192 protein-coding genes, 1 tRNA gene and 3 pseudogenes (2 of these 196 cut by a window edge) are annotated in these 229,038 nt (G+C 72.1%); 116 read left to right on the forward strand and 80 right to left on the reverse strand.

The genetic code is table 11. The features are described 5' to 3' along the window. The 3 genes from AC0KTA_RS30470 to AC0KTA_RS30480 form a co-directional block, all read left to right on the forward strand. Positions 1-532 carry the end of a glycosyltransferase family 4 protein gene (locus tag AC0KTA_RS30470; RefSeq protein WP_481051414.1) on the forward strand. Its footprint begins 734 nt before the window's first position, so 532 of the gene's 1,266 nt are visible here — the last part of the coding sequence; its start codon lies off the left edge, out of view; its stop codon occupies positions 530-532. Then, positions 529-1,389, forward strand: a complete 861-nt coding sequence (locus AC0KTA_RS30475) for a hypothetical protein (RefSeq protein ID WP_481051415.1) — start codon at positions 529-531, stop codon at positions 1,387-1,389. The genes AC0KTA_RS30470 and AC0KTA_RS30475 overlap by 4 nt, the downstream gene beginning before the upstream one ends. Before the next feature lie 198 nt (positions 1,390-1,587). Next, a complete protein-coding gene (locus AC0KTA_RS30480) occupies positions 1,588-2,643 on the forward strand; it encodes a helix-turn-helix transcriptional regulator (RefSeq protein ID WP_481051416.1) in 1,056 nt (351 codons plus the stop codon). On the opposite strand, the gene ctaD is transcribed toward AC0KTA_RS30480, so the two are convergent. Continuing rightward, positions 2,528-4,216 carry an aa3-type cytochrome oxidase subunit I gene (gene ctaD, locus AC0KTA_RS30485; protein WP_481056622.1) on the reverse strand — a complete coding sequence of 563 codons (1,689 nt, stop codon included), beginning with the start codon at positions 4,214-4,216 and terminating at the stop codon, positions 2,528-2,530. The genes AC0KTA_RS30480 and ctaD overlap by 116 nt on opposite strands. Before the next feature lie 474 nt (positions 4,217-4,690). Here ctaD and AC0KTA_RS30490 point away from each other — a divergent pair, with 474 nt between their 5' ends. After that, positions 4,691-4,906, forward strand: a complete 216-nt coding sequence (locus AC0KTA_RS30490) for an I78 family peptidase inhibitor (protein ID WP_481056623.1) — start codon at positions 4,691-4,693, stop codon at positions 4,904-4,906. Between the two features lie 516 nt (positions 4,907-5,422). On the opposite strand, the pseudogene AC0KTA_RS30495 reads toward AC0KTA_RS30490, so the two are convergent. Both AC0KTA_RS30495 and AC0KTA_RS30500 read right to left on the reverse strand, forming a co-directional pair. Next, a pseudogene (locus tag AC0KTA_RS30495) lies at positions 5,423-6,130 on the reverse strand (phosphatase PAP2 family protein); the annotation flags it as partial. Positions 6,131-6,331: 201 nt separating this feature from the next. After that, positions 6,332-7,510 carry a glycosyltransferase family 39 protein gene (locus tag AC0KTA_RS30500; RefSeq protein ID WP_481051417.1) on the reverse strand — a complete coding sequence of 393 codons (1,179 nt, stop codon included), beginning with the start codon at positions 7,508-7,510 and terminating at the stop codon, positions 6,332-6,334. A 260-nt stretch (positions 7,511-7,770) separates the two neighbouring features. Here AC0KTA_RS30500 and AC0KTA_RS30505 point away from each other — a divergent pair, with 260 nt between their 5' ends. Beyond that, a complete protein-coding gene (locus AC0KTA_RS30505) occupies positions 7,771-9,402 on the forward strand; it encodes an MFS transporter (RefSeq protein WP_481051418.1) in 1,632 nt (543 codons plus the stop codon). A 295-nt stretch (positions 9,403-9,697) separates the two neighbouring features. Next, a complete protein-coding gene (locus AC0KTA_RS30510; protein ID WP_481051419.1) occupies positions 9,698-10,894 on the forward strand; it encodes an acyl-CoA dehydrogenase family protein in 1,197 nt (398 codons plus the stop codon). Between the two features lie 49 nt (positions 10,895-10,943). Here the strand turns inward: AC0KTA_RS30510 and AC0KTA_RS30515 are convergent, their stop codons facing one another. Continuing rightward, positions 10,944-11,387, reverse strand: coding sequence for a cell division protein SepF (locus AC0KTA_RS30515; RefSeq protein ID WP_481051420.1), 444 nt, complete (start codon positions 11,385-11,387; stop codon positions 10,944-10,946). Between the two features lie 332 nt (positions 11,388-11,719). Between AC0KTA_RS30515 and AC0KTA_RS30520 the strand changes: the two genes are divergently transcribed. The 7 genes from AC0KTA_RS30520 to AC0KTA_RS30550 all read left to right on the forward strand — a co-directional run bounded on the left by AC0KTA_RS30520 (position 11,720) and on the right by AC0KTA_RS30550 (position 21,399). Beyond that, entirely contained in the window at positions 11,720-13,012 is a 1,293-nt protein-coding gene (locus tag AC0KTA_RS30520) for a DUF5685 family protein (RefSeq protein WP_481051421.1), read from the forward strand. A gap of 507 nt (positions 13,013-13,519) precedes the next feature. After that, positions 13,520-15,334 (forward strand): FAD/NAD(P)-binding protein, encoded by a 1,815-nt coding sequence (locus tag AC0KTA_RS30525; protein WP_481051422.1) that lies wholly within the window; start codon positions 13,520-13,522, stop codon positions 15,332-15,334. Positions 15,335-15,443: 109 nt separating this feature from the next. Continuing rightward, entirely contained in the window at positions 15,444-16,535 is a 1,092-nt protein-coding gene (locus AC0KTA_RS30530; RefSeq protein ID WP_481051423.1) for an LLM class flavin-dependent oxidoreductase, read from the forward strand. Then, positions 16,532-17,878 carry an NtaA/DmoA family FMN-dependent monooxygenase gene (locus tag AC0KTA_RS30535; protein WP_481051424.1) on the forward strand — a complete coding sequence of 449 codons (1,347 nt, stop codon included), beginning with the start codon at positions 16,532-16,534 and terminating at the stop codon, positions 17,876-17,878. The genes AC0KTA_RS30530 and AC0KTA_RS30535 overlap by 4 nt, the downstream gene beginning before the upstream one ends. 5 nt (positions 17,879-17,883) lie before the next feature. Further along, positions 17,884-18,699: a DUF1684 domain-containing protein gene (locus AC0KTA_RS30540; protein ID WP_481051425.1), complete on the forward strand. Its 816-nt coding sequence runs from the start codon at positions 17,884-17,886 to the stop codon at positions 18,697-18,699. A 239-nt stretch (positions 18,700-18,938) separates the two neighbouring features. Continuing rightward, a complete protein-coding gene (locus AC0KTA_RS30545; RefSeq protein WP_481051426.1) occupies positions 18,939-19,838 on the forward strand; it encodes a S1 family peptidase in 900 nt (299 codons plus the stop codon). A gap of 475 nt (positions 19,839-20,313) precedes the next feature. Further along, entirely contained in the window at positions 20,314-21,399 is a 1,086-nt protein-coding gene (locus AC0KTA_RS30550; RefSeq protein ID WP_481051427.1) for a S1 family peptidase, read from the forward strand. Between the two features lie 62 nt (positions 21,400-21,461). Here the strand turns inward: AC0KTA_RS30550 and AC0KTA_RS30555 are convergent, their stop codons facing one another. The 3 genes from AC0KTA_RS30555 to AC0KTA_RS30565 all read right to left on the reverse strand — a co-directional run bounded on the left by AC0KTA_RS30555 (position 21,462) and on the right by AC0KTA_RS30565 (position 24,498). Further along, entirely contained in the window at positions 21,462-21,905 is a 444-nt protein-coding gene (locus AC0KTA_RS30555) for a subtilase-type protease inhibitor (protein WP_481051428.1), read from the reverse strand. 340 nt (positions 21,906-22,245) lie between these two features. After that, on the reverse strand, positions 22,246-23,391 hold the full coding sequence (locus tag AC0KTA_RS30560; protein WP_481051429.1) for an AAA family ATPase: 1,146 nt from the start codon (positions 23,389-23,391) through the stop codon (positions 22,246-22,248). Positions 23,392-23,490: 99 nt separating this feature from the next. Then, on the reverse strand, positions 23,491-24,498 hold the full coding sequence (locus AC0KTA_RS30565; RefSeq protein WP_481051430.1) for a DUF3533 domain-containing protein: 1,008 nt from the start codon (positions 24,496-24,498) through the stop codon (positions 23,491-23,493). Positions 24,499-24,664: 166 nt separating this feature from the next. Here AC0KTA_RS30565 and AC0KTA_RS30570 point away from each other — a divergent pair, with 166 nt between their 5' ends. Together AC0KTA_RS30570 and AC0KTA_RS30575 are read left to right on the forward strand one after the other, a co-directional pair. Then, entirely contained in the window at positions 24,665-28,165 is a 3,501-nt protein-coding gene (locus AC0KTA_RS30570) for a DNA polymerase III subunit alpha (protein ID WP_481051431.1), read from the forward strand. Further along, complete coding sequence (locus AC0KTA_RS30575; RefSeq protein ID WP_481051432.1) at positions 28,162-29,160, forward strand: DNA polymerase Y family protein; 999 nt, start codon at positions 28,162-28,164, stop codon at positions 29,158-29,160. The genes AC0KTA_RS30570 and AC0KTA_RS30575 overlap by 4 nt, the downstream gene beginning before the upstream one ends. Before the next feature lie 68 nt (positions 29,161-29,228). On the opposite strand, the gene AC0KTA_RS30580 is transcribed toward AC0KTA_RS30575, so the two are convergent. Further along, positions 29,229-30,287, reverse strand: coding sequence for a lytic polysaccharide monooxygenase auxiliary activity family 9 protein (locus AC0KTA_RS30580; RefSeq protein WP_481051433.1), 1,059 nt, complete (start codon positions 30,285-30,287; stop codon positions 29,229-29,231). Between the two features lie 161 nt (positions 30,288-30,448). Continuing rightward, positions 30,449-31,141, reverse strand: a complete 693-nt coding sequence (locus tag AC0KTA_RS30585; protein WP_481051434.1) for a response regulator — start codon at positions 31,139-31,141, stop codon at positions 30,449-30,451. Between the two features lie 151 nt (positions 31,142-31,292). Between AC0KTA_RS30585 and AC0KTA_RS30590 the strand changes: the two genes are divergently transcribed. From AC0KTA_RS30590 to AC0KTA_RS30605, 4 genes are read left to right on the forward strand one after another with little or no spacing between them, the layout of a single operon-like run. After that, a complete protein-coding gene (locus AC0KTA_RS30590) occupies positions 31,293-32,276 on the forward strand; it encodes a Bug family tripartite tricarboxylate transporter substrate binding protein (protein WP_481051435.1) in 984 nt (327 codons plus the stop codon). After that, positions 32,273-32,830 (forward strand): tripartite tricarboxylate transporter TctB family protein, encoded by a 558-nt coding sequence (locus tag AC0KTA_RS30595; protein WP_481051436.1) that lies wholly within the window; start codon positions 32,273-32,275, stop codon positions 32,828-32,830. The genes AC0KTA_RS30590 and AC0KTA_RS30595 overlap by 4 nt, the downstream gene beginning before the upstream one ends. Position 32,831: 1 nt before the next feature. Then, complete coding sequence (locus AC0KTA_RS30600) at positions 32,832-34,340, forward strand: tripartite tricarboxylate transporter permease (protein WP_481051437.1); 1,509 nt, start codon at positions 32,832-32,834, stop codon at positions 34,338-34,340. Further along, the gene (locus AC0KTA_RS30605; RefSeq protein ID WP_481051438.1) at positions 34,337-34,795 is read left to right on the forward strand and encodes a GNAT family N-acetyltransferase; all 459 of its coding nucleotides are present in this window, start codon (positions 34,337-34,339) and stop codon (positions 34,793-34,795) included. Before AC0KTA_RS30600 ends, AC0KTA_RS30605 begins: the two co-directional genes overlap by 4 nt. Positions 34,796-34,837: 42 nt before the next feature. Here the strand turns inward: AC0KTA_RS30605 and AC0KTA_RS30610 are convergent, their stop codons facing one another. Next, on the reverse strand, positions 34,838-34,999 hold the full coding sequence (locus AC0KTA_RS30610) for a hypothetical protein (protein WP_481051439.1): 162 nt from the start codon (positions 34,997-34,999) through the stop codon (positions 34,838-34,840). Positions 35,000-35,124: 125 nt separating this feature from the next. Here AC0KTA_RS30610 and AC0KTA_RS30615 point away from each other — a divergent pair, with 125 nt between their 5' ends. Further along, positions 35,125-35,751, forward strand: coding sequence for a class I SAM-dependent methyltransferase (locus AC0KTA_RS30615; RefSeq protein WP_481051440.1), 627 nt, complete (start codon positions 35,125-35,127; stop codon positions 35,749-35,751). A gap of 60 nt (positions 35,752-35,811) precedes the next feature. On the opposite strand, the gene AC0KTA_RS30620 is transcribed toward AC0KTA_RS30615, so the two are convergent. After that, on the reverse strand, positions 35,812-36,324 hold the full coding sequence (locus AC0KTA_RS30620; protein ID WP_481051441.1) for a ribonuclease FAU-1 family protein: 513 nt from the start codon (positions 36,322-36,324) through the stop codon (positions 35,812-35,814). Beyond that, positions 36,299-37,237, reverse strand: a complete 939-nt coding sequence (locus AC0KTA_RS30625) for an N-acetyltransferase family protein (RefSeq protein ID WP_481051442.1) — start codon at positions 37,235-37,237, stop codon at positions 36,299-36,301. Before AC0KTA_RS30625 ends, AC0KTA_RS30620 begins: the two co-directional genes overlap by 26 nt. Positions 37,238-37,351: 114 nt before the next feature. Between AC0KTA_RS30625 and AC0KTA_RS30630 the strand changes: the two genes are divergently transcribed. Continuing rightward, complete coding sequence (locus tag AC0KTA_RS30630) at positions 37,352-37,744, forward strand: GntR family transcriptional regulator (RefSeq protein WP_481051443.1); 393 nt, start codon at positions 37,352-37,354, stop codon at positions 37,742-37,744. A gap of 453 nt (positions 37,745-38,197) precedes the next feature. On the opposite strand, the gene AC0KTA_RS30635 is transcribed toward AC0KTA_RS30630, so the two are convergent. Beyond that, complete coding sequence (locus AC0KTA_RS30635) at positions 38,198-39,292, reverse strand: DUF5925 domain-containing protein (RefSeq protein ID WP_481051444.1); 1,095 nt, start codon at positions 39,290-39,292, stop codon at positions 38,198-38,200. A gap of 129 nt (positions 39,293-39,421) precedes the next feature. Between AC0KTA_RS30635 and AC0KTA_RS30640 the strand changes: the two genes are divergently transcribed. Further along, positions 39,422-40,858, forward strand: coding sequence for a GH39 family glycosyl hydrolase (locus tag AC0KTA_RS30640; protein ID WP_481051445.1), 1,437 nt, complete (start codon positions 39,422-39,424; stop codon positions 40,856-40,858). Between the two features lie 68 nt (positions 40,859-40,926). Here AC0KTA_RS30640 and AC0KTA_RS30645 read toward each other — a convergent pair whose 3' ends face one another. From AC0KTA_RS30645 to AC0KTA_RS30670, 6 genes are all read right to left on the reverse strand, one after another. Beyond that, positions 40,927-45,000, reverse strand: a complete 4,074-nt coding sequence (locus tag AC0KTA_RS30645) for a lipopolysaccharide biosynthesis protein (RefSeq protein WP_481051446.1) — start codon at positions 44,998-45,000, stop codon at positions 40,927-40,929. Next, a complete protein-coding gene (locus AC0KTA_RS30650; protein ID WP_481051447.1) occupies positions 44,993-45,796 on the reverse strand; it encodes a polysaccharide deacetylase family protein in 804 nt (267 codons plus the stop codon). Before AC0KTA_RS30650 ends, AC0KTA_RS30645 begins: the two co-directional genes overlap by 8 nt. Beyond that, on the reverse strand, positions 45,793-46,824 hold the full coding sequence (locus tag AC0KTA_RS30655; protein WP_481051448.1) for a glycosyltransferase family 2 protein: 1,032 nt from the start codon (positions 46,822-46,824) through the stop codon (positions 45,793-45,795). The genes AC0KTA_RS30650 and AC0KTA_RS30655 overlap by 4 nt, the downstream gene beginning before the upstream one ends. Continuing rightward, entirely contained in the window at positions 46,821-47,636 is an 816-nt protein-coding gene (locus tag AC0KTA_RS30660; RefSeq protein ID WP_481051449.1) for a glycosyltransferase family 2 protein, read from the reverse strand. The genes AC0KTA_RS30655 and AC0KTA_RS30660 overlap by 4 nt, the downstream gene beginning before the upstream one ends. A 442-nt stretch (positions 47,637-48,078) precedes the next feature. Next, a complete protein-coding gene (locus tag AC0KTA_RS30665) occupies positions 48,079-49,182 on the reverse strand; it encodes a GNAT family N-acetyltransferase (protein ID WP_481051450.1) in 1,104 nt (367 codons plus the stop codon). Positions 49,183-49,186: 4 nt separating this feature from the next. Further along, positions 49,187-49,630, reverse strand: coding sequence for a hypothetical protein (locus AC0KTA_RS30670; RefSeq protein ID WP_481051451.1), 444 nt, complete (start codon positions 49,628-49,630; stop codon positions 49,187-49,189). A gap of 233 nt (positions 49,631-49,863) precedes the next feature. Here AC0KTA_RS30670 and AC0KTA_RS30675 point away from each other — a divergent pair, with 233 nt between their 5' ends. Further along, positions 49,864-50,685: an SGNH/GDSL hydrolase family protein gene (locus tag AC0KTA_RS30675; RefSeq protein WP_481051452.1), complete on the forward strand. Its 822-nt coding sequence runs from the start codon at positions 49,864-49,866 to the stop codon at positions 50,683-50,685. Between the two features lie 87 nt (positions 50,686-50,772). Here AC0KTA_RS30675 and AC0KTA_RS30680 read toward each other — a convergent pair whose 3' ends face one another. Then, complete coding sequence (locus AC0KTA_RS30680) at positions 50,773-52,416, reverse strand: serine/threonine-protein kinase (protein WP_481056624.1); 1,644 nt, start codon at positions 52,414-52,416, stop codon at positions 50,773-50,775. 253 nt (positions 52,417-52,669) lie between these two features. Here AC0KTA_RS30680 and sigK point away from each other — a divergent pair, with 253 nt between their 5' ends. From sigK to AC0KTA_RS30695, 3 genes are all read left to right on the forward strand, one after another. Next, the gene (gene sigK / locus AC0KTA_RS30685) at positions 52,670-53,212 is read left to right on the forward strand and encodes an ECF RNA polymerase sigma factor SigK (protein ID WP_481051453.1); all 543 of its coding nucleotides are present in this window, start codon (positions 52,670-52,672) and stop codon (positions 53,210-53,212) included. After that, a complete protein-coding gene (locus AC0KTA_RS30690) occupies positions 53,209-54,048 on the forward strand; it encodes an anti-sigma factor (protein ID WP_481051454.1) in 840 nt (279 codons plus the stop codon). Before sigK ends, AC0KTA_RS30690 begins: the two co-directional genes overlap by 4 nt. Before the next feature lie 116 nt (positions 54,049-54,164). After that, positions 54,165-54,437 (forward strand): hypothetical protein, encoded by a 273-nt coding sequence (locus AC0KTA_RS30695; protein WP_481051455.1) that lies wholly within the window; start codon positions 54,165-54,167, stop codon positions 54,435-54,437. Positions 54,438-54,644: 207 nt separating this feature from the next. Here the strand turns inward: AC0KTA_RS30695 and AC0KTA_RS30700 are convergent, their stop codons facing one another. The 3 genes from AC0KTA_RS30700 to AC0KTA_RS30710 all read right to left on the reverse strand — a co-directional run bounded on the left by AC0KTA_RS30700 (position 54,645) and on the right by AC0KTA_RS30710 (position 59,638). Then, positions 54,645-57,437, reverse strand: a complete 2,793-nt coding sequence (locus AC0KTA_RS30700) for a helix-turn-helix transcriptional regulator (protein ID WP_481051456.1) — start codon at positions 57,435-57,437, stop codon at positions 54,645-54,647. A gap of 255 nt (positions 57,438-57,692) precedes the next feature. Continuing rightward, the gene (locus AC0KTA_RS30705) at positions 57,693-58,607 is read right to left on the reverse strand and encodes an NADP-dependent oxidoreductase (RefSeq protein ID WP_481056625.1); all 915 of its coding nucleotides are present in this window, start codon (positions 58,605-58,607) and stop codon (positions 57,693-57,695) included. 2 nt (positions 58,608-58,609) lie between these two features. Then, positions 58,610-59,638 carry a zinc-binding dehydrogenase gene (locus AC0KTA_RS30710; protein ID WP_481051457.1) on the reverse strand — a complete coding sequence of 343 codons (1,029 nt, stop codon included), beginning with the start codon at positions 59,636-59,638 and terminating at the stop codon, positions 58,610-58,612. Positions 59,639-59,834: 196 nt separating this feature from the next. On the opposite strand from AC0KTA_RS30710, the gene AC0KTA_RS30715 reads away from it, so the two are divergent. Then, complete coding sequence (locus AC0KTA_RS30715; protein ID WP_481051458.1) at positions 59,835-61,235, forward strand: MFS transporter; 1,401 nt, start codon at positions 59,835-59,837, stop codon at positions 61,233-61,235. 23 nt (positions 61,236-61,258) lie between these two features. Here AC0KTA_RS30715 and AC0KTA_RS30720 read toward each other — a convergent pair whose 3' ends face one another. From AC0KTA_RS30720 to hmgA, 3 genes are read right to left on the reverse strand one after another with little or no spacing between them, the layout of a single operon-like run. Further along, positions 61,259-62,458: a type ISP restriction/modification enzyme gene (locus AC0KTA_RS30720; protein WP_481051459.1), complete on the reverse strand. Its 1,200-nt coding sequence runs from the start codon at positions 62,456-62,458 to the stop codon at positions 61,259-61,261. 25 nt (positions 62,459-62,483) lie between these two features. After that, positions 62,484-63,233 (reverse strand): GntR family transcriptional regulator, encoded by a 750-nt coding sequence (locus tag AC0KTA_RS30725; protein WP_481051460.1) that lies wholly within the window; start codon positions 63,231-63,233, stop codon positions 62,484-62,486. Positions 63,234-63,285: 52 nt separating this feature from the next. Further along, on the reverse strand, positions 63,286-64,614 hold the full coding sequence (hmgA, locus tag AC0KTA_RS30730; protein ID WP_481051461.1) for a homogentisate 1,2-dioxygenase: 1,329 nt from the start codon (positions 64,612-64,614) through the stop codon (positions 63,286-63,288). Between the two features lie 131 nt (positions 64,615-64,745). Here hmgA and AC0KTA_RS30735 point away from each other — a divergent pair, with 131 nt between their 5' ends. The 4 genes from AC0KTA_RS30735 to AC0KTA_RS30750 all read left to right on the forward strand — a co-directional run bounded on the left by AC0KTA_RS30735 (position 64,746) and on the right by AC0KTA_RS30750 (position 70,701). Beyond that, the gene (locus tag AC0KTA_RS30735) at positions 64,746-65,381 is read left to right on the forward strand and encodes a TetR/AcrR family transcriptional regulator (RefSeq protein WP_481051462.1); all 636 of its coding nucleotides are present in this window, start codon (positions 64,746-64,748) and stop codon (positions 65,379-65,381) included. A 146-nt stretch (positions 65,382-65,527) separates the two neighbouring features. Next, positions 65,528-67,870: a molybdopterin oxidoreductase family protein gene (locus tag AC0KTA_RS30740; protein ID WP_481051463.1), complete on the forward strand. Its 2,343-nt coding sequence runs from the start codon at positions 65,528-65,530 to the stop codon at positions 67,868-67,870. Positions 67,871-67,991: 121 nt separating this feature from the next. Further along, positions 67,992-69,455 (forward strand): CitMHS family transporter, encoded by a 1,464-nt coding sequence (locus AC0KTA_RS30745; RefSeq protein ID WP_481051464.1) that lies wholly within the window; start codon positions 67,992-67,994, stop codon positions 69,453-69,455. Between the two features lie 19 nt (positions 69,456-69,474). Then, the gene (locus AC0KTA_RS30750) at positions 69,475-70,701 is read left to right on the forward strand and encodes an MFS transporter (protein WP_481051465.1); all 1,227 of its coding nucleotides are present in this window, start codon (positions 69,475-69,477) and stop codon (positions 70,699-70,701) included. A 136-nt stretch (positions 70,702-70,837) separates the two neighbouring features. On the opposite strand, the gene AC0KTA_RS30755 is transcribed toward AC0KTA_RS30750, so the two are convergent. From AC0KTA_RS30755 to AC0KTA_RS30775, 5 genes are all read right to left on the reverse strand, one after another. Further along, on the reverse strand, positions 70,838-73,078 hold the full coding sequence (locus AC0KTA_RS30755; protein WP_481051466.1) for a beta-xylosidase/alpha-l-arabinosidase: 2,241 nt from the start codon (positions 73,076-73,078) through the stop codon (positions 70,838-70,840). A gap of 13 nt (positions 73,079-73,091) precedes the next feature. After that, entirely contained in the window at positions 73,092-73,979 is an 888-nt protein-coding gene (locus tag AC0KTA_RS30760; protein WP_481051467.1) for a carbohydrate ABC transporter permease, read from the reverse strand. Next, positions 73,976-74,896 (reverse strand): carbohydrate ABC transporter permease, encoded by a 921-nt coding sequence (locus AC0KTA_RS30765; RefSeq protein WP_481051468.1) that lies wholly within the window; start codon positions 74,894-74,896, stop codon positions 73,976-73,978. Before AC0KTA_RS30765 ends, AC0KTA_RS30760 begins: the two co-directional genes overlap by 4 nt. A gap of 26 nt (positions 74,897-74,922) precedes the next feature. Beyond that, positions 74,923-76,248, reverse strand: a complete 1,326-nt coding sequence (locus AC0KTA_RS30770) for an extracellular solute-binding protein (RefSeq protein ID WP_481051469.1) — start codon at positions 76,246-76,248, stop codon at positions 74,923-74,925. 214 nt (positions 76,249-76,462) lie between these two features. Then, positions 76,463-77,476 carry a LacI family DNA-binding transcriptional regulator gene (locus tag AC0KTA_RS30775; protein ID WP_481051470.1) on the reverse strand — a complete coding sequence of 338 codons (1,014 nt, stop codon included), beginning with the start codon at positions 77,474-77,476 and terminating at the stop codon, positions 76,463-76,465. Positions 77,477-77,597: 121 nt separating this feature from the next. Here AC0KTA_RS30775 and AC0KTA_RS30780 point away from each other — a divergent pair. The 3 genes and pseudogenes from AC0KTA_RS30780 to AC0KTA_RS30790 all read left to right on the forward strand — a co-directional run. Then, positions 77,598-78,683: pseudogene (locus tag AC0KTA_RS30780) on the forward strand (endo-1,4-beta-xylanase); the annotation flags it as partial. Between the two features lie 213 nt (positions 78,684-78,896). Further along, on the forward strand, positions 78,897-80,285 hold the full coding sequence (locus tag AC0KTA_RS30785) for an aldehyde dehydrogenase family protein (RefSeq protein ID WP_481051471.1): 1,389 nt from the start codon (positions 78,897-78,899) through the stop codon (positions 80,283-80,285). A gap of 65 nt (positions 80,286-80,350) precedes the next feature. Further along, positions 80,351-81,436: a Zn-dependent alcohol dehydrogenase gene (locus AC0KTA_RS30790; RefSeq protein WP_481051472.1), complete on the forward strand. Its 1,086-nt coding sequence runs from the start codon at positions 80,351-80,353 to the stop codon at positions 81,434-81,436. Positions 81,437-81,687: 251 nt separating this feature from the next. On the opposite strand, the gene AC0KTA_RS30795 is transcribed toward AC0KTA_RS30790, so the two are convergent. Beyond that, positions 81,688-82,335, reverse strand: a complete 648-nt coding sequence (locus AC0KTA_RS30795) for a TetR family transcriptional regulator (RefSeq protein WP_481051473.1) — start codon at positions 82,333-82,335, stop codon at positions 81,688-81,690. A gap of 97 nt (positions 82,336-82,432) precedes the next feature. Between AC0KTA_RS30795 and AC0KTA_RS30800 the strand changes: the two genes are divergently transcribed. Both AC0KTA_RS30800 and AC0KTA_RS30805 read left to right on the forward strand, forming a co-directional pair. Further along, positions 82,433-83,584 carry an acyl-CoA dehydrogenase family protein gene (locus AC0KTA_RS30800; protein ID WP_481051474.1) on the forward strand — a complete coding sequence of 384 codons (1,152 nt, stop codon included), beginning with the start codon at positions 82,433-82,435 and terminating at the stop codon, positions 83,582-83,584. 74 nt (positions 83,585-83,658) lie between these two features. Then, positions 83,659-84,288, forward strand: a complete 630-nt coding sequence (locus AC0KTA_RS30805) for a TetR/AcrR family transcriptional regulator (protein WP_481051475.1) — start codon at positions 83,659-83,661, stop codon at positions 84,286-84,288. Between the two features lie 28 nt (positions 84,289-84,316). On the opposite strand, the gene AC0KTA_RS30810 is transcribed toward AC0KTA_RS30805, so the two are convergent. After that, positions 84,317-84,781, reverse strand: coding sequence for a MaoC family dehydratase (locus tag AC0KTA_RS30810; protein WP_481051476.1), 465 nt, complete (start codon positions 84,779-84,781; stop codon positions 84,317-84,319). A gap of 96 nt (positions 84,782-84,877) precedes the next feature. On the opposite strand from AC0KTA_RS30810, the gene soxR reads away from it, so the two are divergent. Next, positions 84,878-85,336 carry a redox-sensitive transcriptional activator SoxR gene (gene soxR, locus AC0KTA_RS30815; protein WP_481051477.1) on the forward strand — a complete coding sequence of 153 codons (459 nt, stop codon included), beginning with the start codon at positions 84,878-84,880 and terminating at the stop codon, positions 85,334-85,336. 119 nt (positions 85,337-85,455) lie between these two features. Here the strand turns inward: soxR and AC0KTA_RS30820 are convergent, their stop codons facing one another. Both AC0KTA_RS30820 and AC0KTA_RS30825 read right to left on the reverse strand, forming a co-directional pair. Further along, positions 85,456-86,523: an RNA ligase (ATP) gene (locus tag AC0KTA_RS30820; RefSeq protein WP_481051478.1), complete on the reverse strand. Its 1,068-nt coding sequence runs from the start codon at positions 86,521-86,523 to the stop codon at positions 85,456-85,458. 129 nt (positions 86,524-86,652) lie between these two features. Further along, positions 86,653-87,378, reverse strand: coding sequence for a 3-keto-5-aminohexanoate cleavage protein (locus tag AC0KTA_RS30825; protein WP_481051479.1), 726 nt, complete (start codon positions 87,376-87,378; stop codon positions 86,653-86,655). Positions 87,379-87,408: 30 nt separating this feature from the next. On the opposite strand from AC0KTA_RS30825, the gene AC0KTA_RS30830 reads away from it, so the two are divergent. After that, the gene (locus tag AC0KTA_RS30830; protein WP_481051480.1) at positions 87,409-87,927 is read left to right on the forward strand and encodes a hypothetical protein; all 519 of its coding nucleotides are present in this window, start codon (positions 87,409-87,411) and stop codon (positions 87,925-87,927) included. 18 nt (positions 87,928-87,945) lie between these two features. Here the strand turns inward: AC0KTA_RS30830 and AC0KTA_RS30835 are convergent, their stop codons facing one another. Further along, a complete protein-coding gene (locus tag AC0KTA_RS30835) occupies positions 87,946-88,554 on the reverse strand; it encodes a hypothetical protein (protein WP_481051481.1) in 609 nt (202 codons plus the stop codon). A 235-nt stretch (positions 88,555-88,789) separates the two neighbouring features. Between AC0KTA_RS30835 and AC0KTA_RS30840 the strand changes: the two genes are divergently transcribed. Continuing rightward, positions 88,790-91,684, forward strand: a complete 2,895-nt coding sequence (locus tag AC0KTA_RS30840; protein ID WP_481051482.1) for a penicillin acylase family protein — start codon at positions 88,790-88,792, stop codon at positions 91,682-91,684. Positions 91,685-91,736: 52 nt separating this feature from the next. Here AC0KTA_RS30840 and AC0KTA_RS30845 read toward each other — a convergent pair whose 3' ends face one another. Together AC0KTA_RS30845 and AC0KTA_RS30850 are read right to left on the reverse strand one after the other, a co-directional pair. Continuing rightward, the gene (locus AC0KTA_RS30845) at positions 91,737-93,029 is read right to left on the reverse strand and encodes a serine-threonine protein kinase (protein WP_481051483.1); all 1,293 of its coding nucleotides are present in this window, start codon (positions 93,027-93,029) and stop codon (positions 91,737-91,739) included. A 120-nt stretch (positions 93,030-93,149) separates the two neighbouring features. Beyond that, a complete protein-coding gene (locus AC0KTA_RS30850) occupies positions 93,150-93,773 on the reverse strand; it encodes a hypothetical protein (RefSeq protein ID WP_481051484.1) in 624 nt (207 codons plus the stop codon). 191 nt (positions 93,774-93,964) lie between these two features. On the opposite strand from AC0KTA_RS30850, the gene AC0KTA_RS30855 reads away from it, so the two are divergent. Beyond that, complete coding sequence (locus tag AC0KTA_RS30855) at positions 93,965-94,993, forward strand: LysR family transcriptional regulator (protein WP_481051485.1); 1,029 nt, start codon at positions 93,965-93,967, stop codon at positions 94,991-94,993. Between the two features lie 22 nt (positions 94,994-95,015). Here the strand turns inward: AC0KTA_RS30855 and AC0KTA_RS30860 are convergent, their stop codons facing one another. Beyond that, positions 95,016-96,341 carry an erythromycin esterase family protein gene (locus tag AC0KTA_RS30860; protein ID WP_481051486.1) on the reverse strand — a complete coding sequence of 442 codons (1,326 nt, stop codon included), beginning with the start codon at positions 96,339-96,341 and terminating at the stop codon, positions 95,016-95,018. Positions 96,342-96,562: 221 nt separating this feature from the next. Between AC0KTA_RS30860 and AC0KTA_RS30865 the strand changes: the two genes are divergently transcribed. Further along, positions 96,563-97,327: an SDR family oxidoreductase gene (locus AC0KTA_RS30865; RefSeq protein WP_481051487.1), complete on the forward strand. Its 765-nt coding sequence runs from the start codon at positions 96,563-96,565 to the stop codon at positions 97,325-97,327. Between the two features lie 182 nt (positions 97,328-97,509). Beyond that, positions 97,510-98,103 (forward strand): TetR/AcrR family transcriptional regulator, encoded by a 594-nt coding sequence (locus AC0KTA_RS30870; protein WP_481056626.1) that lies wholly within the window; start codon positions 97,510-97,512, stop codon positions 98,101-98,103. Positions 98,104-98,156: 53 nt separating this feature from the next. Here the strand turns inward: AC0KTA_RS30870 and AC0KTA_RS30875 are convergent, their stop codons facing one another. From AC0KTA_RS30875 to AC0KTA_RS30885, 3 genes are all read right to left on the reverse strand, one after another. After that, complete coding sequence (locus tag AC0KTA_RS30875; protein WP_481051488.1) at positions 98,157-99,371, reverse strand: acyl-CoA dehydrogenase family protein; 1,215 nt, start codon at positions 99,369-99,371, stop codon at positions 98,157-98,159. 15 nt (positions 99,372-99,386) lie between these two features. Beyond that, positions 99,387-100,430, reverse strand: coding sequence for a phosphotransferase family protein (locus tag AC0KTA_RS30880; protein WP_481051489.1), 1,044 nt, complete (start codon positions 100,428-100,430; stop codon positions 99,387-99,389). A gap of 253 nt (positions 100,431-100,683) precedes the next feature. Continuing rightward, positions 100,684-100,980: a hypothetical protein gene (locus AC0KTA_RS30885; protein WP_481051490.1), complete on the reverse strand. Its 297-nt coding sequence runs from the start codon at positions 100,978-100,980 to the stop codon at positions 100,684-100,686. A gap of 144 nt (positions 100,981-101,124) precedes the next feature. Between AC0KTA_RS30885 and AC0KTA_RS30890 the strand changes: the two genes are divergently transcribed. Further along, positions 101,125-102,072 (forward strand): NADP-dependent oxidoreductase, encoded by a 948-nt coding sequence (locus AC0KTA_RS30890; RefSeq protein ID WP_481051491.1) that lies wholly within the window; start codon positions 101,125-101,127, stop codon positions 102,070-102,072. A 25-nt stretch (positions 102,073-102,097) separates the two neighbouring features. Here AC0KTA_RS30890 and AC0KTA_RS30895 read toward each other — a convergent pair whose 3' ends face one another. The 3 genes from AC0KTA_RS30895 to AC0KTA_RS30905 form a co-directional block, all read right to left on the reverse strand. After that, positions 102,098-102,400 (reverse strand): DUF202 domain-containing protein, encoded by a 303-nt coding sequence (locus AC0KTA_RS30895; protein WP_481051492.1) that lies wholly within the window; start codon positions 102,398-102,400, stop codon positions 102,098-102,100. 62 nt (positions 102,401-102,462) lie between these two features. Then, a complete protein-coding gene (locus tag AC0KTA_RS30900) occupies positions 102,463-102,855 on the reverse strand; it encodes a YidH family protein (protein WP_481051493.1) in 393 nt (130 codons plus the stop codon). A 16-nt stretch (positions 102,856-102,871) separates the two neighbouring features. Next, a complete protein-coding gene (locus AC0KTA_RS30905; RefSeq protein WP_481051494.1) occupies positions 102,872-103,426 on the reverse strand; it encodes an NUDIX hydrolase in 555 nt (184 codons plus the stop codon). A gap of 946 nt (positions 103,427-104,372) precedes the next feature. Between AC0KTA_RS30905 and AC0KTA_RS30910 the strand changes: the two genes are divergently transcribed. The 5 genes from AC0KTA_RS30910 (at position 104,373) to AC0KTA_RS30930 (ending at position 110,416) form a co-directional block, all read left to right on the forward strand. Further along, a complete protein-coding gene (locus AC0KTA_RS30910; RefSeq protein WP_481051495.1) occupies positions 104,373-106,028 on the forward strand; it encodes an FAD-binding dehydrogenase in 1,656 nt (551 codons plus the stop codon). Between the two features lie 251 nt (positions 106,029-106,279). Next, positions 106,280-107,245 (forward strand): hypothetical protein, encoded by a 966-nt coding sequence (locus AC0KTA_RS30915; RefSeq protein WP_481051496.1) that lies wholly within the window; start codon positions 106,280-106,282, stop codon positions 107,243-107,245. Positions 107,246-107,375: 130 nt separating this feature from the next. Beyond that, positions 107,376-108,980: an APC family permease gene (locus AC0KTA_RS30920; RefSeq protein WP_481056627.1), complete on the forward strand. Its 1,605-nt coding sequence runs from the start codon at positions 107,376-107,378 to the stop codon at positions 108,978-108,980. Positions 108,981-109,077: 97 nt separating this feature from the next. Beyond that, entirely contained in the window at positions 109,078-109,821 is a 744-nt protein-coding gene (locus AC0KTA_RS30925; RefSeq protein ID WP_481051497.1) for a molybdopterin-dependent oxidoreductase, read from the forward strand. Further along, entirely contained in the window at positions 109,805-110,416 is a 612-nt protein-coding gene (locus AC0KTA_RS30930; protein WP_481051498.1) for a cytochrome b/b6 domain-containing protein, read from the forward strand. Before AC0KTA_RS30925 ends, AC0KTA_RS30930 begins: the two co-directional genes overlap by 17 nt. A 336-nt stretch (positions 110,417-110,752) precedes the next feature. On the opposite strand, the gene AC0KTA_RS30935 is transcribed toward AC0KTA_RS30930, so the two are convergent. Both AC0KTA_RS30935 and AC0KTA_RS30940 read right to left on the reverse strand, forming a co-directional pair. Further along, entirely contained in the window at positions 110,753-112,159 is a 1,407-nt protein-coding gene (locus AC0KTA_RS30935) for a GntT/GntP/DsdX family permease (RefSeq protein ID WP_481051499.1), read from the reverse strand. 85 nt (positions 112,160-112,244) lie between these two features. Further along, entirely contained in the window at positions 112,245-112,763 is a 519-nt protein-coding gene (locus tag AC0KTA_RS30940) for a gluconokinase (protein WP_481051500.1), read from the reverse strand. 137 nt (positions 112,764-112,900) lie between these two features. Here AC0KTA_RS30940 and AC0KTA_RS30945 point away from each other — a divergent pair, with 137 nt between their 5' ends. From AC0KTA_RS30945 to AC0KTA_RS30955, 3 genes are all read left to right on the forward strand, one after another. After that, positions 112,901-113,617, forward strand: coding sequence for a FadR/GntR family transcriptional regulator (locus AC0KTA_RS30945; protein WP_481051501.1), 717 nt, complete (start codon positions 112,901-112,903; stop codon positions 113,615-113,617). A 74-nt stretch (positions 113,618-113,691) separates the two neighbouring features. Continuing rightward, entirely contained in the window at positions 113,692-114,105 is a 414-nt protein-coding gene (locus tag AC0KTA_RS30950) for a YchJ family protein (protein ID WP_481056628.1), read from the forward strand. 329 nt (positions 114,106-114,434) lie between these two features. Next, positions 114,435-117,323 (forward strand): peroxidase family protein, encoded by a 2,889-nt coding sequence (locus AC0KTA_RS30955; protein ID WP_481051502.1) that lies wholly within the window; start codon positions 114,435-114,437, stop codon positions 117,321-117,323. A 50-nt stretch (positions 117,324-117,373) separates the two neighbouring features. Here the strand turns inward: AC0KTA_RS30955 and AC0KTA_RS30960 are convergent. Then, positions 117,374-117,458: transfer RNA gene (locus AC0KTA_RS30960), tRNA-Leu, on the reverse strand. Positions 117,459-117,635: 177 nt separating this feature from the next. Between AC0KTA_RS30960 and AC0KTA_RS30965 the strand changes: the two genes are divergently transcribed. From AC0KTA_RS30965 to AC0KTA_RS30975, 3 genes are all read left to right on the forward strand, one after another. Further along, positions 117,636-118,979: a M20/M25/M40 family metallo-hydrolase gene (locus AC0KTA_RS30965; protein ID WP_481051503.1), complete on the forward strand. Its 1,344-nt coding sequence runs from the start codon at positions 117,636-117,638 to the stop codon at positions 118,977-118,979. A gap of 265 nt (positions 118,980-119,244) precedes the next feature. Next, entirely contained in the window at positions 119,245-119,478 is a 234-nt protein-coding gene (locus tag AC0KTA_RS30970) for a chaplin (RefSeq protein ID WP_481051504.1), read from the forward strand. 158 nt (positions 119,479-119,636) lie between these two features. Then, positions 119,637-120,491: a chaplin gene (locus AC0KTA_RS30975; RefSeq protein ID WP_481051505.1), complete on the forward strand. Its 855-nt coding sequence runs from the start codon at positions 119,637-119,639 to the stop codon at positions 120,489-120,491. Positions 120,492-120,651: 160 nt separating this feature from the next. Here the strand turns inward: AC0KTA_RS30975 and AC0KTA_RS30980 are convergent, their stop codons facing one another. Next, positions 120,652-120,840, reverse strand: coding sequence for a DUF5703 family protein (locus AC0KTA_RS30980; protein WP_016641768.1), 189 nt, complete (start codon positions 120,838-120,840; stop codon positions 120,652-120,654). A 47-nt stretch (positions 120,841-120,887) separates the two neighbouring features. On the opposite strand from AC0KTA_RS30980, the gene AC0KTA_RS30985 reads away from it, so the two are divergent. Next, positions 120,888-121,721, forward strand: a complete 834-nt coding sequence (locus AC0KTA_RS30985) for a hypothetical protein (RefSeq protein ID WP_481051506.1) — start codon at positions 120,888-120,890, stop codon at positions 121,719-121,721. A gap of 159 nt (positions 121,722-121,880) precedes the next feature. Here the strand turns inward: AC0KTA_RS30985 and AC0KTA_RS30990 are convergent, their stop codons facing one another. Together AC0KTA_RS30990 and AC0KTA_RS30995 are read right to left on the reverse strand one after the other, a co-directional pair. Further along, positions 121,881-124,448 carry a helix-hairpin-helix domain-containing protein gene (locus AC0KTA_RS30990; protein ID WP_481056629.1) on the reverse strand — a complete coding sequence of 856 codons (2,568 nt, stop codon included), beginning with the start codon at positions 124,446-124,448 and terminating at the stop codon, positions 121,881-121,883. Between the two features lie 650 nt (positions 124,449-125,098). Further along, the gene (locus AC0KTA_RS30995; protein WP_481051507.1) at positions 125,099-126,079 is read right to left on the reverse strand and encodes an aldo/keto reductase; all 981 of its coding nucleotides are present in this window, start codon (positions 126,077-126,079) and stop codon (positions 125,099-125,101) included. Positions 126,080-126,333: 254 nt separating this feature from the next. Here AC0KTA_RS30995 and AC0KTA_RS31000 point away from each other — a divergent pair, with 254 nt between their 5' ends. Both AC0KTA_RS31000 and AC0KTA_RS31005 read left to right on the forward strand, forming a co-directional pair. Continuing rightward, positions 126,334-127,389 carry an LLM class F420-dependent oxidoreductase gene (locus AC0KTA_RS31000; RefSeq protein WP_481051508.1) on the forward strand — a complete coding sequence of 352 codons (1,056 nt, stop codon included), beginning with the start codon at positions 126,334-126,336 and terminating at the stop codon, positions 127,387-127,389. A 287-nt stretch (positions 127,390-127,676) separates the two neighbouring features. Next, positions 127,677-128,465, forward strand: coding sequence for a ferritin-like domain-containing protein (locus AC0KTA_RS31005; RefSeq protein WP_481051509.1), 789 nt, complete (start codon positions 127,677-127,679; stop codon positions 128,463-128,465). Positions 128,466-128,554: 89 nt separating this feature from the next. Here the strand turns inward: AC0KTA_RS31005 and corA are convergent, their stop codons facing one another. Then, positions 128,555-129,556, reverse strand: a complete 1,002-nt coding sequence (gene corA, locus AC0KTA_RS31010) for a magnesium/cobalt transporter CorA (protein WP_481051510.1) — start codon at positions 129,554-129,556, stop codon at positions 128,555-128,557. Between the two features lie 62 nt (positions 129,557-129,618). Between corA and AC0KTA_RS31015 the strand changes: the two genes are divergently transcribed. The 4 genes from AC0KTA_RS31015 to mshC all read left to right on the forward strand — a co-directional run bounded on the left by AC0KTA_RS31015 (position 129,619) and on the right by mshC (position 133,158). Next, the gene (locus AC0KTA_RS31015; protein ID WP_481051511.1) at positions 129,619-130,305 is read left to right on the forward strand and encodes a histidine phosphatase family protein; all 687 of its coding nucleotides are present in this window, start codon (positions 129,619-129,621) and stop codon (positions 130,303-130,305) included. 67 nt (positions 130,306-130,372) lie between these two features. Then, entirely contained in the window at positions 130,373-130,963 is a 591-nt protein-coding gene (locus AC0KTA_RS31020; protein ID WP_481051512.1) for a DUF3090 domain-containing protein, read from the forward strand. Then, positions 130,927-131,772: an SCO1664 family protein gene (locus tag AC0KTA_RS31025; RefSeq protein WP_481051513.1), complete on the forward strand. Its 846-nt coding sequence runs from the start codon at positions 130,927-130,929 to the stop codon at positions 131,770-131,772. Before AC0KTA_RS31020 ends, AC0KTA_RS31025 begins: the two co-directional genes overlap by 37 nt. 156 nt (positions 131,773-131,928) lie before the next feature. Next, a complete protein-coding gene (gene mshC, locus AC0KTA_RS31030) occupies positions 131,929-133,158 on the forward strand; it encodes a cysteine--1-D-myo-inosityl 2-amino-2-deoxy-alpha-D-glucopyranoside ligase (protein ID WP_481051514.1) in 1,230 nt (409 codons plus the stop codon). Positions 133,159-133,245: 87 nt separating this feature from the next. On the opposite strand, the gene AC0KTA_RS31035 is transcribed toward mshC, so the two are convergent. The 8 genes from AC0KTA_RS31035 to AC0KTA_RS31070 all read right to left on the reverse strand — a co-directional run bounded on the left by AC0KTA_RS31035 (position 133,246) and on the right by AC0KTA_RS31070 (position 141,728). Next, the gene (locus tag AC0KTA_RS31035) at positions 133,246-133,896 is read right to left on the reverse strand and encodes a hypothetical protein (RefSeq protein ID WP_481051515.1); all 651 of its coding nucleotides are present in this window, start codon (positions 133,894-133,896) and stop codon (positions 133,246-133,248) included. A 112-nt stretch (positions 133,897-134,008) separates the two neighbouring features. After that, entirely contained in the window at positions 134,009-135,763 is a 1,755-nt protein-coding gene (locus AC0KTA_RS31040; protein WP_481051516.1) for a S8 family peptidase, read from the reverse strand. A 338-nt stretch (positions 135,764-136,101) separates the two neighbouring features. Next, complete coding sequence (locus AC0KTA_RS31045) at positions 136,102-137,283, reverse strand: PAC2 family protein (protein ID WP_481051517.1); 1,182 nt, start codon at positions 137,281-137,283, stop codon at positions 136,102-136,104. Between the two features lie 130 nt (positions 137,284-137,413). Then, positions 137,414-138,085: a FadR/GntR family transcriptional regulator gene (locus AC0KTA_RS31050; RefSeq protein ID WP_481051518.1), complete on the reverse strand. Its 672-nt coding sequence runs from the start codon at positions 138,083-138,085 to the stop codon at positions 137,414-137,416. Between the two features lie 101 nt (positions 138,086-138,186). After that, the gene (locus AC0KTA_RS31055) at positions 138,187-138,921 is read right to left on the reverse strand and encodes a ferredoxin reductase (RefSeq protein WP_481051519.1); all 735 of its coding nucleotides are present in this window, start codon (positions 138,919-138,921) and stop codon (positions 138,187-138,189) included. A 1-nt stretch (position 138,922) separates the two neighbouring features. Continuing rightward, positions 138,923-139,540, reverse strand: a complete 618-nt coding sequence (locus AC0KTA_RS31060; protein WP_481051520.1) for a sulfite oxidase-like oxidoreductase — start codon at positions 139,538-139,540, stop codon at positions 138,923-138,925. Next, positions 139,537-140,892 (reverse strand): amidohydrolase, encoded by a 1,356-nt coding sequence (locus AC0KTA_RS31065; RefSeq protein ID WP_481051521.1) that lies wholly within the window; start codon positions 140,890-140,892, stop codon positions 139,537-139,539. The genes AC0KTA_RS31060 and AC0KTA_RS31065 overlap by 4 nt, the downstream gene beginning before the upstream one ends. Continuing rightward, on the reverse strand, positions 140,889-141,728 hold the full coding sequence (locus AC0KTA_RS31070; RefSeq protein WP_481051522.1) for a nucleoside phosphorylase: 840 nt from the start codon (positions 141,726-141,728) through the stop codon (positions 140,889-140,891). Before AC0KTA_RS31070 ends, AC0KTA_RS31065 begins: the two co-directional genes overlap by 4 nt. Before the next feature lie 340 nt (positions 141,729-142,068). Here AC0KTA_RS31070 and mtnA point away from each other — a divergent pair, with 340 nt between their 5' ends. Next, positions 142,069-143,124, forward strand: coding sequence for an S-methyl-5-thioribose-1-phosphate isomerase (gene mtnA, locus AC0KTA_RS31075; RefSeq protein WP_481051523.1), 1,056 nt, complete (start codon positions 142,069-142,071; stop codon positions 143,122-143,124). 193 nt (positions 143,125-143,317) lie between these two features. Here mtnA and mtnB read toward each other — a convergent pair whose 3' ends face one another. From mtnB to AC0KTA_RS31110, 7 genes and pseudogenes are all read right to left on the reverse strand, one after another. After that, positions 143,318-143,917 (reverse strand): methylthioribulose 1-phosphate dehydratase, encoded by a 600-nt coding sequence (gene mtnB, locus AC0KTA_RS31080; protein ID WP_481056630.1) that lies wholly within the window; start codon positions 143,915-143,917, stop codon positions 143,318-143,320. A gap of 15 nt (positions 143,918-143,932) precedes the next feature. Next, positions 143,933-144,646: pseudogene (gene mtnC / locus AC0KTA_RS31085) on the reverse strand (acireductone synthase); the annotation flags it as partial. Then, positions 144,643-145,245: a 1,2-dihydroxy-3-keto-5-methylthiopentene dioxygenase gene (locus AC0KTA_RS31090; protein ID WP_481051524.1), complete on the reverse strand. Its 603-nt coding sequence runs from the start codon at positions 145,243-145,245 to the stop codon at positions 144,643-144,645. The pseudogene mtnC and the gene AC0KTA_RS31090, both read right to left, overlap by 4 nt. Before the next feature lie 199 nt (positions 145,246-145,444). Continuing rightward, the gene (locus AC0KTA_RS31095; protein ID WP_481051525.1) at positions 145,445-147,064 is read right to left on the reverse strand and encodes a glycerol-3-phosphate dehydrogenase/oxidase; all 1,620 of its coding nucleotides are present in this window, start codon (positions 147,062-147,064) and stop codon (positions 145,445-145,447) included. Between the two features lie 47 nt (positions 147,065-147,111). After that, on the reverse strand, positions 147,112-148,665 hold the full coding sequence (gene glpK, locus AC0KTA_RS31100; RefSeq protein ID WP_481051526.1) for a glycerol kinase GlpK: 1,554 nt from the start codon (positions 148,663-148,665) through the stop codon (positions 147,112-147,114). A 50-nt stretch (positions 148,666-148,715) separates the two neighbouring features. Next, positions 148,716-149,507 carry an MIP/aquaporin family protein gene (locus AC0KTA_RS31105; protein ID WP_481051527.1) on the reverse strand — a complete coding sequence of 264 codons (792 nt, stop codon included), beginning with the start codon at positions 149,505-149,507 and terminating at the stop codon, positions 148,716-148,718. A gap of 275 nt (positions 149,508-149,782) precedes the next feature. Then, the gene (locus AC0KTA_RS31110) at positions 149,783-150,547 is read right to left on the reverse strand and encodes an IclR family transcriptional regulator (RefSeq protein ID WP_481051528.1); all 765 of its coding nucleotides are present in this window, start codon (positions 150,545-150,547) and stop codon (positions 149,783-149,785) included. Between the two features lie 290 nt (positions 150,548-150,837). Between AC0KTA_RS31110 and metH the strand changes: the two genes are divergently transcribed. The 4 genes from metH (at position 150,838) to AC0KTA_RS31130 (ending at position 158,785) form a co-directional block, all read left to right on the forward strand. Continuing rightward, positions 150,838-154,368: a methionine synthase gene (metH, locus tag AC0KTA_RS31115; protein WP_481051529.1), complete on the forward strand. Its 3,531-nt coding sequence runs from the start codon at positions 150,838-150,840 to the stop codon at positions 154,366-154,368. A 129-nt stretch (positions 154,369-154,497) separates the two neighbouring features. After that, positions 154,498-155,193 carry an HAD family hydrolase gene (locus AC0KTA_RS31120; protein ID WP_481051530.1) on the forward strand — a complete coding sequence of 232 codons (696 nt, stop codon included), beginning with the start codon at positions 154,498-154,500 and terminating at the stop codon, positions 155,191-155,193. A 360-nt stretch (positions 155,194-155,553) separates the two neighbouring features. Then, complete coding sequence (locus AC0KTA_RS31125; RefSeq protein WP_481051531.1) at positions 155,554-157,161, forward strand: ABC transporter substrate-binding protein; 1,608 nt, start codon at positions 155,554-155,556, stop codon at positions 157,159-157,161. Between the two features lie 43 nt (positions 157,162-157,204). Further along, complete coding sequence (locus AC0KTA_RS31130) at positions 157,205-158,785, forward strand: ABC transporter substrate-binding protein (RefSeq protein ID WP_481051532.1); 1,581 nt, start codon at positions 157,205-157,207, stop codon at positions 158,783-158,785. Between the two features lie 210 nt (positions 158,786-158,995). Here the strand turns inward: AC0KTA_RS31130 and AC0KTA_RS31135 are convergent, their stop codons facing one another. Together AC0KTA_RS31135 and AC0KTA_RS31140 are read right to left on the reverse strand one after the other, a co-directional pair. Beyond that, positions 158,996-159,667, reverse strand: a complete 672-nt coding sequence (locus AC0KTA_RS31135; RefSeq protein WP_016639462.1) for a response regulator — start codon at positions 159,665-159,667, stop codon at positions 158,996-158,998. A gap of 15 nt (positions 159,668-159,682) precedes the next feature. Continuing rightward, entirely contained in the window at positions 159,683-160,564 is an 882-nt protein-coding gene (locus AC0KTA_RS31140; protein ID WP_481051533.1) for a RecB family exonuclease, read from the reverse strand. Between the two features lie 129 nt (positions 160,565-160,693). Between AC0KTA_RS31140 and AC0KTA_RS31145 the strand changes: the two genes are divergently transcribed. From AC0KTA_RS31145 to AC0KTA_RS31155, 3 genes are all read left to right on the forward strand, one after another. Further along, positions 160,694-162,499 carry a site-2 protease family protein gene (locus AC0KTA_RS31145; protein WP_481051534.1) on the forward strand — a complete coding sequence of 602 codons (1,806 nt, stop codon included), beginning with the start codon at positions 160,694-160,696 and terminating at the stop codon, positions 162,497-162,499. Positions 162,500-162,591: 92 nt separating this feature from the next. Then, complete coding sequence (locus AC0KTA_RS31150; RefSeq protein WP_190118966.1) at positions 162,592-163,494, forward strand: tRNA (adenine-N1)-methyltransferase; 903 nt, start codon at positions 162,592-162,594, stop codon at positions 163,492-163,494. Positions 163,495-163,713: 219 nt separating this feature from the next. After that, positions 163,714-164,301 carry a hypothetical protein gene (locus AC0KTA_RS31155; protein WP_481051535.1) on the forward strand — a complete coding sequence of 196 codons (588 nt, stop codon included), beginning with the start codon at positions 163,714-163,716 and terminating at the stop codon, positions 164,299-164,301. 127 nt (positions 164,302-164,428) lie between these two features. Here AC0KTA_RS31155 and AC0KTA_RS31160 read toward each other — a convergent pair whose 3' ends face one another. Further along, entirely contained in the window at positions 164,429-164,743 is a 315-nt protein-coding gene (locus AC0KTA_RS31160) for a ferredoxin (protein WP_481051536.1), read from the reverse strand. A gap of 254 nt (positions 164,744-164,997) precedes the next feature. On the opposite strand from AC0KTA_RS31160, the gene arc reads away from it, so the two are divergent. From arc to prcA, 6 genes are all read left to right on the forward strand, one after another. Then, positions 164,998-166,764, forward strand: a complete 1,767-nt coding sequence (gene arc / locus AC0KTA_RS31165) for a proteasome ATPase (protein ID WP_481051537.1) — start codon at positions 164,998-165,000, stop codon at positions 166,762-166,764. A 259-nt stretch (positions 166,765-167,023) separates the two neighbouring features. Next, on the forward strand, positions 167,024-168,535 hold the full coding sequence (gene dop / locus AC0KTA_RS31170) for a depupylase/deamidase Dop (protein ID WP_481051538.1): 1,512 nt from the start codon (positions 167,024-167,026) through the stop codon (positions 168,533-168,535). A 131-nt stretch (positions 168,536-168,666) separates the two neighbouring features. Further along, positions 168,667-168,885: a ubiquitin-like protein Pup gene (locus AC0KTA_RS31175; protein ID WP_011027899.1), complete on the forward strand. Its 219-nt coding sequence runs from the start codon at positions 168,667-168,669 to the stop codon at positions 168,883-168,885. Positions 168,886-168,890: 5 nt separating this feature from the next. Further along, complete coding sequence (locus AC0KTA_RS31180) at positions 168,891-169,496, forward strand: endonuclease VII domain-containing protein (RefSeq protein ID WP_481051539.1); 606 nt, start codon at positions 168,891-168,893, stop codon at positions 169,494-169,496. Beyond that, positions 169,448-170,293, forward strand: coding sequence for a proteasome subunit beta (gene prcB, locus AC0KTA_RS31185; protein WP_481051540.1), 846 nt, complete (start codon positions 169,448-169,450; stop codon positions 170,291-170,293). Before AC0KTA_RS31180 ends, prcB begins: the two co-directional genes overlap by 49 nt. A 49-nt stretch (positions 170,294-170,342) precedes the next feature. Then, positions 170,343-171,248: a proteasome subunit alpha gene (gene prcA / locus AC0KTA_RS31190; protein ID WP_481051541.1), complete on the forward strand. Its 906-nt coding sequence runs from the start codon at positions 170,343-170,345 to the stop codon at positions 171,246-171,248. Between the two features lie 64 nt (positions 171,249-171,312). Here prcA and AC0KTA_RS31195 read toward each other — a convergent pair whose 3' ends face one another. After that, positions 171,313-172,347: a LacI family DNA-binding transcriptional regulator gene (locus AC0KTA_RS31195; RefSeq protein ID WP_481051542.1), complete on the reverse strand. Its 1,035-nt coding sequence runs from the start codon at positions 172,345-172,347 to the stop codon at positions 171,313-171,315. A gap of 189 nt (positions 172,348-172,536) precedes the next feature. On the opposite strand from AC0KTA_RS31195, the gene AC0KTA_RS31200 reads away from it, so the two are divergent. The 17 genes from AC0KTA_RS31200 to AC0KTA_RS31280 all read left to right on the forward strand — a co-directional run bounded on the left by AC0KTA_RS31200 (position 172,537) and on the right by AC0KTA_RS31280 (position 190,173). Continuing rightward, complete coding sequence (locus AC0KTA_RS31200) at positions 172,537-173,823, forward strand: MFS transporter (RefSeq protein WP_481051543.1); 1,287 nt, start codon at positions 172,537-172,539, stop codon at positions 173,821-173,823. A 9-nt stretch (positions 173,824-173,832) separates the two neighbouring features. Beyond that, the gene (gene pafA, locus AC0KTA_RS31205) at positions 173,833-175,194 is read left to right on the forward strand and encodes a Pup--protein ligase (protein WP_481051544.1); all 1,362 of its coding nucleotides are present in this window, start codon (positions 173,833-173,835) and stop codon (positions 175,192-175,194) included. A gap of 183 nt (positions 175,195-175,377) precedes the next feature. Next, positions 175,378-176,373, forward strand: coding sequence for an FKBP-type peptidyl-prolyl cis-trans isomerase (locus tag AC0KTA_RS31210; protein ID WP_481051545.1), 996 nt, complete (start codon positions 175,378-175,380; stop codon positions 176,371-176,373). Positions 176,374-176,436: 63 nt separating this feature from the next. Then, positions 176,437-176,811, forward strand: a complete 375-nt coding sequence (locus AC0KTA_RS31215; protein ID WP_481051546.1) for an FKBP-type peptidyl-prolyl cis-trans isomerase — start codon at positions 176,437-176,439, stop codon at positions 176,809-176,811. Positions 176,812-176,967: 156 nt separating this feature from the next. After that, a complete protein-coding gene (locus AC0KTA_RS31220) occupies positions 176,968-177,984 on the forward strand; it encodes a helix-turn-helix transcriptional regulator (protein WP_481051547.1) in 1,017 nt (338 codons plus the stop codon). 17 nt (positions 177,985-178,001) lie between these two features. Then, entirely contained in the window at positions 178,002-179,003 is a 1,002-nt protein-coding gene (locus AC0KTA_RS31225) for a helix-turn-helix transcriptional regulator (RefSeq protein WP_481051548.1), read from the forward strand. Between the two features lie 23 nt (positions 179,004-179,026). Then, entirely contained in the window at positions 179,027-179,272 is a 246-nt protein-coding gene (locus tag AC0KTA_RS31230; RefSeq protein ID WP_481051549.1) for a hypothetical protein, read from the forward strand. 9 nt (positions 179,273-179,281) lie between these two features. Further along, positions 179,282-179,479, forward strand: coding sequence for a hypothetical protein (locus tag AC0KTA_RS31235; RefSeq protein ID WP_481051550.1), 198 nt, complete (start codon positions 179,282-179,284; stop codon positions 179,477-179,479). A gap of 263 nt (positions 179,480-179,742) precedes the next feature. After that, positions 179,743-180,036, forward strand: a complete 294-nt coding sequence (gene tatA, locus AC0KTA_RS31240; RefSeq protein WP_481051551.1) for a Sec-independent protein translocase subunit TatA — start codon at positions 179,743-179,745, stop codon at positions 180,034-180,036. Positions 180,037-180,128: 92 nt separating this feature from the next. Next, on the forward strand, positions 180,129-181,031 hold the full coding sequence (tatC, locus tag AC0KTA_RS31245) for a twin-arginine translocase subunit TatC (protein ID WP_481056631.1): 903 nt from the start codon (positions 180,129-180,131) through the stop codon (positions 181,029-181,031). Positions 181,032-181,139: 108 nt separating this feature from the next. Next, positions 181,140-182,030: a diacylglycerol kinase gene (locus AC0KTA_RS31250; RefSeq protein ID WP_481051552.1), complete on the forward strand. Its 891-nt coding sequence runs from the start codon at positions 181,140-181,142 to the stop codon at positions 182,028-182,030. Positions 182,031-182,154: 124 nt separating this feature from the next. Then, a complete protein-coding gene (locus tag AC0KTA_RS31255) occupies positions 182,155-184,965 on the forward strand; it encodes a DEAD/DEAH box helicase (protein ID WP_481051553.1) in 2,811 nt (936 codons plus the stop codon). 474 nt (positions 184,966-185,439) lie between these two features. Next, the gene (locus AC0KTA_RS31260; protein ID WP_481051554.1) at positions 185,440-187,071 is read left to right on the forward strand and encodes an ATP-binding protein; all 1,632 of its coding nucleotides are present in this window, start codon (positions 185,440-185,442) and stop codon (positions 187,069-187,071) included. Next, positions 187,068-187,475, forward strand: coding sequence for a roadblock/LC7 domain-containing protein (locus tag AC0KTA_RS31265; protein WP_481051555.1), 408 nt, complete (start codon positions 187,068-187,070; stop codon positions 187,473-187,475). The genes AC0KTA_RS31260 and AC0KTA_RS31265 overlap by 4 nt, the downstream gene beginning before the upstream one ends. Before the next feature lie 128 nt (positions 187,476-187,603). Next, complete coding sequence (locus AC0KTA_RS31270) at positions 187,604-187,954, forward strand: DUF742 domain-containing protein (protein ID WP_481051556.1); 351 nt, start codon at positions 187,604-187,606, stop codon at positions 187,952-187,954. Next, on the forward strand, positions 187,935-188,564 hold the full coding sequence (locus AC0KTA_RS31275) for a GTP-binding protein (RefSeq protein ID WP_481051557.1): 630 nt from the start codon (positions 187,935-187,937) through the stop codon (positions 188,562-188,564). Before AC0KTA_RS31270 ends, AC0KTA_RS31275 begins: the two co-directional genes overlap by 20 nt. Positions 188,565-188,688: 124 nt before the next feature. After that, on the forward strand, positions 188,689-190,173 hold the full coding sequence (locus tag AC0KTA_RS31280; RefSeq protein ID WP_481051558.1) for a cytochrome P450: 1,485 nt from the start codon (positions 188,689-188,691) through the stop codon (positions 190,171-190,173). A gap of 104 nt (positions 190,174-190,277) precedes the next feature. Here the strand turns inward: AC0KTA_RS31280 and AC0KTA_RS31285 are convergent, their stop codons facing one another. Then, positions 190,278-191,222, reverse strand: coding sequence for an RluA family pseudouridine synthase (locus tag AC0KTA_RS31285; protein WP_481051559.1), 945 nt, complete (start codon positions 191,220-191,222; stop codon positions 190,278-190,280). A 121-nt stretch (positions 191,223-191,343) separates the two neighbouring features. Here AC0KTA_RS31285 and AC0KTA_RS31290 point away from each other — a divergent pair, with 121 nt between their 5' ends. Further along, positions 191,344-191,934 (forward strand): GNAT family N-acetyltransferase, encoded by a 591-nt coding sequence (locus AC0KTA_RS31290; RefSeq protein ID WP_481051560.1) that lies wholly within the window; start codon positions 191,344-191,346, stop codon positions 191,932-191,934. A 210-nt stretch (positions 191,935-192,144) separates the two neighbouring features. Here the strand turns inward: AC0KTA_RS31290 and AC0KTA_RS31295 are convergent, their stop codons facing one another. Together AC0KTA_RS31295 and AC0KTA_RS31300 are read right to left on the reverse strand one after the other, a co-directional pair. Continuing rightward, the gene (locus tag AC0KTA_RS31295) at positions 192,145-192,981 is read right to left on the reverse strand and encodes a siderophore-interacting protein (RefSeq protein ID WP_481051561.1); all 837 of its coding nucleotides are present in this window, start codon (positions 192,979-192,981) and stop codon (positions 192,145-192,147) included. Between the two features lie 53 nt (positions 192,982-193,034). Then, positions 193,035-193,949: a 5'-3' exonuclease gene (locus AC0KTA_RS31300; protein WP_481056632.1), complete on the reverse strand. Its 915-nt coding sequence runs from the start codon at positions 193,947-193,949 to the stop codon at positions 193,035-193,037. A gap of 249 nt (positions 193,950-194,198) precedes the next feature. Here AC0KTA_RS31300 and AC0KTA_RS31305 point away from each other — a divergent pair, with 249 nt between their 5' ends. From AC0KTA_RS31305 to AC0KTA_RS31325, 5 genes are all read left to right on the forward strand, one after another. Continuing rightward, entirely contained in the window at positions 194,199-195,323 is a 1,125-nt protein-coding gene (locus tag AC0KTA_RS31305; RefSeq protein WP_481051562.1) for a quaternary amine ABC transporter ATP-binding protein, read from the forward strand. Continuing rightward, positions 195,316-197,925, forward strand: coding sequence for an ABC transporter permease/substrate binding protein (locus AC0KTA_RS31310; RefSeq protein ID WP_481051563.1), 2,610 nt, complete (start codon positions 195,316-195,318; stop codon positions 197,923-197,925). The genes AC0KTA_RS31305 and AC0KTA_RS31310 overlap by 8 nt, the downstream gene beginning before the upstream one ends. Positions 197,926-198,065: 140 nt before the next feature. Further along, positions 198,066-199,052: a hypothetical protein gene (locus AC0KTA_RS31315; protein WP_481051564.1), complete on the forward strand. Its 987-nt coding sequence runs from the start codon at positions 198,066-198,068 to the stop codon at positions 199,050-199,052. A 157-nt stretch (positions 199,053-199,209) separates the two neighbouring features. After that, positions 199,210-199,785: a helix-turn-helix domain-containing protein gene (locus AC0KTA_RS31320; protein ID WP_481051565.1), complete on the forward strand. Its 576-nt coding sequence runs from the start codon at positions 199,210-199,212 to the stop codon at positions 199,783-199,785. Positions 199,786-199,916: 131 nt separating this feature from the next. Then, positions 199,917-200,648, forward strand: a complete 732-nt coding sequence (locus tag AC0KTA_RS31325) for a helical backbone metal receptor (protein WP_481051566.1) — start codon at positions 199,917-199,919, stop codon at positions 200,646-200,648. Between the two features lie 43 nt (positions 200,649-200,691). Here the strand turns inward: AC0KTA_RS31325 and AC0KTA_RS31330 are convergent, their stop codons facing one another. Further along, positions 200,692-201,810, reverse strand: a complete 1,119-nt coding sequence (locus tag AC0KTA_RS31330) for a TDT family transporter (protein ID WP_481051567.1) — start codon at positions 201,808-201,810, stop codon at positions 200,692-200,694. 70 nt (positions 201,811-201,880) lie between these two features. On the opposite strand from AC0KTA_RS31330, the gene AC0KTA_RS31335 reads away from it, so the two are divergent. Then, entirely contained in the window at positions 201,881-202,831 is a 951-nt protein-coding gene (locus tag AC0KTA_RS31335) for a LysR family transcriptional regulator (protein WP_481051568.1), read from the forward strand. A gap of 277 nt (positions 202,832-203,108) precedes the next feature. Here AC0KTA_RS31335 and AC0KTA_RS31340 read toward each other — a convergent pair whose 3' ends face one another. From AC0KTA_RS31340 to AC0KTA_RS31350, 3 genes are all read right to left on the reverse strand, one after another. Beyond that, positions 203,109-203,849: a gamma-glutamyl-gamma-aminobutyrate hydrolase family protein gene (locus AC0KTA_RS31340; protein WP_481051569.1), complete on the reverse strand. Its 741-nt coding sequence runs from the start codon at positions 203,847-203,849 to the stop codon at positions 203,109-203,111. A gap of 20 nt (positions 203,850-203,869) precedes the next feature. Then, entirely contained in the window at positions 203,870-205,324 is a 1,455-nt protein-coding gene (gene eat, locus AC0KTA_RS31345) for an ethanolamine permease (protein WP_481051570.1), read from the reverse strand. Between the two features lie 109 nt (positions 205,325-205,433). Further along, positions 205,434-206,234, reverse strand: a complete 801-nt coding sequence (locus tag AC0KTA_RS31350) for a FadR/GntR family transcriptional regulator (RefSeq protein ID WP_481051571.1) — start codon at positions 206,232-206,234, stop codon at positions 205,434-205,436. 78 nt (positions 206,235-206,312) lie between these two features. Between AC0KTA_RS31350 and AC0KTA_RS31355 the strand changes: the two genes are divergently transcribed. The 5 genes from AC0KTA_RS31355 to AC0KTA_RS31375 all read left to right on the forward strand — a co-directional run bounded on the left by AC0KTA_RS31355 (position 206,313) and on the right by AC0KTA_RS31375 (position 212,322). Continuing rightward, on the forward strand, positions 206,313-207,677 hold the full coding sequence (locus tag AC0KTA_RS31355) for a glutamine synthetase family protein (protein ID WP_481051572.1): 1,365 nt from the start codon (positions 206,313-206,315) through the stop codon (positions 207,675-207,677). Between the two features lie 9 nt (positions 207,678-207,686). Then, a complete protein-coding gene (locus AC0KTA_RS31360; protein WP_481051573.1) occupies positions 207,687-209,054 on the forward strand; it encodes an aldehyde dehydrogenase family protein in 1,368 nt (455 codons plus the stop codon). A gap of 5 nt (positions 209,055-209,059) precedes the next feature. After that, a complete protein-coding gene (locus tag AC0KTA_RS31365) occupies positions 209,060-209,872 on the forward strand; it encodes a 3-oxoacyl-ACP reductase (protein ID WP_481051574.1) in 813 nt (270 codons plus the stop codon). A gap of 88 nt (positions 209,873-209,960) precedes the next feature. Next, on the forward strand, positions 209,961-211,283 hold the full coding sequence (locus AC0KTA_RS31370; RefSeq protein WP_481051575.1) for an HAD family hydrolase: 1,323 nt from the start codon (positions 209,961-209,963) through the stop codon (positions 211,281-211,283). Between the two features lie 73 nt (positions 211,284-211,356). Continuing rightward, positions 211,357-212,322: a DUF2510 domain-containing protein gene (locus AC0KTA_RS31375; protein ID WP_481051576.1), complete on the forward strand. Its 966-nt coding sequence runs from the start codon at positions 211,357-211,359 to the stop codon at positions 212,320-212,322. Between the two features lie 36 nt (positions 212,323-212,358). On the opposite strand, the gene AC0KTA_RS31380 is transcribed toward AC0KTA_RS31375, so the two are convergent. Next, complete coding sequence (locus AC0KTA_RS31380) at positions 212,359-213,561, reverse strand: amino acid deaminase/aldolase (RefSeq protein WP_481051577.1); 1,203 nt, start codon at positions 213,559-213,561, stop codon at positions 212,359-212,361. A gap of 1,534 nt (positions 213,562-215,095) precedes the next feature. Between AC0KTA_RS31380 and AC0KTA_RS31385 the strand changes: the two genes are divergently transcribed. Genes AC0KTA_RS31385 through AC0KTA_RS31395 form a run of 3 tightly spaced genes read left to right on the forward strand, consistent with a single transcriptional unit; the run spans position 215,096 to position 218,035 of the window. Then, complete coding sequence (locus AC0KTA_RS31385) at positions 215,096-215,974, forward strand: hypothetical protein (RefSeq protein ID WP_481051578.1); 879 nt, start codon at positions 215,096-215,098, stop codon at positions 215,972-215,974. Then, positions 215,971-217,287, forward strand: a complete 1,317-nt coding sequence (gene mycP / locus AC0KTA_RS31390; RefSeq protein ID WP_481051579.1) for a type VII secretion-associated serine protease mycosin — start codon at positions 215,971-215,973, stop codon at positions 217,285-217,287. The genes AC0KTA_RS31385 and mycP overlap by 4 nt, the downstream gene beginning before the upstream one ends. 16 nt (positions 217,288-217,303) lie before the next feature. Further along, positions 217,304-218,035 (forward strand): SseB family protein, encoded by a 732-nt coding sequence (locus AC0KTA_RS31395; RefSeq protein WP_481051580.1) that lies wholly within the window; start codon positions 217,304-217,306, stop codon positions 218,033-218,035. Between the two features lie 45 nt (positions 218,036-218,080). On the opposite strand, the gene AC0KTA_RS31400 is transcribed toward AC0KTA_RS31395, so the two are convergent. Continuing rightward, on the reverse strand, positions 218,081-218,467 hold the full coding sequence (locus tag AC0KTA_RS31400) for a DUF1844 domain-containing protein (protein WP_481051581.1): 387 nt from the start codon (positions 218,465-218,467) through the stop codon (positions 218,081-218,083). Positions 218,468-218,827: 360 nt separating this feature from the next. Between AC0KTA_RS31400 and infC the strand changes: the two genes are divergently transcribed. The 9 genes from infC to AC0KTA_RS31445 all read left to right on the forward strand — a co-directional run. Further along, the gene (gene infC / locus AC0KTA_RS31405; protein WP_481056633.1) at positions 218,828-219,487 is read left to right on the forward strand and encodes a translation initiation factor IF-3; all 660 of its coding nucleotides are present in this window, start codon (positions 218,828-218,830) and stop codon (positions 219,485-219,487) included. A gap of 105 nt (positions 219,488-219,592) precedes the next feature. After that, the gene (gene rpmI / locus AC0KTA_RS31410; RefSeq protein WP_018848956.1) at positions 219,593-219,787 is read left to right on the forward strand and encodes a 50S ribosomal protein L35; all 195 of its coding nucleotides are present in this window, start codon (positions 219,593-219,595) and stop codon (positions 219,785-219,787) included. 96 nt (positions 219,788-219,883) lie between these two features. Then, complete coding sequence (gene rplT / locus AC0KTA_RS31415; RefSeq protein WP_481051582.1) at positions 219,884-220,267, forward strand: 50S ribosomal protein L20; 384 nt, start codon at positions 219,884-219,886, stop codon at positions 220,265-220,267. 171 nt (positions 220,268-220,438) lie between these two features. After that, on the forward strand, positions 220,439-221,296 hold the full coding sequence (locus AC0KTA_RS31420) for a TrmH family RNA methyltransferase (RefSeq protein ID WP_481051583.1): 858 nt from the start codon (positions 220,439-220,441) through the stop codon (positions 221,294-221,296). Between the two features lie 57 nt (positions 221,297-221,353). After that, positions 221,354-222,502 (forward strand): sensor histidine kinase, encoded by a 1,149-nt coding sequence (locus AC0KTA_RS31425; RefSeq protein WP_481051584.1) that lies wholly within the window; start codon positions 221,354-221,356, stop codon positions 222,500-222,502. 202 nt (positions 222,503-222,704) lie between these two features. After that, positions 222,705-223,856, forward strand: a complete 1,152-nt coding sequence (gene pheS, locus AC0KTA_RS31430) for a phenylalanine--tRNA ligase subunit alpha (protein ID WP_481051585.1) — start codon at positions 222,705-222,707, stop codon at positions 223,854-223,856. After that, positions 223,856-226,405, forward strand: a complete 2,550-nt coding sequence (gene pheT, locus AC0KTA_RS31435) for a phenylalanine--tRNA ligase subunit beta (RefSeq protein WP_481051586.1) — start codon at positions 223,856-223,858, stop codon at positions 226,403-226,405. Before pheS ends, pheT begins: the two co-directional genes overlap by 1 nt. Before the next feature lie 197 nt (positions 226,406-226,602). Beyond that, complete coding sequence (locus AC0KTA_RS31440; protein ID WP_481051587.1) at positions 226,603-227,838, forward strand: PP2C family protein-serine/threonine phosphatase; 1,236 nt, start codon at positions 226,603-226,605, stop codon at positions 227,836-227,838. 271 nt (positions 227,839-228,109) lie between these two features. Beyond that, a protein-coding gene (locus AC0KTA_RS31445) for an NsdA family TPR-like regulatory protein (protein WP_481051588.1) crosses the window boundary here: on the forward strand, positions 228,110-229,038 show its 5' portion. It continues 421 nt past the right edge of the window; the window shows 929 of its 1,350 coding nt (coding positions 1-929); it begins with the start codon at positions 228,110-228,112; its stop codon lies beyond the right edge, outside the window.

The following is a 229,038-nucleotide window of genomic DNA, read 5'->3' on the forward strand; positions in this document are numbered from 1 at the left end:
GAAGGACAAGCTGCGCAAGCTGATCGACGATCTCGGCCTGTACAACCACGTGTTCCTCATGGGCCCCGCGCACCCCATCGAGCCGGAGTGGGCCAAGGGCTCCATCGCGGCCGTCACCTCCAGTCTCGAATCGTTCGGCATGACGATCGTGGAGGCGATGCGCTGCGGGCTGCCCGTGGTCGCCACGGACTGCCCGCACGGGCCCGGCGAGATCATCGCCAACGGCGTCGACGGCCGCCTCGTCGAGGTCGGCAACGCCGACGCGATCGCGGGCGGACTGCTCGAACTCATCAATGACGACGCGCTGCGGCAGCGCATGGCGGGCGCCGCGCTCGAGGACTCCGAGCGCTTCGACCCCACCCGGATCGCCGAGCGCTACGAGGACATGTTCAACGGCATGCTCACGCGGGGCGGTTCGCTGAGCGGCCGGGTGCGCGGCTCGATGCACCGCGCGAGGGGGGCCCTGCTCGGCGGCGCGTACGCCGTCCGGGACGCCCGACGGACCGTACCGACGAAGGGGCGCTTGGCATGACGGCCGTGTTCACACGGGGCACGCTGGACGGCTCGCAGGAGGCCGCGGCCGGCGGGGCGGAGGCGCCCGCGCCGCGTGCCGACTGCATCGCGGACTCCGCGGGCGGGCTGACCTTCGACGTCACCGACCCCGGCGAGGCGGGCGCCGCGCATCTGCTGCTTCGGCTGCGGGACTCCGACCCGGCCGTCGAGGTACGGCTGCCGCTGACCCCGGCCGCCGACGGCCGGCTGCGCGCCGCGCTGCCCAGCAGCGTCGAGCTGCCCGAGGGCCGCTGGAACGCGTACGCCCAGGTCGAGAGCGGTGAGCCGCGCCGCCTCGTGCCCGGCGTGAACGACCTGCGGTCGCTGGTCGACCGGGCGCCGAGCGGCAGCCGCGGGCATGTCGCGGTGCGCATTCCGTACGCCACCAAGCAGGGCAACCTGTCGGTGCGGAGCTGGCTGCGGGCGCCGCACGCGGAGGTCGGTGAGCTGTCCATCGAGGACGCGGGGCTCAGCGGGCACGGGCGGGTGTACGGCACCGCCCTGACCGGCGCCGCGTACGTGGAGGCCGTCCTGCGCGCCGAACCCGGCCGGGCTCTGCGCGCGGCGGTGACGGCCGCGGCACCGGGGGCGTCCACGGCGTCCCCCGAGTTCCGCTTCGACCTCGCCTACTCCGGGCTCGCCGGCGGCGTGGGCCCCTGGGACCTGTGGCTGCGGCCCGCCGGGGAAGGTGGGCCGCGGATTCGGCTCGCCCGGCTCCTCGACGACGTCGCCGACAAGAAGCCGATCTTCACCTATCCGGTGACGCGGGTCGGCTCCGTCGAGGTGGCGCCGTACTACACCAACGACAACGACCTGTCGGTCCGGGTCACGGCGTAGGCCCCGGGGCCGGGGGCTTCCTATGGGGGCTGCGCCCCCTCTCCCCCCTTGTCGGCCCTCCGGGCCTCGTCCTCAAACGCCGGACGGGCTTTTCCCCACCCGCCCGCCCTTTTGAAGGGCGGGCGGGTGGGGAAGCGAGCGCGCAGCGCTCGCCATTGCGGACCGTGGCTGGCCGCAAGGCGAGGGAGAATCGCCGACATGTTGGAGACCTCCGCGCGGCTGCTCAAGTTGCTCTCGTTGTTGCAGGCCCACCGGGAGTGGTCCGGTGCCGACCTCGCCGAGCGGCTCGGCGTCACGCCGCGCACCGTGCGGCGCGACGTGGACCGGCTCCGCGAGCTGGGCTACCCCGTCAACGCCAGCCCCGGCACGGGCGGCGGCTACCAGCTCGGGGCGGGCGCCGAGCTGCCCCCGCTGCTCCTGGACGACGATGAGGCGGTCGCCGTCGCGGTGGGCCTCAGGACCGCGGCCGGGCAGGGCATCGAAGGCATCGGGGAGAGCTCGGTGCGCGCCCTCGGCAAGCTCGAACAGGTGCTGCCAGGTCGGCTGCGTCGCCGCGTCGGCACGCTCAACGCGTTCACCGTGCCGATGCTGCACACCGGGCGCGGGCGACAGGTCGACCCGTCCGTACTGACCGAACTGGCCGCCGTCTGCCGGGACTCGGAGCGGCTGCGCTTCGACTACCGCGACCACGGCGGCAGTACGAGCCGCCGCACCGTGGAGCCGCACCGCCTGGTGTGCACCGAGCACCGCTGGTACCTCGTCGCCTGGGACCTGGACCGCGCCGACTGGCGTACGTTCCGCGTGGACCGCGTCACGCCCCGGCCCCCGCACGGCCCGCGCTGCGCGCCCCGCACGCCGCCCGCCGAGGACCTGGCCGCGTTCGTCTCGCGCGGCGTCTCCACACGCGCGTACGCGGAGCAGGCCACCGTCCGCCTCCATGTGCCGCTGGCGGAGGCGGCCCAGCGGGTGACGCCGTCGGACGGCACCCTGGAGGCCGAGACCGAGAGCACCTGTCTGCTGCGCACGGGTGCGGGCAGCCCGGAGTTCATGGTCTTCCATCTGATGTTTCTGGGCTTCGAGTTCGAGGTGCTCGACCCCGAGGGGCTCAGCGAGCAGATGCGGTCGGTCCGGGACCGGCTCACCCGGGCCCTGGACCGGGGTGAGCGGTCTGGTCGTCCGGCGCCCGCAGCGCCGCGTACTCCGGATGGTGCAGATCGAACGCCGGGGACTCCGAGCGGATCCGGGGCAGTGTGAGGAAGTTGTGCCGCGGCGGCGGGCAGGACGTCGCCCACTCCAGGGAGCGGCCGAACCCCCAGGGGTCGTCGACCTCGACCTTCTCGCCGTACTTGGCCGTCTTCCAGAGGTTGTAGAGGAACGGCAGCGTGGACAGGCCGAGCAGGAACGAGCCGATGGACGAGATGGTGTTGAGCACCGTGAAGCCGTCCGCCGCGAGATAGTCCGAGTAACGCCGCGGCATGCCCTCCGCGCCCAGCCAGTGCTGCACGAGGAACGTCGTGTGGAAGCCCACGAACAGCGTCCAGAAGTGGATCTTCCCGAGCCGTTCGTCGAGCATCTTGCCGGTGAGCTTCGGCCACCAGAAGTAGAAGCCCGCGAAGGTCGCGAACACGACGGTGCCGAACACGACGTAGTGGAAGTGCGCCACGACGAAGTACGAGTCGGTGACGTGGAAGTCCAGCGGCGGCGAGGCCAGGATCACCCCCGTCAGGCCGCCGAACAGGAACGACACCAGGAAGCCGACCGACCACAGCATGGGCGTCTCGAACGACAGGGACCCCTTGAGCATCGTCCCCGTCCAGTTGAAGAACTTCACCCCCGTCGGCACCGCGATCAGGAACGACATGAAGGAGAAGAACGGCAGCAGCACCGCGCCCGTCGCGAACATGTGGTGCGCCCACACGACCACCGACAGACCGGTGATGGCCATCGTCGCGCCGATCAGCGGGATGTAGCCGAAGATCGGCTTCCGGCTGAACACCGGGATGATCTCCGTGATGATGCCGAAGAACGGCAGCGCGATGATGTAGACCTCCGGATGCCCGAAGAACCAGAAGAGGTGCTGCCACAGCAGCGCACCCCCGAACTGCGCGTCGAAGACCACCGAGTGGAAGCGCCGGTCGGCCTCCAGGACGAGCAGGGCGGCGGCGAGCACCGGGAACGCCATCAGCACCAGGATGGACGTGAACAGGACGTTCCAGGTGAAGATGGGCATCCGGAACATCGTCATCCCGGGCGCGCGCATGCCGATGATGGTGGTCAGGAAGTTCACCGCGCCGAGGATCGTGCCGAACCCGGCCAGCGCGAGCCCCATGATCCACAGGTCGGCGCCGATGCCGGGGGACCGCTCCAGGCTGTTGAGCGGCGCGTACGCGAACCAGCCGAAGGCCGCGGGCCCGCCCGGCACGAGCAGCGAGCCGAGCACCATCAGGCCGCCGAAGAGGAACAGCCAGTACGAGAGCATGTTCAGGCGCGGGAACGCCACGTCCGGCGAGCCGATCTGCAGCGGCATGATCTCGTTGGCGAAGCCCGCGAACGTCGGCGTCGCGAAGAGCAGCAGCATGATCGTGCCGTGCATGGTGAACATCTGGTTGAACTCTTCGTTGGACATCAGCTGCAGCCCCGGGCGGGCGAGTTCGGCCCGCATCATCAGGGCCATGAGGCCGGCGATCAGGAAGAACGCGAACGACGTGATCAGATACAGATGACCGATCTTCTTGTGGTCGGTCGTGGTCAGCCAGTCGACGATGATCCGGCCGGGCGTCCGCTCTCGTGTCGGCCGCGCAGCCGCCGGTGCCGTCTGCGTCCCCATCGCTGCCCCTTCGCGGTCGCGTCCTGGGCTTGCCCGAAGCACAGGCCATGATGCTCGCCGCCGACCCCGATCCGACAGAGGGCGTGCGGGGGCGGCGTGGCGTGGCCCCGGTGCCGGCCGCCGGGCCGGAGCCGGGAATTCCCCATGACCTGTCACATCCTGCGAAGCACCCGGTAATCGGAAATGCGGAGGATCGGTAAAGGGTTTCCGGGGGTATTCGCGCGCGGTCGGGCAGGAACCTGAGAGCGGTGTCGAGTTCGATTTCCGGTGCACGCTCAAGGGGGTGCCGAGTGCGCCGGAGTTCTCTCTGAATTCATCCCCCGCAAGCGCCGAACCGCTCGTACGTGTGACGAAGTCGGGGCGAAACCAGCGTCGTGATCCTGTGACACAAGCGTGACCGGAGGGGAACCGGTGACGCATGGTGCACGGCTCCCGGGCTTCCCCGACGGACACCGGCCGCCTAACGTGGCCGACATGGCACCCATACCGACACCCGCCGCCGAGCCCCAGGACAGCCCGGACTCCTACGTCGGCCTCCCCGCCGAGGACGCCGAGCGCCGGGCCCGTGAGCGCGGCTGGTCCACTGTCAGGTCGCTGCCGCCGGGCACGTTCATCACGATGGAGTACCTCGCGGGGCGGCTGAACTTCGAGGTCGCGGACGGCACGGTGAAGCGCTGCTGGAAGGGCTGACCCCATCGGCCCCACCGGCCCCGCGCGAGAACCGGGCGGCCACGCGACATGCGAAGGCCCCGGCACCTGAGAGGTGTCCGGGGCCTTCGTCGTGCGGGAGTCAGTCTGTGCGTACCGGTCCCGCGGTCGGGGGGGGGGGCGGCTCAGCCGCCGGCGAGCGGCCGGGCCGACGTGCCGCGCACCCGCTCCGGGTGCGGCGGGCGGCGGGGGGCCCTGCGGGGTGACCGGCGTGCGCTCGCAGCGGGCGGTGTGCGGGCCCGGGGCGAGGTAGGCCGGGGTGCGGGGGCGGGCGGTGGCGACCGGCTCGCGCACGGGCTGCTCCTCGCCGGGGCCGCTGGGGCCGCGCTGCGGGACCAGGGCCGGGGCGGGCAGCGGGGCCGGTGCGCCGGTGCGGCGGTTGCGCAAGGCGTCCCGGATGCCGAGGATCCAGGCCTCGACGCGGGTGAGGAGCGGCTCGACCCAGGGCAGCGCGAGCAGGATCAGCAGGCCCGCCGCCCAGCCGAGGAGGACGTCGCTCAGCCAGTGCGTACCGAGATAGACGGTGGTGAGGCCCACGCTCAGCGAGACCACGGCGGAGAGCGCCGACAGATAGCGGCGGGTGCGCGGGGTCGAGGCCAGATAGGCGAGGATTCCCCAGGTCACGACGGCGTTGGCGGTGTGGCCCGAAGGAAATATATCGCCGCCCTGCCACATCTCGTTCGAGCCGATCACGGTGGCGTAGTGCGGGCCGAGGCGGCCCATGCCGATCTTGGCGGCGCCCACCGTGGCGTTGAGCAGCAGCAGGGCCGCGCCGAACATGAGCAGCGGCCGCAGCGTGTGCTGCCGCCAGGAGCGCCAGCCCAGCCAGGCTGCGACCATCACGGCGGTCGGGCCGCGCTGGCCGAGCACCACCCAGTAGTCGAGGAAGCCGTGGATCTCGGGCCACTGCTGGTAGGGCCGGAAGAACATGACCTGCCAGTCGAACCGGACGAGCCACGAGGTGGCCACGACGGCGACCACGATGGCCAGATAGAAGGCCAGCGTCGCGCCGAAGAGAACGACCCGGTGCGGGCTCATCCTCGGCACGTCGAGGTGGGCCGGCCGTTCCGGCTCACGGTCTAGCCGGGCGAAGAGCCGGTCCAGACGGGTCAGGTTTCGTTCGGTACGCACCCAATCGACGTTACAGCGAGTGAGTGCCCCACTAGGTCGAATCGAAGGCTTTGTGATGACGATGTGATGTGGCATTGATCTCAGGCCCCGGTTTATTCCGGCCGGAATCCCTATTCAATGATGCCTGCTTTACCCAATGCGTTGATCTTTACGCACGCGGTTTTAGGCTGCTTATGAATTCGTTCACCGGGACCTGGTGCAGAATTCTCCCGGTGCTCACCGTCGGCCCGCCGTGCGCTCCCTGGAAATGATCTTGATGGGGTGATCATGGCCAGATCAAGGCGGCCCGGAGCCGTGCAGCCAGAATGCCCCGTACACCGCGCCGACCACGGCCACACCCCCCAGGACCAGCGCCGACCTGCTCGTCCGCAGCCGCGCCAGCGCCACCGCGAGGGGCAGCAGGAGGGGGAAGGCGGGCATCAGCAGGCGCGGCTTGGAGCCGAAATAGCCGGACGCGCACAGCGCGAGCGCGACGACGATCCCGGTGTAGACGAGCAGCGCCGGCGGCTGCCCCTGCCGCACCCCCACGACGTACAGCCAGATCACCCCGGCCACCCCGAGGATCAGCCCGAGCCCCGCGAGCGCCCCCGGCACCGACGTGAACTTCTCGGCGACGAACGTCGCGAAGGCGTAGCCGCCGTCGAAGCCGTTGCCCCACTGCTTCTGGACGTCGAGATAGCCGAACAGGCCGTCGCCCGTCCGGTGCCCGACCCACAGGACGTAGCCCGCCGCGCCCAGCGGCGCGAGCAGCACCCCGAGCAGCATCCGCCCGTCGCGCCGCACTACCAGCGGCCGCTCGCCCGCCCGCTTCCTGCGGTACGCCGCCAGGGCCGCCGTCGCCCACACCGCGGCGACCACGGCCGCGCCCACCGGCCGGGTGAGACCGGCCAGCGAGGCGAGCAGTCCCGCCGTCACCCAGCGCCCGGTCAGGACCGCGTACAGCGACCAGGCCGCGAGCGCCGTGAACAGCGACTCGCTGTACGCCATCGACTGCACGACACCGACCGGAAGCACGGCCCACAGCGCGACCGCGCAGGCGCCGACCCGCTTGCCGTACAAGTGATCCGCGATCGCGAAGATCCCGCCCGCCGCGCACAGCGACGCGACCCAGCTCACCACCAGGCCCGCGTCCGCGTACGACAGCGGGCTGATCGCCGACACGGCCCGCTCCAGCCACGGCAGGAGCGGGAAGAACGCCAGGTTCGAGTGCACACTGCCGTCGGGCAGCCGCGTCTCCCAGCCGTAGCCGAAGTCGGCGACACGGGTGTACCAGAGCGAGTCCCAGCGGGCGGTGAGCAGGGTGTGCGGGCTCTTGCCCGCCGCGGCGCCCCAGACGGCGAGCACCGCGAGCCCCAGCGCGCGCACCCCCGCGTACACGAAGAGCGCGGGCGCCGCACGGCGCAGCGCGTCGCCGGCCCGGTGCCCCGTCGCGGGGCGCTGATCAAGATCCGTCACGGGCTCGATTATCGGCTGTCCACCCGACTGGTCGTGCCCACGCGAACTTCACCGGCACGAGCGAACGTGGCGCACGCCACACCCCCGCAGGGCAACCATGAGAGGTCCGCCACGCGAGGCGGCGACGGACTCGCGTACGCTGACGGCCACTCGCCGTTCACAGCCGCCACAGCCGGACGACCGGATCCCCCCGGATCCCCAGGGTCCCGCCGGCTCCCGCTGGGCGCCGCACTCGCGAGGAATCACTGGGAGGTACGCACATGTCCGGGACGACCACGGCCGCCGCTCCATCCGGCCGTCGGACCCCCGGCGCGGGTGCGAACCGCTGGGTGGTGCTCGTCGTCCTCTGCGTCAGCCTGCTGCTCGTCGCCGTCGACGCCACCGTCCTGCACGTCGCCGTGCCCGCCGTCACCGAAGACCTCAAGCCCGGCGCGATCGAGCTGCTGTGGATCGTCGACATCTACCCGCTGGTCTGCGCCTCGCTGCTCATCCTGTTCGGCACCCTGGGCGACCGCGTCGGCCGCAGACGCGTGCTGCTCCTCGGGTACGGCCTGTTTGGCGTGGCCTCGGCCGTCGCCGCGCTCGCCGACACCCCGCACATCCTGATCGCGGCCCGCGCGCTGCTCGGCGTCGGCGGCGCGATGATCATGCCCGCGACGCTCTCGATCCTGCGCCAGGTCTTCCCCGACCGGCGCGAGCGCGCCCTCGCGATCGGCATCTGGAGCGCCGTCGCCGCCGTGGGCGCGGCCTGCGGGCCGCTGCTCGGCGGCTTCCTGCTCGAACACTTCTGGTGGGGCTCGGTCTTCCTCATCAACATCCCGCTGATGCTGATCAGCCTGCCCGTCGGGCGCTGGCTCCTGCCCGAGTCGACGGGCGCGCGCAACGGGCCGTGGGACGTGGTCGGCGCGCTGATGGCCGCCGGCGGCCTGTTCGGCCTCGTGCTCGGCGTGAAGCGGCTCGGCGGCGGGGAGTCGCCGCTCGGCGCCACCACGCTCCTCGCGCTCGCGGTGGGCGCCGGGCTGCTCATCGCCTTCGTGCGCCGGCAGCGGCGCAGACGGTATCCGCTGGTCGACCTGGCCATGTTCACGCGGCCCGCGTTCAGTACGTCCGTGGGGTGCATCGTGCTCGCGATGCTCGCGCTGGTCGGCCTCGAGCTGATCGCCGCGCAGTACCTCCAGCTCGTGCTCGGCCTGTCCCCGCTGGAGACCGGGCTTCGGCTGCTGCCGCTCACCATCGCCGCGATGGCCGCGGGCCTCGCCGGATCCCGGATGCTCCAGCGCTTCGGGCCGCGCGCGATGGTCGCCACCGGCTTCGGCCTCACCGCGCTCGCCGTCACCGCGCTCACCGCCATGGGCGGCGAGGACAACGCTCCGCTGATGCTGACCGGCTTCGTGCTGCTCGGCTTCGGCCTGGAGACCACGCTCTTCGGGGCGTACGAGTCCATGCTCAGCGAGGCCCCGCAGACCCAGGCGGGCGGGGCCGCCGCGATCGGCGAGACCTCTTACCAGCTCGGCGCCGGCATCGGCATCGCGCTGCTCGGCAGCGTCATGAACGCGGCGTATGCGCCCGGGCTCTCCTCCGTGCGGGGTGTTCCGGCGGCGGACAGCGCCGCGGCGAGCCATTCCCTGGGGGAGGCCTATGAAGTGGCCGCCCGGCTCGGCGGTGGCCAGGGCGAGGCCCTGCGGGCCGCCGCGCGGGACTCCTTCGTGCACGGGCTGCATGTGACCCTGCTGGTCAGCGCGGGGTTGCTGTTGCTCGGGGCGCTGGCTGCGCTGCGGTTGCCGCGGGTCATGGACTGTGGTGCGCCTGCGGCGTGCGAAGCGCCCGCCGACGGCGCCGTCGGCGGGGCCGCCCGCGAACGGGCGGGGGTTCCTGTGGAGTCCCTCCGCTGAGTGCGTGGGCCCTCGCGGGGGCGCCCCAGTCCCGCCCCTTCCCGTAACCGGGGGCTCTGCCCCCGGACCCCCGCTCCTCAAACGCCGGAGGGGCTGAATATGTGCCGGTGAGTTCCAGCCCCTCCGGCGTTTGAGGAGCGGGGTCTGGGGCGGAGCCCCAGTTTCGGGAAGGGGTGGGGTTGGGGAGCCCCCGGCAAGGCCCCGGGCAAGCTGGACGTGCGGGACCCCGCGTCGTAGCGTCAAGCCGAGTCGTACCTGACTACCAGCGCTAGTTAAGTCCGCCGGAGGCCACCGCATGTCGTCCGCAAGCAGCAACACCCCGCCGCCCTTCGACCCCGCCGACCCCCTCGGCCTCGACGACCTGCTGGACGCGGAGGATCTCGCGGTCCGCGACACCGTCCGCTCCTGGGCGGCAGACCGCGTCCTGCCGCACATCGCGGAGTGGTACGAGAGCGGCGAGCTGCCCGGCGTGCGCGAGCTGGCCCGTGAGCTCGGGGCGCTCGGCGCCCTCGGCATGTCGCTGACCGGCTACGGCTGCGCGGGCGCGAGCGCCGTCCAGTACGGGCTCGCCTGCCTGGAGCTGGAGGCCGCCGACTCCGGCATCAGGTCCCTCGTCTCCGTGCAGGGATCGCTCGCCATGTACGCCATCCACCGCTTCGGCTCCGAGGGGCAGAAGCAGCGGTGGCTGCCGGGGATGGCCGCGGGCGAGATCATCGGGTGCTTCGGCCTCACCGAGCCCGACCACGGCTCCGACCCGGCGTCCATGCGGACGTACGCGAAGAAGGACGGGACCGACTGGGTCCTGACCGGGCGCAAGATGTGGATCACGAACGGGTCGGTCGCCGGAGTCGCCGTGGTGTGGGCGCAGACCGACGACGGGATCCGGGGATTCGCCGTGCCCACGGACGCCCCGGGCTTCTCGGCACCGGAGATCAAGCACAAGTGGTCGCTGCGGGCGAGTGTCACCAGCGAACTGGTCCTGGACGAGGTGCGCCTGCCCGCCGACGCGGTGCTGCCCGAGGTCACGGGGCTCAAGGGCCCGCTGAGCTGTCTGTCGCACGCGCGCTACGGCATCGTCTGGGGAGCGATGGGCGCCGCCCGCGCCAGCTTCGACGCGGCCGTGGACTATGCCAAGACCCGCGAGCAGTTCGGCCGGCCCATCGGCGGCTTCCAGCTCACCCAGGCCAAACTGGCCGACATGGCGGTCGAACTCCACAAGGGCGTCCTGCTCGCGCACCACCTCGGGCGGCGCATGGACGCCGGCCGCCTGCGGCCCGAGCAGGTCAGCTTCGGCAAGCTCAACAACGTACGAGAGGCCATCGAGATCTGCCGCACCGCGCGCACGATCCTCGGCGCCAACGGCATCTCGCTCGAGTACCCCGTGATGCGGCACGCGACGAACCTCGAATCGGTGCTCACCTACGAGGGCACCGTCGAGATGCACCAGCTCGTCCTCGGCAAGGCGCTCACCGGACTCGACGCCTTCCGCTGAGCGCGCGGGGCGCGCCGCGGCGGGCGGGGGCACGGCGAGCGGCCCTGCCTCAGCTCTGGTTGAAGAAGCCGTCCGTGCGGTGCGGCGTGGCTTCCCCGTTGACGATCTCCGTGTTGGCGGGCGTCAGCAGGAACACGCGGTGCGCTACCCGGTCGATGGAGCCGCGCAGGCCGAAGATGAGCCCGGCCGCGAAGTCGACGACGCGCTTGGCGTCGGCCGGCTCCATCGACGTGAGGTTCATGATGACCGGCACGCCGTCCCGGAACAGCTCACCGATGGCGCGGGCGTCGCGGAAGCTGTCCGGCGTGACCGTGCCGATCCGGCCCTTGTCCTCGGCCACGTCCGCAGCCACCTTCACGCGCGGGTCCGTGACCCAGGCCTCGGCCGCCTCGGGGCCGTCGGCCCCGTCGTCTTCGTATCCGTCGTAGTAGCGCTCGTCGTTGTTGTCGTCGACGAGGCCAAGCCAGGCACTCGCCTTGCGCACCGATCCCATGGACGCCTCCTCTCGCAGCGGTCTGCTTGCGTTCCGCATCCCTATGGTCGTCCATGATGCGGATGGTGCGCCAAGGGGATAGTCGCCGCGCGGGGTTTTCGTGACGGTACTGGCACACAGTCAATACGGCGACGCGCGTGATTCTTCAAGGGTCGTGCCGTATACGGCTGCTGACAGAGAGTGAAATATGATTCTTCGCGGCGTACGGGTGACGGGGGGTGCGTACGGGTGAACGGAGTGGTCGTTACGATGCCGGAGTTCGCCTCGCGGGCCGTCCGAGCCGTCCCGGCCGCGCGGATCGCGTGGTTCATCGGGCTCACGGGGGAGTCGTCTTGTTCGGAATCGTCAGGCCCTGCAGTCATCGCCTCGGCGAAGGGCTCAAGACCCAGTGGATGGCGCATTTGTGCGGGCTGTGTCTCGCGCTGCGCGGTGACCACGGGCAGTTCGCCCGCGTCGTGACCAACTACGACGGGCTCATCATCTCGGTTCTGACGGAGGCTCAGGCCGAGCGGACCACCGGGTGGCGGCGCACCGCGGGCCCCTGCCCGCTGCGCGGCATGCGCACCGCGTCCGTCGCGCAGGGCGAGGGCGCGCGGCTCGCCGCTGCCGTCTCGCTCGTGCTCGCCTCCGCGAAGGTGCGGGACCACGTCGTCGACGGCGACGGCCTGTTGGCGCGCAGGCCGGTGGCCGCGGCCGCGCGCCGGGTCGCCGGGAAGTGGGACCGCGCGGGCGCGAGCACCGGAGCCGGCGTGGGCTTCGACACGGCGGTCCTGGTGGACGCCGTCGAACGGCAGCAGGGCATCGAGGCCGCGGCGGGCCCCGGCACCTCCCTGCTCACGGTCACCGAGCCGACCGAGACCGCGACCGCCGCCGCCTTCGCGCACACCGCCGTACTCGCAGGCCGGCCGGCCAACGCGGAGCCGCTGGCCGAGGCCGGGCGGCTCTTCGGCAGGCTCGCGCACCTGCTCGACGCCGTGGAGGACAAGGAAGCCGACGCCGCGTCGGGTGCGTGGAACCCGCTCACCGCCACCGGCACCTCCCTGGCCGAGGCGCGGCGCCTCGCCGACGACGCGCTGCACGGCATCCGGCTCGCGCTGCGCGACGCCGAGTTCACCGACGGCAAGCTCGCGCACATGCTGCTCGCGCACGAGCTGGGCAGGTCGATCGACCGGGCCTTCGGCGCCGACGGGTGCGGGCACACACGTGAGGTGACGGCTCATCAGGGCGGCTCGTTCGGGCCGCCTCCGGGTCAGCAGGGCGGGCCGTACGGGCCGCACTCCGGTGGTCCGTACGGCCCGCAGAATCCGTACGGGGGTGGCAATCCGTACGGAGGCGGTGGGCCGGGTGGGCCCGGTGGACCGGTCGGGCCTGGTGGACCGGGTGGTCCCGGTGGCTTCGGCGGCGGTCCGGCCTTCGAGCCGCAGCCGCCGAAGCCCGGCAGGCGGGGCTTCTGGGCGGGGTGCGCCGTTGCCATCGGATTGTGCTGCACCTGCAAGGTGTGCTGCGCCGACCACTACGAGGGCCCCTGGTCCCGCAAGAAGCGCGAGGGGTGCTGCAGCAACTGCGGAGACAGCGGCTGCTGCTCCTGTTGCGAGTGCTGTTCCTGCTGTGACTGCGGGCTCTAGTCGGTCCTTGTCCGGGCGGGCGTGCTGATCGTGCGAGGGGAGGGGGGCGTACACGTACGCATGTGAAGGCGGGGCAACGGCGCGTGGGCGCACGGGAGTCCGGAAGTCCGGGAGTTCGGGGAATGTGAGACGGCCGTCCGCATGATGGGACGCGCAGGGCGACGGGCCCGGATGCGCGGGCGTGACCGGTCGGCTCAGGCGTGCGTCAGCACGGCGAAGTGCATCGACACGACGCCGACCACACGCGACCGAAGTCGATGTGGGAGCGCGTGACCAGCCACTGCTGTGGATGCATGAAGACAAGTGGAACAGGCATCCGTTTCCGCGTCAACTGCCCTGAGACGTACGGCTCATATTCTGGACATCGGCCTGGGCTGCTCCTGGACAGCCTTGACAAGACGTGCGAAGTGCCCCGTAATCTCGAGGCGCGGACCCGTGCTGAGGGGCTCGGTCCGACGGCCCGTGTGGCCCATGTGAAGGCATCACCCGTACTGACGGAGCCTTCGCATGCCATCCGACACCCTCGCCCCTGTCGCCGTCCGCCCGTCGGGCCCGCCCGCCCTGTCCGGCGTGCCCGCTCTGGTGATCGTCGGCGCGGGCCCCCGCGCCACCGGCCTCATCGAGCGCATCGCGGCCAACGCGCCCTCCTTGTACGGCGGTTCGCGGCTCGACATCCACCTGGTCGACCCCTACCCGCCGGGCCCCGGCCGCATCTGGCGCGAGGAGCAGTCGCCGCTGCTGTGGATGAACTCGCAGGCGCGGGACGTCACGATGTTCACCGACGACACGGTCGAGATCGCCGGGCCCGTGCTGCCCGGGCCCGCCCTGCACGAATGGGCGGGCGTCGACGGCCGGACCTTCGCCGGGCGGCAGCGGCAGGGCGCCTATCTGCGCTGGGTGTACGAGAAGTCCGTGGCCGCCCTGCCGCCCGGCATCGCCGTCCACCACCACCCCCGCCGCGCCCTGCGCCTGACCGGCCCTCCGGGCGCCCGCCAGGAGGTGTGGCTCGAAGGCTCCGACCGCCCCCTCGTCGCCGACCTCGTCATCCTCGCCCAGGGCCACCTGGACGCCGAACTCGACGATGAGCAAAGGCACTTGCGGCGCTACGCCCGCCGCCACGGCCTGGTCCACCTGCCGCCCGACTTCACCGCCGACACCGACCTGAGCGCCCTCGAAGCCGGCGAGCCCGTCCTCGTGCGCGGCTTCGGGCTCGCCTTCGTCGACCTGATGGTGCTCCTGACCGAGGGGCGCGGCGGCCGGTACGAGGGGGACACCTATGTGCCGTCGGGGCGCGAACCCGTCCTGTACGTCGGGTCGCGGCGCGGCGTGCCCTACCACTCCAAGATCGGCTACACCTGGGACGGCGGTGAACAGCCGCCCCTGCCACGCTACTTGGGGCCCGAGCAGATCGACGCCCTCCTCGCAGGGCCGGACGGCTACGACTTCGCCCGCGACGTGTGGCCGCTCGTCGAGAAGGAGCTGGGCTTCGCCCACTACCACCGGCTGTTCACCGCGCACCCCGAGCGCACCACCACGGCCTGGCGGGACTTCGAAGAGAAGTACGCGGCCTGCCCGCCCGGCAGCCCCGAGCTCGCCGCGCTCGTCTCCTCCGCCGTGCCCGACCCCGCCGACCGCCTGGACCTCACCGCGCTCGACCACCCCCTGGACGGCGTCCGCCACACTTCGTACGAGGAACTCCAGGAGGGCCTGCGTGCCTACATCACCGCCGACCTCACCCGCCGCCACGACCCCGCGCACAGCCCGGACCTGGCCGTCTTCCTCGGACTCCTGTCCGTGTACGGGCAGTTGGTGCGGCTCGGCGACATCGGGCCGTGGTGGCACGGCTACTTCAGCTATCTGGCGTCGGGGCCGCCGGGGCCGCGCCTTCGGCAACTGCTCGCGCTGTCGCGGGCCGGGGTCGTGCGGTTCCTCGGCGCCGGGATGACGGTGGCGGCGAGCGGGGGAGTGTTCCGGGCGCGCAGCGCGACCGTACCCGGGGCGGGCGTCACGGCCCGCGCGCTGGTCGAGGCGCGGCTGCCGCGGCCGACGCTCGCCCGCACCCGCGACCCGCTGCTGCGCGCGCTGCACGCGGAAGGGGTCGCCGAGACACCCGACGGCCTGCTGTCCGTCGACCCCGCCGACGGCCGCGTCCGCGACCCCTCCGGCACCCCGCACCCGCGCCGCTTCGCCCTCGGCCCGGGCACCGACGCGCGCGGCGCCGGCGCCTTCACCCGGCCACGCACCAACAGCCCGTCGTTCCGCCAGAACGACGCCACCGCGCGGGCGGTGCTGGCCTTCCTCGCGGACGCGGTGACGCCGTGAGGCGAGCGGTCACCCGACACGGGCGCGAGGCCGCCCCGCACGCGGCCGTTGTCCCCGACTTCCCTTGCCCCAAGCCTTGTCGAGCCCACGCGAGAGAGGTTCACCCCTCATGACCACCACACCACCACCCACCGGCCGCGGTGTCCCCCTGCACCTCGCCGCCGCCATAGACCAGCCCGGCGCCTATGACGCCGCCCCGTACACCGAGCTCGCGCGGCTCGCCGAGCGCGGCGCGCTCGACTTCGTCACGCTCGGCGACTCCTTCGCGCACCGGGGGCTCGACGCCCTCGCCGTGCTCGCGCGGACCGCCCCGGCCACCGCGCGCGTCGGCTTGGTGCCGACCGTCACGACCACGCACACCGAGCCCTTCCACGTGCAGGCCGCCGTGGCCACCCTCGACTGGGTGAGCCACGGCCGGGCCGGCTGGGCGGTGGAGGTGTCGGCGACCGAGGCCGAGGCGAAGCTGTTCGGGCGGCGCCGGGCCGCGCCCCGCGAGGCGCTGTGGCAGGAGGCGGGCGAAGTCGCCGACGTGGCCCGGCGGTTGTGGGACAGCTGGGAGGACGACGCGGAGATACGGGACGTGGCGACCGGCCGCTTCGTGGACCGGGACAAGCTGCACTACGTCGACTTCGAGGGCCGCTCCTTCTCCGTGCGGGGCCCCTCGATCGTGCCACGGCCCCCGCAGGGCAACCCGATGGTCGTCGTCGACGCGACCGGCGGCCCCGCCCGGGAGATGGCCGTCCGGCACGCGGACGTCGCCCTGGTGCGGGCCGCGAGCCCGGCCCAGGCGGGCGCCGCACGCGCCGAGCTGCACCGCCGTGCCGCCGGACTCGGCCGTGACCCGGGCCAGTTGCGGGTGCTCGCCGCGCTGGTCGTCGACCTCGGCGGCGGCGAATGCGCGGCCCAGCCCGGCCACGGCGGCGGCCCGCTGCCCACCGCCGAAGGCCCTCTCTACCGCGGCGGCCCCGTCGACCTGGCCGACCTCATCGCCGCCTGGCACGCGGCGGGCGCCGTCGACGGCTTCCACCTCACCCTCGTCGAGCCGCGCCGCGACCTGGAGCGCCTGGTCAACGGCACCGTGTCGCTGCTCCAGCACCGCGGCCTGTTCCGCACCTTCTACCCCGGCGCCACGCTCCGGGAGCACCTCGGCCTCACCCGGCCCGCCAACCGATACGCCGCACTCGCGGGGGACCCGGCATGACGCACCGTACGACGCACCGTCCGCGTCCGAAGCAGATCCACCTCGCCGCCCACTTCCCCGGCGTCAACAACACCACCGTGTGGGCGGATCCCCGCTCGCGCTCCCAGATCGAGTTCGCCTCCTTCGAGCACCTGGCCCGCACCGCCGAACGCGGGCTCTTCGACTTCTTCTTCCTGGCGGAGGGGTTGCGGCTGCGCGAGCACAAGGGCCGCATCCACGACCTGGACGTGGTCGGAAGGCCCGAGTCCCTCACCGTCCTGAGCGCGCTCGCCGCCGTCACCGACCGGCTCGGCCTGGCCGCCACCGTCAACGCGACCTTCAACGAGCCGTACGAACTGGCCCGCAGGCTCGCGTCCCTCGACCACCTGAGCGGCGGGCGCGCCGCCTGGAACGTCGTCACCTCGTCGGACGCCTTCACCGGCGAGAACTTCCGCCGCGGCGGCTTCCTGGACCGCGCCGACCGCTACACCCGCGCCGCCGAATTCGTCGCCACCGCACGGGAGTTGTGGGACTCCTGGACGCCCGGCGGACCTGACGGTACCGGCAGCCAGGTGGGTGAGCCGCGACCCTTCGCGCACCACGGGCAGCACTTCGACATCGCGGGGGAGTTCGGGGTGCCGCGTGCGCCGCAGGGGCATCCCGTCGTGATCCAGGCCGGGGACTCGCCGGAGGGCCGCGAGTTCGCCGCCTCCGCCGCCGATGTCGTCTTCACGCGGCACGGGACCCTGGAGGCGGGCCGCGCCTTCTACGCCGACGTGAAGGGCCGTCTCGCCGCGTACGGACGCGCGCCGGAGGACCTGAAGATCATGCCGGGTGTCACCCTCGTGCTCGGGGACACCGCCGCCGAGGCTCAGGAGCGCGCCATCGAGATCCGCCGCCAGCAGGTCTCGCCGCAGAACGCGATCCTCGCCCTGGAGCAGGTGTGGGGCGTCGACCTGTCCGCGTACGACCCCGACGGGCCGCTGCCCGACATCGACCCCGACCCGGAATCGACGCTCGTGCAGGGCCGGGTGAAGGTCGGCGATCCCCTCGCGGTCGCCGAGAAGTGGCGCGCCCTGTCCCGGGCCAAGAGCCTGTCCATCCACCAGACCGTCATCGAGACGACCTCCCGGCAGTCCTTCATCGGCACCCCCGCCGCGGTCGCCGAGCAGCTCCACGAGTTCGTGCGCGCCGACGCCGCCGACGGCTTCATCCTCGTCCCGCACCTGACGCCGGGCGGGCTCGACGAGTTCGTCGATCGGGTGGTGCCGCTGCTCCAGGAGCGCGGCGCGTTCCGCACGGAATACGAGGGCGCGACGCTGCGCTCACACCTCGGGCTGCCCGAGCCCGTATGGAAGGGTTGATCACCATGAGCACCACCGACGACACGCTCGACGCCGCCGTGCGGGACTTCGAGCAGTGGCACGAGCAGCGCACCGCCACCGTCTCCGCGCCCTACGGCCCGCTGACCCTCACCGGCACGCACTGGCTCGCCGACCACCCCGACGGCACGCTGCCCGGGCTGCCCGGACACTGGGCGGAGGACGGAGAGGAAGTGGTCCTGACGGCCGCGCGGGGCGACGGGCTCACCCTCGACGGTCAGCCCTTCGCCGGTACGGCCCGTCTGGCGCCCGACCCCGGACCCGTCACCGCCGCCCGGCTCGGGCTCGGCGAGCGGCGCCTGGTCGTGCTGCGCCGCGAAGGGCTGTGGGCGGTGCGGGACTTCGACCCGGACGCCCCGGCGCGGCGCGCCTTCGCCGGGATCGACGTGACCGGGCACGACCCGCGCTTCGCGGTCGAGGGCCGCTTCACCCCGTACGCGCAGGACCGCACCGTGCGCGTCGGCAACGCGGACGGTGTGGAGCGCGGGCTCGGGCTCGGCGGGGAACTCGCCTTCACGCTCGCCGGGCGCGAGCACACGCTGCAGGTGAGCGTCGAGGGCGACGGATCGCTGTGGGCGGTGTTCGCGGACGCGACCAGCGGCGTCTCCAGCTACCGCTTCCGCTTCCTGCGGCCCGCCGCACCCGACGAACAGGGCCGTACGACGGTCGACTTCAACCGGTCGCTGCTGCCGCCGTGCGCCTTCGCCGACCACTTCATCTGCCCCTTCCCGCCGCCCGGCAACACCCTCACCGCCGAGATCGCGGCCGGGGAACGGAACCTTTCGGCGCGTCGGGACGTCTGACGGAGAGCCGATGACCCAGAGCCCCGGTGGCGTACGCAGGTGCGATCCACCGGGGCCGGTTGGCGTGTATCCGTCGGTGCGGCCGAAAGGCACCCTTGTGCGGGGTCGGGCGGCAGCCAATACTCCCGAGCAGCGCTTGTCAGGGGCACGGCGTAACCGGAATCCGTCCTGTCCTTGGCTGCGCCTCACGGGCCCCCAACCCACATGGGCCCCCTGACTTCCCTCGGGAGGAACCAGCAGTGAGGATCAAGCGCACCACCCCCCGCAGCGGTATAGCGAGACACGCCCGCACGGTCGCCATCGCGACCGGGCTCGTGGCCGCCGCCGCACTCGCCGTGCCCGCCGCCAGCGCGGACGAGGCACGCACCTACAGCGCCTCCGACCTCACGGCGGCCAGCGACGCCGTCCTCGAGGCGGACGTCGCGGGCACCGCCTGGAACGTCGACCCGAAGACCAAGCAGGTCGTCGTCACCGCCGACACCACGGTCTCCAAGGCGGAGATCGCCAAACTGAAGCAGGCGGCGGGCGACAACGCCGGCGCCCTGAAGATCGAGCGCACGCCCGGCAAGTTCCAGAAGTACATCTCCGGCGGCGACGCCACCTACGCGTCCAGCTGGCGCTGCTCGCTCGGCTTCAACGTCCGCAACGGCAGCACCTACTACTTCCTCACCGCGGGCCACTGCACCGACGGCGCGGGCACGTGGTGGGCCAACTCGGCGAAGACGACCGTGCTCGGCACCACGCACGGCTCCAGCTTCCCGACGAACGACTACGGCATCGTGCGCTACACGAACAGCTCCATCACCAAGTCCGGCACCGTGGGCAGCCAGGACATCACCCGGGCCGCCGACCCGACGGTCAACCAGTCCGTCACGCGCCGCGGTTCCACCACCGGCACCCACTCCGGCCGCGTCACCGGCCTGAACGCGACGGTGAACTACGGCAACGGCGACATCGTGTACGGCATGATCCGGACCACCGTCTGCGCCGAGCCCGGCGACAGCGGCGGCCCGCTCTACTCCGGCACCACGGCGCTCGGCCTGACCTCCGGCGGCAGCGGCAACTGCTCCTCCGGCGGCACGACGTTCTTCCAGCCGGTCACCGAGGCGCTGCGCGCGTACAACGTGAGCGTGTACTGATCCTCGTACGCCGCACACGGCACTTGGCAGGGCCCCGCGCGGTGCCCCGCTGAAAACGGAACAGGAGCCCCCGCCCAACTCCCGGGCGGGGGCTCTTCGCTGTCCCGGGAGCGTTCCGGGAGCTCCCCGCCGATGTACCGGAGCGTTCCGGCGGCGTTCCGGAGCGTCCTGGCGGCGTCGAGAACCGGACAGGACTAGTCCTCACCCGCTGCCGTCCGCCGCTCGCACGCGGTGTTTGCAGCGGGAACCGACGTGGTGAGACCACGGACGGTCAACAGGGCGCGGCCGAAAGGTCATTGTCGGGCGGGCGTCCTGAAGTAGACCTTGTGTGCGACCGTGCACGCTGGGAATAGTGGGCGACGTCCTATTGGCATGGACGCGGCTTATCCAGCGTCGCTTCCCCATGCGCGTACGCCTTTCGGCCGCCGAGGCCCCCACACCGGAGCGGACCGGACCCCCCACAGGAGGACGTCAGTTGAAGCACCGCCGCATACCCAAGCGCCGGGCCGCCATGGCAGGCGCGGGCGTCGTCGCCCTCATCGGCGCGGCCGTCACCTTCCAGACTGCGAACGCGAGCGAGGACACCCCCACCCCCAAGCCGGACACGCTCTCCGTCGCGAAGGCCGGAAAGCTCGCCTCCTCGCTCGACAAGGAGCTGGGCGCCGATGCCGCGGGCACGTACTACGACGCGCAGGCCAAGAACCTCGTCGTGAACGTGCTCGACGACAGCGCCAAGGACGCCGTCGAGTCGGCCGGGGCCAAGGCCAGACTGGTGGAGAACTCCCTCGCCGAGCTCAAGGGCGCCCACACGGCGCTCACCGACAAGGCCTCGATCCCGGGCACGTCCTGGGCCACCGACCCGGCCACCAACAAGGTCGTCGTCACCGCGGACCGCACCGTCAAGGGCGCCGACCTGAAGAAGCTGACCTCGGTCGTCGAGGGCCTCGGCGAGAAGGCCGAACTGAAGCAGTCCAAGGGGGAGTTCAAGCCCTTCATCGCCGGTGGCGACGCCATCTTCGGCGGCAGCAGCCGCTGCTCGCTCGGCTTCAACGTGGTCAAGGACGGTGCGCCGCACTTCCTGACGGCGGGCCACTGCACCGAGGCCGTCACGAGCTGGTCCGAGAAGCAGGGCGGCCCGGCCATCGGTGAGAACGCGGGCTCCAGCTTCCCCGACAACGACTACGGCATCGTCAAGTACAGCGGCGACACCGCCCACCCGAGCGAGGTGAACCTCTACAACGGCAGCACGCAGAAGATCACCAAGGCCGGTGCCGCGACCGTCGGCCAGGAGGTGCAGCGCAGCGGCTCGACCACGCAGCTGCACGACGGCAAGGTCACGGGCCTGGACGCCACCGTGAACTACGGCAACGGCGACGTCGTCAACGGGCTCATCCAGACCGACGTCTGCGCCGAGCCCGGCGACAGCGGCGGCGCGCTCTTCGCGGGCGACACCGCCCTCGGCCTGACCTCCGGCGGCAGCGGTGACTGCTCCGCCGGCGGCGAGACGTTCTTCCAGCCGGTGCCGGAGGCCCTGGAGGCCTTCGGGGCGGAAATCGGCTGACGCCTGGTTCGACGCACGACGGGCCCCGGAAGCCGTGTGGCTTCCGGGGCCCTTTCGCGTGCTCAGAAGTTGAAGACCTGGCCCTGACCCACCGTCAGCGCGCAGGGGTTGGCGAAGGTGTGCTCGTAGTTGACCCGGCGGCCCTCCCAGACGCCCTGGGCGGTGACCACGATCGGGTTCCACTCCTTGGTGCAGGCGCGGTTCGACGGCGCCTTGGTCACCTTGTCGAACTTGCCGCCCACCGCGCGCAGTTGGTCGCAGGCGCCGGGCGCGTCGGGGTGGCTGCCGACCCCGGTGGAGGAGCAGCCGAGGGTCACGGCCCGCTGGATGGAGGCGGTGGCGGCCTTGTCGCCGTAGCCGATGGTGAGCACGAGCTCGGAGGGCGCGTAGCCGCTCGTGGTGGCGGCGGCCGGAGGCGTGGCCTCGGGCGCGGCGGTGGCCGCGGTGGCCAGACCGCCGAGCGCGAGGGTGGCGCCCAGAGCGATCCCCCCAGAGATGTACCGCATTTCGAACACTCCCTTGCTTGTCGTTACGGATAACGAACGGAACGGATCGGAGTCTTGCTCAGGGCGACACCGAAAGCACGTCGATCACTTACTTTCAGTCGTTGGTTGAAAACTGTGTGTAGTGGCGTGAAGGAAGGGGCCCTCACGGTCGGTCGGCGTCTCGTGCACCACGTGTGACCGGCGGGAAGGGGGAATCGGGGGGAAGTTCCCGGATAGCCGGAATGTGCGGCGAGGGTCCGGGGGAGTGGGGTGCGGCACTCCGGTTGGGCCTCCCGGGTGGGGTGGAAATGGCCGGATCCGGAGCGCGGGAACGATTTTGTGAGCTTGCTGAGCGGTGCGCTCAGCGCTTGGGCCAGTACCAGAGAGGCTCGTCGAGCAGACTTTCGCGGCCCGCCACCGTCGTCTCGCCCGACTGCTTGACCAGCTCTATGGAGTTCACGTCCACGCGGTGGCGGCGCGCCCCCTTGGCCACCGCCTCCGCCAGCGGGTCGGCGTGGGTGACGAGGACGATCTGGGTGTCCTCGGCCGCGGTGAGGATCAGGTCCGCGAGGGGGCGCAGCAGGTCCGGGTGCAGGCTGGTCTCCGGCTCGTTCAGGACCAGGAGCGAGGGCGGCCGGGGCGTGAGCAGCGCGGCCGCCCACAGCAGATAGCGCAGCGTGCCGTCGGACAGCTCGGCGGCGCCGAGGGGGCGGGTCAACCCCGCCTGGTGCAGCTGGAGTTCGAACCGTCCGCCGTTGTCGGCGATCCGCACCCGCGTGCCCGGGAAGGCGTCGGCCACGGCCGCGTCCAGGGCATCGGTGTCGCCGATCTCGCGGATGGTCTGCAGGGCCGCGGCCAGGTCGGCGCCGTCGTGGCCGAGGACCGGGGTGCGGGTGCCGATGCGGGCGGCGCGGGCGGGCGCCTCGGCGTCCGTGCGGACGTGGTCGTAGAACCGCCAGGAGCGGATCAGCTCGCGCAGCCGGAGCAGGTCGGGCGCGAGCTGCGGGTCGGCCAGCTCGCTCAGCATGCTGTCGTACGGCCGGATGCCCTGCGTGCGGTGCCAGCCGCCGTCCGCCGTCCGCGTGCGCACCGCCGGGCCCGCGCGGTCGCAGAGCAGCGCGGCGGGGCGGAGCACCGGGCCCGCCCAGGTGCACTCCCGCTTGATCTCCGGGTCCAGGTTGAACAGGGACGGGGCCGCGCCCACTCCCGACGTGGGCAGGGGGTGCCCGAAGTCGACCGCGTATCCGAACTCGTCGCCCGCGAAGCCCAGGCGCATGCTTGTCGCCTCCGCCTTGGCCTCGCCCGCCCACAGGGCGGATTGCAGGCCGCCTTCGCGGGCCAGGGCTGCGACTGAGCCTCCGCTTGCGGAGTCCGCCAATAGGCGTAGGGCTCTGTACAGGCTGGACTTGCCTGTGCCGTTGGCGCCTGTGATGACGTTCAGGCGGTCCAAGGGGACGATCAGTTTGCGCAGGGAGCGGTAGTTCTCGACGGCGAGTGTGCGGATCATGTCTTTCAGGCTCGCAGACGGGTCTGACAGTTGCCCTGGGCGTGGGGTTCTCACGGGGCTTCGCCCCTGGCCCCCCTTTCGCCGCTTCGCGGCTCGTCCTCAAGCGCCGGACGGGCTATTACGCTTCCGCATCGCCGTCAGTAGTGTCACCGCCGTTCCCGCCACCGCCCATGCCGAAAGGATCAGGAGGGGGCCTGTCACCGCGTTGCCCTTGAAGTACGCGATGGAGCGGGCCACCCAGGTGCCGGCGCCGGGGGGTAGTGCGGGGCCGATCGCCTCCCAGAACGGGGGCAGCATCGGCAGGGGGAAGGCGCCGCCCGCGCTGGGGTTGCCCGCCACCACGATGACGAGTACGGCCAGGCCGATGCCGACGACGCCGGTGAGTGCCTCCAGGGCGAGTGTGAACGCGCCGACCGCGAAGGTGATGAGGGCGCCCAGGCCCCACAGGCCCATGATCGAGCCGGGCAGGGCGCCCAGGATCGGGCCGATGATGACCGCGCCGCCGAGGCCGCCCGCGAGGGAGAGCAGGGCCATGGCGGCGAGGCGGATCGCCGCGCGCTGCGGGTTGGCGGGCTTCGAGCCCGCGCTGATCGACATGATCGAGGCGCACAGATAGCCGCCCACGCACCAGCCGACGACCAGGTAGAACGACGAGAGCCCGTTGAAGTCCTGGGACGAGGCGGCGGCCACGTCGACGGTCTTCACCGTGCGCTTCTGGGCGCCCTCGGCCTGGGTGGTGATCGTCTCCAGGGCGTTGGCGAGGGCCTTGCCGCCGCCGGAGGCGACCAGGAGGGTGTCGGTCGCGCCCCGGGGATCGACGATCAGGGCACCGTCGATCTTCCGGTCCATGATCTGCTTCCGCGCCTCGGCCTCGTCCTTGACCACGCGCGGGTCGAGCGGCTCGCCGGGCAGCCTCCCCAGCTGGTCCTTGGCCTGTGCGGCCGCCTCGCCGGGGGCGACGACTCCGAAGGGCACGTCCGTCGGCTTCGGGTTGTGCAGCGCCCCTACGTAGGAGGCGATGAACAGCAGCTGCAGGGCGAGCACACCGATGACGAGCAGGGCTGCTCGCGGGGTGACGGCGTTCTTCAACTCGTCGGCGAAGGTCATGCCCCCACGCTCCGAGGCGGCCGGGGGTCACGCAGGCGGGGTGGGCCGAATGGATGACGGGGCGGGAGGGGCGGGAGAGGCGTCACACACGGGTATCGAACGTTGGTTCGAAAGTTGGTCTATGGTGGAGGAGGGGACGAGCGAGCGGAAGGTTCAGGAGGTGCGTGTGCCCGGGTTCACGCATCTGCACACCGTCTCCGGGTTCTCCCTGCGGTACGGGGCCTCGCATCCGGAGCGGCTGGCCGAGCGCGCCGCGGAGCGGGGCATGGACGCGCTCGCGCTCACCGACCGGGACACCCTCGCGGGCGCGGTCCGGTTCGCCAAGGCCTGCGAGAAGGCGGGGGTGCGGCCGCTGTTCGGGGCGGAGCTCGCGGTCGAGCCGCCGGTGGCTCCGGAGCAGGACGGGCGGACCGCGCGGCGCCGGGCTCCGGTGCGCGGTGGTGCCTTCATCGACGAGTCGACCCCGCGCGTGACCTTCCTCGCCCGGGACGGCGCCACCGCCTGGGCCGAGCTGTGCCACCTGGTCAGCGCCGCGCACCGCGGCGGTGAGGGCCCGCCCGTGCTGCCCTGGGAGGACTGCCGCGGCGACGGCCTGACCGTGCTGCTCGGCCCCGCCTCCGACGTCGGCCGCGCCCTCGTCGCGGGCCGCCCCGACCGCGCCGCCCGCCTCCTGGTCCCCTGGCGCGAGCGGTACGGCGACGCGCTGCGCCTCGAAGCCGTCTGGCACGGCCGCTCGGGCACCGGACCCGGCTCCCTGCGCCTGGCCGCCCGCACCGTCGGCTTCGCCGCCGAACAGCGCCTTCGCCCCATCCTCAGCAACGCCGTCCGCTACGCCGACCCCGGCCAGGGCCCTGTCGCCGACGTCCTCGACGCCGCGCGCCGCCTCGTGCCCATCGACCCGACCGGGCCGCTCGACACCGGCGAGCGCTGGCTGAAGGGCGAGGCCGCCATGCTGGGCGTCGCCGAACGCGTCGTGGAGGCCGCGGGCTTCCGTCGCGACACCGCGTACCGCCTGCTCGAACAGACGCGGGCGGCCGCCGCCGAGTGCCTGGTCGACCCCCAGGACGACATCGGTATCGGCTCCGTGCGCTTCCCCGAGCCGGGCCTGGTCGGCGCCGGGCGCCGCACCGCGCAGCGCGTCCTCGCCTCGCGGGCCGCGGCCGGCATGGTGCTGCGCGGCTACGACCGCCGCCCGGACGCCCGCGCGTACTGGGAGCGGGTGCACCACGAGCTGGACATCATCGCGTATCACGGGTACGCCTCCTACTTCCTGACGGTCGCTCAAGTCGTCGACGACGTACGGGACCTGGGCATCCGGGTCGCGGCGCGCGGCTCCGGCGCCGGGTCCCTGGTCAACCACCTGCTCGGCATCGCGCACGCCGACCCGGTCGAGCACGGCCTGCTCATGGAGCGGTTCCTGTCCGTGCGGCGGCGGGTCCTGCCGGACATCGACATCGACGTGGAGTCCGCGCGCCGCCTGGAGGTCTACCGCGCGATCATCGGCCGGTTCGGCGAAGAGCGCGTGGCGACCGTCGCGATGCCGGAGACGTACCGGGTGCGGCACGCGATCCGCGACGTGGGCGCCGCCCTGTCCATGGACCCCGCCGACATCGACCGGATCGCCAAGGCCTTCCCGCACATCCGCGCGCGCGACGCCCGCGCAGCGATGGAGGAACTGCCCGAACTGCGCGCGGTGGCGGCGGAGGCGGAGCGGCACGGCCGCCTCTGGGAGCTGGTCGAAGGGCTCGACGCGCTGCCCCGGGGCGTCGCCATGCATCCGTGCGGCGTGCTGCTCTCCGACGCCTCGCTGCTCCGGCGCACCCCCGTCATGCCCACCAGCGGCGAGGGCTTCCCGATGTCCCAGTTCGACAAGGAGGACGTCGAGGACCTCGGCCTGCTCAAGCTCGACGTCCTCGGGGTGCGGATGCAGTCGGCGATGGCGCACGCGGCCGCGGAGGTCGAGCGGGCCACGGGCACTCCGCTCGACCTGGACGCGATCCCGCCGGGCGACCCGTCGACGTATCGGCTGATCCGCTCCACCGAGACGCTCGGCTGCTTCCAGATCGAATCGCCCGGCCAGCGCGACCTGGTGGGCCGCCTGCAGCCCGCGACCTTCCACGACCTGGTCGTGGACATCTCCCTGTTCCGCCCCGGGCCGGTCGCCGCCGACATGGTGCGGCCGTTCATCGAGGCCCGGCACGGCCGTGCGCCCATCCGCTATCCGCACCCCGACCTGGAGGGACCGCTGAAGGAGACCTACGGAGTCGTCGTCTTCCACGAGCAGATCATCGACATCGTGCACCTCATGACCGGCTGCGGGCGCGACGAGGCCGACCGGGTGCGGCGCGGGCTCTCCGACCCCGAGTCGCAGGGGCGCATCCGCGTCTGGTTCGCGCAGGCGGCCGCCGCCAAGGGGTACTCCGCAGAAACGATCACGCGCACCTGGGAGATCGTCGAGGCCTTCGGTTCGTACGGCTTCTGCAAGGCGCACGCCGTGGCCTTCGCCGTGCCGACGTACCAGTCCGCGTGGCTCAAGGCCCATCATCCGGCGGCCTTCTACGCGGGGCTGCTCACGCACGACCCCGGCATGTACCCCAAGCGGCTGCTGCTCGCGGACGCGCGGCGGCGCGGGGTGCCGGTCCTTCCGCTCGACGTGAACCGGTCCGCGGTCGCCCATCGCATCGAACTGGAGTCCGAATCAGGGAAGTGGGGCCTGCGGCTCGCGCTGTCCGACGTGCACGGCATCAGCGAGGCGGAGGCGGAGCGGGTCGCGGCCGGACAGCCGTACGCCTCGCTGCTCGACTTCTGGGAGCGGGCCCGGCCGAGCCGCCCGCTCGCCCAAAGGCTTGCCCAGGTGGGGGCGTTGGACGCGTTCGGCGCCAACCGCCGTGATCTGCAACTGCACCTGACGGAGCTGCAGCGCGGCGCCCGGGGCGGGCGCGGCCCCCAACTCCCGCTCTCCGGCGGCCGGCAGACCGCCTCCGCGGGACTGCCCGACCTCGACGACGCGGAACGCCTCAGCGCCGAGCTCGGCGTGCTCTCCATGGACGCGTCCCGGAATCTGATGGACGATCACCGTGCCTTCCTCGACGAGCTGGGCGTGGTCTCCGCGCGCCGCCTGCGCACGGCGCGGCACGGCGACACGGTCCTGGTCGCGGGCGCCAAGGCGGCCACCCAGACCCCGCCGATCCGCTCCGGCAAGCGTGTCATCTTCTCCACCCTCGACGACGGCACCGGCCTGGTCGACCTGGCCTTCTTCGACGACGCTCACGCCGCCTGCGCCCACACCGTCTTCCACTCCTGGCTGCTTCTCGTACGCGGCGTGGTGCAGCGGCGCGGTCCGCGCAGCCTCAGCGTCGTCGGCTCGGCGGCGTGGAACCTCGCGGAGCTCGTGGAGCTGCGCCGCGAGGGCGGGCTCGACGCGGTGGCGCTGCGCTTGGCCGAGCGGGGGGTGGCGGGGCCGGATGCGGAGGCCGTCCCGGACGCGGAGGGTGCCCCGGCGGCGGAGGGTGCTCCGGAGCCCGGCCAGGGTGATCCCGTGAACGGGCGGCGCATCCGGATGGAGACCGGATACGAGATGCACCCCTGGGCCGACCTCCAGCCGCCCGGCGAACGGGCCGCCACGGGACGGAAGTTGTGGCACCAGAGTCCGGGGAGCGCGGGATGAACACGTTGTACGTACGTTTCCTGACCTCGGGCGAAGAAGCTCTGCTGCCCCAACTCCTCGCCGTCGTCGGCGAGTTCACGCCCGTCGTCGAGGCCCTGCCGCCCGACGCCGCGCTCGCCGACGTGAGCGGGGCGCGGCGCTACTTCGACCGGGACGTCACCGGGATCGCCGCCCTGATCCGGGTGCGGGCGCTCGCGCTGTACGGCGTCGACTGCGTGATCGGCGCCGGGCCCGGGCCGATGCTGGCGCGGATGGCCGCGCGGGACGCCGCGCCCGGGGTGACCCGGGTGGTGCCCGCGGCCCCGGACGCGGTCGCGGAGTTCCTCGACGGCAGGCCGGTCGCCGAGCTGCCCGGCGTCGGCCGCGCGGGCGCCCGCACCCTGTGCGAGTACGGGCTCGACACCGTCGGCAGGGTCGCCGCCGCGCCGCTGTCCACGCTGCAGCGGCTCGTCGGCGCGCGGGCCGGGCGCGAGCTGTACGACAGGGCGCACGGCGTCGACCGCGCCCGCGTCGCCCCGAACGCGGTCACCCGCTCCCTCGCCGTCGAACGGCCCTTCCCGCGCGACGAGTTGGACCCGCACCGGCACCGGCGCGCGCTGCTCTCCGGCGCCGAGGAGCTGGGCGTCCGGCTGCGCGGCGACGCCCAGGTGTGCCGCTCCCTGACGCTCACCGTGCGCTACGCCGACCGCTCCGTCACCACTCGCACCCGGGCGCTGCCCGAGCCGACCGCGCACGCGGCCGCGCTGACGGCGGCCGCGTACCGGATGTACGAGGCGCTCGGCCTCCAGCGCGCCCGGGTGCGCGCCCTCGCCCTGCGCGCCGAAGGCCTCACCCCCGCCGCACTCGCCGCCCGCCAGCTGACCTTCGACCCCGCCGACGAGAAGGCCCGCCGCATCGAGGCGGCGGCCGACCGGGCCCGGGAGAAGTTCGGCCCGGGCGCGATCGTGCCGGGGACACTGGCGGGCGCCCGGACGGCCTCCCGCCGCGAGGGGTGACGATCAGTGCCCTCCAACTGATGGAGATGACACTGGCGTCGGTGGACATCGTCGGGCGGACTGCCCGCTCAGCGGCCGTGGCGGCCGCCGGTGGCCGCGCGGCGGCGGGTCGTGGCGAACATCGCGGCCGCGCCGACCGCCAGTGCCGCGGCGCCGCCGATCGCGATGTACGCGGTGTCGCTGTCGCCGCCGGTCTCGGCGAGGTTCTCGTCGGCGGCGACGGGCTCGCCCGCGGCGCCCTTCACCTCGGGCTGGTTCCCGGAGCCCGCGGACCCGGCCGACTCGCCGGGCGCGGCCGCCGCGTCGTCCCCGGTGTCCTCGGCGGGTTCGGCGGGCCCGGCCTCCGTGACCTTCGGCCCGGTCTTCGCGTCGCTGTCGCCGTGGCCCCGGTGCTCCACGGACGACTTGCCCGCACCGTCCGCTATCTCCTTCTCGGAGGGCGCGGAGGCGGCGGGCGCGGCGGCCCCGGCGCCCGCCCCCGAACCGCCGCTGTCCTTGCCGAACACCACGTCGGAGCAGGTGTAGAAGGCCTCGGGGGAGTCGGAGCGCTGCCAGATCGAGTAGACCAGGTGGCGGCCGGACTTGGCGGGCACCTTCCCCTGGAAGACGTAACTGCCGTTCTCCAGCTTCGGGTCGGTGACCTTCGCGAAGGGCCGCGCCTCCAGGTCCGACCACTTCAGGGGCTTCGTCGGGTCGTACGAGTCCTTGGTGATGTACAGCTCGAAGGAGCCCCGGTGCGGGGCGGTGGCACGGTACTTGAAGGTGTGGTCACCGGCGGAGAGCTTGGAGGACGGCCAGTCGGCGCGCGGCAGGTCGAGCCCCTTGTACTTGTCGTTCCCGGCGCTGCACAGCTTCCCGTCCGGGATGATCTCCTTCGACTTGCCCGCGGCGTTGGCGATGTTGACGCCGTTCCAGTCGTACAGGGCCTGCGTCCCGCCGGCCGCCACGACCGCCTTGCACGCCGCCGACTTCGGCGCCTCCGGCCCCTCCTGGAAGCAGGCGGACACCCGGCTCACCGGGTCCGTCATCGAACCGTGCGCGGTGGCGGGCGCCGCGGCGAACACGGTCAGGGCGAGCGGGGCGACACCCGCGGTGGCGATCGCGGCGACCTTGCGTGCAGCAGTCATGGGGGGATCTCTCCTAGGGCGACGATCAGGTGGGGGCGGGCGGGGCGCGAACCCCGCGGCGATCAGCAAACTAGCCCCCGGAACCCCCGAATTCGCCTGCTGGGAGCGGGTGACGGCGATCCTTATGCTCGCGTTAAGGACCCCCTCAGACTGCCCTCAGGTCACCTCACCCCCACCCACCGATACCGCCGCTCCGGCCGCCCCGCCCCGCCGTAGCGCAGCGTCACCTCCGCCCGCCCCGTGTCCGCGAAGTACTCCAGGTAGCGGCGGGCGCTGACCCGGGAGAGCTTGCCCGCCTGAGCGCATTCGGTGGCGGAGAGGCCGGCGGGGTGGGCGCGGAGGGTGTGTTCCACCAGGTCCGCGGTGTGGGCGGCGAGGCCCTTGGGGAGCTCGCGGGAGCCGGGCGGGCGGGGGCCGAAGATCTGGTCGACGTCCTCCTGGCGGGCCTCGGCCAGGCCGTCCAGGCGGGCGCGCAGGGCCGCGACGTGCCGCAACTGCTCCTGCAGGGCCGCCTGGTTGAAGGGCTTGATCAGATAGTGCAGGGCCCCGGCACGCAGCGCGGCACGCACCACCTCCGCGTCCCGCGCCGCCGTGATGAACAGGACGTCCACCGGCGCCCGCCCGGGATCCCGCTCCTCCGCCGCCCGCAGCTCCCGCAGCACCGCGATGCCGTCCATGTCCGGCAGATATACGTCGAGCAGCACCAGGTCGGGCCGCAGCAGCTCCGCGGCGCGCAACGCCTCCGCCCCGCTGTGCGCCACGCCCGCCACCGTGCATCCGGCCACCGTGGCCACGTAACGGCTGTGCAGCTTGGCGACCATGAAGTCGTCGTCGACGACCAGCACCCTTGTCATCGGACCCGCACCTTCGTCATCGCCGCAGGCTATGAGCGTGACCACAAGGACCACAACGTCCGTTGATTCCGGAACAGAGACAGGTTCTTAACGCCCGGGCAACATGTGGGCCACTTCACCCACGTATCCGCTCAGACAGGCGGTGGCACCCGTGCGACTACGCACCCCCTTGGCCCTGTGCGGCGCCGCGCTCCTCGTGCTCGTGGGGCCGCCGCTGCTCACCACGGGCAGCGGCGACGACACCGGCACCCGGATCCCCGGCCTGCGCCTCATGGTCCCCAACACCCCCGGAGGCGGCTACGACATCACCGCCCGCACCGCCGCCAAGAACGCGGAGGACGCCGGACTCACCCACAACATCGAGGTGTTCAACCTGCCCGGCGCCGGCGGCACCGTCGGCCTCAGCCGCCTCGTGGGCGAGCACGGCAACGGCAAGCTCGCGATGTCCATGGGCCTCGGCGTCGTGGGCGCCGCCCGCTCCAACCACGCCCCCAAGACCCTCGCCGACACCACCCCGATCGCCCGCCTCACCGAGGAGCAGGACGTCGTCGTGGTGTCGAAGAACTCCCCGTACAAGACCATCGGGCAGCTCATCGACGCCTGGAAGAAGAGGCCCGGCAAGATGCCCGTCGGCGGCGGCTCCTCGCCCGGCGGGCCCGACCACATCGCCCCCATGCTGATGGCCCGCGCCGCCGGCATCCCGCCCAAGGACGTCAACTACGTGCCCTTCGACGGCGGCGGCGAACTCCTCGCCTCGATCCTCGGCAGCAAGGTCGCCTTCGGCGTCTCGGGCGTCGGTGAATACCTGGACCAGATCAAGTCCGGCGAACTGCGGCTGCTCGCCGTCACCGGACCGAAGCGGGTCAAGGGACTCGACGGGCCCACCCTCAAGGAGTCCGGCTACGACGTGGACTTCACCAACTGGCGCGGCATCGTCGCACCGCCCGGACTCTCCGACGCCGAACGCGCCAAGCTCACCGCGCTGATCAAGAAGCTCCACGACTCCCCGGAGTGGCGCGACTCCCTGAAGAAGAACGGCTGGGACGACGCCTTCCTCACCGGCGACAAATTCGGCGACTTCCTGGACGCCCAGGACAAACGCGTCGTATCCGTACTGAAGGAGCTGGGCCTGTGACGACCGCCGAGCCCACCGAGCCCACCGGGCACGCCGAGGAAGCCCCGGAGCCCCGCTCCTGGCGGACCTGGCTGCGCGAGCACTCCGAACTCGGCGTCTGCGTCATGCTGCTGGCCCTCGGCGTCGTCGTCCTCACCGACGCCCTCACCATGGACGTCGAGATCGCCCAGCGCGGACCGATCGGGCCGAAGACCGTCCCCGTCGCCGTCGGCATCGGGCTGCTCGTCGTCTCCGTCCTGCTCGCCGTCGACGTGCTGCGCGGCGGCCGCGGCGAGGCCGAGGGTGGCGAGGACATCGACCTGTCCGAGCCCGCCGACTGGCGCACCGTGCTGCTGCTCGCGGGCGTCTTCCTCGCCACGGCCGTCCTCATCGAGCCGGTCGGCTTCCCCGTCGCCGGCGCCCTGCTCTTCTGGGGCGCCGCCTACGCCCTCGGCAGCCGCGCGGTCCACCGCGACCCGCTCATCGCGGCCGGGCTCTCCCTGGTCACGTACGCCGTCTTCAACAATCTGCTCGGAGTGCCGCTGCCCGGCGGCCCCCTGATGGGAGTGCTGTGACATGAACGCCTTCAGCTCCCTGATTGACGGCTTCGGCACCGCCCTCACCCCCATCAACCTCCTGTGGGCCGCGGTCGGCGTCCTCCTCGGCACGGCCATCGGCGTGCTGCCCGGCATCGGCCCCGCGATGGCGGTGGCGCTGCTGCTCCCGGTGACGTACGGGCTCGAACCCACCGGCGCGTTCATCATGTTCGCGGGCATCTACTACGGCGCGATGTTCGGCGGCTCCACGACGTCGATCCTCCTCAACACACCGGGGGAGAGCGCCGCGGTCGTGGCCGCCATGGAGGGCAACCCGATGGCCAAGGCGGGGCGCGGCGCGCAGGCCCTCGCCGCCGCGGCCATCGGCCACTTCGCGGGCGGCATGATCGGCACGATCCTGCTTGTCGCGCTGGCCCCGAAGGTCGCCGACCTGGCCGTGGACATCGGCGCGCCCGACTACTTCGCCATCATGGTGCTGGCGTTCATCGCGGTGACGTCGGTGCTCGGCTCGTCCCGCATCCGCGGCCTGGCCTCCCTGCTGATCGGCCTCACCCTCGGCCTGGTCGGGCTCGACCAGATGACCGGCCAGCAGCGCCTGACCTTCGGCTCGCTCCAACTCGCCGACGGCATCGACGTGGTGATCGTCGCGGTGGGTCTGTTCGCGATCGGCGAGGCGCTGTGGGTGGCCGCGCATCTGCGCCGCACCGCCGGCCGCGCGATCCCCGTGGGCCGCCCCTGGCTCGGCAAGAAGGACGTGCAGCGCACCTGGAAGTCCTGGCTGCGCGGCCCGCTCATCGGCTTCCCGTTCGGCGCGATTCCCGCGGGCGGCGCGGAGATACCCACCTTCCTCTCCTACGTCACCGAGAAACGCCTCTCCAAGCACAAGGACGAGTGGGGCAAGGGCGCCATCGAGGGCGTGGCGGGCCCGGAGTCCGCGTCCTCGGCATCGGCAGCCGGCACCCTCGTCTCGATGCTGACCCTCGGCCTGCCCACGACCGCCGTCGCGGCCGTCATGCTGGCCGCCTTCCAGCAGTACGGCATCCAGCCGGGCCCGCTGCTCTTCGAGCGCGAATCGGAGCTGGTGTGGGGCCTGATCGCGTCCCTGTTCGTCGGGATGGTGCTGCTGCTCGCCCTCAACCTGCCCCTCGCCCCGCTCTGGGCGAAGCTCCTGCGCATCCCGCGCCCCTACCTCTACGCGGGCATCCTCTTCTTCGCGGCCGTCGGCGCCTACGCCGTCGGCGGTGAGGCGCTCGACCTGGTCATCCTGCTGGTCATCGGCCTGATCGGGTTCGGCATGCGGCGCTATGGACTGCCCGTGCTGCCCGCCGTCATCGGCGTCATCCTCGGCCCCAACGCCGAGCAACAGCTCCGCCGCGCCCTGCAGATCAGCGACGGCAGCGTGCGCGGGCTCGTGGACACGCCGTTCTCGGTGTCCGTGTACGTCGTGGTCGCGCTGATCATGCTGTGGCCGCTGCTGCGGAAACTGGCGCGCGGCCTGCTGAAGTCCCGCCGTAATGTGGCGGAATGACGCACGAGATCCGCCTCGCCGAAGCCGCCGACGTGCCCGCCGTGAAGGCGGTCACCGACGCGGCGTACCACCACTACATCGCCCGCATAGGCCGCGTGCCCGCCCCCATGGAGTCGGACCACGCGCAGAACGTGGCGGCGGGGCGGGTGTACGTCACCGGGGACGCAGAGGGCACAGTCGTCGGCCTGGTGGTCCTCTATGCATACGAGGACCACCTCTACCTGGACAACATCGCCGTCCACCCCGACGCGGCCGGCAAGGGAATCGGCGGCCGCCTGCTGGCCTTCGTGGACGCACGGGCGCGCGCCCTGGGGCTGCCGGAGATCCGGCTCTACACCAACGCGATGATGTGGGAGAACCAGAAGATCTATCCCCGGTACGGATACGAGTTCGTGGAGCGGCGCGTAGAGGGAATCTACGACCGCTTCCACTACCGCAAGCGACTCACGGACTGAAGACTCACGGACTGAACCAGCCGACTGTCCCGGCCGCCCCGGCTATTCCGTGGGCCACCAGACGCGCTGGACGTCTCTGCGGACCTCGGGCCGCTCCCGGGCCCGCCGGTCCGTGCCCTCCCGGCCCTCCAGTGCCTCCCGGCTCTCCCGCGCGCGGCGCGCGGCGGACTTCACGACGGTCTTGTGCACGGTCACTCGGCGCATGACGGCCTCCCTGCCTACCCGTCCTGCCGTACCCACCGAACAGCTCGGCGACACAGCGGTAGACCAGTCCGGCGAGCGTTTCTCATCGCGGGCCGATTGTCAGTGGCGGGTGTCACGATCGGCGCATGACGTTTGACGTGGGTACTTGTGAGGGCGACGACGGCTCCGCCATCGACTGGGACGCGCAGGCCGCGGATTTCGACGAGGAGCCCGACCACGGGCTGCGGGACCCGCTGGTGCGCGCTGCCTGGGCGGACCGCCTCGCCGACTGGCTGCCGGACGAGCCGGGCGACGTCCTGGACGTGGGGTGCGGCACGGGCAGCCTGTCACTGCTCGCGGCCGCGCGGGGGCACCGCGTGACCGCGGTCGACCTCTCCCCGGAGATGGTGGCGCTGGCACGGGTGAAGCTCGCGGGGCACGGGGCGCGGGTCCTGGTGGGCGACGCGGCCCGGCCGCCCGTCGGGGAGCACCGCTTCGACGTGGTCCTGGCCCGCCACGTGCTGTGGATGCTGCCGGACCTGGAGGCCACCCTGCGCCACTGGCACGCACTGCTGCGCCCCGGCGGCCGTCTGATCCTCATCGAGGGCGTCTGGGGCACCCTGAGCCCCGTCGGCATCCCGGCCGCCGACCTCATACGCGCGCTGGCCCCCTTGGTCCCGCACACCCGCTCGGAGCGGCTGTCGGGGGACGCGCGGTTGTGGGGGCGGGTGGTGGAGGACGAGCGGTACGCGGTGGTGGGCGTGACGGCGTGACGGCGTGACGGCGTCACGGCATGACCGACGGCATGACGTTGTGACGGCGTGCGGTGGTGGTCAGTTGTGGGTGCGGGGGAAGGAGTCGCCTGCCTTTGCCAGGGCTTCGAGATCGTCCAGGGCGGCGCGGGCCGCAGCCGCCGCTTCGGGGTCCGTCGTGGGCAAGGCGCTCGCGGCGAACTCGTCCTCGTCCAGGCGGACGATGGTGGTGCCGTCCGCGGAGCACCACAGGTCGAGGTCGAGGTCCTCCACGGTCAGCAGCGCGCCCTCGCGCACGGCGGGGCGGGTGACGTCGCAGTACCAGCCCTTGAGGGGGCCGTCGGCGGCGTACACCTCCTTGACGGAGTACCAGCGGTCCCGCCAGAAGTGTTCGACGAACACGTCGCCCGGCTCGAAGCGGACGAAGCCGAAGTCCCGTACGCCCGCGCCCGCCCAGGGCGCGCGGACCGTGACGCGGGTGCCGTCGTCCGCGAGCAGGCGTGCCGGATAGCGCATCTTCGTGCGGCCCGCCTTGAGGAGGACGACCTCCATGTCGGACGGCTCGGCCTTAGCCCCAGTCGAGGGTGCGGACATGACGTACCTCCGTGTCACAGATCTCGTAGCCGAACCACCTGTTGATCGCGAGCATCGGCTCGTTGCCCGCGTCGTTGCCGGTGAACGCCTCCGTGAACCCGGCGGCCCGCGCCCGGTGCAGTGAGTCGTTCTTGGCGAGCTTGGCCAGACCGCGCCCGCGGTGGGCGCGCGCCGTCCCCGTCATGCCGCTGGAGTAGCGGGACGCGTCGTCCGTGCGGGCCACGCTGAACGCGGCGGGCCGGCCGTCCACGACGGCGACGGTGGTCAGTTCGTGGTTCACCAGGGGGTGGTGCCAGGTCTCCGCCAGCCAGTGCTCGTAGTCGGTGAACTCGGTTGCCACATCGCTCGGTTCGTCGGCGACCGTCTCCGCGTCCAGGTCGAAGACCGGGCGGGGGTCGGCGGCGAAGTCGGCGGCGGTGCGCAGCTCGACGCCGGCCGGCGGGGGCTGGAGGGGCGGCAGGTCGGCCTTCGCCAGGTCCAGGCGGAGGAAGTGCGCGGAGCGGCTCGCGCGGTAGCCGCGGTGGGTGGCGAACGCGCGGTTCTGCGGGGTGTCCAGGACCCAGGAGTAGAGGGTCGTCGCGCCCTTGCCCGCCAGATACTCCTCCGCCGTGCGCAGCAGCAGCGAGCCCGCGCCGAGGCCGCGGCGCTCCGGGTGGACGTAGATGTTGGCGGAGCCCTGGCCGGGCTCCGGGCTGTCGTACGCGACGCTTGTCTGCGCGGTGCCGATCACCTCGCCGTCGGCCTCCGCGACCAACTGGCGGTAGTGCGCGTCGGGATGGGCGTGCGCCGCGTCGAACGCCACGGAGGCGGACGTGGCCAGCATCGCGGGCAGGCAGGCGCGGCGGATCGCGGCGAACGCCGTGGTGTCCGCGGGGTCGGTGGGGCGCAGGGCGCGGACCAGGACTTCCGTCATGGTGCGGACGGTACGCGGGGTGCGCGGCGGGCCGCCTCTCCTTTTTCCCGGGTTCCCGGGCTTCCGGGTTCCGGGGTTCCCGGCTTTCCCGGGCGGGTGCGGGACAATCGGCGCGTGACGTTGAAGATCGTGATCGATGAGGGTGCGGGGGGCCGGGCCGTGCCCGCGCCCTACGAGCAGGTGCGGGCGCAGATCGCCGAGCAGGCGCGGGGTGGTGCGCTGCCGGTCGGATACAAGCTGCCGACCGTGCGGGGGCTCGCGGAGGCGCTGGGGCTCGCCGCGAATACCGTCGCCAAGGCGTATCGGGCGCTTGAGGAGGACGGGGTGATCGAGACGCGGGGGCGGAACGGGACGTTCGTGGCCGCGGCGGGGGACGCGGCTGCTCGGGGGGCGGCGGGGGCGGCGCAGGCTTACGCCGAGCGGGTCCGGCGCCTCGGCCTCTCCGAGGAGGCCGCGGCGGCGGCGGTTCGGGACGCACTGCGCGCGGCGTACGGCTCGTCTGGCTGACCCGGCACCGGGGTTGCCCCCGGGCGGGGCCCGCTTGGTGTAACGGTCCCGTCGGCCTGGGGGTGCCCTTCCCCGCACATATCGGCACCGTCGGCCTGGGCTGTGCCCACCCGTGCCGCCCTGCGGCACGACTGCCCACAGCGGGGGCCCTCCCCACACATAACGGGCCCGTCGGCCTGGGCTGTGCCCACCCGTTCCGCCGTGCGGAACGCCTGCCCACAGCGGTGGAGGCGGGCGTGTGGCTGCTCACAGCGGTGGAGGCGGGCGTGTGGCTGCCCGCAGCGGGAGGGCGGAACGCTGCTTGCAGCAGCAGGGGGCGAACGGGTCCCCCCCCACGACCCGCGGACGCCGGGCGGCCTTTCGTGGCACTGGCGGCCTGAGCCTGCTGGCCGACTGGAAACGGGTGGGCGGGTGGGAGAGTTCCGCCGCGGAGCGGCGGGGTAGGGCAGCCGCCTACAGGTACAAGCCGGCGTCAGCCCCGTCCCGGGCGGACGGGACCGCGGTCGGGGTGGAACCCCGCCGCAGCGCGTACAGCTCGGCCAGCGTCGCGCCCTCGCGGGAGACACCTTCGGACGTACCGAGCCAGTCGACCGACTCCGCGAGGGTGAGCGGACCGACCTCGATCCGGGCGAGGCAGCGCCCGGGCCGCACCACGGCGGGATGCAACCGCTCCAGGTCCTCGTTGGTGGTGACACCGACGAGGACATTGCGGCCCTGCCCGAGCAGCCCGTCCGTGAGGTTGAGGAGACGCGAGAGCGCCTGGCCCGCCGTGTGCTTGGCCTCACCGCGGATCAACTCGTCGCAGTCCTCGAGGAGAAGCAGCCGCCACCGCCCCTTCGCCGTGCCGTCGTCCTCCCCGATGGCGATGTCCATCAGATACCCGACGTCGGAGAACAGCCGCTCCGGGTCGAGGACGCAGTCCACCTGGCACCAGTCCCGCCACGACCGCGCGAGCGTGCGCAGCGCGGACGTCTTGCCGGTGCCGGGCGGCCCGTGCAGGAGCAGCAGCCGCCCCGAGATGTCCTCCGGAGTCGTCTTCATCAGCTTGTCCATGGCGTCGGCCACCGGCGCGGTGTAGTTCTGCCGCACCTCGTCCCACGTACCCGCGGAGATCTGCCGCGTCGTGCGGTGCGGCCCGCGCCGCGGCGAGACGTACCAGAACCCCATGGTGACGTTCTCCGGCTGCGGCTCGGGGTCGTCCTGCGCCCCGGCCGTGGCCTGCTCGAGGACCTCCTCGGCGAGCTCCGCGGTGGTGGCCGTGACCGTGACGTCCGCGCCGCGGTTCCAGCGGGAGACGAGCAGCGTCCACCCCTCGCCCTCGGCGAGCGTGGCGCTGCGGTCGTCGTCGCGGGCGGCCCGCAGCACCGTCGCGTCCGGTGGCAGCAGCGCGGAGCCGGGCTTGACGCGGTCGATGTTGGCGCTGTGCGAGAACGGCTGCTCGCCGGTGGCGAAGCGGCCGAGGAACAGCGCGTCCACGACGTCGGACGGGGAGTCGCTGTCGTCGACGTTGAGCCGGATCGGCAGGGCGTCCTGAGGGTTCGCAGACATGCCGCCATGATCCGTCACGCATGCGCCCTCGTGCACGCGGTTTCCCCACTGCGCCGCCCAACGCGCCGTGACCCGGCCGTCACGCGGAACCACCCCTACCGCCAAGGTGCGCCGTTACTCTGGCCCTTGATGGGACGTCATGGGTGGAATGCGGATGCGCGGCGGTGGCGTCTCACCGCCCTCATCGGTGTGGGCCTGACCGCGCTGGCCCTGGTCGTGACGGTCCTCGCCCTGCCCGAGGACGACGGCGGCAGCACGGCGGGCACGACCCCGGACGGCGACAAGGTGCACGGCACCCCCGCGCGCCCGCCCGGCGCGCCCGACCCGCGGGTCGGCTGGGGCTTCACCCACACCCAGTACAGCGCCGACGAGGGCGAGGCCCCGGCCGTCGCCCGCGCCCAGCGGCTCCTGAAGGACCAGCGGCGGCCGCTGCCGCAGATCCAGCACGTCATGGGCTGGGGCGCCGGCAACCCGGAGCCGGTCAAGGGGCGGTACGACTTCGAGGCGATGGACCGGCGCATGGACTTCATCCGCGCCACCAAGGGCACCCCGGTCGTCACCCTGTGCTGCGCCCCGGACTGGATGAAGGGCGGCAAGTCCGGCTCCGACAACACGAACTGGACCCAGGCCGCCCTGGAGACCGCGCCCCGCCCCGAGCACTTCGACGACTATGCCGCCCTGGCCGCGACCGTCGCCAAGCGCTATCCGGACGTACGGCACTTCATCGTCTGGAACGAGTTCAAGGGCTTCTGGAACACCGCCGAGGCCCGCTGGGACCACGAGGGCTACACCAAGCTCTACAACCTGGTCTACAAAGCCCTGAAGAAGGTGAACAAGAAAATCCAGGTCGGCGGTCCCTACCTCGTCATGGACAGCCTCGACCCCCGCCAGACCGAGAACGCCTCGAAGGACGTCGCGGGCCCCTGGGGCCGCCTGGACCAGCGCGCCCTCGACGCCTTCGACTACTGGAACAGGCACAAGGCGGGCGCAGACTTCGTGGTCGTCGACGGCTCCAGCTACACCGTGGACGACGAGCTGCTGCCCGACGAGTTCCGCGCCACCGACAAGCTCACGGCCGTCGGCCGCTGGGCGCGCGAGCGGACCGGCGGCCTGCCGCTGTGGTGGGCCGAGTACTACGTGGAGCCGGGCGACGGCCAGGACAACCGCGACGACTGGTCCGAGGCGCACCGCGTCGCCGTGCACGCCGCCGGCCTGATGGCGATGGCCCGCGGCGGCGCGACCAGCGGCTTCTACTGGAATCCGCAGAAGCGCGGCGACAAGCGCGGCGAGAAGTGCGCGGGCTGCCTGTGGAGCCCGACGCACCTCGCCGACGGCGGCCGCGAGCGTCCCATACTGCGCCTGCTCGCCCGCTTCGCCGACGCCTTCCCGCCCGGCACGCGGTACGAGAAGGTGTCCGTCGCCGCCGACGACGTACCGAACGTACGCGTTCTCGCCGACGACAAGACCGTCCTCGTGGTGAACATCCTCGACCGGAAGATCAGCGCGAAGATCGACGGCAAGCGGTTCGACATGGCCGGGTACGAGGTGAAGTGGCTCAAGCGGTAGGCCACTTCACCCCAGCCCAGCCGTAAGCCACTTCACCCGACGCCGGGGCCGCGCCGACGCCGCCGGGCCTACGCCATCGTCAGGAACCGCTGTATCAGCGACGCCACGAACACCGCGAGCAGCGGCAGCGAGAACCAGAAGCTGCTCTGCAGCCAGCGCTGCTGCCAGACGCTCGGCGCGGCCGCCACCCGCACGACCTCGCGCACCGCGAGGAGCACGATCAGCGCGAGCACCGCGAGGGCGCCCACCACCGTCCACGGCGTCCACGTCACCTTCGGCCCGGCAGGACCCGGGTTCGCCTTCGCGACCGGGCCGTCCGGCTGTGTGCGCAGGGCGTACAGCGTCGCGTCGGCGTTGGCGTAGACCTTCTTCAGCTCGGAGCGCCGGTCGAGGTTGTGGGTGAGGCGGGTGTCCCAGTTCTCCGGATAGCCGGTGTCCATCTGGAGATAGACGGTCTGGCTGCGGTTGATCATCAGGTACGAGTTCGGGCCCGCGTCCTTGAGCGCCTTCACCAGGCCGGACACCAGGACCGGGTCGGGCGGCGCGAGCGTGGGCACGTACTCGACCTTCTCGGCGTCCTGCTTGCCCCAGGGGATCGAGGGCGTCACGTTGTTGACGGTGTCGTTGCTCATCCACAGCAGCCGCGCGGTCGGGTCGTCGTGCGCGTACACGTACTCCATGGCGGCGACCTCGCCGGTCCTGACCCGCTCGAAGGGCTCGTTGCCCCAGCGCGCCACCAGGAAGCCGCCGATGAGGACAAGGCCCGCGAGCAGCGCGGCGAGGGGCGCGAGGCTCACCCGGTCGCGGTCGCGCTCCTTGGCGGTGACGCCGGTGCGCGGGAACAGCGCGAGCCCGGCGAGCAGGGCGGCGCCCGGCAGCGCGAACATGAAGACGCGCAGCGCCATCTCGCCGCCGTAGCTCTGCATGCCGAAGCCCAGGAACGGCACGAAGGTGAGGACGAGCAGCGACACCTCGCGGTACTTGTGCTCGCGCCGGCGCAGCCAGCCCCAGCAGGCGAGCGCCATGACCGAACCGGCAAGGGCCACGCGCACGTACAGCACGAGCTTGTGCGTCGAACTGCCGCCCTCGATCCGGCCGGAGACCGACGACGACACATTGCCGCCGACCCCGCCCACACCGCCGAACAGCTCGTCGAAGTGGCCCGACCAGTAGGGCTCCGCGAAGAAGCCCAGCCAGACGGCGACCAGGACCCCGCACAGCAGGGGCAGCCCGCGCAGTTCGCAGCGGCGCACCACGACCAGGACCGTCAGGACGCCGAGCATCACGAACGGCGTGAGCTGGTGCGCGGGCACCGTGCCCGCGAACAGGCCCATGAGCACGACGAGCAGCACGGCCTGCTGACGGCGGTTCGCCGGTTCCACCTCGGCCTCGCCCGGCCGCCGCTTCGTCCAGACCACGCGCGGCGCGCGGAACCACACGAGCAGGATCGCCACGAACACGATGTACAGCAGATACGTGAAGCCCTGCGGCGAGAAGTAGTCCTGGCCGACCCAGCCGCTCAGGACGAAGATCCACAGGCCCGCCCACTTGGCGCGCCAGCTCGCCCGCAGGGAGCGGGTGAGCAGCAGCATCGGGGCCAGGTAGAGGACCTGGATCGCCGTCGGCCACCAGCGGATGACCTCGGTCATGTCCGAGACGCCGCACGCCTTCGCGACGAACGCGGCGGCGGCGAAGAAGCCGGGCCAGCTCCAGCGCGCGTCCAGGTCGGGCACGGCCGTGCCGGTCCGGTCGATGTACTCGATGAAGCCCAGGTGCTGCCAGGCCGTCGCGAACCGCGGCTCGGTCTCGATGACGGCGGGCAGCGCGTGCAGGGACACGACGGTGGCGACCAGCGTCAGCAGGAGCAGCCATCGGTTCGGCCGCTCCAGCCACAGCAGCGACGCGAACACGACCACGAGGAGCGCGGCCCCGACAAGGGTCGGCAGCGGCAACACGGAGACAAGACCGAGCCCGCCCATCCGGTCCAGATCACCCTCGCCGAGCCCGAACGCCGGTACCCAGTACAGGCCGAGGGCCGCGACGAGCAGGGCGGTGAGGACGAGGGTCTTGCGGGGCGTCTTGTACGTGCGGGGGCGCGCCGCGGGGGCCGGGGGCGTGGTGGGCGGGGCGCCGGGCCCGGCCGGGGGAGCGGCGGCGGTTGGACCGGCCGCGGGATGCGTCACCCCCGCCGAACCGGAAGCTGTCGCCCCCGCTGAACCGGCGGCCGGGGCGGGTGACTTCGGGCCCGCGACCGGCGCGGCGGCAACCGGGGCCGGGGGCGACACGGTCGGCCAGGCTTCCTTCGCGGGCCGCTCTTCCTCGGTGTCCGCTACGCCCTCCACGGTGGGGCCATGCGCTTCAACAGAGGCGTTTCCTTCGCCGGGCTCCGCCTTCGTGGCGGACCCCGCCGCCTCGTCCACCCCGTCCGCCTCCGGCGCCACCGCGGCGGGCGCCCCGCCAGAAACCGCCGCCCAGGTCGGCCGGTGCCCCTGCATGTCGTCCTCCTTGCCCGCCCCCACGGGCCCGCGTGCCACCAGGCCCGGACGCACGTCCGGGCGGCGCTCCTGATGGTCCACGTCGATCAGGACCGCCAGCTGCAGTGTGTCGGAGTCGAGGGACTCGCGCAGCGCCCACGCGGGGCCGTGCCGGCGCTCCCCGCCCTGGGTGTCGCCCGGCCGCACGGCCTCCGTCCCGGCCGCGGGAGTGCGCGACGCGGGCACCTCCTTGGCGCCCAGGTCCGCGAGATCGCCGTCCGGTGCCGCACCTTCGGCGGGCGCGGACGTGCCGACGCGCGTGATCGCGTACAGCTTGGGCGCCGCGATCGTCACGATCACCGCGAGGCTGAAGACCTCCGCGACGCCCGCCCCGGTCAGCCCCATCCGCGGCAGCAGCACCAGCGTCAGGCCGAGCACGAGGACGCACAACAGGCCCTGCAGCCAGGCGAGACCGGACGTGCGGCTCTGCGCGCGCAGCACCGCGAAGTACGTCTCCATGACCACCCGCAGCGCCGCGCCCACCGCGAACCAGCGCAGCAGCGGAGTAGCCGCCTCCGAATAGCCCTGGCCGAACACCTGCAGGATGTACGGCGCGCCCAGGAAGAGGAACCCGCACACCGGAAGCATGATCCGCGTCATCCGGCGCAGCGCCGCGCGGGTGTTGGCGGCGAGCCGCGCCGGGTCGTGCGCGCCCTCGACGGTCAGCGACGCGCCCATGTTGATGGCGAGCAGGTTCGTGGTGCCGCCGATGGTCGTCGCGATGTAGAAGTACGCGTTGTCCTCGGAGCTGACCTGCGCGGCCACGATCACCGGAACGAGGTACACCACGGCGAGCGAACACAGCGAACCGGTGTAGTCGCCCGCGAGGAAGCGGCCCAGTTCGCGCAGCGACGGCGGCCGGGCCCTGCCCTCCGTGGCCCGCACATGGCGCGGCACGAGGCGGCGGAACACCAGCCAGCCCAGCGGCACCACCGAGCAGGCGATGGCGGCCACCCACGACACGAACACCCCGGCCGTGGGGATGGCCGCCGCCATCACGATCAGCAAGCCAAGTTTGACGATGGAGAACACCGTGTTGCCGACCGGCACCCACAGCGCGCTGCGCAGCCCCGTGAGCACCCCGTCCTGGAGCGTCAGGAGCGACCAGGCCACGACCGCGCCGACGAAGCCGATCCCGGCCAGCGGCCCGTGCAGGAAGCGGTACGAGGGCCCCCACAGGTCGAGCGTGAACAGGAAGATCAGTGCCGCGCAGGTGACGACGACCGAACTGCCCGCGTACGTATGGAAGATGAGCCTGCCCGTGTGGCGGCCCGCCACCGGGATGAAGCGGGCGAGCGCGCCCATGAGGGTGACGGCGGTGATGCCCGCGAGGAGCTTCATCGCCGCGATGGCCGCCGAACCCTGGCCGACCGCCGATTCCGAGTAGTACCGCGCGGCGGCCAGCCAGAACCCGAGGCCGAGCAGACCGGAGATGCCGGTGTTGAGCATGAGTGCGTAGGCATTGCGGAACAGCGGGCTGCCGCCGCCCTTCCCCGCCTTCGACAGCCGCATTCTTCGCGGCCTGCCGGACTTGCCGGACGACGGCGCGCCGCCCGTCCTTGCGTCGGTCCCAGTGACCTCTGCCTGTGCGGTGGTCGTGTCAGACACGGGCGCGAGCTGCCTTCCGGCGGGCCTGTCGGGCTCTGCGAACGATGGCGTATCCCTTGCTGAGCACCCGGTCCCTGGCGAAGGACCGGGTGAGGGAGCGGCCGAGGAGCAGCCGCTCGAACTCGCCGAGTCTCGTGCCGCGCCGCACCGTCACCCGGCGCAGCGCGTACGGCCCCTGGCGGCGCCGCGCCAGGCTGTTGCCCACGGCGAGCGACTGCGCGAAGCCGGCGACCCGGACCGCGCGCCGCACCCGGCGGCTGGAGTAGCCGTAGGGGTAGGCGAACGACGTCGGCGGCGTGCCCAGTTCGTCGGCGAGGATCTCCCGGCAGCGCACCAGCTCGAACCAGAGCGCGTCGTCGGGGAGTTGGTCGAGCTGCGGATGCGTATGGCTGTGTCCTCCGATCTCGGTGCCGACCGCGGCCAGTTCGCGCACCTGGTCCCAGCTGAGCATGGTGTCGAGGCCGCCGCCGGTGTCGTACTTCCCGACCAGCCAGCCCGTCGCGACGAACAGCGTCGAGGCGAAGCCGTGCCGGGCGAGCGCCGGGAGGGCGTGCCGGTGCACGCCCTCATAGCCGTCGTCGAAGGTGATCAGGACGGGCCGGGTCGGCAGCGGGCGCCCGGGATGGCGCCAGTGCCAGGCGAGTTGGGCGGTGGTGAGCGGGGTGCAGCCGAGCGCGTGCACCACTTCCATCTGGTCCGCGAACGCCTCGGGCGAGACGGACAACTCGTGCGTGGCCTCATTCGGCAGCCGCGCGACCGAGTGGTACATCAGGATCGGTATGCCTCCCGTGCTCATGCCGCGGCCTCCTCGCCCCCGCCCTCGGCGTCCTCGGCGCCCTTCGTCCCGGACGCGGCGCCGGTCACGTCCACGACGGAGAACGTCGCGCCCGACCGGCGCGCGCGGACGCTCCCGACGACGTACCCACCGGCGGCCGCCACCACGCCCGCCACGATCGCCCCCGCGCGGCCCGCGCCGCCGGGCCGGGCGAGCAGCGCGTCCCGCAGGCCGCGCCCGACCCCGGCGGGCAGCACCCGGGTGGTGTACCGCCGCTCGGACTCAAGTCCCTTGTCCGCGCCCACACTTCGGGACACGAGGGCTTTGGACACCCCCTCGGCGTACGCCCGGGTGCGGAAGTAGCCGAAGCGCTCCCGGGCACTCGGCACCCGGTGGTGGATGATCGCGCGGTCGTCCATGAGCAGCACCGCGTCCGGCCGGGCGCGGGTGAGGCGGATGCACAGCTCGGTCTCCTCGCAGCCCAGCGGGAGCTTGTCGCCGTCGCGGCCGATGCCGTTGGCGAAGCCGCCCGCGATCGCGAAGGCGGTGCGCCGGAAGGAGGCGTTGCCGCCCAGGACGTTGCGCACCGGCACCCGGCCCGTCGGATGGCCCCGGTACATGCAGCCGACGACCCAGTCGAACTCCTCGGGGAACCAGGCGGGTCTGCGGCCCGACGCCCAGGCGGGCAGCGTGCGGCCGCCGACGGCGAACACCCGCGGGTCGTCGTACCCCTCGGCGAAGCGGCGCAGCCAGTCGCGCTCGGCGACGGCGTCGTCGTCGAGGAAGGCGATGATCTCGCCGCTGGACTCGGCGATGCCGGTGTTGCGTCCCGCGGACAGGCCGCGGGGGCCCGCGTTCGCGAGCACCCGCACTCCCCGCGTCTCCTTGTACTCCTTGGCCAGGCGGTCCAGGAGCGGCCTGTTGTGGTCGACCACGAGCAGGGTCTCGTGGGCCGCGTGGGACTGCGTGCGCACCGAGGCGACCGCCGCGAGGATGTCCTCCCAGCGGTCCTCGGTGTACACGCAGACGACCACCGAAATGGAGATCAAGAAACCTCTCCCCGGTGCTGCGGCAGCGACGCGGTGCGTGAACTCTGCTGCTTCCTGCGCCTGTTGGAGCGCTCGGTGAGGATCACCTTGAGCACCCGGAGGCCGTCGCGCACGGCGCTGAGATTGCTCACGCCGTGGATGCGCAGATACTCGTGGCTCGGGATCTCCTGCACCTTGAGCCCGGCCTTGACGACCCGGATGTTCATCAGGGTCTCCACCTCGAAGCCGGTGCAGTCGAGCTCGATCTTGTCCAGGCAGTGCCGCCAGAAGGCGTTGTAGCCGTAGCACAGGTCCGTGTAGCGGGCCCCGAACTTGGCGTTGACGACGGAGCACAGGACGTGGTTGCCGAGCTTGCGGATGAAGGTCATGTCGTCGGTGCCGCCGCCGTTGGCGAAGCGGGAACCCTTGGCGAAGTCCGCGCCGGAGACGAGCGCGGAGACGTAGCTGACGATCTCGTGGCCGTCCGCGGAGCCGTCCGCGTCGACCATCACGATGATGTCGCCGGTGCAGGCCTCGAAGCCGGTGATGAGCGCGTCGCCCTTGCCCTTGCCGAGCTGGCGCACCACCTTCACGTCCGGCCACAGTTCACGGGCCACGGCGACCGTGTCGTCGGTGGAGTTTCCGTCCACCAGGACGACTTCATGGATCCATTCCGGCAGTGTCTTGAACACGTACGGAAGATTTTCTGCCTCGTTCATCGCGGGAATCACGATGCTCACCGGTGGCGCAATCGCCAGGTGCGAGGAAACCGGCCGGTATTCATGCTGGCTGGGAATGGCGGGCAAACCCACCTGACGCACTACTGAACTCACGAGTCTGTTCCCTCTCGTCCGGTGGACCGCCCGCCCCCGGGCGGTCCGGTTGTGGATCCGGTTCGAAAGGGGGGATTCTCACTGCGGGCATGACGGAATGGATCTCCGGGCATGCCGAGTGAGCTGGCATGACTGCGCGGCACGTGATCCGGCAGAAATTCGATCACCGGACACGGGCACCCCCCTACCGCGCCCCGCGCCGAACCACCGCGGCCTTGAGCCCTCCCCCAGGCCGACTGCCGATGGACCGATGCGGGTGGATGTACGACGGTATTGATGCTTGCGACCGTATGGCAAGACCTGGAACGGGGTCTCACGTTTTCGGATATTTGACCGTTCTCTTCGGACACCCCGAGAGTGTCCGATTCCCTGATCCGTTGGCGTTCCTTGCCGTTCCTTTGGTGTTCTCCGGCGCCGTTCCTTGGCGCTTCCTGTGCGCTTCTTACTCGTTTTTGCGCCCGTATCGGATCTTTCCCAGGCGCTTGAGCAGGCGATCTGCAGGACCGAACAATTCCGGTCGGCCTACGACGGTGTTGCGCAACGCCCGGACCGGAGCCCGGTGCGCACGATGGCCGAGAGCCATCGGGTGGCGCGACGCCACCCACCCCTCGGACACGGTGAGTTCGCGTGTCTTCAGGGAGTCCTTGTACCGCTTCTGGCCACGCCCGAGGTCGAGGTGCGCGATCCCCTCGGCGGCACCCTCCTCGGCCATGCGCAGGTGCAGCAGCAGCCCCGGAGAGTAGCGCGCGAAGTCCGGGTCGTACGCCGGGAACCAGCTCACGAGCACGCGCTCGCTGCGCAGGCCGAAGTGCGCGGCGACCGGCGCGCCCCCGGCGTACAGCACGGAGAGCACGCCCGCGAAGGTGTCGCCGCGGGTGTGGAAGAGCTGGTCCACGAGCCGGGTGATCCAGTCGTGCGCGAAGCGGTCGCTGCGGCCGGTCCTGCGGTACTGCGCGGACTTCCAGCCCATCAGCGTGCGCAGCGCCTCGGGGTCGCGCTCGTCGTGCACGTAGCGGATGTCGCCGTGGTCGCGGGTCAGGCGGCGGCCCTTGGCGAGGGTGGAGCGGAGGAACTTGGGGGAGCGGGCGCGGAGTTGGCCGAGGTAGGCCTCGTACCCCTGCTCGAGATCCATGACCGGGGACGGGAAGAAGCCGGACGCGCCGGTCTCGAAGGGGCCCTGGCCGGCCGCGAGATGGTCGAACTCCCACAGCACGAGCCCGCAGTCGCGGAGGAACCGGCGCGCGTCCCAGGTGAAGCCGGGGCGGTGCACCACGCCCTGGCAGTCGGAGACGCCGAGGCCGACGGCCCGGCCTATGCCGGATCTGGATCTCTGGAACGCGAAGTACGCGGCGGGCTCGCCTGCCTCGCGGGCGACGGCCACCCGCACGTTCCTGCGCACCCGCGCCATGGCGAGCGTGAACTCCGGTGAGAGGAACGGGTTGGAGAGGTCGGGCGAGCCGTTCAGATGGGCCTTGGACTGCATGGCGGTCCACGCCACCCGGTCGGCGCCGGTGAGTTCGCCGGGGCGGTGCACGGTGATCTCCACGTCATCAAGTCCGTCTACTCGGGGCGCGGTGACGCAGTCGCCGCGCCAGTGCCGACAGGAAGACGAGCACGCTGACGCCGCCGACCGCCGCGACACCGCCGCGGACCGACCACACGTGCAGGGCCAGCATGGCCTGGGCGACCAGCAGATCGAGCACGAGCGCCCCGCCGGCGCAGGCGACGGCCCGGCTCCACCCGTCGAGCCCGCGCAGCCAGTGGGAGAGCGCGAAGCCGGGGGCGGCGAGGAGGAAGAAGAGCACGAAGGGGGCGCGCAGCGGCGAGGTGAGGTCGAGCAGCGCGAAGGCCGCCCCCACGCACCCGGCGGCCACGGCCGCGCCCGCGAGCAGCGGTGTGAGGTCCGCGGGCGCGAAGGCGCGCGGGCCGTTGTCGGGGTCCTGCTCGGGCCGTTCAGCCCCGGACGACGCCGACTTGGTGCTGATGGTCTGCATGGGCGACTTTGCCCCCCGAAGCGCCGGATGCCGGGCTTCAATGTGGCCCAGTCCGCGGCAATCGTCAAGATGCGGAGGGTCTGTGGAGATGTTCGTTGTCGGACTGTCGTCCGATCGGTGAACTGTCCGGGTGGGCAAGGGAATTACTGAAGAATTGATTGACATGCACACTATCGACGACGTGTGTTGCGTGCTACCACTGTCGAGGCAGAAATCCTGCTAAGGGAGGTTCCATGAGATTGTCCCGTTTCACGGCATACGCTTCCTCGCTCCTCCTCGCCGCCGCCTGCACCCTCACCGGGGTCACGGCGGCGCATGCGGATTCCGGCAACGACCAGGCCGCGGCTCCCGCTTACGTGGCGCTCGGCGACTCCTACTCCTCCGGCGTCGGCGCCGGCAACTACGACGGCGGCAGCGGCGACTGCAAGCGCAGCACCCGCGCCTACCCGGCCCTGTGGGCGGCCGCGAACTCGCCCGCCAGCTTCAGCTTCACGGCGTGTTCCGGCGCTCGAACGGGTGACGTGGTCGCGAACCAGCTCGGGCCCCTGAACTCCGGCACCGGACTGGTGTCCGTCTCCGTCGGCGGAAACGACGCGGGCTTCGCCGACGTCATGACGACCTGCGTCCTGCAGTCCGAGTCGAGCTGTGTCGCACGCGTCAACCAGGCCAAGGGGTACGTCGATTCGACGCTGCCCGGCCAGCTCGACAAGGTGTACTCGGCGATCAAGGGCAAGGCGCCGTCCGCCCGCGTGGTGGTGCTCGGCTATCCCCGCTTCTACAAGCTCAACGGCAACTGCCTGGCCGGCCTGACCGAGGGCGAGCGCCGCGCGATCAACGGCGCCGCCGACCACCTCAACACCGCCACCGCCAAGCGCGCGGCCGACCACGGCTTCACCTTCGGCGACGTCACGACCACGTTCGCCGGGCACGAGATCTGCTCCGGCGACTCGTGGCTGCACAGTGTCAACTGGGGCAACATCGGCGAGTCGTACCACCCGACCGCCGCGGGACAGTCCGGCGGCTACCTCCCCGTGTTCCGCGGGGCCGTCTCCTGACGACCGCGGGGTCGCCTGACGACGGGGTCGCCTGCTTTACGACGCGGGCGACGGGTCAGGGCGCGTAGGTCTCAGGGCGCCTAGGCCTCAGGGCGCGTAGGTCGAGGAGGAGCTCCCGCCGGTCGTGGGCGGGGGCTCCTCTTCGCACGTCACGGAGTAACCGACCGCGTCCGACGTGATGTTGGCGGGCCTGCGGACCTCGACGTGGATGCTGTTGCGGTGCGTGCCCGGCTCCGTCCAGGACGGCACCTCGACATGGTTGACCTGCTTGGTCTTCCCGCCGCCCGACGGGAACGACAGCGTCTTCCAGTCGGGGTCGCTCGACGTGCCCTCGGCGGTGACCCAGCGGTACCGCACGTCCACCGGCACGCGTCCCACCGTGAAGGTCGCCGTGAACGACGGCGCCCGGTCGGGCAGCGGCGGGCACGGGCCGGTGTACGAGGCGCGGTGGGCGGCGACGGAGACGCGCACGTACTGCACGGGCGTCGTCGTGCCGCCGCCGTTCCCGCCCCCGTTGGTCGAACCGCCGTTGCCCCCACCGCCGTTGTCGCCGCCGTTGCCGGATCCGCCGTTGCCGCCGCCGCTGTCGCCGGATCCGCCGTCGCTGCCGCCGCCCCCCTTGGACCCGCCGTCGCCGCCGCTCCCGCCGTTCGAACCGCTGCCGCCGCCTCCGCCGGCGTCGTCCCCGGTGCCGCTCCCGCTGCTGCTGCCTCCGTCGCCCGAGTCGTCGTTCACCAGGGCGTACGTGATGCCGCCGATGGCCAGGGCCAGGGCGGCGAGGCCCGCCACCAGGACGGCGCTCGCACGGCGCGAGCGGGCCGTGGGCGTGCTGGTCGTGGTGGTGCCGGGCAGGGGGGTGCCGCCGGTCGGCGCGCCCGCGGCGAAACCTGCGGGCGGCGGGGGCGGGGTTGTGGGGTCGGGCCGCGAGGAGGAGGTGATGGTCGGCTGGTTCAGGAACGACGGTTCCGTACGCGGCGGTTGGCCCTCCGCGACCAGCCGCAGATCGCGCTCCGTGTCCGCGGCGAGCGAGCGCTCCGCGGGGTCCTTGCGGAGCAGCCCCGCGATGACCGGCGTCAGCGGCCCCGCGTTGCGCGGCGGCGGCAGTTCCTCGTCGACGACGGCGCGCAGCGTGCTCAGCGGCGTGTCCTGCCGGAACGGCGAGACGCCCTCCACGGCCGCGTACAGCAGCACGCCCAGCGACCAGAGGTCCGACTCCGGTCCCGGCCTGCGCCCCAACGCCCGCTCCGGAGCGAGGAATTCGGGCGACCCGACGACCTCTCCGGTCATGGTGAGCGCCGAACTGCCCTCCACCATCGCGATCCCGAAGTCGGTGAGGACCACCCGGCCGTCGTTGGACAGCAGGACGTTGCCGGGCTTGACGTCGCGGTGCAGCACGCCCGCGCCGTGGGCGGCGCGCAGGGCGCCCAGGACCTCGGCGCCGATGTGCGCGGCGCGCTGCGGCGGCATCGGCCCCTCGGACTCCAGGACGTCCGACAGGGCCAGGCCGCGCACCAGCTCCATCACGATCCAGGGCCGGCCCTCCTCCATGGCGACGTCGTACACCGTCACGACATTGCGGTGCGGGATGCGGGCGGCGGCCCAGGCCTCACGCTCCAGGCGGGCGTAGAGCCGGTCGACGTCGCTCGCCGGGAGGCCGGCGGGCGCGCGGACCTCCTTCACGGCCACCTCGCGGCCCAGGACGTCGTCACGGGCCCGCCACACGGTGCCCATGCCGCCCTCGCCGAGCGGAGCAAGGAGGCGGTAGCGCCCCGCGATCACTCGTGCTTCGTCGGTCACGAGCCCCCCATTCGCAGGCGTGCGATTCTCCACAAAAGTAGCTCAACCGAGCGCGGTTGCGGCCCCCTTGAACACCAATCCCGGTCCGGGGTCTCGCACCGGATCCCCGGCACGTCCAGAATTGGGCGCCCGGGGGCGGGGGAGTGGGGGAGTGGGGTGAGAGGCACGAGAAGGGGGGCCCGAAGAAATGGACGCGGACGAGCTGCTGCCGTTGGTGGCCCGCGGTGACCAGAAGGCGTTCGAGGAGCTGTACGGACTGGTGTCCGGGCCGGTGTACGGACTCGTGCGCAGAGTCCTGCGCGACCGCGCCCAGTCGGAGGAGGTCGCCCAGGAGGTCCTCCTCGAACTGTGGCGCACCGCCGCCCGCTTCGACCCGGCGCGCGGCACCGCCCAGGCCTGGATCCTCACGCTCGCCCACCGCAGAGCCGTCGACCGGGTGCGCAGCGCCCGCGCCGCCGGCGAACGGGAGCGGCGCGCGGCCGAGCGCGCCGAGCCGCCGGCCTTCGACCAGGTCGCCGAGGAGGTCGAGGGCAGCCTGGAGCGCGAATGGGTGCGCCGCTGCCTGGAGCGCCTCACCGAACTCCAGCACCAGGCCGTGACGCTCGCCTACTACGACGGCTACACCTACCGCGAGGTGGCCCGGCGCCTCTCGCTGCCCCTCGGCACCGTCAAGACCCGCATGCGGGACGGACTGCTGCGGCTGCGGGACTGTCTGGGCGCCGCCACATGAGACAGCCGGGCACCGGCCTGTTCGCCCGCATCCGGCTGCACGCGGGCGGCCTGCGCGTCGGCCGCACCCTGCACTCCCTTGCCGTGCCGTACGCCCTCGACGCCCTCGACCCGCACGAGACGCGGCGCTTCGAGCGGCACCTGGAGACCTGCCCGCGCTGCACCGACGAGGTCCGCGCGCTCGCCGCCGACACCGTGCGCCTGGCACGCGCCGCCTCCGTACCGGCGCCGCCGGACCTGCGGGAGCGGATCCTGACGGCCGTACGCGCCACCGAGCAGGAGGCGCCGGAGCCCGTGCCGGAGGCGGGCGCGCGGCCGCGGGCCGGGGCGCGGGACGGCCGGGACGCCCCGGCACGCGGCCGCGCCCCCGTTCTCGTCGCGCTCGCCGCGTCCGCCGCCGTGCTCGCCCTCGTCGCGGCCGGAATCCTCGCCTTCGCCCTGGTCCGTACCGAAGACCGGCTCGACGAGGAGCGGGCCGCCGCACGTGAGATCGCCCACGTCCTGACCGCACCGGACGCCCGCGCCGCCGACGCTCGGGACGCGCGCGGGCGCGGTCTCGGCGTCGTCGCCTCGCGCTCCCGGCGACAGGCCGTGGTGACCGTCACCGGCCTCGACGGGCCGCCCGGCGGCCGGGCGCACCAGCTCTGGGCGATGCGCGCCGGGGCGGCACCCCGCTCGCTCGGCCTTCTCGACGGCGAAACGCCGATCATTGCAGACGGCCTCGACGCGCGTGCCACATCACTCGCTGTCACCGTCGAGCCCGCCGGCGGCTCGGCCCGGCCCACGACCACGCCGGTTGTCCAACTCACCCTGGAATCAGTCGGATTCGGAGAGTAATCGTCAACCTCCTTGCGGGGAAGGTGAATCCTGCGACCGGGATACACGGGTGTCCTGGTGGGGCGATAGGGTTAACCTGCCCTGGGCCGGGTGCCCTCGTACGGGTGGGGAGTGACATGGAACAGATAACAGTGCGCAGCAGGGCGAGGGTCCCTGCGATCACTTGTGGGAGCGGCGCGAGCAGTTCGCGTCTCGACCGTCATCTCTCGGTGCTGGGCGGCCCCGCCGTCCCGCAGCGCGAGTCGGCCGAGGCGACACTGCTGATGCGTGAGCTCACCTCGCGTGGTGCCGCGCACGACCGCGGCAGCGGCAGGCGTGCCCGGGTACGCCGGGTCTCGCTGTTCGCACCGCTGCGCAGGTTGCGCCGCTCGCTCTTCGGCAGTCACTGACCGGGCGCGGGCGCCCCTCGCCTCGGCCTGTGGCGTCCGTCGCACGGCGGCTTTCTCCCGCCACACGGCGGTTTTTTCCGCCCCCGCCCTCCCGGGGCAGGGGCCACCCCCTTCACTTCCCGGGCGGCATCCGCCCGTCCTCTTCCGGCTCTTCCTGCAGCGGGCCCCTCTCCCGGCCACCCCGCCCCGCCCACCGGTGACTCCCCGCTAGCCGCTCGCGTGCTCCGCCTCGGCCTGGAGGCCCAGGCGCGCCAGGTCGCCGCGGGACGACACACCCAGCTTCGGATACGCGTTGTACAGGTGGTAACCGACCGTACGGGGCGACAGGAAGAGCTGAGCCCCGATGTCCCGGTTGGTCAGCCCCGCGGCGGCGAGACGCACCACCTGCCGCTCCTGCGGGGTGAGACGGTCGAGCGCGAGACCCCCCGAGTTCCGCCGGGTACGGCTCTCGCCCGTGGCGCGCAGCTCGGCGCGGGCCCGCTCCGCCCACGGCGGCGCCTCGTGCACCTCGAACGCCTCCAGGGCCGCCCGCAGCGGCGCCCGTGCCTCGCTCCTGCGGCCCGCCCGGCGCAGCCACTGGCCGTACAGCAGCCGCGTGCGTGCCCGCTCGAAGGGTCGGCCGTCGTCGACGTGCAGCCGCAGGGCCTCCTCGTACGCCGCCTGCACGGCCTCGGCGCCGGTCGCCGCCGACTCCGCACCGGTCGCCGCCGACTCCGCGAGCAGCGCGCGGCAGCGGGCCGCGATCGCGCGGGCCCAGGGCGCGCCCGTATGCCCGGCCCACAGGGCGTACTGGCCGGCCAACTCCCGTACCGCGTCGGCGTTTCCGGTGCGGACGGCGGCCTCGACGTGGTCGGGGACGCTGTACAGGGCGACGGTCGTGTGCGCGGCCGGGCCCGTGGCCAGGTCCTGGTAGCCGCGCAGCGCCGCCTCGTGGCGGCCGAGGCCCAGGTCGAGCAGGGGCTGGGCGACCGCGCTCCACACCCGGCCCGGTGGGGCCTGCCCGGAGCCGATCGCGCCCGCCAGCTCCTTGACGCGGGCCTCGTCGCCCGCCAGCGCCGCCAGGTAGGCGAGGATGCCGGTCAACTGGGCGGCGTAGTGGCGCTGCCCGCTGTCCTCGGCGATCCGCACGCCCTCGGCCGCCCCGGCGAGCGCGCAGCCGTGCCGCCCGAGCAGGATGCGGGCGCGGGCGCGCAGCAGCAGGACCAGCGGCAGCGGGCCGATCGCGCCCTGCTCGCGGCACTCGCGCTCCAGCTCGGCGGCGAGCGCGACGCCGTTCTCCAGATCGCCGAGCGGCGCGAACCACGCCGCGATGGAGGCACGCTCCCGCAGGCCGAGCCCATGGTCTTCGGTACGCAGATACGTGAACAGCTCCCGCAGCGGCGGCAGCGCCCGGCCCGGGTCGCCCGCCGCGAGCCGGGCGAGGCCCTCTACGGCGGGCAGATACGGGGGAGAGCCGGGCGGCGTCCCGATTCCGAGTGCCGTGACGCGGCCGGTCACGTCCTCGACGGACGGGTGGTGCCCGGCCACCCAGGCCGCCGTCATCGCCTCGTACAGCAGCAGCGCCGCCGTGTCCGGGGCCCGCTCCGCGATCGTCGACGCCGTGTCCACAAGCACCTTGTGGGCCGCGTCGAACTCGTCCCGCTCGCGCGCCACACCCGCGCGGACGCGGGCGAGCCGCGCCAGCAGCGCCGGGTCGGTCAGGTGCGGGGCGGCACGCAGGGCGAGGCCGGCCGCGTGCTCGCTCTGGCCCGCGTCCGCCGCGGCCACCGCCGCGAGCGCGAGCCGCCGGGCGCGCTCGGTGCCGTCCGGGGTGAGCTGGGCGGCCCGTTCGCGGGCGGCGGCCTCGGCCGCATACCCGCCGCGGGCGCGGGCGTGCCGTGCGGTCTCCTCCAGGGCGGCGGCCACGTACTCGTCCGGCGCCGTACTGGCCGCCGCGAGCTGCCAGGCGCGGCGGTCGGTGCCGCCCACGCGCGGCAGTGCGTCCGCGAGCGCGCGGTGCGCGGCGACGCGGGCGGCGAGCGGGGCCGACTGGTAGGCCGCGGCACGGATCAGCGGGTGCCGGAACGTGAGCTTCCCCGCCTCCAGGCTCAACAGCTGCCTGCGTTCCGCCGGTTCGAGGTCGGCCACGGTCGCCCCCAGCGCGCCCGCCGCGGCCGTCGTCACCTCCAGGTCCCCGGTGCCCTCCGCCGCCGCCACGAGGAGGAGCGTGCGGGTCGCCTCCGGCAGAGCGGCGATGCGGTCGGTGAACGTCCGTTGGACGTGGGAGTGGCCGGGCGGCGGCACGTACGGGCCGCCGTGCGTCGCGAGGTGGCCCTCGCGCTGGGCCGCGGGCAGCTCGCGCAGAGCCAGGGGGTTGCCGCGTGACTCGGTGAGGATCTGACGGCGTACGTACGGGGGCAGGTCACCGGCGTGTTCGGTGAGGAGGTCGGCGGCGGCCACGTCGTCGATGCCGGTGACGCGCAGCTCCGGCAGGCCGGGGGCCGGGAACCGGGGCGCGTGCGGCTCGCGGACCGCGAACAGCAGGACCACCCGCTCGGCGGCGAGGCGGCGGGCCGCGAAGAGCAGGGTCTGGGCGGAGGCGTGGTCCAGCCAGTGGGCGTCGTCGAGGACGCACAGGAGGGGGGCCTGCTCGGCGAGTTCGGCCAGGAGGGTCAGGACGGCGAGGCCGGTGAGGAACGGGTCGGTGTCCCCGCCCTCCGCCAGGCCGAGGGCCGCGCGGAGGGCCCTCGCCTGAGGGGCGGGGAGGTGCGTGATTCTGTCCGTCTCGCGGTGCAGGAGCAGGTGCAGGGCCGCGAAGGGTAGTTCGCTCTCCGCCTCCATGCCGGTCGCGGAGAGCACCTTGAAGCGGTGGGCCTCCGCGGTTCTCTTTGTCTCCTTGAGGAGGGTCGACTTGCCTATGCCTGCCTCGCCGCGGAGCACCAAGGCGGTGCTGTGGCCCTGCCGGGCTTGGCTTAGGAGGGCTTCCAGCTGGGATCGTTCTTTTGTGCGGCCTTGGAGCATGGTTTTTTGAGCCGCCGCTTCGCGGCGGATATTCCCCACCCTCCCCCAAGCTCTTAAAGAGCAGGGGGGGACCCCCTTCCCGTTTACTCGAACATCCCGGTGGACGTCCGGCAAGGCGCCTGCCCCCGGCCCGCCCCTCCGGCTGCACCGGCTTCCCGATCCGGGTCTCGCCGTCGGCGTCTGCCGGTTTGTGGGGTTCACGTTTTGCCTGGTTTGAGCGGTCTTTGCGGGCGCTCGCGTGCGTGCCTCCCGGCCCTACTCCGGCACCGTGAGGATCACCTTTCCCCTCCCGTGGCCCGACTCGATCTCTCGGTGGGCGGATGCTGCCTCGGGCAGTGGGAACGTGGCGCGGACGTGGACCCGCAGCAGGCCCTTGGCGTACAGAGCGGTGACCTCGGTGAGGCGTTGGGTGGTGCGGGTGCCGCGGAGGAGGGGGAGGCCCAGGCGCTCCGCCTCCTCGTCGTCGACCATCGACCGCACGCGGGAGCGGTCCTTCGCCACCGCGACCGACGCGCGCAGCGCCTCCGCGCCCGCGGCGTCGAGGGCCGCGTCCACGCCGTCGGGGGCGATCGCCCGGACCCGCTCCGCCAGGCCCTCGCCGTACGCCACCGGGATCGCGCCGAGCGCCCGCAGGTGGTCGTGGTTGCGCGGGCTCGCCGTGCCGATGACGGTCGTGGCGCCCCACACCCTGGCGAGCTGCACGGACAGCGTGCCGAGGCCGCCCGCCGCGCCGTTGATGAGGACCGTGTCGCCGGGCCCCACGCGCAGCGCGCCCAGCGCCATGTGCGCGCCCTGCGCGTTGCCGGAGAAGCCGCCCGCCACGGTGAAGTCCATGGCGTCCGGCTTGGCGACGAGCTGATCGGCGCCGACGACGACGTACTCGGCGTACGCGTCGAGCAGCGAGAACCCGAGGACGCCCTGGCCGGGTGCGAACGCCGTGACCTCGGCGCCCACCGCGTCCACCGTGCCCGCGAACTCGTTGCCCGGCACGATCGGGAACTCCGTCCCCGGCGGCCGCATCAGCCCCTTGCGGATGCCGATGTCGAACGGCATCACCCCCGCTGCGCGGACCCGCACCCGCACCTGCCCGGGGCCGGGCTCCGGGACGTCGAGCTCCACCGGGCGCAGCACGTCGGCGGCGCCGTACTCCTTCAGGGCCATCGCACGCATCTTCACGACGCCACCTCCGCGTTCAGTGTGTGGGTGTGGGTGTTGGGGTCCGGGATCAGGACCACCTTGCCGGTCGTCGCGCGGCCGACCAGCGCCGTGTGGGCCGCGGCCGCGTCCCGCAGCGGGAACGTGGTGACGGCCGGCACCAGCGTGCCGTTCGCGGCCTCGGCGAGCGCGCGCTCCTGGAGGCCGCGCAGCCCGCCGGGCACCCGCAGGATGCGCGGGCCGAGCGCGTGCGTGGCCGTCAGGAGCCGGTCGTGCAGGTCCTTCGACGTGAACTCGGTGGGCGTGCCGGACGACCAGCCGTAGACGACGAACTGCCCGCCGTGGCCCAGGAGTTCCAGCGCGGCCCGGCCCGCGGCACCGCCCACGCTGTCGAAGGCGACGTTCACGTCCCGGCCGCCGAGCGCCGCCCGCACCTCGTCCGCCCAGTCCGCCCGGTCGTAGTCGACGGCGACGTCCGCGCCGAGCGCCCGCACCCGCGCCACCTTGTCCGGGCCGCCCGCCGCGGCCACGACGGTCGTGCCGAGGTTCTTCGCCGCCTGCACCAGGAGCGTGCCGATGCCGCCCGCCGCCGCGGTCACCAGGACCACGTCGTCCGCCGCGGGCGCCGCCACGTCCAGGACGCCGAGCGCCATCCGGCCGGTGCCGACCATCGCGATCGCGGCTTCGTACGAAAGGGAGTCGGGCAGCGGGAACAACGCCTCCGTCTCGCGCACGGCCAGCTCGGCGTAGCCCGCGTTGACCAGACCGAGATGCGTGACGACGCGGCGGCCGAGCCACTCCTCGCCGACCCCGGCGCCGAGCCGGTCGACGACTCCGGCGACCTCGCGGCCCGGCGTGACGGGCAGATCCGGCAGCGTGAAGGGCAGTTCGTCGCCCGCGCCGCGCTGCAGGGCGGTGTCGAGGAGGTGGACTCCCGCGGCCCGTACGGAGATGCGGACCTGGCCGGGTCCCGGCTCGGGGTCGGGGAGCTCTTCGTAGCGAAGCTGCTCGGGACCGCCGAAGGTGTGGATACGGATGGCGTGCATGGGGGCGTCCTTACCTATACGTGGACTGAAACGAACGTTCTATCCAGTCGGAGTCGGTGGTGCCGACGTCCAGGACGTTAGGCGGGGCGGGAGTTCGGTCGCCTCTGTCGCGTGACTGGGGTGGGCCCGCACGTCGGTCGCACCCCAGTCGTCCGACAGAGGCGGCGGGCCGCAACCCGTTCCTAGCGTCGGCGGCATGACTCAGCGCACTCCTCGATCCACCCGCACCCCGCCACCCGAAGACGACGACGCCCCGCGCACCCGCTGGGCGCCCGTCGCCGTGATGGCCCTCGCCCTGCTGATGGTCACTCTGGAGATCAGCCTGACCGCGGTGACGCTGCCCGCCATCGGTGACGACCTGGACGTCGGTTCGTCCACCGCGCAATGGGTGCTGCTCGCCTACGCGCTGCCCACCGCCGCGCTCGCGATCCCCGCGGGACGCTGGAGCGACCGCGTGGACCTGCGTGCGCTGTTCCTTCTCGCGGTGCCCGCGATCGGCCTGACCAGTGTGCTCGCGGCCGTCGCCCCCAACCTGCCGGTGCTGCTCGCGGCCCGCGTGCTCCAGGGCGTGGCGGGGGCGCTCGTCGGGGCGCTCTATCTGCCGGTGGTGGCCGCGAGCGTGCGGCCCGAGCAGCGGGGGCGGGCCATGGGGTTCGTCGCCACGATCATGCCGATCGGCTCGATGGGCGGATCGTCGCTGGGCGGCGTGGTGGCCGACGCGTACGGCTGGCGGCCGGTGTTCCTGCTCAAGATCCCGGTGCTGCTGGTCGTGTTCTGGCTGGGGGCGCGGCTGATCCCGCGTACGAGTAAGGGCCTTGCGGCGCCCGGCCGTTCACTGGTCGGCGACGGGGTGGTGCTCGGCGTTGCGGTGACCGGGCTGCTGCTGGCCTTCGACCGGATCGACGCGGACGCGCCCGTCGCCGCCGCCCTGTTCGGGCTCGCGGCCGTCGGGGGCGGGGCGTGGTGGGCGCGGCTCGGCACGGCGCGGCCCGTGCTCGACCTGCTGCGCCGCCGCGAAGTGGGCCTGCCCGTCCTCTCCCTCTTCCTCAGCGGCACGTTCGTGGGGCTGTCCTACTTCCTGCTGCCGTTCTACGTCGCCGACGTGCTGGACGCCGGGGCGTCCCTGACCGGCGTGGCGATGGTCTTCTTCATCGGGGCGGTCGCGGTGACGGCGCCGGTCAGCGGGGCGCTCGCCGACCGGCTGCCAGCCCGCCTTGTGGGGGCGGTGGGGGCCGCGCTGTGCGGTGCCGGAGTGCTGAGCATGCTCACCCTCGGCCCCAACGCCGGGCTCTGGGACATCGGCTGGCGGCTCGCCGTGGCCGGCGTCGGGCAGGCCCTGTTCGGTACGCCCGTCAACTCCGGGATCCTCGCGGCGACGCCCCCGCATCTGGTCGGGACGACGGGCGGGGTCGGCAACACGTCGCGCACGCTGGCGTTCACGGTGGGCCCGGCGATCGCCGCTCTCGCGTACGGGATCGGGGGCGGGGGAGAGGCGGGGTTCCGCACGGGCGTCGTGGTCCTTGCGGCCCTCCAGGGCCTCAGCCTGCTGGCGCTGCTGCCCCGGGGCGGCAAGGCGACGGACCAGGGTGAACCGTAGGCCGTTACGCCACAAGCCGAGGGCTAGAGCAGGGCGAACTGGCCCTCCGGGCCCTCCTCGTGGTGGTCCAGGACGGACGCGGGCCGCCGCGCCCACCCCGGCACCGGAAGGACCCCGGCCGCCCGCAGCTCCGCGGCGGTGATCAGGCCGTCGCCGTCCCCCAGAGCGAACGGCGATTCCTCCGCGAGCAGCGCCAACACCGTGATCAGTTCCAGGAGTTCGGATGTCCACGCCTGCGGCCAGGTGGCCGGGCGGACGGCCTCCAGGGACCCCGGTTCGGGCACCGCGACGCGTCGCCCGAACCACAGCTCGAGCACCCGCACCCCGCTCACCCGGAAGTCCCAGGCCCCCGCGGGCACCGGTGAGACGACCCCGCCGTCGCCCACGAAGAGGGCCTCCTCGTCGGGGTCGTAGGCGAGTTCGCCGGGCCACGCGGGCAGCGGCGCCCGCACATAGGGCCGCCGCCCGCCCGGCAGCCGGGGCCGCTCGCCGCCCGCCCCGCGCAGGTGCAGCCACCGCAGTCGCCGCCCGGCCGCCACGCCGCGCGCCCACACGCGGCCGTCGGACGGCAGCGGCACCACACACCCCGCCGCCGAGGCCCGCGCGGCGGCAAGCACCCACGCCGGCACGTCCTCGGCGGCGACGTCGGCCCCGTACGCCTGCGCGAGATACCGCAACAGGCCCGGCGCCAGGTTGGGTTCGGCCCCGCCGGGCCGCCGGAACAGCGGGCGGATCCGGCCCGGCCGGCCCGCGGGCGAGCGGCCGTCGGGGAGCACCGCGGACGCGAGGACCGGGGGCCCCGCGCCGGCGTCGGCGACGTACCCCTGCTCGGTGAGGAAGAGCTGCCCGGCGCCGAGGACGCGCCACAGCTCGGGCCGGGCGACGTCGATGAGCCGGTGGTCGGGGATCAGCCACTGCTCGTCGAAGGGTCCGTGCAGCACGCGTACGGGCTCGGGGCACGGCCCGGCCTCGCGCGCGAGGCGGACGGTGGAGACGTCATGGCCCGGCAGCTGCGCCACGGAGGTGTGCAGCGTCCGGGACCGCGTGGGCCGCAGCAGCACCTCGCGCTCGGCCGCGTCGACGCGGACGAACGCGTTCCAGCGGGCCTTCAGGGATGCGGCGTCCGGCGCCATCGGCCACCCGCGCCCGGGCCTGAGCGGCGCGACGGACCACGGCATGAGATCCGCGAGCAGCGGCGCTTCGTCGTGCGTCACGCCCGGCATCGTACGACGGTCCCGGATCCGGTCATCAGGTCGCGTCCAGCGTGACCGTGAAGGAGAACCGGTCGCCCCGGTAGTGGATCCGCGCCACGTCGAGCGCCCGCCCCTGCTCGTCGTACGTGATCCCCGTGTAGTGCAGGATCGGGCTCAGCAGGGGCACTTGGAGGAGGCGGGCGGTCTCCGGGTCGGCGAGGCGGGCCTCGACGGTGTCGGTGATGCGGGAGATCGCGACCCCGACCACGTCCCGCAGCACCTTCGTCATCGGCCAGCGCTCCAGGTCGGCCGGGTCGACGCGGTCGGCGAGGTCGGGGCGGATGTGGTTGCGGGCGTGGTTGGTGGGCTCGCCGGTCTCGGTGTCGCTGCGCAGCCGGTGGTACGTCGCCACCCGGTCCACGTCCGGGAAGTACTCGGCGAGTTCGGCGGGCACCTGCTCCTGCCCGTGGGACAGGAGCTTGGTGTCCATGCCGGACTGCTGTGCCACGATGGCGTCCACGGAGCCGAGCAGCCGCACCGGCGAGCCGCGCTGCGCCGCCGGCTCGATGAACGTGCCGCGCCGCCGGTGCCGGGTGATCAGGCCCTCGTCCTCCAGCTCCTTGAGCGCCTGCCGCATGGTCAGCACGCTGACGCCGTAATGCCCCGCCAGCTGCTCCTCGGTGGGCAGGCGCAGCGGGGCGTCCGGCGCCCGGCCGAGTATCGAGGCGCGCAGCGACTGCGACACCTGATACCAGAGCGGCAGCTTTCGATTCAGGACGATCGAGTCCGGTGCGAAAGCGGTCACGAGGAACCCCGTACTTCCGTGAGGACGCGGACAGCGGCCGGAAGTGGTCGTACTACGGCCGGAAATGACGCTCCAGACCCTGCCACACGTCGTCGTAGGCGCGCTGCAGGTGGTCCGCCGTCGCCGCCTGCTCGGTGGCCGTGACGGGCCAGCGCGTCTCGAACATGAAGGCAAGCCCGTCGTCGATCTTCTGCGGCTTCAGCTCGGCGGCGCTCGCCCGCTCAAAGGTCTCACGGTCGGGTCCGTGCGCCGACATCATGTTGTGCAGCGAGCCGCCGCCCGGCACGAAGCCCTCCGCCTTCGCGTCGTACGCGCCCTCGATCAGGCCCATGTACTCGCTCATCACGTTCCGGTGGAAGTACGGCGGCCGGAAGGTGTCCTCGCCCACCAGCCAGCGCGGCGCGAACACGACGAAGTCGACGCCCGCGAGGCCCGGGGTGTCCGACGGCGAGGTGAGCACCGTGAAGATCGACGGGTCCGGGTGGTCGTACGAGATGGTGCCCATGACGTTGAAGCGGCGCAGGTCGTACACGTACGGGACGTGGTTGCCGTGCCAGGCGACGACGTCCAGCGGGGAGTGGTCGTAGGTCGCCGACCACAGGTTGCCGCAGAACTTGTTGACCACCTGGACCGGGCCCTCGACGTCCTCGTACGCCGCCACCGGGGCCTTGAAGTCCCGGGCGTTCGCCAGGCCGTTGGCGCCGATGGGGCCGAGGTCGGGGAGCTGGAAGGGCGCGCCGTAGTTCTCGCACACGTACCCGCGGGCGCTCGCGTCGAGCAGCTCCACGCGGAAGCGGACGCCGCGCGGGATCAGGGCGACGTGGCCGGGCTCGGCGTGCAGCAGGCCGAGTTCGGTGCGCAGGAGCAGGCCGCCGTGCTCGGGGACGACGAGCAGCTCGCCGTCGGCGTCGCTGAACACCCGGTCCTTCATGGAGGAGTTGGCGTGGTAGAGGTGCACCGCCATGCCCGTGCGCTGGGTGGCGTCGCCGTTGCCGCCGAGCGTCCACAGGCCCGCGAGCCAGTCCGTGCCGGGCGCGGGCTCCGGCAGCGGGTTCCAGCGCAGCCGGTTGGGGTCGGGGACGGTCTCGGTGAAGGGAGCCGTGCGGATCGCGCCGTTGTCGATCCGCGTGAACGCCGGGTGCGCGGCCGAGGGGCGGATGCGATACAGCCAGGAGCGGCGGTTGTGGGCGCGCGGCTCGGTGAACGCGCTGCCGCTGAGCTGCTCCGCGTACAGCCCGAGGGGGGCGCGCTGGGGCGAGTTGCGGCCGTGCGGCAGGGCGCCGGGCACGGCCTCCGAGCTGTGTTCGTTGCCGAAGCCGGTGAGGTGGCTCAGTCCCTCGGCGGTCTTGCGTGCGTCGTCCCTCGGGTGGTCCCCGCTCATGACAGCTCCCTCGGCTCCCCGGCCGGCGATCCCTGATCCCCGGCTCCTGATTCCTATGGAACACCGTAGGATTCGCGATTTCCTCGCGCAAGAGGATCGATCACATGTGGCCGGTGCTCTACTCTCCCGGGATGGCCGAACGGCGTGCCCCCCAGTCCCCGCCCGCACCCCCCGTCCTGCGCCGCGCCCCCGTCCAGCGCCGCAGCGCCGAGCGCCTCACCCGCATCCTCGACGCCTGCGCCGACCTCCTCGACGAGACGGGCTACGAGAGCCTGACCACCCGGTCCGTCGCGGAGCGCGCGGGCGTCCCCATCGGCTCCGTCTACCGCTTCTTCGGCAACAAGCGGGCCCTGGTCGGCGCGCTGGCCCAGCGCAACCTGGAGCGCTATGCCGAACGGGTCACCCGCCGGCTCGCGACGGCCGGTCCGGCCGGCTGGCGCACGGCCCTCGACGTGGTGCTCGACGAGTACCTCACGATGAAGCGCACCGCCCCCGGCTTCTCCCTGGTCGACTTCGGCACCCAGATCCCCGTCGGCGACCCCGGAGCCGCGCCCAACCACCGCGTCGCCGACCGCCTCACCGACCTGCTCTCCCCCTACCTCGGCCGCACCCCCGACCCGGCCCTGCGGCGCACGTTCCTGGTCGCCGTCGAGACCGCCGACGCGCTGTTCCGCCTGGCCTTCCGCATCGACCCGGCCGGGGACGAGGCGGTCGTCGCGGAGGTGCGGGTGCTGCTGCGGGCCTATCTGGCACGCACGCTGGACTGAGGGGTCTCCCATGGGGGTCTCTCATGGGGGCTCCCATGCAGGCCTCCCACAGGGCCTCTCATGGGGTCTCTCATACCCTCGCCAGCGTGCATACCGGTCGGTATGCTCACCCTGTCCGCGCCGCCGCTGCCGCCCTGGAGGCCCCCATGCCCCGCACCGCCCTGCGCGTCTGCCCCCTCTGCGAAGCCACCTGCGGACTCACCCTCACCGTCGAGGACGCCCGCGTGACCGGGGTGCGCGGGGACAGGGACGACGTGTTCAGCCACGGCTTCATCTGCCCCAAGGGCGCCTCCTTCGGGGCGGCCGACGCCGACCCGGACCGGCTGCGGCGACCGCTCGTACGCAAGAACGGGGCGCTGGAGGAGGCCAGTTGGGAGGAGGCGTTCGACGCCGTCGCCGCGGGCATCCGGCCGGTGGTCGAGCGGCACGGTCCGCACGCCGTGGGCGTGGTGCTCGGCAACCCGAACGTGCACACCATGGCCGGCGCCCTCTATCCGCCCCTGCTGCTCGCCGGGCTCGGCACCCGCAGCCTGTTCACCGCGAGCACCGTCGACCAGATGCCCAAGCACGTCTCCAGCGGGCTGCTCTTCGGCGACGCGCTCGCCATCCCCGTGCCGGACCTGGACCGCACGGACCACCTGCTGATGCTCGGCGCCAACCCCCTGGACTCCAACGGGAGTCTGTGCACCGCGCCCGACTTCCCCGGCAGGCTGAAGGCGCTGCGCGCCCGGGGCGGCACGCTCACCGTCGTCGACCCGCGCCGCACCCGCACCGCGAAGCTGGCCGACCGGCACGTGGCGATCCGGCCCGGCGCGGACGCGCTGCTGCTCGCGGCGATGGTTCAGGTCCTGTTCGCGGACGGCCTCGTGGTGCTGGGCGCGCTCGGCGAGCACGTGACGGGCGTCGAGCAAGTAGCGGACGCCGTACGGCACTTCACCCCGGAAGCCGTCGCCGCCGCCTGCGACGTGCCCGCCGCCACCATCCGCGAACTGGCCTGTGAACTGGCCGCGGCGCCCACCGCCGCCGTGTACGGACGCGTCGGCGCGAGCACCGTCGCGTTCGGCACGCTCACCAGCTGGCTGGTCGACGTACTGAACGTCCTGACCGGCAACCTCGACCGGCCCGGCGGCGCGATGTTCCCCCTCGCCGCCACGGACAAGGCCCCGCGGCCCGCCGGGCCGGGCAAGGGGTTCGCGCTGGGGCGCTGGCGCAGCCGGGTGAGCGGGCACCCGGAGGCGAAGGGGGAGCTGCCCATCGCGGCGCTCGCGGAGGAGATCGACACCCCGCCCCGCGACGACGACGGGGGGCTCGGCGCGAGCCCCATCCGCGCCGTCGTCGCCGTCGCCACCAACCCCGTCCTGTCCGCCCCTGACGGCGACCGCCTCGACAAGGCCCTGTCCTCCCTGGACTTCATGGTCAGCGTGGATCCGTACCTGAACGAGACCTCACGCCACGCGCACGTCGTCCTGCCGCCGCCCCCGCCCTCCCAGAGCGCCCACCACGACTTCGCCTTCAACGCCTTCGCCGTCCGCAACCAAGTCCGCTACAACCGCGCCGCCGTCCCCCTGGAGGAGGGCCGGATGGCGGAGACCGAGATCCTGGCCCGGCTGGTCCTCGCCGCCACAGAGTGGGGTCTCCCCTGCTCGAGCGAAGCCGAGAGCTTGGGGAAGCACGGCGCCGACCCGGCCGCCGTGGACGCCCTGGCGATCGACCGCACGCTCGGCAAGGCCGTCACCGAACCGCACGGGCGCGTGCACGGCCGCGACCCCAAGGAACTCGCGGCGCAGCTGACGGGGGAGGACGGCCCCGAGCGGCGCCTGGACATGATGCTGCGCCTCGGCCCGTACGGCGACGGATTCGGCGCCGACCCCGACGGACTCAGCCTCCAGCGCCTCCTCGACCACCCGCACGGCATCGACCTCGGCCCGCTCGGCCCGCGCGTCCCGCAGCTCCTCAAGACCCGCAGCGGACGCGTCGAACTGCTGCCGGAGCCGATCGCCGCGGACCTGCCGCGCCTGGCCCATTCGCTGGACGCGGCGGACCCGGCTGCGGACCCGGGCGCCGGACTCGTCCTGGTGGGCCGCCGCCATCTGCGCTCCAACAACAGCTGGATGCACAACGTCCCCGCCCTCATGGGCGGTTCCAACCGCTGCACCCTGCACGTCCACCCGGACGACGCCGCCCGGCTCGGCCTCGAAGACGGCGCCCACGCGCGCGTGAGCGCTGCCGGCGGCGAGATCGCCGTCCCCGTCGAGATCACCGACGCCGTGCGCCCGGGCGTCGTGAGCCTGCCGCACGGCTGGGGCCACGACCGGCCCGGCACCCGCCTGAGCGTGGCCGCCGCCGACCCGGGAGCGAACGTCAACCAGCTTCTGGACGGCACGCTCCTCGACCCGCTCTCCGGCACCGCCGTGCTCAACGGCTTCCCGGTGTCCCTCGCCCCCGCCGGCCCTCCGTTGACCTCGGGGCCCCTAGCACAAACCCGCTGACCTGGAGTTTTGCGCTTATTGCTCGGACGTCAACACCTTGTTAACGCTCGATAGCGGGTCCTACGGTCATCCGAACCGCCAGACCTGGTGGTAGTTCGATGGTGAACGATAGGTAGCCCCCATGCTGACAATCCTCGGATTCGTCATGATCGCCACGTTCCTGGTGCTGATCATGATGAAGAAGATGTCGCCGATCGCGGCACTGGTGCTCATCCCCGCGCTGTTCTGCGTCTTCGTAGGAAAGGGCGCCCACCTCGGGGACTACGTCCTCGACGGGATCGGCAACCTCGCCCCCACGGCCGCGATGCTCATGTTCGCCATCGTGTACTTCGGCGTCATGATCGATGTCGGCCTCTTCGACCCGATCGTCCGCGGCATCCTGCGCTTCTGCAAGGCGGACCCGATGCGGATCGTGGTCGGCACGGCGGTCCTCGCCGCGATCGTCTCGCTGGACGGCGACGGCTCCACCACCTTCATGATCACGGTCTCGGCGATGTATCCGCTGTACAAGCGGCTGAAGATGAGCCTCGTCGTGATGACGGGCGTCGCGGCCACCGCCAACGGCGTGATGAACACGCTGCCCTGGGGCGGCCCCACGGCCCGCGCGGCCACCGCGCTCAAGGTCGACGCCGCCGACATCTTCGTCCCCATGATCCCGGCGCTCGCCTGCGGACTCGTCGCCGTCTTCGTCCTGTCGTACGTCCTCGGCCTGCGCGAGCGCAGGCGGCTCGGGGTGCTGTCGCTGGACGAGGTGCTCGAGAGCGAGACGCGTACGGCGGACGAGGCGGTGCTGGTGGGCGCCGGGGGTGACAGTCGTACCAAGGGGGTCAACTTCACGAAGGGCTCGGGCGGCGCGGGAGCGGAGGCCTCCGCCGGAACGGCAGCTTCCGCCGGAACGGCCGCCGATGACGCCGATGACACCGACGACGAGGACGACGACGGCTTCCAGGGGCTCGACCCCCACCGCGCCACCCTGCGCCCCAAGCTCTACTGGTTCAACGCGGCGCTGACGGTCCTCCTCCTCACCGCCATGATCATGGAGTGGCTGCCGATCCCGGTCCTGTTCCTGCTCGGCGCGGCCCTCGCCCTCACGGTCAACTTCCCGCACATGCCCGACCAGAAGGCCCGCATCGCCGCCCACGCCGAGAACGTACTCAACGTCACCGGCATGGTGTTCGCCGCCGCCGTCTTCACCGGCGTCCTCACCGGCACCGGCATGGTCGACCACATGGCCGACTGGCTCGTCGGCACCATCCCCGACGGCATGGGCGGCCAGATGGGCCTGGTCACCGGCCTGCTGTCGATCCCCCTCACCTACTTCATGTCCAACGACGGCTTCTACTTCGGCGTGCTGCCGGTCCTCGCCGAAGCGGGCCAGGCGCACGGCGTCTCCTCCCTGGAGATCGCCCGCGCCTCCATCGCGGGCCAGGCCCTGCACATGTCGAGCCCGCTCGTGCCCGCCGTGTACGTCCTCGTGGGCATGGCCAAGGTCGAGTTCGGCGACCACACCCGGTTCACGGTGAAGTGGGCGGTTCTCACGTCGCTGGTGGTACTCGGGGCCGGAATCCTCTTCGGCATCATCTGACGCGGGGCGGGGACTGCTTGTGACGTACGGCAGGGGCTGGCTGCTGCGCCTCGTCATCGCCTTCGGCTTCGCGCAGGGGGCGGTGTCGATGGCGCGGCCCGCCGTGTCCTACCGGGCCCTGTCGCTGGGCGCCGACGAGCGCGCGATCGGCGTCATCGCGGGCGTGTACGCGCTGCTCCCCCTCTTCGCCGCCGTGCCGCTCGGCCGCCGCACCGACCACGGCCGCTGTGCGCCGCTGCTGCCCGTCGGCGTCGCGCTGATAGCGGGCGGCTGCGCACTGAGCGGCACCGCTTCCTCTCTCGCCGCGCTCGCCGCCTGGAGCGGCGTGATGGGGCTCGGCCACCTCTGCTTCGTCATCGGCGCCCAGTCCATCGTGGCCCGGCAGTCCGCGCCCGCCGAACAGGACCGGAACTTCGGCCACTTCACCATCGGCGCCTCCCTCGGCCAGCTCGTCGGCCCGCTCGCGGCCGGCGCGCTCATCGGCGGCGACACGGGCCGCACCAGCGCGCTCGCCCTCGTCGTGGCGGCCGCCGTCGCGGCCGCCGCCTGCACCTCGCTGTGGCGCATCGAGCACGTCCGTACGCCGCCCTCCCGGGGCCGCGAGCCGGCGCGGGCGGCGAAGGTGCCGGTGCTCGGCATCCTGCGCGCACGTGGCGTACCCGCCGGGATCTTCATCAGCCTCGCCGTGCTGTCCGCGACGGACATCCTCACCGCGTACCTGCCGGTCGTCGGCGAGCACCGGGGGATCGCGCCCGCGACCGTCGGGGTGCTGCTGTCCCTGCGGGCCGCTGCCACCATCGCCTGCCGCCTGGTGATGACGCCGCTGATCCGGCTGCTCGGGCGGCGGGTGCTGATCGCGGTCACGTGCGCGCTGGCCGCCGTGCTGTGTGCCGGGGTCGCGCTGCCGGTGCCGGTGTGGGGGCTCGGCGTGATGCTCGTTCTGCTCGGCTTCTGCCTCGGCGTTGGGCAGCCGTTGTCCATGACGACGGTCGTCCAGGCGGCCCCCGCGGAGGCCCGCTCCACGGCCCTCGCGCTCCGCCTCACCGGCAACCGCCTCGGGCAGGTCGCCGCGCCCGCGGGGGCGGGGCTGATCGCCGGGGTGGCGGGGGTGGCGGCGCCTTTTGTGATGCTCGGGGTTCTGTTGGTGGGTGCGGCGGGGTTGGGGCTGAGGCGCCCTGCCGGGGGCTCTCCCCAATCCCGCCCCTTCCCGAAACCAGAGGGCTGCCGCCCCCTGGACCCCCGCTGATCGCCGCTTCGCGGCTCCTCCTCAATCGCCGGACGGGCTATCCATAGCCCCTCCGGCGTTTGAGGAGCGGGGGTCTGGGGGCAGAGCCCCCAGTTTCGGGAAGGGGTGGGCTTGGGGACCGCCGGTAGGCCCCGCCCTACTTGACCCGCAGCTCGCACCGCAGACGACGGCCCGGACCCACCACACGCTCCGGACCCGTCAGGGTCACCCCCACCCGATGCCGCACGGCCGAGCTGGAAGCGGCAACCCACAGCTCCAGAGCCCCCGGCTCGACCACCCGCCGCCCATCGGGCCCGGTATAAGCCGCCAGGTCGGCGAAGAACGTGGCGTGCACCTCCGCCGACTCCCCGGCCCCGAGCGGCACCCGCGCATACCCGACGAGCCGCACCACGGGCCGCGCGACCCGCGCCACCGGATCGTGGAGGTAGAGCTGCACGACCTCCGTCCCGGACCGGGAGCCGGTGTTCGTGACCGTGACGCGCAGCGTCGCCTCACCGTCCGTGGACAGCTCCGCGGGGAACCCGGAGGCCTCCCACGCGAACGTCGTGTACGACAACCCGTGCCCGAAGGGGAACAGCGGCGTCGGGTCGAGCGTGCTGGCCTCGCCGTGGTGGCCGAGCGGGGGAGCGAGGTACGTCCAGGGCTGGCCCGCAGGATCCCGCGGCACGCTGACCGGAAGGCGTCCGGACGGGTTCACCCGCCCCGACAGCACGCCCGCGACCGCCGCACCCCCCTCCTCGCCGGGAAAGAACGCCTGCACCACCGCGGCGAGCCGGTCCGCCCACCGCCCGAGGGCATAGGGGCGGCCGGTGAGCAGGACGAGGACGACGGGGGTGCCCGAGCCGAGCAGCTGGTCGAGCAACGCCCCTTGCCCGCCCGGCAGTTCGAGGTCCGCCGCGTCGCAGCCCTCGCCCGACGTGCCGCGCCCGAACAGCCCGGACCGGTCGCCGACCACGGCCACGCACACGTCCGCGTCGGCCGGGTCCGCCACGAACGTCGCCTCCGGGAACTCCGCGCGCAGCGCCTGAAGGAGCGTGGGCACCGCGACCCCCATCGGCAACTCCGGGTGTTCGACGCCCACATGGCGCGGAAAGGTGTAGCAGCCGAGCATCGCCGCAGGGTCGTCGGCGAGCGGCCCCACCACGGCGATCCGCGCACCGGGCGCGAGGGGAAGCCCGGAGCCGCCGGGGGCCCCGTTGGCGAGCAGGACGACCGACTCCTCGGCCAACTCGCGTGCGAGCAACCGCATATGGGGCGGGTCGAGATCCACGGGGGTCGTGGCAGAGGCCGCCGCCCAGTCGGGGTCGAGCAGTCCCAGCTCGCACTTCTGGGTCAGCACGCGCAAGGCCGCCCGGTCCACCGCCTCCGCCAGGCCCACCGCGTCCTTCGGGGCGGCCCCCGCCCCGAAACACCGCACCGCCGGAAGCTCCACGTCCACGCCCGCCGCGAGAGCCAGCGCGGCCGCCCCCGCACGGGAGTCCGTGAGCCCGTGGGCCGACTCCAGGAACGACACCCCGAAGTAGTCCGACACGACGGTGCCGGTGAACCCCCAATCCTCGCGCAGGACCCCGGTGAGCAGGGCGTGGTGGGCGTGCGCCGGGAGGCCGTCGACGTCGTTGTACGCGGCCATGACGGAGCGGGCGCCCCCGTCACGTACCGCCATCTCGAAGGGAGGCAGGATGACGTCCGCCAGCTCGCGCGGGCCGAGCGACGCGGGGGCGTGGTTGCGGGCGCCGCGCGACGCCGAGTACCCCGCGAAGTGCTTGAGCGTGGCGACGATCCCCGCGGACTGCAGGCCCTGGACGTACGCCGTGCCGATGGTCGCCACCAGGTAGGGGTCCTCGCCGATCGACTCCTCCGTGCGGCCCCAGCGCGGGTCGCGTACGACGTCGAGGACCGGGGCGAGTCCCTGGTGGACGCCGACCGCCCGCATCGACGTGCCGATGGCCTCGGCCATCCTGCCCACAAGGTCGGGGTCGAAGGAGGCGCCCCAGGCGAGCGGCGTGGGGAAGATCGCCGCCTGCCAGGCGGCGAAGCCGGTGAGGCACTCCTCGTGCGCGACGGCGGGCAGCGCGAAGCGGTTCGCGGCGCGGACGCGTTCCTGGAGGGCGGCGAGGCGGGCGGCGCCCTCGGCCGGTGCCACCGGCGCCGTGCCGAAGGGGCGCGTCAACTGCCCCAGGCCGTAAGGGAGAAGCTCCGCCAGGTCGACCAGCTCCGTCACCTCGTGCTGGAGCGGCGCCACATCCTCGCCCTCCTCCTCCGCGCCGATCCAGACGCTGTACAGCTGGGCGAGCTTCTCCCGCGCGGTCATCCGGGCGAGCAGATCGGCGGCCCGCACGGACGCGGGCAGCGTGGTGTCCTGCCAGGGGTGGACCATGGAACTCCTCAAGTCAGCGGCCGCCCGCGCCCATCAGACCGTCGACGAGCTGACGGCGGGCGAAGAGGTACACGGCGAAGATGGGCACGATGGACAGGACCACGGCGGCGAGCAGCGCCGGTACGTCGACGCGGAACTCGCCGACGTAGTCGTACAGGCCGAGCGTGAACACCCGGGACTCGCGGGACTGGGTGAGGATCAGCGGGAAGAGGAAGCCGTTCCATGCCTGCAGGGCCGTGTACACGCCGGCCGTGGAGATGCCCGCGCGGGACATCGGCACGACGAGGCGCAGCAGGATGCGGGCCGGGCCCGCGCCGTCGAGGGCCATCGACTCGTACAGCTCCTCGTCGATGTCCCGCATCGAACCGGCGAGGATCAGCACGCTCACGGGCAGCGAGAACGCGGCCGTCGGCAGGATCACGGCGAGCAGCGAGTCGTACAGCTGCAACTTGGTGATCAGCAGGAAGACCGGGATGATCACCGCCTGGGCGGGGATCGCGAGGCCGAGCAGGAACAGCTGGAAGAGGCGGCTGGCCGCCCGGCCGCGGGCGCGCACCACGGTGTAGCCGACGCACACCCCGAGCACCAGGACGATCGCGACGCAGGAGACCGTCACCACCGCGGTGTTGAGGAGATAGGTGAAGAAGCTGCTGTCCAGGACGCGGCGGTAGTTGTCGAGCGTCGGGTCGGTGGGGACGGAGAGCGCGCCGCGGTCGAAGTAGGCGTCGCGCGACTGGAGGGTCGTGGCGAGCAGGACGTACAGCGGCAGCGCGATGATCACCAGCCAGATCAGCGCGGCCGCCCCGGCGGGCAGGTTGGGGCGCCCGCGCCGCCGCCGGGCCCTCTTCGGCGGCGTACCCGCGGGACGTGTCGCCGTGGTCCGTTCCAGCGTGCCGGTCACAGGCCCTCCCTGGTAGAGCGCATCGCCGCGAACCCGGTGAGCCGGACGAGGAGCAGCGAGACGCCCGTCGCGACCACGACGAGCGCCGTGGCGATCGCGCTCGCGTAGCCCATGTCGCGGGAGACGAAGCCCGTTTCGTACATCCAGTAGGGGACGATGGTGGTGTCCGTGCCCGGGCCGCCCTCCGTGAGGATCAGCACGGTGTCGAAGAACGTCAGCGCGCCGACCACCATCAGGACGGACGAGGTGACGACGGTGTTGCGCAGCTGCGGCAGCGTGATGTGGAAGAACTGCCGCACCCTGCCCGCCCCGTCGATCGCCGCCGCGTCGTAGAGGGAGCGCGGGATCTGCCGGGCACCTCCCTGGTAGAGCAGCGTGTGGAACGGGATGAACTGCCAGGCCGCCACAAAGAGGACCGCCCCGAACGCGCCGCGCGAGGAGCCGAGCACGTCGCCGTCCTCGAAGCCGATCCACGGCCCGACGTCCGCGATCAGCCCGAAGTTGGGGTCGAGAAGCGTCTTCCAGAGCAGCGCGAGCGCCACGGAGGAGGCCAGCAGGGGCAGGAAGAAGATGGCGCCCAGCACGGCGCGGTTCTTCTGGCGGCCCGCCGCCCAGACCCCGAGAAGCAGCGCGATCGGCGTCTGGACGAGCCAGGTCAGCGCGGTGAGCAGCAGGCTCAGGACCACCGCGTTCCGCATCGTGGCGTCCTCCCACAGGCGGCGCCAGTTGCCGGCGCCGCTGAAGGAGGGCAGACCGCCGAGCCCGTCCCACTCGGTGAAGGACAGATAGCCGACGAGGAGGAGCGGCCCGAGCGCGAAGCAGAGGAAGAACAGGACGCCGGGAAGGGCCCAGAGGAGCCCGGGACGCCCGGGCCCGCGAGCCGCCCGCCCGGAGCCACGGCCACCGCGGCCTTTCACTTGACTGACCGGACCGCCGGCCGGAGTCACTTCACCTCCCCCATCGCGTCGGCGAAGCCCTTCGGGCTCAGATCGCCGTTGAACAGCTTCTGCAGGTTGTTGTGGAGCGGGGCGGTGAACTTGGCGGGCAGCGCCTGGTCCCAGGAGAGCGTGAAGGCCGGGGCCCTGCTCACCATGTCGTACTGGTACGTGGCGTACTCGGGGTTCTCGTGCGCGGACAGCTGCGCCTTCGCGTCCGCCGTCGTCGGCACGTCACCGTTGGCGACGAGGTCCTTGGCGTAGCTCTCCTGGGAGGCGAACTCCAGGAACTTCACCGCCGCGTCGCGCCGTTCGCCCTTCTTCACCTGGGAGGCGTTGATGGACCAGTAGTTGGTGGGGTTGCCGACGACGTCCTTGGGATCGCCCTTGCCGCCGGGCACCGCGGGGAAGGCGGTCCAGCCGAGGCCCGACTTGGCGAAGTCCGGCTGGTTGGCCTTCTGGTTGGCGTACTCCCAGCTGCCCATCAGATGCATGGCGGCCTTGCCGCGGGCGAACAGCGTGGAGGCGCCGTCCGCCGTGTAGTTGACGGACTTGTAGTTCTTGCCGAAGGCACCGCGGCCGACCAGGGAGCGGATGGTCTCGCCCGCCTTGATCATGGCGGGGTCGCGCCAGGCGGACGCGTCGCCCTCGGCGATCTTCCGGAAGACCTCCGGGCCGCCGAACCGGTCGAGGAGATACTCCAGCCACATCAATTCGGTCCACGGATCGGCACCCGCGAGCGCGAAGGGCGTGACGCCCTCGTCCTTGAAGGTGTCGATGAGCCCGAGCAGATCGTCCCAGGAGGACGGCGGCCGGGCACCCGCCTCCTGGAAGACCTCCTTGTTGTAGAAGAGGATCACCGGCTGCATGCCGCGCATCGGGACGCCGTAGTACTTCCCGTCGACGCGCCCCGCGTCGAGGATCGACGGGATGAACGCCTTCTTCAGCGCGGAATCCTTCTCCAGGTACGGGCCGAGGTCGACCAGCATGTCCTTCGCGACGAAGTCGCTGATGGAGCCGCCGCCCCAGTTGAAGAAGATGTCGGGGGCGCCGGCGGTACCCATGGCCGTACGCATCTTGTCCTGGTAGCCCTCGCCGGGGATCTCGACGAGCTTCACCTTGACGTCCGAGTTCTCGTTGAAGCGGTCGACGACCTTGCGCTGCACGGCGGCCGACGGATCGCCGTACACCCAGGCCTCGAGCGAACCGCCACCACCACCCCCGCCGCCCTCCGGCCCCCCGGTCCCGCAGGCGGCGAGGCCGGTGGCGGCGAACGTCAGTACAGCGGTGGCAAGGGCAGTCCTTAAGCGCCGGCGCAGTCGAGTGGTAGGCATCGCATCGCACACCTTCCGGAAGAGATCCGAAAATTATCGGTAGATGCGCACGGAAGTTACGGCCGACGTCGAGACGTGTCAACGCCCTTGACGCATATAGCCCGTCCGGCGTTTGAGGACGAGCCGCGGAGCGGCGATACGGGGGTCCAGGGGGCGCAGCCCCCTGGTTACGGGAAGGGGCGGGATTGGGGAGCTTCCCGGCAGGGCCCCAACCTCAGCCCCGCCCCGCCGTACTCGCCCGCACAACAAGCTCCGTCGCCAACTCGACCCGAGGCGACACCGGCTCCTCGCCCAGCGCGAGCCGCAACACCGTACGAGCCGCCAACTTCCCCATGTCGGCCAACGGCTGCCGCACAGTGGTCAACGGCGGCGCCGACCAACTCACCTCAGGCAGATCGTCGAAGCCCACCACACTCAGATCCTCGGGCACCCGAAGCCCCCGCCGCCGCAACGCCTCGATCGCCCCGAGCGCCATCTGGTCACTGGAGGCGAAGAGCGCGGTCGGCGGCTCGGCCAGATCGAGCAGCGCACCGGCCCCGCTGAACCCGGACGCGTGGTAGAAGTCCCCCTGCGTGATCAACGCGTCGTCGACGGGCACGCCCGCGCTCTCCAGCGCGGCCCGGTAGCCGTCGAGCCGGGCCCGGGAGCACAGCAGCCGCGGCGGCCCCGCGATGAAGCCGATCCGACGGTGACCGAGCGAGAGCAGATGCTCCGTCGCGGCCATCCCGCCCGCCCAGTTGGTGGCACCCACGGTCGGCGCGTCGAGGGCGGGCGAGCCGGCCGGGTCGACGACGACGAGCGGCACGCCGAGCCGCCGCAACTCGTCGTGAAGGACCGGTTCAAGGACGGAGGTCACCAGGATCACGCCGTCAGAGGCGCGGGCCCGCAGGTTCTTCATCCACTGGCGGGCCGAGCCGGACGCGCCATGGATCGCGGAGACGACCGTGCCGATCCCGGCCGCGTGCGCCACCTCCTCCACGCCGCGGATGATCTCCACGGCCCAGGGGCTGTCCAGGTCGTTGAAGACCAGGTCGACGAGGGCGGCGCGGTTGCCGGGCGCGCCCGTCCGCCGTTCGTAGCCGTAGTGCCGCAGCAGGTCCTCGACCCGCGCCCGGGTCCGGGGCGACACGTCGGACCGGCCGTTGACCACACGCGACACGGTCGGCACCGAGACCCCGGCCTCCCGGGCGATCTCGGTGATGGTCACCTTGTTCCTGGACTGCTCCAATTCCCCACCTCCATTGACGAGTCCCCGTCACGCCTCTACCGTTCCGGACGCACTCTCGAAACTTTGCAGAAGTCTTCCGGAATATCGGAGTTGACGTGAAGCCTAGAGGAGAGGGACACCCATGAAGCTATCGAGCTTACGCAGAGCCGCGTTCGCCCTGTCGGCCGCGGCCGCGCTGATCCTGGCAGGTACGGGCACGGGCACCGCATCCCCGGCGACCGAAACCGCCGCCGACCCGCAGCGGAAAGCTGACCCGCAGCGGAAAGCCGACCCCCAACTCAAGACACTCGCCGCAGCCAAGGGCATCTACTACGGAACAGCCGTCACCGGTTCCAAGCTCAACGGCACCTACGCCACCGTCGCGGCCGACCAGTTCAACTCGATCACTCCCGGCAACGAGATGAAGTGGGAGTCGGTCGAACCGCAGCGCGGCAGCTTCAACTGGTCCGGCGCGGACCGGGTCGTACAGTTCGCCGAAGGGCACGGCCAGAAGGTCCGCGGCCACACGCTGGTCTGGCACAGCCAGCTCCCGTCCTGGCTGAACAACGGCAACTGGTCCGCCGGCGAGCTGCGTACGATCATGAAGGACCACATCGCCGCCGAAGCGGGCCGCTACAAGGGCCGCATCGACCACTGGGACGTGGTCAACGAGCCGTTCAACGAGGACGGTTCGCGCAGGCAGTCGATCTTCCAGACCAAGCTCGGCGACTCCTACATCGCCGAGGCGCTGACCGCCGCCCGCGCCGCGGACCCGAAGGCCAAGCTGTACGTCAACGACTACAACGTCGAGGGCGTCAACGCGAAGTCGAACGCCCTGTACAACCTGGTCAAGTCCCTGAAGGCGCAGGGTGTTCCGATCGACGGCGTCGGCCTCCAGGCGCATCTGATCCTCGGCCAGGTGCCGTCCACGCTCCAGGCCAACATCAAGCGGTTCGCCGATCTCGGCGTGGACGTCGTCATCACCGAGCTCGACATCCGGATGCAGGTCCCGGCCACCGCCGCCAAACTCGCCCAGCAGAGGGCCGACTACAAGGCGGTCACCGGCGCCTGCCTCGCGGTGGCGCGCTGCAAGGGCATCACCGTCTGGGGCTTCACGGACTCCGACTCCTGGATCCCCGACTTCTTCCCGGGCGAGGGCGCGGCGACTCCGTACGACGAGAGCTTCCGCCCCAAGCCCGCGTATTACGGCATAGCGGAGGCACTCGGCTGGTCCGCCTGAACGCAAGGACGTTCCCCGGAGGCCGAGGCGCCGACAGGCCTCCGGGGAATCAGCCCGTCCGGCGTTTGAGGACGAGGCCCGAAGGGCCGATAAAGGGGGAAAGGGGCGAAGCCCCATACGGGTACAGCCCGGGGTGAAGGGCGGGCGGGTAGGGGAAAACAACCCTGGCGCAGAAAAACTATCGGCGCTAGTTTGGGGGACATGAAGGCCCATGACGCCATGTACATCGCGGGCGCGTGGCGCCCCGCGACCACCACGGACACCATCCCCGTGGTGAACCCCACCGACGAAGAGCTCATCGCCCACGTCCCGGCGGGCACAGCCGAAGACATCGACGCGGCGGTGCACGCGGCCCGCGAGGCCTTCCCAGCCTGGGCCAAGACCGCCCCCGCCGAGCGCGCAGCGAACCTCGCCGCCGTACGTGACCGACTGATCGCCCGCAAGGACGAGATCGCCGAGACCGTCACCGCCGAGCTGGGCGCGCCCCTGAAGTTCTCGGAGGCGGTGCACGCGGGCGTGCCGATCCTGGTCGCGGGCTCGTACGCGGACCTCGCGGCGACGTACCCCTTCGAGGAGAGGGTCGGCAACTCCACGGTCTACGCCGAGCCCGTCGGCGTGGTCGGCGCGATCACGCCCTGGAACTACCCGCTGCACCAGATCGTCGCCAAGGTGGCCCCCGCCCTCGCCGCCGGCTGCACGGTGGTCCTCAAGCCCGCCGAGGACACCCCGCTGACGGCCCAGCTGTTCGCGGAGATCGTGCACGAAGCGGGCCTGCCCGCAGGCGTGTTCAACCTGGTCACCGGCCTCGGGCCGGTCGCGGGCCAGGCCCTCGCCGAGCACGACGGCGTCGACCTGGTCTCGTTCACCGGCTCCACGGCCGTCGGCAAGCAGATCGGCGCGACCGCGGGCGCCGCCGTCAAGCGCGTCGCCCTCGAACTCGGCGGCAAGTCCGCCAACGTCATCCTGCCGAGCGCCGACCTCGCGAAGGCCGTGAACGTCGGCGTCGCGAACGTCATGGCCAACTCCGGCCAGACGTGCAGCGCCTGGACCCGCATGCTGGTGCACACCTCGCGGTACGAGGAGGCGGTGGAGCTGGCCCGGCAGGCGGCAGCCAAGTACGGCGACCGCATCGGCCCCGTCGTCAGCGCCAAGCAGCAGGCCCGCGTGCGGGGTTACATCGAGCGCGGGGTCGAGGAGGGCGCGCGCCTCGTCGCGGGCGGCCCCGAAGCGCCGCGCGAGCAGGGCTACTTCGTCAGCCCCACCGTCTTCGCCGACGTCACCCCCGGCATGACCATCGCCCAGGAGGAGATCTTCGGCCCGGTCCTCTCCCTCATCCGGTACGAGGACGAGGCCGAAGCCGAGACCATCGCCAACGGCACGGTGTACGGCCTCGCGGGCGCGGTGTGGGCCGCCGACGACGCGGAGGCCGTGGCCTTCGCCCGCCGCCTGCAGACCGGGCAGGTCGACATCAACGGCGGCACCTTCAACCCGCTGGCGCCGTTCGGCGGTTACAAGGAGTCGGGGGTGGGCCGGGAGCTGGGTGCGCACGGGCTCGCCGAGTATCTCCAGACCAAGTCGCTGCAGTTCTGAACGCCGCTGCAGTTCTGCACTCGCCGCAATTCTGCCCCGCCCCACCCCGCTAGGAGTACGCCATCGTGGTCCGCGTCCGCGCCGCCGTCCTGCCCGCCGTCGGCTCTCCCCTGGAGATCGCCGAGATCGACCTGCCCGAGCCGGGCCCCGGCCAGGTGCGGGTGCGCCTGGCCGCCGCCGGGGTCTGCCACTCCGACCTGTCGCTGACCAACGGCACGATGCGGGTGCCCGTGCCGGCGGTGCTCGGGCATGAGGGCGCGGGCACGGTGGTGTCCGTGGGGGAGGGCGTCACGCATGTCGCCCCGGGGGACGGCGTGGTCTTGAACTGGGCCCCGTCCTGCGGCAGTTGTCATGCCTGCGGGCTCGGCGAGGTGTGGCTGTGCGGCAGCGCGCTCGCGGGTGCGGGTGCGGTGTACGCGCGGCGGGCGGACGGCACCGACTTGCACCCCGGCCTGAACGTGGCCGCGTTCGCGGAGGAGACGGTGGTCGCGGCCAACTGCGTGCTTCCGGTGCCCGACGGCATCCCGCTCACCGACGCGGCGCTGCTCGGCTGCGCGGTGCTCACCGGGTACGGGGCCGTACACCACTCGGCCCGCGTGCGCACCGGCGAGACTGTGGCCGTGTTCGGCGTCGGCGGGGTGGGCCTTGCCACGCTGCAGGCGGCCCGCATCGCCGGGGCGGCGCAGATCGTGGCGGTCGATGTGTCCCCGGAGAAGGAGGAGTTGGCGCGGGCGGCGGGGGCCACGGAGTACGTGGTCGCCTCCGAGACCACTGCCCGCGACGTGCGGAAGCTGGCCGGAGGGCACGGCGTGGATGTGGCCGTGGAGTGCGTGGGTCGTGCCGTCACGATTCGCGCCGCGTGGGAATCGACGCGGCGCGGCGGGCGTACCACCGTCGTCGGCATCGGCGGGAAGGACCAGCAGGTCACCTTCAACGCTCTGGAGATCTTCCACTGGGGCCGCACCCTGTCCGGCTGCGTCTACGGCAACTCCGACCCGGCCGCCGACCTCCCCGTCCTCGCCGGCCACGTCCGCGCGGGCCGCCTGGACCTCACCACCCTAGTCACCGACCGCATCGGCCTCGACGGCATCCCGACGGCGTTCGAGAACATGCTGGCGGGGAAGGGGGGCCGTGCGCTGGTGGTGTTCTGAGGGGCCCTGCCGGGGGCTCCCCAAGCCCGCCCCTTCCCGTAACCGGGGGCTGCCGCCCCCGGACCCCCGCTATCGGCCTGGACGGCCTCGTCCTCAATCGCCGGACGGGCTGAAACGTCGCCGAGGCGGGCTGAGTGTGTGCCGGTGTGTGCCGACTCGGTGCCGTAGGGCTGGATAGGGCGGGTGGGTGGGGGATATAGCCGCTCCGGCGTTTGAGGAGCGGGGGTCCGGGGGCGGAGCCCCCGTGACGGTCACCCCGCCCGCGTCGCGGCGAGGCGTTCGTACTGGACGGCCAAGCCGTCCAACAGCGCCTGCAACCCCGCCTGGAAGGCCCTCTCGTCCACGAGCTGCTGATGCTCGGCGAGGAGGTGGGCCTGACCGAGGTGGGGATAGTCGGCGGGATCGTACGCCGTCTCGTCGTCGACGAAGCCGCCGGCGAAGGAGCCGAGGGCGGACCCCATGATGAAGTACCGCATCAGCGCGCCGATCGACGTGGCCTGGGCGGGCGGCCACCCCGCGTCGACCATGGCGCCGAACATCGCGTCGGCGAGCCGGAGCCCGGCGGGCCGCCGCCCGGGCCCGCGGGCCAGGACGGGCACGATGTTCGGGTGCAGCGTGAGGGCGGCGCGGTAGGAGACGGCCCAGTCGTGCAGCGCGGCACGCCACTCGCGGCCGTCCTCGAACATCGACAGATCGACCTGCGCGCTCACCGAGTCCGCGACCGCCTCCAGGATCTGGTCCTTGGTGCGGAAGTGGTTGTAGAGCGAGGGCCCGCTGACACCCAGCTCGGCGGCGAGCCGGCGCGTGGAGAGCGCCGCCAGACCCTCCGCGTCCACGAGGGCGCGCGCCGCGTCGACGATGCGATCTCGGCTGAGGAGGGGCTTGCGCGGTCGGGCCATGCGGCACATAGTAGGGGCTGCCGACAGAAACTAGCAGTGGTAATTTAAGTCTGGAACAGCGTGCGCAACGCTGGCGGAAGACGGTGGGGTGCCCGCGATGAATCTGGAGCTCAGCGAGGAGCAGGCCGACGTCAGGCGGCTCGCCAGGGACTTCGTCGAGCGTGAGATCACTCCGCACGTCACCGCGTGGGACCGCGCCGAGAGCATCGACAAGTCGATCGTGCGGCAGCTCGGCGACGTCGGCTTCCTGGGTCTGACCATCGACGAGGAGTACGGCGGCTCGGGCGGTGACCACCTGGCGTACTGCCTGGTGACGGAGGAGCTGGGGCGCGGCGACTCCTCGGTGCGCGGCATCGTGTCCGTCTCGCTCGGCCTGGTGGCGAAGTCCGTCGCGGCCTGGGGCGGCGAGGAGCAGAAGCGGCGCTGGCTGCCGGGCCTGACCTCCGGGGAGTACGTCGGCTGCTTCGGCCTGACCGAGCCCGGCACCGGATCCGACGCGGGAAATCTGGCCACCCGGGCAGTCCGCGACGGGGACGCGTACGTCGTCAACGGGTCCAAGATGTTCATCACGAACGGGACCTGGGCGGATGTGGTGCTGCTCTTCGCGCGGACCAACGACACCCCCGGTCACAAGGGCGTCTCCGCCTTCCTCGTGCCCACCGACACCCCCGGCCTGACCCGCCGCGCCGTGCACGGCAAGCTCGGCCTGCGCGGCCAGGCCACCGCCGAGCTGGTGCTCGAGGACGTGCGCGTCCCTGCGGACGCGATGCTGGCGCCCGAGGGCAAGGGGTTCTCGGTCGCGATGTCGGCCCTGGCCAAGGGGCGGATGTCGGTGGCCGCCGGGTGCGTGGGCATCGCCCAGGCCGCCCTCGACGCCGCCGTCGCGTACGCGGGCGAGCGCGAACAGTTCGGCAAGAGCATCGCCCGGCACCAGCTCGTGCAGGAACTGATCAGCGACATCGCCGTGGACGTCGACGCGGCCCGGCTGCTCACCTGGCGGGTCGCCGACCTCGTCGACCGGGGGCAGCCCTTCGCCACCGAGTCCTCGAAGGCCAAGCTGTTCGCCTCGGAGGCCGCGGTGCGCGCCGCGAACAACGCCCTCCAGGTCTTCGGCGGCTACGGCTACATCGACGAGTACCCCGTCGGCAAACTGCTGCGTGACGCCCGCGTGATGACCCTCTACGAGGGCACCAGCCAGATTCAGAAGCTGGTCATAGGGCGGGCCCTGACGGGCGTGTCCGCCTTCTGACGGACGCCCACTTGCCTAAGCGCTTGCTCACCTACAGGGTAGGGTGTCTGTCCTGAACGGTGGAAGGAGCGCGCATGGGTGCGGCGCAGGAGACCCTCGGCGAGGAACAGCCGTGGGCCGAGGTCAGTCCCGACGCGGCGAGGCGGCTGCTCGTCGCGGCGGTCGAGGCCTTCGCCGAGCGCGGCTATCACGCCACGACGACGCGGGACATCGCGGGCCGCGCCGGCATGAGCCCGGCCGCGCTCTACATCCACTACAAGACGAAGGAAGAGCTCCTCCACCGCATCAGCAGGCTGGGCCACGACAAGGCGCTCACCATCCTGCGCACGGCCGCCGACGGCGAGGGCACCGCGGCCGAGCGGCTCTCCGCCGCCGTACGCTCCTTCGTCCGCTGGCACGCCGGGCACCACATGACCGCGCGCGTCGTGCAGTACGAACTCGACGCGCTCGGCGACGAGCACCGCACCGAGATCGTGGCCTTGCGCCGCCAGTCCGACGCCGCGGTGCGCGAGATCATCAACGACGGGGTGCGGGCGGGCGAGTTCGACGTCCCCGACGTGCCCGGCACGACGCTCGCCGTGCTGTCCCTGTGCATCGACGTCGCCCGCTGGTTCAACGTCGCGGGGCGCCGGACGCCGGACGAGGTCGGCGCGCTGTACGCCGACCTCGTGCTGCGGATGGTGGGGGCGAGCCCGCAGAAGTAGGCGAGGCCTCAGACGTGGGCGCGAGCCCTCAGAAGTAGTAGCGCGACACCGACTCCGCCACGCAGGCCGGCTTGCCGCCGTCCTCGCGCTCCACGGTCACGGTCGTCGTCACCTGGACGCCGTCGTCCTTCGTCGGCTCGACCTCCGTCAGTACGGCGGTCGCGCGCACCCGCGAGCCCACGGGCACCGGCGAGGGGAAACGGACCTTGTTCGTCCCGTAGTTGAGGCCCATCTTCATGCCCTCGACCCGCATCACCTGCGGTACGAACGCGGGCAGCAGGGACAGCGTCAGATAGCCGTGCGCGATGGTCGTCCCGAACGGGCCCGCGGCCGCCTTCTCCGGGTCGACATGGATCCACTGGTGGTCACCGGTGGCGTCCGCGAACAGGTCGATCCGCTTCTGGTCGATCTCCAGCCAGTCGCTGTACCCGAGCTGCTCGCCCACCGCGGCGCGCAGCTCGTCGGCTGACGTGAAGATCCTCGGCTCTGCCATGTCCCCGGCCTTCCGGACGTAGGTGTACTAAGCGCTTGCTCAGCATGCTGGGTGCCGCCGACCGCTGTCAACGGAGCAGCCAGTAGGCTTCGAGGAGTGCCCCAGATCCCAGAGAAGATCCACGAGCTCACGGTCGGACAGCTCGCCGCGCGCAGTGGCGCCGCGGTGTCCGCCCTGCATTTCTACGAGGCCAAAGGGCTGATCAGCAGCCGGCGCACCTCGGGCAACCAGCGGCGGTACCACCGCGACACGCTGCGCCGGGTCGCGTTCATCCGGGCCGCGCAGCGGGTGGGGATTCCGCTCGCCACGATTCATGACGCGCTCGCCGAGCTGCCCGAGGGGCGGACGCCGACGCGGGAGGACTGGGCGCGGTTGTCCGAGACCTGGCGGTCCGAGCTCGACGAGCGCATTCAGCAGCTCGGGCGGCTGCGGGACCATCTCACCGACTGCATCGGCTGCGGTTGTCTCTCCCTGCAGACGTGTGTCCTCTCCAACCCCGACGATGTCTTCGGCGACCGCATTGTGGGCTCCCGCCTGATGGGTGAACGTCGCTGAGCGCTTCGCTGTATGCGCGGTGCTAATCCTCGGGCCGGTGGGGGCTGGTCGCGCCCCGCGGCGGAGCCGCATGTCGATACAGCCCCGCGCCCCTTGGGGGCGCGGTACTGCACCCCGGCCTACTCGTACTCCGTGCCGCCCTTCCGGGTCAGATACGCGCCGCTCACCGCCTTCGCGATCGCCCGGCCGCCGGTCACGGGGCTGTACCGCTCGGGTGCCGACCGGACGACCACGCCCTCGCGGAGGTGGAGTTCGCGGCCGGACACGGTCTCCCGGCCGGAGGCCAGGTCGAGGACGGCGGCCGGGTCGTACGGACCGGCGTACAGCCGCGGCACGAGGGGGAGTTCACCGGCCAGGACGTCCGCGGCGTCCAGCCAGCGCACGGCGCCGTCCACCTCGACGGCGACGTCGAACACGGCGTAGCCGAGGGTGTCGCGCCGGCCGTCGGCGCCGTAGTGCAGATCCTGCACCCCGGCGCCGTACACCTCGCCGAAGACACCGACGCGCCGCGCCCCCAGCCGGGCGGCGAGGCGCGCGGCCACTCCGGGCACGTCGTGGCCGCGGACCGCACGCCAGTACAGATTCAGCGGATTCTCCTTGAGGGCCAGGGACTTGGACCCGAAGCCCTTGGAGGAGACGTACACGCGGTCCTCGTCGGCGACGTACGTGATCAGGCACGCGGAACCGTGCAGCTTCTCCGTGACGGTGACGGGCTCGCCGGGGGCGAACACGTCGGGGTAGCGCTGCAGGTTCTCGATGTCGACCCAGGGCAGCAGGTCGGGCGCGGACTCCACGTCGCCGTTCATGGTGGGCGGTATCGGCGGCACCCACTTGGTGATGCCGAGCCGCTCCGCGAAGTCCGTGCCGTCGGCCGCCGCCCGCGCCAGGTCCACTCCGGCGAGCGCGCGCGGCCGGCACACGATGCCCTGGGACAGCTCGCCGCGCAGCCGCACCGCCTTGACCCGGTCCGCGTTCCCGCCCGCGAGGCGCCCGGTCAGGCCCAGCTCGTCGATCAAGCCGGCGGGCAGGACGGCCTGTTCCGGGATGTAGAGGGCGCGCTCGCCGGTGCGGTAGGCGCCCTTCGCGACGACGGCCCGGTACAGGCCCACCTGGGCCAGTTCGAGGGCGTCGGCGTTGGGATGCTCGTGGACGGTCAGCACTTCGGCGGTGACGCGCAGCGTCGACATGTTCGTACTCCTCGGGACGGCTCCGCAGCGTGCGCCGCGCGGAGCCCGGTGATGGCTCAGTCGTGTTTCATCGCCCCCAACTGTCCTGTCGGGAAAACGCGCTGACCACCGAATATCCGTCTGGTACGGTCACGCCTGCCCGCCGTGGGACGGCCACCGCCCCAGCGCCGCCGCCACCAACTCCGCGTTGGACCGCGCCCGTTCCCCGCCCGGCAGCACCAGCGTGTCCTCCAGGCCGATCCGCCGCGCGAGACCGAGCCGCCCCGCCAGCGCGAGCACCGGCCACGCCCCGCCCTCCTCGCCGTGCAGCAGCACCGGACGCCCGTGTGCGCCACCGATCCGCGCGAGCAGCTCCCGGGCCGACGCCTCGGCCGTCGCCGCGTCGTGGTCGGTGACCTCCGCGAGGACCCGCAGCACCCGCGGCCCGAGCGGCGAGGCCGCGAACCGCTCGGCGCCGTCCGTGCCGGACCAGAGGCCCGCCTCGACGCCGACACCGCGCTCCAGGAGGGCCCGCGCCACGTCCTCCGCGCCCGGCTCGTGCCAGTTGACCGACGCGTGGTCGGGCAGCACGGTCCACGCGCGCACCCGCGCGACCCGCGCCGCCGGGTCGGGTTCGGCCCACGCGCCGGTGGTCACCCCGACGGGCACGGCGACGGCAGCGCGCAGCGCCTCCAGCGCGGCCGCGACGACGCGGGGCGCCAAGGAGTCTTCCCCACAAGGGGACTTGGGGTGTACATGAACATCGAGTGCGCCGGCGCCGACCGCTTCGGCCGCCGACGCCGCCAGGGCACCGGGCGACAGCGGCACGGCCGCGCCGTCGTCCGCGCCCCGGGCACCGTTCAGACATACCTGCATCGGTCCATCACAGCACGGGGGAGGCACCGGATGAGCATCGCCATCTGTTCGCTGAAATGGGAAGCCGCGAACAGCGGACGCCAGAAGATCACGTACGACCGCGACGGGTACCACCTCGTGCGCTTCCCGTACACCGTGGGCGAGGAGGCGTACGACCCCTGGAAGATGCACGACCCGGCGCACGGCGGCACCAGCCCGTCGAAGTTCCCCGACGCCCGCTCGGGTCTTGTCTGGCCGAGCCACGACGGGTGGGGCACGCTGACGGCGCTGGTCTTCTGGGAGCCGGACGGCCGGCCGACGGAGTACCGCTCGCGCTTCGTGCGCGATCCGCTGAACCTGTCGACGGGCTACGACTCCACGGCCACCACCGACACCGTCCCCACCCGCGGCGGGCAGTACCGCTCGTACACCTGGCAGATGTTCGTGCACCCGGGGACCCCGGTGGGCCTGAAGATATCCGCGCGCGGGCCCGGCGACGTGAAGATCGCCGCGCCGCTGATCATGGCCGAGCTGAAGCTGGCCATACAGACGGACGTCGTCAGGCCCTGATGAGGCCGGGCACCCACCTCACGCCGAGACAAGCGCACGCGACGGCCGCATCCGCGTCCGCCGCACCGCCTCGGGTGTGAGGACGGGGGCGGGGACCACGATGCCGCAGCTCGTGCAGACGGGGCCCGACGAGGGTTCGTGCGCCAGGCCGTAGCGCCACTCGAGGGCCGTGTCGCCGCACACGGGGCAGGCGGCGCCCGGCTCTCGCTCCAGCGCGGTGATGAGTTTGCGCAGCACGTCGGCGAGCGGCGCGGACGGGTGCACGCCGGGGTCGTCGCACCAGACGACCCCGCAGCCGCCCCAGGTGCAGCGGTGCCAGTCGTCGTCGCTGCCGGGGCGGCGGAGCCCGTCGTGCTTCTCCTTGCGGCGGCGCCGCGCGAAGCTCTCCTCGTAGGCGAGCCACACGGCGCGGGCCGCCTCCAGTTCGTCGAGCGCGGCCACGAGCCGCGCCGGGTCGGGCGAGCGGTCCTCGGGACCGAAACCCGCACGGGAGCACAGGTGGTCCCAGGTCGCCCGGTGGCCATAAGGGGCGAATCTCTCCAGGCACTTGCGCAGTGAGTACCGCCGCAGTGCCAGATCGCTGTGAGGGTCGCGCACCTGTCTCGCGAGACTCCGGAATCCGGCCATCGCCCTGCACCTCCGTCACACGTTCTCGGACGTCGCCTTGGACCCAAGGGGCATCGAGTAGACGTATCGGCTCACGTTTTGGTGCCATCCGATTTTCGATGGCTTCCCATCAGCGGGTTCCCCGCAGGTCAGCGGAGATGCATGTGGTGGTTGTGAAAAAGCGACGGTTGTTCATCTTTCAGGTTCGGCAACCCGACAGTAACCTCCGCCGCGACGGCCTTCCGGAGGAGCACCTATGCGACGACGCATCGCACGGCTCAGAACCCTCACCACGTCAGCGGCCCTGGTCCTCGGGGCCTCTCTGCTGCTCGCGCCAGGACCCGGCGCCGCCGCGGCCGAGCCCCCGCCCGTCACCGACTACTGCGGCGACAACTGCGCGGACATCCTGCCGCCCGGCGCGAACGGCAACGCCACCCTCGCCGAGATCCTCAGCCACCGCCTCCTCGGCACCCAGCCCCCGCACGCCGACGACCAGTTGGGCCCCTACGACGCGCTGTCGTCCGGCTATCCCTCGCTCACCGACGACAAGCTCACCGAGTTCTTCAACGACGCCTCCTTCGGTGTCGAGCCCGACCAGGTCGCCTCCGTGACCAAGCCCCGCGACGACGTCACGATCACCCGTGACAAGAAGTACGGCATCCCGCACATCCAGGGCACCACCCGCTACGGCACCGAGTTCGGCGCGGGCTTCGCCGCCGGGCAGGACCGGCTGTGGCTCATCGATCTGTTCCGGCACATCGGCCGCGGCGAGCTGACCTCGTTCGCGGGCGGCGCCCCGGCCAACCAGGGCCTGGAGCAGCAGTTCTGGCCGCAGGCCCCGTACACCGAGCAGGACCTCCAGCGGCAGATCGACTACATCAAGTCGACGCAGGGCGAGCGCGGGCAGCGGGCGATGGAGGACGCGCAGGCCTACGTCGACGGCCTCAACGCCTACCGCGAGAAGTCCAAGAACGGCCGCTACTTCCCCGGCGAGTACGTCCTCACCGGCAAGATCGACGCGGTCACGAACGTCGGCGAGATCCAGCCCTTCAAGGTCACCGACATGATCGCCCTCGCCTCCGTGGTCGGCGGCCTGTTCGGCAACGGCGGCGGGGGAGAGGTCGAGTCCGCGCTCTCCCTGCTCGCGGCGCAGCAGAAGTACGGCGTCGAGAAGGGCACCGAGGTCTGGGAGACCTTCCGCAGCCGCAACGACCCCGAGACCGTGCAGACCCTCCACGACGGCAGCAGCTTCCCCTACGCGGGCAAGCCCGAGAAGGCGCGCGGCACCGCCCTCCCCGACGCCGGGTCCGTACAGCGCGAGCAGCTTGTGTACGACCGCGAGGGCGGCGCGGTCGCGACGGCCAAGGCGGCGACTTCCAAGGCAGCGACAGCCAAAGACCTGGCGAAGCTGCCGAAGGACCCGGTGAAGGCGCCGAAGAAGCTCAAGCCGCTGCAGGGCATGTTCGACGACGGCGTGCTGCCCGCCGACCTGTTCGGCGGCGCGCCCGGCACCCCCGGCGCGGGCAACCCCGCCAACAAGAAGGGCATGTCGAACGCCTTGGTGGTGTCCGGCAAGCACACCGCGAGCGGCCACCCCGTCGCCGTCTTCGGGCCGCAGACCGGCTACTTCGCGCCGCAGCTCCTGATGCAGCAGGAGCTCCAGGGCCCGGGCATCAGCGCGCGCGGCGTCTCCTTCGCCGGCGTCGGCATGTACGTCCAGCTCGGCCGCGGCCAGGACTACGCGTGGTCGGCGACGTCCGCGGGCCAGGACATCACGGACACGTACGCCGTCGAGCTGTGCGCGCCCGGCGGCGGGACCCCGGGCAAGGACGCGACCCACTACCTGTACCGCGGCACCTGCACCCCGATGGAGAAGCTGGAGCGCAAGAACGCCTGGAAGCCCACGGTCGCGGACTCCACCCCGGCAGGCTCCTACCGCATGCAGGTCTTCCGCACGAACTACGGCATCGTCACGCACCGGGCCACCATCGACGGCAAGCCCGTCGCGTACGTCTCGCTGCGCTCCACCTACCGGCACGAGGCCGACTCGATCATCGGCTTCCAGATGCTCAACGATCCCTCGTACGTCAAGGACGCCGCGTCGTTCAAGAAGGCGGCCCAGCACATCTCCTACGCCTTCAACTGGTTCTACGCCGACTCGCGCGACGTCGCGTACTACAACAGCGGCGCCAACCCCGAGCGCGCCAAGGACATCGACCCGTCCTTCCCCGTCAAGGCCCAAGAGGCCTACGAATGGCGGGACTTCGACCCGAAGGACAACACCTCGGCGCAGACGCCGCCCGCCGAGCACCCGAACTCCGTGAACCAGGACTACTACATCTCCTGGAACAACAAGCAGGCGAAGGACTTCAGCGCCGCCGGCTTCGGCATGGGTGCCGTGCACCGCGGTGACCTGCTCGACGACCGGGTGAAGAAGCTCGTCGAGGAGGGCGGCGTCACCCGCTCCTCCCTCACGCAGGCCATGGCGGAGGCCGCCGTCACCGACCTGCGCGGCGAACAGGTCCTGCCGGAACTCCTGAAGGTGGTGCGCAGCAAGCCGATCGACGACCCGCAACTCGCCAAGGCCGTCCAGCAGTTGGAGGCCTGGCGGAAGGCGGGGGCGCAGCGCAAGGAGACCGCGCAGGGCTCGCACGCCTACGCGCACCCCGACGCCGTACGCGTCATGGACGCCTGGTGGCCGCGGCTCGTCGAGGCCGCGTTCAAGCCCGGGCTCGGGACGGATCTCTACGGGGCGCTGACGGCGCAGCTCGGCGTGGACGAGTCGCCGTCGGCCGGGCACGGACCGACCGGGGCGCACGCCGGGTCGGCCTTCCAGTACGGCTGGTGGGGCTACGCGGACAAGGACCTGCGGACCGTGCTCGGGCAGCCGGTGGAGGGCTGGACGAAGGCCGCGTACTGCGGCGACGGCAAGCTCGACGCCTGCCGGGACGCGCTCCTGAAGACCCTGGGCCAGGCCGTCGCCACACCGGCATCAGAGGTCTATCCCGGTGACGCCAGCTGCAAGGCGGGCGAGCAGTGGTGCGCGGACGCCGTGATCCACCGCGCGCTCGGCGGCATCACGCACCGGGCCGTGCAGTGGCAGAACCGGCCGACGTACCAGCAGGTCGTGGAGTTCCCGCGGCATCGGTGAGCGGGAGGCGCGGGTGAACGCCCACGTCAGCGGTGGGTGAACGCCCGCGCCGTCACCGGGCGGCGCGGGCGATCCGTCCCGCGGCGCACACGGCGCGTGCCAGTTCCTCGTGGCAGATGTCGCTGTGCGCGCCGTCGGGCGGGCCGCCCCGCCGCACCACGGCGGCCGCGTCCACGCTCACGCACCCGCGGGCCGGCAGCGCCTCGCCCAGCTTCACCCGCCGCGCCCCGTCGACGGCCTTGATCCCGTCGAATCCGAGGGCGCCCCACCGCTCCCACAGGCCGAGGAAGCTCGAGGAGTCCCCGGCGAGCTTGGAGGCGAGCGGATAGAACTTGCCGAGCGCGTCGTCGTGGCGTGAGAAGCAGCACATCAGCGGGCCGTCGACGCGCCGCTGCACCCCGTTCAGCGCGCCGCCGCGCGAGCGGTCGTGCGGCAGCCGGGCGCTGAACGCGTAGTGCGAGAAGGCCCCTTGGAGGAGCGTCGTGGACTTCACGCAGCGCACCCCGGCGGGCATGCCGCGCAGCCCGTACGACACCAGGCGGGCGCCGAAGCTGTGCCCGACGAGATGCACGCGGATGTCCGGCACGTCGCGGGCGAGCAGACCGAGAGTGGCGCCGAGGCCCAACTGGCCGATGGCACCGGCGCGGCGCTTCATCGCGTAGTAGGCGGCCTGCCGCAGCAGCTCCTTCGCACCGTTCCACAGCCGGCCGCGTACGCCGTCGAGGAACTCCAGGCCGCCGGTGTCCGCCAGCGCGGCGAGGAACACCTCGCAGACCTCGACGGCGTCGTCGGTGAGCATGGCGGGCTCGCCCGCGCCGAGGTCGTCGCCGAACTCGTGGGCCGGGCTCGACTCGCGCACGGCCACGAGGTCGCGGACGTGCCGCGCGAACTCGTCCAGGCGCGAGCGGACTTCGGCGCGCTCCCGGAGCAGGTGGGCGAGCCGGTCGAGGCGTGCGGCGTTCGCCGCGCCGGGGAAGACCACCTCCAGGAGGTGGCGGGTGGGCTCGTCGAGCGCCGGATCGACGGTGGGGGGCGGTGCGCCGGCACCGGCCGGGGGAGGGCCCGCGGAGGGTTCGAAGTCGGGGATCGGCTCGTCGGGGAAGCGGATCGCGGGCCACAGGATCCCGGTGTAGCCGAGGCGCACGCCGGGGCCCGCGAGCCGGTCGAACGGCTCGAAGAAGCGCCGGTACAGGCTCCGGGCCATCCGCTGGTCGTTGTTCCAGCCGTGCGCGAACACCAGCAGGTCGGTGACGCGTTCGGTCTCCGCTCCGGAGAGGAGCCGGTCACGCTGCGCGGCGTCGACGTCCCCGCCGGCGTCGAAGGTCAATTCCCAGTAGGGCTGCACGACCGCATCGTCCTGCCGGCCGGGCACGCTGAGAAGACGTCGCGCCGGAACACGCGTGAGCCGGTGCCGTCCCCCGGGCGGCGGCACCGGCTCACGCGTGCGTCTGCGGGGCGGGCGCCGTCAGTAGACCTGCGGGGCCTGCGGCTGCGGCATGTGCGGCGCCTGCGGCGCCTTGCGTTCGCGGGCGTAACGGTTGGTCGGCGGCAGCCAGCAGAGCACGATCGCCACCAGCGTCGCGAGCAGCGCCACGAAGCTGCACGCCATGACGGTTTCGGGTTCGTAGTCACCCAAGATGAGGATATGGGGGAACAGTGCGACGACGCCCGAAATGGTAATGAGCACGCGCGCCCAAGTGGCCGCGTTCTTGCGGACGCAGAGCGTGAATATGAGCACGCAGACAGCGGTGAAAATGGCGAATCCGGCGCGGGCCGAGAGGGTGCCGGCGCGGTCACTGACGAGCTCGTCCCAGATGGGTCCGGACAGCGTCTTGATGTCGGCCGCTGTCGTATTCGACGGGAGTCCGACGACATCCGGGTGGTCGTCGATGACATCCCTGATGTTCTCGTCGGCCATGTCATTGCCGCCGGCGAAGACGAGTACCGCACCGATGACGGCGGACACCATAGAAATGACAGAGGTCCAGACCAGAGCGGTGAGGGAGCCTGGCCGCCGGGCCGCGCGGGACGCGCGGGCCGCGCTGCGGGGACCGACCGGCGGCGCGGGCGCGGCCTGGTAATGACTCACGGGTACAACTCTCCTTGCAGAGATGGTGGTTCGAGCGGGATTGGCTCGACCTTTCCATGGGTACCTCGAACGCAGCCAGTATTTTCTGGAAGAAATCCCCAGATAATTTCGGGTGATCCGTGGATCAGTTTCCGCGGCGGCTATGCTGCAATGCCGGAAAACTCAAAGGGAGTTGGAGAGAGTAAGTCAGCATGGCCTTAACAGGTCCCACGCAGTACCCCGCGGAGCTGCTGGACACCACCATGGATCAGCTACGGACGCTGCTCGCCGTGCACGAGACCGGCACGGCGCTCGCCGCCGCGCGCCAGCTCGGCCGCGAGCAGTCCAGCGTGCAGAAGCAACTGGACACGATGAACCGCACGTTCGGCGCGCTGTGCGGTGAGGCGCTGGTGCTCAAGCGGGGCCGCGGCAAGGACGTCCTGTTCACCGCCACCGGCGAGCATCTGGTCGAGCTGGCGCGTAGCACGCTGTCCGCCTGGTCGGACGGCATCAACGACGCGCGCCGCCGCCTCGGGCGCACCCTCTCGGTCGGCTCGACCCGCTACACGCTGGGCTTTCTCCTGGACGCCGTGGAGCGCGTCAGCGACGCCTACGAACGCCGCGGCGTCGACCTGAAGGTCACGCACGTGCGCACCGGCGACCTCTTCGCCCGCCTGCAGTCCAAGGAGCTGGACCTGGTGTGCGGCAGCATCGTCGTCACCGAGGGGCAGGAGGACGAGCTGGATCCGTACGAGATCGTGGAGTGGCGCCGCAGCGGCCTGTCGATCCTGACGAACCTGCCGCCGGAGAAACTGCCGGGGCCCTCCGCCGGCACCGTCAACGCCAGCGAGCTGCCGGGCCTGCCCCTGGTGGTCTCCGCGGGCGGCCTCATCGCCCGCTTCCTCACCGCCTGGTACGGCGCCGACTTCCGCAAGGTGATGACCATCGCCGCCGAGATCGAGGCCGCGCACTACGGCTTCGAGCTGCTGCGCTCCGGCCTGGTCAGCGGGGCGATGCTGGTCACCCGCGGCATCGCGGAGGCCGCCGAGTCCGGCAGCCTCCCCGAGGCCGGCGGCCTGCGCAGGCTCGATGTGATCGGCGACGTCGGCCCGCGCACCGAGGTCCTCGTCGGCGTCTTCACCCGGCGCGGCGACCGTGCCTCGTACGGCGCGAGCCATCCGCTGAACCTGCTGTGGGACGCCCTGGCGAAGGACAACGAGCGCTGGTGGCTCAGCCGTTGACCGGCCGGGCCACCGGCTCCCGTCACTTGGGCCGGTGGGCGGCCGTGGTCTTGTGCAGGTGGATGAGGATGTCGTGCGTGGCCCCGAGCCGGACCGGGTACGGGCCGTCGGGGTAGGCGGTGCCGATGCTGCGCGTGGGGCGCGCCTTGTCCAGCCACTTCCGGGCGGCGGCGGGCGCGTTCCGGGTGTCCACGTAGTAGTCGTCGTACGACACCTTGTCGAGGGTGTGCTCGTTCATGCCGCGCCCGGCCGCGCCCACGGTCCGGGGCTTCCAGTTCTGGTCCTGGGTGCCCGTCGCCATGAACGAGCCCTGGTGGAAGGTGAACCCGATGCTCCGGTACTTCGGCCCGAAGGTGTCCCGCAGGAAGGCGCCCTGCATCTTCGGGTAGTTCGCGTCGCGCGACTCGTACCCGACGTGGGCGTTGTGCGCCGACGCGAGCACCTTGTGGCCGGTCTGCCGCTGCCACCACGCCGTGTTCTCCGCCATGATCCGGTCGCGGTACAGCATCGCGCCGCTCACGCCTTCGGGCGTGTCGGTGTCGAAGGCGTAGATGTCCGCGGTCTGCATGACGGAGCGGGCGTCCTGGAGCACCCGGGCGAACTTCGTGCCCTTGCGCTCCGGCTGGAGGCCCTTCACGAGTTCGTACGCCGTCCTGGCCTGCTTCGCGAGCCGTTTGCGCTCGGCCAGGGGCAGGCCCATGTGGGTGTCGCCGTCGGTCACCTTGCGCAGCGGCGCGTACAACGCCTTGATGCGGCCGAGCAGTTCGGGCTTGTGCCGGCGCACGTGGTCGGTCACGGCGTCGAACAGCTCGCTGCCCATCTCCGGGTTGTTGAGGTCGTTGCCGAGGAAGCGCACCTGACGGTCGGGGTGCCGTTCGTTGTACTGGCGCATCCAGGTGAGCAGCTTGATGTACTCCTCGTTGTACCAGGGGGTCTTCGACAGCTCCTTGCGGGCCAGCTCGCGCACGTCCCCCGGGCCGCCGCGCACATAGGCGTCGAAGCGCAGCCCGGTCGTCCAGCTCACCTCCAGGGCGAAGGTCCTGAAGCCCTTCTCCTCCACCAGGTAGCGGAACAGCCGGTCCTTCATGGTGAAGAACTCGTGCGTGCCGTGGGTGGCCTCGCCCAGGCCGACGACCTTGGCGTCGCCCACCATCCGGCCGAGCGGGCGCAGATCCTTCGTCGAGCCGCCGGGCCCGGTGGCGCGCAGCGGGTGCGCGGCGCTCTCGATAGCCCGCACCGGGTCGTCCGCGCGCGGCGCCGCCTGGGCGGCCGCCGGGGCGATCAGCGACCCCGCCCCGACCGCGGTGACCAGTACCAACGAGGCCCGCAAGGGAGCGGTCCGTGCCATGTTCGTCCTCCTGGGATCGTGTGCCCTCACGGAAGATCACGATCCCGGACGACGGCATGCCCGGGCCATCCGGAAGACTCCCCGACCTGGGGTGGGGCTGGCCCCACCACGCGGCCGGGTGCCCCCTTCCGCCCGACATACCGACCGGTTAGTCTGCCGTGGAGTGTGATCGCCCAGAGCGACATCGACCGCAGCGTGTTCGAGGCCGAAGGAGACCGCCCGTGGAGAGCCTGCAGGGCAAGGGAGTCGTCGTCACCGGTGCCGGGAGCGGGATAGGGGCCGCGCTGGCCCGCCGCTTCGCCGCGGCCGGGGCGCGCGTCGTCGTCAACGACCTGGACGCCGCCAGAGCGGAGGCCGTGGCCGACGAGGTGGGCGGCGTCGCCGTGCCGGGGGACGCCTCGGCGGTCGTCGCCGACGCCCTCGCCGCGCTCGACGGCACCGTCGACGTGTACTGCGCCAACGCGGGCCTGGCGTCCGGCGGCACCGAGGCCGCGGACGAGCGGGTGTGGGCCGACGCCTGGGACGTCAACGTGATGGCGCACGTGCGGGCCGCACACGCGCTCGTGCCCGGCTGGCTGGAGCGGGGCGAGGGCCGGTTCGTGTCGACGGTGTCCGCGGCCGGGCTGCTCACGATGGTCGGCGCCGCGCCGTACAGCGTCACCAAGCACGGGGCGTACGCCTTCGCCGAGTGGCTGTCGCTGACGTACCGTCACCGCGGCCTCAAGGTGCACGCGATCTGCCCGCAGGGCGTGCGCACGGACATGCTCACCGCCGCGGGCTCGGCGGGCGAACTCGTCCTCGCGCCCACCGCCATCGAGCCCGAGGACGTCGCCGAGGCGCTGTTCGCCGGCATGGCCGAGGACCGCTTCCTGATCCTGCCGCACCCGGACGTCGCCGCGTACTACCAGGCGCGGGCCGCGACACCGGACAAGTGGCTCACCGGCATGAACCACATCCAGCAGAAGTGGGAGGCGTCCGGGCGGTGAACGAGTGCACGCCTTCCCCCGAGCGGTGGAGGTCCTCGCGGAGCTGCCGAAGACCGCGAGTGGGAAGATCCTCCGGCGGGAACTGCGTTCTCGCCCATGAATGAGCACTCGGCGAACGAGTACTCGTCGGCAGGCACTCATGAAGAAGACCGAGGACCATGAACGGAAGGCAGGTGGCGGCAGTGGCCAGAACGACGGACGGTGACGGTACGCCCGTCCCGCAGAGGCTGCTCGCCGCCGCCACCCGGCTCTTCGCCGACCGCGGCTACGACCGCACGTCCGTGCAGGAGATCGTCGAGGCGGCCGGCGTCACCAAGGGCGCGCTGTACCACTACTTCGGGTCCAAGGACGACCTGCTGCACGAGGTGTACGCGCGGATGCTGCGCGTCCAGCAGGAGCGCCTCGACGCGTTCGCCGACGCGGACGCGCCAGTGGAGCGGCGGCTGCGGGACGCCGCCGCCGACGTCGTCGTCACCACCATCGCGAACCTCGACGACGCCGCGATCTTCTTCCGCTCGATGCACCACCTCAGCCCCGAGAAGCACAAGCAGGTGCGGGCGGAGCGGCGGCGCTACCACGAGCGGTTCCGGGCGCTGATCGAGGAGGGCCAGGAGTCCGGCGTCTTCTCCACGGCGACCCCGGCCGACCTGGTCGTGGACTACCACTTCGGCTCGGTCCACCACCTGTCGACGTGGTACCGCCCCGACGGCCCCCTGACCCCGCAGCAGGTCGCGGACCACCTGGCGGACTTGCTGCTGAGGGCGTTGCGGCCCTAGGCGTCGTGGGGAGGGGTGCCCGCCACCACGGCGGGCACCCCCCACGCGCACCGTCAGACGTACTTCTTCAGTTCCCGCCGCGCCAGCGACCGCTGGTGCACCTCGTCGGGCCCGTCGGCCAGCCGCAGGGTGCGGGCCGCCGCCCACAACTCCGCCAGCGGGAAGTCCTGGCTCACGCCGCCCGCGCCATGGAGCTGGACGGCCCGGTCGAGGATGTCCACGACGGTCCGGGGGGTGGCGATCTTGATGGCCTGAATCTCGGTGTGCGCCCCCTTGTTGCCCACGGTGTCCATGAGCCAGGCCGTCTTGAGGACGAGCAGCCGCACCTGCTCGACGGCGACCCGCGCGTCCGCGACCCACTCCTGCACCACGCCCTGCTGGGCGAGCGGCTTGCCGAAGGCGGTGCGCTCCACGGCCCGGCGGCACATCAGCTCGATGGCCCGCTCGGCCATGCCGATGAGCCGCATGCAGTGGTGGATGCGCCCGGGCCCGAGCCGCGCCTGGGCGATGGCGAAGCCGCCGCCCTCCTCCCCGACGAGGTTCGACGCGGGCACCCGCGCCTCGTCGAAGACCACCTCCGCGTGGCCGCCGTGGTAGTGGTCCTCGTACCCGTACACCCGCATGGCGCGGCGCACTTCGACGCCGGGGGTGTCGCGCGGGACCAGCACCATCGACTGCTGGCGGCGGATGTCGGGCCCGTCCGGGTCGGTCTTGCCCATCACGATGAAGATCTTGCAGTCGGGGTTCATCGCCCCGGAGATGTACCACTTGCGCCCGGAGATGACGTACTCGTCGCCTTCGCGCCGGATGCGCGTGGTGATGTTCGTGGCGTCCGACGAGGCCACCTCGGGCTCCGTCATGGCGAACGCCGAGCGGATCTCGCCCGCGAGCAGCGGCTCCAGCCACTGCTTCTTCTGCTCGTCGGTGCCGAACTGGGCCAGCACCTCCATGTTGCCGGTGTCCGGCGCCGCGCAGTTGAGGGCGGTCGGCACCAACTGCGGGCTGCGGCCGGTGATTTCGGCGAGCGGCGCGTACTGGAGGTTGGTCAGGCCCGCCCCGTACTCGGCGTCGGGCAGGAAGAGGTTCCACAGGCCCTGGCGGCGGGCCTCGGCCTTGAGCTCGCCGACCACGGCGGGCGTGTCCCACGGCGAGGCGAGCGCGGCGCGCTGCTCCTCGGCCACGCGCTCGGCCGGCCGGACGTGCTCGTCCATGAAGGCGAGCAGCCTGGCGCGCAGTTCCTCGGTGCGGGTGTCGTAGGCGAAGTCCATGGTGTCCGGGTCCTCTCAGCCTTCGTTCAGGGTGGTCAGGCCGTGCTCGATGAAGACGGGCACCAGCTCGCCGATGCGGTCGAAGCCCGCGCCGAGGGTCTGGCCGAGCGTGTAGCGGTAGTGGATGCCCTCCAGGATCACGGCGAGCTTGAACCACGCGAACGCGGTGTACCAGGAGATGGCGGAGACGTCCCGGCCCGAGCGGGCCGCGTACCGCTCGATCAGCTCGGCGGGGTCCGGATGGCCGGGCGCGCCCGCCGTGGTGCTGACGGGGGAGTCGGGCACCTCCAGGCGCACGCTGTACATGACGAGCAGGCCCAGGTCGGTGAGCGGGTCGCCGAGCGTGGACATCTCCCAGTCGAGGATGGCCGTGATGCGGTCGGCCCCGTCCACGGAGTCGACGAGGACGTTGTCGAGGCGGTAGTCGCCGTGCACCACGGTGGCCGCGGGCGAGGTGGGCAGCGCCCGGCCGAGGGCCGCGTGGAGCTCCTCGACGCCCGCGAGCTCGCGCCCGCGCGAGGCGGCCAACTGCTTGCCCCAGCGCCGCAGTTGGCGGTCCAGGAACCCCTCGGGCCGGCCGAAGTCCCCGAGCCCGACCGACTCCGGGTCCACGGCGTGCAGGTCGACGAGCGTGTCGACCAGACCGAGCACCACCGCGCGGGTGCGCTCAGGGCCGAGCGGCGCGAGCTGCTCGGCCGTGCGGTAGGGCGTGCCCTCCACGAACTCCATCACGTAGAAGGGTGCGCCGAGCACCTCCTCGTCCTCGCACAGCAGCACCGGCCGCGGCACCGGCACGTCGGTGGGGTGCAGGGCGCTGATGACCCGGTGCTCGCGCTTCATGTCGTGCGCGGTGGCGAGGACGTGGCCGAGCGGCGGGCGGCGCACCACCCAGCGCCCGGTGCCGTCCGAGACGGCGTACGTGAGGTTCGACCGGCCGCCCTCGATCAGCCGGGCCGTGAGCGGCCCGGATCCCAGCAGGCCCGGGCGTTCGCGGTCGAGGTGGCCGCGCAGCCGGTCGAGGTCGAGGCCGGGCGGGCCGGCGGGACGGTCTGGGCTCATGGGCGAATCGCTCCTGATCGTGAACGGCGGACGACGGACTGCGGACGGTGATGCAACGCGCTGGCGTTCATGATGCCGACCAGTCGGTATGTCGTCCAGGGGGCCCGCCCCGAACGTGATCAGGATCGCGGCGCGCCCGGCCGCCGGGGGGCGCCGGGCGCGGGTGCGCACATGAGTGGGCGCCCGGCCGGGGAAGGGGTGACCGGGCGCCTCTGGGGGGTTGGATGCGGGGCTGCCCCCGCGGGGGCAGGGCTCAGTGGTCGTCCCAGTGGCCGTCGTGCTCGGCGTGCCGGTGGCCGTCGTGGACGTAGTCCAGGTGGTCGCCGTGCGTCACGGCCGGGTGCCCGCAGCCCTCGCCGTGCCGGTGCTCGTGGCCCTCGTGGGCGACGTGCGTGCTCGGCTCGCACTCGTCGTAGTGGTCGCTGTGCGCGCGGTGCAGATGGCCGTCGTGCGCGTAGTCGACGTGGTCGCCGTGCGGGACCTCGGTGTGCCCGCAGGCCGGGCCGTGGGTGTGGTCGTGGGCCGGGTGTTCCTGGTGAAGCGTGGTCATGACGGACACCTTCTGTGCGGGGTCGCTCTGCGGGTGGTCTCTCCCCGGCCGTGCCGGGTGACTCTCTCAGGCTAGTACTCGATGCCTGTTTAATCCCGTTGTGAAAGCGTTTCGCATACTTCCATGACTCCGTGAGGCGACCCGATGAAAGCGATCAGCTACCACGCGTACGGCGGGCCCGAGGTCCTCGAGTACGGCGATGTGCGCGACCCGAAGGTCGGCCCCGACACCGTCCTGGTGAAGGTGCGGGCCGCGGCCGTCAACCCCGTCGACCACAAGTGCCGCGAGGGGCACCTCGACGCGATCCTCGACGCCGCCTTCCCGGTGATCCCGGGCTGGGACGTGGCGGGCGTGGTGGTGCAGCCGGGGGCCGCCGTGCCGGAATTCGCCGTCGGCGACGAGGTCATCGGCTATGTACGGGAGGACTTCCTCTCGCGCGGCACCTTCGCCGAGTACGTGGCGGCCCCCGTGCGCACGCTCGCCCGCAAGCCGCGCAATCTGACCTTCGAGGAGGCCGCGGGGCTGCCGCTGGCCGGGCTCACCGCGTACCAGGTGCTCCACCGGGCGCTGGCCGTCACCGAGGGCGACGTCGTGCTCGTGCACGCCGCCGCGGGCGGCGTCGGCTCGTTCGCCGTGCAGCTCGCCCGGCACGCGGGCGCCCGCGTCATCGGCACCGCGAGCGAGCGCAACCACGACTATCTGCGCGAGCTCGGCGCCGAGCCGGTCGCGTACGGGGAGGGTCTCGCCGGGCGCGTGCACGCCCTCGCCCCCGAGGGCGTCGACGCCGCCTTCGACACGGTCGGCGGCGAGACGCTCCGCGTCTCCGCGGACCTCCTCGCCCCCGGCGGCCGCCTCGCCTCCGTCGCGGACGGCTCCGTCATCGGCCTCGGCGGCGAGTACTGCTTCGTACGCCCCGACGCCGCCGACCTCAACCGCCTCACCGAACTGGCCGAACAGGACGTCCTCACCGTCAACGTCCAGGATGTCTTCCCTCTGGAACGCGCGGCGGAGGCCCACCGGCTGAGCGAGGAGGGGCGTACGCGCGGGAAGATCGTGGTGACGGTGGACTGGGGGGAGGACGGGGGGAACTGAGCGGGACCGCCCCGGGCGAGGCCCGCTAGAAGATCACTGTCATCGCGCACACCGCGAGCGCTGTCGTGCACAGGGCCGCCGCCGCGGCGGTGCGCGGGCCGATCGCGTGCGGGCGTGCCGTCGTCAGGGCCGTCATCCTGCGGTGCGCGACGGCCAGGAAACCCAGCCACAGCAGCAGGCACAGGGCGCATGCGACGACGTCCGCCGCGGAGGCGCCGTCGTACAGCGCGGACCGCGCGCCGAGCACTGCGGCCACCGTGCAGGCCAGTGTCGTACGCCGCCACGCGAGGCGCGTACGTTCCGGCTGGAGCCCCGGGTCCCGGGGCACGGGCGCCTGGGTCCCGGCGCCGTCACCCCCGCCCGCCCCGGGCGTGTCCGCGGCGCGGCCCCTCACCCCTCCCACCCGAACACCACGATCACCACCATGGCGAGCGCGACCACGGCCACCACCGCGCCGAGCAGGGCGGGGAAGCGGGACGCGGGCAGGTCCTCGCCGCGCCGCATGGCCCGCTCGCAGCGCACCCAGTGGTTGACCGCGCGCAGCGAGCAGAGCACCCCGGCGGCGAGCAGCGCGAGCGCGAGGCCGACGCGTACGCCCCAGCGCAGGTCGGGCAGGAACTGGTCCACGGCGAAGCCGCCGCCGATCAGCGCGAGGGCGGTGCGCAGCCAGGCGAGGAAGGTGCGTTCGTTGGCGAGCGAGAAGCGGTAGTCGGGGGTGTCGCCCTCCTGCCGGATCCGCTCGGGGGCGAACCACAGCCGGAGGCTCTGTACGAAGGTGCTCACCGTTGCACGATAGTTCTCAGCTCTCAGTTCTCGGCTCTTGGCCGGTGGCCCGGAACGCCCGCAGCCGCTCGTACGCGTCGAGGCCGTCCGGCACCCACTCCCACTCGCCGGCCCGCCGGGCCAGTTCCTCGTCCGTGAGGAAGTCGTGCCAGGCGACCTCCTCGGGCTGCGGGCTGACCGGGGTCGTGCAGCGCACCTCGTACACGGACGACCACCAGGTGCGGCCCGCCCCGTCGTCGTACAGGAACTTGAACAGGGGGACGGGGCGGGGGAGGCCGGTGACGCCGAGTTCCTCCTGGGCCTCGCGCAGCGCCGCGTCGTCGTACGACTCGCCTGCCGCGACGACGCCGCCGACGAACATGTCGTACAGCGACGGGAAGACCAGCTTGGTCGGGGTGCGGCGGTGCACGAAGACTCGCCCCTGGGCGTTTCTTGCCTCGATGAACACGCAGCGGTGGCGCAGGCCGCGGGCGTATACCTCGCCGCGCGGTGCCGCGCCCACGACGTTGTCGTCCTGGTCGACCACGACCAGCACCTCGTCCGCCGGATCGGCGGGCCCCTCCGTACTCATCCCCCCATCCAACCTCACGCCACGGGGGCTCCGCCCCCGAACCCCCGCTCCTCAAACGCCGGAGAGGCTATCTCCCCACCCACCCGCCCCACCCAGTCCAACGCCCCGCAGTCGGCACACCAGCCAACCCACCCGCCCCACCCAGTCCAACGCCCCGCAGTCGGCACACCAGCCAACCCACCACCCCGCACGGCACCCACCACCCCGTACGGCAACCCTCCAGCCCGAAGGGCAACCCATCAGCCCGTGGGGCAATCCCTCCGGCCCGTAGTCCACCACCCCGTACGGCAACCCTCCAAGCCCGTAGGGCAACTCCTCCGGCCCGTATGGCAGCCCACCATCCCGTACGACAACCCCTCCGGTCCGAACGGCAATCCTCCGGCCCGCCCGGCGACATTCCAGCCCGCCCCGGCACATTTTCAGCCCGTCCGGCGATTGAGGACGAGCCGCGAAGCGGCGATCGGCGGCGGCGCGTCCCACGCGCACGGAACTCCCACTCCGGCGGGGGCGCGTCCCACCCGCCCGGAACCCCCACCCGGTCAGGGGCCTGTCCCACCCGCACGGAACTCCCACCCCGGCAGGGGTCCGTCCCGCCCGCCCGTGACCCCCACCCCGGCAGGGGCCTGTCCCACCCGGAACCCCCACCCCAGCGAGGGCCTGTCCCACCCACCCGGAACCCCCACCCCGGTGGGGGTCTGCCCCACCCGCCCCGGGACCCCCACCCCACCCCCAGCCCGTCCGGCGATTGAGGACGAGGCCGTTCAGGCCGACAGCGGGGGTCCGGGGGCGGCAGCCCCTGGTTTCGGGAAGGGGTGGGACTGGGGAGCCCCCGGCAGGGCCACGACCGATCCACCCCCGACGGTTGACTCCGCCCCCCGCCGAAACCAGGATCTGACTCACCGGTAACCCACCCCGCGGCAGCCGCACACACCCAGAGGAGCGCCCCATGGCCTACGACGCAGACGTGATCGTGATCGGGGCGGGCCTCGCCGGGCTCACGGCGACCGCCGAGCTCGTCGACGCCGGCCGCAGGGTGATCCTGGTCGACCAGGAGCCGGAGCAGTCCCTGGGCGGCCAGGCCCACTGGTCCTTCGGCGGCCTGTTCTTCGTCGGCTCCCCGGAGCAGCGCCGCATGCGCATCAAGGACCACAGGGAACTGGCGCTGCAGGACTGGCTGGGCACGGCCGGCTTCGACCGCGAGGAGGACCACTGGCCCCGCAAGTGGGCGGAGGCGTACGTGGACTTCGCGGCGGGCGAGAAGCGCGCCTGGCTGCACGCCCAGGGCGTCCGCTTCTTCCCGATCGTCGGCTGGGCCGAGCGCGGCGGCTACGACGCCCAGGGCCACGGCAACTCCGTACCCCGCTTCCACATCACGTGGGGCACGGGCCCCGGCCTCCTCGCCCCGTTCGTCCGCCGCGTCCAGGCGGGCGCGGCCCGCGGCCTGGTGCAGTTCAAGTTCCGCCACCGGGTCACCGGCCTGTCCCGCACCGGCGGCACCGTCGACACCGTGACCGGCGAGGTCCTGGCGCCGTCCGGCATCGAGCGCGGCAAGGCGAGCAACCGCGACGTGACCGGCACGTTCGAGCTCCGCGCCCAGGCCGTGATCGTCACCTCCGGCGGCATCGGCGGCAACCACGACCTCGTACGCGCCAACTGGCCGAAGCGCCTCGGCAGCCCGCCGGAGAAGATGATCTCGGGCGTGCCCGCGCACGTGGACGGCCTGATGCTCGGCATCGCCGAACGCGCGGGCGGCCACCTGATCAACCGCGACCGCATGTGGCACTACACGGAGGGCATCGAGAACTGGGCCCCGATCTGGGACAAGCACGGCATCCGCATCCTGCCGGGACCGTCCTCGCTGTGGCTGGACGCCCGCGGCAACCGCCTGCCCGTACCGCTGTTCCCGGGCTTCGACACGCTCGGCACGCTGAGCCACATCATGCACACCGGGTACGACTACACGTGGTTCGTGCTCAACCAGCGCATCATCGGCAAGGAGTTCACGCTCTCCGGCTCCGAGCAGAACCCCGACCTGACCGGCAAGTCGGTGCGCGGGGTCGTCGAGCGGGCCCGGGCCGACGTGCCGGGCCCGGTCAGGGCGTTCATGGACCACGGCGTCGACTTCGTCGTCGAGCGGGACCTCGGCGCGCTGGTGCGCGGCATGAACGCGCTCACCAAGGAACCCCTCATCGACGAGGCCGCCCTGCACCGCACCCTCGCCGCCCGCGACCGCGAGATCGTCAATCCGTACACCAAGGACCTCCAGGTCAACGCCATCCGCGGAGCACGGAAGTTCGTCGGCGACCGGCTCGCCCGGACCGTGCCGCCGCACCCGATCCTGGACCCCAAGGCCGGCCCGCTCATCGCCGTACGCCTCAACATCCTCACCCGTAAGACACTTGGCGGCCTGGAGACCGACCTGTCCTCGCGGGTGCTCCAGGAGGGCGGCGATCCGCTGCCGGGCGTGTACGCCGCGGGGGAGGCCGCCGGATTCGGCGGCGGGGGAGTGCACGGCTACCGCTCGCTGGAGGGGACGTTCCTCGGCGGCTGCCTGTTCTCGGGGCGCGCGGCCGGACGGGCGGCGGCGAAGTCGGTCGGATAGCGCCAAGTCGGCCGTGGGCGGGCCGGACGGCGTCAAGTCGGCCGTGAGTCGGCCGGACAGCCTTAAGTCGGCCGTGAGTCGGTCGGATGGCACCAAGTCGGCCGTGAAGGAGCGGGATAGCGTCAAGTTGGCCGCGCGTAAGGGGTCCTGTGCGGGGTCGACGGTAACGAGACCTTGACGCGGAGTGCGGCCTGCCGGTTGGCTGTGCGTGATCACACGCTCGCCCAACGCGTCGGGGAGGACATTCTGCGGTGTCTCCACCTCCGCCCCCGCCGCTCGGCCGCTCCCGGAAGAAGAAGGCCGCGCACACCTTCGACGCCGCCCTCGACGACGTCGAACTCGTCGCCGCCCGCGCGGCGTTGACGCAGGGGCGCTGGACCGAGGTACGCGCGCTGCTCGCCGCCACCGGCGACGACTGGGACCGCAGGGGCCACCGCGTCGACGTCCTCGCGCGCGAGCCCTCCACCACCGCCTGGGCCCGCGACTGGCGGCTCGCGGAACCGGAGAGCGCCGACGCCGCCGTCCTGCTCGCCCACGCCGCCGTGCACCGCGCGCTGCGCGGCAAGGAACGCTCCGAGAAGGCCCGCGCGGCCTGCCGCGAGGCGGCCGCGCTGGTCCCCGCCGACCCCACCCCGTTGCTCGCGCTGCTGCTCCTGGAGCGCTCGCTCGGCCACGAGGAGGACGTCGTACGCCTCTTCGACGAAGTGCGGCACCGGCATCCCGAACACCACCACGCCCACCACCTGATGGTCGCCAGGCTCGCCGAACGGCGGCCCGGCGCCGGCCAGGACCCGCTGCACGAGGTGTACGACTTCGCGTCCTGGGCCGCCGAACAGGCCCCCGACCACTCGCCGTTGGCCGTGCTTCCGGTCGTCGCGCACGCCGAGCGCTACCGCGTGCTCGCCACCGCGGGCAGCGAGAACAAGGACCCGGTCGTCTCCGGGCACTGGGTGAGCCGCCGCGCCCGGCAGGTGATGAAGGCGTCCTTCGACTGGTGGCTGGAGTGGGAGATGCCGCACGAGTCGGTGCACCCGCGCGGCTTCGTCGACCTCAACTTCCTCGCGCACGCCACCTACTGCGAGGGCCGGGCGGCCGAGGCCGCCGCGCTGTTCCACCGCATCGGCCGGTACGCGACCGAAGTCCCCTGGTCGTATCCGGACCGCGATCCGCACCAGGCCTACTTCGCCGCGCGCGGCACGGCACTCGGCACGGCCTGACCCCGCGCACCACCGGGACTCCGCCCCCACCGGGACTCCGCACCACGGGCACGTGAAACGCACGACGCACCATCTGTCACGCGAGACGCACGACCAACGGCCCACTATGGGCGGAAAGGACAACCGCGCCATGGCGACGGGCAGTTCAAGGAGCAGTGCAACGAGTGCGACCAGCGCGGGCGGGGCCGGCACGGGATCCCGCGGCAGGACCGTCCCGCATCAGGGCGGCATCAACACCTACGTGGGCCAGGAACGGGCCCTGCGCGCCGGGCGCCTCGGCACCGCGGGCCTGCTGCTGTCCGTGCTTGCCGCCACCGGACCGCTCATGGTCGTCGCCGGCGTCATGCCCACCACGTACGGCGTGATGGGCGTCGTCGGACAGCCCCTGCTCTTCCTCATCCTCGGCGTCGTCCTGGCCCTGTTCAGCTTCGGCTACGCGGAGATGAGCCGGCACGTCCACAACGCCGGTGCCTTCTACGCCTACATCTCGCGCGGCCTCGGCGGCACCGCGGGCGCGGGCGCCTCCGCCGTCGCGCTCGTGGCCTACAGCGCCCTCCAGGCGGGCCTGTTCGGCATGCTCGGCTTCGAGGTGTCCGGGCTGCTCGCCAAGTACTTCGACGTCACCGTCGGCTGGTGGATCCCCGCGCTCGTGACCGTCGCGATCGTCGGCGTCCTCGGCTGGCTGAAGATCGACCTCAACGCGCGCCTGCTCGGCGTCCTGCTGCTCATCGAGGTGGCGCTCGTCGTCATCTTCGACATCGCCGCCGTCGCCGACCCGGCGAAGGAGGGCCTGTCGCTGCACGCCTTCAACCCCGACACGCTCACCGGCGCGGGCGTCGCCACCTCGCTGTGCTTCTGCATAGCGGCCTTCACCGGCTTCGAGCAGGCGCCCGTGTACGCGGAGGAGACCAGCCGCCCCCATGTCGTGGTCGCGCGCGTGATGTTCTTCGCCGTGGGCTTCGTCGCCGTCTTCTTCGCCCTCAGCTCCTGGGCCCTGACCGTCGCCGCCGGGCCCTCCGGCATCGTGCCCGCCGCCCAGGAGCAGAGCGCGGGCCTGCTGTTCGGCCTCACCGAGTCCCGCCTCGGCGGCACCTTCACCGACGTCCTCCACGTCCTGTTCGTGACCGGCATGTTCGCGGCCCTGCTGAGCTTCCACAACGTCGTCGCCCGCTACGCCTTCGCCATGGGCCGCGAGGGCCTGCTGCCCGCCGCGTTCGGCCGCACCAACAGCGCGAGCGGCGCGCCCGGCACGGGCTCGCTGCTCCAGACCGTGGTGTCCGTCGTCGTCGTGATCGGATTCGCCGTCACGGACGACGCCCCGGCCGGCGACCCGACCGCGCCCGTCCTGCACCTGTTCACCTGGGGCGGCAACGTCGGCGCCCTCGGCGTGCTGCTCCTGATGGCCACCGCGTCCGTCGCCGTCATCGTCTTCTTCGTCCGGCGCGGCGCCGCGCGCGCCCAGGCCTGGCGGATCACGGCGTCCGCGCTCGCCGCGGCCGCGCTGCTCGCCATCGCGGGCTACACCGTCAAGGACTTCGACGTCCTCGTCGGCGCGGGCCCCGGTTCCTCGCTGAGCTGGGTGCTCCCGGGCATCATAGGCGTCGCGGCGGTCGTCGGCCTCGCCTATGGGGCGTATCTGAAGTCGGCCCGCCCGGCGGCGCACGCGCGCATCGGGCTCGGCAACGAGGCGTTCCAGCTGGAGAAGGCGGCGGAGGACGCGGGGCGGGGGGCCTGAGCGGGCTCCCGTCGTCTGCCGACAGCACGTATGACGAACCGCTGACGGACACCCGCGGGCCCTGGCCCCCCGCCCTCGCGGGTGCTCGAATCGACGTGTGACGACCGATGAGCGGGACCCCACGGCCCAGCCGGAGGCGGACGGTGCCCCCGTGGGCCGCCGTCTGGTCCTCGGCACCCTCGCGCTCGGCGCCCTCGGCGTGGCCGCGGCGCCCCCGCTCCAGCGCGGCCTCGAAGCGTTCCTGGGCGCCGCGTCCGACAAGGACCCCACCGGCCTCACCCGGCTCCTGCCCAACGGCGGCGGCTTCCGCTACTACTCGGTCGCCTCCTCCGTACCCCGCAAGAACGCCTCCTCCTACCGCCTGACGGTCACTGGCCTCGTCGACCGCCCCGCCACGTACACCCTCGCCGAGCTGCGCGCCCGCCCGCAGACGCGGATCGTCCGGGACGTGCAGTGCGTGACGGGCTGGCGAGTGCCGGACACCCCCTTCGAAGGCGTCCGGCTCTCCCGCCTCCTGGACGCCGCCGGGGTGCGCCCGGAGGCCCGAGCCGTCCGCTTCACCTGCTTCGACGGGACGTACAGCGAGAGCCTCACCCTCGAACAGGCCCGCAGGGGCGACGTGTTGGTGGCCCTGCGCATGCAGGGCAAGGACCTGAACCACGCCCACGGCGGCCCCGCCCGCCTCTACGTGGCACCGATGTACTTCTACAAGTCCGCGAAATGGCTGTCCGGCATCGAACTCACCGCCCGGGTCGAGCCCGGCTACTGGGAACGCAAGGGGTACGACGTGGACGCCTGGGTCGGCCGGTCGAACGGGCGCAGCGATGACCCGACCGCCTGAGCCCGGGCGGGTGCCGCGCTTCAGCGCGGGCGAGCGGTGGGTGCACCGGAGTACCGCCTGGCTGATGACGGTGTGCGTGCTGAGTGCCGCGTGTCTGTACGTGCCCCAGCTCGCCGAACTCGTCGGCCGCCGGGCCCTCGTGGTGGACGTGCACCAGTGGTCCGGGCTGCTGCTGCCCGTGCCGTTCCTGGCCGGGCTGGCCTCCCGCGCCTTCCGCGCGGACCTGCGGCTCCTGAACCGCTACGGCGCGCACGACCGGCGCTGGCTGGCCGCCGTCCGCCGCCGCGGTCCGCGCCGGAAGGCGCGCTGGGCGGGGAAGTTCAACGCCGGGCAGAAGGTGTATGCCGCGTGGGTCGGCGGGGCGGTGCTGGTCATGCTCGGTACGGGGCTTGTGATGTGGCGGACCGATCTCTTCCCGCTCCTCTGGCGCACGAGCTCGACCTTCGTCCACGACTGGCTCGCGCTCGCGCTCGGCGTCGCGCTGCTCGGCCATGTCGCCCTGGCCCTGCGGGACCCGGAGGCGCGGCGCGGCATGCGGAGCGGGTCGGTGGACCCGGGGTGGGCGGAGCGGGAGCATCCGCTGTGGCGGCGGTAGTGGCCCCCGCCGGGGGCTCCGTAACTGGGGGCTCCGCCCCCAGACCCCCGCTCCTCAAACGCCGGAGGGGCTATTTCCCCACCCACCCGCCCTATCCACCCCTACGGCACGCAGTCGGCACATCAGCCAACCCACCCGGCCGTAGGGCAACCCTCCGGCCCGTACGGCAACCCTCTGGCCCGTCCCGCGACATTCCAGTCCGCCCCGGCACATTTCAGCCCGTCCGGCGTTTGAGGACGAGGCCGTTCAGGCCGATAGCGGGGTCCAGGGGGCGGTAGCCCCCTGGTTACGGGAAGGGGCGGGACTGGGGAAAGCCCCGCAGGGCCCACCCCCCAGCTACAACACCACCGACAGCAACAACACAAACCCCAAAGCCACCACAGAAATGATCGTCTCCATCACCGACCACGTCTTGATGGTCTGCCCCACATCAAGCCCGAAATACTCCTTCACCAGCCAGAACCCCGCATCGTTGACATGACTGAAGAACAACGACCCGGCCCCAATGGCAAGGACGAGCAGCGCGGCATGCGAGGTGGACATGTCCGCGGCAAGCGGAGCCACCAGCCCGGCGGCGGAGATCGTGGCGACGGTCGCCGACCCGGTGGCGAGCCGGATCGCGACGGCGATGAGCCAGGCGAGCAGCAGCGCGGGAATGGACCAGTCCTCGGAGAAGTCGAGGATCATCTGCCCGACCCCCACGTCGATGAGGGTCTGCTTGAAGCCACCCCCCGCACCCACGATCATCAGCACACCCGCGATGGGGGCGAGCGACTTCTCGACGGTGGACGACAGCCGGTCCTTGGTGAACCCGGCGGCCCGCCCGAGGGTGAACATGCCCACGATGACGGCGGCGAGCAACGCGATCAACGGCGACCCGACGACGTCGAAGACGCGCTGCACGGTCGCTTCCGGATCGTCGACGACGATGTCGACGAGGGCTTTGGAGAGCATGAGGACGACGGGCAGCAGCACGGTGGCGACGGTCGCGCCGAAGCCGGGCCGCTGCTCCAGGTCCTCGGAGGGCCGCTCCGGAATCATCTTCTCCGGCGGCGCCACATCCACCCACCGGGCGGCGACCTTCGAGAACACCGGCCCCGCGATGATCACGGTGGGAATGGCGACGAGCACGCCGAGCGCGAGCGTCACGCCGAGGTTCGCCTTCACCGCGTCGATGGCGACGAGCGGCCCGGGGTGCGGCGGGATGAGCCCGTGCATCACGGACAGACCGGCGAGCGCCGGGATGCCGATGCGCATCAGCGAGTAGTTGCCGCGCTTGGCGACCATCAGCACGACCGGGATCAGCAGCACGATGCCGACCTCGAAGAACAGCGGAAGCCCGATGACGGAGGCGATGAGCACCATCGCCCACGGCATCGCACGCCCGCCGGACCGTCCGGCCTTCGCCAGGATCGTGTCGACGATCTGGTCCGCGCCGCCCGAGTCGGCCAGCAGCTTGCCGAGGATGGCACCGAGCGCGATGAGTACACCGACGCCCGCGACGGTCGAGCCGAGCCCGGTGGTGAAGCTGGTGATCGCCTTGTCGAGCGGGGCGCCCGCGAAGGCGCCGAGCGCCAGTGAGCCGATGGTCAGCGCCAGGAAGGCGTGGACCTTGAACTTCGTGATGAGCAGAACGATGACGGCGATGCCCGCGAGAACGGCGATCCCGAGCTGGGCATGGCCCGCCGAGGTGATCGGTTCGACGGGATCCGCTGCCAGCATCTCGACGCTGAGACTGGTCACGGTGGGTTCCTTGTACGTGGACGTGAGGGGGAGGTACGTGGACGCGTGGGGGGGGTGGGACCGAGCTGCGGGAAGCGAGGACCGGTCAGCCGTCGAGCGTGGCCAGGGCCGCCGCCGCCCGGTCGGCGATCTCCTCCGGCGTGCCCGCGACGTCGACGTCGACGCCCGCCTCGTCGGGGCCGAGCGGCTCGAGCGTGGCGAACTGCGAGTCGAGCAGCGCGGTCGGCATGAAGTGCCCCTTGCGCTGCCGCATCCGCTCCTCGATGAGGGCGCGGTCGCCGGTGAGGTGTACGAAGACGAGGCTGTCGAGGCCCGGGGCGGCGGCCCGCAGCCGGTCCCGGTAGGCGCGCTTGAGCGCGGAGCTGCTGACCACGCCGCCGAGGCCGGCGCGGCCGTGGGCCCACTCGCCGATGGCGTCGAGCCACGGCCAGCGGTCGTCATCGGTCAGCGGGGTGCCGGCCGACATCTTGGCGATGTTCGCCTCGGGGTGGAAGTCGTCGCCCTCGGCGTACGGGACGCCGAGCCGGGCCGCGAGCAGGGGGCCGACCGTGGTCTTGCCCGTTCCCGCTACGCCCATCACTACGACGACGTGGGTGGTGCTCATCGCTGGTACTGCCTCGCTGTCCTCGTCGACATCGATCGGTTCACGTCACTGAAACCCATTAGGTCAGATGAATTCAAGAGGCTGTGGCGCAAAAGTCTGACTTTTTGAGCACACTGCTCCCCTCGTACGCTGACGTCATGACCGCACAGGCCCGGGGGCTGCACGCCCGCGTACTCGACAGCCTCGGGCCCGCCATCACCGCGGGCGAGTACCCGCCCGGCAGCGTCCTGCGCACGGACGAGCTCGCGCAGCGCTTCGAGGTGTCGCGCTCGGTGATGCGCGAGGTGGTGCGGGTCCTGGAGTCCATGCACCTGGTCGCCTCGCGGCGCCGCGTCGGCGTGACCGTGCGGCCCGCAGAGGAGTGGAACGTCTACGACCCGCAGGTCATCCGCTGGCGGCTCGCGGGCGCCGACCGCCCGCGCCAGCTCCGCTCGCTGACCGTGCTGCGCTCCGCCGTCGAGCCGGTCGCCGCGGGCCTCGCCGCGCGGAACGCCACCGCCGAGCAGTGCGCCGCCCTCACCGAGTGCGCCCTCGGCATGGTCGCCACCTCACGCGGCCGCCAGCTGGAGGGCTATCTGGTGCACGACATCGCCTTCCACCGCATCGTCCTGGACGCCTCCGGCAACGAGATGTTCGCCCGGCTCGGCGACGTGGTCGCCGAGGTGCTCGCGGGCCGCACCCACCACGACGTGATGTTCGAGGACCCCGACCCGGCGGCCGTGACCCTGCACGTCCGGGTGGCCGAGGCGGTGCGGGAGGGCGACGCGCCCCGCGCCGAGGCCCTCACCCGCGAGATCGCCGAGGGCGCCCTGCGGGAGCTGGACATCCTGGCACCGCCGCCCGCGACCGGGTGAGCGCCGGCGCCCGCGAGCGGGCGAGTGCCACCGCCCGCCACCGGGCGAGCGCCGCCGCCGGGGCCGAGGGGACAATGGGCCCCATGTCCCGACGCACCACCACGCGCCCCGAGCCCTGCCCCTGCGGGCGCCCCCAGCCGTACGAGAAGTGCTGCGGCCGACTGCACCGGGGCGAGGCCGCCGCGGCCACCCCTGAGGAGCTGATGCGCTCCCGCTACAGCGCCTTCGCCCGGCGCGACGAGGCGTACCTGCTGCGCACCTGGCACCCGCGGACCCGGCCGCCGCGCGTCGAGTTCGACCCGGCGATGCGCTGGACGGGACTCGCCGTCGAGGAGACGACCGACGGCACGGCCTTCCACACCACCGGCACCGTCACCTTCCGCGCCCGCTACACCGACGGCGGCCGCCCCGACTCCCTGCACGAGCGCAGCCGCTTCGAGCGCGTCGACGGGGCCTGGGTGTACGTGGACGGCGACTTCATCGACTGACCCCGCCCCGGGCGGGCCCGGCGGGCGTAGGTACCACCCGTCGGGACCCGGCCATCCGGCGGGCCGGGCGGGTGGGGCTGCTGGAGAGGGAGACACGCACGGGACGTACGGTCCTTCGGCGCGGTGCCGCGTACGCGCCGCTGACGAGCCGTTGACGGGCCCAAACTCCGCTGTCCGCCCGCCAGTTCGAGGCCGGGAGTCATCCGCGTACATAGGCGGGATCGCCCGCTGCGGCCCGTCCGGCGCCGCCAGTAGCGTCGACGCCCCCCAGTGCCGCGTACGCACTGCTCCTCCGTCCCCTCTTCCTCTCCGTACGAAGGAAGCGCCCGATGGCCTCTTCAGGACAGTCAGGACAGTACGAGTCAGGACAGTACGAGCGGAGCTACGAGCGGTTCCAGGGCGGCAGCCCCGAGGCGGAGCGTGTCGTCTTCGAACGGCTCGCCCGCGAGCTGATGAAGGTGCAGCGGGCCCAGATGCGCGCCGCGGGCGCCGGTTCACTGGCTCGTACGCAGCACGCCAAGCCCGCGCTCGGCGTGGAGAACGCGCGCCTGCGTTTCCGCGACGACCTGCCCGAGGAACTGCGCTGCGGCTTCGCGCAGCCCGGCGCCGAGTATCCGGCGACGGTGCGGCTGTCCAACGCGAACGGCATGCGGCGGGCCGACGGCGCGCCCGACCTGCGCGGCGCCGCCGTGCGCGTGGAGGTGTCCGCGGAGGAGAGCCACGACCTGCTCGCCACCAACTGGCCGGTGTCGCACGCCAAGGACGCCCGCGAGTTCGTCGCCTTCGCCAAGGCCCTCGCCGGCGCCCGCAGCCCGCTCCAGGTCGCCTTCGGGCTCTTCGTGAAGCTGCCGCTCGCCGTCGGCCTCTCCACCGCCAACCGCATGCGGCGCAACGTCCAGGCGGCGACCCGCCACACCGTCAACAGCCTCGTCGGCGAGACGTACTTCAGCCGCGGCACCATCCTGTGGGGCGCCGCCGGACCCGTGCGCTATCTGCTGCGCCCGGCGGGCGGCGCGGCCCCGTCCCCACGGCCCGACCGCCGCGACCCCAACTACCTGCACCGCGATCTCTCGCACCGCCTCGCCACCGCCGACGTCGCCTTCGACCTGTGCCTGCAGCGGTACGTCGACGAGACGCGTACGCCCGTCGAGGACGGCTCCGTGGAGTGGCGCGAGGCCATCGCGCCCGCCGTGCCCGTCGCCCGGCTGACGATCCCGAGCCAGGACCTGGACACCGCCGGGGCCCGCTCGGCCGCCCGGCGGGTGGAGGAGCTCGCCTTCAACCCCTGGTACACCACGGATGAGTTCCGCCCCCTCGGCAACCTCAACCGCGCCCGCAAGGCCGCGTACGAGGCGAGCGCGGCACACCGCCAGGGCCTGCGCTTCAGCACCGAGGAGCCGCTGCGCAACCGGGTGCTCGGCGTGCCCGTGGGCGCCGCCTTCCGGCTGCTGAACCGGGTCGTGCCCTGGCACCGGCTGCCGCTCCAGGCGAGCCTGCTCAACCTGTTGTTCCTGCGCAAGGCGCTGCGCCGCTTCAACCTCATCGACACCGACGTGCACGAGGCGCCGCCGAAGGCCGTGCCGGTGCCGCTGCTCCCGCACGAGAGCCTGCGCACGTCGCGCTCCTACGACGGTACGTACAACGACCTGTCCGCACCCGCCATGGGCGCCGTCGGCGCGGCCTTCGGGCGCAACCTGAAGCCCGACTACCGCCCCGACCTCTTCGACACCCCGAACCCGGTCACGGTGAGCCGCCAACTCCTGTACCGCGAGACCTTCCTGCCCGCCACCTCCCTCAACGTCCTGGCGGCCGCCTGGATCCAGTTCCAGGTCCACGACTGGGTCAACCACCGCCGCCATCCCGCGGGCACGAAGACCGTAGAGGTGCCGCTGCCGCCCGGCTCGGCCTGGCACAACACGCCGGACGGGCCCGCCGAGCACGTCATGCGGTTCGCCGAGAACGAGGGCATCCCCGTGGCCGACGGCCGGCCACCGATCCTCTTCGGCAACACCGCGTCCCACTGGTGGGACGGCTCGGAGGTGTACGGCGCCGACGAGGCGACGGCGAGGTTCCTGCGCGCCCCAGACGGCGGCGCCGACCTCCGTCTGGAAGAAGGACACCTCCCCATCGGCCAGAACGGCGTCCCGCTGTCCGGCTTCACCGACAGCTGGTGGCTCGGCCTCAGCGTGATGCACACCCTGTTCGCCCGCGAGCACAACGCGGTCTGCGCCGCGCTGCGCCGGACGTACCCCTCCATGAGCGAGGACTCCGTCTACCACACGGCCCGACTGGTGGTCTCCGCCCTCATCGCGAAGATCCACACGGTGGAGTGGACCCCGGCGATCCTCGCCACCGAGGCACTCGACCTCGGCCTGCACACCAACTGGGACGGCCCGCCCGACAACTGGCTCAACAAACTGGGCCTGTGGCTCCTGGAAGCGCACTCACTCACGGGCATCCCGAACACCCTCCCCGACCACCACGGCACCCCGTACTCCCTCACCGAGGACTTCGTCACCGTCTACCGCATGCACCCGCTCATCCCGGACGACTTCGAGCTGCGCGAGCACCACTTCGGGCGGCGCCTGGAGACCCTCGGCTTCCCCGACATCAACGGCGGCGCGGCGGAGGGCGCCCTCCGCAAGACGGGCCTTGCCAACACCCTGTACTCCTTCGGCATCGCGCACCCCGGCGCGATCACCCTGCACAACTTCCCGCGCGCGCTGCAGAAGTTCGAGCGCGAGGGCGAGCTCATCGACCTCTCCGTCGTCGACCTCGTCCGCACCCGCCGTCGCGGCGTGCCCCGCTACAACGATTTCCGCGCGGGCCTGCACAAGCAGCGCATCCGCGACTTCGAGGACCTCACGGAGAACCCGGAGACCCTGGCCCGCCTCAGGGACGTCTACAACTCCGTCGACGAGATCGACACCATGGTCGGCCTCTTCGCCGAGAACCCGCCCACCGGCTTCGGCTTCAGCGACACCGCGTTCCGCGTCTTCATCCTGATGGCCACCCGCCGCCTCCAGAGCGACCGCTTCCTCACCGTCGACTTCCGCCCCGAGATCTACACCCCCCTGGGCATCGACTGGGTCCAAAAAGGCGGCATGAACTCCGTAATCCTCCGCCACTGCCCCGACCTCGCCGCCCTCCTCCCCCGCACCGGCACAGCCTTCGCCCCTTGGCGCCAGGTCCCACCGACAGGCAACGGCGCCACCTAGAAACACGAAAGACCCCAGAAACTCTGGGGTCATCGTTGGTGTACTGATTGTGTCCGAGGGGGGACTTGAACCCCCACGCCCGATAAAGGGCACTAGCACCTCAAGCTAGCGCGTCTGCCATTCCGCCACCCGGACCGGTGGTCTGTCGCGGTTTCCCGCGGCGACGTGGAAAACCATAGCAAACATTCGGGGGCACCTGATCACGCTGGTCCGGGGGTGAACGGCGTATGACGAGGGCCGCCTGGCCTTGGGTCCGGGCGGTTGGCGCGGGAGGATGGGAGGGACCCAGAGTGCAACAGCGGGAGGAACAGCGTGAGCGAGCCGACCACGGGCGGCAGGGCTAACGGGGCGCGGGCCGTCTCCGGCGAGGACGAGGTCGTCGACCTGTGCCGGGACCTGATCCGGATGGACACCAGCAACTACGGCGATCACTCCGGTCCGGGGGAGCGCAAGGCGGCCGAGTACGTCGCGGAGAAGCTTGCGGAGGTGGGGCTCGAGCCGAAGATCTTCGAGTCGCATCCGGGCCGCGCGTCCACGGTGGCGCGCATCGCGGGCGAGGACCCGTCGCGGCCCGCGCTGCTCATCCACGGCCACACCGACGTCGTACCGGCCAATGCCCAGGACTGGACGCACCACCCCTTCTCCGGGGAGATCGCGGACGGCTGCCTGTGGGGCCGGGGCGCCGTCGACATGAAGGACATGGACGCGATGACCCTGGCGGTCGTACGCGACCGGCTGCGCAGCGGCCGCAAGCCGCCGCGTGACATCGTGCTCGCCTTCCTCGCGGACGAGGAGGCGGGAGGGACGTACGGGGCGCGGTATCTCGTCGACAACCACCCGGACCTCTTCGAGGGCGTGACCGAGGCGATCAGCGAGGTCGGCGGCTTCTCCTTCACCGTCAACGAGCAGCTGCGGCTGTATCTCGTGGAGACGGCCCAGAAGGGCATGCACTGGATGAAGCTGACCGTCGACGGCAGCGCCGGGCACGGCTCGATGATCCACAAGGACAACGCGATCACCGAGTTGTCCGAGGCCGTGGGGCGCCTCGGGCGGCACAAGTTCCCGGTGCGGGTCACCAAGACGCTGCGGCACTTCCTCGACGAGCTGGGCGACGCCCTCGGCACCGAGCTCGACCCGGAGGACATGGACGAGACGCTCGCCAAGCTCGGCGGCATCGCCAAGCTGATCGGCGCCTCGCTCCAGAACACCGCCAACCCGACGCAGTTGGGCGCCGGTTACAAGGTGAACGTCATTCCCGGGCAGGCGACCGCGCACGTCGACGGGCGCTTCCTGCCGGGGTACGAGGAGGAGTTCCTCGCCGATCTGGACCGGATTCTCGGGCCCAACGTCAAGCGCGAGGACGTGCACGCGGACAAGGCACTGGAGACCACGTTCGACGGCGCCCTCGTGGACGCCATGCAGATGGCCCTCCAGGCGGAGGACCCCATCGCGCGGGCCGTGCCGTACATGCTCTCGGCCGGCACGGACGCCAAGTCCTTCGACGACCTCGGCATCCGCGGCTTCGGCTTCGCGCCGCTGAAGCTGCCGCCGGAGCTGGACTTCGCGGGCATGTTCCACGGCGTCGACGAGCGGGTGCCGGTGGACGGCCTGCAGTTCGGGGTCCGGGTCCTCGACCGGTTCATCGACGCCTCCTGAGACCGGTTCGTCGGCGCCTGCTGAGACCGGTTCATCGGCGGCTGCTGAACGGAGGGCGCGGAGTGGTGCGTTCGGCGCGTTTCCGTACGTATACGGCTGCCGAAACGCGCGGGCGCGAGCCGAAACGACACTCCAATAATCGCCTGCGCGTGCGTAATTGACCGAAAAGAGTGAAAGTACGCATGTTCACGTAGCCCCCACGTTTCCCCTTCGTTACAGGTGGTGCGGTCCGCGGCTGGGACCGCATTTCCAACTAGGAGGAACAATGATCAAGAAGGTCGTCGCTGCGGCGGTAGCCACCGGTGGTCTGGTGCTCGCCGGCGCGGGCGTCGCCGCCGCCAGCTCCGGTGCGCAGGGTGCCGCCGTGAACTCCCCGGGCATCGCCTCGGGCAACGTCGTCCAGGCGCCCGTGCACGTGCCGGTGAACGTGTGCGGCAACACGATCTCCGTGGTTGGGCTGCTCAACCCCACTTTCGGGAACACCTGCACCAACTCGTGACGCCACTGTGCCTCACCCCGTAAAGGGGCCTCACCCCATGAGGGTCTGAAAACCCGTCGGCCCCGGAGTGCGTGCCATGCGCTCCGGGGCCGACGGGCATTGGGCGCACGGTGCACTGGGCTCGTGCGCATTTCCGGAAGGCAAGGCAGGAACAAGCTATGCGACAGGTCACGCGCAAAGGCCTGATCACCGTGGCGGCCGCCACTGGCGTAATCGCTGTCTCTGGTGGTTACGCCCAGGCCGACTCGGGCGCCCGGGGCGGCAGTTCGGATTCCCCCGGCGTGCTGTCGGGCAATTCCGTCCAGCTTCCCGTGGACGTACCGGTCAATGTCTGCGGCAACACCGTGAACGTCGTCGGGGCGCTGAACCCCGCGGCGGGCAACCACTGCGCCAACACCTCCGACGCCCCTGGCGGTGGCGGCGGTTACGGCGACGACGGCCATGGGGGCCACGGAGGCAAACCCTCCGGCGGCGGCGCCACGGCCGACGGCGACTCGAGCAACTCACCCGGCGTGGGCTCCGGCAACCACGTGCAGTTGCCGGTGAACGTGCCCGTGAACGTCTGCGGCAACAGCGTCAGCCTCGGCGGCGCGGGCAACGCCGCCGTCGGCAACGAGTGCGCCAACGAATCCGGGCACAGCAGCACCCCGCCCGGTGAGAAGCCGCCCACGAAGCCCGACCACCCGGGCAAGCCGGACCACCCGGGCAAGCCGGACCGGCCCGGCAAGCCGCAGGATCCCGGCAACGCCGGCACGCCCGAGCGGCCCGGCACGCCTCAGGCACCCGGGAAGCCTCAGTCGCCCGGCAAGCCGGGGCAGCCGGTCACGCCCGTGCAGCACGAGTCGGAGCGCTCGACCGTGCCGAACGTGCCGGAGGCGCACATGATCACGCCCCCCGAGGGCAAGGACCAGCTCGCGCAGACCGGCGGCTCACTGCCGGTCGGCGTCGCGCTGCCGGTGGGCGCGGGCATGCTGCTCGCGGGCACCGTCCTGTACCGGAAGGCGCGTGCCTGATCTCGCGCACACCGGGTGAACTCGTGTACACCGAGTGAAACGGAGCGGGCCCCGCGATCGCGGGGCCCGCTCCGTTTTCCTGGGCTGTCTTTCCTGCGCCGTCTTTCCCGCGCTGTCCTTCCTGCGTTCCTGCGTTCCCGCCCTTCGCACCGTCCGCCCGTCACCAAGTGGCCCGTACCTGGCGGATGATGCGCCGTCGCAGCCGCACCCGCCGACTGCCGTCGGCGTGCAGACTGAGGCGGTCCAACTCCCAGTGTCCGTACTCTGCGTGGTCGGTCAGCAGACGCGTGGCTTCCTTGCGGGACACCCCGCGCGGAACGTACACGTCGACAAATTCGTATTCCGGCATCGCATCTATTGTGCGGGCACCGGCCCGGTACGGATAGCGTCTGCACTATGTCTGATGCTGCGCAGCCCACCGCTGCCGAGGTACGCGCCGCCGCCGAGGCGGTCAAGACCGCCCTCGACCGCCACCTTGCGGCGGTCGAACGCAGGTCGGGCGAGGACGATCCCGATGTCTACGAGGCGTTCAACGAGCTGGCCGCCGCGGCCGAGGCGTACGACGAGCTGCTCTACGACCGCTATGACGAGGTCACCCCCTTCGAGATCCCCGCGGCGGAGGAGGCGTTGCCGCCGTACCAGGGGCCCGCGGAGCCGAACGCCTTGAGCGTGCTGATCCGACGCGACTACGCCGTCGTGGAGCCGCAGCGACTGCTGGCCCAGGCCGCGCGGGTCGAGGCCGCTGAGGAGGAGGACGACGCCATCGAGTCGGATCGTCTCGCGGGAACCGTGCCGGGTGCGCTCGGACTGCTCTTCGGCGAGTTCGAACCGGACGAGATCGCCTCTCGGCACAAGGAATTCGGCCTGGAGGAGGGCGACTCCACGCTGTGGGTCACCGCGGCGGGCGAGCCCGCGGAGCCCGGCGAGTGGCTGGAGTCCCCCTTCGACCAGCCCGACGCCCAGCGGGTGGTCTGCCGCTTCGACGTCAGCGCGGTCTTCGACGACGAGGCGGACGACGGGCTCGACGACGACCTGGACGCGGGGGCGGGGCCCGTGGGCGCGGCCCGCCGGAGATCGGCTCCCGGCGTCGACGCCGATCTCGACGGCGATCTCGATACCGACACCGACCTCGATACCGACCTCGACTTCGATCCGGACGAGGCGGTGTCCCTCGATGAGGTGGACGACGTGGAGGTCGTCGAGCGAGGGAAGGGCGGAGCTGGGGGTTAGGGGCCGCCCTTTCGCGCGCTTCGGCTCGCTTCGGCGCCCTTTGGGGGTGTCCGGGTGCGGCCTCGGACAGGGGCCCGGGAGCTGGAGTACCTCTGTGGCGCGCCCGGCGCCCGGTGACCTCTCGGCCGGGGGTCGGGCCGGGCGCGCCGTGCGTGGGGCTCAGCCGGCCTCCGGTGGCTGCGGGCGCAGCAGGGTGCGCAGGCGCGTCGTGCGCTCCTTGGCGGGGCGTTCGGCCACCGCCTGGGGCAAGGACTGGGCGACACCCTGGACCACCGACAGATGGCGCTCGGCGCGGCTGAACGCGGTGTAGACCCAGGGCCTGGTCAGGGTGGACGCCGCGTCGCCGGGCAGCACCACCACCGCGGCGGGCCAGCGGCGGCCCGCGGCCTGGTGCGCGGTGACCGCCCAGGCGTGCCGCACGGCCTGCTCCACCCGCTCCTTCGGTACGACGACGGGGGTGCCCTCGCACTCCAGGCGCAGGCCCTGCGCGTCGGCGCCGACGACCCGGCCGAGCGCCGTGCGGCCCGGCACGGGGGCGTAGGCGACGCGGTCGCCCGGATCGAAGCCGCCGAAGCGGCCCGGGCCCGGGTTCAGCCGCTCCTTCAGCGCCGCGTTCAGCGCGCGGGTGCCCGCCGCGCCGCCGTGACCGGGCGTGATGACCTGCGTCTGCCCGGCGGGCACGCCGATGGCGCGGGGCACCGAGTCCGCGACGAGCTGCACCGTGCGGTGGATCGCGTCGGCCGCGTCCCGCACCGGGACGATCACGACCTCCTTGCCCGGCGCCTCGACCTGGGCCAGCTCGCCGATGCCGATGCCGGAGACCAGCTCGCCGATGGGGCCGGGGTCCGGCGTGCGCGAGACGACCTGCGGGCAGCAGCGGGCCGTGAGCAGGTCCGCGAAGACCCGGCCGGGGCCCGCCGACCACAGCACACCGGGGTCGCCGCTGAGGACAAGCCGGGCGCCGTCCGGCAGCGACTCCACGAGCATCGCGGCGGTCTCCACGTCGAGCTGCGGCGCGTCGAGGACCACGAGCAGGTCGACGGCGAGCGCGCCGTCCGCGTCGCGGCCCGGCCCCTGCCGTCCGGACAGCAGGCCCGCCACGGTCACGGCGATGGGCGTGTCACCGGAGGCGGAGGCCGCCGTGGGGGTGGTGGTCCCGTCGGCGTCCCTGGTGGCGGTGCCCCCGTCGGTCCCGTCGCCGGGTGTGTGCCCTGCATCGGTCCTGTCGTCAGGTGTGTGGCCGGTACCGGTCCGGTCGTCAGGTGTGTGCCCGGTACGCGTGGTGGTCCCGTCGGCCGGCCCGCCCTCGGTGCGCTCACCGGCGGTGGCGTCCGGGGGAGTGCCGTCACCGCGGTCGGCCTCGTGGCCGGTGTGCGCGGCCGGTCCGCCGGGGGCTCCGTGGCCCGCGTGCCCGGCCGCTCGGGCGTCCGGGCCGGTGCCGTCCTGGCGGGTGGCGCTTCCGGGGGCCGCCACGGCGCCGTCGGCGTCCCCGCCCAGGCGTTCCGCCAGCCTCCGCTGCCCGTCCGGGCTGTGCGTCGCCGCGCACACCCGCAGGCCGAGGGCACGTGCCGCCGCCACCAGCGCGGTGGGCTCGGCGCGGGCCGCCTCGCCGCCCGTGTGCAGTACGAGACCGTGGCCCGCCACGGCGCGGATCAGGTCGGCGGCAGAGCCGGAGGCGCGGCTCGCCGCGGCGTCCCAGGCGGCGGCCGACGGGCCCGAAGCGTCGCCCTGCCCGTCCTTCGGCAGGGAGTTGATGATGCGGGCGAGGCCGTCGGCCAGGCTCTCCTCCGCGAGGGCGTACCGCTCCAGGCCGACCAGGACGCGGACGGGAGCCGCTGCCTCCGGGGCGTTCTCGGCGCCCTCGCCTGCCGTGGCGGGCGGCGCCGGTGCGGTCCCCGGCACGTCGTCCAGCGCGTCCTGGAAGACCAGCACGTCGCCCTCCGCGATGGCGGCCTGCACCGCCTCGTCCGGCTCCGGCACGCCGCGCTGGCCGAGCGCGGCGGTGAGCGCCGCCGACTCGAGGGCCGTGTGCCCGGCGAGCGCGGCCTGCTCCAGGAGCCACACGGTGAGGGCGCTGCCCCTGCGCTCGTCCCCGGGACCGCAGTCCGGGCCGAGGAGCGCCCGCGCGAATCCGTCGGCCTGCTCGGGCCGCACCCCGGCGACGCGCAGCAACTGCCAGGGGTCGGCGCGCAGCCGGTCGGCCGCGCCCTCGCCGAGCGCGGCCGCGGCCCGGGGCGCGAGTGCGGCGGGCGCGCCGCCTTCGGCCAGCACGGCCGCCACTGCTTCGGTGGTCTCCGGCGCGGGTTCGCTCGCGCCGATCGGGGCTTCGGGTGCGGGGCGGCGCACCGGCTCGGGGGCCGGGGCGGGCCTGCGCGGCGCGACCGGCTCGGCCTCGCGGAACGCCGAGGCCACGGGCTTCTCCCCGCTCTCCACGGCCCGCACCGCCGCCAGCAGGTCGGCGGCCGTCCCCTGAAGCTTCGTGCCCGCTTCGAGGGGGCCCTGCTTGGCGGCCTTGCGCTGCTCGATCCGCTCCCGCAACTCCCGCTGCGCGGCCAACTCGGCCTCGGCCTCGGAGGGACCGCCGTCCGCGCTGCCCTGACCGCCGCCCGCGTCGGCCGCCGTGGCCTCGGACGCGTCCTGCTCCGGGGTCTCGCCAGCGTCCCCGTCCCCGTCCCCGTCGGCGTCGGTGCCGGTCGGCTCCGGCGTCTCGGCGTCGCGCGCGTTCACGTCGGCAGCGGTGCCCGTCGGCTCGGGCGAGCTCTGCTCCCGGGTCTCGGCTGTGTCCCCGTCGGCGTCGGCCGCGGTGCCGGTCGGCTCTGGCGTCTCGGCGTCGCGCGCGTTCGCGTCGGCCGCCGAGCCGGTGGCCTCGGGCGAGCTCTGCTCCGGGCTCTCGGCTGCGCCCCCGTCGGCGTCGGTCGCAGCGCCGTTCGCCTCGGGCGAGTCCTGCCCTGGGCTGTCGGCATCGCCCGCGTCCGCCGCGGTGCCCGTCGGCTCGGCGGAGCCCCGCCCCGGGGTCCCGGCAGCGCCCTCGCCCGCGTCAGCCGCAGCGCCAGTCGCATCGGGCGAGCCCTGCCCCGAGGCAACGCCACCACCCGCGTCCGCGCCGACCGCCTCGGCCCCGCCCCGCCCCGCAGCCTCGCCGCCGCCCCGGGCACCGGGTTCACTCCCGTCCGCAGCCTGGCCCCCGCCCCCGGCACCGGGCCCATCCCCGTCCGCACCCCCGGCGTCGCCCCTGGCGGCCCCGCCGGAGCCGCCCTCACCCCCGGCTTCCGGTGCGGCCAAGTCGGCCCCGGCCTCCGGCGCGTCGCCTGCGGCGGGGGCCGGCCCGGCCTCCGGGGCCTCGGGCTCGGCGACCTCCGCGGCAGCGGACTCCGTACTCACAGCGTGCTCCAGTCCTGGTCTGGGTAGCGGTGCACGGGCGCTGACACGTCGTCGAGCGCCTGGCAGATCTCGTCAGGAAGACTAAGGGTCTCCACTGACAACGCGGCCGTGAGCTGCTGCGCGGTGCGCGCGCCGATGATCGGGGCCGTCACTCCGGGGCGGTCGCGCACCCAGGCGAGCGCCACCTGGAGGGGCGTGACCGCGAGGCCGTCGGCCGCTATCGCCACGGCGTCCACGACCCGGCTCGCCGGGTCGTCGAGATACGGCGCGACGAACGGTGCGAACTGCTCGGAGGCGCCGCGCGAGTCGGCGGGCGTCGCGTGCCGGTACTTGCCGGTGAGGACGCCGCGGCCGAGCGGCGAGGACGGCAGCAGGCCCACGCCCAGATCGACGGCCGCGGGCAGCACTTCGCGCTCGACGCCGCGCTGGAGCAGCGAATACTCCATCTGGGTGCTGGCGACGCGGGTGCGGGCGCCCGCCGCGGCGAGCTGCCAGGTCGCGGCCTTGGCGAGCTGCCAGCCGCTGAAGTTGGAGACGCCCGCATAGCGCGCGCGGCCGCTGGTGACCGCGATGTCCAGGGCCTGGAGGGTCTCCTCCAAGGGCGTCTCGGGGTCGAAGGCGTGGATCTGCCACAGGTCCACGTGGTCCGTGCCGAGGCGGGCCAGGGAGGCGTCGAGGGCGGACAGCAGATGGCCGCGCGAGCCGTCGAAGCGGCGGTAGGGGTCGGGCACGCTGCCCGCCTTCGACGCGATGACCAGATCGCGCCGCGGCACGAGGCGCTCGACGAGCCGGCCGAGGAGATATTCGGCCTCCCCGTCGCCGTACACATCGGCCGTGTCCACGAGGGTGCCGCCCGCCTCCCAGAAGGCCTTCAACAGGTCGGCGGCGTCGTTCTCGTCCATGTGTCCCCATGTGAGGGTGCCGAGTCCGATCCGGGACACACGCAGACCTGTTCGGCCGAGATGCCTCTGCTCCATGGCGCGAGATTACTGGCCACGCCTGAGCGCTTGGTGCGCGTGTGGACAAAGCAGCGACTGTGGACAACTCACCGACCCCTGCGGGGAATCGCCACCCGCCCCGGCACACCCACCTCGCACCCGGTCCGCCCCCACCCCGCACCCGGCCCACGCCACCGCCCGCCCCCACCCCGCCGTCCGCCCCTGACGGATCGCGCGCCCGCGCGCTACAGTCCCGGCACAGGCACGTTACTCATGAGTAAGGGGATTCGGCCATGCAGCTCGGGATCAACCTCGGCTACTGGGGCGCCGGGATGGACGCGGACAATCTCGCCGTCGCGAAGGAGGCCGACAAGCTGGGCTACGCGGTGTGCTGGGCGGCCGAGGCCTATGGCTCGGACGCGGCCACGGTGCTCGCGTGGGTGGCGTCCCAGACCGAGCGGATCGACGTCGGTTCGGCGATCTTCCAGATCCCCGCGCGCCAGCCCGCGATGACCGCGATGACGGCGGCCACCCTCGACTCGCTGTCCGGCGGGCGCTTCCGGCTCGGGCTCGGCGTCTCCGGGCCGCAGGTCTCCGAGGGCTGGTACGGCGTCAAGTTCGACAAGCCGCTCGCGCGCACCCGCGAGTACGTCGAGATCGTACGCAAGGCCATGACCCGCGAGCGCCTGAGTTACGAGGGCGAGCACTGGACGCTGCCGCTGCCGGACGGTCCGGGCAAGCCGATCAAGCTGACCGTCCACCCGCAGCGCGAGCACATCCCGCTGTACGTCGCCGCGATCGGGCCGAAGAACCTGGAGCAGACCGGCGAGATCGCCGACGGCGCCCTGCTGATCTTCCCGGCCGCCGAGCACCTGGAGGAGACCGCGCTGCGCCACCTGCGCGCCGGGCGCGAGAAGGCCGGCAAGACCATGGAGGGCTTCGACGTCGTGCCGACGCTGCCGCTCGCCCTCGGCAAGGACGGGGACATCGACGTGCTCGCCGACATGTTCCGGCCGTACACGGCGCTGTACGTCGGCGGCATGGGCAGCCGGAAGCAGAACTTCTACAACCAGCTCGCGCGGCGCATGGGGTACGAGAAGGAGGCCGCCGAGATCCAGGACAAGTACCTGTCCGGGGACAAGGACGGCGCGGCCGCCGCCGTACCGCGCTCCCTGATCGACTCCACGACGCTGCTCGGCTCCGTGGACCGCATCGCGGACCGGATGCGGGCCTACGCGGAGGCCGGTGTCACCACGCTCACGCTGGCGCCCGCGGGCTTCACGCTGGAGGAGCGGCTCGCCTCGCTGCGGGCGGGCACCGAGGCCCTGGAGCGCGCCGGTCTCGGATGAGGCGCAAGAAGAAGTTTCGCTGAGGCGCAAGAAGAAGTTCCGCGGCCGTGGTGGGGGCTCGGGGGGTCTTCCCCGCCACGGCCGTCACGGAGCACAACGCCCCGAGGGCGCCTCCGGTTACGGCTCCCGGCGGCCGTAACCGGGGCCCGCCACGCACCCCGTTCGGCGGTCCGGTTCCTTCGTTCGGCTGAGCTGTCGCGTACACCTGTTGCCTGATGCCGCGCTGCCCCTTTGACTCGTTCTTTGCGGAAGTCTGTGTGGTCAGTGACGGCATGGAGGTGCCTGCGATGCTTTCGGCCAGGAGTCTCTTCCAGGAGATCCTCGACAACGACGAGTCGTTCCGGCTGTTCTGCTCCATCGCGGCGAGCGGTGAGACCCAGGGCGGCTGGGAGAACGGGCGCATCGCGGCGCTCGTCCCCGCGAGTCAGCGCGAGATGGCGCCGAAGATCACCCGGCACGGCGCCGACGAGGACAAGCACGGGCGGATCTTCAACGCGCTCCTGAAGAAGCGCGGTCTGGACCCGGTCGAGGTGCCGCACGAGACCGACTACACGATGCTGCTCGAGAAGCACGGCATCGGCCTCGCGCACGAGAAGCTCCGCGCCGACGAGCCGCTCACCGAGCAGGACATCATCACGTACCTGTCGCACAGCCGCGTCACCGAGCAGCGCGCCGCCGACCAGATGGTCATGCTGCGCAAGTACTTCGGGAACCACCCGGAGGTCGGCAAGGCCGTGAAGATGATCTCGAACGACGAGGACAACCACCTGGCGTACTGCCACGAGGAGCTGCTGGGCTTCGCGTACGCCGGACACGGCCGCACCATCCAGCGGACGCTGCGCGAGTGCTCGCTCGTCGAGATCGGCATCTACCGCGACGTCAGCCTCGCCGTCATGGAGCACATGGGCCGCATCCTGCGCTGGTCCCCGACCAAGTCCAAGACGCTCGCGGCGGGCATCCACGCGATGTACGCGTACGAACGCGCCGGCGGCTGGCGGCGGATGGTGTCCCTCAAGATGCCGGAGCGGCGCGACGCCCTGGGCGGACCGGCCACGTCCGCGCCCGAGTTCGCCTGAGGAGGCCGCTGAGGGTGTTCACCTGAGGCAGCCCGTACGGAGACTGACGCAGCCCGTACGGAGACGCAGGCCCCGCGCCCCCGCGGGGCCTACATCCACCCGCGGTGCTTGAACAGCCGGAACAGGCCGACCTCCAGGGCGACCATCAGCAGGATCACCGCCGGATACGCCCACCACCAGCGCAGCTCCGGCATGTGGTCGAAGTTCATGCCGTAGATGCCCGCGATCATCGTGGGCACCGCGGCCATGGCCGCCCACGCGGAGATCTTCCGCATGTCGTCGTTCTGCCGCACGCTCATCTGCGCCAGATGCGCCGACAGGATGTCCGTGACCAGGCGGTCCAGGCCCTCCACCGACTCGTTCACGCGCGTGAGGTGGTCGCTGACGTCCCGCAGATACGGCTGCGCCGACTCGTTCACGAACGGCACGGGACGGCCGAAGGGGCCCACGCCCGCGAGCCGGGCGACGGGCATCGCAAGGGGCCCGGAGGCGCGCCGGAACTCCAGGATCTGGCGCTTGAACCGGTAGATCCTGGAGGCGGCGGATTTGCGCGAGCCGCCGCCCCCCGGAGAGAAGACCTCCGCCTCCAGGACCTCCAGGTCCGTCTGCAGCTCGGCGGCGACCTCCAGGTAGTGGTCGACCACGGCGTCGGCGATGGAGTAGAGCACCGCCGTCGGCCCGTGTTCGAGCACCGTGGGCTCCGCCTCCAAGCGATGGCGTACGGTGCCGAGCGGCGCGCCCTCGCCGTGACGGACGGTCACCACGAAGGAGTCGCCCATGAAGATCATGAGTTCGCCGGACGTGACGGAGTCGCTGTCCGGCTCGTACACCACCGGCTTCAGGACCACGAAGAGCGAGTCGTCGAACACCTCGAGCTTGGGCCGCTGATGGGCCTTCAAGGCGTCCTCGACGGCCAGCGGATGCAGCGCGAACTCCTCGGTGACCAGGTCGAACTCGTCCTCCGTCGGCTCGTACAGACCGATCCAGACGAACGCGTCGCCGATCGCGCGCGCCTCGTCCAGGGCCTCGGAGAAGTCCGTGGGACCCTCGGTGCGCAGCCCGTGCCGGTAGATGGCGCAGTCAACGATCACGCAGCGCATTCTTCCGAACCTTCGCTGCGGGCGCACCCGGTCTCCGGCTTAGGCTGGCCCGCATGCCCACGCTGATCCTTGTGCGCCACGGACGCTCGACCGCCAACACCGCGGGCCTGCTCGCCGGCTGGACGCCCGGCGTCGGCCTCGACGAGCGCGGCTCGGAGCAGGCCGCCGCGCTGCCCGGGCGGCTCGCCGCGCTGCCCCTGGCCGAAGTCGTCACCAGCCCGCTGCAGCGCTGCCAGGAGACCCTCGCGCCGCTGCTCGCCGCCCGCCCGGAGCTGCGGGCCCACACGGACGAACGCATCGGGGAGTGCCACTACGGGGACTGGTCGGGCCGCAAGCTCGCCGAGCTCGCCGACGAGCCCCTGATGGAGGTCGTCCAGCAGCACCCGTCCGCGGCCGCCTTCCCGGGCGGCGAGTCCCTGCGGGCCATGCAGACACGGGCCGCGGAGGCCGTACGCGAGTGGAACGCGCGCGTGGAGCGCGATCACGGCGCCGACGCCGTCTATCTGATGTGCTCCCACGGCGACATCATCAAGTCCCTTGTCGCGGACGCCATCGGGCTGCACCTCGACCTCTTCCAGCGCATCTCCGTAGAGCCCTGTTCCGTCACGGCGATCCGCTTCACGCGGCTGCGCCCCTTCCTCGTACGCCTCGGGGACACCGGCGACTTCGGGTCCCTGGCCCCGCGCGAGGCGCCCCCGGGCGACGATGCTCAGGTGGGGGGCGATGCGGGCGCACCGTGATCGTCGGCCGCAGTAGGGTGCAGTCGTCGCGTGAAGTACATGCAGTCGATTCCAATGGAGACAGGACGTGTCCCGTCAGGTGTTCCTCTACGACCCGCCGGAACGCTTCGTGGCCGGAACGGTCGGGCTCCCCGGACGGCGTACCTTCTTCCTCCAGGCTTCCGCGGGGGTCCGCGTGACCAGCGTCGCCCTGGAGAAGACGCAGGTGGCCGCGCTCGCCGAGCGGATGGAGGAGCTGCTCGACGAGGTCGTGCGGCGCAGCGGGGGCAGCGCGGCGGTGCCCGCCGTCGCCCCCTCCGAGATCACCGACAGCGCACCGCTGGACTCGCCCGTCGAGGAGGAGTTCCGGGTCGGCACGATGGCGCTCGCCTGGGACGGCGAGGAGGAGCGCATGATCGTCGAGGCGCAGGCCCTCGTCGAGCTGGACGCGGACTCCGAGGAGGACCTCGCGGAGGCCGAGGAAAGGCTTCTGCAGGACGAGGAGAACGGCCCGCCGATGCTGCGCGTGCGGCTCACCGGCGCCCAGGCCAGGGCCTTCGCCAAGCGCGCCCTCGACGTCGTGAACGCGGGCCGGCCGCCGTGCCCGCTGTGCAGCCTGCCGCTCGACCCGGAAGGACACGTATGCCCGCGCCAGAACGGATACCGGCGGGGAGCCTGACCGCCGTGGAACTGCTCACCCGCGGTGAGCTGACCGTGCGCGGGCAGATCCGGGAGGCGTCCAACGCGGTGCTGTACTGCACGGTGGCGTACGAGGAGCGGAGCGCCGCCTGCGTCTACAAACCCGTCGCCGGGGAGCGGCCCCTGTGGGACTTTCCCGACGGCACGCTCGCGCAGCGGGAGGTTGCCGCGTACGAGGTGTCCGAGGCGCTCGGCTGGGGGCTCGTGCCGCCCACCGTGCTGCGGGACGGGCCCTACGGCGAGGGGATGGTCCAGCTCTGGGTCGAGCCGGGGGACGGCGCCGAGGACGGCGGTGCGGAGGGTGGCGCGGAGCTGCTGGCCCTCGTCGAGGGCGACGAGCCCGGGGACGGCTGGAAGGCCGTCGGGTTCGCCGAGGTGGGCGAGGGGCGGCGGGCGCTGCTCGTGCACGCGGACGACGTGCGGTTGCGGCGGCTCGCCGTGCTCGATGCCGTGATCAACAATGCCGACCGCAAGGGCGGGCACCTGGTGTTCGACGCGGACGGGCGGCTGTTCGGCATCGATCACGGGGTCACGTTCAACGTCGAGGACAAGCTGCGGACGCTGTTGTGGGGGTGGGCGGGGGAGAAGCTGCCAGAGGAGGCGGTGGAGGCGCTTGGTTCCCTGCGGGAGGGCTTGGCGGTGGGGGAGCCGCTTGCCGGGCGGCTCGGGGAGTTGTTGACCTCCGCGGAGGTCGACGCCGTGCGGGAGCGGGTCGCCGCGTTGCTTGCCGCGGGGCGGCATCCTGGGCCGTCGGGGGAGTGGCCGGCCATTCCGTGGCCGCCGGTGTGAGTTCCCTGCCCTTGGCGTAATGGCGCCGTCGGCGTGGGCTGTGCCCACCCGTCCCGCCCCTGGCGGCCCAGCTGCCCACAGCGGGGAGCAAACGGACCAGGAAGAACTCCTTGCCCTGGGTCGTATGTGGACGGGGCGTCCGGTTAGGCTCAAGGCATGTATGCCTGGCCCGCTTCTGAGGTTCCCGTCCTGTCCGGCAAGGGCCGCGACCTCCGGATCCACGACACCGCGACCGGTGGACTCGTCACCCTCGCCCCCGGTCCCGTCGCCCGTATCTACGTCTGCGGCATCACTCCGTACGACGCGACCCACATGGGTCACGCGGCGACCTACAACGCGTTCGACCTCGTGCAGCGCGTGTGGCTCGACACCAAGCGGCAGGTTCATTACGTCCAGAACGTCACCGACGTGGACGACCCCCTCCTGGAGCGCGCCAAGCGCGACGGCAAGGACTGGGTCGAGCTGGCACAGGGCGAGACCGCGCTGTTCCGCGAGGACATGACCGCGCTGCGCCTGCTCCCGCCGCAGCACTACATCGGCGCCGTCGAGGCGATACCCGGCATCGTTCCGCTCGTCGAGCGGCTGCGGGACCTGGGCGCCGCCTATGAACTCGAGGGCGACGTCTACTTCTCCGTGGAGTCCGACCCGCACTTCGGCGAGGTGTCGGGGCTCGACGCCGCCGCCATGCGGCTGCTCTCCGCCGAGCGCGGCGGCGACCCGGACCGCGCGGGCAAGAAGAACCCGCTCGACCCGATGCTCTGGATGGCCGCCCGCGAGGGCGAGCCGAGCTGGGACGGCGGCTCCCTCGGCCGCGGCCGGCCCGGCTGGCACATCGAGTGCGTGGCCATCGCCCTCGACCACCTGGGCATGGGCTTCGACGTCCAGGGCGGCGGCTCCGACCTGGCCTTCCCGCACCACGAGATGGGCGCCTCGCACGCCCAGGCCCTGACCGGCGAGTACCCCTTCGCGAAGGCGTACGTGCACGCGGGCATGGTCGCCCTCGACGGCGCCAAGATGTCCAAGTCCAAGGGCAACCTGGTCTTCGTCTCCAAGCTGCGGCGTGACGGCGTCGACCCGGCCGCCATCAGGCTCGCCCTGCTCGCCCACCACTACCGCGCGGACTGGGAGTGGACCGACCAGGTGCTCCAGGACGCCGTCGAGCGGCTCGCCCGCTGGCGCGCCGCGGTGTCCCGGCCGGACGGTCCGCCCGCCGACGCCCTCGTCGAGGAACTGCGCGAGGCGCTGGCCAACGACCTGGACGCGCCCACCGCGCTCGCCGCCGTCGACCGCTGGGCCGCCCGCCAGGCCGCCGAGGGCGGCACGGACGAGGGCGCCCCGGGCGTCGTCTCGCGCGCCGTGGACGCGCTGCTCGGCGTCGCGCTGTAGCCGCCCGCACGCGACGACAGCGGCGCCGGACGGGAAGGACTCTGTCCGGCGCCGCCGTTCCACGGGTGTCTCACATGGCCCTGAGCGTCACCTGGTGATCACGATGGCGAGCAGCAGCCCCGGGTTGTTGGTGTCGTAGTAGCCGATCACCGGCAGCCCGAACGCGAAGGCCTCCTGCACCTGGTCGCGGGTGCGCTCGCTCGGGTTGACGTACACCCGCCAGTCGCCGTCGACGTACAGATGGAGGAGCGAGGCCTGGCCGGGGAGCGGCTGGACGACGTCCCAGAAGCTCTCCGCGATGTTCGCGGCGAGCGCCTGCGTCGAGATCTGCGGCGCCTGCGCCTGCGGGATCTGCTGCTGGCCGAGCTGCTGGAGCAGCTGCTGGAACGGCTGCTGCTGGCCGAGCTGCTGCATCTGCTGGCGCAGGTGCTGCGGGAGCTGCTGCTGGCCCTGCTGGCCCTGCTGGCCCTGCTGGCCGAACGGCTGCTGCTGGCCCATCTGGCCCATCTGGCCGGGCTGCGGCGGCGCGGTGCTCGGGCCCTGCTGGCCGAACTGCTGCGGGGCGAAGGGCTGCTGGCCCTGCTGACCCGGGACCTGCTGGCCCTGCTGCCCCGGGATCTGCTGGCCGTACTGCTGCCCCTGCTGGCCGAACGGCTGCTGCCGGCCGTACTGCTGCTGTGGGCCGTACTGCTGGCCCTGCTGCTGGCCCAGCTGACTCATTTGCGGGGTGGTGCTCATGCGGGTGCCACCTTCCGTCAATGGTCGGTCCGTTGATGTGTTCCCTGTCGCGTTGCGTGATGTGCTGCCTGATGTGCTGCCTGATGTGCTGCGTTCCGTCACGTGCCGTGGTTCAGCCCGTGACGACCAGGCCCATGACCTCGTCGTCCGAGAACCAGACACGTACGTCCGGTGATCCGCCGGCGAAGGCGGAGTGGACCGCCTGCCGGGTCTCGGGGGAGGGGTTGTTGAGGTTCCGCCACTGACCGGCCACGAAGAGCCGCAGCCGCGGCGGGAGTTCGGGCGGATACGGAATCAGCTCGTCCCAGTAGCGCTCGGCGCGCCCCGAGCCCACCGCCGCCGGCAGCAGCTTGGTGACCGCCGCCCTGATGTCGGGGCGGCTGCCGATCCGCTGGGACGCCGGGCGGCCGGGACCGTCCTGCTGCGGCGACCCCGTGGCCCGCAGCACCGCCCGCGCGCGGGACGACGTCATCGGCTGCTGGCCCGCGGCCTTGAGCATGCCCTGGAGCGCGGCGACGGCGCCGACGACGATCGGGGACGCCGACGACGTGCCGGAGAACGTGTCCGTGTACCAGGCGACCTCGTCCACGCCGCCCTGCAGGTCGCCCGGCTGGTTCCAGAAGCCGCCGGTCGTCGTGGTCTCGCGGCCCCAGCCCTGTGCGTCCACCCGCGCGCCGTAGTTGGAGAACGCCAGGCGCGAGCGGTCCGGGCCGTGGTCGCGGCCGTGCGTGCCGGGCGGTGGCGCGCCCGCGCCGACCAGGACGGCGTCGGACGACGGGTTGGACGGGTTGAAGGGGTTGCGCCACCAGGACGGGAACTCGTCCGGACGGCGCTCGTACACCGCGTCGTCCAGGGACTCGGCGCCGTTGCCCGCCGCGCCGACGACGATGATCCCCTTGGCCGTCGCGTACCGGACCGCGGCGAAGTCGTCCGGCCACCACTCGAGGGCGATGTACCCCCTCTGGTCGTCGCGCTCCTCGAACTCGAACTCCGGCCCCGGCCGGTGCAGTTCGATCAGGATGATGTCGCCCGGTACAAGGCGGTCCGCCGCGGCGTGGATCGTCGCCGCCGTACCGGCCGGCATGAAGGACGCGGCCGCGGTCACGGCGTCCGGCGCGATGCCGGTGATCCCCTGGTTGTTGCGGTCGGCGCCGATGACGCCGATCGTCGCTGTGCCGTGGTTGCGCCACGACAGATCCTGGATGGGGGTGCCGATGACCACGCCGGCGAGCTTCGCCGACAGGTCCTCGTGGCTGAGCTGCCAGGCACCCTCGACGTCGATGACGGTCACGCCGTCGCCGCCCCCGCCGAGCCGCTGCCAGGCCCAGTACGCGTCGACGCCCTCGGGCGCCGGGCTCAGGTAGCCCTGGCGGCCGCTGAAGTCGGGGGTCGCGGGCATGCCCTCCTTGCGGCGGCGGGCCTCGTCCGGCTCGCCCGTGCCCGCCTGCTGCCCGGCCGGGCCGAGCGTGGCGGGCACGGCGCCCGGCTTGACGTACGCCGTCTCGATGCCGGGCAGCGCGGCCATCCGCGCGCGCAGTTGGTCGGCGCGGTCCTCGCCGCCGCGCACTCGGTAGAAGAGCGTCAGGTCCGGTACGTCGTACGTCGTCTCCGCTGTCGCGGCCCGGAGCCGGTCCTCGCTGCCGAACAGCGGCTCCAGGACGAGCTGTTCATCGCTGAGGAACATGTTCAGGGCCGACACGTCGGCCCCCGTCGCCGAGCGGACGCCCTGCTCCTGGGCGCGCAGCCGGGCCTCCGGCCGGGCGACGACGATCAGTTCCTGCTCGGCGGCCCGGTAGGTGAACCCCGCCCCGTCGGGTCCGGGGCCACTGCCTCCGGGATCGCTGCCCCGCTGCACCTGGTCGGTCATCGCTCCACCGCTCCCTTCGCATCCCTGTCGATTCCTGAGCCCCGCGCCTCGCCTGCCTTCCGGTCGTTGCCCACCCTGCTACTGCCGGGCCCGGTCGTCCAGACCTCTTTCGCCCAACTGTGTTTGAAAAGAAGTTGAGTTGGGAACCGTGTGCATTTCATCAAGAAACCCGTGTCACGTCCCATACCGGCCAAAGGTGTACGAGGTGGAGGAGGCGGGCGTGCCTCCTGAGACCTGGGCAACGCGAAGGGGCGGCCCCCTCGCGGGTGCCGCCCCTGGTGCTCGCTGCGTCCTCGTCCAGGCTTGTCGCAGCCCGTCTCAGTCTGTCTCAGCCCGTCTCAGTCCTCGGAGGAATCCCCCGGCTCGGAATCGTCGCCCTTGCCGTTGCCCTTGCTGTTGCCCTTGGCTGTGCCGGTGTCGGCGGCGTCGCTCGGCCGCTCGTCGTCGGCCGAGCCGGACTCCGGGCTTGACGCGGCCGGGCCGCCCTCGGCGTCCTTGCCGTCCTTGGCGTCGCCCTCCGGACGCGGCTGCGGCTTCGGCGGGCGGGTGCGCCCGCTCGGCGTATCGCGCAGATACGCCGCTCCGTCGCCGCCGTCCGTGGCGTGCCCGCCCGGCTGGCCGGGGCCGCCGACGGGGCCACCGCCGACCTGGCCGGTCCCGGCGACAGGACCGGGCCCGCCGCCGTCGCGCCGCCGCAGATACCGCTCGAACTCGCGCGCGATGGCCTCGCCGGACGCCTCGGGGAGCTCCGCGGTGTCCCGCGCCTCCTCGAGGGACTGGACGTACTCCGCGACCTCGCTGTCCTCGGCGGCGAGCTGGTCGACGCCGAGCTGCCAGGCGCGCGCGTCCTCCGCCAGCTCGCCCTGCGGGATCCTGACGTCGATCAGGTCCTCCAGGCGGTTCAGGAGGGCGAGCGTCGCCTTCGGGTTCGGCGGCTGCGAGACGTAGTGCGGCACGGCCGCCCACAGGCTGACCGCCGGGACGCCCGCGTGCGTGCACGCCTCCTGGAGGATGCCGACGATGCCCGTCGGGCCCTCGTACTTGGTCTCCTCCAGGTCCATGGTGCGCGCCAGATCCGGATCGGAGGTGACGCCGCTGACCGGGACCGGGCGGGTGTGCGGGGTGTCGCCGAGCAGCGCCCCCATGATCACGACCAGCTCCACGCCCAGCTCGTGGGCGAAGCCGAGCAGCTCGTTGCAGAACGAACGCCAGCGCATGGACGGCTCTATGCCCCGCACCAGGACGAGGTCGCGCGGCTTGTCGCCGCCGACGCGGACCACGGAGAGCCGGGTCGTCGGCCACGTGATCTTGCGCACTCCGCCGTCCAGCCACACCGTGGGCCGGTTGACCTGGAAGTCGTAGTAGTCCTCGGCGTCCAGCGCCGCGAACACCTCGCCCTTCCACTCCTTGTCGAGATGCGCGACCGCGGTGGAGGCGGCGTCGCCGGCGTCGTTCCAGCCCTCGAACGCGGCCACCATGACCGGGTCGATCAGCTCGGGTACCCCCTCGAGCTCGATCACCCAGGCCTCCTTCCGACGTTCTCCTCTAAGTACGCCCCAACCTTACGGCGTCCCGCGGGGCCCTCCGCAGCCCCCCGGCGGCGCCGAGTGCCGGGATCACTGCCCAGGTCAACTGCCCGTCACGCATGGTTCACAGGGTGGAGCGCAGCCACTGCTCCACGCTCGCGATGTGCACCGTCGCCCAGGACCGCGCCGCCTCCGCGTCCCGGTCGCGCAGCGCCGCCAGGATCGCCCGGTGCTCGTGCAGGGTGCGGCTGACGGCGTCCTCCTGGGTCAGGCCGCGCCAGATGCGGGCCCGGGTGGTCGGTCCGGACAGGCCGTCGAGCAGCGAGCACAGCACCGAGTTCCCGGACGACTGCACGATGCCGCGGTGGAACTCCAGGTCGCAGGCCACCAGCTCCTCCACGCTCGGCGCGGCGCCGAGCGCGTCCAACTGTTCGGTGAGCGTGTCCAGTTCGGACTCGGTGATGCGGGTGCTGGCCATCGCCGTGGCCGCGGGCTCCAGGATCCGGCGCACCGCGAGGAACTCGAGGACGGTGTCGTCGCGGTGGAAGTCGACGACGAAGCTCAGCGCCTCCAGGAGGAGCTGCGGGTCCAGGCTCGTGACGTACGTCCCGTCGCCCTGCCGCACGTCCAGGATGCGGATCAGCGACAGGGCGCGCACCGCCTCGCGCAGCGAGTTGCGGGAGAGGCCCAGCTCGGCGGCCAGCTCGCTCTCCTTGGGCAGCCGGTCGCCGGGGCGCAGCGCGCCGGAGACGATCATGCCCTTGATCTTTTCGATGGCCTCGTCCGTGACAGCCATGGGGACCTCGCCTCAGTGTGCGGACCGGTACGGACCGGCGGAAATAGACATCCGATGTATCGGCTCATTATGTCCCCTGCGGCCGCCCGTGAGCAGGGGGTTCAGCCGAAGCGCTCGATCCTGATCCGGTCCACCGGCTGCCCGCCGTCCACCAGGAGCCGCGAGGCGTGCTCGGCGAAGCCGTTCGAGCCGCAGATGTACGCCTCCCAGCCGCCGTCGGGCTGCCCGGCGCCGTGCTCGTCGCTGAGGTAGGGCGCCAAGTGCCCGGCGTGCAGGCGGCCTTCGGTGCCGGTGAGGACGGCCGTGGTCTCGTCGCCGTACTCGTCCGCGTAGATCAGGTCCTCCCGGGTGCGGGCCGAGACGATCAGGCGCAGCGGCACCGTCAGGCCCGCGCGGCGGTGGTGGCGGATCATCGACATCAGCGGTACGACGCCGGAGCCCGCGCCGAGCAGCAGCGCGGGCCGGTCGCCGGGCCAGGCGAAGAATCCGGACAGCGGGCCGCGCACCTCCACGGTGTCGCCCACCCGGGCCACGGTGTGCAGATGCCCGGACACCTCGCCGCCCGGCGCGTGGTCGAGGGTCAGCTCGATCTCGCCGCTGTCGTCGGGCGCGGACGCCAGCGAGTAGTGGCGCTGGGCCACATAGCCGTCCGGCGCGGTGAGCCGCAGCATCAGGTGCTGGCCGGGCAGATGGCCCTGCCAGTCGGGCACCTTGAGCCGGAACGTCGAGGCGGCGGGCGTCTCGCGGCGGATCTCCGTGATCAGGGCGGGCTGCCAGACGGCGGCCGAGCGGTTGCTGACGGCGATGCGGCCGGGGACGGCGAAGGCGGTCTGCATGTCAGTCCCCCACATATCGCTGCTCGCGCCACGGGTCGCCCCGGTGGTGGTAGCCGTTCTGTTCCCAGAAGCCCGGCTCGTCGTGGTCGAGGAGCGTGAGGCCCGCGATCCACTTGGCGCTCTTCCAGAAGTACAGGTGCGGGACGATCAGCCGGGCGGGCCCGCCGTGCTCGGGCGGCAGCGGCGCGCCGTCGTACTCCCAGGCGATCCAGGCCCGGCCGCCGGTCACGTCGGCCAGCGGCAGGTTGGCGGTGTAGCCGGTGTGGGAGTGGGCGACGACGTGCGTGGCCGCGGGAGTCGGCCCGGCGGCGGCGAGGAACGCGTCCAGGCTCACGCCGCCGAAGCGCACGCCGAACTTGGACCAGCTCGTCACGCAGTGGATGTCGCCCCGGTACTCCGACGCGGGCAGGGCGTGCGCCTCGTCCCAGGTCCAGGTGCGCGGGCGCGCGACGAGGCCGTCGACGCGGAACGTCCAGTCGGCGGCGGCCAGACGCGGCGTCACCTCGGCGGAAAGCACGGGCCAGCCGTCGCGGGCGTCGTACTGCCCCGGGGGCAGGCGCGGGTCGCGGTCGGCGGCGCGGGCGCGGCCGGTGAAGCCGCGGGTGGGTTCGGAGGTCATGTGCTGACGTTTCCGGTCAGGTGCTCGGTGGTCGTACGGGGGCGGGGCACCGGGGCGGACACCGCGTCCTGGAGGCCGCGCACGGCTCGGCGCTCGTCGACGGTGAGCAGGGCCCGCCCGCGCATCAGGACGCGGCCGTCCACGACGGTGTCGCGCACGTCCGCGGCCCCGGCGGCGTACGCGAGCGTCGCGTACGGATCGTGCCGGGGTGCCAGATGCGGCCGGTCCAGGTCGAGGACGATCAGGTCGGCGCGCTTGCCCGGTTCCAGGGATCCGAGCTGCTCGCCGAGCCCGAGGGCCCGCGCGGAGTCGATGGTCGCCATCCGTACGGCCTGCTCGGCGCCCACCGCCGTCGGGTCGCCGCCCGCCTTGTGCACGAGCGCGGCCATCCGCACCGCGCCGAGCAGGTCGAGCGTGTTGGAGCTCACCGCGCCGTCGGTGCCCAGGCCCACGGTGACGCCCGCCGCGGCCAGGTCCGGCACCCGCGCTATGCCGCAGCCCAGCTTCAGGTTGGACACCGGGCAGTGCGCGACGGCCGTGCGCGTGCGGGCGAGCGCCGCGATCTCGGCGTCGGTCAGGTCGACGGCGTGCGCGAGGAGCGTGTCCGGGCCCAGCACGCCGAGCGCGTCGAGGAGTTCGACGGGCCGCATGCCGTGCAGCTCGGTGACGGTGGCCACTTCGGTGGTGTTCTCGGCGGCGTGCAGGTGCAGCAGGGCGCCGTGCGCGCGGGCCAGCGCGGCGATCGCGGTGAGCTGCTCGGGCACCAGCGTGTACGCGGAGTGGGCGAACACCACGGGCCGGGTGCCCGGCGCCGGGGTGCGGGCGGCCAGGTGGGCTTCGGCCCAGCCGAGCCGGTCCGCGTAGGGGCGGCCGTCCGGCGGCCCCGGCACGTCCATGAACGTCGGCCCGGTCAGCAGCCGCCAGCCTGCCGCGCGCGCCACCTCCTCGGCCGCCTCGTGGAACCAGTACATGTCGAGCGCGGCCGTCACCCCGCCGCGTACCGACTCCGCGATCGCCGCCCGGATGCCCGCCGCGACCGTCTCCGGCGACAGCAGCGCGGCCTCGCGCGGGATGACGCGCTCCAGGAAGCCCTGGAGCGTCACGTCGTCGGCGGAGCCGCGCAGCAGCGTCATCGCCAGGTGCGTATGGGTGTTGATGAGCCCCGGCAGGACCAGACAGCCGCGCGCGTCGATCTCCTCGGCCGCCGTGTACGCGGCGCGCAGCCGCGCGGCGGGGCCGACCTCGACGATCTCACCGGCGCGCACGGCGACCGCGCCGTCGGGGACGACGGTGCCGGACGCGTCGACGGTGAGGACGTCGCCGCCGTGGACGAGGAGATCGATGGGAGTCATGCGTTCCGTTCCGTGCGAAGGGGTGCGGTGGATGCGGTGGGTGCGGGACCGGGGACCTGGTGGGGCAGCCCGGCGTCCTCGGCGGCCAGCAGGCACAGTGCGTCCAAGGTTATCCGGGCGCCGCGGGTGACTCCGTCGGCGACCACGGTGCGGTGCGGGTCGTAGCCGCCGGTGGCCTCCTTGTCGACCAGTTCGTCGGCGTTGGCGCCGTCGACGACGAGCGCGCCGCCCGCGATCAGGCCGTGCGTCGAGGCGAACACGTACAGCGCCGACAGCTCCATCTCGATGGCGGCGACCCCGGCCCGCTCGTAGGCGTCGGCGGGCAGCGGCAGGAAGCCCGGCTGGAAGGCGGCCCGGGTCCACACCACGCCGCGGTGGTACGGGGCCCGTGCCGCGCGGGCCGCGCGCTGGAGGGCGAGCACCGCCTCCGGCGCGGCGAACGCCGGGTACTCGGCGGGGATCAGCTGCTGCGTCACGCCGTCGTCGCGCACCGCCGCGTCCGCGACGACCAGGTCGCCGTCCCCGACGCCGGGCCGGATCGCGCCCGCCGTGCCGAGCCGGATGAAGTGCGTCACACCGGCCTCGGCGAGCTCCTGGAAGAGACACAGCGCGCCGGGCGCGCCCACGCCGTGCGAGGACACGACGACGGGCAGGCCCTGCCAGGTGCCGGTGAAGGTGCGGTACTCGCGGTGGTACGAGACCTCCTTGGCGTCGTCCAGGAGGTCGGCGACGGCCGCGGCGCGCGCGGGGTCGCCGACGACGACGGCGTGCGGGGGCAGGCCGGAGCGCGGGACTCCGGAGACGGGCAGGGGGTCGGTGGGGGTCGGCGTGGTCATCAGGGGGCTCCTAGCAGGGGGCTAGCAGGGGGCTAGCAGGGGGCCAGCAGGGGGCGGACGGCTTCGGTCTCGGCCTTGCTCTCCGAACGGTGTCGGCCTTCTTGCTCTCCGAGACCGGTGTCGGCCTTGCTCTCCGATTCCTCTCCGAGAACAACGTCACATTGCCGAGGGCGAGTTGCGCCCCCGCGAGCCCGCACAGTACGCGCGCGGGGAGTGAGGCTAACACCAGGATTCGGACGGCCGCGCGGACGTCTCGAATTGTGGTTCGAGCAGGTCAGGTACGGTGGCGGCACCCCTCAATCGCCCCGATGTCCCCGTGGACCCTTCGGAGTTGAGCATCATGAGCAGCCAGGATCTGCGCGCCGTCGTCTGGACGGCCACGGCGGACGCGCCCGCCCTGTCCCTGATCGACCAGACGGCGCTCCCGCACTCGCTGGAGCGCCTCGAAGTGCGCACCGTCGACCAACTCGTCGACGCGATTGTGCGGTTGGTGGTGCGCGGCGCCCCCGCGATCGGCGCGGCGGGCGCGTACGGCGTGGCGCTCGCCCTGGCCCAGGGCGGGCGGGAGGGCTGGTCCCGCGCCCGGCTCGACGCGGAGATCGCCCGCGTCCGGGCGGCGCGGCCCACCGCCGTGAACCTGATGGCGTGCGTGGACCGCGTCGCACCGCGCGTCGACGAAGGCCTCGACGCCGTGCTCGCCGAGGCGCACGCCGTCGTCGACGAGGACCTCAAGGCCAACCACGCGATGGGGGCGTACGGGGCCGACTGGCTCCTCGACCGCGTCGGCGTCGACCGCCCGCTGCGCGTGCTCACCCACTGCAACACCGGCGCCCTCGCCACGGCCGGCTGGGGTACGGCGCTCGGCGTCATACGTGAACTGCACCGGCGCGGGCGCCTGGAGACCGTGTACGCCGACGAGACCCGGCCGCTGCTCCAGGGAGCCCGGCTCACCGCCTGGGAGCTCGCCCAGGAAGGCATCCCGCACTTCGTGCAGGCCGATTCCGCCGCCGCCGGGACCATCCTGCGGGGCGAGGTCGACGCGGTCGTCGTCGGGGCCGACCGGATCGCCGCGAACGGCGACACCGCGAACAAGGTGGGCACCGTCGGGATCGCGCTCGCCTGCGCCTACGCCCGGATCCCGTTCGTCGTCGCCGCGCCCACGACCACGGTGGATCTGGCGACCGCCACCGGTGACGGGATCCGCATCGAGCTGCGGGGCGAGGACGAGGTGCTCGCGTGGGGCGGGGTCCGGACGGCTCCGGGGGCCTCGCGCGGGCACAATCCGGCGTTCGACGTGACGCCGGGGGGACTGGTGTCGGCGTTGGTGACGGAGCGGGGGGTGCGGGAGGTTGCGGCGGGAGAACTTCCCCAAGCCCGCCCCTTCCCGCTGTGTTGATTAGCGGCTCCGCCGCGGGCAGGGGGCTCCGCCCCCTGGACCCCCGTATCGCCGCTTCGCGGCTCGTCCTCAAACGCCGGACGGGCTGATCATGTGCGGCTGAGTTCCAGCCCCTCCGGCGTTTGAGGAGCGGGGTCTGGGGCGGAGCCCCAGTTTCGGGAAGGGGCGGGATTGGGGAAAGCCCCGCCAGGGCTCACCCCCCGGCCAGCCCCAGCTCCAGCAGCCACTCCACCACCTCGGTCCGATGCCGCGCCTCACGCGGATCCGCACCCCACACATAAAGCCCGTGCCCCGCCACCACCACCGCCGGCATCCCCGGCGCCAACGCGGCCTCCAGCCGATCCCCGAGCTCCCCCATGTCCTGGCTGTTGGCGATCACCGGCAGGGTGACGGACACCTCGTGCGTGGGATGCCCGAGACCCTTCAGCATCTCCAGATCCCGGAACGGGATCCCACCCGGCACCCGCCGCCCCATGGCGACGGACGCGACGGTATGGACATGCACGACGGCCCCGGCCCCGGTGAGCCGCACGACACGCGCGTGCAGCGCGGCCTCGGCCGACGGCCGCCCGGCCCCGAGCGCGGCACCGTACGCGTCGGTCAACACCACGTCGGAGGAGGTCAGTTCGCCCTTGTCGCGCCCACTGGCGGTGACGGCCAGACGGAGGGGGTCGCGGGAGACGACGACGGACAGGTTCCCGGACGTGCCCCGCATCCAGCCGAAGGACGCGAACCGAGCCGCCTCGCCGGCGAGCACGGCCCCGGCCTCCTCCAGATCCAGTTCCAACTTCACGTCACCCTCCAGACGCGTCGGCCCAATATCTCCGAACCCCCCCGCCTCCGGATGCCCCCCGACCCCGGCGTCGAAGTACGGCTCCCCGGCCCGCCGTATCCCCACGGTCCGCCACCCGGCGTCCCGCGCCGCGTCCAGCTCACCGAGCCGGTCGGAGAGGAAGACGGTGCGGCCGGGCGGCACGCCGATCGCGGCGGAGATGGCGCGGTAGGAGGCCGCGTCCTGCTTCGGCCCGGCGTTCTCGGTGTCGTACAGACCACTGACGAGGTGCATGAGATCGCCCTCGGCGGAGTGCGTGAACCACGCGCGCTGCGCGGCCACCGACCCGGACGAGTACACGTAGAGCCGCAGCCCGGCCGCGTGCCAGCGCCGCAGTGCCGGAACGACGTCTTCGTAGAAGTGCGAGACGAGGTCCCCGTTCGCGAAGCCCTCCGCCCAGAGGACCCCCTGAAGGGTCTTCAGGGGTGTGGACTTGCGGTCGGCGTCGGCCCACGCGCCGAGGACCTTCTCGACGCGCGCCGCGTCCGCGTCGGGCTCGCCGATCTCCTCGCGCACCTGGGCCATCGCCCGCGCCACGACCGGCTCGTGGGCCCGCCGCGTGAGCAGCTCGCCGAACCGCTCGCGGGCGTACGGATACATCACGTCCACGACGAAGCCGGTGGCGCTCGTGGTGCCCTCGATGTCGAGCACCACCGCGTCCACGGACCCCGCGTCGAAGCGCAGGCTCATGCGGCGGACCCCGCGTCGTCGGCGTGACCGGCGTGGATCGAGTCGAAGTCGGGGAAGCGCTCGGCGATCGGGCTGCCGGTGAAGTTGCCGATCCAGCCGTCTTCTTCGTGGAAGAAGCGGATCGCGGTGAACGACGGCGACGTACCCATGTCGAACCAGTGCGTGGTGCCGCGCGGCACGCCGAGCAGATCGCCCTTCTCGCAGTACACGGCGTGCACTTCGCCCGCCACATGCAGATAGAAGACGCCGGCGCCCGCGACGAAGAAGCGGACCTCGTCATCGTCGTCGTGGGTGTGCTCGGCGAGGAACTTCTGCCGGGCCGCCTTCGCCTTCTCGGGCCAGCCGGGGTCGTCGCTCGGGTGCAGCGCGACGACGTCCACGGTCCGGAAGCCTTCTTCGGCGTTGAGCCGGTCGATCTCCCCGCGGTACGCGGCGAACACGGTGTCGCTGTCCGCGTCGGCGGGCACGTCCGCGCGGACCGGCCACTGTTCGTAGCGGACGCCCAGGGGGGCGAGCGCGGCGGCGATCTCGGCGGGGTCCGCGGTGCGGCGGACGACGGCTTCGGGGCCGGACTCCGGCCAGGTGGTCAGGAGAGTCATCGGTCGCTCCCAAGAGGCAGACTGCGGTTCGGGGCGTTGGCCGGACGCCTGTGCGGATCGTAGCCCGGCACGGGTCACCGTGGTCAGGGGGAGTGGGGAGCGACACCCGCCCGGGCATGCGTAAGGGGCGGCCGCAATGGCGGCCGCCCCTTACGCACTGCACCAACTGCCGTGACTCACTGCACCAACTGCCGTGGGCTCAGCTCTTCTTGCCCAGCAGGTCCTCGACCTTGCCGCGGATCTCGTCCGTCGCGAGGCCGCGGATCGTCAGCGTCGTACGGCGGCGCAGCACGTCGTCGGCCGTCTCGGCCCACTCGTTGTCGCGCGCGTAGACGACCTGCGCCCAGATCTCCGGGGCGTCGGGGTGGACGCGCTCGGCCAGCTCCGGGTTCTCGTTCGCCAGGCGGGCGATGTCGAAGGACAGGGAGCCGTAGTGCGTGGCCAGGTGCCGCGCGGTCTCGGGCGCCATGCGCGGGCCGGGCGCCGGGCCGTCGACCAGCAGGCGGTGGGCGACCGCGCGCGGGTTGGCGATACCGGGCAGCGGCAGCTTCTTGGGCAGCTCCGAGATCGGCTCGTAGTCGTCACCGAGCGGGTGGCCCGGCAGCGACTCCAGCTTCTTCATGACCGTACGGCCGATGTGGCGGAACGTCGTCCACTTGCCGCCCGCGACCGACAGCATGCCGCCGCGGCCCTCGGTGACGACCGTCTCGCGCTTGGCCTTGGAGGTGTCGCCGGGACCGCCCGGCAGCACCCGCAGACCCGCGAAGGAGTACGTGATCAGGTCCCGGGACAGCTGCTGGTCGCGGATGGAGAACGCGGCCTCGTCCAGGATCTGCGCGGTGTCGGACTCGGTGACACGGACGTCCGCCGGGTCGCCCTCGAACTCCTCGTCGGTGGTGCCGAGCAGCAGCATGTCCTCCCAGGGCAGGGCGAACGTGATGCGGTACTTGTCGATCGGCGTGGCCAGCGCGGCCTTCCACGGGGCGGTGCGCTTGAGGACCAGGTGCGCGCCCTTGGACAGGCGGATGGAGGGGGCCGCGTCCGGGTTCTCCATCTTGCGCAGGTGGTCGACCCAGGGGCCGGTCGCGTTCAGGACCAGGCGGGCGTTCACGCCGAACTCGGCGCCGTCCATGCGGTCCTTGAGGTCGGCGCCGGTGACCCGGCCGTTGGTGAAGCGCAGGCCGGTGACCTCGGCGTGGTTGAGGACGGCGGCGCCCGCCTCGGCGGCCGCGCGGACCGTCATCAGGGCCATGCGCGCGTCGTTCATCTGGTCGTCGCCGTACACGGCCACGGCCTTCAGGTTGTCCGTGCGCAGCTCCGGCACGTCCTGCGCCGCCTTGGCGGGGGAGAGCAGGTGGCCGACGCCGTCGCCGAACGCGGACAGCGCCGAGTAGGCGAAGACGCCCGCGCCGAGCTTGGCGGCGCCGTGCGGGCCGCCCTTGTAGACCGGCAGGTAGAAGGTGAGCGGGTTGGCGAGGTGCGGTGCCACCTGGCGTGACACCGCACGCCGCTCGAAGTGGTTCTCCGCGACCAGCTTCACCGCGCCGGTCTGCAGGTAGCGCAGACCGCCGTGGAGCAGCTTGGAGGAGGCGGAGGAGGTGGCGCCGGCGAAGTCGCCGGCGTCCACCAGGGCCACCCTGAGACCCGACTGCGCGGCGTGCCAGGCGGTGGAGATGCCCAGGATTCCGCCGCCGATCACCAGGAGGTCGTAGGACGCCTTGGACAGACGCTCCCGGGTCTCGGCGCGGCTCGGGGCGCTGCCGACGGCCGGGGGCGTGCCCAGAGCCGGGATGGCGGGGCCGCTCTGCAGGGTGGTCATGATTGCTTAACTCCTCATCAGCCGAGCTGAGTGCGGTTCAGCTCTCGTCAGCTCTCGTCCTCGAGCCAGCCCATGGTCCGCTCGACGGCCTTGAGCCAGTTCTTGTACTCACGGGCGCGGGTGTCCGCGTCCATGCGGGGGGTCCACTCCGCGGCCCGGCGCCAGTTGGCGCGCAGGTCGTCGGTGGAGGACCAGAAGCCGACGGCGAGACCGGCGGCATAGGCGGCGCCGAGGCAGGTCGTCTCGGCGACCATCGGGCGCACCACGGGGGCGTCCAGGAAGTCCGAGAGGGTCTGCATCAGCAGGTTGTTGGAGGTCATGCCGCCGTCGACCTTGAGGGCCGCGAGTTCGACGCCGGAGTCCTTCGTCATGGCGTCGGTGATCTCGCGGGTCTGCCAGGCGGTGGCCTCCAGGACGGCGCGCGCGATGTGCGCCTTGGTGACGTACCGGGTGAGACCGGCGATCACACCGCGGGCGTCGGAGCGCCAGTACGGGGCGAACAGGCCGGAGAAGGCCGGTACGAAGTAGGCGCCGCCGTTGTCCTCGACCGAGGACGCGAGCGTCTCGATCTCGGCGGCGGAGTTGATCAGGCCCATCTGGTCGCGCATCCACTGCACGAGGGAGCCGGTGACGGCGATGGAGCCCTCGAGGGCGTAGACCGGCTTCTTGTCGCCGATCTGGTAGCCGACGGTGGTCAGCAGCCCGGAGTAGGAGTTGATGGCCTTCTCACCGGTGTTCATGAGCATGAACGTGCCGGTGCCGTACGTGGACTTGGCCTCGCCCTCCTCGAAACAGGTCTGGCCGAACAGGGCCGCCTGCTGGTCGCCGAGCGCGGAGGCGACCGGGATGCCGCCGAGCAGGTCGCCGAGCTTGCCGCCGGTGACCGCGCCGTAGACCTCGGCGGAGGAGCGGATCTCGGGGAGGATCTGCATCGGCACGCCGATGGACTCGGCGATGCGCTCGTCCCACTCCATGGTGTGCAGGTTCATCAGCATGGTGCGCGAGGCGTTGGTGACGTCGGTGACGTGCTTGCCGCCGTTCACCCCGCCCGTCAGGTTCCAGATGACCCAGGAGTCCATGGTGCCGAAGAGGATGTCGCCCGCCTCGGCGCGCTCGCGCAGGCCCTCGACGTTGTCGAGCAGCCAGCGGGCCTTGGGGCCGGCGAAGTAGGAGGCGAGGGGCAGGCCCGTCTCGCGGCGGAAGCGGTCCTGGCCGACGTTGCGGCCGAGCTCCCTGCAGAGGGCGTCGGTGCGGGTGTCCTGCCAGACGATGGCGTTGTACACCGGCTCGCCGGTGTTCCGGTCCCAGAGCAGCGTGGTCTCACGCTGGTTGGTGATGCCGATGGCCTTGATGTCGTCGCGGGTGATGCCGGCCTTGGAGATGGCTCCGGCGACGACTTCCTCGACGTTGGTCCAGATCTCGGTGGCGTTGTGCTCGACCCAGCCCGGCTTCGGGAAGATCTGCTCGTGCTCCTTCTGGTCGACGGAGACGATGCGGCCGTCCCGGTCGAAGACGATGCAGCGGCTGGACGTGGTGCCCTGGTCGATGGCCGCGATGAAGGGGCCGGCGGTGTGTGCGTCGGTGGTCACGGTGTGCTCCATGTTCTTGCTCGGCGGTCTGTCTCAGGCGGTCTTCGGTCGCTGTCGCGCTCCTACTTGAGCGCGAGGTTGTAGAGACCGGCCGCGAGGGCGCCGCCGACCAGCGGGCCGACGATCGGCACCCAGGCGTACGTCCAGTCCGAGCGGCCCTTGTTGGGCAGCGGGAGCAGGGCGTGCACGATGCGCGGACCGAGGTCACGGGCCGGGTTGATCGCGTAGCCCGTGGGGCCACCGAGCGAGAGGCCGATGCCGACCACGACGAGCGCGGTGATCAGGGCGCCGAGGACGCCGAGGCCGTTGCCCTCGTCGTTCAGGCCCTGCGTGAGGATGGCGATCACCAGGACGAACGTGCCGATGATCTCGGTGAGCACGTTCTGGACGTAGTTCCGGATCTCGGGGCCCGTCGAGAAGATGCCGAGCACCGGGCCGGCCTTGGGCGCGGCCTTCTGATCGACCATGCCCTCCTCGGCCGGCTGCGCCGCGAGGATCTCGGGATCGGTCAGGTGGGCGTTGAACTGGCCCATGTACGCGACCCACACCAGGAAGGCGCCGATCATCGCGCCGAGCAGTTCGGAGGCCAGGTAGAGCGGAACATCGCTCCACTTGGTGCCGCCCTCGATCGCGAGACCGATGGTGACCGCCGGGTTGAGGTGGGCGCCGGAGACGCCCCCCGCCATGTAGGCGCCGGTCAGGACGGCGAAGCCCCAACCGAACGTGATGGCGAGCCACCCGGCGTCCTTGGCCTTCGAACGCTTGAGTACGACGCCGGCGACGACGCCGCCGCCGAGCAGGATGAGCAGGGCGGTACCGATGGTCTCGCCGATGAAGATGTCGGAGCTGGACACCCGCGACTCCTTTGTCCTTCGTCCAGGGGAAGGCGAACCCCGGGTCCCTCCGGTGGTCCGCGCCCTCAGGTGAGGGCGTTGCCGGCCCTGGCTTGCCCCACTGTAACGCGTAATGCCGTTAGGTGTTCGACAATGCCGACCGGTGGACGCGAGTCTGGCTGTGGGGTTACCAACACGTCAAGACTTCTGTAATTGAAAACACGATCGTTATTGATCGTTCTGGGTTATCGCCGGACTCGCAACCAGAAACGCGCGGATCCCCGCCGGGGCCCAGGTCAGAACCGGCTCGCGCCCAAGTCCCTCGACACCGCCCGCGCGCAGTCCCGCACCGCGGCGATCAGCTCGGGCCGCATCTCGCCCGAAGGGCACACCCGCTCCACGGCCCCGGTGATCCCCACCGCCCCCACCGGCATCCGCCGCCGGTCGTGAATGGGCGCGGCCACGGACGCGATGCCCTCCCACGTCTCCTCGGCGTCGTCCGCGTACCCGCGCGCGCGGGTGAGATCGAGGACCTCCTCGAAGCTCTCCTGCGCGGTGACGGTGCGCGCGGTGAACGACTCCCGGTCGCACTCCAGCGCCTCGCTGTGCGCCACCGGGTCGTACGCGGCGAGCACCTTGCCGAGCGCCGTGGAGTGCAGCGGCTGCATCGCCCCGACCTCCAGGACCTGCCGGCTGTCGTCGGGCCGGAACACGTGGTGCACGATCAGCACGCCCTGCTGGTGCAGCACGCCCAGGTACACGCTCTCGCCGCTGGAGCGGGCCAGGTCGTCGGTCCACACGAGCGCGCGGGCGCGCAGCTCGTGCACGTCCAGATAACTGTTGCCCAGCCGCAGCAGCTCCGCGCCGAGCTGATAGCGCCCGGACGCCGCGTCCTGCTCGACGAAGCCCTCCTGCTGCAGCGTGCGCAGGATGCCGTGCGCCGTGCCCTTGGCGAGCCCCAGGGAGGACGCGATGTCCGAGAGGCCGAGCCGGCGCTCGCCGCCCGCGAGCAGCCGCAGCATCGCGGCGGCCCGCTCGAGCGACTGGATGTTCCGTGCCATCGCAGCCCTGTCCTCCATCCCGTGCCGCGCACACCGTCCGCAGCGAACTCAAGAACGCTTTCACCGTTCGACAATGCTGAACACTATCGGTCGTTGCCGACCTGTGGCTAAGGGTGCGTACGCGGCGATTCCCGCCGCGTACGGCCGAACGACCACTTCCGGCCACTCATCCGCCCGTCCGCCCGCTGGGACGCTCTCACGGACGGACGAGGTCCCGGCTACCCTGGCGGCGTGCGGGTTCCACCGGAAACCGCAAAGCCGACAGCCGTCGCACTCCAGGGAGCTCATTCATGGCCTCGTCGCCGACCCCCTCATCCGATTCCGCAGCGGACGCCTCCGCCGGAAGCCGGGCCGACGCCCTCCGCTCAGCACTGGCGACCCGCGTGGTGGTCGCCGACGGCGCGATGGGCACCATGCTGCAGGCACAGGACCCCAGCCTCGAGGACTTCGAGAACCTCGAGGGCTGCAACGAGATCCTGAACGTCACCCGCCCCGACATCGTGGCCGCCGTACACCGGGAGTACTTCGCCGCGGGTGTCGACTGCGTCGAGACCAACACCTTCGGCGCGAACCACGCGGCCCTCGGTGAGTACGACATCCCCGAGCGCGTCTTCGAGCTCTCCGAGTCCGGCGCCCGCATCGCCCGCGAGGTCGCCGACGAGTTCACCGCCTCCACCGGGCAGCAGCGCTGGGTCCTCGGCTCCATGGGCCCCGGCACCAAGCTGCCGACCCTCGGCCACGCCCCGTACACCACCTTGCGCGACGCCTACCAGCAGAACGCCGAAGGCATGATCGCGGGCGGCGCCGACGCGCTCCTGGTCGAGACCACCCAGGACCTGCTGCAGACCAAGTCCGCCCTGCTCGGCGCCCGCCGCGCCCTGGACGCCACCGGCACGAACCTCCCCCTGATCTGCTCCGTCACCGTCGAGACGACCGGCACCATGCTGCTCGGCTCGGAGATCGGCGCCGCGCTCACCGCCCTGGAGCCGCTGGGCATCGACATGATCGGCCTGAACTGCGCGACCGGACCGGCCGAGATGAGCGAGCACCTGCGCTATCTGGCCCGGCACTCCCGCGTCCCGCTGGCCTGCATGCCCAACGCCGGCCTGCCCGTCCTCGGCAAGGACGGCGCGCACTACCCGCTGACGGCCCCCGAGCTGGCCGACGCCCAGGAGACCTTCGTCCGCGAGTACGGCCTGTCCCTGGTCGGCGGCTGCTGCGGCACCACGCCCGAGCACCTGCGGCAGGTCGTCGAGCGGGTGCGCGGGCTCACCCCGACCGCGCGCGAGCCGCGCCCCGAGCCGGGCGCCGCCTCGCTCTACCAGACTGTCCCGTTCCGCCAGGACACCTCGTACATGGCCATCGGTGAGCGCACCAACGCCAACGGCTCGAAGAAGTTCCGCGAGGCCATGCTGGACGGCCGCTGGGACGACTGCGTGGAGATGGCGCGCGACCAGATCCGCGAGGGCGCCCACATGCTCGACCTGTGCGTCGACTACGTGGGCCGCGACGGTGTCCAGGACATGCAGGAGCTGGCCGGCCGCTTCGCCACCGCCTCCACGCTGCCCATCGTCCTGGACTCCACCGAGGTGCCGGTCATCCAGGCCGGCCTGGAGAAGCTCGGCGGCCGCGCGGTCATCAACTCCGTCAACTACGAGGACGGCGACGGCCCCGAGTCCCGCTTCGCCAAGGTCACCGCGCTCGCCAAGGAGCACGGCGCCGCGCTCATCGCCCTGACCATCGACGAGGAGGGCCAGGCCCGCACCGTCGAGAACAAGGTCGCCATCGCCGAGCGCATCATCGAGGACCTGACGACCAACTGGGGCATCCACGAGTCGGACATCCTCATCGACACCCTGACCTTCACCATCTGCACCGGTCAGGAGGAGTCCCGCAAGGACGGCATCCACACCATCGAGGCGATCCGCGAACTCAAGCGCCGCCACCCGGACGTGCAGACCACGCTCGGCCTGTCCAACATCTCCTTCGGCCTCAACCCGGCCGCCCGCGTCGTCCTCAACTCCGTCTTCCTGGACGAGTGCGTCAAGGCGGGCCTGGACTCCGCCATCGTGCACGCCTCCAAGATCCTGCCGATCGCGCGCCTGGACGAGGAGCAGGTCAAGGCCGCCCACGACCTGATCTACGACCGCCGCGCCGAGGGCTACGACCCCCTGCAGAAGCTCATGGAGCTCTTCGAGGGCGTCAACATGAAGTCCATGAAGGCGGGCAAGGCCGAGGAGCTCCTCGCCCTGCCGCTGGACGAGCGGCTGCAGCGCCGCATCATCGACGGCGAGAAGAACGGCCTGGAGGCCGACCTCGACGAGGCCCTCGCGGACCGTCCGGCCCTGGACATCGTCAACGACACGCTCCTGGAGGGCATGAAGGTCGTCGGCGAGCTCTTCGGCTCCGGCCAGATGCAGCTGCCCTTCGTGCTCCAGTCCGCCGAGGTCATGAAGACCGCGGTGGCCTACCTGGAACCGCACATGGAGAAGACCGACGCCGAGGGCAAGGGCACCATCGTGCTCGCCACGGTGCGCGGCGACGTCCACGACATCGGCAAGAACCTCGTCGACATCATCCTGTCCAACAACGGCTACAACGTGGTCAACCTGGGCATCAAGCAGCCCGTCGCCGCGATCCTGGACGCCGCCCAGGAACACCGGGCCGACGTCATCGGCATGTCCGGCCTCCTGGTCAAGTCGACCGTGATCATGAAGGAGAACCTGGAGGAGCTCAACCAGCGCCGGATGGCCGCCGACTACCCGGTCATCCTCGGCGGTGCCGCCCTCACCCGGGCGTACGTCGAGCAGGACCTGCACGAGATCTACGAGGGCGAAGTCCGCTACGCCCGCGACGCGTTCGAGGGACTGCGCCTGATGGACGCCCTGATCGCGGTCAAGCGCGGCGTCCCCGGCGCCACCCTGCCCGAGCTCAAGCAGCGCCGCGTACCGAAGAAGGACCTTCCCGCCGAGGCGGTCAAGGAGCCCGAGGGCCCGGCGCGCTCCGACGTCGCCACCGACAACCCCGTGCCCACGCCGCCGTTCTGGGGCACCCGCGTCATCAAGGGCATCCAGCTCAAGGAGTACGCCTCCTGGCTGGACGAAGGCGCGCTGTTCAAGGGCCAGTGGGGCCTGAAGCAGGCCCGTACCGGCGCCGGACCGACGTACGAGGAACTGGTCGAGAGCGAGGGCCGGCCGCGGCTTCGCGGTCTGCTCGACGAGCTGCAGACCAAGAACCTGCTGGAAGCGGCCGTCGTCTACGGCTACTTCCCGTGCGTCTCCAAGGGCGACGACCTGATCATCCTGGACGAGCAGGGCAACGAGCGGACCCGCTTCTCCTTCCCGCGCCAGCGCCGCGGCCGGCGCCTGTGCCTCGCGGACTTCTTCCGCCCCGAGGAGTCGGGCGAGCAGGACGTGGTGGGCCTGCAGGTCGTCACCGTCGGCTCGAAGATCGGCGAGGCCACGGCCGAGCTGTTCGCCGCCGACGCCTACCGCGACTACCTCGAACTGCACGGCCTGTCCGTGCAGTTGGCCGAGGCGCTCGCCGAGTACTGGCACGCGCGGGTGCGCTCCGAGCTCGGCTTCGCCGGCGAGGACCCGGCCGACGTCGAGGACATGTTCGCGCTGAAGTACCGCGGCGCCCGCTTCTCCCTCGGCTACGGCGCCTGCCCCGACCTGGAGGACCGCGCCAAGATCGCCGAACTCCTGCGCCCGGAGCGGATCGGCGTCGAACTCTCGGAGGAGTTCCAGCTCCACCCCGAACAGTCCACGGACGCCATCGTGATCCACCATCCTGAGGCGAAGTACTTCAACGCCCGCTGAGCTGCAGGGGCGGCGTGCGGCAGTATTGAGAGGCGCTTCGATCCGGGCAGTCGTACACTGGACGGTCCAGCTCAGGCCGGTCCCCTTCTGGGGGCCGGCCTTCTCGTCCCTATACGGAGGTGTGCCCGGATGACCAGTACGGTTCCCGCGCTCGGTACCCGAACGGCCGAAGGCTCCGCCCTGCAGGCCGTTCTCCTCGACATGGACGGAACCCTCGTGGACACCGAGGGCTTCTGGTGGGACGCCGAGGTGGAGGTCTTCGCCGCGCTCGGGCACGCGCTCGACGAGGCCTGGCGGGACGTCGTGGTCGGCGGGCCCATGACCCGCAGCGCCGGCTTCCTCATCGAGGCCACCGGCGCCGACATCACACTCCCCGAACTGACCGTCCTGCTCAACGACGGCTTCGAGGACCGCATCAGCCGCGCCCTGCCGCTGATGCCCGGGGCCGGGAGACTCCTCACCGAACTCGCCGCCCACGAGGTGCCGACGGGGCTCGTGTCCGCCTCGCACCGGCGCATCATCGACCGGGTCCTGGACTCCATCGGCGCCCACCACTTCCGGCTGACCGTCGCCGGCGACGAGGTGCCCCGCACCAAGCCGCACCCCGACCCGTATCTGCTTGCCGCCTCCCGCCTGGGCGCCGACCCGGCCCGGTGCGCCGTCATCGAGGACACCGCGACCGGCGTGGCCGCCGCCGAGGCCGCGGGCTGCCGCGTGGTGGCCGTGCCGTCCGTCGCACCCATAGCCCCGGCCGCGGGCCGGACCGTCGTGCCCTCGCTCGAACATGTCGACCTGCGGTTCCTGCACGGCCTGATGAGCGCCTGAACCGGCCGCCGGTGGCCGAAATCCCCTGGCCGCAAGGCCAGTTGAAAGTGTGACGTTTCCCACTTCGAAGAGGGTCGACAGGGGTTCGATCCTGTGCAGGAGAGCCCTTACCCCCGGGTGCGGGCAGGACCTTGTGTCCTGATTGGGCCGCCCGTGCACGAAACCTTCCGGTGTCGGGTTATCGGTGCGTCCACGCCCCGTATCACTGCGTGATGGAACCCCAACTCCGGTCTCCTCCAGCGCCTCTGGTGGTGCGGACTAATCTCGTCGCGAGAACATCGCCCCACCCCCCCGTGCCCCATCAACCCCACCCCGCCGTTGCCGGAAACACGGGATCAAGAGTTCTGGAGAACGTCCAGCATGAACCGCAAGACTTTGGTGCTGCCGGCCCTGATAGGTCTGCTCGCCTCCACGCTCGCCGCGTGTGGCGGTTCGGGCAGTGGGGACGGCGACGGCCCCATCGGGGTGGGCACCACGGACCGGTTCGCGGTGTCGAAGGAGGTCCCGGCTCCCTTCGATCCGGCGTACGCCTACGACGCGGGAACCTGGAACGTACTGCGGCAGACCCTGCAGACGCTCATGGCCCTGCCGCGCGGGGGCGGCGAGCCGGAGCCCGAGGCCGCCCAGAAGTGCGGCTTCACCGACACCGGCAACGAGCGGTACGCCTGCACCCTGCGCAAGGGCCTGAAGTTCGCCGACGGCAAGGCGCTGACCGCCGCCGACGTGAAGTTCTCCATCGAGCGCGTCCGCGACATGAAGATCGCCGACCCCAGCGGTTCCAGCGGCCTCGTGTCGAACGTGGAGACCATCGAGGTCCAGGGCGACCGCGGCATCGTCTTCCACCTCAAGAGCCCGGACGCGACGTTCCCGTACAAGCTCGCCACGCCGACCGCGGGCATCGTGAGCCCCGACCACTACAGCAAGACGAAGCTGCGTGACGGCTTCGAGGTGGACGGTTCCGGTCCCTACACCGTCAAGTCGGAAGTGAAGAACGACCAGGTCGTCAAGGCCGTCTTCTCCAAGAACCCGCACTACAAGGGTTCGTTCACCCCGGAGAACGACAAGGTCGAGCTGCGGACGTTCGTGAACGCCGCCGGCATGGGGAAGGCGCTCGACAGCGGCGACATCGACCTGATGACCCGCACCATGTCGCCGCAGCAGATCAAGAAGCTCGACGAGAGCCCCGGCAAGGACATCGACCTCGTCGAGATGCCCGGCCTGGAGATCCGCTACCTCGCCTTCAACACGGAGGCGGCGACCGTCAAGGACAAGGCCGTCCGGCAGGCCATGGCGCAGATCGTCGACCGCGGCGCGCTCGCGAGCAGCGTGTACGGCGCGACGGCCGACCCGCTGTACTCGCTGGTGCCGACCACCATCACGGGCCACTCCAACTCGTTCTTCAACAAGTACGAGGAGCCGGACCCGAAGAAGGCCAAGTCGCTGCTCGACGACGCGGGCATCGACACGCCGGTCAAGCTGACCATGCACTACACCACGGACCACTACGGCCCGGCCACGAAGAAGGAGTTCGAGACGCTGCAGCGGCAGCTGAACGACACCGGCCTCTTCGACGTGCAGATCAAGGGCGAGATCTGGAACACCTTCCGCCCGGCGGAGCGCGAGGGCAAGTACGACGTCTACGGCATGGGTTGGTTCCCGGACTTCCCCGACGCCGACAACTTCCTCGCGCCGTTCCTCGACGAGGACAACTTCCTCGGCTCGCCCTACCGCAACCGCACCATCAACAACGAACTGATCCCCACCTCCCGCCGCGAGGCCGACCGCCTCAGCGCCATCAAGAGCATCGAGAAGATCCAGGACATCGTCGCCGAGGACGTCCCGGTGCTCCCGCTGTGGCAGGGCAAGCAGTACATAGCCGCCCGAGACGACATCACGGGTGTCGAGTGGGCTCTCAACTCCGCTTCGAATCTGCAGCTGTGGGAGCTCGCCCGCGGTGTGAGCGACTGACCGGCGCCGCACCCGAGTACGGAAACAACGACAAGGCACGCAAGTGAAAATGCGCAACCAGTGGCTGGCCCTGCCCCTCTCCTCCGGCCTGGCCGCGACCCTGCTGACCGGCTGCGGATCGGAGTCCGGCGGCTCCGCCAAGGACAGCGACTCCGTGGTGGTGGGGATGTCCGACGACGTCCTCGCCACCGACCCGGCGGCCGGTTACGACCCGGGTTCGTGGCTGCTGTTCAACAACGTCTTCCAATCGCTCCTGAGCTTCCCCAAGGGCGCCACCGAGCCGGAGCCCGAGGCCGCCCGGAAGTGCGGCTTCACGGACCAGCGGACGAAGGTCTTCACCTGCACGCTGCGGGACGGCCTGAAGTTCAGCAACGGCAACGACCTCACCTCGAAGGACGTCAAGTACTCCTTCGACCGCATGCGGAAGATCGACGTCGACGGGGGCCCGGCGACCATGCTGCCGATGCTCGACACGGTCGAGACGCCGGACGCCAAGACTGTCGTCTTCAAGCTGAAGTACCCCGACGCGACCTTCCCCAGCAAGATCGCCTCCGGTGCCGGCTCCATCGTCGACCACCGCGAGTACCCGATGGACAAGCTCCGCACGGACGGCGAGGCCGTGGGCTCCGGGCCGTACAAGCTCGACTCGTTCGACAAGGAGGAGGCGGTCTTCTCCGTCAACTCCGGCTACAAGGGCACCGCGAAGACCCGCAACGACGGCGTGACCCTGCGCTTCTTCCACGACGACCGCAAGGGCCTGAAGAAGGCGATCACCGACCACGAGGTCGACGTCGCCTACCGAGGCCTGGCCGGCGCGGACATCGCCGACATCGAGAAGAGCACCTCCGACAACAAGATGGAGATCGTCGAGGGCACCAGCGCGGAGGTGCAGCACCTGGTCTTCAACATGAAGGACCCGGTGGCCGGCAAGCCCGGCGTGCGCAAGGCCATCGCCTACCTCCTCGACCGCGAGGCCCTCGTCGACCAGGTGTACCAGGGCACGGCGACGCCGCTGTACTCGATCGTCCCGGCCGGTATCGGCGGCCACAACACCGCGTTCTTCGACACCTACGGCGCGCGCCCGCAGCGCGACAAGGCCGCCGCCGCGCTGCGCGAGGCCGGCGTCGACGGCAAGGCCAAGCTGACGCTGTGGTCCACGCCGTCCCGCTACGGCCCGGCCACCGACGACGAGTTGCGCGCGATAGCCAAGCAGCTCAACGCCAGCGGCCTGTTCGAGGCGGACGTGAAGTCCGTCGAGTTCGAGCAGTACGAGAAGGACATCAAGGCCGGGAAGTACGGCGTGTACGTCAAGGGCTGGGTGCCGGACTACCCGGACCCGGACAACTTCACGCAGCCGTTCTTCGGCAAGGACAACGTCCTGCAGAACCACTACGAGAACAACACCATCACCGGGAAGATCATCCCGACCACGGCCGCGCAGAGCGACCGCACCACGACCGACGCGGACTACGGCAAGCTCCAGGACATCGTCGCCGACGAGCTCCCCATCCTCCCGGTCTGGCAGGCCAAGCAGTACGCGGTCGTCCGCGAGAACGTCTACGGCCTGGAGAACTGCCTGGACGCGTCGACGGTGTTCCGCTTCTGGGAGATCAGCAAGGGCTAGCCGCTGCGCTTGGCTGAGCGTGAAAGGAGGGGGTATCCCGTGCGGGATACCCCCTCCTGCTGTCTGGCCCCCGCTCCCCGCACCTGCTGTGGGCAGCTGGGCCGCTGCCGACCGTTCCGTTCCCTGCTGTGGGCAGCTGGGCCGCCAGGGGCGGCACGGGTGGGCACAGCCCCAGGCCGACGGTGCAGTTCCAAACTGGGGTACCGGGGGCTACTGCGCCCCCGGCCGGACCAGGCCACTCTCGTAGGCGTACACCGCCGCCTGCACCCGGTCACGGAGCCCCAGCTTCGTGAGGACGTGCCCCACGTGCGTCTTCACCGTGGTCTCGCTGACAAACAGATCCGCGGCGATCTCCGCGTTGGACAGGCCGCGGGCGACGAGCTTGAGGACTTCCACCTCACGCTCGGTCAGCGTGTGCAAGGTGTCGGGCACGGGCTCGTCCCCGGACGGCAGATGCCCCGCGTACTTGTCGAGCAGCCGCCGCGTGATGCTCGGCGCGAGCATCGCCTCACCCGCGGCGACCACACGAATCGCCTGCACCAGCTCGTTCGCCGGCGCGTCCTTCAGCAGGAACCCGCTGGCTCCCGCGCGCAGCGCCTCCACCACGTACTCGTCGAGGTCGAAGGTGGTCAGGACGAGGACCTTCGCGGGGCCGTCCCGGCCCGGCCCGGTGATCTGCCGGGTGGCCTCGACCCCGTCCATCCGGGGCATACGGATATCCATCAGGACCACATCGGGCTGCAGCGCCCGCACCTGGTCGAGAGCCTGCAGGCCGTCTCCGGCCTCGCCGACGACCGCGATGTCCTGCTCGGCCTCCAGAATCATTCGGAAACCCGTGCGCAGCAGCGGCTGGTCATCGACCAGTAGGACGCGGATGGCCACGTAACTCTCCTTCGCCTAGCCCGGGCCCATTCTGCCCTGCTCATCGGCGCGCGACTCCGGCGGCCTCACCGGAAGCGGATACGGCGGGGGAGTGCCGCCGAATTCCGGACAGACGGCCTGGTGGTCGCACCAGCCGCACAGCTTCGTCGGGCGCGGCCGCCACTCGCCCGTCTCCGTGGCGAGGACGATGGCCTCCCACAGCGCGAGCAGCTTGCGCTCGACCCGCTCCAGGTCGGCCTCCACCGGGTCGTACGTGATCACGTCGCCGCTGCCGAGATAGACGAGCTGCAGGCGGCGCGGGATCAGGCCCTTCAGGCGCCACACCACGAGGGCGTAGAACTTCATCTGGAACAGCGCGCCCTCCGCGTACTCGGGGCGGGGGGCCTTTCCGGTCTTGTAGTCGACGATGCGGACCTCGCCGGTCGGGGCGACGTCGACCCGGTCGATGATGCCGCGCAGCTTCAGGCCCGAGGCCAGCTCGGCCTCCACGAAAAGCTCCCGCTCGGCGGGCTCCAGGCGCGTGGGGTCCTCCAGCGTGAACCACCGCTCGACCAGCTTCTCCGCGTCGGCAAGCCACTGGGTGACGCGCTCGCCCCCGCCGTCGTCGGCGAACAGCTCGGCCAGCTCCGGCTTGGCCTCGCGCAGGCGGTCCCACTGGCCCGGGACGAGCGCCTTGGCCCGCGGCGCGGTGCGCTCCGTCGCGGGGGCGTCGAAGAGTCTCTCCAGGACCGCGTGGACCAGAGTGCCGCGCGTCGCGGCCTCGCTCGGCTTCTCCGGCAGCTTGTCGATCACCCGGAAGCGATACAGCAGCGGGCACTGCATGAAGTCGCTCGCGCGCGAGGGCGACAGGGACGCCGGGCGCGCGGCCACCCCGACGTCGTGGGTCCTGGTTTCCATGACGACAGACCCTACGACCCGCCACTGACATCGGCCGCATACCATCGACGACAGACCCTCTCGCCCTGCATGATCGTGCGTGTACCGCGCGACTGCAGGAGCGGGGGACGCTTCGAACGAGGGGACATCGTGGACGAAAGCGGCGGCAGCGGCAGGCCGCAGTCCGAGCACGCGCCCGCCCAGGCGGAGAACGCGCCCGCCGAGGCGGAGGACGCGCCGCCCAGCACGTCCCGGTCCGCGCCCGACCACCGCAGCGACGCCCCCCGCCCGGCAGAGAGCCCGACGGGCCCTGAAGCCGACGCCGAAGCCGCCCACAGCACCGGCAAGGAGCCCGGCGGTCCGACGGCGAACAGGCCCCGGCCCGGGGCGGACGACCGTCGCACCGACGCCGGCTCGTCGGTGCCTCCGGCAGCCGATCGCGCCGACGCGACGGCGCCCTCGGCGCCCGATCGCGCCAGCTCGTCGGTGCCTCCGGCAGCCGGTGACCCCGATTCGGCAGCGCCCTCGGTGCCCGATCGCGCCGGTTCGTCGGCGTCTTCGGCGGCCGATCACGCCGACTCAGCAGTGCCCTCGGTGCCCGATCACGCCGGCCCGGCGGCGCCCCCGTCAGACGATCACGCCGCCCCCGCGGCCCCCGCCACCCCCACCCGCCCAACCACCCCCGTCTCCGTGCGCAAAGAGCACCGCAGTGACGGACCTGGCGGCGTCGACCGGCGCGAGAGTGCCCCGCCACCGCGGGCGCACGCCCACCACTCCGGCGAGCCGCCCAAGGAGGAGCCGAAGAACCCCGGTGGCGGGTTGCTCATGGGGCGGCCCTTCGGTGTGCCCGTGTACGTCGCGCCGAGCTGGTTCCTGGTCGCCGCGCTCATCACCTGGGTGTTCGGCGGCCAGCTCGACCGCGTGCTGCCCGAGCTCGGTGGCGCCCGCTATCTCGTGTCACTGTTCTTCGCGGTCGCCTTCTACGCCTCCGTACTCGTGCACGAGCTGGCCCACACCGTCGCGGCCCTCCGCTTCAAGCTGCCGGTGCGCCGCATCCAGCTCCAGTTCTTCGGCGGCGTCAGCGAGATCGAGAAGGAGAGCGAGACCCCGGGACGCGAGTTCGTGCTCGCGTTCGTCGGCCCACTGCTCTCCCTCGTCCTCGCGGGCGTCTTCTACGCGGGCATGCAGGCCGTGGAACCCGGCACCGTACCGGGCGTCCTGCTCGCGGGCCTGATGATCTCCAACCTCATCGTCGCCGCCTTCAACCTCCTGCCCGGCCTCCCGCTCGACGGCGGCCGTATGCTCCGCGCCGTCGTCTGGAAGATCACCGGCAAGCCCATGAGCGGCACCATCGCCGCCGCCTGGGTCGGCCGCGCGCTCGCCATCTCCGTGCTCGTCGGCCTGCCGATCCTCAACCAGTCCGGCGCCCTCGGCGGCGAGACCCAGGACATCGGCGGCATGGACACCGTCACCGACGCCCTGCTCGCCGCGATCCTCGCCGCGATCATCTGGACGGGAGCCGGCAACAGCCTGCGCATGGCCCGCCTGCGCGAGCACCTGCCCGAGCTGCGCGCCCGCGCGCTGACCCGGCGTGCGGTCCCCGTGGAGACGGACACCCCGCTCTCCGAGGCCCTGCGCCGCGCCAACGCCGCGGGCGCCCGCGCCCTCGTGGTCGTCGACTCCGACGGCGACCCGCTGTCCGTGGTCCGCGAGGCCGCGATCGTCGGCGTCCCCGAGCACCGCCGCCCCTGGGTCGCCGTCAGCGGCCTCGCCCAGGACATCACCGAAGGCATGCGCATCCCGGCGGAGCTGGCCGGGGAGGAACTCCTCGACCGGCTGCGCTCGACCCCCGCGACGGAGTACCTCGTCGTCGAGACCTCCGGCGAGATCTACGGCGTCCTGTCCGCCGCGGACGTCGAGCGCGCCTTCGTCAAGGCCATGGCGAGGCCCAGCTGAGGGGCTACGGCGAGGCGGGCCCGACCGGCTGCGACGAGCCCCGTCCCGGCACGGTGGTCGGCGGCCCCCGCCACGGCCGGTAGGCTGGTCACATGTCCGAACCGACCGGTGCCGCCCGCCGACGCGGGCCCTTCAAGGTCGGGGACCAGGTCCAGCTCACCGACCCCAAGGGACGCCACTACACGTTCACGCTCGAGGCCGGGAAGAACTTCCACACCCACAAGGGTTCCTTCCCGCACGACGAGCTGATCGGTGCTCCCGAGGGCAGTGTTGTCCGCACCACGGGGAACGTCGCCTACCTCGCGCTGCGCCCCCTGCTCCCCGACTACGTCCTGTCCATGCCCCGCGGCGCCGCCGTGGTCTACCCCAAGGACGCGGGGCAGATCCTGGCCTTCGCCGACATCTTCCCCGGCGCCCGCGTCGTGGAGGCGGGCGTCGGCTCCGGCTCGCTCAGCGCCTTCCTGCTGCGCGCCATCGGCGACCACGGAATGCTGCACTCCTACGAGCGCCGCGAGGACTTCGCCGAGATCGCCCAGCAGAACGTGGAGCGCTACTTCGGCGCCCCCCACCCCGCCTGGCAGCTCACCGTCGGCGACCTCCAGGACAACCTGTCCGACACCGAGGTCGACCGCGTCATCCTCGACATGCTGGCCCCCTGGGAGTGCCTGGAGGCCGTCTCCAAGGCCCTCGTGCCCGGCGGCATCCTGTGCGCGTACGTCGCCACGACCACGCAGCTCGCCCGCACCGTCGAGTCGATCCGCGAGATCGGCGGCTTCAACGAGCCGACCGCCTGGGAATCGATGATCCGCAACTGGCACATCGAGGGCCTGGCCGTCCGCCCGGACCACCGCATGATCGGCCACACCGGCTTCCTCCTCACCGCCCGCCGCCTCGCGGACGGCGTCGAGCCGCCCATGCGGCGCCGCCGCCCCGCCAAGGGCGCCTACGGCGAGGACTACACCGGCCCGAACGCCGACGGCGGCAGCCCCCGCTGACCCCGCACGCCCGGGCCGCACCCCCGGTACGCCCGGCGTACACACAACGCACCGGCGCCGCCGCCGAGTTCCCGCAGACCCACGCGGAACTCGGCGGCGGCGCCGTCCTGTTGGGCGCGTGTCACCGCACCGGACCCCGGTGTTCCCCGGCGGTGTGAGGTGTGGCACCATGCTGGCCACCCCACCCCACCGGCACAGCCCTCACAGGAGACGCTCCTCGTGCAGCACCCCGCCGTCCCGGAACTGGCCCACACGGCGGACCGGCCGTGGGCCACCCGCCCCATCCACTGGGTGGCCACCGCCGCCGCACTGGCCGCCGTCGTCGCGGCCTCCGGCTTCCTGCAGCCCGACCACGCCACCGCCGCCCAGACCGACCCCAAGCCGCAGCCCAGGAGCGCCCCGGCGCCCGCTCCCGACCCGGCCGCCGTCACGTACCCGCTCGAGTGCGGCCCCGTGAAGCCCGTCGTCGCCAAGAAGGCCACCGGCGACCTCGACGGCGACGGCCGCCCCGAGAGCGTGGCGGCCGTGCACTGCCAGGCCGGCTCCGGCACCCCGCCGGACGCCGTGTACGTCATCACCCGCCCCCGGGAAGGCAAGCCGCGCGTCGTCGCCACCCTCCTCGACGCCAAGGACCGCCGCACGGTCGACACCCTCGCGGTACGCGGCGGCGCCGTGACCGCGACCCTGCTCGGCTACTCCTCGCCCGACGTGCCCCGCTACCGCCCCGACCTCCGCGAGGAAGTCAAGTGGCGGTGGGAGAACGGCGCGTTCACCCGCTCGACACCCACCGAGGCGCACCGGGCCTGACGCCCCGCGTGCCCCACGCGCCGCCCACGCGACGGCGCGAGGTCTCCGCAGACACCAAGTGGGGCCCGTGGTTACCTTCGGACGGTAACCACGGGCCCCACTTCGCTCACTCAGCGACACTATTCGGTCACTCTGCGTCGGGTCCGTAGACCTCCACCCTGTCCGAAACTCGACGTACGTGAATACAGTCACCCGGGCACTCCTTCGCGGAGTCCGTGACATCGCGGAGAAGCGGCAGCGGCACGGGCGTTGTCGCCCCGGGCGCCTGCAGCAGCTCGTCGTCCGCGCTCTTCACATAGGCCAGGCCGTCGATGTCCAGCTCGAAGACCTCGGGCGCGTACTGGGCACAGATGCCGTCGCCGGTACACAGGTCCTGATCGATCCAGACCTCGAGCAGATCATGGCTTTCGCCGGGGCTCTCCGCCTCGTGCTGCACGGTCATCTCTCCTGCCGAAACTGCGTCGAGCAGGGCGGACTTTGCTGCAAGTCCGGCCAGCCCTGACGGGTGTTGAACAGTTCGACCCTACAACCGGCAGCTTTCCGATGTTGTTGGGTGGGTATTCCCCTGGCGTGAGGGAGAGCGCAAGGGTGAAGATCGGACACACCCCCACCGTCTTTGTGATCTAGGGGTTTCAATCAGCACCCACCCAGGTAGGGTCAGGAAGCGTCCAGCTCCCCTTGGAGGAGGTGAGGACCGTGGCAGCCCACGACGACGACATCAACCGCGGCATCCGGCCGGGGCGAGGGTCTGAAGACCCAGCCGGTCAGGTTGCCTATCTCGAGCAGGAAATCGCCGTCCTGCGACGCAAGCTCGCCGACTCTCCGCGTCATACGAGGATTCTCGAAGAGCGGATCGTCGAGCTGCAGACCAACCTGGCAGGCGTATCCGCACAGAACGAACGGCTCGCGAACACGCTCCGCGAGGCCCGCGACCAGATCGTGGCCCTCAAGGAAGAGGTCGACCGGCTCGCGCAGCCGCCGGCCGGCTTCGGAGTCTTCCTCACGGCGAACGAGGACGGCACCGCCGACATCTTCACCGGCGGCCGCAAGCTCCGTGTGAACGTCAGCCCGAGCGTCGAACTCGACGACCTCAGGCGCGGCCAGGAAGTCATGCTCAACGAAGCGCTCAACGTGGTCGAGGCCATGGAGTACGAGAGCGTCGGAGACATCGTCACCCTCAAGGAGATCCTCGAGGACGGCGAACGCGCCCTGGTGATCGGGCACACCGACGAGGAACGGGTGGTGAGGCTCGCCGAGCCACTCCTGGACGTCACCATCCGCCCCGGAGACGCCCTCCTGCTCGAACCCCGCTCCGGCTACGTCTACGAGGTCGTACCGAAGAGCGAAGTGGAGGAACTGGTCCTCGAAGAGGTCCCGGACATCAGTTACGACAAGATCGGCGGCCTCGGCGGCCAGATCGAGATGATCCGCGACGCGGTCGAGCTCCCCTATCTCTACCCCGACCTCTTCAAGGAGCACGAACTGCGGCCGCCCAAGGGCGTCCTCCTCTACGGCCCGCCCGGCTGCGGCAAGACACTGATCGCGAAGGCCGTCGCCAACTCCCTTGCCAAGAAGGTCGCCGAGGTCACCGGGCAGCCCGCGGGGAAGAGCTTCTTCCTCAACATCAAGGGCCCCGAGCTCCTCAACAAGTACGTCGGCGAGACCGAGCGCCACATCCGCCTGGTCTTCCAGCGCGCACGCGAGAAGGCGAGCGAGGGCACCCCCGTCATCGTCTTCTTCGACGAGATGGAATCCCTCTTCCGCACCCGCGGCAGCGGCGTCAGCTCGGACGTGGAGAACACCATCGTCCCCCAGCTGCTCGCCGAGATCGACGGCGTGGAAGGCCTGGAGAACGTCATCGTCATCGGCGCCTCCAACCGCGAGGACATGATCGATCCAGCCATTCTGCGGCCCGGACGCCTCGACGTGAAGATCAAGATCGAGCGCCCGGACGCCGAGGCGGCCAAGGACATCTTCGCCAAGTACCTGACCGAGCGCCTGCCGCTGCACGCCGACGACCTCGCCGAACACAGCAGCGACAAGGGCGCCACGGTGCACGCCATGATCCAGTCCGTCGTCGAGCAGATGTACGCCGAATCCGAGGAGAACCGCTTCCTCGAAGTCACGTACGCCAACGGCGACAAGGAAGTCCTCTACTTCAAGGACTTCAACTCCGGCGCCATGATCGAGAACATCGTCGGCCGCGCCAAGAAGATGGCCATCAAGGCCTTCCTCGAGCAGAACCAGAAGGGCCTCAGGGTCTCCCACCTCCTCCAGGCTTGCATCGACGAGTTCAAGGAGAACGAGGACCTGCCCAACACCACCAACCCGGACGACTGGGCCCGAATCTCCGGAAAGAAGGGCGAACGGATCGTATACATCCGCACGCTCGTCACCGGAAAGCAGGGCGCCGACACCGGACGCTCCATCGACACGGTGGCCAACACCGGTCAGTACCTGTAGGCGACAGGGCGGCTGCGGGTGCCCTCCACGGGTACCCGCAGCCGACTGTTTTCCGCCGGTCGCGGGCGCCTCGCAGCCGCGTCACCAACCCAGCGAGAGCAAAGCAGGAAATGATCTCCCCACCAGCGCAAAGGCGTTCTAGGCTCTTCCGTACCGCCGAGTCGCGCAGTGCGGGGACGGGCACCGCACACGCACCGGAGAACCAGCGGTACTTGAGCGGTGCCCCCGACCGAGGGCGCCGCCGGGCAAGGAGGGCCGCATGACCGTACGGCGAGTAATGGGCATCGAGACGGAGTACGGCATCTCCGTCCCCGGCCACCCCAACGCCAATGCCATGCTCACCTCGTCCCAGATCGTCAACGCCTACGCCGCGGCGATGCACCGGGCGCGACGCGCCCGCTGGGACTTCGAGGAGGAGAACCCGCTGCGGGACGCGCGGGGCTTCGACCTCGCCCGCGAAGCCGCCGACGCCAGCCAGCTCACCGACGAGGACATCGGCCTCGCCAACGTGATCCTCACCAACGGGGCACGCCTCTACGTGGACCACGCACACCCCGAGTACAGCGCGCCGGAGGTCACCAACCCCCGCGACGCCGTCCTCTGGGACAAGGCCGGCGAGCGGATCATGGCCGAGGCCGCCGAGCGGGCCGCGGCGCTCCCCGGCGCCCAGCCGATCCACCTCTACAAGAACAACACCGACAACAAGGGCGCCTCCTACGGCACGCACGAGAACTACCTGATGAAGCGGGAGACCCCCTTCTCGGACATCGTGCGCCACCTCACGCCCTTCTTCATCTCCCGGCAGGTCTTCGCCGGCGCCGGCCGCGTCGGCATCGGCCAGGACGGCCACGAGCACGGCTTCCAGCTCAGCCAGCGCGCGGACTACTTCGAGGTCGAGGTCGGCCTGGAGACCACCCTCAAGCGGCCCATCATCAACACCCGGGACGAGCCGCACGCCGACGCCGAGAAGTACCGCCGCCTGCACGTGATCATCGGCGACGCGAACCTCTCGGAGATCTCCACCTATCTGAAACTCGGCACCACCTCGCTGGTCCTCGCCATGATCGAGGACGGCTTCATCGCGGTCGACCTGGCCGTCGACCAGCCCGTCCGCACCCTCCACCAGGTCTCGCACGACCCGACCCTGCAGCGCCTGGTCACACTGCGTAGCGGCCGCACACTCACCGCGGTCCAACTCCAGATGGAGTACTTCGAGCTGGCCCGCAAATACGTCGAGGAGCGGTACGGCGCGGACGCCGACGACCAGACCAAGGACGTCCTCACCCGTTGGGAAGACGTCCTCAACCGGCTCGAGAACAACCCGATGAGCCTCTCCGGAGAGCTCGACTGGGTCGCCAAGCGAGAGCTCATGGAGGGCTACCGCCGCCGCGACAGCCTCGACTGGGACGCCGCGCGCCTGCACCTCGTGGACCTCCAGTACGCGGACGTACGCCCGGAGAAGGGCCTCTACAACCGCCTCGCGGCCCGCGGCAAGATCAAGCGCCTCCTCGACGAGGGCGACGTCGAGCGGGCCCGCACCAAGCCCCCCGAGGACACCCGCGCCTACTTCCGCGGCCGCTGCCTGGAGCAGTACGCCGACGACGTCGCCGCGGCCTCGTGGGATTCGGTCATCTTCGACCTGCCCGGACGGGACTCGCTCCAGCGCGTCCCGACCCTGGAGCCGCTACGCGGAACGCGTAATCACGTCAAGGAACTGCTCGACCGGTGCCGCACGGCGGAGGATCTGGTCCGAGTGCTGTCCGGGGGCTGAAAGGCGGCTGAAAGCCCGACGGCCGGGGAATCACAGAGGTGGGCCCCGCACGTTGAAGAAGTGCGGGGCCGATGTCAGACCCGGCTTGTAAGGTCTGATCAAGAAACGTCGAACCGAGCGGGGTGAGCTAGATGGCGACCAAGGACACCGGCGGCGGACAGCAGAAGGCGACGCGCTCCACCGAGGAGGTCGAGGAGCAGGCGCAGGACGCGCAGGCTTCGGAAGACCTCAAGGAGCGCCAGGAGAAGCTGAGCGACGACGTGGACTCGGTTCTGGATGAAATCGACGACGTACTCGAGGAGAATGCCGAGGACTTCGTGCGGAGTTTCGTGCAGAAAGGCGGAGAATAACCGAAATGTCCGGTTCTTCGGTCGAGAAGCAATGCGCAGGCTGCAAGCGAATACTGCCGACTGCTTCGTTCGCCCGCGACAAGAATCGGCGTGACGGTCTCCAAACACGATGCCGGGAGTGTGTGGCGGAATACAGTTCCACGCACTATCGGCGTCGCAGAGCCGCAGTCGGCAAGCCGGTCAGGGAGAAGGTGGACGTGCCTCCTGGCCACAAGCTCTGCCGGACATGCAATGAGATCAAGCCTCACAGCGAGTGGTACCGCAACGCGACCGCCTCCGACGGGCTGTCGACGCGCTGCAAGGCATGCCGGGCCATCCAGGGCCGAGAGGGCCACCTCAAGCGGCAGTACGGCCTCACCGAAGCCGAGCGTGACGAGATGATCGCCTCCCAGATGGGGGTCTGCGTGATCTGTCTCAAGGCCCCGCCCGCGCATGTGGATCACTGTCACGAGACGGGTAGGGTCCGTGGCGTACTGTGCTTCAACTGCAATTCGGCCATCGGCAAGTTGGGAGATGATCCCGACACCCTCCGTCGGGCCATCAGCTACTTGGAAGGAAACGCGTGGAAGCCAACACTCGTAGCACCGGGCGTCTACCGGCTGCCTTCCTGACTCCCGGATCATCCTCGTTCATGGACTTCCTCTCCGGGCATCAGCCGGACATGCTGCCCGGCAACCGGCAGTTGCCCCCGACCCAGGGTGTGATCGAGGCGCCGCACGGCACGACCATCGTCGCGACGACGTATCCCGGTGGCGTGGTGCTCGCCGGGGACCGGCGGGCGACGATGGGCAATGTCATCGCGCAGCGTGACATCGAGAAGGTCTTTCCCGCCGACGAGTATTCGGCGGTCGGCATCGCCGGCACGGCCGGTCTCGCCGTCGAGATGGTGAAGCTCTTCCAGCTGGAGCTGGAGCATTTCGAGAAGGTCGAGGGGGCGACGCTCTCCCTGGAGGGCAAGGCCAACCGCCTGTCGACGATGATCCGGTCGAATCTGGGCATGGCGATGCAGGGCCTCGCGGTGGTCCCGCTCTTCGCGGGGTACGACGTGGACCGCGCCAAGGGCCGCATCTTCTCGTACGACGTGACGGGTGGCCGCAGCGAGGAGCAGGGCTTCGCGGCGACGGGCTCCGGCTCGGTGTTCGCGCGCGGAGCGATGAAGAAGCTGTACCGCGACGACCTGACGGAGGAGCAGGCGACGACGCTCGTCGTGCAGGCGCTGTACGACGCCGCGGACGACGACTCGGCGACGGGTGGTCCCGATGTCGCCCGGCGGATCTATCCGATTGTCACGGTGATCTCCGAGGAGGGTTTCCGGAGGCTGACGGAGGAGGAGTCCTCCGAGATCGCCCGCTCGATTCTGGCGCGGCGTCTTGAGCAGCCGGACGGCCCGCGGGCCGCGCTGCTCTGAGTGCCCCGTTGTTGTTGTGGAATTTTTGACAGAAAGGGACGGATAGCCGGTGTCGACGCCGTTCTATGTCTCACCCCAGCAGGCCATGGCCGACCGGGCGGAATATGCCCGGAAGGGCATCGCCCGCGGTCGCAGTCTGGTCGTGCTGCAGTACGCCGATGGCATTGTGTTCGTCGGTGAGAACCCGTCCCGAGCGCTGCACAAGTTCAGCGAGATCTATGACCGGATCGGTTTCGCCGCGGCCGGTAAGTACAACGAGTACGAGAACCTCCGTATTGGCGGCGTCCGATATGCGGATCTGCGGGGGTATACGTACGACCGTGACGACGTCACGGCCCGTGGCCTGGCGAATGTGTACGCGCAGACGCTGGGCACGATTTTCTCCAGCAACGCGGAGAAGCCCTACGAGGTCGAGCTGGTCGTGGCCGAGGTCGGCACGACGCCCGACGGAGACCAGATCTACCGGCTGCCGCACGACGGTTCCATCGTGGACGAGCACGGCTCGGTCGCGGTGGGCGGCAACGCGGAACAGATCAGCACCTATCTCGATCAGCGCCACCGTGACGGCATGACGCTCGCCGAGGCGCTGAAGCTCGCGGTGCAGGCGCTGTCGCGGGACACCAACGGCAGCGAGCGGGAGATCCCCGCGGAGCGCCTGGAGGTGGCGGTCCTGGACCGGACGCGGCCGCAGCAGCGGAAGTTCAAGCGGATCGTGGGCCGCCAGTTGGAGCGGCTCCTCGGTGGGGACAGCGCGGCGGACGCCGAGGACGCGGAGGACGGCGCGGAGCCGGACACCGGCTCCGGCGCAGACGCGGACTCCGCTGCCGGTTCGGGCTCGGATTCCGGTTCGGGTTCTGGTGCCTCCGGCAAGGATGCGCCCGGTAAGGATGAGCCCGGTAAGGGTTCGTCCGGCAAGGATGAGCCCGGCAAGGGTTCGTCCGACAAGGAGAAGTAGTCCAGGAGCGGCCTGGCTCCCGTACGGAGCAGGTCGGTGCCTGCGTGGCCCCGCGTCCCGGCGTTCAGCGCCGGGACGCGGGGCTCTGTGCTGTCGAGCCGCGGACGACGAGGCGCACGGGCAGCGGTTCGGGCTCGGGGGTGTGGCCGCCGAGGACGGCGATGAGGGTGGCCATGCCCTGTTCGCCGAAGCGTTCGGCGGGCAGGGCGACGGTGGTGAGTTCCGGTTCGACGGCGGTGGCGAGGGTGAGGTCGTCGAAGCCGGTCACGCTGAGGTCGTCGGGCACGTGCAGGCCGAGTCGGCGCGCGGCCTTGCAGGCGCCCGCGGAGAGCACGTCGTCGTCGCAGATGACGGCGGTGGGGCGGGGCCCCGGCGCGGTGAGCGCGGCTTCCGTGGCGGTGCGCGCGTCGTCGACGGCGAGGGCGGCCCTGGCGGTGCGTACGGTCGCGCCGGTGCCAGCCAGCGCGGCGGCGAGGGCATTGCGGCGCACGTCGAAGGTCCAGGAGCTGATGTCCGCGGCCAGGTGCAGGAGGTCGCGGTGGCCGAGGGAGAGCAGATGTTCCGCGGCCTGGCGCATGCCGTCGGCGATGTCGAGGTTGACGGTGGCGGCGCCGAGGCTGTGCGCGGGGTCGCTGTCGAGCATGACGAGGGGGAGTTCGTCGCCGCGGATCGTCGCGAGGGCTTCGGAGGCCATGGAGGAGGCCAGGACGCCGTCGAGGGAGGCGCGGGCGGAGTCGAAGGGGTCGCGGGCCGGGGCGGTGAGGTCCGGGGTGGGGTAGAGGACGACGCCGAAGCCGTGCCGGGCGGCGACGCGGGCGGCGCCGGTGTGCACGCGGGCGAAGAACTCGTTGGTGAGCTCGGGGACGACGAGGAGGGCGGTGCGGGTGCGGCCGAGGCGGAGGTTGCGGGCGGCGAGGTTCGGGCGGTAGCCGAGCTCCCGGGCGGCGGCGCGGACGCGCTCGGCGGTGCGCTCGGCGACGCGGCCCTGCCACTTGTCGCCGAGCACGAGGGAGACGGTGGCCTGCGAGACGCCGGCGGCACGGGCGACGTCGCGGCTGGTGGGGCGGGGGGCCGAGGTCTCGTGCTGGGGTCCGGCCACGGACGCCTCCTGCTCGCTGTGGGCCCCGGTGGGTGGCCGGGGCGGTGGTCCGAGGTGGGCCCTGTGGGGCGGGTCGGCCCCGTGGACCGATGGACGGGTGGACAGCGCACATGGTACGTATGACCCGCGGCGTTATACGTACAACGTGAGGCGCGGCGGCGCGCGGGCGGGGCGAGGAGAGGCTCACTGATGGCTTCCGGATACGGCGAGATCCTGCGTGCGCGGTACGCGACGCGGCTGCTTGTGGGCACGCTCGTGGGCCGCCTGCCGAACGCGACGGCACCGATCGCCGTCGTGCTGTTCGTGCGGGCCGAGGGCGGCTCGTACAGCCTGGCCGGGGCGCTCGCCGCCGTGTACGGCGTGGCCAACGCCGTCGGCCAGCCGCTGCTCGGCCGGCTCGTGGACCTCTACGGCCAGCCGCGCGTGCAGCTGCCCGCCGCCGTGGTGTCCGCCCTGGCCATGGTGGCGCTGGCCTGCACGGGCCCGGACTCGGTGGCCCTCGCGTACGGCGCGGTGGCCGTCGCGGGCCTGTCCACGCCGCCCCTGGAGGGCGGCCTGCGCGCGCTGTGGCCGAACGTCCTGCGCGGCGAGAAGCAGGTGCACACCGCGTACGCCATGGACGCGGTGGCCCAGGAAGTCATGTTCACCGTCGGGCCGTTGCTCGTCACCGGGTGTGTGGCGCTGTGGTCGGAGCGCGCGGCCCTGCTCGTCGTCAACGTGGTCGGGGTGCTCGGCGCCCTGTCGGTGGTGCTGTCCAAGCCCTCGCGCCAGTGGCGTTCGCAGGCGCGCGAGGCGCACTGGCTGGGGGCGCTGCGGTCCCCGGGCCTGCTCGTGCTCCTCGGGGTGTATCTGTTCGTCGGGGTGGCGATCGGCTCCATCAACGTCGCCGGTGTGTCGTACGCGGACGGGCACGGCGGCGACACCGTGTACGGGTGGCTCATCGCGGCACTGGGGCTCGGCGGCCTGGTCGGCGGCGTGCTGTACGGGGCGCGGCAGTGGGCCGGGGTGCCGGAGAAGCGGCTGACGGTGCTCGTGGCGCTGCTCGCCGTCTGCTACCTGCCGTTGACGCTCACGCCGGGCGCGGTCGCGATGACGGTGCTCGCGGGGATCGCGGGGCTGTTCCTCGCGCCGTCCCTGGCGTGCGCGTTCATCGTCGTCGACCGGCACGCTCCGCGGGGCACGGTGACGGAGGCGTTCTCCTGGCTGGTGACCACGTTCATGGTCGGTTCCTCGCTCGGAACGGCCGGGGCGGGTCCGGTCGTTGAGTGGGGCGGGACGGTGTGGGGGTTCGCGGTGCCCGGGTTCGCGGGCGCGGCGGCGCTCGTCGTGCTGCTCGCCACGGGGCGCGTGCTCGCCGCGGGTGCCGACACGGGCGCCGGCGCGGGTGCTGACATGGGCGGGACTGTTGAGTGTTCATCGGAAACTGATCGAAACGGTGCCGCCGAACCCGGTTTCAGTGCGGGGCATCGGGCGTAATGTTCAGGCATGGACCGCCGCATTTTCGGGCTGGAGAACGAGTACGGCGTCACGTGCACGTTCAGGGGACAGCGCCGTCTGTCGCCTGACGAAGTGGCGCGCTACCTCTTCCGCCGTGTTGTGTCATGGGGCCGCAGCAGCAACGTCTTTCTGCGGAACGGCGCCCGCCTGTATCTCGACGTGGGCTCACACCCGGAATACGCGACACCCGAGTGTGACAACGTGACCGAGCTGGTGACCCACGACAAGGCCGGCGAGCGCATTCTGGAAGGCCTGCTCGTCGACGCCGAGCGCCGCCTGCACGAGGAGGGAATCGCGGGCGACGTCTATCTCTTCAAGAACAACACCGACTCGGCGGGAAACTCCTATGGTTGCCACGAGAACTATCTCGTGGCCCGGCACGGGGAGTTCTCGCGTCTCGCGGACATCCTCATTCCGTTCCTCGTCACCCGTCAGTTGCTGTGCGGCGCCGGCAAGGTGCTGCAGACCCCGCGCGGCGCGGTGTACTGCGTGAGCCAGCGCGCGGAGCACATCTGGGAGGGCGTCTCGTCGGCGACGACACGCTCGCGGCCGATCATCAATACGCGTGACGAACCGCACGCGGACGCCGAGCGCTATCGCCGGCTGCATGTGATCGTCGGTGACTCGAACATGTCCGAGACGACCATGCTCCTGAAGGTCGGCGCGACCGATCTCGTGCTGCGGATGATCGAAGCGGGCACGGTGATGCGGGATCTGACGCTGGAGAACCCGATCCGGGCCATCCGCGAGGTCAGCCACGACATCACGGGCCGCCGCAAGGTCCGCCTGGCCAGCGGCCGGGAGGCCTCCGCCCTCGAGGTGCAGCGGGAGTACTACGAGAAGGCGGTCGACTTCGTCGACCGCCGCGGCATCCGCACCGGCACCGTCGAGCAGGTCCTCGAGCTCTGGGGCCGGGCGCTCGACGCGATCGAGACCGAAGACCTGGACCGCATCGCCACCGAGATCGACTGGGTGATGAAGTACAAGCTCATCGAGCGGTATCGCGCCAAGAACAACATGACGATGTCGCACCCGCGGGTCGCGCAGATAGACCTCGCGTACCACGACATCCACCGCCGCCGGGGTCTCTACTACCTCCTGGAGAAGAAGGGCCAAGCCGCCCGGATCTGCAACGACTTGAAGATCTTCGAGGGCAAGTCGGTGCCGCCGCAGACCACCCGGGCGCGGCTGCGCGGCGACTTCATCCGCCGTGCCCAGGAGCAGCGGCGGGACTTCACGGTGGACTGGGTGCACCTCAAGCTGAACGACCAGGCGCAGCGCACCGTGTTGTGCAAGGACCCGTTCCGTTCCGTCGACGACCGGGTGGAGAAGCTGATCGCCGGAATGTGAGCGGCGGCCGGCCGCCGGATGACCGAATCGTGGTCGGTGAGAGAGCGGTTTGTGGCCGGTGAGACGCCGGGGCGTTGCGGGAACGCAACGCGGGGCGCCGTACGTTCCTCGTACGGCGCCCTTCTCACTGCGTAGAGTTGCGCGCACGCCAACCACAAGATCGATCGATACGAGGCCCCCACCGTGCGCCGACGCTCACTTCTTCTGGCCGTTCCGGCCGGCCTGCTGACCCTGGCCGGATGCGGCGACGACGACAAGTCCGACAAGGCGAAGTCCAAGGACAGCCCGTCCCCGTCGAATTCCACGCCGCCGAAGGCGAAGATCGTCGACGGACCCGTGCCCGCCGTGACCAAGGGCACGAAGTTCGGCGAGAAGCCCACGGTCGCCAAGGGCTCCGGCAAGCCGTCGTCCGACCTCGCCGTGAAGACCCTCATCGCGGGCAAGGGCGCCGAGGTCGCCAAGGGCGACTATCTCCAGGCCCACTATCTCGGGCAGATCTGGGACACGGCCAAGGTCTTCGACAATTCGTACGACCGCAAGGCTCCGACGATCTTCCCGATCGGCGTCGGCCAGGTCATCCCGGGCTGGGACCAGGCGCTGGTCGGCAAGAAGATCGACAGCCGCGTCGAGCTCGCCATCCCGCCGGAGCTGGGCTATGGCAAGCAGGGCAACAAGCAGGCCGGCATCAAGGGCACGGACACCCTGGTGTTCGTCGTCGACATCGTGAACACGTACAGCAAGACGAGCTCCGCCAAGGGCAAGGACGTCGCCCAGGACAACATGGACCTGCCGAAGATCGGGACGAACACCGACGGCAAGGCCCCCAAGATCGACGTGCCGAAGAAGGACGCCCCGAAGAAGGTCGCCGCGGCGTACGTCATCGAGGGCGACGGCGACGAGGTCAAGGAGAGCGACACGCTCCTCTGCCAGTACGAGGGCGTGCTGTGGGCGGACGGCAAGGAGTTCGACTCCTCGTACAAGAGCGGTCAGCTCGCGCAGTTCCAGCTCGCGCAGGTCATCCCCGGCTGGCGCGAGGGCCTGAAGGGCAAGAAGGTCGGCAGCCGCGTCCTGGTGGTCGTGCCCCCCAAGGAGGGGTATGGCGACAAGCCGCCGCAGGGCAGCCCCATCAAGAAGGACTCCACGCTGGTCTTCTCCGTGGACATCCTCGCCAAGATGTGACCCGCGCGGGATGGATGCGAGACTGTCCCGGTTGCCCATCACGCACATGAGCAGGAGTTATTCGTGAGTATCGACAAGCCCGAGATCGACTTCCCCGACGGTCCGGCCCCCTCCGCCCTTGAGATCGAGGACATCTGGGAGGGCGACGGCGCCGTGGCGAAGGCGGGCGACTTCGTCAAGGTCCACTACGTGGGAGTGTCCTTCTCCTCCGGCGAGGAGTTCGACGCCTCCTGGAACCGCGGCAACCCGCTGGAGTTCCAGCTCGGCGCCGGCCAGGTCATCTCCGGCTGGGACCAGGGCGTGCAGGGCATGAAGGTCGGCGGCCGCCGCAAGCTGACCATCCCGCCGCACCTGGCGTACGGCGAGCGCGGTGCCGGTGGCGGCCGCATCGCCCCGGGCGAGACCCTGATCTTCGTCTGCGACCTGGTCTCCGTCTGAGCCACCCCGGGCGCGTCCGCGTCCGACCGGATGTGTCCGGTGAGGGCCCATGCCTGCTCTGGCGTGGGCCCTCCCGCTTGCCTCCGCTTGCCTCCGGCTTTTGCCACGACACCCCGTAGCGGTACGGTCGTCGATCGGGAGAGAGAAAGGGCGTCGATGGCCATTGCCAAGGCCGAGCGGCTGATGAATCTGGCGCTGTGTCTGCTCGGGACGAGGCGGCCGCTCAGCAAGCGGGAGCTGCGCGAGTCCATCGAGGCGTACGTCGAGGCCTTCGGGCCGGGCCCGGGTGCGGCCTTCGGGCCGGGCCGGGGCGCGCTCTCCGGGGCGTCGACCGGGTCCGAGGACTCCTTCAACCGCATGTTCGAGCGCGACAAGGACGACCTGCGCGAACTGGGCCTGGTCATCGAGACGGTGGAGAACCTGGACGGCGAGGTCGGCTATCTTGCCCGCCGCGACAGCAACCGCCTCCCGCCCATCACGCTGGACGCCGAGGAGGCGGCCGCGCTCGGCCTGGCCGCGAAGGTCTGGCAGCAGGCCCGGCTCGCGGGCGCCGCGAGCGGCGCGCTGCAGAAGCTGCGCGCCGCCGGACTGCCCGAGGACGTCGACCCGTACGAGGCGCACGGCGCCCTGGAGCCGCGCATCCCCGTGCACGAGGCGTCGTTCGAGCCGCTGATGCTCGCCTGCCGCGACCGGCGCCCCGTCGTCTTCGATTACCGCAAGGCCACCGCCGCGCGCCCCGAGCCGCGCCATGTCGAGCCGTGGGCCCTGGAGTGCTGGCGCGGCCACTGGTATCTGGCGGGCTGGGACCGCGACCGCGAGGCCGAGCGGGTCTTCCGGCTCTCCCGGATCACCGGCAAGGTCCGCTCGCGCGCGGGGAAGTTCCGGGCCGAGGTGCCCGACGTGGTCACGGTGCGCGAGACCGTGGCGAGCTGGGCGGGGGAGAGCGCGGACCGCACCGCCCTGATCCGGCTGCGCGCGGGCGCCGGTTATCCGCTGCGCGCGAAGGCCGTCGGCTCCCGGGAACTCGGCGGGGGCTGGGACGAGTTGGAGATTCCGTACGGGCACGGGCTCGACGCCTGGCTGGTGGAGTTCGGGCCCGACGTGGTGGTCCTGGAGCCCGCCGAGCTGCGGGCCGATGTCGTGGACCGGCTGCGCGCCGTGGCCAAGGGCTGAGGGGGACGGAACAAGCAATGGCCACGAACGCCATCGACCAGACCAGGCGCATGCTGTCCCTGGTGACGTATCTGCGCGAGCGGCCGGGTGCCCGCGTCGATGACGTCGCGCGGGCCTTCGGCATCAGCCAGGACGAGCTGATCTCCGACCTGGACGTGCTGCCGCTGTGCGGGACGAGCTTCCGCGGCGGTGACCTGCTGGACATCGACACCGACGGCGACCGGATCTGGTGGCACAACCCGGACGACGTCGCGGAGCCGCTCAGGCTCGCAGCGGACGAGGCCACGGCGCTGCTCGTGGCCGCCCGCGCGGTGTCCACGCTGCCGGGACTGCGCGAGAGCGACCGGCTCGCGCTGCTGCGCGCGACGGCGAAGCTGGAGGAGGCCGCGGGGGAGGCGGCCGGCGCCAGCTCGCGGCTCTCGGTCACCTTCGAGTCCGAGGGCGGCGTCTTCGCCGATGTGGACCGCGCCATCTCCGAGCGGCGCAGACTCTGGATCCGTTACTACTCACCGGCCCGTGACCAGGTCACCGAGCGCGAGATCGACCCGATCCGGCTGGTCAGCGTCGGCCACACCTATGTGGAGGCGTGGTGCCGCCGCTCCGAGGCGCGCCGCACCTTCCGGCTCGACCGGGTCGCCGAGATCAAGATCCTGGACGAGCCGTCCGCGCCGCCCGAGGTCGAGCTGCGGGACCTCTCCGCGGGCCTGGTGCAGCCCGCCGCCGAGGACCCCGAGGTCGTGGTGGAGGTCGGCCCCGGCGGCCGCTGGGTCGCCGAGTACTACCCGCACGACAGCGCGGAAGAGCTCCCCGAGGGCGGCCTGCGCATCACGCTGCGCACCCCCGAACCCGCCCTCCTGCGCCGTCTCGCGCTGCGCCTGGGCCGCGACGGCCACATCGTGTCGCCCCAGGACCTGGCGGACAGCGCCCGCCGCGCGGCACGGGAGGCGCTGGCGGCGTACGACGGGGTGACGGCGGAGACGTACGAGGACGGCCCCGCGGTGCCGGGAGAACAGAGCTGAGGAGTTTGCCCAGTATGTCACTGATGCCCCGTTCGTCCCACTCAGTGGCCGCGGTCCTCTTCAAGGCCGCCTGCCCCGACTGCCGCGCACGCTTCGAACTGTCCGCCGGGGCGCTGCGGTTGGCCATCGGCGCCAGCCGGCGCACCACCTTCTACTCCTTCACCTGCCCGGAGTGCGGCAACGCCGTGCGCAAGCCCGCCGGTGAGCGCATCGTCGAACTCCTCACCGGGGGCGGGGTGCGGACACTGCGGCTGCACTCGACCGTCTAGGCTCGGCACATGTTCTGGGCGATGCTGGCGGTGGGCGCGGGGTTCTTCGGTCTCGCCGTGCTGAGTGTGTTCGCGATCAAGGTCTTCGTGGAGGCCCAGCGGCTCGGCCGCCAAGTGACCGAGACCACACGGCAGATCAACCGCGCCGCCGAGGATCTGGAGAAGGCGGCGGCCGGGGTCGCCCGGGCGGGTCAGGACCTCGGCTGAGCGGCGCCTTCCGGCCGGCGCCGGGCGATGACGTCCGATCGCTCGCGGCGCGTGGCGCGGTGCGGCCTGTCAACTCCCCTTATCAGGCGGGTACGCTGCTGAAGCGGCCCGAAATGTGAGGCGCGGGCCGCAACTGCGAGTATGCACGGGGATTGCCCTGCGTTTACTCCAGGGGGTTACGATCGCTGCCAAGCCCGGTGGTCGGACGACTGTCCGACAGCCGGTCCCGAAATCTGACGCCTCGGTGAAGAAGGTAGACAGCTATGGGTAGGCTCGGCCCCACCGAGATCATCCTGATCCTCGTCATCCTGGTCCTGCTCTTCGGCGCGAAGAAGCTGCCGGACATGGCCCGGTCCCTCGGCAAGTCGGCTCGGATCCTCAAGAGCGAGGCCAAGGCGATGAAGTCGGACGGCAAGAAGGACGAGGAGGCCCCGGCCGACCCGCCCGCGCCCACCGACCAGTCCGCTCCGCAGCAGCGCACCATCCAGGCCGCCCCCGGCGACGTGACCAGCTCCCGTCCCGTCACCGAGCCGACCGACCAGACGACGAAGCGCTGATCCAAGGCCGGTTGCGACGGCCGGCCTGCCGCACGAGATGAGGACGTGGGTTGCTCAAGTCTGCCCGCAAGGAGAGGGACCCCGAGGGGCGGATGCCGCTCGCGGACCATTTGCGTGAGCTCCGCAACCGGCTCGCGAAGGGAATGCTGGCGATCGCGATCGTCTCGATCGTCGCCGCGTTCTACAGCGAAGAGCTGATGAGGTTCCTCGCCGACCCGGTGCCGCGCTGCGAGGAGGGGCAGTCCACCACGGGCGGCGTCTGCGCCAAGGTCGCGTACATGGACCTGCTCTCGCCCTTCACCACCACGGTGAAGGTGTCGCTCATGGTCGGCATCGTCGTGGCCAGCCCCGTCTGGCTCTACCAGCTCTGGGCGTTCGTCGCGCCCGGACTGCACAAGCACGAGCGCAAGTACACGTATGCCTTCGTGGCTGCTGCCGTGCCGCTGTTCTTCGGCGGCGCCTGGCTCGCGTACGAAATCATGCCCATCAGCATTCGCGTGCTCCTCGGCATCACGCCCGAGGGCTCCGAGAACATCCTGCCGATGGACAAGATCCTCGACTTCAGCGTCCGGATGGTCCTCGTCTTCGGCGCCTCCTTCGAACTGCCCCTGCTGCTCGTGATGCTCAACATGACGGGCATGGTCACCGGACGCCGCATGCTCGGCTGGTGGCGCGGCGTCGTGATGGGCGTCTTCGTCTTCGGCGCGGTCGCGACGCCCACGACCGACCCCGTCGGCATGCTGGCGCTCGCCGGACCCATCGTCGTCCTCTACTTCCTCGCCGTCGGCTTCTCGATGCTGAACGACAAGCGCCGCCGCCGCGCGGACCCGGACGCGGAACTCGACGACGACGAGGCCTCCGACCTCGACCTCACCCCGGACCCGGTCGACGAGATCGAGGCGGTCCCCGCGTCCAAGGCGCTCCCGGAACAGCCCAACGGCAGCGGCTCCGAGGCCCGCACCTCCCGGTACAACGGGTACGACGACGTCACCTGAGCCCGGCCCGAGCCACCCCCCCGGGACACCTCTGAGGCTCCCCGCCGCGCGGGCCCGCACCGGGCCCGCGACTGGTTGCCGCGCCGCACCGCCTTGTAGGGTCCGCCCGTGACCAGCGAGATCACTCTCTTCGTCAATCCCACGGCGGGCCGAGGCCGCGGCGCGCACGCCGCCCAGCCGGCCGCCGCCGCCCTGCGCGCCGCCGGATTCTCCGTACGCACCGTCATCGGCGAGGACGCCGGGGACGCGCTGCGCCGGGCCCGTGCCGCCGTCGACGGCGGCACCGGAGCACTCATAGCCGTCGGCGGCGACGGCATGGCGAGCCTCGCCCTGCAGGCCGTCGCCGGCACCCGAACCCCGCTCGGCGTGATCGCCGTGGGCACCGGCAACGACTTCGCGCGGGCCCTCGGCCTGCCCGTGCGGGAGCCCGCCGCCGCGGGGGCCGTCGTGGCCGCCGCACTGAAGGAGACGCGGATACGGGACATCGACCTGGGGCGGGTCGGCGCCACCTGGTTCGGGACGGTGCTCGCCTCCGGCTTCGACTCGCGGGTCAACGACCGCGGCAACCGCATGCGCTGGCCCAGCGGACGCTTCAAGTACGACCTCGCGATGCTCGCGGAGCTGGCCGCGTTCAAGCCGGTCCCGTACCGCATCACGCTGGACGGCGGCTACGCGCGCGAGGTCGAGGCGACGCTGGTCGCGATCGGCAACGGGTCGTCGTACGGCGGCGGCATGAAGATCTGCGCCGGGGCCGACATGAGCGACGGGCTCTTCGACGTCACGGTGGTCGGCGACTGCAGCCGGACCACGCTGCTCAAGGTCTTTCCGCGGGTCTACAAGGGCACGCACCTGGACCACCCGAAGGTCACCGTGCACCGGGCGGCGCAGGTGGAGCTCGCGGCGCCCGGGACCGCCGGATACGCGGACGGCGAACGGCTGGGGGAGCTGCCGCTCACCGCGCGGTGTGTGCCGGGGGCGGTGCGGATCCTCGGGCCCTGACGCGGCCCCGCCTCCGCGTCCGCGGCGGCGTCCCACCCGCCCGCACGCCCGTGACCTGCGATTTCTCCTCGGTCCCGATAAAGATCGTCCGTTGTCAGTGGCGGCCGGTAGGCTCGAAAGCACGATGACAGAGGACCTCTCACCGGCCGAGCGGTATGCGGCAGCGCGTCAGCGTGCTGCCGAGCAGGCCACCGCGCTCGCGGACTTCCGCGAGATGTACGAATTCGGCCTCGACCCCTTCCAGATCGAGGCGTGCCAGGCGCTCGAATCCGGCAAGGGCGTGCTCGTGGCCGCCCCCACGGGCTCCGGCAAGACGATCGTCGGCGAGTTCGCCGTGCACCTTGCCCTCCAGCAGGGCAAGAAGTGTTTCTACACCACGCCGATCAAGGCGCTCTCCAACCAGAAGTACGCCGACCTGGCCAAGCGCTATGGAGCGGACCAGGTCGGCCTGCTCACCGGCGACAACAGCGTCAACTCCGAGGCGCCGATCGTCGTGATGACCACCGAGGTCCTGCGGAACATGCTGTATTCGGGCTCGCAGTCCCTGCTCGGCCTCGGCTATGCGGTGATGGACGAGGTGCACTACCTCTCGGACCGCTTCCGCGGCGCCGTCTGGGAGGAAGTGATCATTCACCTCCCGGAGTCGGTCACACTCGTCTCCCTCTCGGCCACTGTGTCGAACGCGGAGGAGTTCGGGGACTGGCTCGACACGGTCCGCGGTCACACCGAAGTGATCGTTTCCGAGCACCGCCCCGTGCCGCTGTTCCAGCACGTGCTCGCGGGCCGCCGGATGTACGACCTCTTCGAGGAGGGCGAGGGCCGCAAGAAGACGGTCAACCCGGACCTGACGCGGATGGCCCGCCTGGAGGCCAGCCGTTCGTACAACCCTCGGGATCGCCGCAAGGGCAAGATGGTCCGCGAGGCCGACCGCGAGCGGGAGCGCAGATCGCGGTCGCGGATCTGGACGCCGGGCCGCCCCGAAGTCATCGAGTGCCTGGACGCCGAAGGGCTCCTGCCCGCCATCACGTTCATCTTCAGCCGCGCCGGCTGCGAGGCCGCCGTCCAGCAGTGCCTGTACGCGGGCCTGCGCCTGAACGACGACGAGGCGCGCCTGCGGGTCCGCGAACTCGTCGAGGAGCGCACGGCCTCCATCCCGAACGAGGACCTCCACGTCCTCGGCTACTACGAATGGCTGGAGGGCCTGGAGCGCGGCATCGCCGCCCACCACGCGGGCATGCTGCCGACCTTCAAGGAGGTCGTGGAGGAGCTGTTCGTGCGCGGCCTGGTGAAGGCCGTCTTCGCCACCGAGACGCTGGCGCTCGGCATCAACATGCCCGCGCGCAGCGTGGTCCTCGAAAAGCTCGTGAAGTGGAACGGCGAACAGCACGCCGACATCACCCCCGGCGAGTACACCCAGCTGACCGGCCGCGCCGGCCGCCGCGGCATCGACGTCGAGGGTCACGCGGTCGTGCTGTGGCAGCGCGCCATGAGCCCCGAGCACCTGGCGGGCCTCGCGGGCACCCGCACATATCCGCTCCGCTCCAGCTTCAAGCCGTCGTACAACATGGCGGTGAACCTGGTCGAGCAGTTCGGCCGGCACCGCTCGCGCGAGCTCCTGGAGACGTCCTTCGCGCAGTTCCAGGCCGACAAGTCGGTCGTCGGGATCTCCCGGCAGGTGCAGAAGAACGAGGAAGGTCTTGAGGGCTACAAGGCCTCCATGACCTGCCACTTGGGTGACTTCGAGGAGTACGCGCGGCTGCGCCGCGAGCTCAAGGACCGGGAGACCGAGCTCGCCAAGCAGGGCGCCGTCCAGCGCCGGGTCGCCGCCGCGGCCGCCCTGGAGAAGCTCAAGCCGGGCGACGTGATCCACGTGCCCACCGGCAAGTACGCGGGCCTCGCGCTGGTGCTCGACCCCGGGCTGCCCGCGGGCCGCGCCAACGGCCACCGCGGCTTCGAGCACCAGGACGGCCCGCGCCCGCTGGTGCTCACCGCCGAGCGGCAGGTCAAGCGGCTCGCGTCGATGGACTTCCCGGTGCCCGTCGAGGCCGTGGAGCGGATGCGCATCCCGAAGTCGTTCAACGCGCGCTCGCCCCAGTCGCGCCGCGACCTCGCCTCCGCGCTGCGCACCAAGGCCGGGCACATCGTGCCCGAGCGGCACCGCAAGGGCCGCTCGGTGGCCGCCGACGACCGCGAGATCGCCCGCCTGCGCGCCGAGTTGCGGGCCCACCCGTGCCACGGCTGCGACGAGCGCGAGGACCACGCCCGCTGGGCCGAGCGCTATCACCGGCTGCTGCGCGACACCGCGCAGCTGGAGCGCCGCATCGAGGGGCGTACGAACACCATCGCCCGCACCTTCGACCGCATCGTCGCGCTCCTCACCGAGCTCGACTATCTGCGCGGCGACGAGGTCACCGAGCACGGCAGGCGCCTCGCCCGGCTCTACGGCGAGTTGGACCTGCTGGCGAGCGAATGCCTGCGCGCGGGCGTGTGGGAGGGCCTGTCGCCCGCCGAACTGGCCGCGTGCGTCTCGGCGTTGGTGTACGAGGCCCGGGTCGGCGACGACGCGCTCGCGCCCAAGCTGCCCTCCGGCAGGGCCAAGGCGGCGCTCGGTGAGATGGTGCGCATCTGGGGGCGTCTGGACGCCTTGGAGGAGGAATTCCGGATCAGTCAGACGGAGGGCGTCGGGCAGCGTGAGCCCGACCTGAACTTCGCCTGGGCGGCGTACATGTGGGCGGGCGGCAGCGGCCTCGACGAGGTGCTGCGCGAGGCGGAGATGCCGGCCGGGGACTTCGTGCGCTGGTGCAAGCAGGTCATCGACGTGCTCGGGCAGATCTCGGCGGCGGCACCGCGCGAGGGCAGCACGGTCGGGAAGAACGCGCGCAAGGCCGTGGACCAACTCCTGCACGGAGTGGTGGCGTACAGCTCGGTGGGCTGACGTACACGGCGATCAAGTGGCCCCCGTCGGGTGAACCGGCGGGGGCCGCTGCCGTACCCGGATCCGGTGTCCCCCACCAGGGCGACGCTCTGGCTGAAACGCGCCACCTCGGTGACTCCATGAGGTCAGGCGGTCGCCACACGTGCAAATGGAGCAGAGTGTAGGCCTCTCGGCGGGCCCTCGCAGAGGGTTGCCGAATATGACTCCAGCGTGATGCGAGCGGACTAAGCTCGCCCGGAGCGCGGCGAGTTGAACGAGTTGCGACAGATTCGCGCGCTTGTTCCCGGATATTCGATAGTTCGTTTTCTTCGCGCGGGGCGAACCCCCGGCGAACCCCTCGTACCACCACATCCAGTACATGCGTTTCCAGAGTCACCCCCGTTCTGTTCTTCAGCGTTACTCACATCCCCCACATCCCCCACGTAACCGACGTCCCCAACTTCCTCCCCCAAGACGAGTGTTCAGAGGGCATACATGGTGAGTGTTCAATCGCCTCCCGGTGGCCGAGAAGTCCCTTACGCACGCGTGCTGTTGGTGCCCGCCATGGTGATGGCGGCGGCCACGGGAGCCGCCGTCGCCGCGGTGACGGAGCCGGCCCGGATCGCGGTCGGCTGGTGCGGCGCCATCGCCACGCTCGTGGTCCTCGCCGTCGGCGGCGAGGCGGCCCGCCGCGGCCGCGCGCTGCGGGACCTGCGCAGGAGTCACGCGGCGCAGACCGCCCACCTGGAGCACCGCATCGCGACCCACGACGAGGACACCGTCCGGCTGGGCCGCGAGCTGCTGCCCGAGACCCTGTACCGGGTCCGGCAGGGCGAGGCCCCCTCGGAGGTCATCCGTCACGTCATCGACGGCGACGAGACCAACCGCCGCCTGCCGCAGTCCCAGCGCGTCCTGCTGCGCTCCATCCTGGACACCCTGGACCGCGAGGAGGCGATGCGCGAGAACGCGCAGCGCGCCTTCGTCAACATCGCGCGGCGCGTGCAGTCCATCGTCCACCAACAGGCCGCGGAACTGCGCGACATGGAGGAGTTCCACGGCCGCAACCCCGAGGTCTTCGACGACCTGCTCCGCATCGACCACGGCACGGCCCTCATCGGCCGCCTCGCCGACTCGATCACGGTGCTCGGCGGGGCCCGTCCTGGCCGCCAGTGGCCCAAGCCCGTGCCGCTGTTCAGCGTGTTGCGCGGCGCCATGTCCCGGATCCTGGAGTACCAGCGCGTCGACCTGCACTCCATCGCCAAGGTCAACATCCACGGCACCAAGGTGGAGCCGCTCATCCACGCCTGCGCCGAACTGCTCGACAACGCCACGCGCTACTCGCCGCCGCAGACCCGGGTGCACGTCACCGCGGTCGAGGTGCAGACGGGCATCGCCGTGGAGATCGAGGACGGCGGCGTCAGCCTCAGCGAGGAGGCCCGCTCCCGGGCCGAGCGGATGCTGGAGAAGGCCCAGCAGGGCATGGACCTGAACGAGCTGGGTGAGACGCCCCGGCTGGGCATGGCCGTCGTGGGCCGGCTCTCGCAGATGTACAACCTCCAGGTGTCGCTCAGGCAGTCCGCGTACGGCGGCGTGCGCGCCGTCCTCATCGTGCCGCGCGACATGCTCACCTCGGAGCCCGCGCCCGGCCTCGCCCACGGCATCGGCGCCTCCGCCGTGCCGCGCGTGAACGCCGACGGCACGATCATCGAAGAGGCCCGCGACATCCGCCGCAAGAAGCCGCGCAAGGTCACCACGGTGCCGCGCCCCTCCATGCCGCTCAAGGCGTCCATGGAGGACGAGATCCCAGAAGTCACCGAGTGGACGGCCAACGGCCTTCCGCAGCGCAGGAGTCGCGTCAAGATGTCGCTCAGCGAGCGCTACGCGCAAGAGGCCGAGGCCCAGCGCCGCGCCGAGGCGGCCATGGCCGCCGCACCACCTCCGCCGCCGCAGCCGGCGCAGAAGGAGGAGAAGGAGCCCGGTCTGTGGATCGAGGCCTTCATGAAGGGCGTGAACGGCGAGGACCCGGCCGCGGGCGAGCGCCCGCACGACCCGGCGGCCCCGCAGCAGGCCCGCAACCAGAACGACCACGGCAGCACCGACAACGCCGACGAGGGGGGCTGGAAGTGATCCAGCAGCGGGCCAACTTCGACTGGATGCTCAAGGAACTCGCCGACGGCGTGCACGGAACCCGGCAGATCGTGGTGCTCTCCGCCGACGGCCTGCGCATCGCGCGCCACGGCGGCGACCCCGACGGCGCCGACCGTCTCGCCGCCGCCTGCGCGGGGCTGCAGAGCCTCGCCGCCGCCGTGGCCACCGAGATCCCGGAGAGCGACGGCACGATGCGCATGGTCATCATCGAGGTCGACTGCGGCTACTTCTACATGATGGCCGCGGGTGCGGGCGCCTATCTCGCCGTGCTGGCCGAGGAGACCGTCGACGCCGGGCTGATCGGCAACCGCATGCGTGACCTGGTCGTCCGGATCGGCGCGCACCTCACGAGCCCGCCCCGGCGAGACGGGCAGGCCGTATGACTCATCCGCAAGACCCCCCGCAAGACCCTGTTCCCGATGGCCTTGGGGGCACTGGTAGCACTGGTGGCACTGGTAGCCCTGGCGGCCTTGATGACCTCGACCGTCTCGACGCCCGCTTCCAGGCGGAGGTGCCCGTCCGGCGTGAGCGCCGCAGCCCCGAGAACCCGGAGAGGCTGTACATCCTCACCGGCGACGACTCGGAGCGGGCACCGCTCGACCTGGTCACGCTGATCGTCGCCAAGGGCCCCCCGGCCCCGACGGCACAGCCCGAGCAGTCCGCCGTGCTGCGGCTGTGCCGGACACCGCTGTCCGTCGCGGAGCTCTCGGCCTATCTGGCGCTGCCGGTCAGCGTGGTGACCGTGGTCGTCACGGACCTGCTCGCGGCGGACTTAGTGCAGGCACGCGCCCCCGTGGTGCGCTCCGCGCTCCCCGACCGTTCCCTTCTCGAAGCGGTGATGCATGGACTTCAAAAGCTCTGACACGCTCACCTCCGGCGCGATCACCGGGCCCAGTGAGCAGGACGTCCTGCCCGCCACGGCCACGGCCGCCGTGAAGGTCGTCATCGTGGGCGGGTTCGGAGTCGGCAAGACGACCATGGTGGGCGCGGTCAGCGAGATCCGTCCGCTGACCACCGAAGAGACCATGACGCAGGCCGGCATCGGCGTCGACGACAACTACGGCTCCGAGACGAAGACGGCCACGACCGTCGCGATGGACTTCGGCCGGATCAGCATCTCCGAAGAGCTGGTGCTGTATCTGTTCGGCACCCCGGGCCAGGAGCGGTTCTGGTTCCTGTGGAACGGCCTCTTCGAAGGTGCCCTCGGCGCCGTCGTCCTCATCGACACCCGCCGCCTGGAAGTCAGCTTCGACGTGATCGGGCGCCTGGAGGAGCGCGGCGTGCCGTTCATCATCGCCGTCAACGACTTCCCGGACGCGCCACGCCACCCGGTCGACGCCCTGCGTAAGGCCCTCGACCTGGACCAGCACGTGCCGATAGTGCACTGCGACGCTCGCCAGCGGGTCTCCAGCAAGGACACGCTGATGACGCTCATGCGCTATCTGCACGCCCTGGCCCTGGCAAGGACCTGAGCGCGCCACGACACCCCTACACCTCACCCCCCACACCTCACCCCCGCCACACCTCACCCCCGCCACACCTCACCCCCGCCACACCTCACACCCCGGACCTTTCGCGACCCCGGAGCGACCCACCGTGACGACTCCCTCCTCCTCCCGACCCGGCACCGACGCGGCCACCGCGCCACCACCCGGCTGCCCCGCCCACGAGCCCTCCGGCATCGGCGCCGGCGGCCTGCGCCGCCTGTTCGGCCCCGAGGCCGACCAGGACCTCGCGGGCGTGTACGAGAAGCTGCGCGCCGAACACGGCCCGGTGGCCCCGGCGTTGATCCACAACGACGTACGCGTCTGGGCGGTGCTCGGCCACAGCGAGAACCTGCACATGGTCCGCACACCCTCGCAGTACACCCGCGACTCCCGCGTGTGGAGCGCCGTCCGGGACGGCACCGCGGGCGCCGACCACCCGCTCGCGCCGGTCTTCACCTGGCAGCCGATGTGCACCTTCGCCGAGGGCGCCGAGCACCAGCGGCTGCGCGGGGCCGTCACCGGCGCCATGGCGGGCCTCGACCACCGCGGCATCCGCCGCCACATCAACCGCTACAGCAACAGACTCCTCAACGACATCTGCGAGGTCGGCCGGGCCGACCTGGTGGGCCAGTTCGCCGAGCATCTGCCGATGATGGTGATGCTGCACGTCCTCGGCATGCCCGAGGACTACAGCGAGCGCATGGTGCAGGCGGCCCGGGACATGATCAAGGGCACCGAGACGGCCATCGCCAGCAACGCGTACGTGATGGAGGCCCTCACCCGGCACGTCGTGCGCCGCCGCGCGCAGCCCGAGGAGGACTTCACCAGCGCCCTGATCGCCCAGCCCCAGCAGCTCACCGACGACGAGGTCGCCGCCCATCTGCGCCTGGTGCTGATCGCGGCGTACGAGGCCACGGCGAACCTCATCGCGAACGTGCTGCGCATGGTGCTGACCGATCCGCGCTTCCGCGCCCAGCTCAGCGGCGGCCAGATGACCGTGCCCGAGGCGGTCGAGCAGTCGCTGTGGGACGAGCCGCCGTTCAGCGCGATGGTCGGCTACTTCGCCAAGCAGGACACCCAGCTCGGCGGGCGGGAGATCAAGGCGGGCGACGGCCTGCTCCTCGGCATCCAGCCGGGCAACGTCGACCCCGTCGTGCGCCCCGACCTGTCCGCGAACATGCAGGGCAACCGCTCCCACCTCGCGTTCAGCGGCGGGCCGCACGAGTGCCCCGGCCAGGACATCGGCCGCGCCATCGCCGACACCGGCGTGGACGCGCTGCTCATGCGGCTGCCCGACGTGGAACTCGCCGTGGACGAGCGGGAGTTGCGCTGGCGCTCGTCGATCCTGTCGCGGCACCTGGTGGAGCTGCCGGTGCAGTTCGGCAAGCGGCCGCCGCAGGACGTCACCGCCAGGCCGATGTCGCACGAGCCGGCGCCGCGCAGGAACTGGGAGGTGTCGTCGCCGATGCCGCAGCCGTTCCCCGAACCGGCCGCCCCGGCCGCGCAGCCGGAGCCACTCGCCGCCCCGACGGCCGCGCCGGTCCGGCGCAAGGGGGCGTGGCGGCGCTTCCTGGAGTGGTGGCGGGGGTACTGAGTGCTTCGCCTGGGTGTGCGGTGTCCTGCGGGCCGGTGGGGGCTGGTCGCGCCCCGCGGCGGAGCCGCAAGTCGACACAGCCCCGCGCCCCTTACGGGGCGCGGCTACTGAGCCCAGTCGTCGTACGCCGACCAGGCCTCCAGGGTGCGGCCGCTCACGAAGTGGTGCGCGGTCCCGGTCACCGGGTCGGTGAACTCCAGGACACGGGCCAGGAGTTGGAGGGGGCGCCGGAAGTCGTCCGGCGCCGCCGCCGGGCGCACCTCGGGGTAGAGCGGGTCGCCCAGGATGGGCAGGCCGAGGGCGTTCATGTGGACGCGGAGCTGATGGGTGCGGCCGGTGTGCGGCAGGAGCCGGTAGCGCCCGAACCGGCCGTCGTGCTCGACGAGTTCGACGCGGCTCTCGCTGTTCGGCTCGGCGCCGGGCACCTCGTACGCCGCGAGGACGCCGCGTTCCTTGACGATGTGGCTGCGCACGGTGCACGGCAGGTCGAGCCCGGGGTCGTACGCGGCCACGGCCTCGTACTCCTTGTGCACCCGGCGGTCGCGGAACAGCGACTGGTACGCGCCGCGCTCCTCGGGCCGCACGGTGAACAGGAGCAGCCCCGCGGTGAGCCGGTCCAGGCGGTGCGCGGCGCCGAGCGCCGGGATGCCGAGGCGGGCGCGCAGCCGCGCGAGCGCGGTCTCCGCCACATGGCTGCCGCGCGGCATGGTGGCGAGGAAGTGCGGTTTGTCGGCGACGACGATGTGCTCGTCGTGATACACGACGTCGATGGCGTACGGGACCGGGGGCTCGTCCGGCAGGTCCCGGTGGAACCACAGATACGCGCCCGGCGCGTACGGGGCGTCCGGCGCCACCGGCACCCCGTCCGCGCCGACGATCCGGCCGTCGCGCAGCATCGCGTCGACGAGGCCGGGCGGCGCCGCGAGCCGGTCGACGAGGTGGTCCCGCACCTGGGCCCACGCCTCGCTGTCCGGCAGCCGGACCCGCACGGGGTCGACGCCGTCGCGCTGCGGCAAGGGAGCGGGCGGAACGCGGCGTCTTCGGGTCACAGCGGGAAGGGTACGGGGCGCCGCGCTTGCGGGACGGAGGCTGTGCCCGCGGGGCGTGTGGCCGGCCGCCGCCGTGGGAAAACCGCTGTCCCGCGCGTCGGCCGCGCTGCACGATGGGGCCATGCCTTTCAAGATCCCGAACGTGGTCGAGCCCGGAACCTTCGCCGATCAGGACCAGCCCGCCCTGCCCGCCCCCGGCGGCCTGATCCTGCGCGCCTGGTCGCCGCCGGACGCGCCCGCCGTGTACGAGGCGTTCCAGGACCCGGTGCTGCAACGCTGGCACGCGCGCGTGGCCGACGACGAGGACGAGGCCCGCGAGTGGATCGAGGGCTGGCGGGCGGCGTGGGCCGAGGAGCGGAACGCGCACTGGGCCGTCGCGGACGCGGACACCGGCGAAGTGCTCGGCCGGGTCGCGCTGCGCGAGATCAACCTCGGTGAGGGCCAGGCGGAGATGGCGTACTGGACCCTGCTGCGCGCCCGCGGCCGGGGCGTCGCACCGCGCGCGGTCACCACCCTGGCCGCCTGGGCGCTCGACGTCGTGGGTCTGCACCGCCTCGAGCTCACCCACGCGACGGCCAACGAGGCGTCGTGCCGAGTGGCGCTGAAAACCGGCTTCGCACCGGAGGGCACCAAGCGCAGCGCCGTACTCCACGAGGACGGCTGGCACGACATGCACTTGCACGCCCGGATCAAGGGGGACGGGATGAGCTAGGCGCCGCCGACACGGGGCCCGCCGTACTGGGGTCGGCTGAGCCGCTGTGGTACGAAGCGCCCCGGTAGGGGCGCGGGGAACTGCGCGCCAAGCCACAGCGAAACCCGCGGCCTGCAAGGCACCACAAGCGGCAGCCCCTGCCCAGCCGCAGGTGAAGTGCCCCCCCCCGCGCGGAGGGCGCCCGCCAACCCCCACCGCCCAAGCGCAGCGTTACGCGGCAGTCTCCTGTTCCGCTTCCACCGTCGCGTTCCACTCCCGCTTCGACGCCTGCCAGCCGTCCTCGTTGTGGCCGAGGCGCCAGTAGCCGGACACGGAGAGGCGCTCGCGCGGGACCTGGTGCTCCACGCGCAGGACGCGGCGCAGCTCCTTCACGAAGCCCGCCTCGCCGTGCACGAAGGCCTGCACGTCGCCCGCGGGGAAGTCCAGCGCGCGCACGGCCTCGACCAGCGCCTGGCCGACGGGACGGCCGGCGCGGTGCAGCCAGACGACTGCGGCGTGCGTGTCGATCGGCTGCTCCTCCTCGGGGCCCTCGACCTCCACGAAGGCGCGCACGTCGGCGCCCTCCGGCAGGGCCTCGAGGGCGGCGGCGATGGCGGGCAACGCACTCTCGTCGCCGGCGATCAGGTGCCAGTCGGCGGCCGGGTCCGGGGCGTACCCGCCGCCGGGGCCGAGCATGCGGACCGTCTCGCCCGGCCGCACGCGCCGCGCCCACGGCCCGGCGAGGCCCTCGTCGCCGTGGATCACGAAGTCGAGGGCGAGCTCCCGGGCCTTGGGGTCCCACCAGCGCACCGTGTACGTCCGCGTCACGGGCCACTGCTCGCGCGGCATCTCCTCGCGGATCCGCTGGATGTCGAAGGGCTCCGGATAGCTCACGCCCTCGGGCGCGAAGAGCAGCTTCACATAGTGGTCCGTGCAGTCCCCGGCGGTGAACTCCGCCAGGCCGTCGCCGCCGACGACCACACGCTGCATATGGGGTGTCAGGCGTTCGGTGCGCACGACCTGCGCGATGTGGGGCTTGGGAGTCTTGCGTGCGGGTCGCTCTGCCATGGCGTCGGCCTTCCCCTGATCCACTATTAGTTAGGTTTACCTAACCTAGCACCTCACTCCTGAAGTGTGGTCAACAGCCGGTGCAGCGAACCGCCGAGCCCCCAGCGCGCGGCCAGTTCCTCCAGGGCGGCCGGATCGCGCGGCTCGCGCGGCAGCGCGACGTCGACGTCCGGCAGCGGGACGTCGTCCGCGACCCGGACCACCTTCGGCGCCACGGCCACATAGGCGCGGGACTCGTCGAGGCGCTTGCGCTGCGACGGGGTGAGCTTGGAGCGCGGGTCGTCGACGGCGGCCATGATCCCGGCCAGGTCGCCGAAGGCGTCGAGCAGCTTGGCGGCGGTCTTCTCGCCGATGCCGGGCACGCCGGGCAGCCCGTCGCTCGGGTCGCCGCGCAGCAGGGCGAGATCCACATAGCCGGGGCCGTCCACGCCGTACTTCTCGCGCAGCCACGCCTCGTCGGTCACCTGGAGGGTGCCGACTCCTTTCAAGGGATAGAGGACGCGGATGCCGCGGGCGTCGTCCACGAGCTGATACAGGTCGCGGTCGCCCGTGATGACGTCGACCGGGCCGGTGGCGCGCGCGGCGAAGGTGCCGATCACGTCGTCCGCCTCGTACGGCGTGACGCCCACGCGGGCGATGCCGAGGGCGTCCAGGACCTCCTCGATCACCGGGACCTGGGGGGAGAGGGTGTCCGGGACCTCTTCGGTGTCGGGGGTGACGGCGCCTTCGGGGGCCTCCTCGGCGACGCGGTGCGCCTTGTACGAGGGGATGAGCTCCACGCGCCAGTGCGGGCGCCAGTCCGCGTCCATGCAGGCGACGAGGTCGTCGGGGCGGTGGTCCTGGACCAGGCGCGCGATGAAGTCGAGCAGGCCGCGCACCGCGTTCACCGGGGTGCCGTCCGGGGCCCGCACGGATTCGGGGACCCCGAAATAGGCCCGGAAGTACAGGGACGCCGTGTCGAGCAGCATCAGCCGCCGCGTTGCTTGAGTCACGTTCGCATCATGCCGCACGGCACCGACAGCGGGCCGTGACCGAGGTGGGGGAATGTGACCTGCGGCACTCCTGGGTTTGGCTTCTGTAAGCGAGGGCAGGCGCGCACCCGGAGCGAACCCGGTCGAGTTTTCAACTTCTTGACGGGCGAGCGGGCAGACCCCGCGCCGCTCCACGGCCCGCCGGCGGGGGAGGCGGGCCGTCTTGGTTCAACCCGAGAGGTGTATGTGTCCAGGCTGCAAGCCGAACGCCTGTACAAGGTATTCGGCAGACGACCCGATGACGCCGTGGCGAAGCTCCGCCACGGAGCCGACCGTGAAGAGCTGCGTGCCGAGGGAACCACCGCCGCGGTGATCGACGCGTCCTTCACCGTCGAACCGGGCCAGATCTTCGTCGTCATGGGTCTCTCCGGATCCGGCAAGTCCACGTTGCTGCGCATGCTCAACGGGCTTTCGGACCCGACGGCCGGACAGGTGCTCTTCGACGGGCAGGACCTGACCAAGCTGAGCGCGCGCGAACTGCGCGAGGTGCGCTCGAAGAAGATCAGCATGGTGTTCCAGCACTTCGCGCTGTTCCCGCACCGCAGCGTGCTGGAGAACGCCGCGTACGGCCTTGAGGTGCAGGGGCTGCCGCGTGCGGAGCGCGAGAAGCGGGCGCTGGAGGCGCTGGAGCTGGCCGGGCTCAAGGGCTGGGAGAAGTCCTGGCCCGACGAGCTGTCCGGCGGCATGCAGCAGCGCGTGGGCCTGGCCCGCGCGCTCGCCACGGACGCCGACCTGCTGCTCATGGACGAGTCGTTCAGCGCGCTCGACCCGCTGATCCGCCGCGACATGCAGGACCAGCTCCTGGAGCTGCAGAAGCGGCTGAAGAAGACCATCGTCTTCATCACCCACGACCTGAACGAGGCCATGCGCCTGGGCGACAAGATCGCCGTCATGCGCGACGGCCGCATCGTCCAGATCGGCACCTCCGAGGACATCCTGGTCACCCCGGCCAACGACTACGTCGCCGCGTTCACGCAGGACGTCGACCGCTCCCGGGTGCTGACCGCGGGCGCCATCATGGCCGACCCGGACAAGGACTTCGTGCAGGCCGACGCCCCCGCGACGGTCACCGAGGACACCCCCATCATCGACCTGTTCACGCCCTGCTCCACCAGCGGTGTGGCGGTCGCCGTGGTCGACGGCGAGGGCGAGCTCGTCGGCGTCGTACCGCGGGCGCGGCTGCTCGCCGTGCTCGGTGAACCGGCGCCGTCGGAGCCGCAGGACGCGGTCGTTCCCGTACAGCAGGCCAAGGACAAGCAGGCCATGGACAACGGCGGCAAGAGCGTGGGCAAGGTGAGCAGCGGTGCCTAGGATTCCCTTCGGCGACTGGGTCAATGACTCGGTCGAATGGCTCAGAACCCATATGGACTGGCTGTTCGACTTCATCAAGACGCTGTTCCAGAACATGTGGGACGGCGTCTACGACGTCCTCTCCGGGCCCGAGCCGCTGCTGATGGCGGGCATCTTCGCCGTCGTCGCGTTCTGGCTGCGCGGCCTGCTCGGCGGTGCCCTCGCCTTCGTGGGCTTCGCCTTCATCGTGTCCCTGGAGCTGTGGGACAACGCGATGATGACGCTGTCCCTGGTGCTCGTCTCGACCTTCGTGGCGCTGGTCATAGCCGTGCCCGTGGGCATCTGGGCGGCCCGCTCCAAGACGGTCAGCGGCATCGTCAGGCCGGTTTTGGACCTGATGCAGACACTGCCCGCGATGATCTACCTCATCCCGGCGCTGCTGTTCTTCCGGATGGGCGCCCCCGCGGGCATCGTCGCCACGATCGTCTTCGCGCTCGCCCCCGGTGTGCGCATGACGGAGCTCGGCATCCGCCAGGTCGACAAGGAACTGGTCGAGGCGGCCGACGCGTTCGGCACCACGCCGCGCAACACCCTCTTCCGGGTCCAGCTGCCGCTCGCCCTGCCGACGATCATGGCCGGTGTCAACCAGGTCATCATGCTCGGCCTCTCCATGGCGGCCCTGACCGGCATGGTCGGCACCCCCGGTCTCGGCGCCGACGTCAACGCGGCCATCGGCCAGCTCGACGTCGGTCTCGGCGCGGAGGCGGGCATCTCCATCGTGATCCTCGCCATCTACCTGGACCGCGTCACCAGCGGCCTGGGCGGCCAGGTCTCCCCGCTCGGCCGTCGCGCGCTCGCCAAGCTGCGGGCCAAGCAGGGCCTGAACGTGTGGAACTACCGCCCCCGGCCCGTCGTCGCAATGGTCGGCGTCGTCGTGCTCGCGCTCGTCGCGGGCGGCATGGGGATCTTCGGCAGCAGCGACTCCGAGTCCGTGGCCGACACGAAGAACGTCGGCCAGGGCAAGGAAGTCAAGATCGGCTACATCCCCTGGGACGAGGGCGTCGCCTCCACCTTCCTCTGGAAGGAAGTCCTGGAGCAGCGAGGCTTCAAGGTGACCACCAGCCAGCTGGAGGCCGGTCCGCTGTACACCTCCCTGGCGCAGGGCGACATCGACTTCCAGACCGACTCCTGGCTGCCGACGACCCACGCCTCGTACTGGAAGAAGTACGGCAAGGACCTCGAGGACCTGGGCGCCTGGTTCGGCCCCACGTCGCTGGAGCTGACCGTGCCCGCGTACATGAAGGACATCAACTCCCTCGAGGACCTCAAGGGCAAGAGCAGCACCTTCAAGGGCAAGATCACCGGCATCGAGACGAGCGCCGGAATGATGGGTCTGCTCAAGGACAAGGTCCTCGGCGAGTACGGCCTCGACAAGGAGTACAAGGTCGTCGACGGCTCGACGCCCGCGATGCTCTCCGAGCTGAAGGCGGCGTACGCCAAGAAGGAGCCGATCGTCACCACGCTGTGGTCGCCGCACTGGGCGTACAGCGACTTCAAGCTGAAGAAGCTCAAGGACCCGAAGGGCGCCTGGGGCAAGGGCGACGGCGTGCACACCCTGGCGCGCAAGGGCTTCTCGAAGGAGAACCCCGAGGTCGGCAAGTGGCTCAAGAACTTCAAGATGAGCGAGAAGCAGCTCACCGATCTTGAGGCGGAGATCAACAAGGCGGGCAAGGGCAAGCAGCAGGACGCCGTGCGCACCTGGCTGAAGAAGAACCCGGGCGTGCTCGACAAGATGGCGCCCCTGCCGAAGAACTCCGGCGGCGACGAGAACAAGCGTCCGTTGAAGGCCGCGTACTTCGCGTGGGACGAGAACATCGCCGTCACCCAGCTGTGGAAGCGCGTCCTGGAGAAGCGCGGCTACAAGATGGAGCTCACCCCGGCCGATGTCGGTCCGGCCTACACCGGTCTCGCGCAGGGCGACATCGACCTCAACCTCGACGCCTGGCTGCCCACCGCGCAGAAGACGTACTGGGAGAAGAACAAGGCCAACCTCAAGGACCTCGGGTCCTGGTACAGCCCGACGTCCCTCGAGGTCGCCGTCCCGTCCTACGTCAAGGACGTGAAGTCGCTCGAGGACCTCAAGGGCAAGGGCGACAAGTTCAACGGCAAGATCATCGGCATCGAGCCGGGCACCGGCGTGATGCAGGCGCTCAAGGACAAGGTCATGCCCGGGTACGGCCTTGAGGACGAGTACGAGATCGCCGCGGGCTCGACGCCCGCGATGCTCTCGGAGCTGAAGTCCGCGTACGCCAAGAAGGAGCCGATCGCGGTCCTGCTCTGGTCGCCGCACTGGGCGTACAGCGAGTACGACCTGACCAAGCTGAAGGACCCCAAGGGCGGCTTCGGCAAGGGCAACACGATCCGCACGCTCTCCAGCAAGGACTTCCCCAGCCAGTACCCGCAGCTCACGAAGTGGCTCAAGAACTTCAAGATGAGCGAGAAGCAGCTGGGCGACCTGGAGAACGAGATCAACAAGGCGGGCAAGAACAACGAGCCCAAGGCCGTCGACGCCTGGCTGAAGAAGAACCCGGGCTTCGAGGAGAAGATGACGGCCGCGAAGTAGTCCACGCGGTCAGCACTCCCGAGGGGTGGGCCTCGCCTTGTGGCGAAGCCCACCCCTCGGGGCGTTCCGGCGGGCCGCCCCGGTCCCTAACCTCGACGGGGTCCCCGCCCTCTTGAACAGCTGAACGTGAGCCCCCACCCGTGACCGCAAGGCAGCCGAGGACGGCGCTGTTCGCCGCCGCCGTGCTGGTTCTGGCCGCCGCCCTGCTCGTCTCGCCGCTGACGCGGGCGGACGCCGCGCCCGCGTCACCCGGCACCGCCCGGCTCGCCGCGCTCGCCGAGGACGTCACGGCCGCCGACGGCCACCGCTACGACGCCCGCGACGACACCGGCCGCACCATGGACGCGGCGCAGCTCGCGCAGGCCGGTGACGGCACATACCTGGCCGTCTACCACACCCTCCTGGACGACGGCCGCTTCCACGCGGCCGTCGCCACCTCCACGGACCTGCTGCACTGGCAGCGCCGCCACGACTTCGGCCCCGGCACCCACCAGGCCTCCCTCGCGCACGACGGCCGCGGCGGCTATGTCCTCGCGTACGAGAAGGACCCCCGGAACCACATCGCCGTACGGGCGTACACGGACCTGCGCGCGCTCCTGCACGGGCGCGCGCACCGGGCGTACGACGCGCCCCGCACCCTCTCCCGCTGTGCGGAGGGCACGCCGAGCATCACCACGGTGCGGGGCCGCACCATCGAGCTGACCGGGCACTACCGGGCGGGATGCGACACCGACCGGCAACTGCGGGCGACGCTCACGGACTTCCGCACCTGGCGTGCCGAGCCCGACCGCCGCCTCGACTGGGCGCTGACGGCCTGGGGCAACGGCGGCAACCTCGGCGACCGGGCGCCGGTGGAGCTCGCGGGGCGGCGCGTGCTGCTCGTCGAGGGGCAGGGGCGGCGCGCGGACTTCGGGAGCTGGCGCGTCTACGCCTACGACCCGGCCGGCGGCCGCGCCGACCGCCTCGCCCCGCGCACCCACGGCGGCAGCCACGCCTTCGCCAACCCCTCGGCCACCCTCCTGACCGACCCGCGCGGCAGGCCCGCGCTGCTCGTCAGCCTCTTCATACCGCGCGAGGGGGCGGCCCCCGGAGAATCCGGACAACTGATCTACTGGCGTGAGCTGTAACCGCCCGCGTACGGTCCGTACGGGGTGCGCGGGGGCTTGCGGGGGCCGGAACCGGCGCCCGGAGCGCCGGACTGGGTAAAACCGTTTGGCGAACATGCGTAGGGTGCAGAAAACCCTTCAGGGTGATGACTCGGAGCGGAAGAAGGGAGCCGGGGCCATGGACGAGCACAAGGAGACCCTCCGGGTGGGCTCGGCCGTGCGGCGCCGCCGCCGCCAGCTCGAACTCACCCTTGCCGTCGTCGCCGGGCGCAGCGGCCTGTCCGTGCCCTTCCTCAGCCAGGTCGAGAACGAGCGGGCCCGGCCCAGCATGCGCTCCCTGGAGCGGGTCGCCGACGCGCTGGGCACCACCGCCGTGGAGCTGCTCGCCGCCGCCGACCCGGCCTGCACGGTCGACGTGGTGCGCGCCGCCGACCAGGTCAGTCTCGCGGGCGGCACCCCCGAGACGCACGTGCGGGACCTGGTGCGCGGCCACCACCAACTGCACGTCTTCGAGTACGTCGGCGATCACGACGAAGGCCGCGAGTTCCAGCACCGCAACGACGAGCTGATGTACGTCATCGGCGGCACCGTCGAGGTCGAGGCCGAGGGTCGGGCCTACCGCCTCGGGCGCGGCGACAGCCTGTATCTGACCGGTGGGGTGCGGCACCGCTGGCGGGCCACGGCGGCCGACGCGCGCGTGCTCGTCGTCGCGGTCGGGGACCACATCGAGGCGGTCGACGGCGGGCGGCACTGAAGAAGCCGCCGAGGGGCCGTGGAGAAGTCGCCGAGGAGTGGCCGAGAAGTCGCTGAGGAGTGCTTCACGAGCGCTTGAGGACCGCTTGAGGGCTGATGCATTGATGCAGGGGGAGGAGGGGTGACGGGCTGATGGCGGACATCCGGGTGGTCTCGCTGGTGCCGTCGCTGACGGAGGCCGTCGCCACGACCGTGCCGGGCGCCCTGGCCGGCGCGACCGACTGGTGCACGCACCCGGCCGACCTCGATGTCGTACGCGTCGGCGGCACCAAGAATCCCGACGTGCCGGCGATCGTGGCGCTCGCACCCGACCTGGTGATCGCCAACGAGGAGGAGAACCGCGCCCCGGACATCGAGGCGCTGCGGGCGGCGGGGATCGAGGTCCTCGTCACCGAGGTGCGCGGGCTCGACCAGGCGTTCCGGGAGTTGGAGCGGGTGCTGGCCGCGTGCGGGGCGAAGGGACGTCCGGAGTGGCTGGAGCGGGCCGAGACCGTGTGGCTCGACCCGCCGTGCCCGTCGATCCGCCCGCGGGCCGCCGTGCCGATCTGGCGCAGGCCGTGGATGGTCCTCGGCCGGGACACCTTCGCGGGGGACCTGCTGGCCCGCCTGGGCGTCGACAACGCGTACGCGGCGCACGCCGAGCGCTATCCGCGCGTCCCCCTCGACGAACTGCGGGCCGCGGAGCCGGACTTGGTGGTCCTGCCGGACGAGCCGTACCGGTTCACGCGGGAGGACGGACCGGAGGCGTTTCCCACGACGGTCCCGGTTGCGCTCGTCAGCGGACGGCATCTGACGTGGTACGGGCCGTCGCTCGCCGAAGCCCCGGCGGTGCTGGGGGAGGCGCTGCGGGCGGCCCGCCGCTGACGTTCGCGCGAGGCGGTGCTCAGCGCGGGGACCGGGGCGGCGCTCAGCGTGGGGCCGCGAGCAGCTTGCCGTTGGCCACGCCGCGCACGGTCTGGACGATCGCCACCAGCCAGGCCGACACCAGTAGCGCGTACAGCGCCACGGCCAGCCAGTCGTACGCCACCAGACCGGTGTGCTTGCCGAGGCCCTCGGCGCCCGTCACGCACGTACCGACGGGGAAGGTGAACGCCCACCAGGTCATCGCGAAGCCCATGCCGCGCCGCCGGGCCCGCAGCACCATCGCGCCCGCGAGCGCCAGCCACATCATCGCGAAGCCCATCACGGGCACGCCGAACAGCACGGCGAAGACGGCGAAACCCTGGTCGTACGGGGCGGGCAGCACGCCCGGGGCGACGTCGGCGAACTTGTTGGCGGCCGTGGTCGACTGGCCGAGCGGGCCGAGCACCAGGAAGAGAGTGGGGGTGAGGACGAGCGGCAGCGGGCCGCCGTTCACGAGGCGCGCGAAGATCAGCGGCAGCATCACCAGGGTGGCGAGCAGGCTCAGGCCGAACATCGCGAAACAGCCGTAGAGCAGGGTCTGCTGGGCCTGCCCCGCGGGCAGGTGCGGGACGAGCAGCGGGCCGAGGGCGGCCGAGACCATGGGCGCCACGACGGGCAGCAGCCACACCGGCGAGGCGGTGCCCGGCTCCACGCGGTGCCGGACCACCATCAGGTACGGGATGGCGACGGCCGCGGCGAGCCCGATGGCCGTACCGGCGGTGAAGAGGACCGTGTCGACGGCGACCGCCGCCGTGGTGCCTATCCAGTCGGCGCCGACGAGCATCGTGCCGCCGCCCACGGCGAGCAGCGCCATGGACAGGCAGCCGTAGAACGGCGCCATGGCCGGGTCGGCGAGGTGGGCGCGGGCCTGGTCGCGGTGGTGGACCAGGTGGACGGCGCGGGCGGTGAGCAGGGTGACCAGCATCAGCAGCGACAGCGCCCACACCACGGTCGCGCCCGTGCGCAGGCCCGGGACGTCCGCGGGCAGGGCGGCCCCGGCGTTGGCGATGATGGCGGTGCCCATGACGGAGGCGTACCAGTTCGGGCCGAGGTGGCGGACGGCGCCGGAGCGGGGCCCTGTGGCCGGGCGGGCCGGAGCGGGGGAGTGGGCGACTGTGACCATGACTCCACGGTGCGCCCGGTCGGGCCCGGCCACCAGGGATCTCTCGGCTATGAGGGCATAACCTGGACTTATGAGTGTTTCTGGTGGTGGGGGCGGAGCCGGTGGCGGGGGTACGTCGACGGGGGCGCCGCTCGCGCATCGGGTGCCGGACCTGGGTGCCCTTGAGCTCTTGCTGGCCGTGGCGCGGCTCGGGAGTCTCGGCCGGGCGGCGCGCGAGGTGGGCATCACGCAGCCTGCCGCCAGCGGGCGGATCAGGTCCATGGAGCGGCAGCTCGGCGTCGCCCTGGTGGACCGTTCCCCGCGCGGGTCACGGCTCACGGAGGCGGGTGCCCTCGTCACCGACTGGGCGCGGCGGATCGTGGAGGCCGCCGAGGCCTTCGACGCGGGGGCGCAGGCGCTGCGGGACCGGCGGGACTCGCGGCTGCGGGTCGCGGCGAGCATGACCATCGCCGAGTATCTGCTGCCCGGGTGGCTCATCGCGCTGCGCGCGCGGCTGCCGGACACGGCGGTGTCGCTCAGCGCGGGCAACTCCGCCGTGGTCGCCGGGCAGTTGCTCGGCGGGCAGGCCGATGTCGGCTTCGTGGAGGGCGTCGGGCTGCCGGCCGGACTGGACGGCGTGGTCGTCGCGCAGGACCGGCTTGTCGTGGTGGTGGCGCCGGGGCACGCGTGGGCGCGGCGGCGGGCGCCGCTCCGGGCCGCGGAGCTCTCGGCCACGCCGCTGATCCTGCGGGAGGAGGGGTCGGGTACGCGAGCCGTGCTGGAGGCCGCGCTCGGGGAGCTCGCGCGGCCTCTCCTGGAGCTGTCCTCGACCACCGCCGTCAAGTCCGCCGCGGTGAGCGGGGCCGGGCCCGCGGTGTTGAGCGAGCTCGCCGTGGGCGAGGAGGTGGCCGCGCGGCGGCTGGTGCGGATTCCTGTGGAGGGGGTGCGGTTGCAGCGGGCGCTGCGGGCCGTTTGGCCGGTGGGGCTTGTTCCGGCGGGGCCGGTGCGGGAGCTTTTGAGCCTGACTCGTGGGGTGCCCTAGTCGTTCTGGGTGCTGTGGGCCTGGGCGCCCTGGCCGGGCCTGCGGTCTCCTGTCGTCCGCGTGGCGCCGTCGGCCTGCGGCCTGGGCTTTCTCCCACCCGCCCACCCGGCTCTCTCGGACGCGGGGTGGGCCCCGCGCCCCCGCCGGGCCTGCGGTCCCCTGTCGTCCGCGTGGCGCTGTTGGCCTGCGGCCTGGGCTTCTCCCACCCGCCCACCCGTTGCTGTCGGACGCAGGGTGGGCCCCGCGCCCTCCGGCGCCCGCTCCGGTCGGACGCGGCTCACCCCCCTTCCCCCGCTGCCCTCACCAACGCCCCCATCACCCGCACGTCCTCCCCCATCTCCGGGTGCCACTGCACGCCCAGCACCCAGCCGGGGGAGGGGAGTTCGAGTGCCTCGATCGTGCCGTCGGCCGCGTGGGCGGAGGGGATCAGGTCGTGGCCCAGGCGGTCCACGGCCTGGTGGTGGTAGGTGGGGACGGCGGTGGGGGCGGGGGCGATGTCGGCGTACCGCGTGCCGGGGACCGGCGTCACCGTGTGGGTGCTGAAGACGCCGGGCGCCGCCGCGTGGCCGTCCAGGTGCTGGACCAGCGTGCCGCCCAGCGCGACGTTCAGGAGCTGCATGCCCCGGCAGATGCCGAGCAGCGGCGTACCGGAGTCCAACGCCGCCCGGATCAGGGCGAGTTCCCACGCGTCCCGCTCCGGCGCGGGCGGTCCCGTGCGGTCATCACGCGGGGCGCCGTAGTGGGACGGCTCCACGTCGGGGCCACCCGCGATGACGACGCCGTCGAGGCGGGCGACGACCTCGGCGGCGTACGAAGGCTCGTCGGGCGGCAGCATCGACGCGAGGCCGCCCGCCGCCTGGACCAGGCGCGGGTAGCCGGCGGGGAGCAGGGCGGCGGGGAGCTCCCACACCCCCCAACTCGCCTTCTCCGCCAGGTAGGTGCTGATGCCGATCAGGGGTTTGTTCACCTTCACGTTCACCCGATTCTCCACGTTCACCGTGTTCGCCACGTTCTCCATGATTCCGCCGTGCTCCAGATTCAGCCCCGCTCCAGCTCCGCCTCCGCCTCCGCCAGCGCCGCGAACTCCTCCTCCGGCGCCCGTGCCACCAGATGCTTGCGGCTGTAGAGGCCGAAGTACGCGAGCGCCACGACGTACACGCCGAGCGCGATGAACGCCGCCGTGACGTCCACGAGGAATGTCGCGACGAGTGCCGCGCAGGCGAGGGCGAGGGCGACCGACGAGGTCAGGACGCCGCCGGGGGTGCGGTAGGGGCGCGGCAGGTTCGGCTCGCGGCGGCGCAGGACGATGTGGGACAGGGACATCAGGGCGTACGAGATGGTGGCGCCGAACACCGCCACGTTCAGCATCCGCGCCCCGTCGCCCGTCGCCGCGGCGAGCGCGAAGCCGATGGCGCCCGGGACGAGCAGGCCGAGGTAGGGGGCCTTGCGGCTGCTGGTGAGGGAGAGGAAGCGCGGCAGGTAGCCCGCGCGGGAGAGCGCGAAGAGCTGGCGGGAGCCCGCGTAGATCAGCGAGAAGAACGACGCCACCAGGCCCGCGAGGCCCGCGTAGTTGATGACCCGGCTCAGACCCGTCGCCTTGCCGTCCGGCTGCAGCGCGTCCACCAGCGGGTTGCCGGTGTCCTGGATCGCCGCGGAGCCGCGCGCCCCGGCCGAGGCGAAGAAGGTGATCAGGGCGAGGGCGACCAGGATGCACAGGGACCAGCGGATGGCGCGCGGCAGCGTACGGGCGGGGTCCCTGGTCTCCTCGGCGGCGAGCGGGACGCCCTCCACGCCCAGGAAGAACCACATGCCGAAGGGGAAGGCCGCCCAGATCCCCAGCAGGCCGAGCGGCAGCCAGGAGTTGGCGCCGAACGCGTCGTGGTCGACCGTGATGTCGTTCAGGTGCGAGGCGTCGAAGTCCATGAACGCGCCCACCGCGAACACAAGCAGCGCGGCCACGGCTATGCCTGTCACCACGAAGCTGAAGCGCAGCGCCTCGCCCACTCCCCACAGATGGATGCCGATGAAGATCGCGAAGCAGGCCAGGTACACCGGCCAGCCCGACTCCAGGCCGAACAGCTCCAGCGACTCGACGTAGTCGCCGATGAAGATGACGATCGCGGCGGGCGCCAGGATGTACTCGATGAGGATCGCGGTGCCGGTGAGGAAGCCGCCCCAGGGGCCGAGCGCGCGGCGCGCGAAGCCGTAGCCGCCGCCCGCCGTCGGCAGGACGGACGACAGCTCGGCGAGCGAGAACACCATGCACGCGTACATGACGCCCATGAGCGCCATCGCGATGCCCAGGCCGCCGAAGCCGCCTTCCTTGAGGCCGGAGTTCCAGCCGGAGAAGTCGCCGGAGACGACATAGGCGACGCCGAGGCCGGTGAGCAGCACCCAGCCCGCGTTGCCGCGGCGCAGCGCGCGCCGTTCCAGGTAGTCGTCCGGTTCCTCGGAGGCGCGGGCCTTCGACGGCTCTGTGGACTCCAGGCTCATGACAGGGCTCCCTGCGGCGGCATGCGGGCGTTCAATGGAATGGAGCCATACCTTTGCGGGCGCAGGGGTGAGAAAGCAAGACCCGTGCGTTACGCCGTGGTTAATCACCTCACGTGAGGAACCCCCGCAGCAGCGCCGCCGTCCCCGCGCAGTGTTCGCGCATCATCTCCCGGGCGCCGTCCGCGTCGCCGTCGAGCACGGCCTCCACGAGTGCGGTGTGCTGGCGCTGCGAGTGCTCCAGGTTGCGTACCAGGAGCGGGATGCAGTCCAGGAGTTCGTTGACCGTGGCGCGGACCGCCGCGTACTGCGCGGTGAGCGAGGGCGAGCCGGAGAGCTCGGCCAGCGTGAGGTGCAGCAGGGTGTCCAGGCGGCGGTACTCGGCGAGCGGCGCGTCGTGGGTGTGGGCGAGCGCCGCCCGCAGCCGCTCCGCCTGCCCGTCGTCGAGCCCGTGCGCCGCGCACAGCCCCGCGGCGCCCACCTCCAGGACCTCGCGGAAGCGCAGTGCGTCCTCCACGTCCACGTCCGCGATCCGGCGGCGCAGCTCGTCCTCGCCCGCCGCCGTGGGGCGCGGGCGCACGAACGTACCGCCGTAGCGCCCCCGGCGTGACTCCACGAGCCCCTGGTCCTGGAGCACCTTCAGGACCTCGCGCAGCGTGACCCGGCTGATCCCGAGCAGGTCGGCCAGCTCCCGTTCGGCGGGCAGCCGCTCCCCGCCGGGCACCAGGCCGAGGCGGACCACTTGGAGGATCTGCTCCAGGGCCTCCTCGAAGCCGTTGCCCGCCCGGACCGGGCGCAGCACCTGCGTCAGCCGGTCGTCGCCCGGCACGTGCGCGGCGTCCCGCGACCGCGCGGTGTCCCGCGGCCGTTCGGCACCCCGCGTGTGCCCGGTGTCCGCCTCCGTGTGCGACATCTGCCCGTACCCCCTTCCCAAGCAATGGTTCTCGGCAATACCTTATGGCCACTCGGCTGACCCAAGGAGGCTTTTCCCGTGGCAGACCGCACACCCCCGCTCGGCATCGAGGAGCTGCGTGCTCTCGTGGCGAGCGGTGAGATCGACACTGTCGTCCTGGCCTTCCCCGACATGCAAGGGCGGCTCCAGGGCAAGCGGTTCGCCGCCCGGTTCTTCCTCGACGAGGTCCTGGAGCACGGCACGGAGGGCTGCAACTACCTCCTCGCCGTCGACACGGAGATGAACACCGTGGACGGCTACGCGATGTCCTCCTGGGACCGCGGCTACGGCGACTTCGCCATGCACGCCGACCTCGCCACGCTGCGCCGCGTCCCCTGGAACGAGGGCACGGCCCTGCTGATGGCCGACCTCGCCTGGACCGACGGCGCCCCCGTCGTGGCCGCCCCGCGCCAGATCCTGCGCCGCCAACTGGACCGGCTCGCCGAACTCGGCTGCACCGCCCACGTCGGCACGGAGCTCGAATTCATCGTCTTCAAGGACACGTACGAGCAGGCGTGGGACGCGGGCTACAAGGGCCTGACGCCTGCCAATCAGTACAACATCGACTATTCGGTCCTCGGTACGGGCCGCATCGAGCCGCTCCTTCGCCGCATCCGCAACGACATGGCGGCCGCCGGCCTCACCGTCGAGTCCGCCAAGGGCGAGTGCAACCCGGGCCAGCACGAGATCGTGTTCCGCTACGACGAGGCCCTCGTCACCTGCGACCAGCACTCCATCTACAAGACGGGCGCCAAGGAGATCGCCGCGCAGGAAGGCGTCTCGCTCACCTTCATGGCGAAATACAACGAGCGCGAGGGCAACTCCTGTCACATCCACCTCTCGCTCCAGGACGCCGACGGCACCAACGTCATGGCCGGTGACGGGCCCGGCGGCATGTCCCCGGTGATGCGGCACTTCCTCGCCGGACAGCTCGCGGCGCTGCGCGACTTCTCGCTCCTGTACGCGCCCAACATCAACTCCTACAAGCGCTTCCAGCCCGGCTCCTTCGCGCCGACGGCCGCCGCCTGGGGCTACGACAACCGCACCTGCGCGCTGCGCGTGGTCGGCCACGGGCGCTCGCTGCGCTTCGAGAACCGGCTGCCCGGCGGCGACGTGAATCCGTACCTGGCCGTCGCCGGACTGATCGCCGCGGGCCTGCACGGCATAGAGCAGCAGCTCGAACTCCCCGACGCCTGCACGGGGAACGCCTACACCGGCGACTACGAGCACGTCCCGACGACACTGCGCGAGGCCGCCGAGCTCTGGGAGAACAGCCCCGTCGCCAAGGCCGCCTTCGGCGACGAGGTCGTCGCGCACTACCGCAACATGGCGCGGGTCGAACTGGACGCCTTCGACTCCGCGGTGACCGACTGGGAGCTCCGCCGCTCCTTCGAACGCATGTGAGGCAGTTTCTTGCTTGAGTCACTGAAGGTACTGAACCCGGCGACGGAGGACGTCGTCGCCACGGTCCCCGCGGCCACTGCGGGCGACGTCGACGCGGCCGTCGCGCGCGCCGCCCGGGCCCAGGTGCGGTGGGCCGCCGCGGCCCCCGCCGACCGCGCCAGGCTCCTGCGCCGCTTTGCCGCCGTCATCGACGAACACGTCGAGGAACTCGCCCAGTTGGAGGTGCGCGAGGCGGGTCACCTGGTCGGCAACGCCCGCTGGGAGGCGGGCAACGTACGGGATCTCCTGCTGTACGCGGCCGGGGGCGCCGAACGCCTCAACGGAGCGCAGATTCCCGCCCCCGGAGGCTGGAACGTCACCTTCCACGAGCCCCTCGGCGTCGTCGGCGTGATCGCGCCCTGGAACTTCCCGATGCCCATCGCCGCCTGGGGCTTCGCGCCCGCCCTCGCGGCCGGGAACGCCGTGGTGCTCAAGCCCGCCGAGACGACACCGCTCACCGCGCTGCGCCTCGCCGAACTCGCCCTGGAGGCGGGCCTGCCCGAAGGCCTCTTCCAGGTGCTGCCCGGCCACGGCCGGGTCGCGGGCCGCGCCCTCGTCGAGCACGAAGGCGTCGCGAAGATCGTCTTCACCGGGTCGAGCGGCACGGGCCGCGACGTGATGGAGCGCTGCGCCGCGCAGATGAAGCGCGTCACCCTCGAACTCGGCGGCAAGAGCCCCAACGTCGTCTTCGCCGACGCCGACCTCGAAGCGGCGGCCGACCCCTTCGCGTTCCTCGACAACGCGGGGCAGGACTGCTGCGCCCGCACCCGCATCCTCGTGCAGGAGTCGGTGTACGAGGAGTACGCGGCGCTCCTGACGGAGGCCGTGCGGGCCGTCGTGGTGGGCGATCCGCTGGACGAGAAGACGCAGATGGGGCCGCTGATCTCCCGTCAGCAGCTGGACCGGGTACGGGACTTCGTGCCCGAGGATGCTGCCGCGATCCGCGGGATTGCGCCCACAGGGCCCGGCTTCTGGTTCCCGCCGACCGTCCTCACCGGTGAGCGGCCGGACTCGCGCGCGGCCGTGGAGGAGATCTTCGGGCCCGTGGCGGTCCTGCTGCCCTTCACCGACGAGCAGGACGCCGTGCGGCTGGCCAACGCCACCCCGTACGGCCTGTCCGGCTCCATCTGGACCCGCGACGTGGGCCGCGCCCTGCGCGTGTCCGGGGCGGTACGGGCCGGCAACCTGTCCGTCAACTCGCACTCCAGCGTGCGCTATTGGACCCCCTTCGGGGGCTACAAGCAGTCCGGCCTCGGCCGCGAGCTCGGCCCGGACGCCCTCACCGCCTTCACCGAGACCAAGAACGTCTTCATCAGCACCGAGAGCACGGAGGCCTGAAGCACATGACCGACCAGACTGCTCCTTCTGGGGGGACCCCCCAGACCCCCGTCTGCCGCCGCCTCGTCGGCCGCACGGCCGTCATCACCGGCGCAGGCAGCGGCATCGGCCTCGCCACCGCGCGCCGCCTGGCCTCCGAGGGCGCGAACGTCGTCTGCGGCGACATCGACGAGACCGCGGGCAAGAAGGCGGCCGAGGAGGTCGGCGGGACCTTCGTGAAGGTCGACGTCACCGACGCCGAGCAGGTCGAGGCGCTGTTCAAGACGGCGTACGACACCTACGGCTCCGTCGACGTCGCCTTCAACAACGCGGGCATCTCGCCGCCCGACGACGACTCCATCCTGGACACCGGCCTGGAGGCCTGGAAGCGCGTCCAGGAGGTCAACCTCACCTCCGTGTACCTGTGCTGCAAGGCCGCCATCCCCTACATGCGGCGCCAGGGCAAGGGCTCCATCATCAACACGGCCTCGTTCGTGGCCCGCATGGGCGCGGCGACCTCGCAGATCTCGTACACCGCCTCCAAGGGCGGCGTCCTCGCGATGTCGCGCGAGCTGGGCGTGCAGTTCGCGCGCGAGGGCATCCGCGTGAACGCGCTGTGCCCGGGCCCGGTGAACACCCCGCTGCTCCAGGAACTGTTCGCCAAGGACCCCGAGCGCGCCGCCCGCCGTCTCGTGCACATCCCCGTGGGCCGCTTCGCCGAGGCCGACGAACTGGCCGCCGCGGTCGCGTTCCTCGCCAGCGACGACTCGTCGTTCGTGAACGCCACGGACTTCCTCGTCGACGGCGGCATCGCGGGCGCGTACGTCACGCCCCTGTAGGTCACGCAGGTCAGGTCCCGGGGCGGGGCCAACTTCCCCCGCGGGCCTCTGACCTGGTGACCCTCACCTTGCTGTACGGTCCACTCACATGCGTAACCGACATGTACTGGCGCTGACGCTCGCCACGGCCGCCACCTCGCTGGCGGCCGTGGCGACGTCGTTCCCCGCGGCCGCCGCCACGGCCGCGACCCCCGGCACCGCCTCCTCGAAGGCGACCGAGCGCTGCCCGCAGCTCTCGCACAAGCTGACCTGGTACGGCGACAACCGCGCCCGCCTCCAGCGAATGATCGACGAGCGCGGCACCTGCTCGAACCCCGGTCTCCGGCACGGCGACAAGCGGCCCGTCGCCGCCTTCGACTGGGACAACACCGTCGTCAAGAACGACGTCACCGACGTGACCATCGCCTGGGCGCTCAGGCACGACAAGATCCTGCGGCCCAAGAGCTGGAAGTCCACCAGCAAGTGGATGACGGACGCCGCCCACCGGGCCCTCACCAAGGCCTGCGGCACCTCCGTCCCGGTCGGCAGGCCGCTGCCCACCTCCACCGACACCGCCTGCGCGGACGAGATCTTCGAGATCCGCGAGGACGGCAAGACGATGAGCGGCGCGGCCGCCTTCGCCGGCACCTGGAACCACCGGCGCACCGTTCCCCAGTACGCCTGGGTGCCGCAGATCTTCGCCGGGCATACCGTGCGCGAAGTCGAGAGCTACGCCCGCAAGGCCCGCAAGGAGGCCCTCGCGGCCCCCGTCGGCGCCACGCAGACCGTCGGCACGCACACCATCCCCGGCTACGCGCGCTACTACGAGCAGCAGCACGACCTGATCCGCACCCTCAAGAAGGCCGGGTTCGACGTCTACATCGTCTCGGCGGGCTCCGAGCCGGTCGCCGAAGTCTGGGCGGGCGGCAAGAGCGGCGTCGGCATCGACCGCAAGCACACCATCGCCATCCGCTCCGTCCTCGACCGCAAGGGCCGCATCACCACCTGGAACCAGGGCTGCGGCGGCGTTCCCGTCAGCAAGGGCGAGGCCATCCCGTACATCGACGGCAAGCGCTGCTGGATCAACCAGGAGATCTTCGGCGTCAAGGGCAAGGCGGCCTGGCACAAGCAGCGCTGGGACCGGCGGATCGCGCTCGGCGGCGGTGACGCGGACACCGACGTGACGTTCGTCGGCGACGCGACGGGCGCGCACCTCGTGCTCAACCGCAACAAGAGCGAGTTCATGTGCCGGGCCTACGACAACGCCGACGGGCGGTGGGTCGTGAACCCGATGTTCATCGAGCCGCTGCCGCAGAAGGCCGGTACGTACCCGTGCTCGACGTCCGCGTACAACGAGCCGGACGGAAGCAGGGGTCCGGTGCTGCGCCCGGACGGCTCCGTCGTGCCGGACCAGCGGGACTCGGTGTACTAGAGGGCCGGGCGAGCAGATGGGGCGGGCCCGAGCTGATTGCGCGGAAGTTCGGGCCACGTCCTAGAGTGCCGGGATGAGCATGACGCCCCCTGCCGGCTGGTACCCGGACCCGTCGACGCCCGGCACCGAGCGCTGGTGGGACGGGGCCGCGTGGACCGACCACCGGCGCACGCCCGCCGCCGTGACCGGCGCGTACCAACCCCCGCAGGCGCAGCCGGGGTTCGGCACCACGGTGCTGCAGCAGCCGGGTCCGCGGGCAGCCCCGGCGGGCGGTGGCCGCGCGAAGATCGTCGCGCTCTCCGTCGCCGGTGCCGTCCTGGTCGCCTCGATCGTCACCGGCGTCGTCGTGCTCCAGGACGACGACGGCGACCCGCAGGGCAGCCCCGCGCCCACGGCCTCCACCGCCGACGAACCGAGCCCGGCGCCCTCCACGTCCACGCCCGCGCCGGAGACCTCCACACCCGACGCGGACCCGGACACCCTCGTCGACCAGCTCAACGGCATCACCCTGCCGGTGCCGGACGGCTGGGAGAAGGCCGACAACACCGTCGGCAACGAACTCGCCCTGCAGACCCCGGACACCTACGACTGCCCGGGCGATCCCGGCCTCTGCCGCCACGGCAAGATCACGTCGAGCACGGCGACCGGCACCGACGAGCGCTCGCCCAAGAAGCTCGCCGAGGCGGACATCAAGGACGCCGCCGACGCCGCGTACGACGAGGACAGCATCAACCGCAAGCCGTTCGGCGGCATGACCCGGCACGAGCGGGTCAAGGCGGGCACGGTGACGGTCGGCGGCCGCAGCGGCTACTTCGTGCGCTGGCGCGTGCACACCAACAAGGGCTCCGGCGGGTACGTCCAGTCCCTCGCCTTCCCCTCCAGCACCGGCTCCGAGGCCATGGTCGTCGTCCGCTTCACCATCGACGCCGGGAAGGGCGCGCCGCCGCTGTCCGACATCGACAAGGTGATCGAGGGGATCAGGCCGGTCGGGGACAGCGAGACGGGCGGGGGAGTGGGGAGCAGCGTCGGGCCTTCGTAGCCGGACGCGGGCGTGCTGCTAGAGGGAGGCGTGCCGCTAGAGGAAGGTGTGGCCTTCGCCGCGGTACGTCGGCACGGCGCCCGTCACCCGCTCGCCCTCGACCAGGTACAGCTTCTCGAACCGCTCGCACAGCTCACCGGCCTTGGCGTGCCGGAACCACACCTTGTCGCCGACGCGCAGCTCGTCCGCGGGCGGCCCGAGCAGCGGGGTCTGCACCTCGCCCGCGCCCTCCTGCGGGTCGTAGCGCAGCCCGTCCGGGAGGTACGGGACCGGGGAGCGGTCGGCGCCCGCGACGCCCGACGCCGGATAGCCGCCGCCGAGCACCGTGACCACGCCGGGCCCCGGCCTGCGCACGACCGGCAGAGCGAACAGGGCGGCCGGACGGCCGCTGAACGACGTGTAGTTGTCGAAGAGACGCGGTACGTAGAGTCCCGACCCGGCGGCGATCTCGGTCACCGCGGACTCGGCGGCGGTGTGCTGGACACTGCCCGTGCCGCCGCCGTTCACGAACTCCAGATCGGGCGCGGCGGTGCGGACCGCCCGGATGGTGGCGGCGCGGCGGGCCGCGAGTTCCTTGCGGGCGGTGGCCTGCATCATGCGTACGGCCCGCGACTTGGCCGGATGTCCCTCGACGGCGTCGCCGACCCCGGCCACATGGCCCTCGTACGCCATCACGCCCACGAGCCGGAACCCCGGCCGCCGGCCGATCGCGCGGGCGAGGGCCGCGACCTGGGCGGGCTCGTGCAGCGGCGAGCGGCGCGCGCCGACGCGGACCCGGCCGCCGAGCAGCTTCAGCGAGGTGTCCAACTCCAGGCAGACCCGCACCTCTTCGCGGCCGCCGTCGCGCGCGTCGTCGATGAGGCGTAGCTGCGCCGGGTCGTCGACCATCACGGTGACGGCCGAGGCCAGCTTGGGGTCGGCGGTCAGCTCCGCGAAGGCGGCGCGGTCCGCCGAGGGGTACGCGAGCAGGACGTCACCGAAGCCGGAGCGGGCGAGCCAGAGCGACTCCGCGAGCGTGAACGACATGACCCCCGCGAATCCGTCCCGCGCGAGCACCCGCTCCAGCAGCGCGCGGCACCGCACGGACTTGCTCGCCACCCGGATCGGCTTCCCGCCGGCCCGGCGCACGAGATCGTCGGCGTTGGCGTCGAACGCCTCCACGTCCACCATCGCGAGCGGGGCGTCGAGGTGCGCGGTGGCCCGGTCGTAGCGGGCCCGGTCTGCGGCTCGGCCTCTCATGACGGCAGCCTGCCAGACGTCGCTACCCGAGGGTAGGGGGATGATCCGGGCAGATCACCCCGGCCTGCGGACTGGGTTCCCGTGGGCCTCGTGTCAGCCCGTAGAGTGACGCGCACGCAGGGAGCGCGCGACGCGACGGAACGGGGGGTGCATGAGCACGGAGGCGCGACGGCCCCCCGTCCCCCCACGTCCCGGCACCCCGCCACGGGTGCCGGCCCCCTCGCGGAACGCGCCCGGGACGCCGCCCCGGCCGGCCCCCGAGGAGCGCCCTGACGCCCCGTCGGAGCCGCCGCCTCCGCCCGCGACTGCCCGCTTCCCCGACGTCCGCCCGCCGCTGGCGCGGGACCGGGAGCGTCGGCAGGACGACGGTGCGGCGGGCGCGGCAGGCGGCGATACGTCACTGCGGGGGACGGCGGACGGCTCGGGCGAGTTGGGCGCGGGTCACGCGCGTGGCGTGAGCGCGGGCGGCGACTCGGCTGACGGTGCCGACCCCGTCGACGGTACGGACCTGGCCGACGACGCGTCGGCGAGCGACGACCTGGGCTCCATGGTCGAGGACTTGCTGGCACCGTTCGACCGGGTGCGGCTGCCCAGGCTTGCGGGGGAGACACCCGTGACGGAGGCCGCTGCAACGGGGGAGGCTGCGAGGGGGGAGGCCGCGACGGGGAGCGCGGCAACAGAAGCGGCCGCACCGCAGGTCGCCGCGGCGGATGCCCTCGCGACGGGGAACGCCACAACGAAGGGCGCCGCGACGGCGGACGTGGCAACGGAAGCCGCCGCGACGGATGCCCCGGCGACGGATGCCCCCGCGACAGGGAACGCCACAATGGGAGCCGCCGCACCGCAGGCCGCTGCAACGGGGGAGGCTGCGACGGCGGACGTCGCAACAGAGGCCGCCGCACCGGAGAACATCCCGACGGAGCCGGTGCCGGACATCCCCCCGCCCCCGCCTGCCTCAGCCCGGTTGCCGGACGCGCCGCCGTCGGTCGCGCCGCCCGGCACACCCCGGCCCACGGAGGCAGGCCGCCCCGATGCACCACACGTACCGGCCAGGCCGCCACGCGCACCCTCCGCGGGCGCTACCACCGAGGGCACGGTGCTTCCGCCGCCGCATGCCCCCAACTCGCCCTCGGCCAGGGCGAGTTCGTGCCCGCGGTCAGCGATAGCCCGGGGCGCCGAAGCTGCGGCGCCGTCCACCACACCCCGGGCAGTCCCGGACCCACGGGCGCGCGCAACGGCTGCCCAAGACACGGTGCCCGCACGGCCGTCACATGCTCCGGCCCCGCCCGGGGGCACGTCCCCGGACGTCGGCCAGGACAAGGGCACGAGCGCCGAAACCACCGAGCTCGCACGTCCGTTGGACGTTCCTCCGCCCCCAAGTGCGCTCCCACGGGCGCGGGCCGCCAGTGCCCGGTCGGCCGGGGCACCGCCCCGCCCCGGTGTCCCGCCGCGGCCGGCCGGTGCGCCGCGTGGTGGTGGCGGGCCGGAGAGGAAGGGCGCCGCGCGAGGGTTCGCGGCGCGGCGGACTGCCGCCGTGCGGCGGCCTGTTGGCGCGGTGGACCTGACGCCGGGGGCCGACACCGGCCGTCCCTTCGTGTTTCTGGCGAGGCCCGCGCTGTACGACGACACCACCACCCGGCTGCGCCCCGTCGGCGCCTGGGCGCGGCCACGCGCGGCCGCCGCCGTGGCCTGCGTGGTGCTCGGCCTCGGGCTCATCGGCGGTGCGGTGACCGGGAGTTGGCTGACCGGCGAGTCCGACGCGGCCGGCGGCTCAAGGAACGCCTACGTCGAGGCGGGCGAGCTCTGGCACAGCGTGCCCGTCGACGAACTGTTCCCGCCCTCGATCAAGGGCGAGGGCGCGGGCCCCGGCGGCGCCGACCGCACCTGGAACCGCGTCGCCGTCGCCCCCGACAGCACCTGCAAGAACGCCTTCGACCCGCTCCTGCGCAAGGCCCTCGCCCCCGCAGGCTGCCTGCGCCTGCTGCGCGCCACGTACGCGGACGCGACCCGCAGCCATGTCACCACCGTGGGCCTGCTGTTCACGAAGGCCGACGCCGAGGCGATGCGCGCCCTGCGCACTCGGTTCACCGAGGAGGGCCTCGACACCCGGACGGACCTGATGCCCCGTCCGTACGCAGCCAAGGGCACCCCGGCCGCGGACTTCGGCGACCTCCAGCGCGCCACCTGGACCCTGTCCGTGCTGCCCGACGCGCCCGTCGTCGCCTACGCCGTCTCCGGCTTCGCCGACGGCCGCGTCGTCACCGACCCGGAGCCCGCCGCCGATGCCATGAAGACGGGCGCCACCTCCGCCCCCGCCCAGGCCGGCCTCGGCAACGACGCGAAGGGCATCGCCGACCGCGTCGAACGCGGCCTGCGCAAGACCGTCGACGCGGCCACGGAGAAGGCGTCGTGAGGAGCGGCCACGGCGACGGGGGCACGAACAGCCGCCACGGAGCAGCCAGCAGGGGAATGGGCACGGTGGTCGGCAAGGCAACGCGCACGGTGGTCGGCAAGGGAACGCGCACGGCGGTCGGCAAGGGAACGCGCACGGCGGTCGGCAAGGGAACGCGCACGGCGGCCGTCGCCGCGCTCGCCGCGACGCTCGCCCTGCTGCCCGCCGCCACCCCCGCGTACGCCGACGACGGCATCCGCGCCCAGCAGTGGGCCCTCGACGTGATGGGCACCGACCAGGCCTGGCGCACCACCAAGGGCGAGGGCGTCACTGTCGCCGTGCTCGACACCGGCGTCGACGCCTCGCACCCCGACCTGACCGGCAACGTCCTGCCCGGCAAGGACATGGTCGGCTTCGGCGCCCGCAAGGGCGACCGGTCCTGGGCCCGGCACGGCACCGCCATGGCGGGGATCGTCGCGGGGCACGGGCACGGCGCGGGCCGCCGCGACGGCGTCCTCGGCATCGCCCCCGAGGCACGGATCCTGCCGGTCCGGGTGATCCTCGAAGACGGCGACCCCGCCCGCAAGAAGGCCCGCTCCACCCGCGGCAACGCCCTCGCCGAAGGCATCCGCTGGGCCGCCGACCACGGCGCCGACGTCATCAACCTCTCCCTCGGCGACGACTCCAAGTCCGCCCACCCGGAGCCGACGGAGGACGCCGCCGTCCAGTACGCCCTGAAGAAGGGCGCCGTCGTCGTCGCCTCCGCGGGCAACGGCGGCGAGCGCGGCGACCACATCTCGTACCCCGCCGCGTACCCCGGAGTGATCGCCGCGACGGCCGTCGACAACAACGGCGCGCGGGCCTCCTTCTCCACCCGCCGCTGGTACGCCACCGTCAGCGCGCCCGGCGACGACATCGTGATCGCCGACCCCAACCGCAGGTACTACGAGGGCTGGGGCACCAGCGCGGCGTCCGCCTTCGTGTCCGGGGCGGTCGCCCTCATCCGCGCCGCCCACCCCGGACTCGGCCCCGCCGAGATCAAGGAGCTCCTGCGGGACACCGCGCGGGACGCCCCGGCCGGCGGCCGCGACGACTCCCGGGGCTTCGGCCTCATCGACCCGGTCGCGGCGCTCGCCCGCGCCGGGAAGATCAAGCCCGAGTCGCTGCGGACGACGGCCCACGCCAACAAGTACTTCGGCCCGGGCCCGGACGAGCACTCCGACGACGAGGAGCCCGCCGGCTGGATCGGACCCGTGGCCGGAGGGCTCGGCGTGGCCCTGCTGGCGGCGGGCATCGTGCTGTGGCGGGGGCGTCGGAGCACGTCCGCGCGCTGACGTTAGGGTCGGTGCCGTGGCGAACAAGAACATCCCCGACCCCGGTTTCTCCGACGACGACGGGTCGGCCGACCCCGCCCTGAGCGCGGCACTCGCCGCCTGGGCCGACGACCGGAGCGCCGACGGCCCGGTCCTGGAGGCCCTCGCCGGAGCACGGCTCCTCGTCCCCGTCGTCGCCATGCTGGGCGAGGTGGAAGAAGACGAGAACGGGCTGCGGCGCGAGAAGAACAGCGACATGGCGGTCCCCACCCTCAAGGCGGGCCACCGCACCGCCCTGCCCGCCTTCACCTCCACCGAGGCCCTCGCCCTGTGGGACCCCGAGGCCCGCCCCGTCGCCGTACCGCTGCACCAGGTGCTCCAGGCGGCGGCGCACGAGCAGGCCGACACGATCGTCCTCGACCTCGCCGGACCCGTCCCGTACGAGCTGAACCGCCCCGCCCTGATCGCCCTCGCCGAGGGCCGCCGCAGCTCCGACGCGCTGACGGACCCGGCCGTCACCACCGCCGTCCGCGCCGCCGTCGCCGCCGAGCCCGCCGTGCTCCGCGCCCACCTCGGCCCCGGCGACGCCGACGGCACCCTGGCGCTGGTCCTGGACCCGGCCGCCGCCCCGGCCGCGGCCGCCCAGCGCGTCGCCGAAGCCCTCGCCGCCGACGAAACACTCAGGGCCCGCCTGGTGCGCGGCCTCGACCTGGCACTCCTGCCCGCCGAGGCGACGCCACCGGGCGAACCCCTCTACGTACGCGACTGAGAGCGGCGCGTCTTCGTACGCGGACGAAGAGCGGTGCGCGGGCCGTCAGCCGAAGACCGGCCCCGTGTACTTCTCGCCGGGGCCCTGACCGGGCTCGTCCGGCACCAGCGACGCCTCGCGGAACGCGAGCTGCAGCGACTTCAGGCCGTCCCGCAGCGGCGCCGCGTGGAAGGAGCTGATCTCCGTCGCGCTCGCGTCCATCAGACCGGCGAGGGCCTGGATCAGCTTGCGGGCCTCGTCCAGGTCCTTGTGGGCCGCGCCCTCCTCGGCGAGGCCCAGGTTCACCGCCGCCGCGCTCATCAGGTGCACCGCGACCGTCGTGATCACCTCGACCGCGGGGACGTCCGCGATGTCGCGGGTCATGGCGTCGAAGCCGGGGCTCTGGGGTGCGTCGTGGGGTGCGGGGGTGGCCGCGGGGCTCGTGTCACTCATGCCCCTCACCCTAGAGCCGCGTCCGGGCCGTTCGCCCCACCCCCCGGGACCTGCTAACCTTGTGTAACGACCGGCCGGACACCCATGTGCGAACGAGGGATCCGGCCCACAAGTGGAGGCTCCGATCTCCCACCTGGCCGCTCCTTGGAGCGGCGGGTCACCGGTCAGGCGGACGCCGCGCAGCGCGCGATGGACCGCCCGATGCGCCCCGCGATCACCGCGGAGGTGCTCCGGTAGGTATGTGGAGCCCCTTCTGTGATCGGTCCGGGGCATTTTTTGCGTCCCGGTGCGGTTGGTCCAGATAACAGACGTAACGCGGCTGTCCGCCAGACGGTCGCGTGGTGCTACCGAGGAGGATCCATCAGCGCCGAGCCCCGCATCAACGACCGGATTCGCGTTCCCGAGGTGCGACTTGTCGGTCCCAGCGGCGAGCAGGTCGGGATTGTTCCGCTTGCCAAGGCCCTGGAGCTTGCGCAGGAGTACGACCTGGACCTGGTCGAGGTCGCGGCGAACGCCCGTCCGCCCGTGTGCAAGCTCATGGACTACGGGAAGTTCAAGTACGAGTCGGCCATGAAGGCCCGTGAGGCGCGCAAGAACCAGGCGCACACGGTCATCAAGGAGATGAAGCTCCGGCCGAAGATCGACCCGCACGACTACGACACCAAGAAGGGTCACGTCGTCCGGTTCCTCAAGCAGGGCGACAAGGTCAAGATCACGATCATGTTCCGTGGTCGCGAGCAGTCCCGTCCGGAGCTCGGCTTCCGGCTGCTGCAGCGGCTCGCGGAGGACGTCCAGGACCTCGGGTTCATCGAGTCGAACCCGAAGCAGGACGGCCGCAACATGATCATGGTTCTCGGTCCGCACAAGAAGAAGACCGAGGCGATGGCCGAGGCCCGTGAGGCCCAGGCGGCTCGCAAGGCGGAAGCGAAGGCCAACCCGGGCAAGTCGCAGAACGCCGCCGAGGAGGAGCTTTCCGAAGCCCCCGCCGAGGCCCCGGCCGAGGCTTCCGCCGAGGCCTGATCCCCGGACGCGAGTCCAGGGATGCCAACCGAACACATGACGCTCCCGGATGCCCGGTTTCAGGACCGGGCATCGGAGTGCCACTGACGAGGAGAGAACGGCGCTATGCCGAAGAACAAGACGCACAGCGGTGCCAAGAAGCGCTTCAAGATCACCGGCTCCGGCAAGGTGCTCCGTGAGCGCGCCGGCAAGCGCCACCTGCTCGAGCACAAGTCGTCCCGTCTGACGCGTCGCCTCACCGGCAACGCCGAGATGGCCCCGGGCGACGCCGCGAAGATCAAGAAGCTTCTCGGCAAGTGAGTCCGGGCGCGCACCGCGCGCCTGATCTCTGACCGGGACCCAATCGATACCGGGTCGTGTGAGTCCAACCACGGCCCCGCTACAAGGAGTTAACAAGTGGCACGCGTCAAGCGGGCAGTCAACGCCCACAAGAAGCGTCGGGCGATCCTCGAGCAGGCCAGCGGCTACCGCGGCCAGCGGTCGCGCCTGTACCGCAAGGCGAAGGAGCAGGTCACCCACTCCCTCGTCTACAACTACAACGACCGCAAGAAGCGCAAGGGCGACTTCCGTCAGCTGTGGATCCAGCGCATCAACGCCGCTGCCCGCGCCAACGGCATCACCTACAACCGCTTCATCCAGGGTCTGAAGGCCGCCAACATCGAGGTGGACCGCAAGATCCTCGCCGAGCTGGCCGTGAACGACGCCAACGCGTTCTCCGCGCTGGTCGAGGTCGCGCAGAAGGCGCTGCCTTCCGACGTCAACGCCCCCAAGGCCGCGTGACGTTGCACTGAGCTTGAGCCGTGATTGGACCCGTAGGCCGACTGAGCCTGCGGGTCCAATCACGTTCGGCTCGCGGTCCGTTCGGCACCGCCGGACCGCGCCGTCCCGGCTGAGCGCCGTCGCGGCGGAAGTAAAAGCACCGTTCCCCTCTGCGAACCCGAAAGCGACTCGATGGTCAACGGCCCCGAACTGATCTCCCCGCGTTCGCCGCGCGTCAGCGCTGCGCGGCGGCTCGCCAAGCGGAACTTCCGGGGGAAGGAGCGGCTGTTCCTCGCGGAGGGGCCGCAGGCCGTGCGGGAGGCCGCCGCGCATCGCGGGGGCGGGGAGCCCACGCTCGTGGAGCTGTTCGCGACCGTCGAGGCCGCCGAGCGGTACGCGGACATCGTGGGCGCCGCCCGTGACGTCGGCGCGCGCGTGCACCTCGCGGACGAGAGCGTCATCGCCGACATCTCGACGACCGTGACCCCGCAGGGTCTCGTCGGCGTGTGCAGGTTCCTCGACGTGCCGCTGGCGGAGATCCTCGCGGCCCGGCCCAAGCTCGTCGCCGTGCTCGCGCACGTACGCGACCCCGGCAACGCGGGCACCGTGCTGCGCTGCGCCGACGCCGCCGGAGCCGACGCCGTCGTCCTCACCGACGCCTCCGTCGACCTCTACAACCCCAAGGCCGTGCGCGCCTCCGTCGGCTCGCACTTCCACCTGCCGGTGGCCGTGGGCGTTCCCGTCGAGGACGCCGTACGAGGCCTGAAGGGCGCGGGCGTGCGGGTGCTGGCCGCGGACGGCGCGGGCGAGGACGACCTCGACGCCGAGCTGGACCAGGGCACCATGGGCACCGAGACGGCCTGGATCTTCGGCAACGAGGCCTGGGGGCTCCCGGAGGAGACCCGCGCACTCGCCGACGCGGTGGTGCGCGTTCCGATCCACGGAAGTGCCGAGAGTTTGAACCTCGCGACGGCCGCGGCCGTATGCCTCTATGCGTCCGCCCGTGCACAGCGCGCCGCCGGAGGGTGCCGCTCCGTCACCCTCGGCTAGTAGTGTGTCGGGCTCGGAGGCTCACTGCGCCGGTTCCGAGAGGCGGGGATAGCGGGAATGAGCGTCGGCACGAGCAGACCACCGGGAGTGCGGGACCTTCTGTGCCCGCCCGCGGGCCACGCGGGACCGGCAGGCCCGGGCCCGGGGGAGCTCGGCATCGACCCGGACGACCTGCCCGACGGCCTGGTCGTGGCCGACGAGAGCGGGCGCGTGATCTGCTTCAATGCCGCCGCGGCCCGCATCACCGCCGTCCGCGCCGCCGACGCGCTGGGCATCTCCATCGAGCGTGCCCTGCCCCTGGAGGACCTCGAAGGCCGCCGGTGGTGGCAGATCACCGATCCGTACGGCGGGCTCACCATCCGCGTCGCCCAGCCCGAGCGGAATCTGCTGCTGCCCGGCGGCCGCGAAGTGCTGGTGTCCGCGCGGTACGTCCGGACGCGGCCGACCGGGCCGCTGCGACGCCTCGTCGTCTCCCTGCGTGACACCGAGGCCCGGCGCCGCACCGAACGCAGCCACGCCGAGCTGATCGCCACCGTCGCCCATGAACTGCGCTCGCCGCTGACGTCCGTCAAGGGCTTCACGGCGACGCTGCTCGCCAAGTGGGAGCGCTTCACCGACGACCAGAAGAAGCTGATGCTGGAGACCGTGGACGCGGACGCGAACCGCGTGACCCGGCTCATCGCCGAGCTGCTCGACATCTCCCGGATCGACTCCGGACGGCTCGAACTGCGACGGCAGCCCGTCGACATCGGCGCCGCCGTGGGGCGGCACATCCAGGCCCATGTCGCCGCCGGCCAGGACGCCGACCGCTTCCTCGTCCGGCTCCAGCAGCCGCTGCCCGACCTGTGGGCCGACCCGGACAAGATCGATCAGGTGCTGAGCAATCTCCTGGAAAATGCGGTGCGGCACGGCGAAGGAACGGTCACCATCGATGTGGCACCCTCGCCGTCCCTGCGGGTGCGGGGAGCGGTCGACACCGCGGTCACTGTCAGCGACGAGGGATCCGGCATTCCGGAGGAGTCGATGAGCCGCGTCTTCACCCGCTTCTGGCGGGGCAGCAAACGCGGCGGGACAGGACTGGGGTTGTACATCGTGAAGGGCATCGTCGAAGCACACGGCGGCACGATCACCGTGGGCCGCGCGGCGACCGGCGGCGCCCAGTTCCGATTTACGTTGCCCGTAGGGGCTCCGGCGTACCTTCAGTGATCATCGGCCGGGACTCGGCGCGCAGCCGCCGGGACCCCGCCGGTCACCACCGATCACCGCCTGAGCCGCCCGCGGGCGCATGCGTTCACCACACCCCCGTTAGACTCGGTCGTTGGCACCTTTGTGTCCCCAATTTCGGGACAACTCGTCTCCGACTCGTTGACGGGGACCATCCGCCAGCCAACCGGAAGCACGGGAAGAGATGTCGGCACCGAACAAGTCGTACGACCCTGTCGAGGTCGAGGCACTGAAACCTGAAGAGATCGAGCGCATGCGGGACGAGGCGCTCGCCGCCTTCGCGGCCGCCGCCGACCTCGACCAGCTCCAGGAGGCGAAGACCGCCCACACCGGCACCGCCTCGCCGCTTGCGCTCGCCAACCGCGAGATCGGCGCGCTGCCCCCGCAGGCCAAGGCCGACGCGGGCAAGCGCGTGGGCATGGCCCGCGGCGCGGTGAACAAGGCGCTCGCCGCCCGCCAGGCCGAGCTCGAGGCCGAGCGTGACGCGCGCGTCCTGGTCGAGGAGGCCGTGGACGTCTCGCTGCCCCACGACCGCGTACCGGCCGGTGCCCGGCACCCGCTGACCACGCTGTCGGAGCGCATCGAGGACATCTTCGTGGCCATGGGCTACGCGGTCGCCGAGGGCCCCGAGGCCGAGGCGGAGTGGTTCAACTTCGACGCCCTGAACATCGGCCCCGACCACCCGGCCCGCGGCGAGCAGGACACCTTCTTCGTCGACGCCGCGTCCCTCGGCGCGGCTGACGCGTCCGCCGCGGACGCCGAGGGCTCCGGTGTCGTCCTTCGCACCCACACCTCGCCCGTGCAGATCCGCTCGCTCATCGACCGCGAGCCGCCGGTGTACGTGATCTGCCCCGGCCGCGTGTACCGCACGGACGAGCTGGACGCCACCCACACCCCGGTCTTCCACCAGGTCGAGCTGCTCGCCGTGGACGAGGGCCTGACCATGGCCGACCTCAAGGGCACCCTGGACCACATGGTGCAGGAGCTCTTCGGCGGCGAGGGCATGAGGACCCGGCTGCGGCCGAACTTCTTCCCCTTCACCGAGCCGTCCGCCGAGATGGACATGGTCTGCTACGTGTGCCGTGGCGAGTCCGTGGGCAACCCCGACCGCCCCTGCCGCACCTGCTCCTCCGAGGGCTGGATCGAGCTCGGCGGCTGCGGCATGGTCAACCCCAAGGTGCTGACCGCCTGTGGCGTGGACCCCGAGAAGTACAGCGGATTCGCCTTCGGGTTCGGCATCGAGCGGATGCTGATGTTCCGCCACAACGTAGAAGACATGCGAGACATGGTCGAGGGTGACGTGCGCTTCACCCGGCCGTTCGGGATGGAGATCTGATGCGGGTCCCGCTTTCCTGGCTGCGGGAGTATGTCGACCTCCCCGCCACCGAGACCGGCCGCGATGTGCAGGCCAAGCTCGTCTCGGCAGGTCTCGAGGTGGAGACCGTCGAACAGCTCGGCGCGGGCCTCAAGGGCCCCCTCGTCGTCGGCAAGGTCCTCACCATCGAGGAGCTGGAGGGCTTCAAGAAGCCCATCCGCTTCTGCACCGTCGACGTCGGCACGGCCAACGGCACCGGTGAGCCGCAGGAGATCGTCTGCGGCGCCCGGAACTTCTCCGTCGGCGACAAGGTCGTCGTGGTCCTGCCCGGCGCCGTGCTGCCCGGCGACTTCGCGATCTCCGCGCGCAAGACGTACGGCAAGACCTCGCACGGCATGATCTGCTCCGGCGACGAGCTCGGCATGGGCGACGACGGCTCCGGCGGCATCATCGTGCTGCCGCCCGAGCACGAGGCCGGCACCGACGCCATCGAGCTGCTCGAGCTGGTCGACGAGGTCCTGGACATCGCCGTCACGCCCGACCGCGGCTACTGCCTGTCGATGCGCGGCGTCGCCCGCGAGACCGCCACCGCGTACGGCCTGCCGCTGCGCGACCCGGCGCTGCTCGACGTCCCGGCGCCGAACTCCTTCGGTTACCCGGTGCAGGTCGCCGACCCGACCGGCTGCGACCGCTTCACCGCGCGCACCGTCACCGGCCTGCGCCCCGACGCCCGCTCGCCGATCTGGCTGCGCCGCCGCCTGCAGAAGGCGGGCATGCGCCCGATCTCGCTCGCCGTCGACATCACGAACTACGTGATGCTGGAGCTCGGCCAGCCCCTGCACGCCTACGACCGCTCGCGCGTCCAGGGCGCCATCGGCGTCCGCCGGGCCGAGCAGGGCGAGAAGTTCACCACCCTCGACGGCGCCCAGCGGGTGCTCGACGCCGAGGACCTGGTGATCACCGACGACCGAGGCGCGATCGGCCTCGCGGGCGTCATGGGCGGCGCCAACACCGAGATCGCGGACCACGAGACCGAGGCCGGCACCACCGACGTCGTCATCGAGGCCGCGCACTTTGACCCGGTCACCGTGGCCCGCACCGCGCGCCGCCACAAGCTGTCCTCCGAGGCGGCCAAGCGCTTCGAGCGCGGCGTCGACCCGCAGGCCGCGTCCGCCGCCGCGCAGCGCACCGTCGACCTCCTCGTGCTGCTCGCGGGCGGCACCGCCGAGGCCGGCGTCACGGAGGTCATCGCGCCCTCCGCGCCGCACACCATCACGATGCCCGCCGACCACCCGGACAAGGTCGCCGGTGTGGCCTACGGCCGCGAGACCGTCGTACGCCGCCTCCAGGAGGTCGGCTGCGACGTGTACGGACAGGACTCCCTGACCGTCACCGTGCCGTCCTGGCGGCCCGACCTCGCCGAGATCAACGACCTCGCCGAGGAGGTCATCCGCCTCGAGGGATACGAGAACCTGCCCTCGACGCTGCCCAAGCCCCCCGCCGGGCGCGGCCTGACCGAGCGGCAGCGGCTGCACCGGCGCGTGGGCCGCGCCCTCGCCGGGGCCGGTTACGTCGAGGCGCCGAACTACCCGTTCGTCGCGGAGCAGGTCTTCGACCAGCTCGGCCTCGACAAGGACGACCCGAACCGCCGCGTCGTCAAGCTCGTCAACCCGCTGTCCGACGAGGAGCCCGCTCTTCGTACGACGCTGCTGCCGGGCCTGCTCGCCACGCTGCGGCGCAACGACGGCCGCGGCAGCCACGACCTGGCGCTGTTCGAGACCGGCCTGGTGTTCCACCCGCGCGCCGCGGGGGAGGCCGTCCTCGCCGAGAACCCGCCCGTCGACCGCCGTCCCACGGACGAGGAGATCGCGGCGCTCAACGCCGTCCTGCCCGAGCAGCCCCGGCACGTCGCGGCCGTCCTCACCGGCGCCCGTGAGCAGGCCGGCTGGTGGGGCAAGGGCCGCCCGGCCGACTGGGCGGACGCGATCGAGGCGGCGCGCTCCGTGGCCCGCGAGGCCGGCGCCGAACTCATCGTCCAGCAGGGCCAGTACGGCCCGTGGCACCCGGGCCGCTGCGCCGAGCTGTGCGTGTTCCTGGAGCACGCCGACGGCGTCGCCGCCGACGGCAGCGAGGGCGAGATCGTCGTCATCGGCCACGCCGGTGAGCTGCACCCGCGCGTCATCAAGGCGCTCGGCCTGCCCGCCCGCACCTGCGCGATGGAGCTGAACCTCGACGTGCTCGCCGAGGCCGGCGAGGGCACCCTGCGGGCGCCGCGCATCTCGGCCTTCCCGGTGGCCACGCAGGACGTCGCGCTCGTCGTCGACGAGGACGTGCCCGCGGCCGTCGTCGAGGCCTTCCTGCGCGACGGCGCAGGTGAACTCCTCGAGGACATCCGCCTGTTCGACGTCTTCACCGGCGAGCAGATCGGCGAGGGCAAGAAGTCCCTGGCGTACGCCCTGCGGTTCCGCGCCGCCGACCGCACGCTGACGGTCGACGAGGCCAGCGCCGCCCGCGACGCGGCCGTGGCGCGCGCCGCCGAGGTCACCGGGGCGGTGCTGCGCGGGGCCTAGCCCCCGCCGAATCCCGGTGCGCGAAGGCGCAGTTGAGGGGCGTATCCGTGGACGCGGATGCGCCCCTCACTCGTTGGGGTGACAACGCCCGGCGATCTGACCCGATCCGGCCATGCGGTCGACAGAATCAATGCGGCCGCAGGGGCCGGCCCGCACACGGCCCGCACGCTGAACCGTGCCTTAGGGGGGCCGTCGGCATGATCCGGATCAAGCCTCGCGCGCCCCGCCGCGGCGCCGGGGTCCACCGCGGAGTGAGCCTGCGCGCGCGGACCCCCCGGCAGCCCAGAGGCGCGAGCCACGGGGCCGGCGCCGCGTTCGAGCGGCCGCGCGCCCGCCGCCTGCGCCGCGCGCTCGCGCTCGGCCTGCCCACGGTGTGGGGCGCCGTCGCCATCACGTACAAACTCGCCTGCCCGCTCGCCCAACAGCACAGCCTGGGCGCGCGGATCGTCACCAGCGCCGTCTTCTTCGCCGTCGGCACCGGCCTGGTGCTGCACGTGCGGCACGCGCTGCTGCGCGAGCTGCGGCAGCTCCGCGAGGTCGCGGGCGCCGCGCAGAACGTGCTCCTCCGGCCGCTGCCGCCCTGCGTCGACGGCCTCGCGCTCGCCGCGGGCCGGCTGTCCGCCACGCACGGCGCGTCCGTCGGCGGCGATCTGTACGAGGTGGCGGCCACCGACCACGGCGTGCGGCTCGTGATGGGCGACGTGCGCGGGCACGGGCTCGCCGCGATCGGCACCGCGGCCGCCGTCCTCGGCAGCTTCCGCGAGGCCGCCCACGAGGAACCCGAACTGCCCCTCGTCCTCAGACGTCTTGAGCGCGCGCTCGCCCGGCACATGAGGGAGCGCTCCCGCGCCGAGCAGCTCGCGGCCGGGCACCCCGCCGCCGGGCATCCCGCCGCCGGGCATCTCGCCGAGCACCTCGCGGCCGAGCACGCCGCGAGCGGGGCCGCCCCGCCGGACGGCCCGCTCGCCGAGGAGTTCGTGACCGTCCTGCTCGTCGAGATCAGCCGGGCCGGGGACGTGTGGGCGCTCAACTGCGGCCATCCCTGGCCCTATCGGCTGCGCGGCCGGGCCGAACCGATGGTGGGCGGGGACCCGCTGCCGCCGCTCGGACCGTTCCCGCTCCCCGCCGAACTGCCCCTGGCACACTGCGGACGGCTGCTCCCCGGCGACGCGCTGGCCCTGCACACGGACGGCATGGAGGACGCGCGCAACGTGGCCGGTGAGTTCTTCCCGCTGCAGTCCGTGCTCAGCGAGGCCGCCCGCACCCGGCCGGTGTCGCCGCAGGCCGTGATCCACACCGTGTACGGCGAACTGCTGCGCCACATCGGCCGGCTGACGTCGGACGACGCCGCGCTCCTCGTCCTGCGCAACGACCGGCACCGAGTGCCGTCGCAGCAGGCGGAGACCGGGCGGCGCGCCCGCACCATGAGCTGAACACCGCCCGGTGTGGTGCGGCCTGCGCCGTCCGGGCCGTCGCGGAACTGCCGGGCAGACGACGGCCGACGGACGGCGCCACAGAGGGGCCGCCGCACTGTATATGAGGGGGAGCCGGCGGCCCGGCCGCCTCCTTGGTGAGGGCTCTCAGTCAACCGACCTCGCGCCCCGCGCGGCAGAGCGCACACCCTCCGGATGCGAGCACTCCGTTCACACCCCGTGTGCGCGTGACTCCATTAGGCTGGGCGCACCGAGCCACCGGAGGGCATCCATGCAGCCCAACACCCTGCTCGACGCGATTCTCGACGAAGCCGGCATCTCGCATGCGGGACTTGCCGCCCATGTCAACCAGGCGGGCAAGGCCAGAGGCCTCTCGCTGAGATACGAACACACCGCCGTGGCCCGCTGGTTGAAGGGCCAGCGCCCGCGCGGCCAGGTGCCCGACCTCATCTGCGAAGTGCTCGCAGGACGCCTGCAGCGCACGGTCACGCTCGACGACATCGGCCTCGGCGTGCCCGGACTCCCGGCCGCGCGGCAGGGCTCGATGGCCTCCACGCTCTCCGGGTTCGTCGAGCGCGCCACGGCCCTGTGGCGCTCGGACGAACAGCAGCGCCCGCATCTGCTCGGCGCGCCCGCGGTCACCGGCACGCCCGCGGTGATGCCCGTCTGGGAGTGGGAGAACCCGCCGGAGGACGTGGACGTCTCCCGCGGCGGACGCCACCCGGTCAGCATGGCGGACATAGAAATGATGCGCGCGGCCCGCACGCACTACGAGCAGATGTACCGCAAGACGGGCGGCATCGCGACGCGCACCCGCATCGTCGGCTTCCTGAACGCCGAGGCGGCGCCGCTGCTCCGGGGCAGCTACACCGACGCGATGGGGCGTCAGCTGCACCGCGCGACGGGCGGCCTGGTGGCGATCGCCGGGATCTGCGCGTACGACTCGGACGCGCACGGCCTGGCGCAGCGCTATTTCCACCAGGCACTGCGGCTCGCGAAGGCCAGCGGGGACCGGGGGCTCGGCGCGTACGTCATCGCGCTGCTCGTCAACCAGTCGCTGTTCATGCGCGAATACCGCCAGGCGGTCGCCTTCGCGGAGGCCGCGCTGCGGGCCGCGGGCCGCGACATCACCCCGGCGCTCGCCTCGGATCTGTACGCGATGCAGGCCAAGTCGTACGCGCACCTGGGCGACGGCAGCAG

It is taken from the genome of Streptomyces sp. Y309 (genome assembly GCF_056712025.1).

What these genes read in the sequence shown, in the direction of transcription:
- AC0KTA_RS31110 (WP_481051528.1), bottom strand. Translation starts at nt 150,547, where the DNA reads ATGGCACGGAACATCCAGTCGCTCGAGCGGGCCGCCGCGATGCTGCGG.
- glpK (WP_481051526.1), bottom strand. Translation starts at nt 148,665, where the DNA reads ATGGAGCACACCGTGACCACCGACGCACACACCGCCGGCCCCTTCATC.
- AC0KTA_RS30695 (WP_481051455.1), top strand. Translation starts at nt 54,165, where the DNA reads ATGGAACAGATAACAGTGCGCAGCAGGGCGAGGGTCCCTGCGATCACT.
- AC0KTA_RS31365 (WP_481051574.1), top strand. Translation starts at nt 209,060, where the DNA reads ATGACCGACCAGACTGCTCCTTCTGGGGGGACCCCCCAGACCCCCGTC.
- AC0KTA_RS31330 (WP_481051567.1), bottom strand. Translation starts at nt 201,810, where the DNA reads ATGGTCACAGTCGCCCACTCCCCCGCTCCGGCCCGCCCGGCCACAGGG.
- AC0KTA_RS30715 (WP_481051458.1), top strand. Translation starts at nt 59,835, where the DNA reads ATGACTCAGCGCACTCCTCGATCCACCCGCACCCCGCCACCCGAAGAC.
- AC0KTA_RS30905 (WP_481051494.1), bottom strand. Translation starts at nt 103,426, where the DNA reads ATGAGTACGGAGGGGCCCGCCGATCCGGCGGACGAGGTGCTGGTCGTG.
- AC0KTA_RS30600 (WP_481051437.1), top strand. Translation starts at nt 32,832, where the DNA reads ATGAACGCCTTCAGCTCCCTGATTGACGGCTTCGGCACCGCCCTCACC.
- AC0KTA_RS31140 (WP_481051533.1), bottom strand. Translation starts at nt 160,564, where the DNA reads ATGGAAACCAGGACCCACGACGTCGGGGTGGCCGCGCGCCCGGCGTCC.
- AC0KTA_RS30930 (WP_481051498.1), top strand. Translation starts at nt 109,805, where the DNA reads ATGACCCGACCGCCTGAGCCCGGGCGGGTGCCGCGCTTCAGCGCGGGC.
- tatA (WP_481051551.1), top strand. Translation starts at nt 179,743, where the DNA reads ATGGGTAGGCTCGGCCCCACCGAGATCATCCTGATCCTCGTCATCCTG.
- metH (WP_481051529.1), top strand. Translation starts at nt 150,838, where the DNA reads ATGGCCTCGTCGCCGACCCCCTCATCCGATTCCGCAGCGGACGCCTCC.
- AC0KTA_RS30970 (WP_481051504.1), top strand. Translation starts at nt 119,245, where the DNA reads ATGATCAAGAAGGTCGTCGCTGCGGCGGTAGCCACCGGTGGTCTGGTG.
- AC0KTA_RS30675 (WP_481051452.1), top strand. Translation starts at nt 49,864, where the DNA reads ATGAGATTGTCCCGTTTCACGGCATACGCTTCCTCGCTCCTCCTCGCC.
- AC0KTA_RS31400 (WP_481051581.1), bottom strand. Translation starts at nt 218,467, where the DNA reads ATGAGTGACACGAGCCCCGCGGCCACCCCCGCACCCCACGACGCACCC.
- AC0KTA_RS30820 (WP_481051478.1), bottom strand. Translation starts at nt 86,523, where the DNA reads ATGTCGACGCTGCGCGTCACCGCCGAAGTGCTGACCGTCCACGAGCAT.
- AC0KTA_RS30795 (WP_481051473.1), bottom strand. Translation starts at nt 82,335, where the DNA reads ATGGCCCGACCGCGCAAGCCCCTCCTCAGCCGAGATCGCATCGTCGAC.
- AC0KTA_RS30940 (WP_481051500.1), bottom strand. Translation starts at nt 112,763, where the DNA reads ATGAGCACCACCCACGTCGTCGTAGTGATGGGCGTAGCGGGAACGGGC.
- AC0KTA_RS30625 (WP_481051442.1), bottom strand. Translation starts at nt 37,237, where the DNA reads ATGACGGAAGTCCTGGTCCGCGCCCTGCGCCCCACCGACCCCGCGGAC.
- AC0KTA_RS30855 (WP_481051485.1), top strand. Translation starts at nt 93,965, where the DNA reads ATGGCCTTAACAGGTCCCACGCAGTACCCCGCGGAGCTGCTGGACACC.
- mshC (WP_481051514.1), top strand. Translation starts at nt 131,929, where the DNA reads ATGTATGCCTGGCCCGCTTCTGAGGTTCCCGTCCTGTCCGGCAAGGGC.
- AC0KTA_RS31035 (WP_481051515.1), bottom strand. Translation starts at nt 133,896, where the DNA reads ATGAGCACCACCCCGCAAATGAGTCAGCTGGGCCAGCAGCAGGGCCAG.
- AC0KTA_RS30640 (WP_481051445.1), top strand. Translation starts at nt 39,422, where the DNA reads ATGGGACGTCATGGGTGGAATGCGGATGCGCGGCGGTGGCGTCTCACC.
- AC0KTA_RS30610 (WP_481051439.1), bottom strand. Translation starts at nt 34,999, where the DNA reads ATGCGCCGAGTGACCGTGCACAAGACCGTCGTGAAGTCCGCCGCGCGC.
- AC0KTA_RS30840 (WP_481051482.1), top strand. Translation starts at nt 88,790, where the DNA reads ATGCGACGACGCATCGCACGGCTCAGAACCCTCACCACGTCAGCGGCC.
- AC0KTA_RS30860 (WP_481051486.1), bottom strand. Translation starts at nt 96,341, where the DNA reads ATGGCACGGACCGCTCCCTTGCGGGCCTCGTTGGTACTGGTCACCGCG.
- pheS (WP_481051585.1), top strand. Translation starts at nt 222,705, where the DNA reads ATGTCGGCACCGAACAAGTCGTACGACCCTGTCGAGGTCGAGGCACTG.
- AC0KTA_RS31070 (WP_481051522.1), bottom strand. Translation starts at nt 141,728, where the DNA reads ATGACCACGCCGACCCCCACCGACCCCCTGCCCGTCTCCGGAGTCCCG.
- AC0KTA_RS31160 (WP_481051536.1), bottom strand. Translation starts at nt 164,743, where the DNA reads ATGACCGTGCAGCACGAGGCGGAGAGCCCCGGCGAAAGCCATGATCTG.
- AC0KTA_RS30670 (WP_481051451.1), bottom strand. Translation starts at nt 49,630, where the DNA reads ATGCAGACCATCAGCACCAAGTCGGCGTCGTCCGGGGCTGAACGGCCC.
- AC0KTA_RS30875 (WP_481051488.1), bottom strand. Translation starts at nt 99,371, where the DNA reads ATGGACTTCGCCTACGACACCCGCACCGAGGAACTGCGCGCCAGGCTG.
- AC0KTA_RS31050 (WP_481051518.1), bottom strand. Translation starts at nt 138,085, where the DNA reads ATGGCTGTCACGGACGAGGCCATCGAAAAGATCAAGGGCATGATCGTC.
- AC0KTA_RS30735 (WP_481051462.1), top strand. Translation starts at nt 64,746, where the DNA reads ATGGCCGAACGGCGTGCCCCCCAGTCCCCGCCCGCACCCCCCGTCCTG.
- AC0KTA_RS31425 (WP_481051584.1), top strand. Translation starts at nt 221,354, where the DNA reads ATGAGCGTCGGCACGAGCAGACCACCGGGAGTGCGGGACCTTCTGTGC.
- AC0KTA_RS30880 (WP_481051489.1), bottom strand. Translation starts at nt 100,430, where the DNA reads ATGAGCCCAGACCGTCCCGCCGGCCCGCCCGGCCTCGACCTCGACCGG.
- AC0KTA_RS31275 (WP_481051557.1), top strand. Translation starts at nt 187,935, where the DNA reads ATGGACTTCAAAAGCTCTGACACGCTCACCTCCGGCGCGATCACCGGG.
- AC0KTA_RS30560 (WP_481051429.1), bottom strand. Translation starts at nt 23,391, where the DNA reads ATGATCCGCACACTCGCCGTCGAGAACTACCGCTCCCTGCGCAAACTG.
- eat (WP_481051570.1), bottom strand. Translation starts at nt 205,324, where the DNA reads ATGAGCCTGGAGTCCACAGAGCCGTCGAAGGCCCGCGCCTCCGAGGAA.
- AC0KTA_RS30830 (WP_481051480.1), top strand. Translation starts at nt 87,409, where the DNA reads ATGAGCATCGCCATCTGTTCGCTGAAATGGGAAGCCGCGAACAGCGGA.
- AC0KTA_RS30615 (WP_481051440.1), top strand. Translation starts at nt 35,125, where the DNA reads ATGACGTTTGACGTGGGTACTTGTGAGGGCGACGACGGCTCCGCCATC.
- AC0KTA_RS30920 (WP_481056627.1), top strand. Translation starts at nt 107,376, where the DNA reads ATGGCGACGGGCAGTTCAAGGAGCAGTGCAACGAGTGCGACCAGCGCG.
- AC0KTA_RS30825 (WP_481051479.1), bottom strand. Translation starts at nt 87,378, where the DNA reads ATGCAGGTATGTCTGAACGGTGCCCGGGGCGCGGACGACGGCGCGGCC.
- AC0KTA_RS31175 (WP_011027899.1), top strand. Translation starts at nt 168,667, where the DNA reads ATGGCGACCAAGGACACCGGCGGCGGACAGCAGAAGGCGACGCGCTCC.
- AC0KTA_RS30635 (WP_481051444.1), bottom strand. Translation starts at nt 39,292, where the DNA reads ATGTCTGCGAACCCTCAGGACGCCCTGCCGATCCGGCTCAACGTCGAC.
- hmgA (WP_481051461.1), bottom strand. Translation starts at nt 64,614, where the DNA reads ATGAGCGGGGACCACCCGAGGGACGACGCACGCAAGACCGCCGAGGGA.
- dop (WP_481051538.1), top strand. Translation starts at nt 167,024, where the DNA reads ATGACCGTACGGCGAGTAATGGGCATCGAGACGGAGTACGGCATCTCC.
- AC0KTA_RS30690 (WP_481051454.1), top strand. Translation starts at nt 53,209, where the DNA reads ATGAGACAGCCGGGCACCGGCCTGTTCGCCCGCATCCGGCTGCACGCG.
- AC0KTA_RS31060 (WP_481051520.1), bottom strand. Translation starts at nt 139,540, where the DNA reads ATGACCTCCGAACCCACCCGCGGCTTCACCGGCCGCGCCCGCGCCGCC.
- pafA (WP_481051544.1), top strand. Translation starts at nt 173,833, where the DNA reads ATGGACCGCCGCATTTTCGGGCTGGAGAACGAGTACGGCGTCACGTGC.
- AC0KTA_RS30835 (WP_481051481.1), bottom strand. Translation starts at nt 88,554, where the DNA reads ATGGCCGGATTCCGGAGTCTCGCGAGACAGGTGCGCGACCCTCACAGC.
- AC0KTA_RS31300 (WP_481056632.1), bottom strand. Translation starts at nt 193,949, where the DNA reads ATGCTGCTCGACACGGCGTCCCTGTACTTCCGGGCCTATTTCGGGGTC.
- AC0KTA_RS31015 (WP_481051511.1), top strand. Translation starts at nt 129,619, where the DNA reads ATGCCCACGCTGATCCTTGTGCGCCACGGACGCTCGACCGCCAACACC.
- AC0KTA_RS31295 (WP_481051561.1), bottom strand. Translation starts at nt 192,981, where the DNA reads ATGGCAGAGCGACCCGCACGCAAGACTCCCAAGCCCCACATCGCGCAG.
- AC0KTA_RS30505 (WP_481051418.1), top strand. Translation starts at nt 7,771, where the DNA reads ATGTCCGGGACGACCACGGCCGCCGCTCCATCCGGCCGTCGGACCCCC.
- AC0KTA_RS30890 (WP_481051491.1), top strand. Translation starts at nt 101,125, where the DNA reads ATGAAAGCGATCAGCTACCACGCGTACGGCGGGCCCGAGGTCCTCGAG.
- AC0KTA_RS31220 (WP_481051547.1), top strand. Translation starts at nt 176,968, where the DNA reads ATGGCCATTGCCAAGGCCGAGCGGCTGATGAATCTGGCGCTGTGTCTG.
- AC0KTA_RS31055 (WP_481051519.1), bottom strand. Translation starts at nt 138,921, where the DNA reads ATGCAGACCGCCTTCGCCGTCCCCGGCCGCATCGCCGTCAGCAACCGC.
- AC0KTA_RS31025 (WP_481051513.1), top strand. Translation starts at nt 130,927, where the DNA reads ATGCCCGCGCCAGAACGGATACCGGCGGGGAGCCTGACCGCCGTGGAA.
- AC0KTA_RS31095 (WP_481051525.1), bottom strand. Translation starts at nt 147,064, where the DNA reads ATGACCACCCTGCAGAGCGGCCCCGCCATCCCGGCTCTGGGCACGCCC.
- AC0KTA_RS31290 (WP_481051560.1), top strand. Translation starts at nt 191,344, where the DNA reads ATGCCTTTCAAGATCCCGAACGTGGTCGAGCCCGGAACCTTCGCCGAT.
- AC0KTA_RS31375 (WP_481051576.1), top strand. Translation starts at nt 211,357, where the DNA reads ATGAGCATGACGCCCCCTGCCGGCTGGTACCCGGACCCGTCGACGCCC.
- AC0KTA_RS31380 (WP_481051577.1), bottom strand. Translation starts at nt 213,561, where the DNA reads ATGAGAGGCCGAGCCGCAGACCGGGCCCGCTACGACCGGGCCACCGCG.
- AC0KTA_RS31000 (WP_481051508.1), top strand. Translation starts at nt 126,334, where the DNA reads ATGCAGCTCGGGATCAACCTCGGCTACTGGGGCGCCGGGATGGACGCG.
- sigK (WP_481051453.1), top strand. Translation starts at nt 52,670, where the DNA reads ATGGACGCGGACGAGCTGCTGCCGTTGGTGGCCCGCGGTGACCAGAAG.
- AC0KTA_RS30525 (WP_481051422.1), top strand. Translation starts at nt 13,520, where the DNA reads ATGCCATCCGACACCCTCGCCCCTGTCGCCGTCCGCCCGTCGGGCCCG.
- AC0KTA_RS30535 (WP_481051424.1), top strand. Translation starts at nt 16,532, where the DNA reads ATGACGCACCGTACGACGCACCGTCCGCGTCCGAAGCAGATCCACCTC.
- AC0KTA_RS30745 (WP_481051464.1), top strand. Translation starts at nt 67,992, where the DNA reads ATGCTGACAATCCTCGGATTCGTCATGATCGCCACGTTCCTGGTGCTG.
- AC0KTA_RS30740 (WP_481051463.1), top strand. Translation starts at nt 65,528, where the DNA reads ATGCCCCGCACCGCCCTGCGCGTCTGCCCCCTCTGCGAAGCCACCTGC.
- AC0KTA_RS30710 (WP_481051457.1), bottom strand. Translation starts at nt 59,638, where the DNA reads ATGCACGCCATCCGTATCCACACCTTCGGCGGTCCCGAGCAGCTTCGC.
- AC0KTA_RS31350 (WP_481051571.1), bottom strand. Translation starts at nt 206,234, where the DNA reads ATGTCGCACACGGAGGCGGACACCGGGCACACGCGGGGTGCCGAACGG.
- AC0KTA_RS30785 (WP_481051471.1), top strand. Translation starts at nt 78,897, where the DNA reads ATGAAGGCCCATGACGCCATGTACATCGCGGGCGCGTGGCGCCCCGCG.
- AC0KTA_RS30885 (WP_481051490.1), bottom strand. Translation starts at nt 100,980, where the DNA reads ATGACCACGCTTCACCAGGAACACCCGGCCCACGACCACACCCACGGC.
- AC0KTA_RS30985 (WP_481051506.1), top strand. Translation starts at nt 120,888, where the DNA reads ATGTCTGATGCTGCGCAGCCCACCGCTGCCGAGGTACGCGCCGCCGCC.
- AC0KTA_RS31090 (WP_481051524.1), bottom strand. Translation starts at nt 145,245, where the DNA reads ATGACTCTCCTGACCACCTGGCCGGAGTCCGGCCCCGAAGCCGTCGTC.
- AC0KTA_RS31150 (WP_190118966.1), top strand. Translation starts at nt 162,592, where the DNA reads ATGTCCGAACCGACCGGTGCCGCCCGCCGACGCGGGCCCTTCAAGGTC.
- AC0KTA_RS30945 (WP_481051501.1), top strand. Translation starts at nt 112,901, where the DNA reads ATGACCGCACAGGCCCGGGGGCTGCACGCCCGCGTACTCGACAGCCTC.
- AC0KTA_RS30980 (WP_016641768.1), bottom strand. Translation starts at nt 120,840, where the DNA reads ATGCCGGAATACGAATTTGTCGACGTGTACGTTCCGCGCGGGGTGTCC.
- AC0KTA_RS30950 (WP_481056628.1), top strand. Translation starts at nt 113,692, where the DNA reads ATGGGCCCCATGTCCCGACGCACCACCACGCGCCCCGAGCCCTGCCCC.
- AC0KTA_RS31230 (WP_481051549.1), top strand. Translation starts at nt 179,027, where the DNA reads ATGCCCCGTTCGTCCCACTCAGTGGCCGCGGTCCTCTTCAAGGCCGCC.
- AC0KTA_RS30480 (WP_481051416.1), top strand. Translation starts at nt 1,588, where the DNA reads ATGTTGGAGACCTCCGCGCGGCTGCTCAAGTTGCTCTCGTTGTTGCAG.
- AC0KTA_RS30490 (WP_481056623.1), top strand. Translation starts at nt 4,691, where the DNA reads ATGGCACCCATACCGACACCCGCCGCCGAGCCCCAGGACAGCCCGGAC.
- AC0KTA_RS30705 (WP_481056625.1), bottom strand. Translation starts at nt 58,607, where the DNA reads ATGCGTGCGATGGCCCTGAAGGAGTACGGCGCCGCCGACGTGCTGCGC.
- AC0KTA_RS31340 (WP_481051569.1), bottom strand. Translation starts at nt 203,849, where the DNA reads ATGGAGAACGTGGCGAACACGGTGAACGTGGAGAATCGGGTGAACGTG.
- AC0KTA_RS30605 (WP_481051438.1), top strand. Translation starts at nt 34,337, where the DNA reads ATGACGCACGAGATCCGCCTCGCCGAAGCCGCCGACGTGCCCGCCGTG.
- AC0KTA_RS30650 (WP_481051447.1), bottom strand. Translation starts at nt 45,796, where the DNA reads ATGAGCACGGGAGGCATACCGATCCTGATGTACCACTCGGTCGCGCGG.
- AC0KTA_RS31440 (WP_481051587.1), top strand. Translation starts at nt 226,603, where the DNA reads ATGATCCGGATCAAGCCTCGCGCGCCCCGCCGCGGCGCCGGGGTCCAC.
- AC0KTA_RS31325 (WP_481051566.1), top strand. Translation starts at nt 199,917, where the DNA reads ATGGCGGACATCCGGGTGGTCTCGCTGGTGCCGTCGCTGACGGAGGCC.
- AC0KTA_RS30910 (WP_481051495.1), top strand. Translation starts at nt 104,373, where the DNA reads ATGGCCTACGACGCAGACGTGATCGTGATCGGGGCGGGCCTCGCCGGG.
- AC0KTA_RS30720 (WP_481051459.1), bottom strand. Translation starts at nt 62,458, where the DNA reads ATGCCGGGCGTGACGCACGACGAAGCGCCGCTGCTCGCGGATCTCATG.
- pheT (WP_481051586.1), top strand. Translation starts at nt 223,856, where the DNA reads ATGCGGGTCCCGCTTTCCTGGCTGCGGGAGTATGTCGACCTCCCCGCC.
- AC0KTA_RS30755 (WP_481051466.1), bottom strand. Translation starts at nt 73,078, where the DNA reads ATGGTCCACCCCTGGCAGGACACCACGCTGCCCGCGTCCGTGCGGGCC.
- ctaD (WP_481056622.1), bottom strand. Translation starts at nt 4,216, where the DNA reads ATGGGGACGCAGACGGCACCGGCGGCTGCGCGGCCGACACGAGAGCGG.
- AC0KTA_RS30805 (WP_481051475.1), top strand. Translation starts at nt 83,659, where the DNA reads ATGGGTGCGGCGCAGGAGACCCTCGGCGAGGAACAGCCGTGGGCCGAG.
- AC0KTA_RS30620 (WP_481051441.1), bottom strand. Translation starts at nt 36,324, where the DNA reads ATGTCCGCACCCTCGACTGGGGCTAAGGCCGAGCCGTCCGACATGGAG.
- AC0KTA_RS31200 (WP_481051543.1), top strand. Translation starts at nt 172,537, where the DNA reads ATGGCTTCCGGATACGGCGAGATCCTGCGTGCGCGGTACGCGACGCGG.
- AC0KTA_RS31320 (WP_481051565.1), top strand. Translation starts at nt 199,210, where the DNA reads ATGGACGAGCACAAGGAGACCCTCCGGGTGGGCTCGGCCGTGCGGCGC.
- AC0KTA_RS30580 (WP_481051433.1), bottom strand. Translation starts at nt 30,287, where the DNA reads ATGACTGCTGCACGCAAGGTCGCCGCGATCGCCACCGCGGGTGTCGCC.
- AC0KTA_RS30680 (WP_481056624.1), bottom strand. Translation starts at nt 52,416, where the DNA reads ATGGGCACCGTGTGGCGGGCCCGTGACGACGTCCTGGGCCGCGAGGTG.
- AC0KTA_RS30540 (WP_481051425.1), top strand. Translation starts at nt 17,884, where the DNA reads ATGAGCACCACCGACGACACGCTCGACGCCGCCGTGCGGGACTTCGAG.
- AC0KTA_RS30565 (WP_481051430.1), bottom strand. Translation starts at nt 24,498, where the DNA reads ATGACCTTCGCCGACGAGTTGAAGAACGCCGTCACCCCGCGAGCAGCC.
- AC0KTA_RS31040 (WP_481051516.1), bottom strand. Translation starts at nt 135,763, where the DNA reads ATGACCGACCAGGTGCAGCGGGGCAGCGATCCCGGAGGCAGTGGCCCC.
- AC0KTA_RS30575 (WP_481051432.1), top strand. Translation starts at nt 28,162, where the DNA reads ATGAACACGTTGTACGTACGTTTCCTGACCTCGGGCGAAGAAGCTCTG.
- AC0KTA_RS30995 (WP_481051507.1), bottom strand. Translation starts at nt 126,079, where the DNA reads ATGGAGCAGAGGCATCTCGGCCGAACAGGTCTGCGTGTGTCCCGGATC.
- AC0KTA_RS31370 (WP_481051575.1), top strand. Translation starts at nt 209,961, where the DNA reads ATGCGTAACCGACATGTACTGGCGCTGACGCTCGCCACGGCCGCCACC.
- AC0KTA_RS31420 (WP_481051583.1), top strand. Translation starts at nt 220,439, where the DNA reads ATGGTCAACGGCCCCGAACTGATCTCCCCGCGTTCGCCGCGCGTCAGC.
- AC0KTA_RS31235 (WP_481051550.1), top strand. Translation starts at nt 179,282, where the DNA reads ATGTTCTGGGCGATGCTGGCGGTGGGCGCGGGGTTCTTCGGTCTCGCC.
- mtnA (WP_481051523.1), top strand. Translation starts at nt 142,069, where the DNA reads ATGAGCAGCCAGGATCTGCGCGCCGTCGTCTGGACGGCCACGGCGGAC.
- AC0KTA_RS31335 (WP_481051568.1), top strand. Translation starts at nt 201,881, where the DNA reads ATGAGTGTTTCTGGTGGTGGGGGCGGAGCCGGTGGCGGGGGTACGTCG.
- AC0KTA_RS30770 (WP_481051469.1), bottom strand. Translation starts at nt 76,248, where the DNA reads ATGCCTACCACTCGACTGCGCCGGCGCTTAAGGACTGCCCTTGCCACC.
- AC0KTA_RS30475 (WP_481051415.1), top strand. Translation starts at nt 529, where the DNA reads ATGACGGCCGTGTTCACACGGGGCACGCTGGACGGCTCGCAGGAGGCC.
- AC0KTA_RS30510 (WP_481051419.1), top strand. Translation starts at nt 9,698, where the DNA reads ATGTCGTCCGCAAGCAGCAACACCCCGCCGCCCTTCGACCCCGCCGAC.
- AC0KTA_RS31005 (WP_481051509.1), top strand. Translation starts at nt 127,677, where the DNA reads ATGCTTTCGGCCAGGAGTCTCTTCCAGGAGATCCTCGACAACGACGAG.
- AC0KTA_RS30810 (WP_481051476.1), bottom strand. Translation starts at nt 84,781, where the DNA reads ATGGCAGAGCCGAGGATCTTCACGTCAGCCGACGAGCTGCGCGCCGCG.
- AC0KTA_RS30585 (WP_481051434.1), bottom strand. Translation starts at nt 31,141, where the DNA reads ATGACAAGGGTGCTGGTCGTCGACGACGACTTCATGGTCGCCAAGCTG.
- AC0KTA_RS31125 (WP_481051531.1), top strand. Translation starts at nt 155,554, where the DNA reads ATGAACCGCAAGACTTTGGTGCTGCCGGCCCTGATAGGTCTGCTCGCC.
- AC0KTA_RS30515 (WP_481051420.1), bottom strand. Translation starts at nt 11,387, where the DNA reads ATGGGATCGGTGCGCAAGGCGAGTGCCTGGCTTGGCCTCGTCGACGAC.
- AC0KTA_RS30530 (WP_481051423.1), top strand. Translation starts at nt 15,444, where the DNA reads ATGACCACCACACCACCACCCACCGGCCGCGGTGTCCCCCTGCACCTC.
- AC0KTA_RS31225 (WP_481051548.1), top strand. Translation starts at nt 178,002, where the DNA reads ATGGCCACGAACGCCATCGACCAGACCAGGCGCATGCTGTCCCTGGTG.
- AC0KTA_RS30955 (WP_481051502.1), top strand. Translation starts at nt 114,435, where the DNA reads ATGGCCTCTTCAGGACAGTCAGGACAGTACGAGTCAGGACAGTACGAG.
- AC0KTA_RS30975 (WP_481051505.1), top strand. Translation starts at nt 119,637, where the DNA reads ATGCGACAGGTCACGCGCAAAGGCCTGATCACCGTGGCGGCCGCCACT.
- rpmI (WP_018848956.1), top strand. Translation starts at nt 219,593, where the DNA reads ATGCCGAAGAACAAGACGCACAGCGGTGCCAAGAAGCGCTTCAAGATC.
- AC0KTA_RS31255 (WP_481051553.1), top strand. Translation starts at nt 182,155, where the DNA reads ATGACAGAGGACCTCTCACCGGCCGAGCGGTATGCGGCAGCGCGTCAG.
- AC0KTA_RS30800 (WP_481051474.1), top strand. Translation starts at nt 82,433, where the DNA reads ATGAATCTGGAGCTCAGCGAGGAGCAGGCCGACGTCAGGCGGCTCGCC.
- AC0KTA_RS30700 (WP_481051456.1), bottom strand. Translation starts at nt 57,437, where the DNA reads ATGCTCCAAGGCCGCACAAAAGAACGATCCCAGCTGGAAGCCCTCCTA.
- AC0KTA_RS31120 (WP_481051530.1), top strand. Translation starts at nt 154,498, where the DNA reads ATGACCAGTACGGTTCCCGCGCTCGGTACCCGAACGGCCGAAGGCTCC.
- AC0KTA_RS31260 (WP_481051554.1), top strand. Translation starts at nt 185,440, where the DNA reads ATGGTGAGTGTTCAATCGCCTCCCGGTGGCCGAGAAGTCCCTTACGCA.
- AC0KTA_RS31065 (WP_481051521.1), bottom strand. Translation starts at nt 140,892, where the DNA reads ATGACTCCCATCGATCTCCTCGTCCACGGCGGCGACGTCCTCACCGTC.
- tatC (WP_481056631.1), top strand. Translation starts at nt 180,129, where the DNA reads ATGCCGCTCGCGGACCATTTGCGTGAGCTCCGCAACCGGCTCGCGAAG.
- AC0KTA_RS30555 (WP_481051428.1), bottom strand. Translation starts at nt 21,905, where the DNA reads ATGCGGTACATCTCTGGGGGGATCGCTCTGGGCGCCACCCTCGCGCTC.
- AC0KTA_RS31180 (WP_481051539.1), top strand. Translation starts at nt 168,891, where the DNA reads ATGTCCGGTTCTTCGGTCGAGAAGCAATGCGCAGGCTGCAAGCGAATA.